At 54.4% G+C, this 230,686-nt stretch carries 178 protein-coding genes, 5 tRNA genes and 3 pseudogenes (1 of these 186 cut by a window edge); 107 read left to right on the top strand and 79 right to left on the bottom strand.

The annotated features are described in order from the left end of the window. Positions 1-1,962, bottom strand: partial view of an MMPL family transporter gene (locus tag ACZ5EH_RS07470; protein ID WP_464277496.1) — the 5' portion only. 570 nt of this gene lie to the left of the window's left edge; 1,962 of the gene's 2,532 nt are visible here — the first part of the coding sequence; it begins with the start codon at positions 1,960-1,962; its stop codon lies beyond the left edge, outside the window. Between the two features lie 386 nt (positions 1,963-2,348). Here ACZ5EH_RS07470 and ACZ5EH_RS07465 point away from each other — a divergent pair. The 3 genes and pseudogenes from ACZ5EH_RS07465 to murJ all read left to right on the top strand — a co-directional run. Next, positions 2,349-2,501, top strand: a pseudogene (locus ACZ5EH_RS07465) (type II secretion system protein); the annotation flags it as partial. Positions 2,502-2,616: 115 nt separating this feature from the next. Further along, a complete protein-coding gene (locus ACZ5EH_RS07460; RefSeq protein WP_464278357.1) occupies positions 2,617-2,865 on the top strand; it encodes a hypothetical protein in 249 nt (82 codons plus the stop codon). Between the two features lie 133 nt (positions 2,866-2,998). Further along, the gene (gene murJ / locus ACZ5EH_RS07455) at positions 2,999-4,645 is read left to right on the top strand and encodes a murein biosynthesis integral membrane protein MurJ (protein WP_464277495.1); all 1,647 of its coding nucleotides are present in this window, start codon (positions 2,999-3,001) and stop codon (positions 4,643-4,645) included. A gap of 85 nt (positions 4,646-4,730) precedes the next feature. On the opposite strand, the gene ACZ5EH_RS07450 is transcribed toward murJ, so the two are convergent. Continuing rightward, positions 4,731-4,806 (bottom strand) — tRNA-His (locus ACZ5EH_RS07450). A 91-nt stretch (positions 4,807-4,897) separates the two neighbouring features. Between ACZ5EH_RS07450 and murA the strand changes: the two genes are divergently transcribed. The 3 genes from murA to ACZ5EH_RS07435 all read left to right on the top strand — a co-directional run bounded on the left by murA (position 4,898) and on the right by ACZ5EH_RS07435 (position 9,382). Continuing rightward, positions 4,898-6,160 (top strand): UDP-N-acetylglucosamine 1-carboxyvinyltransferase, encoded by a 1,263-nt coding sequence (gene murA, locus ACZ5EH_RS07445; protein ID WP_464277494.1) that lies wholly within the window; start codon positions 4,898-4,900, stop codon positions 6,158-6,160. 305 nt (positions 6,161-6,465) lie between these two features. Beyond that, entirely contained in the window at positions 6,466-7,500 is a 1,035-nt protein-coding gene (locus ACZ5EH_RS07440; protein ID WP_464277493.1) for a glycosyltransferase family 2 protein, read from the top strand. Between the two features lie 163 nt (positions 7,501-7,663). Then, positions 7,664-9,382 carry a hypothetical protein gene (locus ACZ5EH_RS07435; protein ID WP_464277492.1) on the top strand — a complete coding sequence of 573 codons (1,719 nt, stop codon included), beginning with the start codon at positions 7,664-7,666 and terminating at the stop codon, positions 9,380-9,382. Between the two features lie 169 nt (positions 9,383-9,551). Here ACZ5EH_RS07435 and ACZ5EH_RS07430 read toward each other — a convergent pair whose 3' ends face one another. The 6 genes from ACZ5EH_RS07430 to ACZ5EH_RS07405 form a co-directional block, all read right to left on the bottom strand. Further along, complete coding sequence (locus ACZ5EH_RS07430) at positions 9,552-10,064, bottom strand: chemotaxis protein CheW (protein ID WP_464277491.1); 513 nt, start codon at positions 10,062-10,064, stop codon at positions 9,552-9,554. A gap of 24 nt (positions 10,065-10,088) precedes the next feature. Further along, entirely contained in the window at positions 10,089-12,119 is a 2,031-nt protein-coding gene (locus ACZ5EH_RS07425; protein WP_464277490.1) for a HAMP domain-containing methyl-accepting chemotaxis protein, read from the bottom strand. Between the two features lie 35 nt (positions 12,120-12,154). After that, a complete protein-coding gene (locus ACZ5EH_RS07420) occupies positions 12,155-12,535 on the bottom strand; it encodes a response regulator (RefSeq protein WP_464277489.1) in 381 nt (126 codons plus the stop codon). A gap of 189 nt (positions 12,536-12,724) precedes the next feature. Further along, positions 12,725-14,131 (bottom strand): sigma-54-dependent transcriptional regulator, encoded by a 1,407-nt coding sequence (locus ACZ5EH_RS07415; protein WP_464277488.1) that lies wholly within the window; start codon positions 14,129-14,131, stop codon positions 12,725-12,727. A gap of 21 nt (positions 14,132-14,152) precedes the next feature. After that, entirely contained in the window at positions 14,153-16,753 is a 2,601-nt protein-coding gene (locus tag ACZ5EH_RS07410; protein ID WP_464277487.1) for a PAS domain-containing hybrid sensor histidine kinase/response regulator, read from the bottom strand. 26 nt (positions 16,754-16,779) lie between these two features. After that, positions 16,780-17,367, bottom strand: coding sequence for a hypothetical protein (locus ACZ5EH_RS07405; protein ID WP_464277486.1), 588 nt, complete (start codon positions 17,365-17,367; stop codon positions 16,780-16,782). 266 nt (positions 17,368-17,633) lie between these two features. On the opposite strand from ACZ5EH_RS07405, the gene ACZ5EH_RS07400 reads away from it, so the two are divergent. Next, on the top strand, positions 17,634-18,731 hold the full coding sequence (locus ACZ5EH_RS07400; protein ID WP_464277485.1) for a metallophosphoesterase: 1,098 nt from the start codon (positions 17,634-17,636) through the stop codon (positions 18,729-18,731). Positions 18,732-18,747: 16 nt separating this feature from the next. Here ACZ5EH_RS07400 and ACZ5EH_RS07395 read toward each other — a convergent pair whose 3' ends face one another. The 3 genes from ACZ5EH_RS07395 to ACZ5EH_RS07385 form a co-directional block, all read right to left on the bottom strand. After that, positions 18,748-19,974 carry a hypothetical protein gene (locus ACZ5EH_RS07395; RefSeq protein ID WP_464277484.1) on the bottom strand — a complete coding sequence of 409 codons (1,227 nt, stop codon included), beginning with the start codon at positions 19,972-19,974 and terminating at the stop codon, positions 18,748-18,750. A gap of 176 nt (positions 19,975-20,150) precedes the next feature. Next, positions 20,151-21,497, bottom strand: a complete 1,347-nt coding sequence (locus ACZ5EH_RS07390) for a sigma-54-dependent transcriptional regulator (protein WP_464277483.1) — start codon at positions 21,495-21,497, stop codon at positions 20,151-20,153. A gap of 1 nt (position 21,498) precedes the next feature. Then, positions 21,499-22,947: a sensor histidine kinase gene (locus ACZ5EH_RS07385; RefSeq protein WP_464277482.1), complete on the bottom strand. Its 1,449-nt coding sequence runs from the start codon at positions 22,945-22,947 to the stop codon at positions 21,499-21,501. A 230-nt stretch (positions 22,948-23,177) separates the two neighbouring features. Here ACZ5EH_RS07385 and ACZ5EH_RS07380 point away from each other — a divergent pair, with 230 nt between their 5' ends. The 7 genes from ACZ5EH_RS07380 (at position 23,178) to ACZ5EH_RS07350 (ending at position 33,463) form a co-directional block, all read left to right on the top strand. Further along, on the top strand, positions 23,178-23,597 hold the full coding sequence (locus ACZ5EH_RS07380) for a universal stress protein (protein ID WP_464277481.1): 420 nt from the start codon (positions 23,178-23,180) through the stop codon (positions 23,595-23,597). Then, entirely contained in the window at positions 23,594-24,532 is a 939-nt protein-coding gene (locus ACZ5EH_RS07375; RefSeq protein ID WP_464277480.1) for a sulfite exporter TauE/SafE family protein, read from the top strand. The genes ACZ5EH_RS07380 and ACZ5EH_RS07375 overlap by 4 nt, the downstream gene beginning before the upstream one ends. A 1-nt stretch (position 24,533) precedes the next feature. After that, entirely contained in the window at positions 24,534-25,292 is a 759-nt protein-coding gene (locus ACZ5EH_RS07370; RefSeq protein ID WP_464277479.1) for a TIGR02186 family protein, read from the top strand. Between the two features lie 210 nt (positions 25,293-25,502). Continuing rightward, positions 25,503-28,112: a PEP/pyruvate-binding domain-containing protein gene (locus tag ACZ5EH_RS07365; protein ID WP_464277478.1), complete on the top strand. Its 2,610-nt coding sequence runs from the start codon at positions 25,503-25,505 to the stop codon at positions 28,110-28,112. Continuing rightward, positions 28,066-28,491 carry a response regulator gene (locus ACZ5EH_RS07360; RefSeq protein ID WP_464277477.1) on the top strand — a complete coding sequence of 142 codons (426 nt, stop codon included), beginning with the start codon at positions 28,066-28,068 and terminating at the stop codon, positions 28,489-28,491. The genes ACZ5EH_RS07365 and ACZ5EH_RS07360 overlap by 47 nt, the downstream gene beginning before the upstream one ends. Then, positions 28,488-30,872: a PEP-utilizing enzyme gene (locus ACZ5EH_RS07355; protein ID WP_464277476.1), complete on the top strand. Its 2,385-nt coding sequence runs from the start codon at positions 28,488-28,490 to the stop codon at positions 30,870-30,872. Before ACZ5EH_RS07360 ends, ACZ5EH_RS07355 begins: the two co-directional genes overlap by 4 nt. After that, the gene (locus ACZ5EH_RS07350) at positions 30,869-33,463 is read left to right on the top strand and encodes a PEP/pyruvate-binding domain-containing protein (RefSeq protein WP_464277475.1); all 2,595 of its coding nucleotides are present in this window, start codon (positions 30,869-30,871) and stop codon (positions 33,461-33,463) included. Before ACZ5EH_RS07355 ends, ACZ5EH_RS07350 begins: the two co-directional genes overlap by 4 nt. Here the strand turns inward: ACZ5EH_RS07350 and ACZ5EH_RS07345 are convergent. Then, positions 33,454-34,104 (bottom strand): metallophosphoesterase family protein, encoded by a 651-nt coding sequence (locus ACZ5EH_RS07345; RefSeq protein ID WP_464277474.1) that lies wholly within the window; start codon positions 34,102-34,104, stop codon positions 33,454-33,456. The genes ACZ5EH_RS07350 and ACZ5EH_RS07345 overlap by 10 nt on opposite strands. A gap of 588 nt (positions 34,105-34,692) precedes the next feature. Between ACZ5EH_RS07345 and ACZ5EH_RS07340 the strand changes: the two genes are divergently transcribed. Beyond that, a complete protein-coding gene (locus tag ACZ5EH_RS07340) occupies positions 34,693-35,403 on the top strand; it encodes a FecR family protein (RefSeq protein WP_464277473.1) in 711 nt (236 codons plus the stop codon). 10 nt (positions 35,404-35,413) lie between these two features. Continuing rightward, the gene (locus tag ACZ5EH_RS07335; protein WP_464277472.1) at positions 35,414-35,824 is read left to right on the top strand and encodes a hypothetical protein; all 411 of its coding nucleotides are present in this window, start codon (positions 35,414-35,416) and stop codon (positions 35,822-35,824) included. Positions 35,825-36,014: 190 nt separating this feature from the next. On the opposite strand, the gene ACZ5EH_RS07330 is transcribed toward ACZ5EH_RS07335, so the two are convergent. Further along, a tRNA-Arg gene (locus tag ACZ5EH_RS07330) sits at positions 36,015-36,091 on the bottom strand. A gap of 507 nt (positions 36,092-36,598) precedes the next feature. Here ACZ5EH_RS07330 and ACZ5EH_RS07325 point away from each other — a divergent pair. From ACZ5EH_RS07325 to ACZ5EH_RS07300, 6 genes are all read left to right on the top strand, one after another. Continuing rightward, a complete protein-coding gene (locus ACZ5EH_RS07325) occupies positions 36,599-37,465 on the top strand; it encodes an ABC transporter permease (RefSeq protein ID WP_464277471.1) in 867 nt (288 codons plus the stop codon). Beyond that, positions 37,465-38,757, top strand: coding sequence for an ABC transporter ATP-binding protein (locus tag ACZ5EH_RS07320; protein WP_464277470.1), 1,293 nt, complete (start codon positions 37,465-37,467; stop codon positions 38,755-38,757). Before ACZ5EH_RS07325 ends, ACZ5EH_RS07320 begins: the two co-directional genes overlap by 1 nt. A gap of 19 nt (positions 38,758-38,776) precedes the next feature. Then, positions 38,777-40,765 (top strand): carbamoyltransferase C-terminal domain-containing protein, encoded by a 1,989-nt coding sequence (locus ACZ5EH_RS07315; RefSeq protein ID WP_464277469.1) that lies wholly within the window; start codon positions 38,777-38,779, stop codon positions 40,763-40,765. A 451-nt stretch (positions 40,766-41,216) separates the two neighbouring features. Then, positions 41,217-42,665, top strand: a complete 1,449-nt coding sequence (locus tag ACZ5EH_RS07310; protein ID WP_464277468.1) for a glycosyltransferase family protein — start codon at positions 41,217-41,219, stop codon at positions 42,663-42,665. Positions 42,666-42,897: 232 nt separating this feature from the next. After that, complete coding sequence (asnB, locus tag ACZ5EH_RS07305; protein WP_464277467.1) at positions 42,898-44,832, top strand: asparagine synthase (glutamine-hydrolyzing); 1,935 nt, start codon at positions 42,898-42,900, stop codon at positions 44,830-44,832. A 257-nt stretch (positions 44,833-45,089) separates the two neighbouring features. After that, entirely contained in the window at positions 45,090-46,853 is a 1,764-nt protein-coding gene (locus ACZ5EH_RS07300; protein WP_464277466.1) for a hypothetical protein, read from the top strand. A 248-nt stretch (positions 46,854-47,101) separates the two neighbouring features. On the opposite strand, the gene ACZ5EH_RS07295 is transcribed toward ACZ5EH_RS07300, so the two are convergent. From ACZ5EH_RS07295 to ACZ5EH_RS07240, 12 genes are all read right to left on the bottom strand, one after another. After that, the gene (locus ACZ5EH_RS07295) at positions 47,102-47,998 is read right to left on the bottom strand and encodes a glycosyltransferase family 2 protein (protein WP_464277465.1); all 897 of its coding nucleotides are present in this window, start codon (positions 47,996-47,998) and stop codon (positions 47,102-47,104) included. 220 nt (positions 47,999-48,218) lie between these two features. Next, complete coding sequence (locus tag ACZ5EH_RS07290; protein WP_464277464.1) at positions 48,219-49,337, bottom strand: glycosyltransferase; 1,119 nt, start codon at positions 49,335-49,337, stop codon at positions 48,219-48,221. A 195-nt stretch (positions 49,338-49,532) separates the two neighbouring features. Beyond that, positions 49,533-50,714, bottom strand: coding sequence for a hypothetical protein (locus ACZ5EH_RS07285; RefSeq protein ID WP_464277463.1), 1,182 nt, complete (start codon positions 50,712-50,714; stop codon positions 49,533-49,535). Then, complete coding sequence (locus tag ACZ5EH_RS07280; RefSeq protein ID WP_464277462.1) at positions 50,711-51,607, bottom strand: NAD-dependent epimerase/dehydratase family protein; 897 nt, start codon at positions 51,605-51,607, stop codon at positions 50,711-50,713. Before ACZ5EH_RS07280 ends, ACZ5EH_RS07285 begins: the two co-directional genes overlap by 4 nt. A 14-nt stretch (positions 51,608-51,621) precedes the next feature. After that, on the bottom strand, positions 51,622-53,235 hold the full coding sequence (gene rfbH, locus ACZ5EH_RS07275) for a lipopolysaccharide biosynthesis protein RfbH (protein ID WP_464277461.1): 1,614 nt from the start codon (positions 53,233-53,235) through the stop codon (positions 51,622-51,624). Between the two features lie 5 nt (positions 53,236-53,240). Then, positions 53,241-54,329: a CDP-glucose 4,6-dehydratase gene (gene rfbG / locus ACZ5EH_RS07270; RefSeq protein ID WP_464277460.1), complete on the bottom strand. Its 1,089-nt coding sequence runs from the start codon at positions 54,327-54,329 to the stop codon at positions 53,241-53,243. Beyond that, positions 54,326-55,096 carry a glucose-1-phosphate cytidylyltransferase gene (gene rfbF / locus ACZ5EH_RS07265; protein WP_464277459.1) on the bottom strand — a complete coding sequence of 257 codons (771 nt, stop codon included), beginning with the start codon at positions 55,094-55,096 and terminating at the stop codon, positions 54,326-54,328. Before rfbF ends, rfbG begins: the two co-directional genes overlap by 4 nt. After that, entirely contained in the window at positions 55,093-56,082 is a 990-nt protein-coding gene (locus ACZ5EH_RS07260; protein ID WP_464277458.1) for a glycosyltransferase family 2 protein, read from the bottom strand. The genes rfbF and ACZ5EH_RS07260 overlap by 4 nt, the downstream gene beginning before the upstream one ends. 686 nt (positions 56,083-56,768) lie before the next feature. Next, positions 56,769-56,909, bottom strand: a complete 141-nt coding sequence (locus ACZ5EH_RS07255; RefSeq protein WP_464277457.1) for a hypothetical protein — start codon at positions 56,907-56,909, stop codon at positions 56,769-56,771. Further along, a complete protein-coding gene (locus ACZ5EH_RS07250) occupies positions 56,910-58,199 on the bottom strand; it encodes a M48 family metallopeptidase (RefSeq protein ID WP_464277456.1) in 1,290 nt (429 codons plus the stop codon). It abuts the gene before it with no gap. Between the two features lie 25 nt (positions 58,200-58,224). Continuing rightward, positions 58,225-60,639 (bottom strand): carbamoyltransferase HypF, encoded by a 2,415-nt coding sequence (gene hypF, locus ACZ5EH_RS07245; RefSeq protein WP_464277455.1) that lies wholly within the window; start codon positions 60,637-60,639, stop codon positions 58,225-58,227. A gap of 22 nt (positions 60,640-60,661) precedes the next feature. Further along, complete coding sequence (locus ACZ5EH_RS07240; protein WP_464277454.1) at positions 60,662-61,447, bottom strand: enoyl-ACP reductase FabI; 786 nt, start codon at positions 61,445-61,447, stop codon at positions 60,662-60,664. Between the two features lie 261 nt (positions 61,448-61,708). Between ACZ5EH_RS07240 and ACZ5EH_RS07235 the strand changes: the two genes are divergently transcribed. From ACZ5EH_RS07235 to ACZ5EH_RS07205, 7 genes are all read left to right on the top strand, one after another. Further along, a complete protein-coding gene (locus ACZ5EH_RS07235; protein ID WP_464277453.1) occupies positions 61,709-62,134 on the top strand; it encodes an HI0074 family nucleotidyltransferase substrate-binding subunit in 426 nt (141 codons plus the stop codon). Positions 62,135-62,402: 268 nt separating this feature from the next. Next, positions 62,403-64,061, top strand: a complete 1,659-nt coding sequence (locus tag ACZ5EH_RS07230) for an ArnT family glycosyltransferase (RefSeq protein WP_464277452.1) — start codon at positions 62,403-62,405, stop codon at positions 64,059-64,061. A gap of 1 nt (position 64,062) precedes the next feature. Then, entirely contained in the window at positions 64,063-64,662 is a 600-nt protein-coding gene (locus tag ACZ5EH_RS07225) for a zinc/iron-chelating domain-containing protein (RefSeq protein WP_464277451.1), read from the top strand. After that, positions 64,659-67,244, top strand: coding sequence for a penicillin-binding protein 1A (locus ACZ5EH_RS07220; RefSeq protein WP_464277450.1), 2,586 nt, complete (start codon positions 64,659-64,661; stop codon positions 67,242-67,244). Before ACZ5EH_RS07225 ends, ACZ5EH_RS07220 begins: the two co-directional genes overlap by 4 nt. A gap of 131 nt (positions 67,245-67,375) precedes the next feature. Then, the gene (locus ACZ5EH_RS07215; protein ID WP_464277449.1) at positions 67,376-67,720 is read left to right on the top strand and encodes a phenylpyruvate tautomerase MIF-related protein; all 345 of its coding nucleotides are present in this window, start codon (positions 67,376-67,378) and stop codon (positions 67,718-67,720) included. 82 nt (positions 67,721-67,802) lie between these two features. Continuing rightward, positions 67,803-68,153 (top strand): ArsR/SmtB family transcription factor, encoded by a 351-nt coding sequence (locus ACZ5EH_RS07210; RefSeq protein ID WP_464277448.1) that lies wholly within the window; start codon positions 67,803-67,805, stop codon positions 68,151-68,153. Positions 68,154-68,283: 130 nt separating this feature from the next. After that, positions 68,284-68,742 (top strand): arsenate reductase ArsC, encoded by a 459-nt coding sequence (locus tag ACZ5EH_RS07205; protein ID WP_464277447.1) that lies wholly within the window; start codon positions 68,284-68,286, stop codon positions 68,740-68,742. Between the two features lie 108 nt (positions 68,743-68,850). Here the strand turns inward: ACZ5EH_RS07205 and ACZ5EH_RS07200 are convergent, their stop codons facing one another. Together ACZ5EH_RS07200 and ACZ5EH_RS07195 are read right to left on the bottom strand one after the other, a co-directional pair. Further along, positions 68,851-69,783, bottom strand: coding sequence for a DUF1848 domain-containing protein (locus tag ACZ5EH_RS07200; protein ID WP_464277446.1), 933 nt, complete (start codon positions 69,781-69,783; stop codon positions 68,851-68,853). Positions 69,784-69,790: 7 nt separating this feature from the next. Then, positions 69,791-70,486: an SOS response-associated peptidase gene (locus ACZ5EH_RS07195; protein WP_464277445.1), complete on the bottom strand. Its 696-nt coding sequence runs from the start codon at positions 70,484-70,486 to the stop codon at positions 69,791-69,793. A gap of 108 nt (positions 70,487-70,594) precedes the next feature. Here ACZ5EH_RS07195 and ACZ5EH_RS07190 point away from each other — a divergent pair, with 108 nt between their 5' ends. Then, on the top strand, positions 70,595-71,437 hold the full coding sequence (locus ACZ5EH_RS07190) for a ribonuclease H-like domain-containing protein (RefSeq protein ID WP_464277444.1): 843 nt from the start codon (positions 70,595-70,597) through the stop codon (positions 71,435-71,437). A gap of 60 nt (positions 71,438-71,497) precedes the next feature. Here the strand turns inward: ACZ5EH_RS07190 and ACZ5EH_RS07185 are convergent, their stop codons facing one another. Beyond that, a complete protein-coding gene (locus ACZ5EH_RS07185) occupies positions 71,498-71,905 on the bottom strand; it encodes a DnaJ family domain-containing protein (protein WP_464277443.1) in 408 nt (135 codons plus the stop codon). A 134-nt stretch (positions 71,906-72,039) separates the two neighbouring features. On the opposite strand from ACZ5EH_RS07185, the gene pyrF reads away from it, so the two are divergent. Further along, positions 72,040-72,756: an orotidine-5'-phosphate decarboxylase gene (gene pyrF / locus ACZ5EH_RS07180; protein ID WP_464277442.1), complete on the top strand. Its 717-nt coding sequence runs from the start codon at positions 72,040-72,042 to the stop codon at positions 72,754-72,756. Here pyrF and ACZ5EH_RS07175 read toward each other — a convergent pair. After that, positions 72,746-73,234, bottom strand: a complete 489-nt coding sequence (locus ACZ5EH_RS07175) for a hypothetical protein (protein WP_464277441.1) — start codon at positions 73,232-73,234, stop codon at positions 72,746-72,748. The two genes, pyrF and ACZ5EH_RS07175, sit on opposite strands and share 11 nt — an antisense overlap. Before the next feature lie 163 nt (positions 73,235-73,397). Here ACZ5EH_RS07175 and ACZ5EH_RS07170 point away from each other — a divergent pair, with 163 nt between their 5' ends. Continuing rightward, a complete protein-coding gene (locus tag ACZ5EH_RS07170; protein WP_464277440.1) occupies positions 73,398-75,044 on the top strand; it encodes an OmpA family protein in 1,647 nt (548 codons plus the stop codon). A 1,791-nt stretch (positions 75,045-76,835) separates the two neighbouring features. On the opposite strand, the gene ACZ5EH_RS07165 is transcribed toward ACZ5EH_RS07170, so the two are convergent. Further along, the gene (locus ACZ5EH_RS07165; protein ID WP_464277439.1) at positions 76,836-79,445 is read right to left on the bottom strand and encodes an ABC transporter permease; all 2,610 of its coding nucleotides are present in this window, start codon (positions 79,443-79,445) and stop codon (positions 76,836-76,838) included. Then, positions 79,442-80,173 carry an ABC transporter ATP-binding protein gene (locus tag ACZ5EH_RS07160; protein WP_464278276.1) on the bottom strand — a complete coding sequence of 244 codons (732 nt, stop codon included), beginning with the start codon at positions 80,171-80,173 and terminating at the stop codon, positions 79,442-79,444. The genes ACZ5EH_RS07165 and ACZ5EH_RS07160 overlap by 4 nt, the downstream gene beginning before the upstream one ends. A gap of 115 nt (positions 80,174-80,288) precedes the next feature. Between ACZ5EH_RS07160 and ACZ5EH_RS07155 the strand changes: the two genes are divergently transcribed. Further along, positions 80,289-80,861, top strand: coding sequence for an arylesterase (locus tag ACZ5EH_RS07155; protein ID WP_464277438.1), 573 nt, complete (start codon positions 80,289-80,291; stop codon positions 80,859-80,861). A 1,601-nt stretch (positions 80,862-82,462) separates the two neighbouring features. On the opposite strand, the gene ACZ5EH_RS07150 is transcribed toward ACZ5EH_RS07155, so the two are convergent. From ACZ5EH_RS07150 to ACZ5EH_RS07135, 4 genes are all read right to left on the bottom strand, one after another. Further along, complete coding sequence (locus ACZ5EH_RS07150) at positions 82,463-83,512, bottom strand: DUF3859 domain-containing protein (protein ID WP_464277437.1); 1,050 nt, start codon at positions 83,510-83,512, stop codon at positions 82,463-82,465. 1 nt (position 83,513) lies between these two features. Next, positions 83,514-87,122, bottom strand: coding sequence for a tetratricopeptide repeat protein (locus ACZ5EH_RS07145; protein ID WP_464277436.1), 3,609 nt, complete (start codon positions 87,120-87,122; stop codon positions 83,514-83,516). A 26-nt stretch (positions 87,123-87,148) separates the two neighbouring features. Beyond that, complete coding sequence (locus ACZ5EH_RS07140) at positions 87,149-88,153, bottom strand: sigma-54 interaction domain-containing protein (RefSeq protein WP_464277435.1); 1,005 nt, start codon at positions 88,151-88,153, stop codon at positions 87,149-87,151. Between the two features lie 158 nt (positions 88,154-88,311). Further along, positions 88,312-89,571, bottom strand: coding sequence for an aminopeptidase (locus ACZ5EH_RS07135; RefSeq protein ID WP_464277434.1), 1,260 nt, complete (start codon positions 89,569-89,571; stop codon positions 88,312-88,314). A 197-nt stretch (positions 89,572-89,768) separates the two neighbouring features. On the opposite strand from ACZ5EH_RS07135, the gene ACZ5EH_RS07130 reads away from it, so the two are divergent. Both ACZ5EH_RS07130 and ACZ5EH_RS07125 read left to right on the top strand, forming a co-directional pair. Continuing rightward, entirely contained in the window at positions 89,769-90,617 is an 849-nt protein-coding gene (locus ACZ5EH_RS07130) for a hypothetical protein (protein ID WP_464277433.1), read from the top strand. A gap of 196 nt (positions 90,618-90,813) precedes the next feature. Next, the gene (locus ACZ5EH_RS07125) at positions 90,814-91,362 is read left to right on the top strand and encodes a DUF3421 domain-containing protein (protein WP_464277432.1); all 549 of its coding nucleotides are present in this window, start codon (positions 90,814-90,816) and stop codon (positions 91,360-91,362) included. An 81-nt stretch (positions 91,363-91,443) separates the two neighbouring features. Here ACZ5EH_RS07125 and ACZ5EH_RS07120 read toward each other — a convergent pair whose 3' ends face one another. Continuing rightward, a complete protein-coding gene (locus ACZ5EH_RS07120) occupies positions 91,444-91,935 on the bottom strand; it encodes a YajQ family cyclic di-GMP-binding protein (protein ID WP_464277431.1) in 492 nt (163 codons plus the stop codon). 145 nt (positions 91,936-92,080) lie between these two features. Further along, positions 92,081-93,511 carry an MATE family efflux transporter gene (locus ACZ5EH_RS07115; protein ID WP_464277430.1) on the bottom strand — a complete coding sequence of 477 codons (1,431 nt, stop codon included), beginning with the start codon at positions 93,509-93,511 and terminating at the stop codon, positions 92,081-92,083. A 264-nt stretch (positions 93,512-93,775) separates the two neighbouring features. Here ACZ5EH_RS07115 and ACZ5EH_RS07110 point away from each other — a divergent pair, with 264 nt between their 5' ends. From ACZ5EH_RS07110 to ACZ5EH_RS07090, 5 genes are all read left to right on the top strand, one after another. Then, positions 93,776-94,504, top strand: coding sequence for a class I SAM-dependent methyltransferase (locus ACZ5EH_RS07110; RefSeq protein WP_464277429.1), 729 nt, complete (start codon positions 93,776-93,778; stop codon positions 94,502-94,504). A 24-nt stretch (positions 94,505-94,528) separates the two neighbouring features. Then, entirely contained in the window at positions 94,529-94,948 is a 420-nt protein-coding gene (gene nikR / locus ACZ5EH_RS07105; protein ID WP_464277428.1) for a nickel-responsive transcriptional regulator NikR, read from the top strand. A 33-nt stretch (positions 94,949-94,981) separates the two neighbouring features. Then, positions 94,982-95,821: a GTP cyclohydrolase FolE2 gene (gene folE2 / locus ACZ5EH_RS07100; RefSeq protein WP_464278275.1), complete on the top strand. Its 840-nt coding sequence runs from the start codon at positions 94,982-94,984 to the stop codon at positions 95,819-95,821. Positions 95,822-96,165: 344 nt separating this feature from the next. Then, positions 96,166-96,549 (top strand): flagellar basal body rod C-terminal domain-containing protein, encoded by a 384-nt coding sequence (locus ACZ5EH_RS07095; RefSeq protein ID WP_464277427.1) that lies wholly within the window; start codon positions 96,166-96,168, stop codon positions 96,547-96,549. 463 nt (positions 96,550-97,012) lie between these two features. Next, positions 97,013-97,330: a hypothetical protein gene (locus ACZ5EH_RS07090; protein WP_464277426.1), complete on the top strand. Its 318-nt coding sequence runs from the start codon at positions 97,013-97,015 to the stop codon at positions 97,328-97,330. A gap of 177 nt (positions 97,331-97,507) precedes the next feature. Here the strand turns inward: ACZ5EH_RS07090 and ACZ5EH_RS07085 are convergent, their stop codons facing one another. From ACZ5EH_RS07085 to ACZ5EH_RS07075, 3 genes are read right to left on the bottom strand one after another with little or no spacing between them, the layout of a single operon-like run. Further along, positions 97,508-97,864, bottom strand: a complete 357-nt coding sequence (locus tag ACZ5EH_RS07085; RefSeq protein WP_464277425.1) for a DsrE family protein — start codon at positions 97,862-97,864, stop codon at positions 97,508-97,510. 11 nt (positions 97,865-97,875) lie between these two features. After that, positions 97,876-98,658 carry a methyltransferase domain-containing protein gene (locus tag ACZ5EH_RS07080; protein WP_464277424.1) on the bottom strand — a complete coding sequence of 261 codons (783 nt, stop codon included), beginning with the start codon at positions 98,656-98,658 and terminating at the stop codon, positions 97,876-97,878. A gap of 34 nt (positions 98,659-98,692) precedes the next feature. Next, complete coding sequence (locus ACZ5EH_RS07075) at positions 98,693-103,045, bottom strand: acyl-CoA dehydratase activase (RefSeq protein WP_464277423.1); 4,353 nt, start codon at positions 103,043-103,045, stop codon at positions 98,693-98,695. Positions 103,046-103,434: 389 nt separating this feature from the next. Here ACZ5EH_RS07075 and ACZ5EH_RS07070 point away from each other — a divergent pair, with 389 nt between their 5' ends. The 28 genes from ACZ5EH_RS07070 (at position 103,435) to ACZ5EH_RS06935 (ending at position 142,260) form a co-directional block, all read left to right on the top strand. Further along, on the top strand, positions 103,435-103,803 hold the full coding sequence (locus ACZ5EH_RS07070) for a hypothetical protein (RefSeq protein WP_464277422.1): 369 nt from the start codon (positions 103,435-103,437) through the stop codon (positions 103,801-103,803). Between the two features lie 295 nt (positions 103,804-104,098). Then, the gene (locus tag ACZ5EH_RS07065) at positions 104,099-106,786 is read left to right on the top strand and encodes a bifunctional acetate--CoA ligase family protein/GNAT family N-acetyltransferase (RefSeq protein ID WP_464277421.1); all 2,688 of its coding nucleotides are present in this window, start codon (positions 104,099-104,101) and stop codon (positions 106,784-106,786) included. Positions 106,787-106,960: 174 nt separating this feature from the next. Then, positions 106,961-109,225, top strand: a complete 2,265-nt coding sequence (locus tag ACZ5EH_RS07060) for a vitamin B12-dependent ribonucleotide reductase (protein WP_464277420.1) — start codon at positions 106,961-106,963, stop codon at positions 109,223-109,225. A 297-nt stretch (positions 109,226-109,522) separates the two neighbouring features. Further along, positions 109,523-110,350 (top strand): phosphate ABC transporter substrate-binding protein, encoded by an 828-nt coding sequence (locus ACZ5EH_RS07055; RefSeq protein ID WP_464277419.1) that lies wholly within the window; start codon positions 109,523-109,525, stop codon positions 110,348-110,350. Between the two features lie 51 nt (positions 110,351-110,401). After that, positions 110,402-111,274, top strand: coding sequence for a PstC family ABC transporter permease (locus ACZ5EH_RS07050; RefSeq protein WP_464277418.1), 873 nt, complete (start codon positions 110,402-110,404; stop codon positions 111,272-111,274). Continuing rightward, a complete protein-coding gene (locus ACZ5EH_RS07045; RefSeq protein ID WP_464277417.1) occupies positions 111,271-112,149 on the top strand; it encodes a PstA family ABC transporter permease in 879 nt (292 codons plus the stop codon). Before ACZ5EH_RS07050 ends, ACZ5EH_RS07045 begins: the two co-directional genes overlap by 4 nt. After that, a complete protein-coding gene (locus ACZ5EH_RS07040) occupies positions 112,146-112,898 on the top strand; it encodes a phosphate ABC transporter ATP-binding protein (RefSeq protein WP_464277416.1) in 753 nt (250 codons plus the stop codon). The genes ACZ5EH_RS07045 and ACZ5EH_RS07040 overlap by 4 nt, the downstream gene beginning before the upstream one ends. Positions 112,899-113,231: 333 nt before the next feature. Beyond that, positions 113,232-113,891, top strand: a complete 660-nt coding sequence (locus tag ACZ5EH_RS07035; RefSeq protein ID WP_464278274.1) for a cell division ATP-binding protein FtsE — start codon at positions 113,232-113,234, stop codon at positions 113,889-113,891. 43 nt (positions 113,892-113,934) lie between these two features. After that, positions 113,935-114,822, top strand: coding sequence for a cell division protein FtsX (locus tag ACZ5EH_RS07030; protein ID WP_464277415.1), 888 nt, complete (start codon positions 113,935-113,937; stop codon positions 114,820-114,822). 64 nt (positions 114,823-114,886) lie between these two features. Continuing rightward, complete coding sequence (gene ilvD, locus ACZ5EH_RS07025; protein ID WP_464277414.1) at positions 114,887-116,551, top strand: dihydroxy-acid dehydratase; 1,665 nt, start codon at positions 114,887-114,889, stop codon at positions 116,549-116,551. A gap of 145 nt (positions 116,552-116,696) precedes the next feature. After that, entirely contained in the window at positions 116,697-117,476 is a 780-nt protein-coding gene (locus ACZ5EH_RS07020) for a class I SAM-dependent methyltransferase (RefSeq protein WP_464277413.1), read from the top strand. Positions 117,477-117,709: 233 nt separating this feature from the next. Next, entirely contained in the window at positions 117,710-118,972 is a 1,263-nt protein-coding gene (hisS, locus tag ACZ5EH_RS07015) for a histidine--tRNA ligase (protein WP_464277412.1), read from the top strand. Between the two features lie 5 nt (positions 118,973-118,977). Then, on the top strand, positions 118,978-120,825 hold the full coding sequence (gene aspS, locus ACZ5EH_RS07010) for an aspartate--tRNA ligase (protein ID WP_464277411.1): 1,848 nt from the start codon (positions 118,978-118,980) through the stop codon (positions 120,823-120,825). Positions 120,826-121,044: 219 nt separating this feature from the next. After that, positions 121,045-121,560, top strand: a complete 516-nt coding sequence (def, locus tag ACZ5EH_RS07005) for a peptide deformylase (RefSeq protein ID WP_464277410.1) — start codon at positions 121,045-121,047, stop codon at positions 121,558-121,560. Continuing rightward, the gene (gene fmt, locus ACZ5EH_RS07000; protein ID WP_464277409.1) at positions 121,530-122,543 is read left to right on the top strand and encodes a methionyl-tRNA formyltransferase; all 1,014 of its coding nucleotides are present in this window, start codon (positions 121,530-121,532) and stop codon (positions 122,541-122,543) included. Before def ends, fmt begins: the two co-directional genes overlap by 31 nt. A gap of 56 nt (positions 122,544-122,599) precedes the next feature. Further along, positions 122,600-123,463 (top strand): DUF116 domain-containing protein, encoded by an 864-nt coding sequence (locus ACZ5EH_RS06995; RefSeq protein WP_464278273.1) that lies wholly within the window; start codon positions 122,600-122,602, stop codon positions 123,461-123,463. 13 nt (positions 123,464-123,476) lie between these two features. Continuing rightward, on the top strand, positions 123,477-124,820 hold the full coding sequence (locus tag ACZ5EH_RS06990; RefSeq protein ID WP_464277408.1) for an RsmB/NOP family class I SAM-dependent RNA methyltransferase: 1,344 nt from the start codon (positions 123,477-123,479) through the stop codon (positions 124,818-124,820). A 323-nt stretch (positions 124,821-125,143) separates the two neighbouring features. Further along, positions 125,144-127,123, top strand: a complete 1,980-nt coding sequence (locus ACZ5EH_RS06985; RefSeq protein ID WP_464277407.1) for a methyl-accepting chemotaxis protein — start codon at positions 125,144-125,146, stop codon at positions 127,121-127,123. Positions 127,124-127,175: 52 nt separating this feature from the next. After that, the gene (locus tag ACZ5EH_RS06980) at positions 127,176-127,511 is read left to right on the top strand and encodes a hypothetical protein (RefSeq protein ID WP_464277406.1); all 336 of its coding nucleotides are present in this window, start codon (positions 127,176-127,178) and stop codon (positions 127,509-127,511) included. 163 nt (positions 127,512-127,674) lie between these two features. Then, on the top strand, positions 127,675-128,490 hold the full coding sequence (locus ACZ5EH_RS06975; RefSeq protein ID WP_464277405.1) for a rhodanese-like domain-containing protein: 816 nt from the start codon (positions 127,675-127,677) through the stop codon (positions 128,488-128,490). Further along, positions 128,490-129,608 carry an NAD(P)/FAD-dependent oxidoreductase gene (locus tag ACZ5EH_RS06970; protein WP_464277404.1) on the top strand — a complete coding sequence of 373 codons (1,119 nt, stop codon included), beginning with the start codon at positions 128,490-128,492 and terminating at the stop codon, positions 129,606-129,608. Before ACZ5EH_RS06975 ends, ACZ5EH_RS06970 begins: the two co-directional genes overlap by 1 nt. A gap of 269 nt (positions 129,609-129,877) precedes the next feature. Further along, positions 129,878-131,137, top strand: coding sequence for a GGDEF domain-containing protein (locus tag ACZ5EH_RS06965; protein WP_464277403.1), 1,260 nt, complete (start codon positions 129,878-129,880; stop codon positions 131,135-131,137). A 278-nt stretch (positions 131,138-131,415) separates the two neighbouring features. Then, on the top strand, positions 131,416-133,404 hold the full coding sequence (locus tag ACZ5EH_RS06960) for an alpha-1,4-glucan--maltose-1-phosphate maltosyltransferase (protein WP_464277402.1): 1,989 nt from the start codon (positions 131,416-131,418) through the stop codon (positions 133,402-133,404). A gap of 12 nt (positions 133,405-133,416) precedes the next feature. After that, positions 133,417-136,803 carry a maltose alpha-D-glucosyltransferase gene (gene treS, locus ACZ5EH_RS06955; RefSeq protein ID WP_464277401.1) on the top strand — a complete coding sequence of 1,129 codons (3,387 nt, stop codon included), beginning with the start codon at positions 133,417-133,419 and terminating at the stop codon, positions 136,801-136,803. After that, positions 136,800-138,737, top strand: a complete 1,938-nt coding sequence (gene glgB, locus ACZ5EH_RS06950) for a 1,4-alpha-glucan branching protein GlgB (protein WP_464277400.1) — start codon at positions 136,800-136,802, stop codon at positions 138,735-138,737. Before treS ends, glgB begins: the two co-directional genes overlap by 4 nt. Positions 138,738-138,951: 214 nt before the next feature. Beyond that, positions 138,952-140,823 (top strand): malto-oligosyltrehalose trehalohydrolase, encoded by a 1,872-nt coding sequence (treZ, locus tag ACZ5EH_RS06945; protein WP_464277399.1) that lies wholly within the window; start codon positions 138,952-138,954, stop codon positions 140,821-140,823. A gap of 164 nt (positions 140,824-140,987) precedes the next feature. After that, positions 140,988-141,908, top strand: coding sequence for a hypothetical protein (locus tag ACZ5EH_RS06940; RefSeq protein WP_464277398.1), 921 nt, complete (start codon positions 140,988-140,990; stop codon positions 141,906-141,908). A 13-nt stretch (positions 141,909-141,921) separates the two neighbouring features. Then, complete coding sequence (locus ACZ5EH_RS06935; protein WP_464277397.1) at positions 141,922-142,260, top strand: hypothetical protein; 339 nt, start codon at positions 141,922-141,924, stop codon at positions 142,258-142,260. Between the two features lie 54 nt (positions 142,261-142,314). On the opposite strand, the gene ACZ5EH_RS06930 is transcribed toward ACZ5EH_RS06935, so the two are convergent. The 11 genes from ACZ5EH_RS06930 to ACZ5EH_RS06880 form a co-directional block, all read right to left on the bottom strand. Next, positions 142,315-143,088, bottom strand: coding sequence for an ABC transporter ATP-binding protein (locus tag ACZ5EH_RS06930; protein WP_464278272.1), 774 nt, complete (start codon positions 143,086-143,088; stop codon positions 142,315-142,317). Then, entirely contained in the window at positions 143,088-143,891 is an 804-nt protein-coding gene (locus ACZ5EH_RS06925) for an ABC transporter permease (protein ID WP_464277396.1), read from the bottom strand. The genes ACZ5EH_RS06930 and ACZ5EH_RS06925 overlap by 1 nt, the downstream gene beginning before the upstream one ends. Then, positions 143,888-144,865, bottom strand: a complete 978-nt coding sequence (locus tag ACZ5EH_RS06920) for an ABC transporter substrate-binding protein (protein ID WP_464277395.1) — start codon at positions 144,863-144,865, stop codon at positions 143,888-143,890. Before ACZ5EH_RS06920 ends, ACZ5EH_RS06925 begins: the two co-directional genes overlap by 4 nt. A 118-nt stretch (positions 144,866-144,983) precedes the next feature. Further along, a complete protein-coding gene (locus ACZ5EH_RS06915) occupies positions 144,984-145,985 on the bottom strand; it encodes a biotin synthase BioB (RefSeq protein ID WP_464277394.1) in 1,002 nt (333 codons plus the stop codon). A gap of 233 nt (positions 145,986-146,218) precedes the next feature. Continuing rightward, entirely contained in the window at positions 146,219-146,461 is a 243-nt protein-coding gene (locus ACZ5EH_RS06910) for a hypothetical protein (protein ID WP_464277393.1), read from the bottom strand. A gap of 159 nt (positions 146,462-146,620) precedes the next feature. Continuing rightward, entirely contained in the window at positions 146,621-147,250 is a 630-nt protein-coding gene (locus tag ACZ5EH_RS06905) for a phosphatase PAP2 family protein (protein ID WP_464277392.1), read from the bottom strand. Further along, positions 147,250-149,841 (bottom strand): DNA polymerase I, encoded by a 2,592-nt coding sequence (gene polA / locus ACZ5EH_RS06900; protein WP_464277391.1) that lies wholly within the window; start codon positions 149,839-149,841, stop codon positions 147,250-147,252. The genes ACZ5EH_RS06905 and polA overlap by 1 nt, the downstream gene beginning before the upstream one ends. Positions 149,842-150,091: 250 nt before the next feature. Next, the gene (locus ACZ5EH_RS06895; protein ID WP_464277390.1) at positions 150,092-152,290 is read right to left on the bottom strand and encodes an N-acetylmuramoyl-L-alanine amidase; all 2,199 of its coding nucleotides are present in this window, start codon (positions 152,288-152,290) and stop codon (positions 150,092-150,094) included. After that, positions 152,217-154,040 carry a glutamine--fructose-6-phosphate transaminase (isomerizing) gene (gene glmS, locus ACZ5EH_RS06890; protein ID WP_464277389.1) on the bottom strand — a complete coding sequence of 608 codons (1,824 nt, stop codon included), beginning with the start codon at positions 154,038-154,040 and terminating at the stop codon, positions 152,217-152,219. The genes ACZ5EH_RS06895 and glmS overlap by 74 nt, the downstream gene beginning before the upstream one ends. Before the next feature lie 56 nt (positions 154,041-154,096). Next, positions 154,097-154,786 carry an RdgB/HAM1 family non-canonical purine NTP pyrophosphatase gene (gene rdgB / locus ACZ5EH_RS06885; protein ID WP_464277388.1) on the bottom strand — a complete coding sequence of 230 codons (690 nt, stop codon included), beginning with the start codon at positions 154,784-154,786 and terminating at the stop codon, positions 154,097-154,099. A 263-nt stretch (positions 154,787-155,049) separates the two neighbouring features. Continuing rightward, positions 155,050-156,537 (bottom strand): two-component system sensor histidine kinase NtrB, encoded by a 1,488-nt coding sequence (locus ACZ5EH_RS06880; protein WP_464277387.1) that lies wholly within the window; start codon positions 156,535-156,537, stop codon positions 155,050-155,052. Positions 156,538-156,867: 330 nt separating this feature from the next. Here ACZ5EH_RS06880 and ACZ5EH_RS06875 point away from each other — a divergent pair, with 330 nt between their 5' ends. Next, a complete protein-coding gene (locus ACZ5EH_RS06875) occupies positions 156,868-158,601 on the top strand; it encodes a 30S ribosomal protein S1 (RefSeq protein ID WP_464277386.1) in 1,734 nt (577 codons plus the stop codon). Continuing rightward, on the top strand, positions 158,591-159,502 hold the full coding sequence (gene sppA, locus ACZ5EH_RS06870; RefSeq protein WP_464277385.1) for a signal peptide peptidase SppA: 912 nt from the start codon (positions 158,591-158,593) through the stop codon (positions 159,500-159,502). The genes ACZ5EH_RS06875 and sppA overlap by 11 nt, the downstream gene beginning before the upstream one ends. Before the next feature lie 128 nt (positions 159,503-159,630). Here the strand turns inward: sppA and ACZ5EH_RS06865 are convergent, their stop codons facing one another. Next, positions 159,631-160,029, bottom strand: coding sequence for an ACT domain-containing protein (locus ACZ5EH_RS06865; RefSeq protein WP_464277384.1), 399 nt, complete (start codon positions 160,027-160,029; stop codon positions 159,631-159,633). Between the two features lie 164 nt (positions 160,030-160,193). Between ACZ5EH_RS06865 and ACZ5EH_RS06860 the strand changes: the two are divergent. Next, positions 160,194-160,346, top strand: a pseudogene (locus tag ACZ5EH_RS06860) (hypothetical protein); the annotation flags it as partial. 48 nt (positions 160,347-160,394) lie between these two features. Here the strand turns inward: ACZ5EH_RS06860 and ACZ5EH_RS06855 are convergent. Next, positions 160,395-161,201, bottom strand: coding sequence for an alpha/beta fold hydrolase (locus ACZ5EH_RS06855; protein ID WP_464277383.1), 807 nt, complete (start codon positions 161,199-161,201; stop codon positions 160,395-160,397). Positions 161,202-161,379: 178 nt separating this feature from the next. Here ACZ5EH_RS06855 and ACZ5EH_RS06850 point away from each other — a divergent pair, with 178 nt between their 5' ends. Both ACZ5EH_RS06850 and ACZ5EH_RS06845 read left to right on the top strand, forming a co-directional pair. Beyond that, positions 161,380-162,111, top strand: a complete 732-nt coding sequence (locus tag ACZ5EH_RS06850; RefSeq protein ID WP_464277382.1) for a class I SAM-dependent methyltransferase — start codon at positions 161,380-161,382, stop codon at positions 162,109-162,111. 106 nt (positions 162,112-162,217) lie between these two features. Further along, the gene (locus ACZ5EH_RS06845) at positions 162,218-162,916 is read left to right on the top strand and encodes a hypothetical protein (protein WP_464277381.1); all 699 of its coding nucleotides are present in this window, start codon (positions 162,218-162,220) and stop codon (positions 162,914-162,916) included. A gap of 98 nt (positions 162,917-163,014) precedes the next feature. On the opposite strand, the gene ACZ5EH_RS06840 is transcribed toward ACZ5EH_RS06845, so the two are convergent. Further along, the gene (locus tag ACZ5EH_RS06840) at positions 163,015-163,779 is read right to left on the bottom strand and encodes a hypothetical protein (protein WP_464277380.1); all 765 of its coding nucleotides are present in this window, start codon (positions 163,777-163,779) and stop codon (positions 163,015-163,017) included. 158 nt (positions 163,780-163,937) lie between these two features. Continuing rightward, positions 163,938-165,503: a VgrG-related protein gene (locus ACZ5EH_RS06835; RefSeq protein ID WP_464277379.1), complete on the bottom strand. Its 1,566-nt coding sequence runs from the start codon at positions 165,501-165,503 to the stop codon at positions 163,938-163,940. A 292-nt stretch (positions 165,504-165,795) separates the two neighbouring features. On the opposite strand from ACZ5EH_RS06835, the pseudogene topA reads away from it, so the two are divergent. Continuing rightward, positions 165,796-168,042 (top strand): annotated as a pseudogene (gene topA / locus ACZ5EH_RS06830) (type I DNA topoisomerase); the annotation flags it as partial. 388 nt (positions 168,043-168,430) lie between these two features. Here topA and ACZ5EH_RS06825 read toward each other — a convergent pair. Further along, entirely contained in the window at positions 168,431-169,513 is a 1,083-nt protein-coding gene (locus tag ACZ5EH_RS06825; RefSeq protein ID WP_464277378.1) for a radical SAM protein, read from the bottom strand. A gap of 319 nt (positions 169,514-169,832) precedes the next feature. Between ACZ5EH_RS06825 and ACZ5EH_RS06820 the strand changes: the two genes are divergently transcribed. The 13 genes from ACZ5EH_RS06820 to hisG all read left to right on the top strand — a co-directional run bounded on the left by ACZ5EH_RS06820 (position 169,833) and on the right by hisG (position 180,734). Beyond that, positions 169,833-170,177, top strand: coding sequence for an AtpZ/AtpI family protein (locus tag ACZ5EH_RS06820; RefSeq protein ID WP_464277377.1), 345 nt, complete (start codon positions 169,833-169,835; stop codon positions 170,175-170,177). Then, on the top strand, positions 170,161-170,583 hold the full coding sequence (locus ACZ5EH_RS06815; RefSeq protein WP_464277376.1) for an ATP synthase subunit I: 423 nt from the start codon (positions 170,161-170,163) through the stop codon (positions 170,581-170,583). The genes ACZ5EH_RS06820 and ACZ5EH_RS06815 overlap by 17 nt, the downstream gene beginning before the upstream one ends. Positions 170,584-170,587: 4 nt before the next feature. Further along, on the top strand, positions 170,588-171,292 hold the full coding sequence (gene atpB / locus ACZ5EH_RS06810; protein ID WP_464277375.1) for a F0F1 ATP synthase subunit A: 705 nt from the start codon (positions 170,588-170,590) through the stop codon (positions 171,290-171,292). A 65-nt stretch (positions 171,293-171,357) separates the two neighbouring features. Continuing rightward, a complete protein-coding gene (locus ACZ5EH_RS06805; protein ID WP_464277374.1) occupies positions 171,358-171,669 on the top strand; it encodes an ATP synthase F0 subunit C in 312 nt (103 codons plus the stop codon). A gap of 111 nt (positions 171,670-171,780) precedes the next feature. After that, complete coding sequence (locus tag ACZ5EH_RS06800; RefSeq protein ID WP_464277373.1) at positions 171,781-172,434, top strand: redox-sensing transcriptional repressor Rex; 654 nt, start codon at positions 171,781-171,783, stop codon at positions 172,432-172,434. Positions 172,435-172,682: 248 nt separating this feature from the next. After that, complete coding sequence (locus ACZ5EH_RS06795; protein ID WP_464277372.1) at positions 172,683-173,477, top strand: SAM hydrolase/SAM-dependent halogenase family protein; 795 nt, start codon at positions 172,683-172,685, stop codon at positions 173,475-173,477. A 3-nt stretch (positions 173,478-173,480) separates the two neighbouring features. Further along, on the top strand, positions 173,481-174,245 hold the full coding sequence (locus ACZ5EH_RS06790) for an adenosylcobinamide-GDP ribazoletransferase (protein ID WP_464277371.1): 765 nt from the start codon (positions 173,481-173,483) through the stop codon (positions 174,243-174,245). A gap of 241 nt (positions 174,246-174,486) precedes the next feature. Then, positions 174,487-175,428: an aspartate carbamoyltransferase catalytic subunit gene (locus ACZ5EH_RS06785; RefSeq protein ID WP_464277370.1), complete on the top strand. Its 942-nt coding sequence runs from the start codon at positions 174,487-174,489 to the stop codon at positions 175,426-175,428. Positions 175,429-175,545: 117 nt separating this feature from the next. Then, positions 175,546-176,817: a dihydroorotase gene (locus ACZ5EH_RS06780; RefSeq protein WP_464277369.1), complete on the top strand. Its 1,272-nt coding sequence runs from the start codon at positions 175,546-175,548 to the stop codon at positions 176,815-176,817. Positions 176,818-176,902: 85 nt separating this feature from the next. Continuing rightward, complete coding sequence (locus ACZ5EH_RS06775) at positions 176,903-178,231, top strand: HD domain-containing protein (protein WP_464277368.1); 1,329 nt, start codon at positions 176,903-176,905, stop codon at positions 178,229-178,231. Between the two features lie 99 nt (positions 178,232-178,330). Continuing rightward, positions 178,331-179,383, top strand: a complete 1,053-nt coding sequence (rlmN, locus tag ACZ5EH_RS06770) for a dual-specificity RNA methyltransferase RlmN (protein ID WP_464278271.1) — start codon at positions 178,331-178,333, stop codon at positions 179,381-179,383. Positions 179,384-179,471: 88 nt separating this feature from the next. Beyond that, positions 179,472-179,852, top strand: a complete 381-nt coding sequence (gene hisI, locus ACZ5EH_RS06765; RefSeq protein ID WP_464277367.1) for a phosphoribosyl-AMP cyclohydrolase — start codon at positions 179,472-179,474, stop codon at positions 179,850-179,852. Beyond that, complete coding sequence (gene hisG, locus ACZ5EH_RS06760; protein WP_464277366.1) at positions 179,853-180,734, top strand: ATP phosphoribosyltransferase; 882 nt, start codon at positions 179,853-179,855, stop codon at positions 180,732-180,734. A 225-nt stretch (positions 180,735-180,959) separates the two neighbouring features. On the opposite strand, the gene ahcY is transcribed toward hisG, so the two are convergent. The 3 genes from ahcY to ACZ5EH_RS06745 form a co-directional block, all read right to left on the bottom strand. Continuing rightward, positions 180,960-182,387, bottom strand: a complete 1,428-nt coding sequence (ahcY, locus tag ACZ5EH_RS06755) for an adenosylhomocysteinase (protein ID WP_464277365.1) — start codon at positions 182,385-182,387, stop codon at positions 180,960-180,962. Positions 182,388-182,409: 22 nt separating this feature from the next. Further along, the gene (locus tag ACZ5EH_RS06750; RefSeq protein WP_464277364.1) at positions 182,410-183,351 is read right to left on the bottom strand and encodes an ArsR/SmtB family transcription factor; all 942 of its coding nucleotides are present in this window, start codon (positions 183,349-183,351) and stop codon (positions 182,410-182,412) included. 106 nt (positions 183,352-183,457) lie between these two features. Continuing rightward, positions 183,458-185,401 (bottom strand): tetratricopeptide repeat protein, encoded by a 1,944-nt coding sequence (locus ACZ5EH_RS06745; protein ID WP_464277363.1) that lies wholly within the window; start codon positions 185,399-185,401, stop codon positions 183,458-183,460. 236 nt (positions 185,402-185,637) lie between these two features. Here ACZ5EH_RS06745 and ACZ5EH_RS06740 point away from each other — a divergent pair, with 236 nt between their 5' ends. The 10 genes from ACZ5EH_RS06740 (at position 185,638) to ACZ5EH_RS06695 (ending at position 192,881) form a co-directional block, all read left to right on the top strand. Continuing rightward, positions 185,638-186,102, top strand: a complete 465-nt coding sequence (locus ACZ5EH_RS06740; protein WP_464277362.1) for a DciA family protein — start codon at positions 185,638-185,640, stop codon at positions 186,100-186,102. Between the two features lie 41 nt (positions 186,103-186,143). Then, a complete protein-coding gene (locus ACZ5EH_RS06735; RefSeq protein ID WP_464277361.1) occupies positions 186,144-186,488 on the top strand; it encodes a hypothetical protein in 345 nt (114 codons plus the stop codon). Between the two features lie 62 nt (positions 186,489-186,550). Next, positions 186,551-186,624 (top strand) — tRNA-Gln (locus ACZ5EH_RS06730). 23 nt (positions 186,625-186,647) lie between these two features. Beyond that, positions 186,648-186,724 (top strand) — tRNA-Glu (locus ACZ5EH_RS06725). A gap of 290 nt (positions 186,725-187,014) precedes the next feature. Further along, positions 187,015-187,956 carry a hypothetical protein gene (locus ACZ5EH_RS06720; protein ID WP_464277360.1) on the top strand — a complete coding sequence of 314 codons (942 nt, stop codon included), beginning with the start codon at positions 187,015-187,017 and terminating at the stop codon, positions 187,954-187,956. A 125-nt stretch (positions 187,957-188,081) separates the two neighbouring features. Further along, positions 188,082-188,198 carry a ribbon-helix-helix domain-containing protein gene (locus tag ACZ5EH_RS06715; protein ID WP_464277359.1) on the top strand — a complete coding sequence of 39 codons (117 nt, stop codon included), beginning with the start codon at positions 188,082-188,084 and terminating at the stop codon, positions 188,196-188,198. Between the two features lie 192 nt (positions 188,199-188,390). After that, positions 188,391-189,137 (top strand): SAM-dependent methyltransferase, encoded by a 747-nt coding sequence (locus ACZ5EH_RS06710; protein ID WP_464277358.1) that lies wholly within the window; start codon positions 188,391-188,393, stop codon positions 189,135-189,137. A gap of 456 nt (positions 189,138-189,593) precedes the next feature. Beyond that, complete coding sequence (locus tag ACZ5EH_RS06705; RefSeq protein ID WP_464277357.1) at positions 189,594-190,646, top strand: hypothetical protein; 1,053 nt, start codon at positions 189,594-189,596, stop codon at positions 190,644-190,646. Positions 190,647-191,137: 491 nt separating this feature from the next. Next, a complete protein-coding gene (locus ACZ5EH_RS06700) occupies positions 191,138-191,815 on the top strand; it encodes a DUF389 domain-containing protein (RefSeq protein WP_464277356.1) in 678 nt (225 codons plus the stop codon). Then, positions 191,805-192,881 carry a hypothetical protein gene (locus tag ACZ5EH_RS06695; RefSeq protein ID WP_464277355.1) on the top strand — a complete coding sequence of 359 codons (1,077 nt, stop codon included), beginning with the start codon at positions 191,805-191,807 and terminating at the stop codon, positions 192,879-192,881. Before ACZ5EH_RS06700 ends, ACZ5EH_RS06695 begins: the two co-directional genes overlap by 11 nt. A gap of 169 nt (positions 192,882-193,050) precedes the next feature. Here the strand turns inward: ACZ5EH_RS06695 and ACZ5EH_RS06690 are convergent, their stop codons facing one another. The 4 genes from ACZ5EH_RS06690 to ACZ5EH_RS06675 all read right to left on the bottom strand — a co-directional run bounded on the left by ACZ5EH_RS06690 (position 193,051) and on the right by ACZ5EH_RS06675 (position 196,505). Next, the gene (locus tag ACZ5EH_RS06690) at positions 193,051-193,698 is read right to left on the bottom strand and encodes a TPM domain-containing protein (protein WP_464277354.1); all 648 of its coding nucleotides are present in this window, start codon (positions 193,696-193,698) and stop codon (positions 193,051-193,053) included. Between the two features lie 21 nt (positions 193,699-193,719). Further along, positions 193,720-194,505: a TPM domain-containing protein gene (locus tag ACZ5EH_RS06685; protein WP_464277353.1), complete on the bottom strand. Its 786-nt coding sequence runs from the start codon at positions 194,503-194,505 to the stop codon at positions 193,720-193,722. 5 nt (positions 194,506-194,510) lie between these two features. Next, positions 194,511-195,113, bottom strand: coding sequence for a LemA family protein (locus tag ACZ5EH_RS06680; protein WP_464277352.1), 603 nt, complete (start codon positions 195,111-195,113; stop codon positions 194,511-194,513). 588 nt (positions 195,114-195,701) lie between these two features. Beyond that, positions 195,702-196,505 (bottom strand): acyltransferase family protein, encoded by an 804-nt coding sequence (locus ACZ5EH_RS06675; RefSeq protein ID WP_464277351.1) that lies wholly within the window; start codon positions 196,503-196,505, stop codon positions 195,702-195,704. 559 nt (positions 196,506-197,064) lie between these two features. On the opposite strand from ACZ5EH_RS06675, the gene ACZ5EH_RS06670 reads away from it, so the two are divergent. From ACZ5EH_RS06670 to ACZ5EH_RS06655, 4 genes are all read left to right on the top strand, one after another. Continuing rightward, a complete protein-coding gene (locus tag ACZ5EH_RS06670; RefSeq protein WP_464277350.1) occupies positions 197,065-199,284 on the top strand; it encodes a PAS domain S-box protein in 2,220 nt (739 codons plus the stop codon). Beyond that, positions 199,247-200,464, top strand: coding sequence for an EAL and HDOD domain-containing protein (locus tag ACZ5EH_RS06665; protein ID WP_464277349.1), 1,218 nt, complete (start codon positions 199,247-199,249; stop codon positions 200,462-200,464). The genes ACZ5EH_RS06670 and ACZ5EH_RS06665 overlap by 38 nt, the downstream gene beginning before the upstream one ends. Positions 200,465-200,719: 255 nt before the next feature. Further along, a complete protein-coding gene (locus ACZ5EH_RS06660; protein WP_464277348.1) occupies positions 200,720-201,550 on the top strand; it encodes a J domain-containing protein in 831 nt (276 codons plus the stop codon). Further along, positions 201,550-201,954 (top strand): HIRAN domain-containing protein, encoded by a 405-nt coding sequence (locus ACZ5EH_RS06655; RefSeq protein WP_464277347.1) that lies wholly within the window; start codon positions 201,550-201,552, stop codon positions 201,952-201,954. Before ACZ5EH_RS06660 ends, ACZ5EH_RS06655 begins: the two co-directional genes overlap by 1 nt. Positions 201,955-202,088: 134 nt before the next feature. Here the strand turns inward: ACZ5EH_RS06655 and ACZ5EH_RS06650 are convergent, their stop codons facing one another. After that, positions 202,089-202,955: a glycine betaine ABC transporter substrate-binding protein gene (locus ACZ5EH_RS06650; RefSeq protein ID WP_464277346.1), complete on the bottom strand. Its 867-nt coding sequence runs from the start codon at positions 202,953-202,955 to the stop codon at positions 202,089-202,091. A 216-nt stretch (positions 202,956-203,171) separates the two neighbouring features. Between ACZ5EH_RS06650 and ACZ5EH_RS06645 the strand changes: the two genes are divergently transcribed. Beyond that, positions 203,172-204,116 carry a LysR substrate-binding domain-containing protein gene (locus ACZ5EH_RS06645; RefSeq protein WP_464277345.1) on the top strand — a complete coding sequence of 315 codons (945 nt, stop codon included), beginning with the start codon at positions 203,172-203,174 and terminating at the stop codon, positions 204,114-204,116. Positions 204,117-204,210: 94 nt separating this feature from the next. Here the strand turns inward: ACZ5EH_RS06645 and ACZ5EH_RS06640 are convergent, their stop codons facing one another. Next, complete coding sequence (locus ACZ5EH_RS06640) at positions 204,211-204,858, bottom strand: PEP-CTERM sorting domain-containing protein (RefSeq protein WP_464277344.1); 648 nt, start codon at positions 204,856-204,858, stop codon at positions 204,211-204,213. Between the two features lie 668 nt (positions 204,859-205,526). On the opposite strand from ACZ5EH_RS06640, the gene ACZ5EH_RS06635 reads away from it, so the two are divergent. Next, complete coding sequence (locus ACZ5EH_RS06635; RefSeq protein ID WP_464277343.1) at positions 205,527-206,510, top strand: glycosyltransferase; 984 nt, start codon at positions 205,527-205,529, stop codon at positions 206,508-206,510. Between the two features lie 105 nt (positions 206,511-206,615). Here ACZ5EH_RS06635 and ACZ5EH_RS06630 read toward each other — a convergent pair whose 3' ends face one another. The 7 genes from ACZ5EH_RS06630 to ACZ5EH_RS06600 all read right to left on the bottom strand — a co-directional run bounded on the left by ACZ5EH_RS06630 (position 206,616) and on the right by ACZ5EH_RS06600 (position 214,960). Beyond that, the gene (locus tag ACZ5EH_RS06630; protein WP_464277342.1) at positions 206,616-208,331 is read right to left on the bottom strand and encodes a PAS domain-containing sensor histidine kinase; all 1,716 of its coding nucleotides are present in this window, start codon (positions 208,329-208,331) and stop codon (positions 206,616-206,618) included. Positions 208,332-208,619: 288 nt separating this feature from the next. Beyond that, positions 208,620-209,594, bottom strand: coding sequence for a phosphate/phosphite/phosphonate ABC transporter substrate-binding protein (phnD, locus tag ACZ5EH_RS06625; protein ID WP_464277341.1), 975 nt, complete (start codon positions 209,592-209,594; stop codon positions 208,620-208,622). Between the two features lie 409 nt (positions 209,595-210,003). Continuing rightward, positions 210,004-210,642 carry a VPLPA-CTERM sorting domain-containing protein gene (locus ACZ5EH_RS06620; RefSeq protein ID WP_464277340.1) on the bottom strand — a complete coding sequence of 213 codons (639 nt, stop codon included), beginning with the start codon at positions 210,640-210,642 and terminating at the stop codon, positions 210,004-210,006. A 769-nt stretch (positions 210,643-211,411) separates the two neighbouring features. Continuing rightward, positions 211,412-212,359, bottom strand: a complete 948-nt coding sequence (locus ACZ5EH_RS06615; RefSeq protein ID WP_464277339.1) for an efflux RND transporter periplasmic adaptor subunit — start codon at positions 212,357-212,359, stop codon at positions 211,412-211,414. After that, the gene (locus ACZ5EH_RS06610) at positions 212,356-212,562 is read right to left on the bottom strand and encodes a DUF1656 domain-containing protein (protein WP_464277338.1); all 207 of its coding nucleotides are present in this window, start codon (positions 212,560-212,562) and stop codon (positions 212,356-212,358) included. The genes ACZ5EH_RS06615 and ACZ5EH_RS06610 overlap by 4 nt, the downstream gene beginning before the upstream one ends. A 1-nt stretch (position 212,563) precedes the next feature. Next, positions 212,564-214,597 (bottom strand): FUSC family protein, encoded by a 2,034-nt coding sequence (locus ACZ5EH_RS06605; RefSeq protein WP_464277337.1) that lies wholly within the window; start codon positions 214,595-214,597, stop codon positions 212,564-212,566. A 9-nt stretch (positions 214,598-214,606) separates the two neighbouring features. Then, positions 214,607-214,960 carry a MarR family winged helix-turn-helix transcriptional regulator gene (locus ACZ5EH_RS06600; RefSeq protein WP_464277336.1) on the bottom strand — a complete coding sequence of 118 codons (354 nt, stop codon included), beginning with the start codon at positions 214,958-214,960 and terminating at the stop codon, positions 214,607-214,609. Positions 214,961-215,581: 621 nt separating this feature from the next. Here ACZ5EH_RS06600 and ACZ5EH_RS06595 point away from each other — a divergent pair. The 3 genes from ACZ5EH_RS06595 (at position 215,582) to ACZ5EH_RS06585 (ending at position 217,990) form a co-directional block, all read left to right on the top strand. Further along, positions 215,582-216,157, top strand: a complete 576-nt coding sequence (locus ACZ5EH_RS06595) for a GNAT family N-acetyltransferase (RefSeq protein WP_464277335.1) — start codon at positions 215,582-215,584, stop codon at positions 216,155-216,157. Positions 216,158-216,255: 98 nt separating this feature from the next. Further along, positions 216,256-217,572, top strand: coding sequence for a hypothetical protein (locus tag ACZ5EH_RS06590; protein WP_464277334.1), 1,317 nt, complete (start codon positions 216,256-216,258; stop codon positions 217,570-217,572). Beyond that, entirely contained in the window at positions 217,565-217,990 is a 426-nt protein-coding gene (locus ACZ5EH_RS06585; protein ID WP_464277333.1) for an ASCH domain-containing protein, read from the top strand. Before ACZ5EH_RS06590 ends, ACZ5EH_RS06585 begins: the two co-directional genes overlap by 8 nt. 404 nt (positions 217,991-218,394) lie before the next feature. Here the strand turns inward: ACZ5EH_RS06585 and ACZ5EH_RS06580 are convergent, their stop codons facing one another. The 3 genes from ACZ5EH_RS06580 to ACZ5EH_RS06570 form a co-directional block, all read right to left on the bottom strand. Beyond that, positions 218,395-223,548: a PAS domain S-box protein gene (locus tag ACZ5EH_RS06580; protein ID WP_464277332.1), complete on the bottom strand. Its 5,154-nt coding sequence runs from the start codon at positions 223,546-223,548 to the stop codon at positions 218,395-218,397. Between the two features lie 364 nt (positions 223,549-223,912). Beyond that, the gene (locus ACZ5EH_RS06575) at positions 223,913-224,152 is read right to left on the bottom strand and encodes a hypothetical protein (RefSeq protein WP_464277331.1); all 240 of its coding nucleotides are present in this window, start codon (positions 224,150-224,152) and stop codon (positions 223,913-223,915) included. Positions 224,153-224,162: 10 nt separating this feature from the next. Beyond that, positions 224,163-225,431: an HD-GYP domain-containing protein gene (locus ACZ5EH_RS06570; RefSeq protein WP_464277330.1), complete on the bottom strand. Its 1,269-nt coding sequence runs from the start codon at positions 225,429-225,431 to the stop codon at positions 224,163-224,165. Between the two features lie 883 nt (positions 225,432-226,314). Between ACZ5EH_RS06570 and ACZ5EH_RS06565 the strand changes: the two genes are divergently transcribed. Continuing rightward, positions 226,315-226,458: a hypothetical protein gene (locus ACZ5EH_RS06565; protein ID WP_464277329.1), complete on the top strand. Its 144-nt coding sequence runs from the start codon at positions 226,315-226,317 to the stop codon at positions 226,456-226,458. 733 nt (positions 226,459-227,191) lie between these two features. On the opposite strand, the gene ACZ5EH_RS06560 is transcribed toward ACZ5EH_RS06565, so the two are convergent. From ACZ5EH_RS06560 to ACZ5EH_RS06545, 4 genes are all read right to left on the bottom strand, one after another. Further along, entirely contained in the window at positions 227,192-227,491 is a 300-nt protein-coding gene (locus ACZ5EH_RS06560; protein ID WP_464277328.1) for a type II toxin-antitoxin system RelE/ParE family toxin, read from the bottom strand. A 5-nt stretch (positions 227,492-227,496) separates the two neighbouring features. Next, positions 227,497-227,775, bottom strand: coding sequence for a type II toxin-antitoxin system ParD family antitoxin (locus ACZ5EH_RS06555; RefSeq protein WP_464277327.1), 279 nt, complete (start codon positions 227,773-227,775; stop codon positions 227,497-227,499). 202 nt (positions 227,776-227,977) lie between these two features. After that, positions 227,978-230,146: a Tex family protein gene (locus ACZ5EH_RS06550; RefSeq protein WP_464277326.1), complete on the bottom strand. Its 2,169-nt coding sequence runs from the start codon at positions 230,144-230,146 to the stop codon at positions 227,978-227,980. Between the two features lie 433 nt (positions 230,147-230,579). Further along, positions 230,580-230,655: transfer RNA gene (locus ACZ5EH_RS06545), tRNA-Glu, on the bottom strand. Positions 230,656-230,686: the final 31 nt, after the last annotated feature.

Below are 230,686 nucleotides of genomic sequence, written 5' to 3'. Positions count from 1 at the left end.
CAGCGTGAGCACCTGAAATCCGTCTTCCGATCCCTGCGTCAGCATGTCCAGCACAGCGCCGAGCCCCATTTCGCGTAGCGTACCCGCCGTCATGGAAGCGGGGGGCTCTTGCAAATATTCAAAGAAAGGGGCGAAGGCGTTTTCGCTGAAACCAAGGTCCTTAGCCCGGAGGAGCAAGACATCCCGCAACACTGGAAGTTGCTTCTCCCAAAAACTTTGCCACTCCGCCTGCCTGGCGTCCTGTGTCGCCTGGGAGGGCAAAAGGGGCGCCAAGGAAAGAACCGGCCCCAATGCAACGGGGGCTACGGCGGGAGCTTCCACCTGGGCAGATGGCGCTTCCGCAACCTGAGGCTGCATCAGCAACACAAGCTGCTGGTAGGCAGTTTCATTGGCCTGCAAGGCCTTTTGCAGGGTATCTCCCCTGGCGAACAACATGGCCTGGCCACGAACATCGCCCCACGTCTGCTTGAATTCCAACTCGGCAGACAAAAGACTCTCCGGCATCACTGCGAGCTTGCGCAGGTCTCCTTCAAGCACGAGATTACGCCCAAGAAATATGCACACAGCCATGCCCAGGAGCCAAAGGATAAAAATCCATCCGGCCTTCTTTTGCGCAAAGGACTGCCGTCTTTGTTGCCGCAGTTTGCACGCCGGCCCGCTCGGCAGGCCGTCCTGCCCATGGGTCATGCTGGGCTCCACCAATACGTCCAGCCCTTCCAGTAATTCGCAATCGGGCTCTGCATCATCATCGTCAACCGGATACAGAGGCTCTTTGGGGTGTTTTTCCCTGCCAAGGGGGAAATGGGGCAGCACAACAAGCGCCATCGCCACGGCGGCCAAAAGGCCGGCCAGGGAGAAAACGCTCAACTGGCGCACACCGGGAAGCTCGGAAAGAAGCATGATGGAAAAGGCCGCCGCCGTGGTCAAAAAGGAAAAGCCGACCGGCCTTGCAACACTGGAGATTATTTCACCCGGCAGCCCTTCTTCTCTCCGCATGGCCAGGAAAACGTGCAGGGCAAAATCAACGCAAATGCCCATGAGCACGCCCCCGAATCCCAGGGTTATGCCGGAAACGACATTCCAGGCAGCCCCCACCGCAGCAGCGCCCACCAGGTAGGCGACAGCCGGCACCATGAGCACGAAAAGCACGCGCCAACTGCGTACAGCCAGTCCGAAAAGCAGCCCGAGCCCGATGCAGGAGAGCGTAAGGATGCGTTTAAGATCGGCCTTTATGGCCGCCGCATTGGCCACTGTATAGCCGTGCGCGCCGATAATCGACGCGCTGCAGCCTTCGGGCAGGGTTGCATCTATCGCGTTGTCGATTTCCTTGAGCAGCTTCTCAGCCCCTCCAACATCCGTGAGGGGAATCTGCGTTTCCGCCAGCACCAGGGCATGGCGCCTGTCCTGACTAAGAAAACGCCCCATATAGAGTCGCATGCGCGGCAGCATGTTCACTGCCCTGAGCTTTGCCAGGGCGAACTCCCGCAGGCCAAGGGGATCTTTCTGCAGCAACCCTTCGAGTATGAAGCTTTGCGGACTCTGGAGCAGCAGCAGGTCCTGCTCCAAGGCGCGTCCCACAGCTTCAGGGACGAGCCTGGCCTTGATGGCTTCCAGGTCAACTGCGTCAGCCAGGGAAGGAAGGCGTTCGTACAGAGTTTCGGCAAGCTTGGCAGGAGATTTCCCCGGAGGCCCGGCCATTGCGCTGGTCACCAAAGGCGCTCCCAGTTCCTTGAGCGCGTCAGCCAGTTCTTTTGCGGCGGAGGTCAGGCGATCTGGTCCAAGGCCTGTATCGTCAGAAATGGATATGGCCAACCTTTTAGCAAAAGGGGCTTTTTGTAGAAGCTCGAAATCAACAACGACATCGCCCTGGTCCGGCAGCATGGCCGCTGCGTTTTCCCCCACCTGCATGCGAGAAAGTGAAAGCAGGCAGAGGGCCAGCAACACACCGCAGAAAAGCGCCAAAGCGCGTCGCCTACGCGAAAAATGTGAATAGGTATTCGCAAACATGGAGTTGGGGCTATAGCACGCTTTGCCATCACCCTGCCAGCATCTGCGCGGGCCCAACACGATTGTCAGTTTTCCACCTTTTTAGTCATTTTTTTCTGTTTGCGCCCTATTCTAACGCATCTTCGGACAAGAATGACGATTTAAGACTTTTGGCATTCTAACTGACTGTTTCCAGATCACATGTATTTAGAGGTTATGAACTAAAGCACTGTACATTGGGCGCACTTATGGAGAATCACTATTTACAGAATAAATACTTATGCGCATATTGCATTACATCTACAAATTAACTATATTCACAGTAAGCACTTTAACAGCTGCTGTTTCATAGGGGGGATACTATGAACTTAAACTCTTTTTTAAAGTATCATTCAGTTTTTTACATCAGGCGACCCCATACTATTACACATGGGCGTGCTCCAGTCACAAAACAGCAAAACGGCTTCACCCTGATTGAGATCATCATCACACTTATGTTGATTGCCGTTACTGGCACTGCGCTTTTCCAGTTTATGAACACAACCATACCTTTTAGTGGTGCCCCGGCTAACTGGGTGCGACAGGAGGCAATGACGTATCAGGAGAAAGAATATGCACTATGGACACCTCATGGGAAACAGGCTTGCTGTTATTTTGGCCCTGTTAGCCCTCTTATGCAGCTTATTTATTACAAAGACCATGACCGCTTTTGCATTGGAAGCAAAAGACAAAGATATGACGGCAATAGATTCAGGCCTGAACGAACAAAGCACAGATTCTGTTGGTGCTACGGAATCACCCCAAAAAAGGCCTGCTCCCAAAAATGGCGCACAGCCTCGCAAAGACAATTTCATCAAGGTGCATAAAGACGCAGAATAAAATAATTGACGATGTGGCTTTTTTCCTGTCATTGTTAAAACTAGCATATTTGCCACGAGACCCAGGGGGGAATCCGGAAGACGTGGGACGCGGAGGACGGCGCAAGCCGTCCTTCTCCTTTTTGAGGCGCTGGATGGCAAGGCAACGCCGAGGTAAAACTTTTGCACATCCCAGCCTGAGCCCCTTGCCAAGCCAGCCGCGGCCGGACTACACCCCTGCCATGCCGCCAGCACAGCCAAAAACCAGCAACAGCGACGCATTGCGCAACACCTCCCGACTCGCAGGTCTCACCGCCACGAGCCGCATTCTGGGCTTTGCACGCGATCTGGCCATCGCCATCGTAATAGGGGCAGGTCCCCTGGCGGATGCCTTTTTCGTGGCTTTTCGCATTCCCAACCTGCTGCGCCGCCTTTTTGGAGAAGGCACGCTGAGCCTGGCCTTTGTCCCCGAGTTCAACCGGCTGCAGCAGGTGGAGGGGCAAGAGCGCGCCTTTGCCATGGCCAGAAGCACAATGTTCTGGACATTGCTTGCAAGCGGGGGCGTTTGCCTTTTGTGCATGCTGTTCCCCCAAGTTGTGGCCACGCTGCTTGCGCCTGGCTTTGTCGACGCGCCTGAACAGTTCCAGGCGACTGTCGCCATGGTGCGTATTTGCGCTCCTTATGGGGTGCTGCTGCTGGCTGCGGGCGTCAGCATGGGCGTATTGCATGGACTCGGTGCGTTCACCCCCCCTGCATTTGCGCACATCGTGCTTAATCTGGTCTTTCTGGCAGCGTTGGGCTTTGCCGCCCTTTTTCTGGGAACAGGGGGCAATGCGGCCTGGGCTTTGGCCTGGGCACTCCCCGTGGCTGGCGCATTGCAATTTTTGGCGCAACAACCAGCCCTTGCCAAACGCGGCTTTGCCTGGCGGAAAAAGGTTTCTCTCAAAGACCCCGCCGTCATGCGGCTAGCCAAAGAAGCGCCCCCTTCCATTGTGGGAGCGTCCACCCTGCAAATAGTGGGGCTGGTGGCCACACTGCTGGCCACGTTGCTCCCCACGGGGAGTGTTTCCTGGCTCTATTATGCCGACAGGCTGGTGCAATTGCCTTTGGGCGTATTTGGGGCGACCATCGGCATGGTGGCGCTGCCGCAACTCGCCACATGCAACGCCCAGGGAAATACAGGCGAATTCAACACGGTTCTGGGCAACGCCCTGGAATTGACGCTTTTTATCAGCCTGCCGGCCGCGGCGGGGCTAGCGGGGCTGGCCACCCCAATCGTGTCCTTGCTCTTTGGGCATGGAGCTTTTGACGCAACCGCCGTTGAAGGCGCTTCCGGCGTATTGGCGGCCATGGCGCTCGGGCTTCCCCCCTTTGCCGCCATCCGGCCGCTGGCCGCGGCGTGCTGCTCCCGGCAGGAAGCTGCTTATACTTGGAAGGCTGGCATGGGCGGTATTGCCCTCTTTCTCATACTGGCCTGGCCATTGATGCGCTTATTTGACGCCGGCGGTCTGGCGCTGGCCATGGCCATGGCTGGCTGGGCCAATGCCATGCTGCTGTATATCGGCCTGCGAAAAAGGGACATACGACCTGCCCTAGCCCTGCGGCAACTGGCCGTGCCCTTGCTCTTAAGCATCGGCGTATATGCAGCTTCGCGGCTGGGCGCTCACGTGGGGAGCGGTTCCCCCCGAACGGCTGCGCTGGTCCTTGTCCCTTTGCTGGCCATGGGGTATATGCTCGCGGCACACGGCTTGGGCGTTACGGCTGCCCGTAAAACATTTCGCTTGATCAGCAGGCGCTTTTGAAATCGGGAAAAATGCAACATACCGGCCGGGCGGATGCAAAAAGAAAAAGCCGCGTCCAGGACGCGGCTTTCAATGGGATCAAAAATGGGGCGAGAGATGGGACTTGAACCCACGGCCACATGGGCCACAACCATGTGCTCTACCACCTGAGCTACTCCCGCCGTAAAGACGGTATTGATATAACAAGTCACTGCGGCAGTCAACAGTTCGTTACCGCAGAATGATACAGAATCCGCGCAAAGGAGTTTTTTTATGGAAAAATTAAGCATCGAGGGCGGCGCCCCTTTGAATGGACATGTGCGCATCAGCGGCGCCAAAAACGCAGCCCTGCCCATCCTGCTGGCCGCTCCGCTGGTAGATGGGGCCATAACCTACGAGCGCGTGCCTCGTTTGCGCGACATCAATACTACCCTCAAATTACTGGACATCCTGGGGTGCAGCTACGAGCGCACGGACAAGACAAACGGCACGGTGGTGGTGAATCCGGGGCAGTTGCAGGTGGAGGCGCCCTATGAACTGGTCAAGACCATGCGCGCCTCCGTGCTCTGCCTGGGCCCCCTTCTGGCCAAGCTGGGCGAGGCCAAGGTGGCCCTGCCAGGCGGGTGCGCCATTGGCGCACGCCCCGTAGATATGCACCTGAGCGCACTGGAGCAGATGGGCGCGGTTTTCGACCTGGAGTCCGGCTACATTCACGGGCGCTGCAAACGGCTCACCGGCGCGCATATCACTTTCCCCTTCCCCACTGTGGGGGGCACGGAAAACCTGCTCATGGCAGCCTCCCTGGCAGAAGGGGAAACCATTCTGGAAAACGCTGCCCGCGAACCCGAAGTATGCAACCTGGCGAATTTTCTCATTGCTTGCGGCGCCAAAATCAGCGGCCACGGCACCAGCATGATTCGCGTGCAGGGCGTTGAACGCCTGCAGGGGTGCAATTACACCATCATGCCGGACCGTATCGAAGCCGGCACCTTTCTGGTGGCGGCGGCCATTACCAATGGCGAGCTCGTGATAGAGGACTGCCCCCTGGAGGAACTGGAAGCCGTTGTCGCCGTGCTGCGCAAAATGGGCGTGCACATTGAGCAACAGGCCGACGGCACAGTGCTGGCGCGGCGTGCCCGGGATCTGGCCTGTGTAGACGTGACAACGCTTCCCTATCCCGGATTCCCCACAGACATGCAGGCACAGGTAATGACCCTGATGTGCCTGTCTGCAGGCTCCGGCGTAGTGGAGGAAACGATCTTTGAAAACCGCTTCATGCACGTACAGGAACTTGTACGCATGGGCGCGCGGGTCAAACTTTCCGGCCGCAGCGCGCATGTACGCGGCGTCGAACGCCTGCTCGGCGCCCCTGTCATGGCGTCCGACCTGCGTGCCAGCGCATCCCTGGTCCTTGCCGGTCTGGCGGCCCAGGGCACCACAGAAGTGCAGCGCATCTATCACCTGGATCGCGGGTATGAAGATATCGACAAAAAACTCACGGCCCTGGGCGCACGCATAAGCCGCATGCCCGAATAGCGCCTGAGCCAGAATTTTGCCGCCCTTTGCTGCGAGTATACGGCAAGGGGCGGTTTTTTCCTTGCGATCACACTGGTGAAACAGTTCTCCGCTTTTTGACGGCAGCCAAATACTTCCGCTTCACAGCAGATCGCTGCATCACCATGGAAACATGCGCGGTGTTCAATTGAACCAATCTGCGCTAGACATCAGCCAGACAGGGAGCGGCCCACTTCTCTGCACCACGTCCTTTGCTTGCAGAGCCAGGCCCCAGATTTTATAGAAACAAAGGCCGCAATCACAGTTACTTTCTAAAGGAGTTTCCGATGGGACAACATCCAGAAATCAGCATTGTAGTCCCAATGTTCAATGAACAAGAAGTTCTCGATATTTTCTTCGAGAAAGTTACTCCTATTATTTCCAAGATTACAAACGCCTACGAAATAATCTGTGTCAATGACGGTTCCACGGACAAGACCTTCGAACTTCTGCAAGCGTATTGTGAGAAAGACGCCAAAATCAAGGCAATCAACCTCTCCAGAAATTTTGGCAAGGAATACGCGCTTACCGCTGGCATAGATTGTTCTACCGGCCACGCAGTCATTCCCATTGATGCCGACCTGCAGGACCCGCCCGAGGTACTGACGGAACTGGTCGAGAAATGGCGCCAAGGGTATGAAATGGTGCTGGCAGTCAGAAACGACCGCAGCTCTGATAGTTTTTTCAAGCGTTTATCCGCAGGAGCCTTTTATCAATTCATCGGCAAGATCGGTGATGTCCACATCCCCAACAACGCCGGAGACTTTCGCCTGATGGACCGCAAAGTTGTGCAGGCGTTTCAAGGCTTTCCCGAGAGATCGCGCTTTACCAAGGGGATTTTCGCCAGTCTGGGATTCAAGCAAACAACGGTCTATTACTGCCGGGCCTGCCGCGCAGCCGGCGAGTCAAAATGGAAGTACTGGCGGCTGTGGAATTTCGCCATCGAGGGCATCACGTCCTTCACCACCGTCCCCCTGAAAATTTGGAGCTACACGGGATTCACCCTCTCCATGTTGGGGTTGGCCTACATGTTCTACGTCATATTCAAGACACTCATAATGGGCGTAGACGTGCCCGGCTATGCATCGCTCATTGTCATCATGCTGTTTTTCAGCGGCCTGAACATGATGGGACTCGGGGTCCTGGGCGAATACATCAGCCGCATATTTGTAGAGGTAAAGCAGCGTCCTATTTATATTGTTAGCGAACTTGTAAACTTCAGCGATGAAGATATCGAGGTCGCCGCCAGCCTTTCGGGGAGACACTTTTCACGATCCACAAGAAAAAAGAAACATCCTCAAACAAGGGATACTGCAGAATAACAACCACTGGTAAAATGGTTTTGTCCTTGCACTCTTTTAGGAATGCATATACTTTATAGTATGGTCGTTAAAAACAGACCATCCCACTCCATAAAGGAATTTATCTAGCGTTATTATACAAGTAATTCCATCCACAACCGCGTTTACCAAAAGAGTGTACACGGTGACAGTAGCAGCTGAAATCAAGGATAATTCGCCAAAAGATAAGCGGATTATCCTTTTTTTAATTGCCACCACACTGCTTTTTTCGCTTCCCCTTCTTGTTTTCGGACTTCCAATGGGGCCGGATGGCGAAATCCACGCAACATGGGCCAGATCTTTTGCTTCCGTGCTCAATGAGGGCACGCTCTACCCCCGTTGGCTACCTGATTTATTCTATGGGGCTGGCAGCCCGGCCTTTTTCTTCTATTCGCCAATCTCTTACTATCTGTCCTACCCGTTCGTCGTCCTACTGCAGGGTACTATCCCTCTCCCCTACATCCTGGGGATTTGCACGTCTTTTTTCATGATTCTATCCAGCATTACCTTCTATTACAGCATCAAACCATTTCTTCCTGCAAAAGCGGCATCTTTTGCCAGTTTAGCCTATGCGATACTGCCTTATCACTATTCAGAAGTTATTATTAGACACCATAGATTTGCGGAAGCTGCAGCGTACATTTTTCTACCTCTCTGTTTTTCTTACGCCTTCAGGATCAACGAAAAGAAGAACAACATCATCATATATTCATTCATATATTCATTGCTCTTAATGACCCATCTTTGCACGGGGGTGATCGTTTTTCATTTCCTACTTTCAGCAGGAATAATTTTTGCCCTCATGGGGAAATTCAAAAAAACGCTGCTGTTGGGTTCCGGGATGCTATTGGGAATCTGCCTATCTTCTGTATATCTACTCCCCGCAATATTTTTACAGGATCATGTAAGCATCAATTCTCTTTGGCTTCCGAGTCATATCTATTTTAATAATTTTATTTTTGCGAAACAGGATTATGCAGGCATGATCATCATGTTTACATATATATACATTATTTTCATTTCGTTCGTTACATTACGTAATGAAACGTCATACAATAAAAAATATGTTTTTACTTTTATCTTTATTGCTTCTGCTGTATTTTTCATGATGTCAAAATCATCTATACGTCTCTGGGACATGCTTGCAGTACTTCAAAAAATACAATTTCCAACAAGACTTTGCTCGCTCCTCGACATTACGCTTTGCGTAGCACTAGGATTCTCAATCAATACACAAAACCGAAACAACCCAGGCAGTAAACGCCTGGAAATTATTTTTATTCCTCTTATTTTCGCCATAATTTTCTTTACTACCGCTGCTCTGGTAAGAAAGGCCTCCAGCTTATATCCATTAGCATCGCCAACAAAATTCGCGGCCACAAACCTGGCGTTTGAACACGGTGTACGAGGCATAGCTGGCGCCTCCCCCTTTACGGCAGAATACATCCCCGCATACTCTTCTCTGCCCTCTAAACCAGTGGAGACAGTTTCCTATCTTCACGGCGCTACAAAAATCTCCATTGTGCAATGGAAATCTCGAAGCATACAAATCAAGATCAGCAACAACCAGCCAGAGTCCATAACCATCGGACAATATTATTTTCCATTTTGGAACGTCATTGATACTGAAGGCCAAGAATACGCCATCAGCCCTTCGCCAGAACTCGGGCTTATCAGCTTTGCCCTGCCCCCGGGAGAACATCTTCTGCAACTTCAATTGGTCTGGAATAAATACGAAATAGCAGGCCTGATCATCAGCATCCTGGCCTTGGTATTTTGTCTGCTCTTTCTGCTCCGCCACCGCATTCCATTATTTGCCGGTGACAGTAAAAACTCTCGTTTCCAATCATCCCTGCCCGACTGACACCATTTTTGTTACTATGCATCTTTTTTGGGGGACGCCCATGAAAAACGACCGCCCCTTTCTCCTGGTGCAAAGGAGAAAGAGGCGGTCTCCGTGGCCCGGGCAGAGTTACCGGGACTTGAGGAGAGGAGGCTGTTCCTTTTACGTATGCAGCCTGCCCTGTTAAAGCCTACACCGCTGCCGCTACTTCCCCCTGAACGTCTTGCGGCTCCAGTGATTTGACTTCCGCGGGCAGTTCCACATCGGAAAAGAACCGCTCCAAATCGAGAACAAGGATGAATTTTTCATCTTTCTTGGCTATGCCCCTGATATAGGAAACATCGATGGAGGTTCCCATACGCGGGGGCGCTGACATATCATCCGGATTGATTTCCATGACTTCCTGCACAGAATCGGCCAGAGCGCCTATCTGGCTCACGCCATCCTCGAGTTCTATGTCCGTAATGATCGCGCAGGTATCCACATCCAACTCGGTGATGCTCATGCCGAATTTGAGCCGGAGGTCAACAATGGGCACGGCGTGCCCCCGCAGATTGATGACGCCCCGCATATAATCCGGCGTACGCGGAATCTTGGTGATGTTCTTGTCATCGATGATTTCCCGCACAAATCCTATATCCATGGCGAACAGCTCATCGCCTAGCATAAACGTAAGGTACTGGTGCAGTGCTTTCCCTGCCATGATGCTTTCTCCCTGGTGTCTTGCTCAAAAGCGTTCGAAGTCCTCGTCAGAAACATCATCACCCATTTCAAGGGAAATGGCCTTGGGCTTGCTTTCCTTTTTAGCGCTTTGCCCGTGGGCCGTGCCTTGCTGGGGCAGTGCTTTCTGCCTGGTCTTTTTTCTGCTTTGCTGTTGCCCGCTCTTGTCTACCCGGAAGAAGCCCATGGTGCTCATGAGTTGTTCAGACTGGCTGGAGAGTTCTTCAGAGGTCGACGCCATCTCTTCAGAGGCGGAGGCGTTTTGCTGCACAACCTGGTCAAGCTGTTGCACTGCCTTGCTGATTTGCTGCGCTCCTGAATCCTGCTCCGAGCTGGAAGCGGCGATTTCCTGAATCAGTTCGGCGGTCTTTTGGATGTCCGGGACCATCTTTTCAAGCATATTCCCTGCATTTTCAGCTATATCCACGCTGGAGCCGGACAGTTCGCTTATCTCGGCTGCAGCAGCGCCGCTGCGCTCCGCCAATTTGCGGACTTCCGCGGCAACAACGGCAAACCCCTTGCCGTGTTCACCCGCACGGGCCGCCTCAATGGCTGCGTTGAGAGCCAGCAGGTTTGTTTGCCTGGCGATTTCCTCGATGATGGAAATCTTCTCTGCAATATTGCGCATGGCGGCAACAGCTTCATGCACGGCGCGCCCGCCTTGCTGGGCGTCTTTTGCGGCCTGCAGCGCAATGGCCTGGGTCTGCTGTGCGTTCTCCGCATTCTGTCGAATGTTGCTGCTCATCTGCTCCATGGAGGAAGAGACTTCCTCCACGCTGGCGGCCTGCTCGGTAGCGCCCTGTGAAAGACTCTGCGCCGATGCGCTGAGCTCCTCACTGCCGGAAGCGACATTATCCGTGGCGGATTGGACCTCGGCCACGACTTCGCGCAATCGATCGACCATTTCATTGAGCGCTGCGGCAAGAATGCCCACCTCGTCCTTCTGATCGATATCGAGCTTCTGCGTGAAGTCGCCTGTCGCCATAGCCTTTGCGAAATCGACGCCCTTGATTACAGGGCGGGTTATGGCCCTGGTCAGGAACACGGCGACGATGATGCCGAAAAGAGTCGCCACCACAAGCCCGGTGATCATGACCATGGAGGCAGCGCCAAGATTCGTCACGGCTTCGTTGGCAATGTACTGGGTCTGATCCATGCCAGCATCTGCAGTGGCTTGCGCCGCTTCAAGCACGCCATCGCCGGCTTCTGTCCGCAATCTGCCCAGCTCCTGCAGGCGCTTCCAGTGCATGATAAAAGATTCCATGGCTGTGCGGTATGCATCGGCGCCCTGTTTTATGGCATCCAATTGCTGCAGGTTGTCGGCCCGCCGCGTCACGGTTCGTATTTGGTCCAACAAGGCATAAATTTTCGGAAAATTGTCGAGCCCGCTCTGGAAGACTTCGGGATCGCGCGTCGCTTGGGACTTGAAATTCTTGACCCGCGTATCATTACCAAGATCGATGATGTCATTAATGACGGTAATCTTGTCCAACCGCTCCAGCAGCCTGTCGGACATTTCACCGGAGTTGATTTGCTGGCGCATCATTTCATTCTGGCTTTCAAGATAAGCGGCGCAGTTCACCACATACTCCTTTGCCCCTGCGTCCATATTCTCTCTATCCTGAACCATATCGTTTATGAGCACATTGGTTTCATTTGCCAGCTTCTTGTATTGCGCCACCATTTCCTTGGCTGTGATCACCTGCTCCTTGAGCTTGACCAGGTCCGTATACTTTGCAGCATGTTCCTCGGCCCTGGCCAGATATTCCTCGACTTTGGCAAGGTTCTCAGTTGCCCGTTGCCAGTACTGATCCTCTTCGCTCAGGCCATAGCCGCGGATCTCATACATGGTCAGCAGGGAGTTTCTTTCCAGACCATTGGCAATGGCAACTTCGGGGACGTATTCCTTGGCTAGTTGCGTTGCCTCTGTTTCCACATTACTCATGTTCAGCACTGCCATGCCGCCCAAAACACAGGCCATGATTATCAGCAGGCCAAACCCGATGCCGATTTTTACTGCCAGTTTCAAATTCTTCATTGCCTCTCTCCTTTGCCTTTGTTCTTACTCTGCCATCAGGTGTTACCGTCCAGACCGTCAATCACACTTTCAAGCTCTTTTAATGAATATGGTTTTTTCAGAATAGCGTTTGCCCCCAGACGTCTGACCATTTGCAGGTACACATGGTGGGGCATTTGCAATTCTCTTGTCCCCCCGGCTACCACCACCGTGTGCGGTCTGTGTTCCATACCGTTTAGCGTCAGAAGAAACTCCGTCCCCTGCATGTCGGAGAGGGATTCGTTGCAAATCACCACATCGATTGTTTCTTCTTTGATGTGGTGCAAGGCATCCTGTCCGCTTTCGAACGTGAGAACCGTGTAGCCAAGCAGCATGAGCCCGCGGCAGACAGATTCACGGACCAGTGCGTCATCCTCGATGAACAGAATCCGTTTCATGGATGCACCCCCTCGCGTTGGCGTCAGGAGCAATCCAAATTACATGCCAATGGAGCGAAACATCTAAAATTATGATTTTGCATCACTTTACATAAAGAGCGGCAAGACGGGACAGCGACAGGACGTCGCTATTGCGTGACACTTGTCGCATATATGCGACAGACGTCGCGTATGCGTTACGGAGGAGGGTCAATGATTACGGACAATGCCGTGGCGTAACAAAAGCCTGTGGAGGTGCTGGCGTGAGACCCCGGCCATACGGCTGGCTTCCGTCACGTTGCCATTGGTGCGATGGAGCAACTGCTGCAAGTATTGGCGTTCAAGACTGATGCGGTATTCGTGGATCTTGGGCAGATCGCCTGCTTCAGTCACGGGGATATCCCTTTCTTCATAGCCTCTTGCAGGCAATGACGGCAACGGGGGGGAGACCTTTGAACGTGCAGCAAAAATACGGACTGTATCCGGCAGATCACGGGCATACAAGATGGACGCATCCCCTGCCGCAAAAAGAGCCCGGTCCACAGCATTGAACAATTCACGCACGTTACCAGGCCACTGGCATGTGGTCAGCGCATCCAGAAAACAGGGGGACACCCCCCGGGTGGAAAGACCGTGCTCCTTGCACAAGGCGTTCAACCGGGAAAGCGCAAGCTGAATGACATCGCCCTTGCGTTTACGCAAGGGGGGCAGTTCAATATGAAACGCCTCCAGCCTGAAAAGCAGATCTTCACGAAATCTTCCCTGGTGCACAAGATTGCGCAAATCCTTGTTCGTTGCGGAAACAAGCCTGAAGTCGCTGAAACGCTCCCTGCCTGCGCCAACAGGGCGAAAACGTTTTTCCTGAATAAGCCGCAGCAAGGCTCTTTGTTGCTGCAGGGGCATTTCCGCAATTTCATCCAGAAACAGCGTCCCCCCATGCGCCTGGGCCGCCAGGCCGGGCTTGTCGTGCGTTGCCCCGGTAAACGCCCCCTTGTCGTGTCCAAACAGTTCGGACTCTATGAGCGTATCCGGAATGGATGCACAGTCCACCACAACAAAGGGCTTGTCACACCTGGGGCTGTTTTCATGCAGTGCGCGAGCAAGCAGCTCCTTGCCCGTGCCTGTTTCTCCGGTTAGCAGCACAGGGGCGTCCACTCCCGCAGCCTTGCCCAAAAGCTCAAGACATGACGTCATTTCAGGGCTCGAACCGACTATGGCGTCGCGCCGGAGCATCCTGACGGCGTGGGCGTCCTTTCTGCTGCGATACGCCAAGGCGCGCTTAAGGGGCAGGGTGATTTTCTCGAGCGTAAAGGGCTTCTCCACATAATCCCAGGCACCGTTGCGCATGGCCAGTTCAGCGCCATCCGGGTCGCCCTCTCCGGTTACGATGATGACTTCAGGCGGCTGCTCTCCCCGCGTCAAGGAGGCGATGGCGTCGAGCCCATTGCCGTCCGGGAGGCGAACATCGAGAAAAACCACATCGCACCCTTGCCGCGCCATGCCCAATCCCTGACTCAGAGAATGCGCCTGCACGACCTCATGCCCCATAAGCGCCAAAGGACGCGCCAGGGTCTTATTGAACGTGGCGTCATCATCTATGATCAACAACCGGGCCATGGCGTCACCAAATAATTCCGGTTAGCCCTTTTGGGGCAGCATCTCTTGGATGGTTTTACTTATCTGTATTATTGATAAAGGCTTATGGAGCACGGCGCAAGGATTCAGATGAAAAAGCGCTTCCGGTTCCAGCGCGCCTGTGTCCCCTGTATAAAAAATCACCGGCAAGGCAGGCGTTGTGGCGCGCAAGACTCCTGCCAGCTGCACTCCCGCCATGCCAGGCATGGCGTGATCGCAAAGCAGCAAGTCTATCCGCTGCCGCTCCCTTTCATATACGGCCACAGCCTCACTGCCGCTTTTGGCCACCAGGACCTCGTACCCCAGCTGGCCCAGCCCCCTTTCCAGCGAGACCAGAACCCCGGCGTCGTCATCCACCACAAGCAGTACGCCTTTGCCTGGCGCGGGGGTTTTGTCGCCCGCATCTGGAGGACAAAACTCCCCTTTATGCAGGGGCAAGGAAACCGTGATCACACTTCCCTCCCCCGGGGTGGATTCGATATGCAGGGCGCCGCCGCAGGTGCTGATAATGCCATGCACAATGGACAAGCCAAGGCCGGTGCCCTCGCCTGGCCGTTTGGTGGTAAAAAACGGGTCGCAGACGCGCTGCAAATGCTCCGGAGCAATGCCGGTGCCCTGGTCCGCCACCCGCAGGACAACGGTGTCCTTTTCTCCCAGGTCCAGGTCCACCCGCAGCTCCCCGCCCTCTGGCATGGCCTGCACCGAATTCAGGCAGAGATTCATTATCACCTGGTGAATCTGCGAAGGGTCCACTATGGCCATGCAACCCGCGGCATCAACCCGCGGCTTAAGCGCCACATCAGCAGGCAAGGTGGAGCGCAACAGTTTAAGCGCCTCCTTGACCACCGGCTGCAGTTCCATGGGTTGCAATTCCTGCTCGCCCTGGCGGCAAAAGGTGAGGATATTCTTGACCAACTCGGCCCCCCGCCGGCTGGAGCTGCCGATATCATCCAGACAGTCCAACAGAATTTTCGGTAATTCCGCAGCAAGCAGGGCGGCCGTCTCGGCATTGACCATGATGGAAGCGAGAACATTGTTGAAATCGTGTGCTATGCCGCTTGCCAGGGTGCCAAGGGCTTCCATTTTCTGCGCCTGACGAAGCTGCTGCTCAAGGGATTCCTCACGTCGAACGTCTCGCAAGGTCAAGACTCGAATAGCGGTCTGGTCATTCGGCGTTGTTAGCGGCAACAGCCTGGCGTAAAAGACTATCTTACCCTTTTTGGCACCATGTATAGCCAGCCTTCCGCTCCAGGAGCGCCCTGCATATAGCGCCTCGCGCCAGTCTGTCGTCTTTGTTGCGTCAACGACCCCGGGCATCTCCACGGGGTGCAGAACGTTCTGCACCTGCATGCCCCTTGCATTGTTTTCCTCTATGCCGCTGTAGCTGGAAAAGGCTGCGTTGACATACTCCATGCGGCCGTTTTGATCTGTAATGACAAAGGCTTCCTCTGCCTGCTGCACGATGGCGGCAAGAACATGCAAACGCCGCTCTACCTGTTTGCGTTCCGTAATGTCCCTGGCGATGGTGGACAATCCTAGCACGCTTCCATTGGCGTCCTGAATGGGGGAAATAATCAGGGAAACGTCTATCTCGCTCCCATCCTTTCGCAGCCTGCGGGTCTCATATTTATCAACGGTCTCACCGGCCAGCGCAGCGGCCATCAACCCTTCAATCTCATCACGAAGCTCGGCGGGAATGATCGTATTGATGCTTTTGCCGATGATTTCGTCTTCAGTGTAGCCGTACATGGCCTGGGCGCTTTTATTCCAGCTGAGCACCCGCCCTTCCTTGTCCTTGCCGATGACGGCGTCATGGGTGGATTCCACTATTGAGGCCAGAAATGCCTTGTGCTTCTTTTGGCGCATCTCCTCGGTGACGTCGTATATCGTCAGGTGCAGCAAATTCCGCGTATCCGGAACAAACGAAGTGACAAATATTTCCACTTCACGCACTTCACCATGCGCAATACGATGGCAGCAAACATAATGATCTTTATCGGCTTTGAGCGCTTTGGACATGCCCCCTTTACACGCCGGCGCCTCAAGGGCCTCGAAAGGAAACAAACAGAGTTCTTCCTGGCTTTGCCCGTAGAAATCGCAACAGGCCCTGTTGGTGTCTATTATCAATCCGCTGACGGGATCCACCAGCAGCATAACAGCATGGGATTCCAAAAAAAGTTTTGCGTAGGTGGCCTCGTGCCGTCTGGACAAGGCCTCTGCTTCCCGCAGGGGGGTTATGTCCTGGATGACGCTGAGAACTCGTTCCACCTGTTTTGCAGCAACATCTTCCCCCCAGACAGGTGTGTAACGCACGCGCATGATGCGCACGCCCTGGCGGGGGTAGGCGACATCCATCACATAGTCCACCTCGTGGCCGGCAAAGCTTTTTTCAAGGTGTGGCCGCGCCTGGGCGTACTGCCGCGGTCCAAGCACGTCCTGCACATGGCAGCCGAGCACGTGTTCCTGGGGCACGCCGCGTTTTTCCAAAAAGGCCCGGTTAACCATCCTGTAGATGTGGTCCCGGTCCACAATGGCGATGAGATCCCCCGAGGCATCCAGAGCGGCTTTGTACTCCGCCAGACTGGCGTGATTGCTATGCGCCATCGCGGCTCCCCGGCCTTTTGGGTCGTCTATTCAACGGATTCCACCCGCGGCGTTCCCAAAGGCGCCAGTTTGCCTTCTCGCAACACATAATGCAGCGTTACCTTCTTTTCCGGACAGCAATGAGGCCCTCCGGCATAGAACCAGGCGTCTATGCCCCCGCCTTTCACAAATACGGCCTCCTGCAAAGGCCACAAAATCATGTCGGAATCGTCGTAACGTTTGAAATCCGCGTGGATGCGCTCGTCCGAGATACTGTCTAAAAGCTTTGCATAGGCAGGGGGGCCGGCAAACACAAAATATTCCGGCAGCGTATAGTTGGCGCCCAGCAACCCGCAGACTGACGTCACCATGGCTTCAGGGGCGCCGTCTCCGTCCAGGTCTGTGCAGTGCACCTCTTCCACATCAAAATAAAAGTCTCCCATATCTGGATTTTTGTCATAATAGCCATCCACCACGTTCAAGGCTTTAGGCAACGTGCCGTCGCCCAGACGGCGCAGGCATTCTGGAGAATACTGTCTGTTCATGAAAGGCGCACTGCCACATTCGCCCCATGCGATGGAGGAACAAACCGCCAACAACACAACGAGAATACAGAACCTGAACAGGGATTTCACAAAGGCCTCCTTGCACAAAGGGCAGTGATGCGGGTTCATAAAGGTGCACTACGATGGTCCATCATACCCATGGTAATGACCGTGGCGCAAGGCCTTTGCAACAAAGCACTTCAACGATAGTATTCCGACTCATGCAGGTTCATTTCCGCATTTGCCCTGCCGACGACATCCACAGGAGATTTCATGTTCTGCTTTTATACAGCCTTTTGTAATAAAAGGCGGATCCCTTCACGTGCCCCCTTTCGCACACAACTCTACGAGGCGTCATGTTCGGCACCATATTGATGGGCATCACTGCGTTTATGGCTCTGTACGCGCTGTGGCGGACGGGCGGCATTCCCTATCTGTCCCGCTTCAGCTGGAAATTCAGGCTGCTGGCAGGCATAGGCATCTGGCTGCTCATCAGGCTGGGGCGCACATACGGGCACAACAACTCAGGCACACTCCCCCACCTGGTGGAGCTGGTGAGCATGGACCTGCTGGTGATCGTCTTTCTGGCCTTTGCTTCCCTGCTTTTTGTAGACCTGCTGACAGGCTTTGGCCTTTTCCTGCCACGCCTTGCGCCACGTCTGCGCGGGTATGCGCTTATCGCAGGGCTGGCCCTTTCCGGACTGGCGATTATTCAGGGGACACGCGCGCCTGTGGTGGAAACCTACGAAGTCACCATGCCAGGGCTGCCCGCCGCAGCCGACGGCCTGGAACTGGTGGCCTTGTCGGACCTGCATGTAGGCTCCCTTATCGGCAAGGACTGGCTGGAAGCGCGCATAGAGCAAGTCATGGATTTGCAGCCCGATGCCGTGCTGCTGCTGGGCGACTTTTTTGACGGCTACTTCATCGATTATGACGGGTTGTTGCCTGTAATGCGCAAGCTGCGCGCCCCCCTTGGCGTCTATGCGGTGGAGGGCAACCACGAATATTACGGGCGCGCATCCCAGCCCCTGCAGTTACTGCAAGAAGCCGGATACACAGTGCTTTTGAACACGTGGAAAGAACCCGTACCAGGGCTGATATTTGCCGGCGTCCGCGACCTGACCATAGGCATGCGCACCGGCCGCGGCGAACAAGACCTGGAAGCAACCCTTAAAAACCGGCCAAAGGGCGCAACCGTACTCCTTTCCCACACGCCCTTGCTGGTGGAAAAGGCCGCCTCCCAAAACGTGGGGCTGATGCTCAGCGGTCATACCCACGCCGGCCAGGTTTGGCCCTTCGGTTACGTGGTGCGGCTCCGCTTCCCCTATTTCGAAGGGCGCTATCAAGCAGATGACACGACAATCATCGTCAGCCGCGGCGCTGGCACCTGGGGGCCACGCATGCGCCTCTGGGAGCCGGGCAACATCCTGAAAATCACATTGCGCAGCAAGTAGTGGCGAATGGTCAGCGCTACACGCCCTCGTCCACTTTCCACCCATCGGCCTCGAGCCCTTTTTTGGCCTCGGGGCTGAACCTGCCGCTGACGCGGATGCGCTTGCTCTTCACTCCCATCTTGGCGGCGGCATCGTTGAACTGCTTCATTACGGTCACCATCGCCGACGACCTGACCCCGTAATCCAGGGGGAAGCAGAGCAGGAGTTCATTGTTCGCGGTCTTGGCGGCGATGAATTTGCCCACAGGGACAAAGGATTCGAGTTTCGCTTTTTTCTGGTGATATTCCATGAACATAGCGGCCATGCGTTGCCGGAAAAAGGCCAGGTCGCCGCTGTTGGTGGGCACCGCAAACTCGATGAAGGCCTGGCGGTCCTTGACGCCCGAACATTTGTCCAGCGCGGCCACCAACAATGACTGGTCCGTGGGAGAAAAGACCTCGTTATTGATGAATATGCGGGCCACGCTTTCTTCCACGCCCATGGCCAGCAACTTATCCCTGTTTTCCTTGCGCAGATCAGCGGGCGCCGTGCTCAGGTCCACATCGTTCATCAGGTTTGTGCCGCGCACCGCAGAAACGGCCATGGCCGCTGTGCCCGGCAGCACAAAATTGAGCGCACTGACGCCCAGCCCTCCCGAGTAGTTGGCCAGGGCAAGCTTCTGCAGACGATCCTGCAGCACCTCGTTGGTGGAGTAGGGGTCCACCTTGAATTTTACGGCATAATCGCGCTTGACCTTGGAAAGGCCGATGGCGCTTTCCACAGCGCTATCCTCGTATTGGCTTGCATTGCTTTCGAAGATGGACTCCTGCGCCCTGCCAAAGGCCTTGGCCACGCCGGAAAAAGCCCCACCAAGGGTATCCACGGGGTCGGTTACCAGATTCTTGACGCCAGAGACCAGACTTTTACCGCTTTGCTTCACGGAGTCGCCGAACTCGTCCCCCAGATCAATCTTGTCTATTTCCGCAATGGTGTTGATCTCGTGGATGCGGACATAGACCATGGGTGTGGAAACAGCCGTGAACTTCCCGTACTGGGAGTCAATGGTATAGGTGTTCAGGTAACCGTCGTTCAGCACCTTTTCTTCCACCGTATACAGCTTGCCCTTCACTATATCCTGCGGCAGCAGCTTGGATGCCTTCAATTGCGGGGGGCTTTCGAATTCCCCTGCTAACGCCCCCGATACTGGGGCCAGCAGAAACAGTGCAACAGCCAGGGACCATGACAGTACGCGACGCAAGTTCATTTTGCCTACTCCGGATGAAGGTGACGCCTTTTTGCCGTAAGTGACGGCGGGCGAAATTTCCCTACACCATCTGCCGTAAAAATGCGAGCATGACACAGAATATTTAAAAATTAACACTTCAATTCAATGGATTACCGCCCAGGAAAGCACAGCTTGTTTCAATTTGGAACAAGCGTTCATTCAAGCTTGTACTGTTTGAGCTTGCGCCAAAGCGTGGTGCGGGGGATGTTCAGAATCTGCACGGCCAACCCTTTGTTATTGCCCGTTTTCTCCAGAACCTTCTTGATGTGCTTGCGCTCCATTTCCTCCAGACTGAGCAGGCCGTCGCCTTCCATGGCGTCCACCTCCAACTGCTGCAAATCCTGGGGCAGGTCCTGCAGCCGGATTTCCTCGCAGTCTGTCAGCGCCACAGCGCGCTCTACGATATTTTCCAGCTCGCGCACATTGCCGGGAAAGGAATAGCCTGTCAGAAGGTTCATGGCCGCGGGCTCTATGGCAGTGACCTGTTTATGAAAGGCCAAACTGTATTTTTCCATGAAATGCCGCGCCAGCAGAGGGATATCTTCCCGGCGCTCCACGAGCCTGGGCAGATGGACGGTCACCACATTCAGCCTGAAGTACAGGTCTTCACGAAAATTGCCGTCCGTGACCTCCTGTTTCAGGTCCTTGTTCGTGGCGGCCACTATTCTGATGTCCAGATCAATGGGGCGCGTGCCTCCCACCCGCAAAATGCGCCGCTCCTGCAAGACATGCAGGAGTTTGACCTGCATGGGCAGCGGCATTTCGCCTATTTCGTCCAGAAAGACGGTGCCCCCGGCCGCGGATTCCAGAAGTCCGATTTTTGTGGCGCTGGCGCCTGTGAACGCGCCCTTTTCGTACCCGAACAGCTCGCTGGTGATGAGCTCTTCCGTAAATCCGCCGCAGTTGAACGAAACAAACGGCTTGTCGTTGCGCGGACTCAGATTGTGGATGGCGCGAGCGACCAGGGCCTTGCCCGTACCGCTTTCGCCCTGCAACAATACGTTGCAATCCACGGGCGCCACCTTGCGAATAAGCGAAAAAATGTCACGCATGGCCTCGCCAGCGCCGATGATGGATTCGATGCCGCTCTGGTTCTGCAGTGCGCTCCGCAGTTGGCGGTTCTCCTGACGCATGGTCCGCTTTTCCAGGGCCCCGCGAATATGTACGCGGAGTTCTTCCAGCTTCACTGGCTTGGCCACATAATGGTGCGCGCCCAGCTTCATGGCCTCGATGGCCGTATCCACCGAACTGTACCCCGTAATCATGATGACTTCGGTTTCGGGGTGCTCTTTCTTTATCGCTTCCAGAATCTCCAGGCCTGTGGCGTCTGGCAGGCGCAGGTCGGTTATCACCACGTCGAAAGCAGCAGAGCCGAGTTGGGAAAGAAAAGCGCTCCCAGTGGTAAAGGTCGCCACCTCCAGGCCATCCTTGCCCAGGGCCTGCTCCAGACGGCGGCAAACTGTTGCCTCATCGTCAATGACGGCTATCCGCGCGGCTGTCATGCTATTGCTCCATCTTTGGCAGGAAGACGGAAAACACGGTGCCCTTGCCGGGCTGGCTTCTGACTTCCACCCGCCCGTTGTGGCGCTTGACAATGGAGTAGGTGACGGCCAGCCCCAGCCCCGTGCCTTTGCCCACTTCTTTGGTGGTGTAGAACGGTTCGTAAATATGCTCGAGCATTTCCTGATCCATGCCCACGCCCGTATCCTGGATCTCGATCCGGACCATGGCGCCCTCCTCACGCACCACGATGTCGATGCGCCCGCCATTGTCCATGGCGTGTATGGCGTTCAACATCAGATTCATGAACACCTGCTGCAGATTCTGCAAATTCCCCTTGATAGGGGGCAGTTGCTCCGGAATATCCTTGTTCAAGGTGACGCCTGTGAGCATGAACTGGTTCTTGAGCAGATTCACGGTGCTGCTGATGACGTTCTGCACCGTCAGGGTGGTGAAGACAGGGCGCTCCGTGCGGGAAAAATCCAAAAGATTCTTTACTATCTCGCTGGCGCGCTCGGACTGAGTCTGAATGTCGCTCACCATCTCCTTGGCGTCATCGTCCATCTTGTCAGCGTACAATTCCTCCATGGTCTCAGCCGTCAGGGAAATATTGTTGATGGGGTTGTTCAACTCATGGGCGATACCGGCCGTAAACGTCCCCAGGGCGGCTATCTTGCGCGCCTGCAAGAGGTCTTCCTGGTTGGCCTCCAGCTCCTGGGCCATGCGGTTGAAGGCATTGATCAAGCCGGCAATCTCCTCGATGCGGTTGGCCCGTGGCGGTATGGGGCGAAAGTCTCCCCTGGCCACCCGTTGTGTGGTCACTTTCAAGAGACTCAAGGGCTGCAACAGCCCCCTGGAGATGATTTTGACGATTAACAGCACCAGCAGAGCGAAGATGAACAACGATGCAAACGGAATGAATGATGTCCGCACGATGGCCTTGTGGATTCTTTCGCGCTTTTTGCGCAGCAGCCCGTTTGCAGAATCAACCAGTTGTTTTCCCAGGACCCTGATCCGCTCCTGATCCGGCGACTTGCCGGCCTGGGTGGAGGCTATGATCCCGTAATACTCCTGAAAAAGCGCGTTCAATTTCCCGTATTCATCCCCCCCCACCACTTCAAGGATATTGTCCTGCAATTCATCCAGCAAAAGCTCGATGTTCTGCAGGTAATCAATGCTTTCCACAAGACTGCTCGGGTCATTGTACAGCAGGTAATTCTTCTCAAAACGCCTGACCTCAAGCACGTCATTGAGCAAATCCTCATAACGCTCCAGCAGGTGCAGCCGCTGCTTGACCATGCTCATGCTCCAGAAATTGAGCAGGGTCAGTGCGAACACGGAAATAAAGCTGGCCATGAAGACCAGAAAGAACTTGCCCTTGATGGAGCGCCAAAAGGTTTGCAGCTGCTCTGAGCCGCTATTAACCGAAGTGTTTTCCGTCATGATCATCATGCCTCATCTGCGCCACGGAACCGGCAACGCACCAAGACAGAGCGCCCCGTCCAAGACGTTTCCCGACCATATGTTTCAATTTGAACCATGTCTACCATGCAAAGACATGGTTTGTTTCACATTGGAACATAAAGCATCACTTCACAACTGTTGTTTTTCTGCAACATTCTGTTTTCACGAACTTTCTTAAAATGGCCCAGGCCTTGCTCTTACAGAAGTCGAGGAAACACATGGAGCGGATACTCGTCAGTATGAAAGGCCACAAGGTCCCCTGGGAAGCGCTTGCGCGGTCCATCGCACTGTGCCGTCGGATCGGCGCAAGTCTGTACGTGCTTTCAGTCCTGCCCCCCGGAAAAGCGAAAAAGACGTCCGCGCCTGAGGGAACAAAGAAGCTGGAGCAACAGCTCAAGGACGCAGCAGAGCACAGCGTGCACACCGAATCTTTCATTACGGAGGGAAAATATGAACAGGAAGTGATCAAGTTTGTGGAACAGCACAGGATCACAAGACTGGTGACAGAGCATGGCAATGCCAACGGCGCCAATGAAGAAAGAGATTTGGCCTCACTGCAGATGATCCGCCACCGCGTGTCCTGTTGCTTCGAAATAGTTACTCCAAGAAAAAGGGAATCGAGAGAGGACGGAAAATGATTGTACCACTGCATTTATATCTTCCGATCGCCGGCAACAGCGTGAATATCGCCACAATTCTCGGCCTGGGCGGCGGTGTGGGGCTTCTGTCCGGCATATTTGGCGTAGGGGGCGGTTTTCTCATGACCCCGCTGCTCATCATGCTGGGCATTCCTGCCACCGTGGCGGCCGCATCGGACTCCAACCAGATCGTCGGTGCCTCCACATCCGGCACCCTGGCCCACTTCAAGCTGGGCAACGTAGATTTCAAGATGGGCATCCTGCTACTCATAGGCGGCGTCCTTGGCGGCACCGTGGGCGTGCAGGTCATCAAGGTGCTGCGGGCCATGGGCAACGCGGACTTTCTTATCAACGTCACGTACGTGCTCATGCTCGGGTTCGTAGGCGGTTACATGTTCCTCGAAAGTCTGCAGTCTCTGCGTAAAAGCAAGGAACCTGCGACCGAAGAACCTGCTCCCGCCAAGGAATCCAAATACGCCCGCATGTTCGAGGCACTGCCCTTCCAAACCGAATTCACGCGTTCCGGCGTTCGCATGTCTGTCATCATGCCCCTGTTCCTGGGCACTCTGGTGGGCGTCCTGGCCGCCATCATGGGCGTTGGGGGCGGTTTCATCATGGTTCCGGTCATGGTCTACCTGCTGCGCATGCCCATGCACGTCGTTGTCGGCACCAGCCTGTTCCAAATTCTTTTCACCTGCATCAATGTCACCATCATGCAGGCCAGCCAGAACCACACCGTGGACTTCGTCCTCGCGTTTCTGCTGCTGGTGGGCTCCTCCATCGGCGCCCAGGTCGGCGCCCGCGTCGGTAAAAAGCTCCAGGGCGACCAGCTCAAAATTCTGCTCGCTTCCCTGGTTCTGGTCGTCATGGGCAAGATGCTTTACGAGCTCATCGCCCGTCCCGACATTCTGCTTGCATACGTGGGAGGTCATTAAAATGAATATCAGATGTATCACACTTACCGCGTTCATTCTGGCCCTGCTGTGCACGTCCGTTTCGGCGCAGGCCCCCATGCAGCTCAAGGTGACGCCGGAAACCATCGACATCGGCACCACATACAACGGCACCACCGTGGACGTTGCGGGCACTGTTCCCGAAGGCAGCCAAATCGTCTTGCGGGTGCTTGGCGAAGCCAACGACCTGCACATGAAGCGCAAGGACAAGGCCATGGGCCTGTTGTGGATGAACATGGACGCCGTCACCTTTCATGACGTGCCCGTGCTGTACATCGTAGGCAGCTCCAAGCCGCTGGACGAACTCGGCCATGCCGGCAAGCAGTTGCAGGCCGCTTCCGTGCTCAATGGAATAGCCATCGAACCGGACAACGACGCCAGGCCGGAACTCATCGACCAGCTCATCCGCCTGAAAAACAAGGAAAAGCTCTACCAGGAAGACGCCGGCGAATTCACCATGGGTGAAGTGGAAGGCGGCATGCAGCATTTCACGGCCAAGCTGCCCATTCCTTCTCGCCTGGTTCCCGGTGACTACAAACTGGAAGCCGTAGCCATCAAGGACGGCGTCAAGGTCGACGCGACCACAACCCCCCTGGATGTAGAACTGGTCAGCACGCCGCAATTTCTGGCCAACCTCGCCTTTGACCATGGCACCATGTATGGAATCCTGGCCACCATCATTGCTCTGGTTAGCGGTCTTATCATCGGCATCGTGTTTCAGAGCAAGGGGGAGGCGCACTAGGGCCTTGCCCCCGTAACCGGGGTTTTGCCGCCACTTTCAGAATAGCGGTCAAAACACCCTGAAACCAAGAAGTAAGACGTAAAGTAGTGTTGCAAAGTAAGGGAACAAAGTTTGGGAATAAGGTATGCAAGGGGGGAACTGCCATGACCGGCGCCCCCTTGCTTACCATGCAGTAAAACATGACGAATTTTTCCAGCAGGAAAGCATACAGTGAATGTCAAAAACCTACTCACCTTCTGGCGGCGCAAGCCGCTTCCGGTTCCCTTCCAGGCCTTGTTTCGCAAGTTCAAGGGAATCATAGAGCGCAACAACCGCATCCTCGAGTTGATGGGAGACATGGGGGACAAGCTGGGGGGTGAGTATGTTTTCGACAAGCAATACATCCGCGACTCCTGCGAAAAGATGGAAGACCTTGTCTTCAAGCTCATTTCAGACCTGAGCGTGCTGAGCCAGCGCAAAAACGTCGAGCTGTTCCGGGCCTATGAACGCATCCGCCTGGCCATTCACGAGGAATTGTCCGGCAAGCTGTTTCTGGAGCAGACGGACCTCGTGCTCCCCCTGAACCAGCTTGACCAGGAAACCGTGGATGCTGCCGGCAACAAGTTCAACACGTTGGGAATCCTGCGTAATCTTCTTGGCCTGAATGTGCCGGACGGCTTTGTCGTCACCACCCGCGCGTTTAGCGAAGTGCTTGGACGTTGCGGCCTTACCGCGTCCAGCGACGCCGTGGCCAAGGCCTGGAAGGATACCGACGAAACAGCCTTTGACGCGGCTTGCGAGACCATGCGCACAAAGGTTCTGGGCTGCGATCTGCCAAGGCAGCTCACTTCCAAGATCATGGCTCAGGCCAATGCCATCGCCGCGGCCCATCGCAAGGAAACCGGCAAGGAACCCTTGTTCGCCGTGCGCAGCAGCGCATGGGGCGAAGGCGGCGAAATCAGCTTTGCCGGTCAGTACAGCAGCGTGCTCGGCGTACGGCGCGAACGGCTTGCCGAGGCATGTAAGGAAGTCCTGGCCAGCGCGTACTCGCCACAGGCCTGGCATTACAGGTCCCAGCTAGGCTTCCGGGAAGACGAGCTGGCCATGGCGGTGGGCATTCAGGTTATGGTGCCCGCCAGGGTCAGCGGGACGCTGCAGACCTGTTACGGCCGCCACGCCATGTGTGACTGCATGGCGGTATACAGCGCCCCAGGTCTTGGCGCGCCGCTGATGGACGGCGCCATCCAGGCCGACACCATGATTTTGGGGCGCACGCCTCCTTTTGACGTGCTGGCGGCGCGTAAAGAGGAAAACGAATGGCAGCTTCAGCTTGACCCTACAGGGGGTATTGTCAAGAAAACGCTGTCTTTTGATGAAAAGCAGGCGGACAGCCTGCCCCCGGAACAGGCCAAGGAGCTGGCGCGGGCGTGCATGGCCATAGAAAGTTACCTCAAGCGCCCTGTAGAGGTGGAGTGGAGTATGGACGATGCGAGCAAGCTGTACATCCTGCAGGCCCGCCCTTTTACTCCCGAAGAACCCTTGCAGAACACCCCTTTTGTTTGCGTGGACGACAAGGAAGTGGTGCTTGAAGGCGAAGGGTTCATTGTGCAGCAGGGCGTTGCGTCCGGAAAGGTGCATATTCTGCACAGCGACGAGGACCTGAGCACGGTACCCCACGGCGCAGTGCTGGTCAGCCGCTTCACATCGCCGCGTTATTCCAGAATCATGCCTCGCTTGAAGGGCATCATCACCGACATTGGCTCCCCCGCGGGGCACATGGCCACCATTGCGCGCGAGCACCGTCTGCCCACCGTTGTCAACACCGGCAACGCCACGCAGATTTTGCACAACGGTGACGAAATCACCCTGGACGCCAGCAACAACGTCATCTACCGCGGCATTATTCCGGAGCTGCAGCGCTTTGAGCTCGAGAACCAGTGTGTTTTCGAGGAGTCGTACGAATACAGGCTGCTGCGCCGGCTGCTCAAGCGTATTTCTCCACTGCATCTGGTGGACCCGAAAAGCGACGATTTCCGTCCATCCAATTGCCGCACGTTTCACGACATCACCCGGTACATTCACGAAAAAGCCGTGGAAGAACTCATTCAGATAACGGAAAATAGAAATCTGGGTGATGAAACCAAGCCACGGCGCCTGGTGTTGGATATTCCTCTGGGACTGACCGTCATCGATGTGGAAGACGGCCTGCAGGGAGCGCCCGACAAGGACGCTCACTTCAATGATGTGCTTTCTGTTCCGCTGCAAGGGCTGCTGCAGGGCATGATCAACTCCGACATGTGGTGCACGAATCCCGTGGCGGTGGATATGACGAGCTTCATGTCCAGCTTCACCCGCACAGTGCCTGCCGCGCTTTCCTCCCCGGTGCGCGTGGGCAGAAACCTTGCCGTGGTCTCCCGGGAGTATTGCAACCTCCATTTGCGGCTCGGCTACCACTTCAATATCGTGGATGCCTACCTGAGCGAACAGATCAACGACAACTACATCTATTTTCGCTTCATGGGCGGCGTCACCGGCCAGGAACGCCGTTCTCGGCGCGCGCGATTCATTGCCGAAATCCTGGAGCACTACGATTTCAGGGTGGAAATACGCGGCGACCTTGTGGTGGGGCGCATCAAAAAGTTATCATTGGAGCGCGGCGTGGAGCGAATGCTACTCCTGGGCGGCCTGGTGGGCTACACCCGGCAGCTCGATGTGCAGATGCACACCGCCGCAGACGTGGAAAAGCACGTCGAACTTTTTCTGCAACGCATAGCACCGGTTATTGGGAGCGCAAATGACCATGAACGAAACAAGGACCCGCATACTGGTGCTGGACGATGAGCCCATCGTGTGCAAGCGGCTCAAACCGGCATTCCAGAAGGCAGGCTATGTGGTGGAGACGTTCACCGACAGCGCCGAAGCCATGCAACGAATCGAGCAGGAGCACTTTGATGTCGTGGTCACCGACCTGAAAATGGAAGGCATCGACGGCATGGGCTTTCTTACCAGAATCCAGGAAATCGCCCCTGATACCGGGGTGGTGGTGATCACGGGATTTGCCACCCTGGATACAGCCAAGGAATCGTTCCGCAAGGGCGCCATGGATTTTCTGGCGAAGCCCTTCAAGCTCAGCGAAATCATGGACGCCGTGAAACGCATAGAGGCCAGGCGCAAAGAATCTTCCGAGAACACTCCCCAGGACCACAAAGGGAACGCATGATGCCCCCTCGCCTGCTCTCATTTACATCCCGTCGCAAACGACGCGAAAGAGAACAGGAAAGCCCTACCTCTACCCGTTCGCTGTTCCACAAGTTCCGCCGTATTCTGGAGCTGAACAACGATGTGTTGGGACGTATGGCGGAAATGGAAAGTGCGCTGGGGGGCGAATACATTTTCGATATGGCCTTTCTCTCGCGCTCCGTGCGGGAGATGAGCGGTCTTGTGCACCAGGTTGCCTACAGCCTAAACGCCATGACCGACGACCGCTATGTCCAGCTCTATGACCGCTTTGAATACCTGAAGTCGATTCTCTACGACATTCTTTCCGGCGGGTTGGGACCGGAGGCCTCACGCCTGACCATGGACTACCACGAGCTGCACTGGGAAAATCTGCCCCTGGTCGGCATGGCCAATGTTTGCCTGGCGACACTTGGACGCATGCCGGAAGTAAACGCAGTTGATGGCTTTGCCGTCACCGTTACGGGCTGCAGCCTGCTTCTTGAACAGGGATTTTGCGCGTCAATGGAAGAGGCCGTGCGCACAGAGACCGATGCACTGTTCTCGCGCCGCGGGAACGTTTGTCCCCTGGAGATTTCCGTGCACCCAGCCGGCACACTGGAGCCTGCCGCAGGGCAGCATGTTACGCAGGTCGAGGCGGAAGCGTTGCCCCATGCGCTTTTGGAAGCCTGTGCCAAAGGGGCGCGTAACGGCTGGAGTGACTTGGCGCTGGGTATACATGAAGCCGTGCCGGGCACTATTAGCGGCAGTCTGCAGACCTATTGCCCAGGCGGGGCGCCTGGGTCCATGTGTCTGGAGCTTGCCCACGACAACGGTGTAGAAAGCTGCATACTGGGCAAGACGCAACCCATTGCCCCCCTGGAAAGCGATATTTTGCCCAAGGCGGATGTCGAAAAGCTGCCAGACGGTGCGCGGCCGGTGCAACCATTGGACAATGGGATGTTGCGCGGGTCCGGATTGCTGCGCCCCGGCCTGCAAAGGCAGATCGCCGAGGCGGGCATCGCGCTGGAAAGGGGCCTGGGCTCCCCGCAAACACTGCATTTGCGCCTGACGCCCAAAGGCGCTTTGCATGTCGTGGATGTAACGCCCGCCGCCCTGGAAACGGAGAGTGAGGCGGACCTGCTGGAACTTTCCGAGGTTCTTGATAAGGCCCACCCCCTTATACACGGGGGCGAGTCGGCCCAGGCAGGCGCCGCCGCCGGCCGGGTCGTACATGTGGACGAAAACAACGTTCCCGCAGATTTCCCTCTGGGCGCTGTTGCCGTGGCGCGCACCGCATCCCCGCAACTGGCGCCTCTTTTGCGCAGAGCCGGCGCTCTGGTGACAGAACTGGGTTCCACCATCGGGCACCTGGCGACTGTGGCCCGTGAATACCGCATCCCCGCCATATTTGGCGTCACGGGTGCGCTTCAGGCGTTGCCCCCTGATGCTGCGGTCACGGTGGATGCTTCTGACACAACCATTTACGCAGGCTCACTGGACGCGTTACTGGCGCAGCGCCGCGCGGGCTCAGAGCTTTACGCCATGGACCCGGAATACACGATCCTGCGACGATTGCTGCAATTCATCATGCCGCTACAGATGACAGATGCTGCAGCTCCGGGCTTTGCTCCAGAAAATTGCCGCAGTTATCACGACATCATCCATTTTTGCCACGAGCGCGCCGTGGAGGAACTGCTGCATGTTCACTCCGGCAGGAACACCATTGCTCCACATCGCCTGCAAATGGGCATACCTTTGGACCTGCACGTGGTGGACGCAGGGGGCGGTTTAGCCCATGGGATCGGCAACGTCACCTCCCGTGACGATATCCTTTCCGAGCCCATGCGCTATTTTCTGGCGGGACTGCGCTACGCCTGGGACAGCCGGCAAAGCGTGCGCCTATCCATGCGCGATGTATTTTCCGGCATGCAACGGACATCCGCCCTGCTGCAGGCGCCTACAGGCAACCAGGGGCAGAATCTCGCGATTCTGGCCACGGGCTATTGCAATCTCAGCCTGCACATGGGCTATCATTACAATGTCATAGACGCCTTCATGCAGGAAAACCCAAACCAGAATTACATCTATTACCGTTTTGCCGGCGGCTTTGCCGATTCGGAACGCAAGGCCCGCCGTGTCAGACTCATAGAGCGCATACTGGGAGCGCTGCAATTCCACGTGGAACGCAAGGCCGACCTTTTGACGGGGCGCCTCAAGATCGTGGACCAGGAAACCATGGCGCGAACCCTGGAGCAGCTCGGCATGCTGACCTCCTTTACCAGACAGCTCGACATTTCCATGGGCCGCGAAGCCAGCCTGGAACTGATGGGCAACGCCTTTCACGAGCTGGTGCAGCATTTTAGCCCGCAGGAGGCGTCATGATCGCCTGGCTGCGCAAGGTATACCGTGACAAACGCCTGGCCCGGGAGCAGGCTGCCTTACGCTATCTCAAGGCGCGCTACCATACATTCCGCGCCGTCTTGCACTGCAACGAGCAGGCCCTGGAAGGCATTAGCGCATTCGATACAGCCCTCTTGCGCCATGCAGGGGCTTCGGAAGGCCCCCAGGGGCTGGAAGAGCTGTTGTCAGTCATCTTTGAACTGGTTGACGGTCTGAACCGTCTCTCGGACAATCGTTACCCCGCGCTCTATACGGTGTACGACAGGTTGGCGGCAGAAATCCGTCGTCTGGCGACTGCGTTGGCATCAGGCAAGGACAGTGACCTGCTGTATATCCCCTTGGCCGATGCGCGTGTGGAGCACGCCCGGGTCATCGGCGGCAAGGCCGCCTATCTGGGTGCGCTCATGGCTGCTGGCGCGCCCGTCCCCACTGGCTTTGCCATGACCGTCCAGGCTTGCCGCCATTTTCTTCAGGAAGCGGACCTGGAAAACGCCATTCGCCGGGAATTGCTGCCCATAGAGGCCCGCGCCGAAGCCGCACAAGGCGGCCAGGCAGATCCACATATGCAAGCAGAAATTCAGGATGTGGCAAAGCGCATTCAGGCCATGATCCAGGACGCCGCCTTACCTGTCGACCTGGAGTCCGCGCTGTTATCAGGATGGAGCGAATTGGGGCAGCCCCCTGTTTCCGCGCGCAGCAGCGCCCTGGTGGAAGACAACCCGGAGCACTCCTTTGCAGGGCAGTTCAGCTCTTTACTTAACATCCGGACCCCGGAAGCCCTCGCCGATGCCTACAAGCACGTGGTGGCCAGCAATTTTGGCCCACGCCCTTTGGCGTATCGCATACAGGCCGGCTTGCCCGTGATCGATTTTTCCATGGCCGTGATTGTGCAGACCATGGTCGCTGCGAAAGCAGCCGGCGTCCTCTTTACCCTGAACCCGTCCGCCCCTGAAAATGGACGCATGCTGCTGACGGCCGTGGCCGGTCTGGGCACGCAGGCCGTGGGGGGCAATGCCCCCGCCGATGTGTATGAACCGATGCGCGGCGCGCCGGATGACGTACTGCGCCAAGTGCGTGAAAAAACCACGCGAGAAATGGCGCATGCGCACGGAGGCTTGCACATGGAGGATGTGCCCGAGGCGGAACGCCTGCGCCCCATTCTGGAACAAAACGCCATTACCGCGCTCATGCGCTGGGGGCGCTTGGGCGAAGTGCTTTTTGGCGGCCCCCAGGACATGGAGTGGGCTTTGGACGATGCAGGGCGACCACACATTTTGCAGTCGCGCTCCATTCGTTTGCAGGGCAAATCCATCCGCGTAGCCGCCAAGCTCAGGGGCAAAAAGCTTGTTTCGGACGGCAGTTGCGCTTCCCCTGGCCGCGGCGTTGGCAGAAGTGTTGTTATTCATGATGCGGCTGAGCTTTCCAAACCGCTACCTGATGGTCCCGTGGTTTTGGTGCTGCAGCAAAGCCTTGTGGATGCGGCGTCCCTGATGCCCCGGGTGGAAGGCGTGGTGGTGGAGCTGGGCAACCCCACGGATCATCTTTCCTGCGTTGCCCGTGAATACGGCGCCCCCATGATAACCAGCGCCACGGGCGCCCTGAACACCATACCAGAGGGTGTGCTGGTGATTGTGGACGCAGACGATCATCTGGTCATTGAGGCTCCGGAAGAAGTAGGAGACATCATTGACAACATCGGGGATCAAAAACATACCCGGCAATCTCCCCAGGCAGTCGTTACAGGGATGGCGGCCGCCCTCCGCGATCTTATCGTGCCGCTCAACCTGACGGACGCTTACGGCCCCACTTTTTCCATAAAGGAATGCCGTACGCTGCACGACATTGTGCGTTTCAGCCATGAAAAAGCGCTCATCAGTCTGTTTCATGCAGGGGATGCCGTGGTGGAAACCGCTGACAGCCTGGTGCATTGGATCGAAGACGTGCCGCTTCAATTTCTGGTCATTGATCTGGGCGGCGGGTTGCAATCCGGGGTCAAACGCAAAATCAGCCTGGCAAACATACTGTGCGAACCACTGCAAGCCCTTTGCGGCGGTATGAACGCACCTGGCTTGCGCTGGCGCAAACCACCACCGTCCTTATCCACAGCCGGGCTGTTTTCCCGCTCCCTGCTCGACAATGCGGGTGAACGCCCCGTTGGCAATCAAAACTACGCGCTCATCACCCGGGATTACATGAACCTGAATTCGCGTGTGGACTACCATTTTGCCATGATAGACAGCGTGTGCGGCATGAATCCCCAGGAAAACTACATCCGCTTCCGTTTCAAAGGCGGTGGCACCGCCGCGGTGCAGCGGGAACGTCGCGCCCGTTTCATTGCCACTATCCTGAATGCCTATGGCTTTTCCACGGATCATCAGGGCGATCTGGTTACGGGATTTCTTGCCGAACTGCCGGCCGCCCCTCTGAAAGAAAAGCTGGACATGCTGGGGCGACTTATAGGTTTCAGCAGACTGATGGACGGCGCCATGACAAGTGACGCAGCCCCTCAGAAACTGGCGAATGCGTTTCTGGAGGGAAACCTCGCCCTGGAAGGCGACGATTTTCAGGAATGATAGAAATGGAGCCGGGGCAGCTCCACAGCCGTAAGCAGATTGCCCTTTTCCACGCCAGTATCGATGCCGATCTTGCCCTCCCCCACATAGGGTGTCTGGAAGGCTGTATGCCCGAAGACAATGATTTCTGGCCCTTCCCAGGGGTCGGACAGAAACGTGCCGCGCATGGACAGCATTTGCTCCAAGGGGCAATCCTCTGGCTGGCATCCATGGGGCAGGCCACCATGCAGAAACAGATACCCGGCCTGACGATGAAACGTATGTAAATCCTTAAGAAAAGCAACGTGCGCCTCGGGCATGAAAGACAGGTCCCGCAGTGTGCGCATTGCCGCGCCACCGTAACTTTCCAGCGTTGCCTCCACCCCTAGCATGCGCAATGTCTGCAACAGCCCAGAATCTCCAGTCCGGGCATATTCCAGCAGCATATACTCGTGGTTGCCCATGAGAAATACGATGTCCTTATGCCGGGCCTGCAACTCGATGAGGTAGTCGAGCACCTCACGGGTGGCCGGCCCCCTGTCTATGTAGTCGCCCAAAAAGACCAGGGTATCGCTCTCCTGCAGGGGCAAGCGCCCCATGAGTTCACGAAGCCTGGCGTAGTGGCCGTGAATGTCGCCTATGGCAAAAATACGCTCTTCCATGGGCAAAGACCTAACGGGGGAGGGAAAACTTCACAAGAATAAATGTGCAGAGAACCTTCATAACCCTGCCGCGTAGATGGTCCCCAGATGCCCCAGGTGGGTACTGGTGGATTCTTTTGGTTTTGCGACAGCGCTTTATGGCTGCCACTATTCTTCTTAGGCCTTTTTTGGGGAGGGGCACAGCGACGTTACCCTCTGTCAATTATTTGCAGCGCATAAACGCTGGCAGAGCGCGCAGCAAATATATATCATGAATAATGTCTGGCTGTTACAGTTTATATCAAGAAACAGACTGCACTTCACTGCTGTTTTCTACCTGTATCTTCTCCAAAAAAGCAGTTTTGGCAGCAGACTATAAATATAGTAGTCTTCATGTAATCTTTATTTTTTTTGTTTATATCATATATTACAAATAAAAATTGATTTTTAACCACTAGTACAACAGCAAATTGTCGTTCTTACACTCAAAATTACCTAACATTGAAGTTGACAAAAACTCTCCAATCAAAGAGAAGATATTTATGGTCTCAAAGTTGCTGGATCAAGTCTGGTGATTTATCAAAAAATCACAACCTAGGGGGTAGGGGCATGAAGGACGTACGTTTGGTGCAGCTCGGTGTTTTCTTTCTTGCTGTCCTGTTTTGCAGTTGCGCTTCATACGGTTTTGCGCAGGCTGCCGGCGCCGTGGGCTGGGTGCAGGAGGCCCAGGGGCAGGCGAATATCATGCGTGGGGAGTCGGCCATGCCGGCCAAGCCTGGCATGGCGATAAACAACAAGGACAAAGTAACGACAGGGGCAGCCTCCCGCCTGCAAATCATGTTCAAGGACAGGACGATTCTGGCCCTGGCTGCAAACAGCGAGTGCCACATTGCCGATGTGTTCATGGAAAAGAAGAAAAAACCCACATTTTTTGTACGCCTTTTCAAAGGCACCGCGAGTTTTCTTTCGGGGGCGATCAAGGAACTGAACCCTGAGGGCTTCAAAGTGGAGACGCCCAACGCATCTCTGGGGATTCGAGGCACCGAATTCGCCTCAGCCGTGGACCCTGGAAAAGAAGTGCACGGGTTGTACGCTGACGGCCCGTTGCTGGTATCCGCCAAAAATCCCCCACAGCCAGGGGTGGCGGCGCTGCCTCCATACAAGAAAAGCCAACTATGTCAGCAAATAACCATAAGCATGAAAGCGACGAACCTGGCGTACAGAAAAATCCGCAGCAAAGGTAAGCATACGGAAGCCAAGCCCTACAAGGTAAAGGCCGAGGCATACAGAAAACTCTTGCGCACATACCAATGCAGGTAAGGAGCAGATCATGAAACATCTATCACGTTCCTTATTGATTGTTATAGTTTGTATAGTGGTTGCGCTTATGATGTTTCCATTGCGCGCCAGCAGCCATGAAGGTGGCGGAGGTGGAGGCGGCAACGCCGACGGTGGCGGTGGAGGCGTGGGAAGCGGGGGCGAAGCAATGGCGATCAGCAATGCTTCTAAAGCTGAAGAGGCCAAAAAACGCGCCAATGAGGAAGTAGAGAAAGTTGAACGTATGCTTCAGGAAGTCGAATCTTCCGGACAGGCGCATGTGGAATTGACTGTACCCGGAACCGTGACCGAGTTCTCTGGAAATGGATTGAGCGCCCCCCGAGCTTGGACGCTGCAAGAAAAAGAGCGCTTTGATAAATCACGGATAAGGACAACGCTGCCGTTGCCCAAGGGCGTATGGTAACATCAAAAACACGGGTATCGCAGAGTAAGTGACACTCAAGGCAATTGGGTTATTGGCCTTGCGTAGGATACCGAATTAACGTCTACGCCTGCCCCTCCATGGAGTGGGGTCCACATTTATGGAGATGTGGAGGGGCGGGCTTTTTCTGCGCACGAGGCAAGGAAGGGAACTCTTTTCTGGCAATTTTTCTTGGTGCGCCCGGAGGGATTCGAACCCCCGGCCTGCGGATTCGAAGTCCGACGCTCTATCCGGCTGAGCTACGGGCGCGGGCCATTAGGGAACCTAGTACACAACGCCTCATGCCAAAGCAAGGCCCTACATTTGCAGCGAAAACGCCCATAACATGGGTAGTTTTTTTTCGTACTGGGTCTGTGTCCCTCCCGGGCGACCTCATGCATGCGCGCCAAGCACTACTGTTTTTCATTTTTTTGCCCTCTGTTTGCCCAGGGGCGACCTCATGCATGCGCGCCAAGCACTACCACTTTTCAGCGCTTTGCCTGCCAACTTTTTACTTTTTTTAATTGCCCCCTTTTCCCCGTGCTTTTCATTACGGATCTTTTTTTGTTACTGATATACAACGGCTACACCTTGAAGAAGGCGTTTACTGGCATGCTTTTACTGTATACTTATCCGTAACAATTTGCCCGCCCCCCTTGCCATGACAAGGAGTTGCCACCTGGACAGCACCAGGAGAATTTGGCATGAACATTTTTTACTGTGCATAAATACTTAAACTTTTCCCTTAAAGCATAAATATAGTAAACGCAGGAATACATGAGACTTATCGAAAAGGACGGAACACTTCTCACCGTCTACCAGCCAAATGAGCGTCAGGGCGGGCTGATTTGGGCTGTTCGCCAGGCTATTCATGAGATTTCAATATCTCGAGAGGTTATAATCAGGCTGTTTCTCAGAGATTTCACATCGCAATTCCGACAAAAAATCTTTAGTTATCTATGGGCCCTACTCACCCCGCTTCTTGGGATCGCCAGTTTTATCTTCATGTATTTCATGGGCATCCTTAACCCGGGGGTAAAAGATGTTCCTTATCCAGTGTATATTCTTCTTGGCACATCAATATGGGGATGCATGACCGGAGCAATGGCTTCTGTCAGTAATGGCCTTCAGGCCCAGTCTGATCTGGTCATGCGCACAAATATCCCAAAATTTGCCCTGGCCACAAGCGGACTTGCAGGTGTCGTCTATTCCATATTCATTGGAATGGTCACCATGGGCATTGTTTTCTTTCTCTTCGATTTTGCTCCAACATGGTGGTATGCAATATATCCAATCATGGTACTGCCCATGTTAGTGCTTGGCATCGCTTTCGGTCTCGTGCTTTCCGTTATCGGTTCTATTGCTCGCGATTTCACGCCAATAGTGTCGCAGGGCCTTGGGCTTCTTATGTACGCGACACCTGTCGCTTATCTTGCCGACAATGTTGATTCGCCCCTAGCGAAGATGGCGATCAAATGGAACCCACTTACATACCTTATTGAAGCTCCCCGCGATCTTATTTTTAAGGGAGATCCAAAAGATATCGGTATCTATTTCATAGTCACGCTAGGTTGTTTGATCTGTCTTGCAATCGCCCTCCGCATCTTTTACCTCATCCAGGACCTTGTCGCTGAGCGTCTATAATGTCAAAATCAAATGTAGTCGTAGAACAAGTAGGAAAGAAATTCGGTCTTTCCCTACGCACCGCCCTGAAATATGGACTGGTGGACAGCCTACGCCGCAGCGTTGGCATGGATAAGGCCCCACATCTCCGCAAGGGGGAGTTTTGGGCACTGCAAGATATTAATTTTGAGCTGGAACCGGGAGATGCACTCGGAATCATGGGTGTCAACGGGTCTGGAAAGACCACCCTTCTTCGCATTCTCAACGGGACATACTCTCCAGATGCCGGCAAGGTCACCCTGCGCGGCCGCATTGGGGCGCTCATTGCCGCCGGCGCCGGTTTTTCCCCCATGCACACGGGACGCGAAAACATTTATATCAGCGGCGCCCTGCTTGGGATGAGCACTGCTGAAATCCGCAGGCGCTTTGACGAGATTGTGGCCTTTGCCGAACTGGAAGAATTCATTGACATGCCCGTACGTAATTACTCCAGCGGCATGTCTGTGCGCCTTGGCTTTGCTGTGGCAGTGCTGGGCACACCAGAAGTTCTTCTTGTGGACGAGGTGCTGGCAGTTGGCGACATCAGTTTTCAAAAACGCTGTTTCGAGCGCATTGAAAACCTCAAAAAGGATGGAACTACCATTTTGCTAGTGTCGCACTCTCCAGGCGCCATATGGGCAGTCTGCAATAAAGGTATGCTCATCCACAAAGGAATCAGCCAAGGGGTCATCCCGGTTGAGGACGCATGTAAAGCCTACGACCATGCAAATATGCGTTCGCGCTTTACCTCGTCGTCATTAAGCCCAACCTCTTCAAAAGACTCAAAAAATGACTTGCCTTCGGAATATGGGGGCACGCGAGGAGGGACAGGCGATGTTATTATTACCAAGGTTGAAATACTTTCCAGCAATGGAGAGGCCGTAAACGAAATTCAATACGGTCGTTCTTTTATCATCAGAAGCCATGTAAAATTCTATTCTAAACTAAGCGATGTCATTTTCAGAGTTCAATTGAACGCAGAAATAAACAAAAGCATTGCTATCATTGACAGTTACGAGGCGCATCAGGATCTCATGGACTTTGATGAAGGCGAATATGTTTTAGACATTTTAGTCGACAAACCAAATCTTCGCCCTGGAATTTACGGATTTGGACCCTCCATATTGAAAAAAACAGCAGCTGTTCACCTGTATTTTGATATGGAATCTGCACGCCTTGTTATCACGCAGCCTGAAGATATCTTTTTCTACGCTGACTTGCGTGCGAGTGTTCAACTCAACACTTCATTCTCATTTTTCAATAACAATTCGTAATTTATATGGATACTTTTGTATGATAATTATACCCCAAGACATCCCAACGGGAAGCATTGTAGGAATAAACTACAATGGTCTACATGATACTTCCATTGCAATAGTCGCTCCTACGGGCAAGCTCCTCTTTGCAATGTCACTTGAGAGATTAACTCGCGAAAAACAGGATGGAAGACCTCCAACGCAACTACTCGATCAAATACCTTGGGACAGGATTTCTAAGGTCGCACTCTCAAATGGCTTTTCTGGAAACGGCGATATAAAGCCCAGCAAACTTTTTGACAACACGCTTCAAACAACTTCAAACATCTACGAACCGGCGCACCCAAAGAGTTATCTTCAATTCAAAGATTCGATACCCTGTGAAACCATAGAAGTTTGTCACCATCTCGCCCATACGCACTCTTCTTTTTGGGCTAGCGGATTCGATTCATCTTTGTGCCTAACATATGATGGTGGCATTTACAGTAATCCATGGTTAGGCGGGCTATATCAAGCCAGCAGGAATACTGGTGTAGAGCCTGTTGAAATGTTTACCAGGCTCGCTCACCCTGACATTGCTGCTCTTTATTCTCTCATTACTGCAATTCTTGGGTTCACACCGAACAAACATGAAGGAAAGGTAACCGGTCTTGCTGCATACGGTGTATCTAATTCTGAGTGCTATGCATTGCTCACTGAATGGTACAAAGACAATATTGCGATAACAAGCCAAGCTACCACGTGGAATTTTGCAAGGGACTTCGACGTTTCCCCTTCGATTTTTGTAATCGAGGATAGAATTAAGCCTCTCAGAGATGCACTAGCCCAATTCTCCAAAGAGGATATCGCTGCAACCATTCAAAAATTTCTTGAAGCGCATATCCTGAAAATCCTGACGCGTGCACGGGAGAATGGCATAACAGGGGATAGAATTTGTCTTGCAGGCGGCCTGTTTGCAAACGTCAAGGTGAACCAATTGATCTTGGAGTCGGGCTTTAAAGAGATTTTCATTGCACCTGCCATGACCGATGATGGCACAGCTCTTGGCGCAGCTTGGCACGCAATAATGACAGAGAAGGACTTTTCGCCTGAGCCAATGACGTCAACCTATTATGGGCCCGCATTTCCTACTGCATCTATTGAAGAGGAACTCATTCGTAGAAACATTTCTTATGAAACGCTGACGTCACCTGCAGAAAAACTCGCCACTCTCTTAAGTGAGGATAACATTGTTGCCGTATTCCAGGGCAACATGGAGATGGGGCCGCGTGCACTGGGGAATCGCTCCATTCTGGCTCAGGCCACCAAATCGGAGATTAATGCGCAATTGAATAATAAATTGAACCGTACTGAGTTCATGCCTTTTGCCCCCTTATCCCGTGTGGAAGATGCGAGCCTGCTATACGAAAACGCCTCACAAATAGAACGCGCGGCCGCCTTTATGACAATAACAGCCAACTGCACAGATTTAATGAAGGAAAAATGCCCTGCTGTAGTTCATGTAGACGGCACAGCTCGTCCTCAATTGGTAAGCAGAGAAACCAACGCGCTCATCCATGAAGCCATAACAATTTACTATGAAAAGACAGGCGTACCGTCCATTGTAAATACGTCCTTTAATCTGCATGAAGAGCCAATTGTCTGCACGCCAGAAGATGCCTTGACTGGATTCTTTGAATCAGGACTCGATTATCTTCTTTTTGAAGATAAATTCCTCATTTCTTATGCGGACAACAAAGAAGCTGCTGTTCATATTTTGCGTGACCGCCTTCGCTTCTCACGTAAGAAGTCTTCCAAGTTGACTTCCCGACTTAAAGCAAAATGCCATGAATATAGTGAAGAAATAGTAGCATATAATGCGCAGCTTGGCAGCTTCACAAAGGAATTTGAAAATTTCACTGCAAAGAATGCAACTCTACAAAGTACCCTAAACAAAGTAGAAGAGGAGTTGGCAACTTGCACCAGGCGAAAAACACCTCTACTCACTTTACTTGCTTTGAAAATTCGTGACGCTTTGAAAAAATAGTAGACTACAAGGACAGATTGAGTGAATGCCACCTTCAACAGAGGACATCCAACAGATTACTATTTTCTTCAAAGACATTTAGAAAAATAGCGCAACTTTATACAAACAGTTTTTACTGATGGACAGGCACTCTACACATACTTATTTACAGCTTTCCTAATTATTTTAAACAATAAAATGATCCGAGAAAGTGTCGACATATCCACATCGCCCTTTACCTAAACAATAAGTATGGCGCACATACTGAAAATTCCAGCGACTCACACACTCTATGCCCATTTATCCACAGTGACTATGCATTCCGTGGATAACGCACACGAGTTGCTTATTTATTTTTCTCTATATCAATAGACTTTTACACCTATAGTTACAACCTACAAAAATATTTTGAAATCATTCAATTCCATAAACGAGATATAACTATTTTCACAACATTATGAGTTCTCAATAAATGCCTCGTTCCATCCTTCTTTACAATCATATATCCGGCACTGGACACCATGAATCATGGACTGCCATGTTTGCAGCACTGCTTCTGGAACGTGGCTACCGTGTCGTTATCATGACGCCTGTTCCTGCCGTTATGTTATCTGTACTGGAGAATCACGACCTTACGGCCTCCGAGAGCTTGATTGTGTTGCTCATGCCGGAAACGCTCCCTCTTCCACCCTCATTCCGCCAGCGCTTGAAAAACCGGTTGTTGAGACAGCGGCGGATAGCGAACGGCCAAGCATCCAGCCCAAACACTGAAGAAGATGTGGTGGAAACAAGAGATTCGTTTTTCCATCGCTGGTATTATCGCGGCCACATGTACGCACACCATCTCCCAGAGGTCAGAGTAACCTTTGACTTACCCTGGCGGGTGATATTGAAACGTAGTCTTTTGCATGTGTTTGCCCCACCAATGTGGTATCTTCAAAAAGGCATTAGCAAACTCGTACGTTCTTTTTTTCCAGCCATGCATTATACCGGAGAGCGCTATCCAGGAAACCTGTCGGCAGCTGCCAATGCTGCCCAGAGCATGCTGCAATGGAAACCTGACGTTCTTTTGTCCATGTACGCTGACGTATGGATTACAAAGCCTTCATTGTGGCGCCCCCCCCATGTTCGTATGTCAATACCGTGGGGGGGCGTCCGATTCGCCCCTTTAACCGGAAATCAGGCCGGTACTGAAGGATATTTCTCGGACCCAATGTTCAAGGGGCTATGTTTCCTAGATGAAGCGGCTGTGGAATCTTATCGTGCCCGGCAAAAAAGGAACATATTTGCTTTTTTGCCTGACATTGTTAACGGAGACCTGCCTGAGGAAGAAGGCCAGATCACAAGGGAAATGGTTTGCAAAGCTAAAGGACGTCCAATCGTCCTCTTATGTGGTTCAATAGAGGGGCGGAAAAACCTGCTTAAATTTTATGAGATGGCAACGTCTCCTGAAGCTTCGGATTACTTGTTCGCAATAGTTGGACAAGTGCATACCCACTCCTTCTGCCCAGAAGAACAGAAGATATTAGAGACCCTCTCTGATAACAATGTAGACAATATATTCTTTCGTGACATCTACTTCAAAGACGAACGTGAAATGAACGAAGTGATCGCTACCAGTGACGTCATTTTCGCCGTTTATCGAAATTTCCCTATTAGCAGTAACATGTTGGGCAAGGCTGCGCATTTTTACAAACCTATCCTCGTTAGCAACCGCAGCCTAATGGGGCGCCGGGTCCGGGAGTACGGGATTGGCTGCCCCGTTTCTGAAGATGATGCTCCAGCTATGCTGCATGGGCTACAAAACGTCCTCGACCATCCCATAGCTGCACATTTTTTTGAGCACTACAATAAGCAATTCTGCAAAGCTGAACTTGGGAATAATTTAGATGTTTTTTTGCAACAGTGTGTGGAAGGGTAGTACATTCTTTCTATGCATTACACTTCACCCTCCAACCACAACAATTATATATATGGCAAACTTCACTTACTCCTTCACCTTTTCACATGTCATCTGTGATCTACCGTTAGAATTTTGAACTATAATTTTTTCATAATCACACTTCTTTTTTCGGCAACATTGGTGATATGTAAAAGTTTGTGCTCTACCATCTTGCTTTTAACATCAGAAATATGACAAGGAAGGCATCATAATGTGTGGCATCTTAGGTGTCATCCACCGAGAACCAGGAAATCGCCCACCTCTGAATGCTAAGGAACTCGCACTCCTTGCTCACCGAGGTCCGGATGGCGACGGCGCATACACTGACGCCCATGCCCAACTGGGGCACACTCGCCTGGCAATCATCGATCTTACCGATACCGGCAGTCAGCCGATGCTCAGCCAGGATGGCCGATACGTGGTCACCTTCAATGGCGAGATTTACAACTACGTGGAGCTTCGCAAAGAACTGGAAGGACTTGGAGAGCACTTCTCCTCCAATTCCGACACGGAAGTTTTGCTGACAGCGTATAAAGTGTGGGGCCGCGACTGCGTGGACCGCTTCCGTGGCATGTTCGCATTCGCCCTTTGGGATTCGCAGACACGCAGCCTCTTTTTGGGGCGCGACCGCTGTGGAGAAAAGCCACTTTTTTATTATCAAGACGCGGATCGTTTTATCTTCGCTTCTGAACTCAAAGCTTTGACTCCCCTCATCGGGCGACAACCGGACTTGAATCCCGAAGTTGTCGATTTGTACCTCCATTTCCAGTACGTGCCCGAGCCCTTCACTTTGCTGCGCGATGTCCACAAATTGCCTGCAGCGCATACCATGTGGTTGTCCCCTGATGCTTGGCAAACCACGCCGCATCGGTATTGGAATGTGGAAGATATCGTAGATCCATCGCCCTCTCCTGAGACAGAAGCTGACATTCTTGCGAGTATTCGCGAGAAACTTGAGGAAGCGGTGCTCATGACCCTGCGCGCGGACGTGCCTGTTGCCGTTGCCTTGTCCGGCGGCATCGATTCAGGCGCCATCGCCGCTTTTGCGCAAAAACATTATCCTGAACCCATGCACGCATTTTGTGTCGGGTATCCAGGGCGCCCCCCTTATGATGAACGCGCCCAGGCGCGGGCTTTGGCGGAATCACTGGGCATGATCGTTCATGAAGTTGAACTGCCTGTACAGAGTTTCGTCGAGTTCTTTCCAAGCCTTGTCCACATCATGGATGAGCCCATTGCTGATCCAGCCGCCTTTGGGCACTTTTCGGTTCCCAAAGCTGCATCTGATTGCAGTATTAAAGTATTGCTCACCGGAATCGGTGGTGACGAAATTTTTTGGGGCTATTCATGGGTAACAGGTACAGCACGAACCAATCAAATGCTTGCGAAACACCCTGCTGTATCCAGTCTGGCCGCCCTCTTAAACAAGCCCGATTTCATACGCCTCCTCAAAAAACTTGCGCATTCCCATCGCGTGCCGGCTAGGGCGCGTGGTTGGTTCAAGGTTATTCTTGACCTTGCGGAAATACGCAGGCCAAAGGGGCAACTGCATTTCATGCATGCAGCCCCGGATTTCAGCGATTTATTTAGTATAAAAAGCACCTTTTATGGCAACGCCATGCGTGACCTGGCCTCTGAAAATCCCTTCAGACCCACCGAAATCGGGCCTCGTAGCCTTGAAAAAATACCGGCAGCCATAATTCGCCTCCTTTTCGATACATGGCTCGTCTCAAATTGCCTGTCCCTGGGCGACCGCGTCAGCATGGGGACAGGTGTCGAAACGCGTTTGCCGTTTCTGGATGCGCCCCTCATTGAACTTGTGATGACGATTCGAGCAAAGCACCCTGACCATACACTTGGACAGAAAGCCTGGCTACGCGCTGCTCTTAAAGATGTACTGCCGCCGGACGTGCTCTCTCGGCCTAAAGCGGGCTTCCAGCCGCCTGTGATAGAATGGTTGACCGGCGTAATTTCTGAGTATGGCGCTATCCTTCGCGATGGCAAGCTGGTTGCCGATGGCATCCTGGACAACAACAAAATTGACACGCTTCTTACCAGTCTTTTACAGCAGGGCTGGCCCGGAATATTTTTCGTTTACAAACTCGTGCTTTTGGAAATGTGGCACCAAAAAATTGTGAAGCAATAAGCTAATTTTTTGCGCACAAGTTGCCTTTTTAAATGCTGATGCGTTGTAGACCTTTGAGGAACAACACGCAGGATAATTATCGTGGATATTTGCGTGTATACGGCGTGCCCCTCCATACGGGCACCCTTACGAATTACCTGAGCAGCTAGATTGATACAAACAAGGTATTTTTCCCAGCGGACTTTTTCTGAGGGCAGCACCTGCCATATCCACGGGGGCAAGAATATCTTGGCGGAAGCCTGCAAGCAAAACAGTAGTTGAAGTGGCATACCAACACTTGCCCCCCACTACCGAGCCAGGCATGTTGTTTTATTATTTTGTGGGATGATTTAAGAGGGTCAACGCATCAACGTTTGAAAGGTGTCTTTTTTGTTGGGTTACAACAATCACTGCTTATTGTCTGGGTGAGGCGACTCTTGAAAGATATTGGAAGACATTATCTAGGCCTGCAATGGAACAAGATACCAACGTGGCCACTAGAACTTTTCCTGTACATCATCGGCATACTGTGGGTTCTTTTCTATTTCATCCCTCAAATTACCGTTTCAAAGGACATTATCGAATATTTCGATATTGATGCTGTTCTTCATATTGACTCTGCACTTAAAACATACGTGTTTTCGAATTACGGTCTGGATGTGTATGGGCTTGGTTGGTATAAATTAATTCGCTTTGTTGACCTGATACTCATTTCACCAATATACAGATTATTTTTTTCAATTAACGATCCAACCATAAGTTTACACTACTCTTTCCTAGCAATCAATTGTATATCTTTAATTTTAATGTATTATGTTTTAATCTATAAACTATTAGAAAGAAATACAGACACTAACTATTTAGCTTTCAAATCTTTCCGTATTGCTTTTCTCCTGTTTTTATTGTCTTCTATTAATTTTTTTATGGGAAGATATATCTTCCGCATTTACCCAGACATTTTACTAATAAGCATATTGGGAATTTTCTACACCTTATTCACTCCAAAAAATATAAAATTAAAAGAATACATCATATGTGGAGCATTGGCTGGACTTTGCCTTGCTATCAAAGTACCTGCATTTATATTTATCACATTGGTTTTTATAATCTACACTAAACGAAATGTAAAAGGTATTGTACTTTTTATTTTGTTCTTTTTCATCAGTTATGTATTATTCTCGTATCCAGATACATTTGAAAAGTTAAATTTATTATACGAATTAATATTTGGCATTTCCTCCCATTTCAATAAATACCGTACTTCCATCTCCTGGGACTGGACCATCAACTATTTGCGCCAATTACTGGCAATAATGGCGCCATTCAGCCTTGCAGTGTTAGCGCTACTTCTTTCGTTTCCTCAGACAATAACCTTGAAAAAAGGAGATATTGTTAGAGCCACCATTTGCTTTTTTTGCATCAGCCTTCTCTATTGGTCAAAACCGGTTATAATAGATTGGCAGCACTACCTTTTCCAATTGGTCCCATTTCTGATTACTATATATCTATGGATATTTTTATTTGCATATAAGTCCATCCAGCAAAAGTTAAGGTTTTCTTTTTCTCGCGTTCATGGCCGCTCAGACAACAACATCATCATATTAGTTGCTTACATGATTATTCTGATAGGTGTGTATCAACTCTCTTTTTTTGCAGATCCAAAGACACATGCCTATGTTTCAAATGTATCAAATTGCAGTGCAGAATTGAAAACTATAAGGCAAATTATTGAAAAAGCTGGCAAGGGCAATAAGCCACACATTTTCAGCACTCCCTATGTCTCCGATTTTCCGCAGACTCTTCGAAATGATTGGTGGGGAAAAAAAGAAAGAATTCCTACATCCAAATATGACGTTGCCATTATATCAAAATACTACTCTCAAAATTTTGTACGCGGTCCTGAAAAAGACTCAGACAACCCCTATTTTAAAATGTATTATTCAGAAGAAACAATACACTATCGAGACATAACTTTGCAGAAAATTTACGATGGCAAGTTTTGCCCTGTAGTCCTCTATAAAGTGTTGGATGGTAAAAATTAAATACACAGCCTGAGCTGCTTAGCGATGAGAAACTCGCCAAACGTACGAAGCTACGTAAATAAAGGGAGGCGGGAAGTAAAAGGAAAGGAGCAGCGTACTTGGCAAGGTTCTCCATTATCACCACGAACAATAAAAGAATGAAAATATGGCAATAATTGAGTAGTTGTAATCAGCAACAAAACTCACTGATCGCTTGCAATACGATGCAAACTTGCAGAAAAACACACTTTAACAACACTATGTGGGGTTTAACTCTTCTTATTTGGGACGATACTTCTTTTGCTGAGCGCAGCTATGCAATTGCGTACAATATTTTTGAATAATTCCATTTCAATCTTTTTATTCCAGTACAGCGAAGCATACAGCGGCAGAATGATCTTCCCCAATGCAGCATGCAGTAACGTTCCGGGCGCCACCCTCTTGCTCTCAACATACGCACAGGCCCAACCTGTCAGCCAAGAACTTGGGGTTCTCCCCAGGAGATCCCTCGTGACATCATTTGACTGCCGGTGCAGTTCAAGGCGCTGCGCAACCGAAAAGGCTTGAGGATGCCGTCGCATTCCCGCTATTTTGACGGGTAGATGCTGAAACTGCACTCCTGCAAGCCCCAGTCGCAGCCAAAATTCATAATCCATTATCCGCAGGGTTTCATTGAGCGGACCGAATTGCTCAAAAACCCTACGTCGAAAAAACGTTGCAGGCTGGCTTATTATACAGGTCTGCTGCATGCGCTCCCAGTTCCAGTCTTCAGTGTGGTAGAAGCCTATCTCTTTTTCATTGTCATCAATGTATACGGCGTCTCCATACACAACATCAACAGAGGGATTTTTTGCAAAGACGTCAATGACGCAAGAGAACGCTTCGCCGCAATATATATCATCTGCGTTCAACCATCCAAGAATATCACCTGAAGTCATCCGAAAGCCTTTGTTGATCGCTTCCGCTGGCCCAGAGTCGGATTCCGAGATCCAAGTGATGCCTTTGTCGTACCTCTTCAATACTGAAAGTGTCGCGTCATTGCTCCCGCCATCCACGACCACGTATTCCACACCAGGCAAACCTTGCCTTACAACACTTTCAATGGCGCGTTCTATGTACTCCCCTTGATTCATGGAAGGAGTAATAATTGATAACGTAGTTGTCATTGATAAAAGGTATACCTCTGCGAATCTATCATCTCACATGCCGTGAAAATTGTCCGACATGTCTTTTCATCCAGTATGATCCATTTATTGGAACGATGATTTCTTCACTAAAAACGCACTTTTATAACAAGGTGTAGTTCTTGTACCAGCCAATATTCACAACTGCCATAGTCAGCGCACATGCAGCAACAGACAAGCAGTCCCGCAAAGCATGAGCAGACTACTCATTGCGTCCCTCTCGTTCCTGTGTGTCAATTGTCTGTAGAATACGTGCAGCATGCTGCGTATCGGCTTCCGCCCACCGCGCACCCTTTACACCAAAAACCTTGGCGTCCTCCTGTAAGGGGACAAGCTCATAATCAACCAAATGCGCTCTGGGCCCTTGCATGAATTCGGTATTCGCCGACCACCCCGTTGCGACGACATGCAACCCCCGCTGCATTGCCTCATGCAGGGTGAGTCCATAGCCTTCTGATCGATGCAACGAGAGGTAGATATCATGCGCGGCATAGAGCCTATCAAGCTCCGTGTCGCTCAGGGCCTCTGTCAGCAACTCAATGTTGCTCGATTTCTTGAGGGCCTCTTGGAGTCGACGCATATCCACGGAATCCGTGGGCGAGCCCACCTTGATCGTAAAGTGGGCGTTGGAACTGTTCCCAAACGCGAGCCGGAACGCCTCAATGGCAGCAAGGGGATTCTTTCGTGAAAGCCGCGCCGGCATATCGAACATGAACAGGACCCGCGTCACCCCATCTTCTGCATAGCCTCTGCCGCTCTGTTTCGCCGGTTTCACCCGGTGCGGCTTGACCACTACGGGCTTGCGCGTGGCCCTTCTGATAGCCTTGGCAGTAAATTCGCTCGGCGCTTCCACACTGTGCACATATTGCAGGGCAAAATTCCAGACGGGGGGAACCGCTTCCAATTCCCAGGCCCAGTACCCTACGATATATTTATCGCGTAAAAAAGCTGCACCAAGGGCCAGAAAAAGTGTCAGCATCTGAGGCGGGTTGCAGTGGACCACCACGCGCACTGGCCCCTTGATGGTGCGGGCTTGAGCAATGCCGAGCAACTCTTCTGCAGGCTCCATGTTCGGCGTTTGATAGAGCGAGGTAAAATCTACACGAATGATCTTTTTCCCGCTTGCAGCTTCACGATCAGCATACAACCTGGCGGATTCGCCAAGGCCTGTATATAAAGAGAAAAACCCAAGCACCATGACCTGTGCATCGGCATCTTCATCATAAGCATCGCAAGGAGAAACCCCGGCCCCCAGACGCAAACGCACCAGCACACGCAACATCAAAATACGCATGCCTAAGGGGCACTTTCGCCAAATCATTCGCAGTCCATTCCGCACCATAGACATAAAGAACGTCCCACCCTGAAAATCTGCCAGAAGAATTCCGGCCCTGACTAGTTGATCTTGAGAAGTCTTTTGACAGTGGCGCAGACCGCGATCATCTGCCCCCCCTCCATACAAAGAGGCGCAAGCACGATTTCCACCGGTAAGACCAGAAACCCGTTTACTGCCATGTTACGCCCCTGCAAACCCCATTGCAGCGTACAAATTCCCCAAGATGTTCTTGTTGCTTTTATAATAGCTGTCACACCACTGCAGAATTGCTTCGCGAGAAGGCGGGGGGCTGGACAACAACTGCGCGGCAGCCTGCTCAGGATCCTTCGAAAGCTTGAGCAAGACATTATCGGGGAAAGTGGAGCAAAACGCCGTCTCCTCGGCTGCAACCGCCGTAACAGGAGCATGGATGATCGATTTGATAAGAGCGCCTTCCACTGGCGCGGACCACAGGCTGGGGCAAAGTGTTGCTCTGGAATTTTCAATGGCCTCCCGAAGACCAGTTTCCCAAGTCATGGGGTGGAAAACCGCATTGGAAGGAGGCGTTCCATATCCAGCAGCAAAAACACTGTCGAAGGGGAAAAGGAAAGGAACAGACGGACAGGCCCGGGCGACTTCCAATGCCCACCTGGCTCCTTTGGGTTCCAATTGTGCGCCATGAAAAACCACATGCCCGGTATAGTCAGAAGCGGAAGCGCTTCGCTCTGCCTGCAAGTCAAAATCAGCAAGCATGCCCGCGCGTTTGATCCAGGCATCAGGACCGAAATGCTGGCGAAGGAGGGCGTCGTGATTAGCACTTTGGCTGAGAAAACGGACCTTTCCGCTTGCCGCGCATTTCATCAATAGTTTGAGAAAACGCACCGAACCTGGTTGCGGGCAAGGAAAATCGGGGCAATTAAAGGTGGTCGCTTGCGAGAAATCGCCACCAAGGCACCGCAGACAAGCAGACTGTTCTCCTGGAATATGGTTGTACGAGCGGATGCAAAAAAAACTGGCGTCCAGAACAAACAGCCATGTCGGCTTCCGCCTTTTACGAAGAAACGCTTCGCACCATGTATAACCAAGTGTTTGCGGGTGCATGATGAGCACATGGTCAGCCCGCTGCAATACACGATCATCAGGTCGCGGCGTAGGCGTCCGGCCTGCTGTCATACGGAAAAAAACTTCCCGCGCCCCTTTTAGGAGATGCAAATCTCGCAGGGCCCTTTTCAGGGAAATCCGCTCATCCATGCTATGGATGAACTTGAAATCCACATGGGGGTATTCTTTGGCTTGCTCCAGCAGCACACGAATAAAGCGGCCGGTTCCACCTGGATCGACTTGCGGAATACCGCTGGCAACCTGAAGCGTATAGTGGTTCATGCAAGCCCTTCCATAAGGCGGATGCCCTCTTCCAGACTTACAGAAGGTCGCCAGCCGGGAAGCGGCTCTCCGGACCAGGGAGACATCATTTCGCGTTCACGGTAGTCACGCGCCCCCCAATTGACTGCTATCTTTTTTCCCACAATCTCGCCGTAGATCTCTATGATTTCACGCAACGGTCGGGGATCGCCCCCTGTCACTGCATATCGGGGTGGAGAAATACCGACAGGTGCAGCCTGCGCTAAATAATCAAGCGCACTGCAATAGGCGCGGACGACATCATCCACATAAATGAGGTCGATCACTTGCTTTCCCAAGGTCATGTCCAAAATTTCATTGCCCGCGGCTGCGCGCCTGAGGAGCGAAAAAAGCTTGGGGCGAAAGTCCCCGGGTCCATACGTGTCATGCAAAACAAGGGTAAGGGCTTGTAGAGAGGCCGCGTCGGTATAATATGTCAGGATATCCTGAAAAGCCCGCTTGGTTGCAGCGTACAGATTCACAGGATTGTACGCCTCGCCTTGATAGTGCTCCCAAAACGTACCTGTGTTGATAAAATAAGGAGTCTTTACAGACACAGCACCTTCCAACAAATGGACGCCAAGGGTGATGTTAGCATCCAGGAGGGGGTCCACAGCTTCATGCGGTACGGATGCAATAACCAGGGACGCCAAATGCATAACAGCTTGGGGGCGATGCCGCGCAAAAATATCCAGAGCACAATCTATAGAACCATCATATTCCGCTACAACCAACTGATCACAGTCCATGGCCGCAAGGCGTGCGCGATCGGATGTAGGACGCACCAGAGCGATCACATCATGCCCGGCATCCAGCAAGCCGGAAACGACATGCAGCCCAAGGAATCCTGTTGCGCCAGAAACGAGGATATTCATGATAACGCGAAGGGTTAGCCGTGTTTTTGAATGAATTCCAAAATGGATGCGCCCATGTAGTCCAGCATGTCCGCAGTCAAACCAGGATACGTACCAACCCAAAAAACCTGACGCATCACTTTATCTGTATTGTCTAATGCGCCAGATACTCTGAATTTCTGATTCTTCATGGCTGGTTGTTTGGTCAGGTTTCCACCAAACAGCAATCGGGTGCCTATCTTGAGTTCATTGAGGTGCTTCAAAAGGTCTTCTCGAGAAAAGCCCACATCCTCGCGCAACATGAGCGGCATTCCAAACCAGGAGGGGCGGCTGCGCGGCGTAGGCTCAGGAAGAACGAGCGCGTCACCTGCCTGGCTGAGAAGGTTGTAAAGATGCGCGTAGTTCCTGCCCCGCGCCTCGATAAAAGATGGCAAGCGCTCCATTTGCGCTACGCCAACAGCAGCCTGCATGTCGGTTATCTTCAGGTTGTAGCCGATATGCGAGTAGACATACTTATGGTCATAACCATCTGGAAGTAATTCAAATTTCTTCGTAAAGCGGCTTTTGCACGTGTTGTCATGTCCAGGCTTGCACCAGCACTCGCGCCCCCAATCTCGAAAAGAGAGCAAAATTCTGCTCAGGGTCGTGTCGTTGGTCACCACGGCGCCGCCTTCGCCCATGGTGATGTGGTGAGCAGGATAGAAAGAAAACGTGGCAATGTGGCCAAAAGTGCCGCACTTTCTGGGGCCGGCGGGAAGGGCGTGCCCTGCAGGGAGATCGTACTCCGCGCCAAGAGCATCGCAGCAGTCTTCAATGACCCAAAGGTTGTGCTTTTCCGCAACGGAAAGAACCGCATCAAGATCAAAAGGATTGCCCAGTGTGTGCGCAATGATGATGGCCTTGGTCTTTTCTGTCACGGCATCGGCAATCAACGCTGGATCAATATTATACGTGGGGATGTCGATATCGACAAAAACCGGCGTAGCCCCGTTCTGTAAAATGGGGGTCACGGTCGTTGGGAACCCTGCGGCCACCGTTATGACCTCATCGCCGGGGCACAAGGCCCTCTCCCCCAACAAGGGCGATGTGAGGGCGCTGACCGCAAGCAGATTCGCAGAAGACCCGGAATTCGTGGTCAAGACATGCTTCGTACCCAAAAATGCGGAAAGCTGCGCGCAAAACGCTTCGTCAAAACGCCCTGTGGTCAGCCAGAAATCCAGGCTCGCGTCCATCAAGGTCTCGACTTCCCGTGTGCCAAAAACACGTCCAGACACGGGCACTGGCGATTCTCCCGGTGTGAAGGGACGCGCGGCATGGGTATGATCCGCGTGGAGCCCCACAGCAAACCTGTTGAATGCGCGCAGGATGGCGTCCAGCTGAGCAGCGGCGACGTGTCCCTTGGATACTGCGCCATTGCCGCAATACCAGAAGGAGCTCTCTGGCAAGGCAAGGTATGCGCCCCCTTCCAGTGAGATGACAAGAGCGTCTGGCGCATCCTTATGCTTGCCGCCATCTTCCAAGGGGCACAAATATACTTTTTCCTCACAATTCTTCAAAATTACGCCAAATTGCGCGCCACCTGACGGAGCAGAAGAGATTTGAACAATTTCGCCGACTTGAAAGGAAAATGAGTTGCTTGCTTTATCCATGATTTCTACAGAGTGCTGTAAGATTCAATTTGTTGGAGGCACAAATCGCGTAGGGCCTGTGGCTGATCCCCGGCGATCTCTCGTTTGTACCACTCAATGGTCCTTGCAATAGCCTGATTCACGGACCACCGAGCATGCCATCCCAGCTGGATGTTGGCTTTGCTGCAGTCAAGCCGAAGCTGCTGCGCCTCGTGTGGATGCGCCGCAGAATCACAAGCGTATGCACCAGTACCCCAAAGGGATAATATTTCTTCGACAACCTGCAGAACACTCCAGCTGCTTGCCTCGGACGGACCAAAATTCCACCCGCCCTGGCTGGTGTGGCCGTCTTCCCAGAGCCGGGCTGCTAGACACAGGTAACCTGAAAGGGGTTCGAGAACATGCTGCCAGGGCCTGGTTGCGCGGGGATTCCGAATAGGTATCGAATCGCCCTTTTCAAGAAAACGCACGCAATCCGGAAGCAGGCGGTCTTCTCCCCAGTCCCCCCCGCCTATAACGTTGCCGGCGCGGGCAGACGCAAGGGCAGGTGCTTCGGGGTGGGAGAAAAAGGAACGCATATAGGCCTGGGCAACGAGTTCAGCACAGCCCTTGCTGCTGCTGTAAGGATCACTTCCCCCCATGGGGTCGTTCTCACGATACCCCCAGACCCATTCACGATTCTCATAGCATTTATCGCTCGTGATATTGACCACAACCCTGATGCTCGGGGTTGCGCGCACGGCTTCCAGCACGTTGACGGTGCCCATGACGTTGGTGGCGTAGGTCAGCCTCGGCTCTGCATAGGAGCGTCGCACCAGGGGCTGGGCAGCCAGATGGAAGACGATTTCAGGTTGTGTTTTCTGAAAAACAGCTTCCATGTGTTGCTGATCGAGAATGTCGCCCCTGACATCCTCTATGAGTTCTCCCACAGAAATGGACTCAAAGAGGTTTCTCTCTGTCGGTGGGGACAAGGAGTAACCAGTCACCCTTGCTCCCAGCAGGTGCAGCCACAGTGCAAGCCACGAGCCTTTGAAGCCTGTATGCCCCGTTATCAGGACTTTTTTGCCTGCGTACAGGGAACTCCAGGAAAATGGTGTGGACGTAGCAGAACTCATTCCCAAATTTTCCATGGTGGATTACCGCTCTGCCAGAGTTCCTCCAGCGTGTGTTTGTCCCGAAGGGTGTCCATGGATTGCCAGTACCCGTGATGCTTGTAAGCCATCAGTTGGTTGTCACGTGCAAGATTTTCAAGGGGAGTTTTCTCCCAAAGAGTGGCGTCTCCGTCGATATAATCAAGCACCTTGGGTGACAAGACAAAGAAGCCGCCGTTTATCCAGCCGCCATCACCTTGAGGTTTTTCAAGGAATTCCGTGATCATATCATCCGTAAGCCCCAGGGAGCCAAAACGTCCCGGAGGCTGGACAGCCGTCAATGTCGCCAATTTGTCGTGGGAAGCATGAAAATCCAGCAAAGCCGTTATGTTGATGTCAGAGACACCATCACCGTATGTGAGACAGAAGTCCGAATCATCAAGGTAAGGGGCAATGCGTTTGAGACGCCCGCCCGTCATGGTGTCATGCCCCGTATCCACGAGCGTCACGCGCCAGGGCTCGCAGGTATTATTGTGAACATGCATGGAATTTTCGCACATATCAAAGGTGACGTCAGACATGTACAAAAAGTAGTTGGCAAAATACTCTTTGATGTAAAACCCTTTGTAACCCAGGCAGATAATGAAGTCATTAACACCATGAGCAGAGTATATCTTCATGATATGCCAAAGAATAGGGCGGCCACCAATTTCCACCATTGGCTTGGGACGGACAACGGTTTCTTCACTTAATCGAGTGCCGAAACCCCCCGCAAGGATGACTGCTTTCATTTTTGCTCCTTGTGTATCAATCGCGACGCCAACCGCTTGGTATAACGAAAAACTCTCCGCAGAAACGTCTTTTTATCGCTGCTTCCAGCATCAGGAGTTGAACAATTGTGCACTGCCTTATAGCTTCTGGCAATCTCTTGGTTTATCTGCGGAGAGGAGAACTTTTTTGGAACCCAATCATCGTCCAACTCTGTGGCGCGGAGAGGATTGTCCTCTGCAGCGCAATGGCAGCCTGAGCCATCAAAGCCGATATTGGAAATCAATGATTGTACTGGGTACATGCAGTATGCATCATTACGAAAGTGGGCGTAACAGAATCGAATAGCCCAGGAATCGATCATTCCATCCATCTGCAGCCCAAGCATGTTTGTCAGATCATCTCCGCCACGGTTGAATACGTTCTGGGCTTCCTCGTCCGACATGAATTCCTCAAAGTCGGAAACAGACCAGTCAACCTTATCCCAACGATCTTTCCACGTTGCCCACCCCCAGGAGTGGCACCTGTACGAGGCAAATGTGTCATAGTGGTAATCGTGAGGAAAGGCCAGCAGCCTGGGCGGATAACAATACCCTGTTATCGAGAATACTTCCGGCATGGCCGCATAGTGGGCAAGGGCCTGGTTCATGTACGCCAGGAAGTGTCGGGATGTTATCAGGTCATCTTCCACCACTATCGCAGCGCCATACGTATCGATAAGCTCTGTCACGCCAGCAATGATGGAGTTCGCAAGACCACGGTTTGCGTCCCTTTCCACCACCCGCAACGTTGCAAACCCGGAGGCGGCGCGTACAATGGAACGCACCTCCCGCACCAGATCCGCAGCATCACTATTCTTTGGTCCGTCGGAAAAAACAACAAGGTCCGTATAGGGGGCGTGCGTATTGTTCGCCAATGCTTCAAGGGTCTTGCGCGTATGTTCGGGGCGATTGTAGACAAACAAGGCCACCGGGGCCAATCGCTGCTCACCGCCAGATTGACCAGTCATGGATGCATTCATAGTTTCAGTATTCATGAGAAGTTAAGGGACCATTTCAGAATAGCCGACGGTTCCGGCAATACCAAAGCGGGCATTCGCCATTGGTTCATTTGCAGGCTTGCACAAAATGGCTCCTTTCGGCGCATGGTACGTGGTGTCTCTATTCAACCAATCTGTCACGCCAGCCAACTATCCAAAATAATTATAGCTATAGTTGAAGACCGTATCTGCAAACTGTACGAAATATACTTTTGAATTGTGTCCGGTCTTGAGTTTTCCAAGAACATCCGTCGGATGTTTTATGGTATCTGCAGTATCCTACCCGCTTTTCAGGACTGTATGGCTCCATTTACGAGAAACAACCACACTTCTGCAAATCAATAACACACAAATAGAGAGCACCCCTTCCCTATGCTCTTCAAAAATCGAAGGCCTGACATTTCCTTATGTATCGAAAGAAGTCGAGGTTGCCATTGATACTTCACGTGGGGAGGGCAGATATGTTGACTATGCGAATCTGTAGACATTTTAGAAAGTAACGCTACAGGGCCTTACTGCTCGACGGCAACAGCATGCATTTGGATAAACAAGGTGGGGCCTGTCTGCAGTTACTCGATTTATTGCTAAAAAATCAACGTATTCCAATGATTTCCCCCCACTCAAGGCAGTAAACACCTCAATCATGTGCTGCATACTTACAGCGTGATCACAAGGCGGTCAAACCCTTTACAGCGCACTGTCAGCGCCTTGAGCCGTGCAGCAACGCAACGCGGCATTGCCCTGAGCAAGCGTTGCATTTCGCCAAAAATCATCTGGATAGCGTGACGATCAGACACTCAACCTTCCACACCCGTTTTCCACTGTTCCAGTCGGCGCACACGTTCCAACACAGGGGGATGTGAATAATGCAGCGCCACATCAAGGGGGTGCGGGGTCAGATTGGCAAGACTATGGGCGGCCAGCCGTTTTAACGCCTGCGCCAGAAAACGGGGGCGCCCTGTGGTTTCTGCCGCGTATGCGTCGGCCTGCCGTTCGAACAAACGTGAAAGCCTGTTTGCCGGCACAGCCGTCAACAATGATACGGGGGAATAGACCAGGGCAAAGAGCACCAGCCCCACGTGCACTGTAGGTTGCACGGCAAAAGCTGCAAAGAGGCCATCAGCTTTGAGCATCAGTGAAAGCAGGAAAAAGAGCACGCCTGTCTTGAAAATACCCAGCACCAGCATGAGCGGCACATGGCGTTTCTTGTAGTGCCCCACTTCGTGCGCCAGCACGGCCAGCACTTCATCCGTCGAATGGCGCTCCACCAGGTTATCAAAAAGCGCAATGCGCTTGCGCCTGCCAAAGCCCGTAAAAAAGGCGTTGGCCTTGCTGGTGCGGCGCGAGCCATCAATCACATAAACGCCTTCCAGAGCAAACCCCACCGTACGCGAATAGTCTTCGATGCGTTCCCGGAGCTCGCCCCCTTCCAGCGGGGTGAATGTATTGAAAAGTGGCAGCAGTAGTGTCGGCGCCAGATACTGCATCACGATCATAAAGGAGACCACGGCTCCCCAGGCCAAAAGCCAGCCCCAGCCACCGGCCGCAATGAACAGCCAGAGTACTGCCGCCAGCAAAGGCCCCCCCAGCAGAATGGCGATGGCAAACCCCTTGAGCTTGTCCATGACATAGGTCCGCGGTGTGGCGCGGTTGAACCCGAAACGCTCTTCAAGCACAAAGGTGTGCCAGAGCGAAAAAGGCGTGGAGAGCAAGTCCCCCCCCAATGACAGACCGCCCATGAAAAGCAGCCCACGAATGACCATGGCGGCGCGCCCGTCCGCTATTTGCCCTGCGATGTGCCCGGCCAGACCGTCCAGCCACGCGATGCCGCCCAGCAGCAGAAAAGCCAGGGTGGCAGCGCACCCCACCACTCCTTCTATAAGACTGAGCCGCGATTTCGCCTGCGTATATTCTTGGGAGCGGGCATATTCCGATGCATCATAAACATCTTGAAATTCGGGAGGAATCTGAGAAGAAACCGAGCGCGCTTCCAGCGCGTCCACCAACATTTCCACAGCGCTGGCTGCCAGCAGCGCCAGTACGATAGCCAGAAAAAAAGGATCGCCATATTGCGGCAGATAGGTCACGCACCCTCCCTTATGTCTGGCGCCTTTATGCTTCCCCTGCCAGGCGCAAACGCGCCCAGGCCGCCTGTCCCAAGGAAATGCACCCGTCGTTGGGGGGTACATCCAGGTGGCATAGGGGCGTTAGCCCCCGTTCCTGCAACGTGCGTGGAAGCTCCAGACGCAGAGTGCGGTTTTGCATCACCCCGCCGGAAAGCGCAACCTGTCGTACTCCCGTGGCAGCGGCAGCTGCGGCGGCCCAGTCACCAAGCCCTTGGATCAAACCAGTATGAAAACGCCGGCTGACAGCGCTCGCTGGCGCCCCGGTCTCCCAGTCATCCAGGGCCTGGACAAAAAGCCCGCGCGTTTCCAGCACGGAAAGGCCATCGTCTTCTCTGGCGGGACAAACATAGCCGCCAGATGCAGCCATATCCTGCGCAGCCTCGAGCATGATGGCGGCCTGGCCCTCGTACGTTATGCTGCGCACCAGCCCCAGCATGGCGGCAACAGCATCGAACAGCCGGCCACAACTGCTCGTTGCAGGGGCGTTGATTCCTTTGTCCAACAATTGCGGCAACATGTCACTCATACGCGCACATTGGGCATCATCCAGCCAGGGCCAGCCACGCTCCCCCGGAGCGCGCCCCAACTGGTGCAAAATACCCCGCGCGATGCGCCAGGGTTCACGGATTGCGCTCTCCCCCCCTGGCAGGTGCACCTGATCGAACCGCCCCAGCCTGCGATGCGTGAGGCTCGCGGTATCAACAAATAAAAGCTCGCCCCCCCAAAGTGATCCGTCATCCCCCAACCCTGTGCCGTCCAGGGCAAGCCCCAAGGCCGGGCCAACATGCTTGTGCTCGGCCAGCACGGCGTGGATGTGGGCGTAATGGTGCTGCAGCTCCAGCACAGGCAACGCCCCCTGCTCCATGGCGTAGCGGGAGCTCAGGTAGTCCGGATGCAGATCGCGCACCAAGGCAACTGGGCGCGTTTGCAGAATCTTTTGCAAATGCTCGATGATTTCGCGAAAAAAGCCGAGGGTTTCAATGTTCTCCAGGTCACCAATATGCTGGCTCACAAAGGCCTGGTCACCTTTTGTCAAACACAGCGTATTTTTAAGCTCCGGCCCCAGCCCAAGGACAGAGGGCGCATCAGCCAAATCCGTCAAAAAAACAGGCCGCGGGGTATAGCCACGGGCGCGGCGAAAGAACTGCACCGGCGCTTCCCCTTTGTCATGCGCTGCAGCAGGCAGCGGCCGGACAACGGAGTCGTCTGTGCGGATGAGAATGTCGCGATTATGGAACAGAAAACAATCCGCAATCTCCCCCAAACGCGCCAGTGCCTCACGGTTGCCAAGGCAGATGGGCGCGCCGCTCATGTTGCCGGAAGTCATCACAAGCGCCGGCAAGGGGCGCTCGGCTGCAGCAACAGTCTCGCTCCGCCGGGAAATGAGCGCCAAAAGCACATGATGCAAGGGCGTATACGGCAGCATTACCCCTAGCTGATCCGTATCCGGTGCAACGCTGGGCGCAATGCTCGGGACCTTGCCGTCCGCCGCTGTCGCCCTATCCAAAGGGGGGCACAAAACAATGGGGCGCTCCGCCCCTGTCAGTAAAGCCGCGGCGGCCGGCTCCACATTCACAAAGCGGCGCGCGGTTGCAACGTCCGGCACCATCAGCGCCAAAGGCTTGTGTTGCCGGTTCTTTCGCCGGCGCAATTCCTCCACCGCCGCGGCGCCTGTCGCCCCCCATGCGAGACAGGAAAGATGAAAGCCACCCAGCCCCTTGATGGCGGCAATACGCCCCTGGAGCAGCTCGGCGGCCAGCAGCTCCAGCGCGGCAGTGCCCCTTTCGCGCTCTGCGCCATTGCTGTCCGTAAGCCAGACCTGGGGGCCACAGTCCGGGCAGGCATTGGGTTGCGCGTGAAAACGGCGGTTCAACGGATCGCCGTATTCCGCAGCGCAACGCTCGCACATGGGGAAACAGGCCATGGACGTAACAGGGCGGTCGTAAGGAATACTGCGCGTTATGGTGTATCGCGGGCCGCAGTTGGTGCAATTGGTAAAGGGATAGAGATGGCGTCTGTCTGCCGGGTCAAAGATTTCCTGCAGACAATCGGCGCAGGTGGCCGTATCCGGGCTGATGAGAACGTTGTGCCCCTCCCCTGCACTGGAATGCAGTATGCTGAAGGCGTCCTCCGCCTCCAGCTTGGGGGGCAAATCCTCCCGCACCACGGATACTATTCTGGCCAAAGGCGGTTGCTTGGCCTCCAGGTCGTGGGCAAAGGCTTCCAGGGAGGCAGCCTCCCCTTGCAGCTCGATGCGCACGCCCTGCGGCGTATTGCGCACAGAGCCCACCAGCCCGTGATCCAGAGCTACACGATACACAAAGGGACGAAACCCCACGCCCTGCACCTGACCTGAAACCGTCAGCGCCAGACGCGCGGGTCCATTGCTCGCAGTTGTCATCTTCTGCCGTCGGCTCCAGTACTTATCCTAATATGCTGTCCGTACAAACGCCCATGATGTTGAAGCCCGAGTCCACGAAAATGACATCGCCGGTGGTTCCCGAGGACAGGTCAGACGCCAGGTAAAGCGCCGATTTGCCGACATCTTCCAAGGTGATGTTCCGCTTGAGCGGCGCAGCATGTTCGATTGCGCCCAGAATTTTGCTGAACCCCGGGATGGCCGAGGCGGCCATGGATTTTACCGGGCCGGCGCTGATGCAGTTCACGCGTATGCCCTTCTGCCCCAGGTCTACGGCCAGATAGCGTACGCTGGCTTCCAGCGCGGCCTTGGCCACCCCCATGGCGTTGTAATTGGCCACCACCTTGCCGGCGCCGTAGTAGCTCATGGTCAGCACGGAGCTGCCCTTGGGCATGAGCGGCTCAAAGGCGCGGCACAGCGCCACCAGAGAAAAGGCCGAGATGTCCAGGGCCATGGAAAAACCGTCGCGGCTTGTATCGATGAAGCGCCCCCGCAAGTCGTCGCGGTTGGCAAAGGCAATGGAATGGACAAGCACGTCCACTTCGCCCCATTGCTTTTCCACCTCTGCGCGCGCTGCTTCGATTTCTTCGTCAGACGTCACGTTGCACTGGATGGTGAATTCGCCGCCCAGCTCCTCCACTATGGGGCGCAACCTCTTTTCTATTGGCGGGGCGGCGTAGCTGAAGGCCAGCCGTGCGCCATGTTCCTTGAATGTTTTGGCAATTCCATATGCGATGCTGCGCTCGTTAACCACGCCAAAAATGAGCGCCTTTTTTCCTTGCAAAAGCATGTCGTTCCCTCCGTTGGATCATTTTGGAAACACAGCGACCTTAACACCGTATCCCTGCATCTCCAGTAACGGTACAGCAACTTCTACCCCATCCGGGATGCGGCGTCGATAGCTGGCATTACTTCTGCCCCCTCGTAACAGGTTGCCGCTCGTTTGAATTTTTCAGACCATATTCTTGATTATGCCGTGGCAATAACATATTGCTTCAGTATAAAATGGTCACCGCTTGGTTTACGCGATGCAAGAAGGGGGAGACGGCTCATGGCAATAGATTATCACTGGAAACCGCTTTTTGAAAATTTTCTGCTGGCTCTTGAAAATCTTGAACGCACCGTGGGGCTGGATCAGGAGCGCGAGCTCACACAGCTTGAAATCCATGGCCTGATTCAGGAATTCGAATGCATCCATGAGCTTGCCATGAAAATTCTGAAAGAACACCAGGAGCAAATGGGCGTTCGCAATATCATAGGGTCCAAAGACATCGTATCCTCGGCCATCAAGAAAAAGCTCATCGGCCACGACGAATACTGGATGACCATGCTCATGGACCGGAGCCACGCCCTGCATGCCTACTCTGCAGAGATCGCATCCGAGATAGCCATGCGCATCATCGGTGGTTACGAGCCTGCATTCCGAGAAATGGCCGACACGTTCAAGGCCATTCTGCAAGCCGCCGAAAACGACTGACACGCCCTTTTTCCCCTATCACGCGTACTTTTCGCAGGTGGTCGTTCACAGCAAAACGGCCACCTGCTGCCATGTTGTTCCTCTTGTTATGCAAAACCATTGCAAAACCGTAATCGCTGTGCCTGGACAAGGCGCGCCGCGAAACGCTATCAATCGGACACAAATTCTGACAATCCCGAGCGCAACTGTATTTTGCTCCTTTGCCGCGCAGGCAACCATACCACTGGCGCCTGCTGCCAATATATGATGCCATTTTCAAGGATTCTGCATGGATTCACCCGCAATTCCCGATAAGCAAGCCAAACTCTGGATGACACTGGCATTGGGCCTGATCCTGACCACCACCCTGGTGCGGATATTGTTCGTCGCCACCGGGCAGTTGGACCTGGCCCAGGACGAAGCCCAGTATTGGGACTGGAGCCGGAATCTCCAGCTATCGTATTATTCCAAAGGGCCGCTTATCGCCTGGCTGAATGCGGCGGGCACAGCCGTCTTCGGCAACACGCAACAGGGTGTTCGCGCCTGCGCCGTGCTTTTTTCCCTGCTCAGCCAATGCGCCTTCTTCATCCTAGCCGCCGTGCAGCTAAAGCGCCCCCGTATGGCGTTCTGGACGCTGTTGCTGCTGAACACGTCTCCCCTGTTCATGGCATCCGCCGTGTTGATGACCACGGACAGCCCCCTGCTGTTCTTCTGGATTGCCGGTCTTGTTTGCCTGCACCAGGCGCTGCTGGGCGAAAAGAGCAGGCTGACAGGTTATGCGCCGCTATTGTTGGCGGCCTGTGTCGCCCTGGGGGTCCTGGCCAAATACACCATGCTCGTGTTCGTGCCGCTGGCTTTTGTTTTCGCCCTGGCCATTCGTCGCCGGGCCGGCAAGCGGGTATATGTGGTGATTACTTCGCTTTTGGCAGGCGCGGGCATTGGCTTGCTGCCCATAGTAATCTGGAACGCCACACATGAATGGGTGAGCTTTCGCCACGTGGGTACCCTGGCCGGTGTAAATGCTGCGGAACCCAAGCCAATGGTGCGCTTTGACCGTTTTCCGGAATTCATGGGCGGACAGATCGGCATTCTGTTGCCCTGGTGGTTTTTTTACGTGATTTGGGGAGGCTGGCAGGCCTTGTTCGGCTCCCCCCGCCGCCCCCAGGGGTTGGGGCAGGAACTGGAGGAACCGGTAGCCCCGGAGGAAGCCGCTCCGGTGGTGCCTGCACCGCTGCCCGAACCACTGGAACTGCGCAGCGAAGAACGCTGGCTTTTGGGGCTGTTTTTCTGGCCCTTGTGGGCTTTTTTCGTCATCTGGAGCTTTCACACAAAAATATACGCGAACTGGCCCGCCATGAGTTATGTGGCCGGCGCCCTGCTCGGCGGTTTCGCCCTGGCCAGACACATCAGCTATGCCAGAGGGCGCGCCCGCAAAGCCGTCAAGGTATGGATAGTGCTCGGTATTGTGGCCTTTGCCGCCATGCACCTTAATAATTATCTGCCCCTGCCCTCCGGCCTTAACCCTACGGTGCGTCTCAAAGGCTGGGCCGATCTTGGCAATGAACTGGACTGCCTGACGCAGAACGCCTTTGACGACCCCGACAAGGTGTTTTATTTCTCCGATGCGTACGATATTACTGCGGCGCTGGCCTTCTACGCTCCCGGACAGCCGCGCACCTACTGCGCCTACATCGACCGCCGCATGAACCAATACGACCTCTGGCCAGGACCGACAGCGCTGCCTGACGGCGCAAAAGGATGGGGCGCTCTTTTTGTAATCGAGCGATTCAAAAACCACATGCCCGCTGAACTGAAAGAGATGTTTGATTCCGTTCAGATACGGCACTTGCAGACCACTTTCCGCGGACAACAAGGGCGCAAATTCACCATCATGGTCTGTCGCGGCTTCAACGGCCACTGGCCTGTGGTGCATACAAAGGCTTTCTAAAATGACTTGCGATAAAGATACCCAACAAATTCTGGCCGATCCTCATGTGTGCAAACGCTGCACCGACCGCGGCCCCACTTGCTGCCAGCTGGAGCCTGGTGAGGAAAAGGTCTGCTTCCCCCTTTCCGAAATGGAGCGCGACCGCATTCTGGAAAGCGTTCAGGACAAGGGCGCTTTTGTCCAGGAGTCCAACAATAAACCGTTTGTGGACAATCTGAAGCGTCTCTTCCCCAAGGAAAAGAACCTCTTCGATCAACTGTTTCCTGAAGTGAAATTTCATCTGCGGCTGGCGACCAGGCCCGATGGCACGTGCGTTTTCCTGGGGAACAACGGGTGTGTGCTGCCCCGCGAAGTAAGACCACACTATTGCCTCATCTTTCCCTTTTGGATCACTGGGGGGCGTCTGACCTTGTTCACCCCCCCGAACTGCCTTGCTGTCGAGGAATCCAAAACCATATCCCACCTGCTGGAGGTGATGGACATGACCGAAGCTGAGGTGCGCATGCTGCATGGCCGCATCCGCCTGGCCTGGGGCCTGCCCCCGCAGGAAGGTCTGCCGCTGCTCAAACAAGCCTTCATCAGGTATAAGAAGACGAAATGAAAAAAGCGCTCATCATCATAGCCATGCTCTTCTGCATGGGGTGCCTCATGGCTGCCGCCGGCGGTATTACCCTGTACATGTGGGCCGCCAAGGACCTGCCGGGGTTCACCAAGATTGCCGACTACAAGCCCTCGCTGGTGACCACGGTGTACACCAAAAATGGCAACGTCCTGGGGCACCTGTACCGGGAAAAACGCTTTCTGGCGCGGCTGGACCAGATGCCCGACCACCTGCCCAAGGCCTTTTTGGCTGCAGAGGACAAGACCTTTTACCAGCATGAAGGCATTGACCTGACGGCTATTTTTCGCGCCTTTATCAAGAACCTGAAGGCCGGGGAGAACGTACAGGGGGGCAGCACCATTACCCAGCAGATCATCAAACGTCTGCTGCTGACTTCGGAAAAAAGCTACGAGCGCAAGCTGAAGGAGGCCTTGCTGGCCTATCGTCTGGAAAGCTACCTCAGCAAGGACGAAATCCTTACCATCTACCTGAACGAAATTTATCTGGGAGCCCGGGCCTATGGCGTGGAAGCCGCCGCCCGTGTGTACTTTGGCAAACATGTAGGCGACCTGACCCTGGCGGAAAGCGCCGTTATCGCGGGGCTCCCGCAGGCACCCTCGCGCTACAATCCCTTCCGCTTTCCGGAACGCGCAAAAGCACGGCAAAAATATGTGCTGGGACGTATGCGCGAAGAAAACTGGATCAGCCAGGAGCAATATGACGAAGCCATGAACCAGGAACTGGTCTACAAAAGCATGGACGACATTTCCTGGCAAAAAGGCGCATATTACCTGGAAGAAGTCCGGCGCTGGCTTGTGGACTATCTGAGCAAGGAAAACATGGACCGGCTGGGCATAGACCTGGACCGATACGGCGAAGACGCGGCCTACCGCTCCGGCCTGCATGTCTACACGGCACTGGATATGCGGCACCAGGAAGCAGCCGAGGCGGCCCTGCGCAAAGGGCTGGAAGATTCCACCAAACGGCGCGGCTGGCACGGCCCCGTGCAGGAATTGCGGCCAGAGGAATTTGATACCTTTCTTGAGCAGAACGATTATCAGACCGAGGACCTGACGCCCGGCGCCTGGGTCCTGGCGCTGGTTACCAAGGTCGAAAGCAAGGGGGCTTTCGTACGGGTGGGAGCCCGCAAAGGGTATATCCCCGTATCCACCATGTCCTGGGCCAGAACGCCCAACGTGAAAGTGCCCCCCGACTACGCAGCCAAGATCAAAAACGCCACCAAGCTGCTTTCCCCTGGCGATGTCGTATGGGCGTCCTTGCCTGTTCCTGAAGAAAAAAAGGATAAAAAGGCCAAGAAACCGCAGGAAGAAGTGGCGCAGGAACCAGAAAAGTCAGTGGATGAAATGCTTGCTGCATTATCCCTGGAGCAGCGCCCACAAGTGGAGGGCGCCCTGGTTTCCATCGAACCGCCAACGGGCGAAGTACGGGCTCTTGTGGGCGGCTATTCCTTTGACCGCAGCCAGTTCAACCGCGCCACACAGGCGCGCAGGCAGCCGGGTTCCGCGTTCAAGCCTGTGGTGTATTCCGCGGCCATGGACAACGGCCTGACCCCGGCCTCCATGATTCTGGATGCGCCCATTGTCATCGAGATCGGCAACAAGGTGTGGAAGCCGCAAAACTTTTCCCACAAATTCAGTGGGCCGACACTGCTGCGCACGGCGCTGGCCAAGTCCATGAACCTGGTAACCATCCGCGTGGCCCAGCGCATCGGCATCAAAAAGGTCATCGAACGCGCCAAGGAACTGGGCCTGGAGCCAGATTTCCCGCCCTATCTGCCCATCGCCCTGGGCGCTGTGGCCGTCACGCCTATCAATCTGTGCGAGGCATACACCGCCTTTGCCAACCAGGGGGTGCGCACCAAGCCGCGCATGGTGCTCTCCGTCAAAGGCCCGTGGGGAGAGGACATCTACAGCTCCGCCCCGGAAAAGACGCAGGCCATTTCTCCGCAAACAGCTTACATTATGGACTCTTTGCTGCAAGCTGTCGTGCAGAGCGGCACAGGGTACAGGGCCAAGGCGCTGAAGCGCCCCGTGGGCGGTAAAACAGGCACCACAAACGACGAACGCGACGCCTGGTTCATGGGCTTCACGCCGTACCTGATGACAGGCGTCTACGTAGGTTTTGACCAACTCACCCCCATGGGCAAGTTTGAAACCGGCTCGCGCGCCGCTTCCCCCATCTGGCTGGACTACCGCATGGCCGTGGAAGACATGTACCCGGAGCAGGATTTCCCCGAGCCTCCTGGCATAGTGCAGGTTCTGGTAAACGGGGAAACCGGCACCCTGGCCAGCCCGGGATGCACGGATTGCTACCTGCTGCCCTTCAAGGAAGGCACGCAACCGCAGTACTATCAATCCCCCCCTGGCGGCACATGGGGCGCTCCCGTCCAGTACTCAAGCGACCCCACAGCGCCCAACCAGCCAGGACAGTACTGGACGCCCGACCTCTCTGAACAACCCCAGAACGGGCAACAGCAACAGGGAACGTTCCAACAGCCCACGCAGCCAAGACAAAATGGCGGACGAGGGCGCAGTGAGGATCTACTGAAACAGACGTTTTAAGGCGCGCGTCTTCCGCTGTGGTGCATGATTGACGTAAGACTCCTTTTTTCTTACGAATGGTTTTATAGTTAGAAGATTCTCTTCCCTCTTTGCGCAGCCATTTCGGAAGAGCAAGCCCGCAGGAGAAAGCCATGCCTTTTTTCAAGATCGACACCAATGTAGTGATGACCGATGGCGCGGCCCGCGAATTTGCCGCCAAGGCTTCCGCCCTGGTAACCAAAGCCCTTGGCAAGCCCGAGCAATACGTGCAGACCCTGGTCACCCCAGGCGCTTTTCTGCTGCATGGCGGTACGGACTCCCCTGCCGCAGCTGTGGCGCTCAAGAGCATCGGCCTGCAGGAAGGACAGTGCGCACCGCTTTCTGAAACGATTTGTGCTTTTCTGGACCAGGAGCTTGCCATTCCTGCAGACAGGATCTACATAGAGTTTGCTGCTTTAGAACGTTCCTGGTTTGGCTGGAACAAGGGCACTTTTTGAGGCAATGCCGGGCAAACGCCCGGTCAGGAATTGACGAAAGGGGGGGTGCTTGGCTATTTTGCCAACAAAGGAAGGATTTGTCATGCGCCCGCGATGTGAAATAGAAGAACAAGCCCGTATTTACAAAGCCTTAGGCCACCCAAGCAGGCTGGCCATGGTGGACGCCCTAGGAGAAGGGGAGCGCTGCGTTTGCGAGTTGCGCGAACTTGTGGGCGCCGACATGTCAACAGTCTCAAAACACCTTTCCGTGCTGCGTGAAGCAGGAATCGTCAAGCACGACAAGCGCGGCAACCAAGTCTACTACTCCCTGAGCATGCCCTGCATCATCGCTTTCATGAGCTGTGTGCAACGGGTACAATTGCGCGCCCTCTCTACGGAACAGACCATCCATTGCGAACTGGAAAAATACGCAGAACCGGCGCCTGCCAAATAGTTTTTTCGCCATATTTAGGGGCGTATCCAAAGCTGACAACTGCCTGCATGCATCACGATTTCGTCACAGATTTCAGGTATGTTGTATTCTCTTCTCGTGCTGTGGACCACATTTCGCTTGGAGGCGCCCCATGGACAAGCTCAAGGTCCTTTTCGTCTGTAACCACAACAGCGCCCGAAGCCAGATGGCGGAAGAACTTCTGCGACGTGAGGCAGGAGACTCCTTCCAGGTAGAAAGCGCAGGATTCCAGCCTGGCGAGATAAACCCGCTGGTCATCGACGCCATGGCCGAGGTGGGCATCGACCTTTCCCGGAAAAAGACCCAGAGCGTATTTCAACTCTTCAAGGAAGGCAGGCTCTACGACTACGTAATCACGGTCTGCGACGACTCACTTGAAAAAAAGTGCCCCGTCTTCCCTGGCGTGACCCATCGCTGGCATTGGCCTTTTCCTGACCCTTCCGCCCTGGAAGGCACCTACGAAGAAAAAATGGCCAAGGTGCGTGAAATACGCGACGCCATCCATGAACGCATCACAAATCCCTTTGATACGCCATTTCGCACCCAAAACACTTACCAGTCCGGGGAGTGACAAGGCCAGTAGCGACTTTCTTCTCTGGACAATCGCTCTCTGTCTCCACTTGCTGCATGAAGCAGATCTTTTTTGTAGTGATGGGGTGAACCCCCAACAAGGAATTTACTACAAAGGCAACAGCCCCTGCTGGCAGCCGCGCTCCTTGCGTGGTGCGGCCAGCGGCAGCAAGGCGTGCCCGGCAGGGTCATGAAGAGCGCGGTTCGCCCGTGCACGCGCTGGCGACGCCGTGGCATAGCAATAGGCGCAGCCAAAACAGCAGGTATCGTACGCGCCCACATCCCGGCTTTGGGCGCACAGGCAGTCACCACGTTGGTGCGAATCCCGTGACAAGGGCAAGGATATATTGAACTCCCGCCCAAGCCAGGCGGCGTCGATGCACGCTCCGGCCGGAATACCGCAATCCGCCAGAGCCGCCCCCTGCGCACATGCCTGCAGTTCCATGCCATGGGTCCTTGCTATTGCCTTCATGCCGAAAAGCAACTCCCTGACGCGTTCCGGCTCCGGGGCAAACAGGCAGAATCCTTGACGTTCCAGGGCCGCCATGCGTGAGCGTGTCTTACGGTATCCTTCAAACAGGCTTGTCTTGACCCGCACCACGGCCCCTGCAAGGCGGCCGGCCAACTCCTTGAAATTGTGCAAATGCCATTCTGGCGGGGTGGATTCCGTCAGCACAATGGGATCATAGCGCCAGACAATGCGTGAAGCGCCCCATTCCTGCGCCAGCCGCAAAACGCCTTTAACAGCCGCTTCGGTGGCCGGCCGGGCCGGCTCCATGGCACGGGGGTAATTGGTGATCGAGGTCAGGCACACGGCCTGGTGTCCCAGATCGCGCAACTCCACCGCCCGCCGTGCCAACACGGCAGGATGCCTGGTCCAGAACACGATGCAATCGACATCCGCACGCGCCAGGGAGACCCTGCTGGATTGCGAAGGCGCAAAGGGATTGCCAACCAGACAATACCCGGCGTGCAAACGATTGAAGAACCAGTCCGCATAAAAAGCCGGTATATCGGTTCTGCGGGAAGCACTGATGATCATGGACGCCTCACACACCGCCCTCTGCAATAGGCTCCAGAGAGAGTTCCTGATTACGGGGGTTGTTTACCTCCGTGCTTACGGGCCATGCGTGCATGGCATCCGCCGGATAGGGGCGCAGCAGGGCTTGCAAACGCTCCCGCTCCAGTTTGCTGGCATCGCCCCCTTGCTCCCCGGCCAGAAGCCATAGGTCCCAGTCGTGCTTTGGCAGGATCACGGGCATACGGTCATGGATGGGCGCCACCAGGTCATTGGCGTCGGTGGTCAGAATGCAGACCGTGAGCAGTTCGCTGCCGTCGGCGCCCTGCCAGTGTTCCCACAGGCCGGCCATGGCGAACGGGGCTCTGTCCTCCATGGCGATTGCGTAGGGCTGTTTGCTTTTTTCCTTGCGCTTCCACTCGTAAAACCATTGGGCCGGCAGCAGGCAACGGCGGCGCTTGAATGCGGCGCGGAAGGCCGGTTTCTCGGCAGCGGTCTCGGCCCGGGCATTTATCATCCGCGCACCCATTTCCGGAGTCTTGGCCCAGGAGGGCACTAGCCCCCAGCGCATGGCGCCCAACACGCGCCCTTCTCCGCCTGCAACGATCACTGCCACTTCGGTCGTAGGCGCTATATTCCTGCGGGGGGTGTATTCCTCCACCCGCGACAGCTCAAAAGCCTCTTTCGCTTTTTTCGGGGGCATGTCGAATCCGAATCGGCCACACATAACGCCTCCTTTGCAGGCACTGGAGTCTTGCAGAGCTCTGGAGCAATCCGTATGCTGCCCCAGGCCGCAATATGCACACCACCAACCAACCTACTGGAAAAATTACAAATGCTACAACAAACATTCTGCCATATCCCGACCATAGGCGTCAAAACAGAAGCCAGACTCTGGGATGCAGGCATCCACACCTGGGATGATCTGCTCCAGGCCGAAAGTCTGCCCGTGCCGCCCAAATCAGCGGCAAAACTGGAGATGTGCCGTCAACATTTGCAGCTTTCCAAGGAGCGGCTGGAAGCTGGCGACGCACAATTCTTTGTCCAGAGTCTACCCCCCAATGAAATCTGGAGGCTGTTTCCCGAATTTCGCCACAACACGGCCTACGTGGATATTGAAACCACAGGTCTGGGCCCTGCTCAGGACCATATCACCACCATTGCGCTCTACGACGGGCGGCAAACCCGCTGGTATGTGCACGAGCGCAACCTGGAAGACTTCGCCACAGACATCCAGGAATACGATATGCTTGTCACCTTCAATGGTCGCTGCTTTGACGCGCCCTTCATCGAACGCAGCATGGGCATAACCCTGGAACACGCGCACCTGGACCTGCGTTTCGCGCTCAAGGCCGCCGGCGTTACCGGTGGGCTGAAAAAAGTGGAGAAACACTTTGGGCTCGACAGGGGCGAGCTGGACGGCGTGGACGGCTACTTTGCCGTGCTGCTCTGGCAGGAATTCCTGCGCAGCAACGAGGAGAGCGTGCTGGAGACGCTGCTGGCCTACAACATCGAAGACGTGCTGAACCTCGAACACCTGGCGGCCAAGACGTACAACCTCATGGTGGAGCGGTTGCCCTTTGGCCAACAGCTTGCCCTGGACGAACCCCTACCCGGGCTGAATCCCATGAAGCCGGACACCTCGCTCCTGGGCAAATTGCGGGGGTACATCAGATAAAAAGGGGAAACCGCGAGCACCAAACACGCTGCGGTTTGAAGCCTCTCACGACATTCGTTGTCACTTCCCCTTTTCCTTACTCTGCACGGGCAGTTCCACACGCTCTACCAGCTTCTGGTAATAGCGCTCGTTTTCTTCCATTACGATGGGGCGCTTCCGGCTCATGTTCCAGCGGCGCACCAGTACATTCAGCTTTTTTATCTGGCGGCAGCGCGTTTTTTCGTCAGGACAGTCTTCCAACAAGTCCAGAATGGTCTGGATTTCCTTGCGGTCCGCCACTTCCTGCGGCAAATGGCCGGAATTTCTGAGCACTTTGTAAGCCATGCGCAGGTCTTCTGGAATCATTGAGTCATCTTCCAGCTTGAGGGGTTCCCCCTTCCCGGGGAGGTCTTCAAACTGCCCTTCGCGCATGGCCTTCTCAATGCGCTCTTCTATCAATCCCTGCCAGGCAAATAGTGAAATGGCCATCTATGCCTCCGCCCCAGCGGTAAGCGCTGTATCGTCGTTCTTGTTCGCATACGTCATGCCCTTATCTTTGGCACCAAGCGAGACGCTTGCCAACCCCCTTGCAGGGCGCTACACAGGCCCCGGGAGGATAAAGCATGACCAAAAGACTGACCATGCCGCTCAATGAACGCTGTATTGTAGCCCTGGACCTGCCTGCTTTTGCGCCGGCCGCAGAAATGGTGGAACGCCTGCGCCCCACTGTTGGGTACTTCAAGGTAGGGTTGGAGCTTTTCCTGGCAGAAGGATTTGCCATGGTGGAGCATATTCTCGGGCTGGGGTGCAAGGTCATGCTGGATCTGAAATTTTACGATGTGCCCAATACTGTGGCCGCGGCCGTACGCCAGGTTTCCGGCAGGGGCGCTTCCCTGGCCACGCTGCACGGCGAACGCGCCATTATGCAGGCGGCGGCTGCCGCCGCAACGGACAGCGGCTGCGACCTGCTGGCCGTCACGGCCTTGACCAGCCTTTCTCAGGAAGATCTGAACGCTATGGGCTTTCCCGGCAACCTGGAAGACCTGGTGCTGCAGCGTGCGGCCCTGGCAAAGGAATCCGGCCTGGCCGGCGTGGTCTGCTCCCCATGGGAGGCTGCACGCATACGTAAGGAATTGGGCTGGGACCTGCGCATCGTCACCCCCGGCATTCGTCCCGCCGGCCCGGTGGGAGACGATCAAAAGCGCATTGCCACCCCTGGAGACGCCATCCGCAACGGTGCGGATCACATCGTGGTAGGCCGCCCCATTTGCAGGGCGGAAGACCCAGCCGCGGCTGCAGCGGCAATACTCGAAGAGATAGATGCGGTGCTCACGAACTGAGCGCCTCAATCTTTGCGAGCAATTCGCCGAAATCGCCAAAGATGTCGCGATCTGCATCGAAAAGGCGCTGGTTTGCGGCAACATAGGCCGCCACGGGTAAAAGTTGTGGCAAAAGCGGCATCACCCAGCCGCGGTGCGTCCGCAATGCGCTTTCCAGCAACCGTAAAAAGCAGCTGGCTGCGGAGGACGCGTCATCCTGGACAAGCACCTCGCTCCCAGCCACATAATCCGCAAAACAAACGAAATAATATTGAAAAGCGGCGCGCGGCATGAAGGAAATCTCTTCGGCGCGCTCGATCACGTTGGCAGCAAACAAGGGGTGCGTCTGCGCCGCGTCCTTGCCGTAAAACACCTTGTACGCCCACTGCGCATCCAGGTCCCCCTCACGGCCGCCCCAGTCCTCTTCCGTGGGCGGTGCTTCCGGAAGCACAGTAGCCAGCCCGGCCCGCAAGCTCTCCTGTAATTCCCTGTTTCCCATGCGCCACCTCAGATAAGACACCACCGGCGCCATAGCGCCCCTTGCAACCTGCTTTGCAAAATTTCCGTCATCCTGTATGGTGATATATAATGGCATTATCCGCCGTTTTAGGCTATATTAAGAGCACGATTTTCACCGCATCGCTTCATTCAGGGAGGGGGCCATGCGAACCAATTTTCGCTTGCTACTGACTATACTGGTATTGGCGTTACTGTTTGTTTCCGGTTGTGCAGGGGGCGCTCACAAACCCAGCACTGCCAATCTTACAGAATCACCTGGAAATATTGCGAATCTCGACGCGGATCATGATGGCGTGCCCGACCAGAGCGACGAATGCTCGGCGACCCCCGCCGGCCTGGAAGTGGACGCCTTTGGCTGCCCCGTGCCGCTGTACATGCACGTCGTGGTGCCCCATGGACCAGAAGCCCCCCTCGACGCTGCAATGCTTGCAGAACAACTGAAACGCATCGCAACCCTGCTGCGGACAAATACCGCCACCGCCCTGGTCATTCAGGGGCACACCGCGCCAGGTGTTTCTCCGGAAAGCGACCAAGCCCGAAGCCAAGTTTGGGCCGATCAGATCGGCAGCGCTCTTGTCAATCAATACGGCATCCCCAAGGCGCGTATCAGCACCCAAGGGTTGGGCGCGTCACGCCCCATGGTTTCCAACGCCACCGCAGCAGGCCGCCGCCGCAACCAGCGCCTGGAGCTGACCCTGACCGGGCATTACGCCGCGCTGGATAAGAAATTCACCCCCATAAATAGTGAGCAGAAAATAGCCGCGGCCGCAACGGTGCAAACGCCACTCCCCGCAGACTCGCGCAATACAGCCTCCAGGCTTGCCCCAAAAGCTCCCAAAGCGTCTCCAATCACCGCTTTTGGCGCAGCCAAACAACTGCATTTCGACTACGGCGGCACGGATTTGATCTCCCAGGACGAAAGCACGCTGCAACAACTGGGGCAATTTCTGCAACAGCACCCCGCCACCCGAATATCCCTGGTGGGGCACACCGATTCCAAGGGATCGGAAGCCTTCAACCTGAAACTTTCGCAGCGGCGCGCCCGACAGATCAAAGAGATGCTTGTAGCGCGTTATGGTGTAGCTGCATCGCGCATAGACACCAATGGTAAAGGGGAAAGCGCCCCCATTGCGGATAATGCAACTGAAGCAGGGCGGCTGGCCAACCGCCGGGTGACCGTGACGCTGCAAGCTACCGACACCGCCCCTGTCGTGGCGGCAGCAGCCAGCGCGCCCACCGTAGCCACCACTGCAGACATGCCCCAAACCGCCACAAAAACACGCGAAATACCACGAACCATGCAAGAGGCGGCTTCCGCCACGGAAACCCCGCTCGCGGCGCTGCGCCCCAATGCCACGTACCGCATCAAGATCAGCGTCAAGCAGTGCAAGCTCTGGCTATACGAATTAGGCGCGGATGGAGCGGAAAACCTGGTACGCACCTATACTGTCGCCACCCCCCGTCCTGGCTTGCGCGGGCCAGAAGGCCTGGGCACCATTACGCGCATCGATTTCAACCCCTGGTGGGTGCCCACTGCCAACCTGAAACGGGCTGCACTGCGCAGGGGCAAGCGTTTGCCGGACAGGGTGCGCCCCAGCAGTCCCGCCAACCCCATGGGCAAATTCAAAATCCACCTTTCCCATGGCGTAGCTCTGCGCATCCATGGCACGAATCAGCCGCGTCTCATCGGCCAGCGCGTTTCTGCGGGGTGCATCCGCATGCGCAACGAGCAGGGGCTGGAAATGGCCAAGGCCGTCAGCGTGGGCACGGAAGTGCTTGTGGTGGACTGATACCTTGACGATTTGAAGAGGAAATACTGAATGCCCGCCTGCGCGGGCATGACAGATAGCAGGGGCGCTACTCCCGGCAAAAGCTCCAGGGCCCCGGGAGTCGCAAACACAGACCAAACGCAAAGCAATAACAACGCTTCACCACACTACAAACTGACTGTCATCCTCGCGGAAGCGGGGATCCAGGTTCTGCCTTGCGCCGTAAAAGCTCGCACAGCCAGCACATGTGGAAAAAATACTGGATGCCCGCCTGCGCGGGCATGACAGATAGCCAGGGGCGCTACTCGTGGCAAAAGCTCCAGGGCCCCGGGAGTCGCAAACACAGACCAAACGCAAAGCTATAACAACGCTTCACCACACTACAAACTGACTGTCATCCTCGCGGAAGCGGGGATCCAGGTTTTGCCGTTGCGCCGTACAAGCTCCCACAGCCAGCACATGCGAAAAGAAAATACTGGATGCCTGCCTGCGCGGGCATGACAGATCGCCAGGGGCGCTACTCGCGGCAAAAGCTCCAGGGCTCCGGGAGTCGCAAACACAGACCAAACGCAAAGCTATAACAACGCTTCACCACACTACAAACTGACTGTCATCCTCGCGGAAGCGGGGATCCAGGTTCTGCCTTGCGCCGTATAAGCTTCCCCAGCCAGAACATGTATAAAGATAATACTGGATGCCCTCCTGCGCGGGCATGACAGATAGTCAGGGGCGCTACTCGCGGCAAAAGCTCCAGGGCCCCGGGAGTCGCAAACACAGACCAAACGCAAAGCGATAACAACGTTTCACCACACTACAAACTGACTGTCATCCTCGCGGAAGCGGGGATCCAGGTTCTGCCTTGCGCCGTATAAGCTTCCCCAGCCAGAACATGTATAAAGATAATACTGGATGCCCTCCTGCGCGGGCATGACAGATAGTCAGGGGCGCTACTCGTGGCAAAAGCTCCAGGGCCCCGGGAGTCGCAAACACAGACCAAACGCAAAGCAATAACAACGCTTCACCACACTACAAACTGACTGTCATCCCCGCGGAAGCGGGGATCCAGGTTTTGCCGTTGCGCCGTACAAGCTCCCACAGCCAGCACATGCGAAAAGAAAATACTGGATGCCCGCCTGCGCGGGCATGACAGGGAGCCAGGAGCGCTACTCCCGGCAAAAGCGCCAGGGCTCCGGGATTCGCAAACACAGACCAAACGCAAAGCGATAACAACGTTTCACCACACTACAAACTGACTGTCATCCTCGCGGAAGCGGGGATCCAGGTTTTGCCGTTGCGCCTATAAAATGCTCACAGCCAACGCATGTGAAAAGATAATACTGGATGCCCTCCTGCGCGGGCATGACAGATAGTCAGGGGCGCTACTCGTGGCAAAAGCTCCAGGGCCCCGGGAATCGCAAACACAGACCAAACGCAAGGCGATAACAACGCTTCACCACACTACAAACTGACTGTCATCCCCGCGGAAGCGGGGATCCAGGTTCTGCCTTGCGCCGTAAAAGCTCGCACAGCCAGCACATGTGGAAAAAATACTGGATGCCCGCCTGCGCGGGCATGACAGATAGCCAGGGGCGCTACTCGCGGCAAAAGCGCCAGGGATTCGCTAACTTCAGACCAAACGCAAAGCTATAACAACGCTTCACCACACTACAAACTGACTGTCATCCCCGCGGAAGCGGGGATCCAGGTTTGCCTTTGCCCTTACAAGCTCCCACAGCACATGTAAAAGATAATACTGGATGCCCGCCTGCGCGGGTATCCAGCTTTTACCGTTGCGCCTTTGTATATCCGCCCCTACTCGTTCCGCAGCACGGGCCAGGCCTTGCGCCCCAGCACACTGCGGATGCCAAGCATACCCAGCCCCAGCGTGGCAATGACCCCGCCTATACAGACAACGGCCAAAGGCAGGGGCAAAAAACGCCACTCACCGTGCATGACAAAGTGGATGAAGGCCCAGGAGATGGCGCTGCCCAGCAATGCGGCAAGCAACGCCGTGCCCGCGCCCATCAGGATGAACTCTGTGGCTAGCGCGCGCACGATGTCCCAGCGCGTAGCCCCGAGCACCTTGAAGAGCACGGCCTCATAGTACCTGGAGCGCAATGTTGCGCGCAGGGTCTCGGCCAGGACCAAAAGTCCTGCCAGGAGCGTGACAGCCGCAGTGCTGCGCACAGCCAGCCCTATGGCGTCAAAAATGGCGCTGACATCACGCAATACATCCTTGATATAAATGGCCGTGACTTCAGGAAATTCCGTGACTACAAGATCAAACACGGGGTCCTGCACAGCGCTCACATCCTCGCTGTGCCCATCCTTGCTGTACACAGTGGCGATGTAGGAATACGGAGCCTTTTCCAATACGCCGGGCGAAAACATCACCGCATGGTTCAGGGCCAGGGTTGTCCACTCCACCTCCCGCAAGCTGGCTATGGTGGCCGTAACGTTGCGCCCCAGAATGTTGATGGTCAGCGTATCACCCACACCTATGCCGAAACCGTCCGCCAGTCCCTTGGTAAAGCACATCAGGGGCGGTCCGGAGTAGTCCGGCGGCCACCACTCCCCCGCCACGATATTCACCTTGTCCGGCTTTTTGGCGGCAAAGGTCAGCCCGCGTTCGCTGCGGATGGCCCAGGCGCTCTCCGATGATACATTGGCTTTTTCAACGGGGGTGCCATTTATATCCACTATGCGCCCCCGCAGTGAAGGTTCCGACTCAAAACGCGAAACACCCGGGATGGCTTCAATGGCATCGCGAAAGGCGGTTATTCTGTCCTTTGGTATGTCGATGAAGAAGTAGGTGGGCGCTTGCTCCGGCATCTGCTGGTTGATGAGGGTCAGCATGTTGCCGTCGATGAGCGCCACCCCTGCCAGGGCGGAAAGCCCAAGCCCAAGGGAGAATATGACATCTGGCGTACGCGCGCCGGGTCGATGCAGGTTGCCTATGGCCTGGCGCAACCAGATGCGCCGCGGCTTGGGAGCAATGGCGGCCAGACGCATAAGCCCCCATGCGGCCAAACGAAACAGGGCCGCGCCAGCCAGAGCGCCGCCAGCAAATCCCAACACCAGTGGCAGATCCCGGGTCATGCCCCAGGCAAGGATGAGCATCAGCACCAGCACGGCCAAGGCAATCAACCAGGCCGCGTATCCATGGCGCTCTCCCCGGGGATCGGCATAGCCGCGGAAAAGACGCGCCGGTGATATCTTGCCTGCGCGCTCCAACGGCCAGACGGCAAAAAGCAAGGCCGTGAGCAGACCAAACCCCAACCCGCCGGCCAGGGGCAAGACGGCCAGCCCCTGGAAGAACGCGGCGCCGGCATCCATGGAAAGGCCAAGGGTGCGGAACAGAAATTCCGCAGCAACCCGGGCGGCGATCAGCCCGCCAATCAGCCCCATGGCGCTGCCTGCAAGGGCCAGAAAGAGCACCTGAAACAGATATGCCGCATATATCGTGGAGCGTTCCGCGCCCAGGCATTTCATGGTGGCGATGGCCCTGGATTTGGTTTCCAGGTAACTGCGCACCCCGTTGGCAACGCCGATGCCCCCCACCAGCAGGGAAATGAGCCCCACCAGGAGCAGGTAGCGTTGCAAGGTATCCATAAACCGTCTGAGCGAGCGCCCCGACTGGGTGTAGTCGCGCACCCTGGCGCCGCTCTGTCCAAACGTATCGCGAAACTCCTGGGCCAGAGCCTTCACCTGCTCGTTCGCCCTGGGCGCGCCAGCAGGGGGCGGGTTGAAGAGCTTCAACTTGTATACATAGTAGACCACCGTGCCCGGAGCCAGCAGACCAGTGGCGGGCAGGCTTTCGATATTCACAAAAACCCGGGGGCCAAGGCCAAAGAACTGCGCCGCCTTGTCGGGCTCATGCTCCAGTATGGCGCGTATGGTGAACCGGGATTTGCCGATTATCAGGTCATCGCCCACTTCCAGGCCCAGCCGCGCCAGTACGCGGGAATCGACCACTGCGCCCCATTTTCCGTTCTCATTGGCAAGGGCCTGGTGAAAGTCGCCCCCCCCTTGCAGTTTTACTGCACCATAAAGGGGGTACGCCTGCCCCACTGCCTTGAGCTCGGAAAGCATGGAGCGCTGTACTGCAGCTTCAGCCTTGCTTTGGTCGGCAGCGCGGACCATTGTCCTCAGCCGCGCCAGACGGGAGACTTCACCCCGTTGCGAGAGCCAGTCCTGCGCGTCCTGGTCCAGCTCTATATGGCTGCGGGTGACGGCGAGATCGCCCCCGAGTATGGCTTTGGCGTCCACGCGCAGGCTGTTGTCCACGATGGCTGCCACTTCGCCCACAGCAGCGACGGCGGCCACGCCCAGTGCCAGACATGTCAGGAATACGCCGAAGCGCAACAGCCCGCCGCGCAGTTCGCGCCGGGCTACGCGGGCGGCAAGGTGTAATCGCATCATGAAATGAGCGCTCCTTGCACGTCCGCCTGCTGATCGTGACATTTACCGTCCTGCATCTGGACGATGCGACAGAAATCGCCGGCCAGGCGTTTATCGTGTGTTATCAACAGCATGGTAGTCTTGTACTTGTCCTGCATGTCAAACAGCAGGTCCATGACCTTCTGCCCGGTTTCCGCATCCAGGTTGCCTGTGGGTTCGTCCGCCAGCAGAATGGAAGGATTGGGCGAAAAGGCGCGGGCAATTGCCACACGCTGCTGCTCGCCCCCCGAAAGCTGCGCCGGGTAGTGGCTTGCGCGGTGCTCCAGCCCCACGGCGGCCAGCCCCTGACGCGCACGCTCCAGGGCGTTGTCCACACCAGCAAATTCCAGGGGCAGGGCCACATTTTCAAGAGCCGTCATGGCGCCCACCAGGTGAAATGCCTGGAAAACTATGCCTATGCGCCCTCTGCGGAATCTGGCCAGGCCGTCCTCGTCCATGGTGGACAAATCAGCACCGTCCACCACCGCCCTCCCCGAAGTGGGGCGCTCCAGACCGGCTATCAGCATGAGCATGGTGGTCTTGCCTGAGCCAGAGGGCCCGACAATGCTCACGGCGTCACCGCGGGCAACATGCAGGTCCACCCCTTTCAATACGTTGACCGGGCCGCTGGCCGCAGGTAATGTAAGATGTATGTCATCCAGAGCCACAGCAGTTCCCGCAGCTGTACCATCAACGCCTGTATCCCCCATGTCTGGGGCGGTCGGTATAGTTTGCTTGGTAGTGTTCATATTTCTTTTCTACATCATTATTGGCACAAGGCAAGACGCGTGGGCCAGTGACGCCACAACATCCTCGGAGACGCCCGTGAAAATTCTGGCCCTGGGCGACAGCCTGACTGCCGGGTATGGCCTGAATCCCACCGAAGCCGTGCCTGCCATTTTGGAAGATTTGCTCAAAAAGCAAGGTTACAACGTGACCATGATTAACGCCGGCGTATCCGGAGACACCTCCGGCGGGGGGCTCGGGCGTCTGGAGTGGTCCCTGGCCGACGAGCCCGATGCGGCTATTGTGGAGCTTGGCGCCAATGACGGGCTGCGGGGCATGCGTGTTTCCCAGATGGAGGAGAACCTGGACACCATCCTCACGCGGTTGCAGGACGCAGGGGTAAAGGTGCTCTTTACGGGGATGGGCGCCCCCCCAAATATGGGGGAGGACTACGCGGCGCGCTACAACGCGGTTTTTCCCCGCCTGGCGGAAAAGCACAACGTGGCCTTCTACCCGTTTTACCTGGAAGGCGTGTACATGAAACAGGGGCTGACCCTGCCGGATGGCCTGCACCCCAATGCCAAGGGGACACGCCAAATCGCCGAGAACCTGCTGCCCTACGTCAAAGACCTGGTGGAACAGGTGCTGCAGGAACGCAAAGAGACGCAGTAGCCTTGCCAAAGGGCAAAACAGCCCTCCTTGTGATCCCCGCCCTTTGAAACACGGACTGGATGCAAAGCATCACCCCCCTCATACATAGTAAAAACTGTCATCCCCGCGGAAGCGGGGATCCAGGTTCTGCCTTGCGCCTACAAAATGCTCACAGCCAACGCATGTGAAAAGAAAATACTGGATGCCCGCTTCCGCGGGCATGACAGATAGCCAGGGGCGGTACTCGCGGCAAAAGCTCCAGGGCCCCGGGATTCGCAAACACAAACCAAACGCAAAGCGATAACAACACTCCACACACTACTAACCGGCTGTCATCCCCGCGAAAGCGGGGATCCAGGGTTGCCGTTGCGCCTTCAAAGTGCTCGCAGCCAGCACATGCGAAAAGAAAATACTGGTTGCCCGCCTGCACGGGCATGACAGATAGCCAGGGACGTTACTCGCGGTAAAAGCTCCAGGGCCCCGGGATTCGCAAACACAAACCAAACGCAAAGCGATAACAACACTCCACACACTACTAACCGGCTGTCATCCCCGCGAAAGCGGGGATCCAGGGTTGCCGTTGCGCCTTCAAAGTGCTCGCAGCCAGCACATGCGAAAAGAAAATACTGGTTGCCCGCCTGCACGGGCATGACAGATAGCCAGGGACGCTACTCGCGGTAAAAGCTCCAGGGCTCCGGGAGTCGCAAACACAAACCAAACGCAAAGCGATAACAACGCTTCACCACACTACAAACCGGCTGTCATCCCCGCGGAAGCGGGGATCCAGGTTTGCCGTTGCGCCTATAAGTTCTCACAGCCAACACATGTATAAAAATAATACTGGATGCCCGCCTGCGCGGGCAGGACAGATAGCCAGGGGCGCTACTCGCGGCAAAAACTCCAGGGTTCCGGGAGTCGCAAACTACAGACCAAACGCAAAGCGATAACAACACTTCACCACACTACAAACCGGCTGTCATCCCCGCGGAAGCGGGGATCCAGGTTTGCCGTTGCCCCTACTAGTCCTCGCACCCAACACATGTACAAAGATAATACTGGATGCCCGCCTGCGCGGGCATGACAGATAGCCAGGGGCGCTACTTACGGCAAAAACTCCAGGGTTCCGGGAGTCGCAAACTACAGACCAAACGCAAAGCGATAACAACGCTTCACCACACTACAAACTGGCTGTCATCCCCGCGGAAGCGGGGATCCAGGTTTGCCGTTGCCCCTACTAGTCCTCGCACCCAACACATGTACAAAGATAATACTGGATGCCCGCCTGCGCGGGCATGACAGACTGCCAGGGGCGCTACTCGCGGCAAAAACTCCAGGGCTCCGGGATTCGCAAACACAAACCAAACGCAAGGCGATAACAACGCTTCACCACACTACAAACTGACTGTCATCCCCGCGGAAGCGGGGATCCAGGTTCTGCCTTGCGCCGTACAAGCTTCCACAGCCAGCACATGCGAAAAGAAAATACTGGATGCCCGCCTGCGCGGGCATGGATGGTGCTGGTAACAATAAATCACCCTTTAGCAGAGCAAGGGCGAAACGCCTAAGATGCCCAGCAGAAAGGAAAATTCAATCGAGCGGTAAGAAAAGGGGCGAGGCTGGCGCTATTGCGCCACAGGAGCGTTGGCGGCCAGCCATTGCTTGACGGCAAAGGCGCTGCCCAGGTGTGCCACCTGGCTGTCCACTTCGGGCATGCGCTTCCACGCCGCCCCTTGCACCCGTTCGTCAACGGAAGGGTGGAAATAAACGCGACTGTCGAGCTCGGGCGGATTTTTGGAGGCGTTTTCAGCCACAACAATGATTTCCGGATAGGCATCGCCACCGATTTCGGTGAAGCTCACTGCCAGCACGCGGAGTCCGGGCTCCCAGGCCTGGATAGGGGTGAGCAGCCGGCCGCTCATATCGCTGATGCCCAAAGCCGCACCCTGATCATTGCCCAGGGTCAGAAAGCAGGCCTTCTCCCTGTCCGGCAGGCGCAGGGCAAAGCTGTGTTCTTCCAGCAGTCTGGCGCTGGCCACCTCGCTCCCTAAATCATCTGGCGAGGCCTTCAACACCACCAACCGGCATGTCTGTTGCGGGGCGCCTTGCAACAGCGCAAAGCCGCTGTCCTTGCGCACAAGCTCAAGGCTTTGCGCGGCAAGCTCTTTGCCCTTGAACAGCAACACAAAACGCCAGACGCCAGCAGGTGCATCCTCCGGCGCGTTTGGGGGCACCCGCTGCAATTGCACATAGGGCTTTCCGGGTGTGACCAGCCGCTCCACGGTATAGGAGGTCAGGGGATCGGCTTTGGCGGCGTCAGTGGATTTTGTGGATTTTACGGGTGGATGCTCCACGCGGATTTCCAGGAGCACGCTTTCCACACCTTCTGGAGCGGCAATCTTGTAGCGAATGCCAAAAAGTGTTTCCGGGCGGGCAGGTACCTTCTCGGTTTCTTGCACCAGTCGGGGCTTTTTGAGCTGCCCCATGGGGTCGCTGCCATCCTGGAGGGGGCCGCGGTCGAGAACGCCCCCGTAGATCCCATGGTCCAGTATCTCTGCCGAGACACCGGAAACGGATACCTGCTCTTGCGCGGCTTCTAGGGCTTGGGGCATGGACGGCAGCAATACAAAAGCCACCAGCAATACGACCAACGGGGCGGTTACAGCTCTAATCATGCTAGATATCTCCGGCGGTTGGCGTAAACTGACGTGCGCCCTGCTCTATCTTGCGGGTTTGCAGTTCCGAGGCGGCCATACGCCCGTATAGGGAGTTGGGCTTGTCGCGGATCAACTCTTCCAGAATGGCGCGCCATTTCTCATTGTCCGCCAGCTGGCGATAGAATTGCGCCATCTGGTAACGCAGGGCCGGCCACTCGGGATCGTTCTTGTTGATGTAGCGGGAATACTCGATGGCCCATTTCAGGGCCTCCCGGGTGCGCCCCGTGGTTTTGGTGACGTCCATCAACAATTGCAACAAATCCTTGATCTTTTCCTGGTCGGTATTCTTGTCCAGAAAGATGCCCAGGCTGGATTGAGCCAGTTCAAAGGCGCGCTTGTAATCTTCGTTGTCGCGTGCTTCATGGGCCAGAAAATACTGGATATAGGCCTGCTGCGCCGGGTCTATGCCTTCACGGTCCACCAGATTATTCCATAAGGGCGCGCTTTTAGCCGACTGGTCCAGGTTTTCATAGGCAAGGGCCAGATTGTACTCCATTTTCTGTTTGACCTCAGGAGAAATGTCCCAAAGCTGGGTGCGTTCCGCCAGGTCGGTCAAACACTCCCAATTCTGGCTGTCCAGACAGATGGACATTGCCAGCATGAGAGCGTTTTCCGAATGCCTGGGCATGGCAGCGCTCTTGAAAAACGGGTCCAGCATGTCGCTGGCGGCAGTTGTCTCTCCCGTCTTCCACAGGGCATTCGCCAGCCCGATGCGTGTTTCAGGAGCAAGATCGCCCTCCTGACTTTTAAGCAGGGGGCTCTTGTCCCACATTTCCGTAATACCCTGGTAGTTCTGGTCGGCCAGGTATTGTGACACCAGCTTGTCAAAGGCCTTGAGCGCAACCTCTTTGGCACTGTCTGTCAGCTTGCTGCCAGGAAAACGGGTGCCGAACTCATCCGCCGCGGCAAGGGCGTCCTGCAACTTCTCGTTCCACAAATACCACATGGCCAGCTTCAATTGCGCAAGGGGCGCCAATTCACTGTTGGGGTACTTCTCCACAATCATTTTATACACATTGGCCGGCCGCTCCGTATACGGGCGGTCGAACACGGTGAACATGTCCTGCACAGTGGGTTCATCATACACGCCCTGCTCAGCCAGGCGCATCTTGGCTATAAGCCCCCCCTCTTTCTCAGGATATTTTTCAATGGCCATGTCATAGACTTCTTTGGCCGTCTTTACGTCGCCAAGCTCCAGGTAGATGTCGCCCAATCGGGCCAAGACAACGTCGGCGCCCTCCGCGTTGGGGTCCATGTTGTAATAGGTCCAGTAATTCAGCTTGGCCTTGTCCAACATCCCAACGCGGTAGTTCACATCGCCATAAAGGCGCAACAAGGGCGGAAATTCCACATAATAACGCGGCCAGCGCTTTTCAATGTAGTCCACAAGTTCGCGGGCCTGTTCTTCGTATCCCAGCTCATTGAGGGAGCGAGCCAGCCCGACCGAGGCCTCGCGGACATACCGGTTGTCCGGATATTTTTGCACAATGTACTGGAACTGGTCGGCAGCCCGCTGAAAATCGCCATGGTCGTAGTAATATTGCCCCCAGTAGTATTTGATGAGGGGAATGTGGGGGTCATCGGGGTAGCGCTTTTCAAGAATATTGAAATAGGCCCTGGCCTGTTGCGGGCTGTCCACCTTGAGATTGAGCTGCCCGAGTTGGAACAGCGCGTCCGGCACCCGGGGGGATTCAAGATTGTCGTTCATCGCCTGGGTATAGGCGTCCTGAATCTTGGCGTAATTCTCACGGGGTGTCTGGCGCGACAAGGCGTACAATGCGTCCGCATAAGTATAGAGCACATCCCCCCGCATCTTCTTGGGCAACTTGGAGTGGTCCTTGATTGCAGCAAGCATGTCCACAGCCGGCTGGTATTCTTCATTGGCCAGGGAAGCACGGGCTTGCAGCAAGACAGCCTCAAAATCTGGCGGCGCATTGGGATCAGGCTCGCCTGATTCCGTTGTCTGCACATCACTTGCCGGGGCAGGCGCTTGTGGGGCAGGCTCCGAAGCGGCCTGGGGGGCTTGTTCCTGAGTTTGTGCAGGCGCGGATTCGGCCTGAGTGGGCGCTTCTGGTGTATCTGCAGGCGGTTTGCCTTCTATCATGTCCTCGGCAAGGCGCTCCTCTTCCGGCGCATCGATCTGCTGCTCGATCTGCTCCTGCGCCATTTCTTCTTGGGCTCCAGGCTGCTGTGGCGGCGCTTCCTCCACGGCTGCAGGGGCAGGGGGCGGTGCTTCCTGATTTTCCACTTGCACCGGTGCCGAACGCTGCGCGGGCGCTTCCACCGGTACAGGAATCTTTGTATCCGGGGGGGCCATGCGCGCCCGAAGATTGTTCGCCTCCTGCGGGGGCGCTGCAGGCTCCATCCGCTGCGGGGCCTGGGTCTGTTGCGCGCCCTCCACTTCGACAGGGGGCGCCGCATTATTGCCAATGCTCTGACGCACAGTATGCGTGTCTTCTGCCGCGTAAACCACAGAAGGCGCAAAGATCGTTCCGTCCAGCCAACTGGTAGTGTCCGCCCCTCTAGGAGTAGTGCCGCTGTCCGAACTGCCCTGCCCTGCCTCAGGCAGCTTCTGCGGCGTTGTCACTTCTTCGGGCCCTTTGTGCTGTATACGTGCACGATAGGTGTAGGGCACCGAAAAAAAGTGATTTTTCTGCTGGAGACTACCTTGTTGCGCTGCAGGTTGCTGCGCTTGCGTCTGTGGCTGCTGCGCCGTTTGCGGTGCAGGCGTCGCCTCCTTCTGCACTTCCTCGAATTCCTTGCGCAGAGATTCCAGCGTCTGCCCTTCTTGAGCCGGCTTTTCCACAGACGCAGTCTTTCCGGTAGGCGCAGTCTTTCCGGTAGACGCAGTCTCTCCGGTAGGCGCCGAAGGCGCAGCAGGGGCAGGTTCCGTGGCAGCCTGCTCAGAAGAAGGAGCCGTCGGCGTCGCTTGCTGCGTTGCTGGCGCCTGGGGCTGCGTGGCTGGCTGTTGCGCTACAGGAACCGGAGGCGTTGCAGGTTGTGCAGGCGCTTTTGGCGCGGGCGAAGCCGCGGCGCTCTGGGAGTCCTGGTCCCCGGGCTTCCACTTCGCGCCGATGGGATCGGGAAAGATGTCGATGACCAGCTTGCCCCTGTCGCGCAGAGGAAACTGAATGTACCCTATTGCGTTGGTTTTAAGGGTTATGCGTAAGCCATCCGGGGTGGAGAAGACGTTTCCCAGGTAGTCCGCCGTGTTGAAAATGTTCGGTTTGGGCTTTTCGTGCTCATCCCAATACCCGGGGGGTAGGTAAAGGGTCAGTTCCTTTTCCCCCGTGCGTTTGACACTGTAACTCGGGATGGTTTCGTCAAAAACCACCACAAGGCGTTCTTTGTCCGGATGACGCCCCCAGTAGTGGGAAACGGCAAGAGCCGAGCTTGGCCAGATCAACGCCAAGGCCAGCGCCACCAACGCGGCAACCCCCGCCAGGGCGAAAACGCCAGCGGATACACAGGTTATTACAGGCTCGCTAAAGGGCCAAAAATTGCCGGAGCGGATTCGTTCGGTCATAACGCCGATTTTATTTGCAAGTATTGTGCTAGCGTCTGGCATTGGCGCCCCCCTCGAGGGGATGCGACTCACTCGAGATTCTTCTTTTTGAGTTTCTCGATGAGCGTCGTACGCTTGATGCCCAGGATCTCTGCAGCCTGGTTCTTGACGCCGTTCGCCATTTCCAGAGCTTCGCGGAGAAGGTTTTCCTCGACCTTGTCGAGAAATTCCTTGAGACCCGGACCGTGGGTGGAGAGATCTTCCAGCGTGGGCCAGGCAAATCCCTGCCGTACATACTCGACGACAGGTTCAGGCGGCAGTTCCACACCAACTTCTTTGATAATCTTGTCAGGAAGGTCCTCCGTTTGGATGCAGTCTCCTTCACAAAGAATGCACATGCGCTCCATGAAATTTTCCAGCTCCCGGACATTGCCAGGCCAGGAGTAGGCAGAAAGAATGCGCAAGGCTTCCGGACTGAGACGCAGTGGACCTTCCAATCTGTTGAGCCGTTTGAGGAAATGTTCCGCCAGCAGCTTCACGTCGCCGCCGCGATCGCGCAGGGGCGGTAAATGCAGGGGGATGACATTCAGGCGGTAAAAGAGGTCTTCGCGAAAACGCCCTCCGGAGACTTCGGCCTCCAGATCACGGTTGGTGGCGGCGACAATGCGCACGTCCACCTTTTTGGCGCTGGTGCCGCCTACACGCTCGAATTCCTTTTCCTGCAGCACACGCAGTATCTTCACCTGCAGGCTCAGGTCCATCTCACCGATTTCGTCCAGGAAAACGGTGCCCCCGTCCGCCAATTCGAAACGCCCTGCCCTGGAACGCACGGCATGGGTAAAGGCGCCCTTTTCGTGGCCAAAGAGCTCCGACTCCAGAAGCTCGTGGGGAATGGCGCCGCAATTTATGGGAATGAAAGGCTTATCGTTTCGCTGGCTGTTGTTGTGCAGCGCACGCACGAGAAGCTCCTTGCCTGTGCCGGATTCGCCGGTCACTAGCACGGTGCTGTCTGTTGGCGCTACCTTTGCCAGTATCTTGAATACATCTTTGAGTGCTTTGCTCTCGCCGATGATGGATCCGCTATCGAACTGCATCGGCCCTCCAAAAGGCCTGACGTAAGGGGATTCCCGCGTCTTTTCCTTGATTCTTGCTGTCAATGAAATGACGCAAAGTCAAGGGGCGAGACACATATTTTTTAAAAAAAGTTTAAAAAAATGCAAGTTTTTGCTTTTCAGCACCCAAAAAAGGGAGATTAAAACACAAACTGCCCATTTTCATAAATGAGTTCACGCCCCCCACCTTCCAGCACCGCGTAGACTTCCCGCGGTTCATTGCTGACCAGGTCCCAATGCAAGGCGGAGTTGTTGAAGCCCAACTCTGCAGCCACTGCATTGGAAAGGGGGTGCTGCCCGGAGTAAGCCGCCGCATCCGCCTGCCCCATGGCGATGTGAAAACTGCCGTGCTCGCCGCCCAGATTCTCGTCAAAAAGCGGTGAACCCATAAATTGGTCAATGGGCGAAAAGCGCTTATCCACCAGGGCGAATTCACCAACCTTGTTGGCGCCGGGGTCGATCCGCAACTTTTCCACGGCCATGGAAGCACCGTCCGCAGCCGTGGCCTCTACGGCTTCTCCATACCGAAATGTCAGGCGCAGGCCTTCTATCCGTGTGCCATAGCTAAAGGTGGGGGCATTGGCGTAAAACGTTCCCTCCACCCCTCTCCAGTCCGGGCAGGTAAAGACTTCGAAACTGGGTATGTTGCGCCCTGTAAAACCTTTCCAGACACGACGTTGCCCCAGGCGCACCAGCAGGTCGCTATTTTCGGACTGCACGCGCAATGATGTGATGGGCATGGCGTTCAGCGCGTCCGTCACATCGTCCATCTTGCGGCGCAATAGCTTCCAGGTGCTCAAGGGCGTCCCCGTATTGAGCAGGCACCCCACTTCGATTCTGCGGGCGTACTCTTTAAGGCTCATGCCGGCCGCCCTGGCGCCACCCTTTGAAGGGTAAAGGGCAACGGTCCAGCCAAAGCCGCCGCTTTGCTCGCGCCTGAAAAGCACATCCTGCAAGCTTTTACTCCCACGCTGGGCGATGTTGCATAATTCAGGGTCTATATCGTCAAAAGCGTCATAGGCCTGGGGCGCCAGAATCCTGATGCTGCCCGCCAAAGACGCATACAGTTCACGCTCGCCGGGAATTTCCATGAGCAGGCGCTTTCTGTTGGCCTGCAGCAGATGCTCCCGCTGCATCCTGACTGTCGGCTCCATACGCGGCACAGGGACCTGCCCCGCAACGTGCAACGCTGCGACGACTTCCTCGGCAAGGGGCAAGGCCTCAAGATCATACTGCACCAGCACCAGGTCGCTTTTTTTCAGGGGCTCCTTGCGGGCCTCGTTCAGGGCCCACAAAAGCAGCGCTGCGTATTTTTCCATGGTGTCCTGATCGTAGCGCCACAGGGAATCTGCAGAGACAGCCGCAGTCAGCCGTTCCGGATTTTCGGGAGATTGGTTCATACCCAGTAGATAAGTCAGGGGGGCATACTTGGCAATTGCCGCCTTCTATAATGGGGAATAGAGCCTGTCGATTTACTGACAGATGTTCGCACGAAACCGCCCTTCATCTCCTACGCCTGGCTTGCTGCGTTGCCAGCGGCTGACTGGCATGGATCATGCTTCGCTCTGCGCGATTACCATACTTACAGGGAACCACCATGAACAGAATCCACTCATGCCTCTGCTCCTGCCTGGTCGCCACCGGACTGGCTGTTTGCTTTTTTGCCCCTGCCCTGGCCCACGCAGCCACAGAAAGCATCACCGTGACCCATACCTATGTCATGGGTGACAGTGAATCCAAGAACGAGGCGCGCGCCAATTGCCTTGCCGAGGCAAAACGCCGCATTGCAGAACAGGCAGGCGCCTATGTGGAAGTGATGAGCAAGACCCGCAATTTCCAAATGGAAGAGGATGAGGTGCTTTCCTTTACCGCGGCCCTGGTACGTGTGACCGTGGACCAGGAAGACGTGAAGATGGACGGGGGCAATCTGGCCATAACCCTCACCGTGACAGGCGAGGTGGACCCGGACACCGTTCAGGAGCGGATGGACGAATTAGCCGCACGCAGAGTGGCTGCCATGGATAAGCCCGCCATCGCGGAACAGCCTGCGCTCTCTGCCTCTCCCAAACCTCAGGACCTGACGCCACACACCGTCACTGCACAGGAAAGCACGCGCCCTGCACAGGTAACGCCTGTTGCCACAAGAACCAAAGATCCATACGCCGCGAAGAACCGCCTGCAACGCAGCCTGGAAGAAGACACCAGGCTCTGCGTAGCCCTTACCGAGAAAGGCATGGCCAGAAGCGAAGTGGAACACCTGCTGGGCAGGCCCCGCCTGATCAGGAAAAACAGCCGCCTGGGGTATAGCGGCGCCAAATACGGCAACGTATGGGTCGTCTACAATGGAGACGAGGTCGCCTGCGTACGCAGCCGTCTGGAGAACAACCCTGCAGCCGGTGGCGATATCCACTGCCGCGGCTTTGCCTTTAATTTCGTCACACGATGAAATAATTTTTTTTGTTTTACCCCGCCTTAACCTTATTCATACCTCACAGATAGCATTTTATTTCGTATTTTCAGTTGCCTATAGGTCAGATTTTACCTTATAGGGCTGGCCGGCAATAATGTATTGCGCCAATGTCCAATGGCAGGTTGTAGATGTGCCTGGCGTTGCCAGGGACCATCAAACGCTGAGGTTAACGATGGATTTTACCAACTTGTTTTCGACAGTGGTCAGGGGCATGCGTTTCATCTCTAAACAGCACACCACCCTTATTCTTCTCACTTTTATGCTGCTTTCTCCTGCTGCAGCCTTGGCAGGATGGGTAAGCGCATGCGATGGCCAGGTACCAGCAGGGGCAGAACCCCAAGGCTACGAGGCTTCCGGCGAATCGCTCTGGATTGCACGGGCCAGGCTGACCACACGCGGGCAGTATTCCGGCGTCCACCCGGGCAAGATGCGCCCCGGCTTTCATGCCGCAAATATTCCATGGGGAGGCAGGGAAATCATTGCCAAATGCTATGATGTCTGGGTCGGACCGGGATACTGGGTGCCTGCTTCTGGCGGCAATGTGCCGAACTGCGCCATGGCAGGGGGCGAGGAATCAAACGGCGAGCCTCTCTACATTGCCCGCGGCATGATCAAGGGCGGCCTGCATATCGGCAAGGTCCGTCCAGGTTTTAACGGCGCCAACATCTCCTACGGGGGCAAAGAGCTGACGGTTCGCAATTACGAAGTGCTTTGCCGCTAGAAAGATACCATAACAGCCTAAGCGGCACACAGGGGCAAGCCGGCCGTCTGCAGCCGGCCAGCCCCTTTTTCTTGTCGCGTATCAGCTCTTCATGTTCACGAACTGCAGCGGCACTTCCAGGTCCTCGTTGTTCAGGACCTTGATGACGCTCTGCAGATCATCGATTTTCTTCCCCGTCACGCGGACCTGCTCATCTTGAATCTGGGTCTGTACCTTGAGTTTCTGGTCCTTGATCAACTTCACAATGCGCTGCGCCGTGGGCTTGTCTATACCTTCCTTGATCGTAACCTGCCCTTTGACCTGTCCTTTGCTGGTAGGCTCCGGTTCGGCGAAATCAAAGACCTTGGGATCCAGTTTCCGGCGGATGGCCTGACTCAGCAGCATGTCTTTCAGGGCGCGAAACTTCATCTCGTCCCCAGTCAGCAAGCTGATGGCCTTGTCCTTGCGGTTCAGGTCGATCTCCGTGGTCACCCCCCTGAAATCATAGCGGGTGCCCAGTTCCTTCTTCACATTGTTCACGGCGTTATCCACTTCCTGCAAATCTACCTGGCTCACGATGTCGAACGACGGCATCAGTCCTCTCCTTTCTTTTCCTGCATCCGGGCAGCATGCATGGCGCTGTGCCCGTATTGAATACGGCATGTTGTTTACAAGTGCGGCGTATAGTCAAGCACATTGCCTTGCCTTATGGCAAGTTGCCCCCGCGGGTACGCCGGTGTCAGCGCTCTTCCTGCAGAGCAATACTGCGCTCCCACTCGCCTACCACACGCATGGTGCGCCAGGCGCCTTTGCGGTAGCGCGCCCCGAGTATGATGCTGAGCCCCAGAATATAGCTGGTGAAAAACAACCAGGGCGCCAGAATACCGCTGCCCGCCACCTCAATAGCAAGATACACCGGAATGACGATGACGAACAGGGCCATGCAGGCCATGGCGATCATCACGAACCGCGTATCTCCCGCACCTTTGAGCGCACCGTAGAAAATCATGACAAAGGCATCAAAAAAGCTGTAGATCGCCACAAGCCGCAGAAGCATAACCGTTATTTCCTGAATAGGGGCAAATTCCCCCGGGCTCATGCCGCGGGGCATGAACAACGCGGAAAGCGGCTTCGGCAAAAAGATGAACACAAAGGCAAAGCAGAACATATACGCCACTGTCATGTGCAGGGTGTTCATGGTCACACGGTGGGCGTCATCCGGCGCTTCCCGCCCCAGGGCCTGTCCCACCAGGATACTGACGCCGATGGAAAACCCGATCATGGGCAAGAACGCCAGGGAGTTCAGGGCAAATACGATATTGGTGGCGGCCAGTTCCACGGTGCCAAGCCGTCCGACCATGAATACGAAAAAGGTTACGGCGAATATATCCACAAAAAAATGAACGCCCCCTGGCATACCGTAGCGCATGAGCCGGCCGAAGAGCTCCTTGTCAAAACTCATGGCTGCGCGCAAAATTTTGGCCTGCTCATTTTTTCTGCCAAAAAGCAGCCACGCATAGGCGGCGAACATGACGCCCCAGGCGGTGACGGTAGCCAGTCCGGCTCCGGCAATGCCAAGCTCCGGCGCCAGGGGCAGGCCAAAAACGGAAACGCCATTGATAAGGGCGTAATCCAGGGGGATATTGACCACCGTACCCAATACGTTCACAAGCATCACGGTACGGGTGAGCCCGCGCCCTGAATAATAGCAGGAGAGCACAACCTGGAGCACGACAAGGCCATTACCAAGCATCAGGATGCGGAAGTAGGTGTCTTCCAGCGCCCGGACACCGGGCGGGTGCCCGGCCAGATCGAAAAGTCCTGGTCCGAGCAGGGACAAGGCCGCCAGCAACACACCCGAAGCACAGGCGAACCAGATGCCCTGCCACAACGAATGGGCCACGCGTTCCGGCCGCCCCATGCCGGTGTATTGGGCGATAAAGACATTCACGTACTCGCCCGTGCCCATGAAAAAGGACAAAAACATGAAGGCAAGCACTCCGGCAGGCATGGATGCGGCAATGGAGTCCAGGGAGTAGCGCCCCAAAAAGAGCCTGTCCGTAAACTGCATCAGCGTTACTGACCCCATGCTGACAACCAGGGGCAGACTGACGCGCAATACATCGCGGTAACCGTTCGGTTCTGTGAACCGTTGAAAAAAACGTGGCATGTTTCGAATCTCGCGGGAACGGGTAAATTCCGCCCCTATTTTTAAGGCTTTTGGCGGGCAGAGAAAAGCAGGCGTTATTCGCAAGCGCTTGCCTTGTCAACACAGGCGATTGACAATGAGGCATTGTACTCTCGTCATCCAGTTTTGTCCTCCCTTCTTATTACGCTTGCATCACAGTTACGTGTAAGGCATAATCCGTGTCACCAGAAAGGATACTCGTAGACACTATGTGTGATCATCCTTTTTGTAGAGGTACCACGCACTATGCCAAGTATTGATCTTGAAAACGGTCCAAAAGAACCCTTTTGCGTCGAGCTGCTGGGCAAACGCTGGGAGCTCGAGCGCTACGGCGACCTGGAAAGCCTCTGGGAGGCCATGGGCGAGGACGAATCCACCGCCCATGAGCTGTTTGGCGATGACGAACGGCTCCCCTACTGGACCGAGCTCTGGCCGTCGAGCATGCTGCTCGGCGAATGGCTGGGGCGCAAACGTCAAAGCATAGAGGGCAGGCGCTGCCTCGATCTTGGATGCGGCCTGGGGCTTACGGCCCTAGCAGGCGCCAGTTGCGGCGGGTTTGTACTGGGCATGGACTATGAGTGGCCAGCCGTTTTCTTTGCCAGGCGCAACAGCCGCCACAACGCGGTGAACATGCCATCACCGCCCATGTGGGCGCAGATGGACTGGCGCGCGCCTGCTTTTATACAAGGCGCATTCCACTGCATTTGGGGGGCGGACGTCATGTACGAGCGCCGCTTCATCGAGCCCGTCGCCGCCTTTCTCGAACACACCCTTGTTGACGACGGCATCGCCTGGATAGCAGAACCAAGCCGTGCCTTGTATGCCGATTTTGCCCGCCGCATGCAGGACGCAGGGTGGCGCTGTCAAAAAGTGCATAGCGCCAAAACACCACACGTTACCGCTCCCGGCCCACCAGCCGGGGTGAACATCTGGGAGCTTGCCCGCCAGGCTTCCGGCAATCGGCGCTCAAGCTGAGCGCCCTCTTTGGGAGGAAAAACCATGGGGCAGACCATCCGCTTCGGCGTTTCCCTTGATTCCGACCTGCTCGAAAAATTCGACCAGCTTTGCGAGGAGCGCTGTTACCAGACCCGTTCGGAAGCCATCCGCGACCTGATCCGCAACACCCTCGTCCAAAAGGAGTGGGAAGATACCAAGCAGGAAATTGCCGGCACCCTGACCCTGGTTTACGACCACCACAAAAGCGATCTGGCCCAGCGGCTTACCGAGATGCAACATGACTCCCACGATGTGGTGCTTTCCACACTGCACGTGCACCTGGATCATGACAACTGCCTCGAAGTCCTGGTGCTCAGAGGCCCGGGCGAGACTGTACGCAACCTTGGCCAAAAGCTCATTTCCACCAAAGGGGTGAAGCACGGTAAACTGACCCTGACCACCACCGGCAGGAATCTGGTGTAACCCATGGCCGGAAAAACGCCGACAAACGGCGCAATGCAGGATGTGCAGAGCGGACCGGCCGAAGTCAGCATGGCAATCGACCGGGTAGGAGTGAAAAACCTGGAGTTGCCGCTCACAGTGCGCGACAGGGCCCATGGCGTGCAACAAACCGTTGCACGCGTTGACCTGGGCGCGGACCTGCCTGCTGACTTCAAGGGCACGCACATGAGCCGCTTTGTGGAAGCCCTGGAAGAATGGGGGCAGGAACTGGACTACCAAGGGGTGCGCACACTGCTGCTGGACATGCGCCGCCGGCTCGAAGCCAGGCGCGTCTACGTCCGTTTCAGCTTCCCTTTTTTTCTGGGCAAAAAAGCCCCTGCCAGTTGTTCCCACAGCACCATGAGCTATAACTGCACCCTCACAGGGGAACTGGGTGACGTGGCAGCCGCCACTGACCCTGCGCCCGATGTCTCCCCCACACAGGGGGCTGCGGCTTCCGATCCTGACAAGCCCCAGTTCGTCCTCGGTGTCGAGGTGCCTGTCATGACCGTGTGCCCCTGTTCCCTGGCCATCTGCGAGGAAGGCGCGCACAGCCAACGCTCCATGGTGCGCATCCGCTGCCGTTTTCGCGGCTTTCTCTGGCTCGAGGAACTCATCTCCATTGCAGAGGGCGCAGGCTCATCCCAACTGTATTCCCTGCTCAAACGCGAAGACGAAAAATTCGTCACCGAAGCGGCTTTCAACGAACCCGCCTTTGTGGAGGACGTTGTCCGCAAGGCAGCCCAGTCCTTGCAATCCCACCCCCAGGTTGCCTGGTACAGGGTTGAAGTGGAGAGTTTTGAATCCATCCACAACCACAGCGCCTTTGCCATCATCGAAAAGCACCTGGAGTAATTCCGGCGAAAGTGTGCGGTATCGCCCTCTTACTGCTGCATTTCGGATGCGTGCAACTGTACTGCTGCTTTGCACGGAGTGGCAGCCATAATGAACACTTACGCCATCCCGCCTCTCTATTACTTTTCGCCCCTCTCCATTGCATTCCTTATGAACGCATGTTTTTTTCAGTAATAATGTTCCATTTATTCAAATAAATAATTCCTTAGGCTCGAAACAATTTTCCGCCACCTCCTCTAAAGCTATTCACTTCAGCGGCCGATATGCTTATTATGGTGTAATGGGTAGGAGGCCAACAGTACCCCGTGCTGTTAACGGAACGCCCCACCCGAGGGAGGAGCCCTATGCGCATCGATGCCAATGTTTCGGCCCTTGGCGCCCTGTCCACCCAGATGCAGGTGTCGGCCAACAATGTGGCCAATATGAACACCAACGAGTTTCAGGCCAGCAGAGCCGATTTGCAGACCGGCCCCCAGGATCAGGGCGTGCAGGTTTCCGCCATAATGCAGGACCAGAGCCCCGGCCCCCTGGTGCCTTCTCTGGAGAGGACCACCAACCCCGAAACCGGGCAGGTGGATACTTCCTGGCAATATGTGCAGGGCAGCAATACAGACCTGGCGCGGGAATTCGTGGGCATGACCGCAACCCAACATGCTTATGAGGCCAATGCCGTGGCCATCCGCACCCAGGACGAGATGTACGGGACCATTCTGGACATTATGGCCTGACCCCCTCTTTTAGTATGAACTACCCACTAAAGGCGCCTAGAGCGCCTTTTTTATTTCTCGTATAATCAGCTACTTACACTATTTCTACAAGAATATGCTGCGTCCCTGGGCAGTTAGAGGAAAAGCCATGGCGGTTTTCTTCCAACCCCCCGGGACCATGGTTGTTTTTAACATGAAATCTTGTTGCAAACATCTAATTTTTTTCACGATTGAGTCCAAAGCTGGACCACAGGCGCCGGTTTGTTCTATAGAAGCCCAAGCAAACGGACAGGAGCGGTGGCAATGGCGCCCAGCTCATCACAACCAGCAATCAGAAGGCGCGTGCAGGGTCCAAACACGCCCTCGTACGCAGCAGCCGGTCCAGCGGCTGCTCCATACCCTCCGCCGCCATACGCGGCCCAAAACCAGGGAAGGTGCCATGCTGCGAATGATCCAGAACAACGGAATGCCGAGGAGCTCCACCATGGGATATGATGAAATCCGCGTCTACGGACACGTGGAACATGTGGATTCCGAAGCCTGTGAGCTTTCCGACGAGTTCGAATTCACCGAGTTCAATTGCGAGGACGGTGAAATGGAGCTCGAGTATGAGGGCAATTTCTTTTTTATCGACGACTTCATCGAGCGTCTTGAGCACCTGCTGACGTCAACAAGCGCAGGTCGCATCGATTACATTGATCAGCATGCCTTCACCATGACCCGCTTTCACATAGAAGAGGGAAGCATCAGGCGTAAAAAGATAGATTTGAACAATGTGCTTGAGCGTTACAGTCAGGAATAACTAGACTTTTAAGGGGTTGTTCGCCCAACATCTTGCTGACGCCAGCCGTTTTTTCACCCCTGTTACGGATGCCGAGGTCTTTTGACCGCAGCATCCGGGGGCTTGTCTGCCCCCTATCTGCGCCACGGAATTTTATATATTTCAGATAAGACCATAACTCGTTTTCGTTTGTTCCTGTCACACGCTCAGCACATGCCAGCCAGACTTGATCATCTCGGTCAACAACTCGCCCGTATAACGCACATCTACACCCAAGGCCTCCAGCGTTTGCTCTGCGCCGTATTCTTCTGCGCAGGCCTTGCAGGCCATGATTTCCACACCGGCTTCACGGAGCTTGGGCAAGGCGTCCTGCAGCTCCATATCCTGCCGCATGGCAGAGGCGGACGGCCCCCATATAATCAGACGAACCTGCTGCCACCAGCCATTCGCCATGGCATTGCGCGCATACATAAAAGCCATCCGCATGGCCGCTTCAGGATCACCATTAACCCATAAGATTGCCAGACTCTCCTTGTTGGGTATTGATTCGGTCACAATACTTCTCCTTACGGTTTTGTGCAGCGGTACACGTGATTGCTGGTGCGAAAGCGCTTTCGAATAGCGGCAGACAAGGATTTGGCGTGGAGGACTTCCACACGGAAACCTGCACCCTGGGCACGCTCCACAAAATCTTCCAGACCGTATTCACGGCGATGGTCATCCGGGGTGAAGCCGCCGGGCGGGGGTTCGTGCACCAGCGTCCCTTCTTTAAGGGTGGGCACCATTTGCCAGGCAACGCCGCCCGGCAGAAGGACCCGGTAGAATTCGGCCAGAGCCCTGTGGTCGTCGTCCACATGCTCCAGCACATGGCTACACAGTAACCAGTTGAAGCGACTTTCTGCAAACGGCAATCTTGTTACGTCAAAATTCTGCCCTGCACGCCCTTCTTGCAGGTCCACGTCCACATACTCCAAGTTGCTACACACTTTGAAGAATCCGCTCAAAAATGGTTCCGGGGCGATATGCAACAGAGCGCCTTGTTCCTCGAACAGGGCGTCCTCGGTCACCAGTTGCAGCCAGAGCCTGCGGTGGCGCTCCAGGGAGCCGCAAACGTGACACATGGCGTTCTGCCGCCAGGGGTCCCAAGAATGGTGGCGAAACCGCCCAAAGGCCGAAAACTCACTGCCACAGCACGGGCAAGCTACGTTTTCTGCGCCCTCTTTTGGGGCGAGCTCCGGATGTTCCGCGAGCAGTTGATGATAGCGCTGCCGGTATCCGTCAAGGTAAGCGGCAACACGTGGGTTCCCGCGCACCGCTTCCGGCAGGCGCAAGGAGTCGCTGCTGGTCATGTTCCTCCCAAAAGGTTCTACTGGTGTTTCCGGATCACCCGCGTCTGACGACCTGCTCCATGAAGGCTTCCAGTTGCAGCCGTGTGGCGCTGGAGGCCGTGCCGTCATAGGGTATGCTGATCATGGGCGCACCGAACCGTGCGCAGACACTGCGCAAAAGCGAAGTCGCCACCGTGCCGGGCATGCACCCGAAGGGCATGGCCACGACGATGCCTTTTGCTCCCCGTTCCAGCATGTCCACGGCTTTGCCCACGCTAAGCACGGCTTCGCCCCTGAATGAATGGTGCAAATAGGGTGCTGCCTTTTTCAATATGGCCCTGGTGCCCGGATCATGGATAGAGGGCGCCTCGCGCTGCATCTCACCTGTGGAGACTTCCAACCGGTGGGCGATGCGCCGTTGCACAACATCCTTGAGCAGTACCTGCCCGAGTTGCAGCGCTTTACGCCGTTTCAGGGCATTGCGCGCCGCGCCCCAGTTTACATAGTAAATCCATTCGTCCACCGAGGCCAGCCAGGCTTCACCGCCCAGAGCCTCGACCTTGCGCACCAGGTCTTCATTGGAAAAAGCATTGGTGCGCACAAAAATTTCCCCTACGATTCCCACCAGGGGGCGCGCCCCGCCATTACTCGCCAGCCCTTGTTTGCGGATGCCGGCAAAGCGCTCCGCATAAGTGCCAAGAACGCGCCCCAGTATGGCTTCATCACCAGCCAGATAGCCTGGAATCTCCTGCAAGGCCTGGGCGTACAAGGCATCCGCCTGCCCTAGCACAGATTCATAAGGGCGCGCACCCTGCAGACACTTGTTGAGCAGGTCGAAAACCAAAATACCCTTCCAGCTTATGCGTGCGAAACTGTTGCCGATCTCGCCCACTTCCTCATAGAACGAGCTGTCCTGCATGGGGGAGAGAATGGGCGTTTCCGGGAATCCGGCGCGCTCCAGAATCATGCGCTGCAAAAGATTGTACTGCCCGAAACGGCACGGTCCGCTGCCAGAGGGCATGAAAAACGCGCTGGTTTCAGGGGCGAAATCCGCAGACATCGCTGTTCTGAGCATATCGGCAGTTGTGACGGCAAAAGGGTAGCACTCCTTGCCGCTGATGTAGCGCCGGGCCAGGTCCATGGCCTGATTATCGGTGGGGCGCATGACCTCCGCGTCCAGCCCGCTGGCCGTAAAGGCTGCCGCCAGTCCAAATGCCTGGTCTCCCATGCGCGGCACATACACCTTGCGCACCCGACCCCTTTTTTTGCCATGGCGCAGGGGGGATGCCGCAGCCTTCTCCAGGTTTGCCGCATGCCCCTTTTCTTCCAGCCTGCGGCGCATTTCCAGACTGTCGAGAAACGCCTCGCAACGGGTGATGACGCCTGCGTCAGCACTGTGTTCGTCAATTTCAATATGCAGAAAGGGGCGCCCCTGCATTTCTTTGGTAAAATACTCCATGATGAAAGAGTCCGGACCACAAGAAAAGCTGCCGATGACCAGGGCATCCAGCCTCGGGTCAAGACGTACGGACCGCGCCGCGGCAAGCATACGTTGCCCGGAGCGCCAGTACATTTCCGGCCAGTCCGCCAGCACGGGTGCGAGCATATCGTCCAAAGGCAGCGCGTCCATGGGGATGGCCACCGTGTCCAGGCTTGCCAGTTTGCGGGGAATGTCCAGGTTCATCCCCTGATCCAGAGCGTTGTAGCTCCTGCCGATAACAACCAGGGCGCGGTCCGGAAGGGTTGCGCCGTTTTCCGTCTTTCCCAATCTGGCAAGCAGGTCTGCCCCTGCCGCACGCATTGTCTGGCCAAATGCTTCCTGGGCCGCCTCGGCCTTGGTCATGGCGCGCCACATGGCCAGGGGCCCCACGCCATAGGATTTGAGCGCTGTAAACAGCGAAGCGAAGACGCCCAAGCGCCCTTCCTGCCAGTTGATCACGGGAGCGGCGATCTCCCCTTTTTCCGAAGCATCCCGAATGAGAACACGCGCCTGGTAAGGAAAACTTTGCGTCAGGGGGCAGGCAAGGGAGGAAGCACCCGCTTCCCCGTTCCCAGGAAGCGACATGTCCACGAAACTTGGCAGAAAGATGCGCTCGACCCCATCCTGCAGCAACCGGCGCACATGCCCCAAGGCGGCTTTTACGGGAAAGCAGGTCTCAGCAAGGGTGGTTTGCGTTCCCAACGAGGTGATCTTATGGTCCGTGGGTGAAGAGACCACGACCTCGAATCCCAGTTCCCACAGCAGCGTACTGCAGTAGGTCAGCCAATCCTGCAGAAAGAACACTCGCGGCAGGCCAATACGCCCCAACCGCCCTGTTCCTGAAGTTCGGCCGCTCTCTCGCGCAGCCAGAAATTCTTTTTCATATTCCCTGTGCCGGCGTTCGAGCTCCGCCCTGCGCAAGGCAAACAAATCCGGCAGGGGGCGGCGCTTACGTCTTTTTATATCGTATTTTTCACAGCGCCCCCCGTAATAAAGGTGGTCTGCGTCACCTTCAAAACGAACGCGGTTTATTTCGCAATGGTTGTCGCAGCCTTTGCATGCAAAGGAGCTTTGCTCATACGGGCGCTGCGCCTGCGCAAACCCCTTGAACGCCGAGCGCGAGACCCCGTTTTCCAACACATGCTCCCTGGCCAGCAGCGCCATGCCGATGGCGCCGGAAACGTCCGTATGGCGCGGCACGCGGATTTTTTCGCCCAGGTACTTTTCAAACGCCGCGACAACGGCCTTGTTACACGCCGTGCCACCCTGAAAAAATATCTTGTCCCCAATCGGGCGGCCGGCCACAACGCGGTTGATATAGTTTTCCACAATGCTGTAGGAAAGCCCGGCCAACAGGTCGTCCTTGCCGGCGCCTTGTTGCAGGGCGCTCATCAGTGAATTTTCCATGAACACGGTGCACCGCTCCCCAAGCGCGCATGGGGCGTCCGCATCCAGTGCCAGCCCTGCAAATTCCCCTTTTACCGACACACCCAGCTTCTCGGCCTGTTCTTCAAGAAAAGAACCGGTGCCCGCAGCGCAGGCCTTGTTCATCTCAAAATCCAGAATCACGCCATCCTGCAGCCGGATGTATTTGGAGTCCTGCCCACCGATCTCGAAAATGGTATCAACCCCGCCGCCATGGTCGGGATGTTCCAGGGCGTCCAGACAGACCGCGCCCCTTGCCTGGGCGGTTATTTCGTTTTTGACCAGGTCGGCGCCGATGCAGTCGGCTATCATATAGCGGCCAGAGCCCGTGGTGCCCACGCCACGGATGTTGCACCCCGCGCCCAATTCCTCCTGGATTTCCCGCAATCCCTGCCGCACAGCCTCAATGGGGCGGCTTGCAGTGCGCAAATAGCGTTTTGCTATCAGGTCGCCAGAGGCATCTACAACGGCAAGACAGGTGCTTATGGAGCCGATGTCCACGCCAAGATAGGCGTCAAATCCTCCAGCGGCTGCATCCGGAAGCGTTTTACCCTCGGGCGCGTTCTGGGCTGCGCATTGAGACAGGTCGTGGCGGGTCGCAAAATCGTCACCCGGCGCTACAAGCACACCGTGCGCCGATGTGGTTATGCCGCCATGTCGCGAACGGGCCAGCGTCAGCCAGGCCTGCTCCAGGCGGTTTCCATCCAAAGGCGGCTGCAGCGCCTGCTCCCTGATGACATCCTCCTGCAGCCTCATGGCCGCGCCCATGGCGGAATAAATCGTAGGTATATCGGGAGTCAGCAGATTCTCCAGGCCGAATACGTCCCTGAAGGCCCGGACGACACCCTGGTTCATGGCCACGCCCCCGAGAAAAGCAACGCCTTCCGGCATGGGGCGGTTGCGCACGATGGACCCCTGAAAATTCCTGGCAACAGCAAAGCACAACCCCGCCACAATGTCGGCGACGGGCGTTGCTATCTGCTGCAGATGGATCATGTCCGACTTGGCGAACACGCTGCAGCGTCCTGCTATAGGGGGCGGCGCCTTGCTCTCCAGGGCGAGGTCGGCAAACGCCTCTATACCCATGCGCATGCGTTCCGCCTGCTGATCCAGAAAACTGCCTGTTCCTGCAGCACACACGGAATTAAGCGCAAAATCCTTGATGGCGCCATGTTCCAGAATCAAAAATTTGGCGTCCTCACCTCCCATTTCCATGACGGTGCGCACCTCGGGATGCGCTGCACGCATGGCCAAGGCCAGAGCTACCAATTCATTATAATGAGGGGCGGCCAGAATGTCGGCCAACTGTCTGCCCGAGGTGCCCGTGACTGCCAACGGGAGCGGGCCATGGCGTTTGATTGCACGCTCCAATAACGGCAGCGCAATCTCCAGGGGGCGCCCTTTATGTCGGACATAACTGTGATCGAGAATGTGGCCTGCAGCGTCAATGACCACAAGTTTGACGCTGACCGAGCCTGCATCCAGACCGGCGTAAACCTGCATGGTTATCCTCTAGCGCATTTCGCCTGCAAACAATATATGTCCTGAAACAATACTCGCTGTTTCAAGCAGTTATGAATACGAACCCTTCACTGCCATACTCGTAATACCCCTACACATGGCGCAAGACCCGGCAAAAATGGAACTCCGGGCATGTTCCCCATTACACCCACGGGCCGCGGCAGTCCAGAGTTCCAGTCCATTACAGCCGCTTCGCGCATGCCAGGTGCTCAGGGTGTCGGTTCTCCGACGTTGACCAACGATAGAGACAGCCGCCAAGACCCCGCGATCTCGGCACCAGGCCGCTTTTTCGATGCTGGCAGACTTCTTGCTTCAGCATGGCAGAACTAACACGGTCAACTCTGGAAATCATTTGTAAGAGAGGTGTCATCATGCTGTTTCTCCTGAACAACAGCGAGAAGAAGAACAAACGCCGCAACTCTGCCCTGGACGACGATATGGCCCGCCTCAAGGAGCTTTTCGGTACCGGCCGCTTCCCCGTGGTCACCACAGAGGACATTGAAGGCAAGCAGATCGAAAAGGTGCTGGGACTTGTAGCCTGCCGGGGATACGACTCAGAAGAAACTTTTTTCGGCATGACGGCCCGCGCCGTGAACAAGGGCGCGCAAGGCATCATCGGCTACAAGGAAAACGTGGCTTTTCATCCCGACGGCAGCAAGTTCTTTTCCTGCTATGGCACGGCCGTACAGTTTGAAAGCCCAAAAAAATCCGCCGAACGCCGTTTGAACAAGTCCGCGTAATTCCAGGGGGAGCCCCACTCTCCTCCATTCGCCTTCCTGTAGCTGTGGAGGCGCAGTCCGGCCTGCGGGGGCCGGGTTGCGCCTCCACAGCCATTTATCCGACAGGCATTAAATCTGTTCTGACGCAAGGTTAACGCCTGTTGCAGTCGTGTTTAACGATTCTCCCTGCGCGTCACCGTCAAGCTTTTACCATTGACACCCGCGCCACGGGCAGTGATAAGCAGAAGCAGGTTGCGCAAAAGGCGCAGCCACCGCTCTTGAAAAAGCGCTACGCCTTTTTGCTTAGGGAGAACAGGTGTCTGCAGAGAACTTGCAACAACTTTTCCGCCCAAACTCTGTGGCGGTCATCGGTGGATCAAACGAACCCGGCTCGCCGGGCAACGTGATCATGCACAATCTCACAGAGTGCAAATTCCTGGGCCCCGTCATGCCTTTGAACGAGGAACAGGAACCCATACTCGGCATTGAGAGCTACCGCAGCGTCGACACCCTGCCCCTAACGCCAGATATGGCCGTGATCTGCAGCGAACCTGAAAAGGTGCCTTATTACCTGGACGAACTGGGCAAACGCGGCACCCGCGCCGCCGTGCTTTTGAGCAGGGGCAGCTTCCGCCGCACGGCAGAGGAACAATCCGCCAGCGGCAAGGCCATGCTGGAAGTCGCGCGCAAGCACGGCATCCGCATGCTCGGCCCCAACTGCCTGGGCTTCATCAGCCCCACGGTAGGCCTCAACGCCAGTCTGGCCCATCGCGACGCCCTGCCTGGGAAGGTGGCCTTCATCTCCCAGTCGGACTCGCTTTTCACCGCGGTACTGGACTGGGCCAGCTCCATGCGCATCGGCTTTTCCCATTTCATATCCCTGGGCGATCGACTGGACATGAACCTGGGGCACGTTATCGACTACCTGAACAGCGATCCCCACACCCGCGCCGTATTGCTGTACATAGAGACCATAAAAAATGCCCGGCTGTTCATGTCTGCAGCGCGTGCGTTTTCCCGTAACAAGCCCTTGCTGGTCATCAAGTCCGGTCGCTCGCCAGAAGGCGCAGCCGCAGCAGCGGCCCACTCGGCAGCCTTTTTAGGGGCTGATGAAGTATACGACGCAGCATTCCGCCGCGCCGGTATGTTGCGCGTGTTCGACGTGGATGCGTTGTTTGACACAGTGGAGACCCTGGCCCGCACGCGCCCCATTGTGGGGGACAGGCTGGCCATCCTGACCAATGGCGGCAGCCCCGGCTTTCTTGCGGCGGACGAACTCATTTCCGGCGGGGGGCACCTCAGCCAGCTCAGCGAAGAAACACAGGCAGCCCTGGAAAAAGAACTTGGGGGGCAGTTCTCCTACTGGAACCCCATGGTCATGAAAAGCGCAGTGCAGCCCGAATCGTATGAAAACGCCATCAAAATCCTGACCAAGGACAAAAACGTCGACGCCGTACTGGTCATGCATGTGCCCACTGCCATGGTCGGCAGCAAGGAAGTGGCGGACGCCGTGGTGCGTGCGGCCAAGAAGACCAAGCGCAACGTACTGACGAGTTTCATGGGCATAGAAAACGCCGAGGAGGCCAGGCAAATTTTCGGGGCGGCAGGCGTACCTACCTATTTTACACCGGAAAAGGCTATCCGCGGGTTCCTGAACATGGTGCAGCACAGGCGCAACCAGGAACTGCTGATGGAAACGCCTCCTTCCTTGCCAGAGCATTTCGACCCCGACACCTACGCGGCCCGGCAGATAGTGAACAAGGCCCTGGAGCAACAGCGCCAGATGCTGACCGAAACCGAAGCCAAGGATGTGCTGGCTGCCTACGACATACCCATTGTCGTCTCAGGCATGGTCAGCGACCTGGACGGTGTGGAAGGCTGTGTGGAGGTGGCCGAGGAACTGGGCTACCCCGTGGCGCTGAAAATTCTTTCCCCGGACATTCAACGCAAGTCCCTGGCCGGTGGTGTGGCCCTGGACCTGCAGGATGACGAAGCCGTGCGTCAGGCTGCAGGGCGTATTCTGGAGAATGTCAGGGCGGCCAGGCCGGAAGCGCGCATTCACGGTTTTACCGTGCAGCGCATGATGCGCCGCGCCGGCGCTCACGAACTGGCCGTAGAAATCATCACCGACCCGGTCTTTGGCCCGACCCTGCGTTTCGGCCAGGGAGGCAGTCTTGCCGAAGTGCTTGCCGACCGCGTGGTCGGCCTCCCCCCTTTGAACATGCACCTGGCCAGGGAGCTCATCTCGCGCACCAAGGTGTACCCACTGTTGCAGGGCTACCGCGATCATCCCGCCGCGGATATGGAAATGCTCTGCCTTACGCTGATCAAGGTGGCGCAGCTGGTCATTGACATACCCGAAATCCTGGAGCTTGAGATCAACCCTTTGTACGCGGACGACAAGGGCGTACTGGCTCTGGACGTGCAGATAAGCGTGGCCCAGGCAGACATGAGCGGTGCGGATCAACTGGCCATACGCCCCTACCCGAAAGAGCAGGAAGAGTGCGTCCTGCTCAAGGACGGGCGCAAGGTGACACTGCGCCCCATCCGTCCTGAGGACGAACCGGACCATTACGAATTTTTGGAGCACGTTTCAGCAGAGGACAAGCGCTATCGCTTCTTTGGCAACATAGGCGAACTGCCCCGTAGCGAAATGCAGAAGCTCACCCAGATCGACTACGACCGCGAAATGGCGTTTATTGCCAAAGGGGTGGATGATTCCGGCGAGGAGCGCACCCTGGGGGTTGTTCGCGCCATGACAGACCCTGAAAACAACGATGCCGAATTCGCCGTGCTGATCCGCTCGGATCTGAAGCGTCTCGGATTGGGGCGCATGCTCATGGAAAAAATAATCCGTTACTGCAAATCACGGGGCACAAATCGCATCATAGGGCAGGCATTGCTTACCAATCAGGGCATGGCCGGACTGGCTCAGGCCGTGGGGTTTGAGGTCAGGAAAAATTATGAAGACGATGTCTGGGATTTTGAATTAACCCTGAATTAATTAGTTTTTTTCTTCGCCAACTCGTATTTTCAAGGGGTTGCGACCTTTCGGTCGTAAGGCAAACCTGCTTCACAATTTTCCCTGCTTATCATACTTTCACCCTCCTGCCCGCAACGGGCAGAGTTGCTGTTGCGTCGTAGTAAAAACAATAAATAAAAATTCTAGCGAGAAGACATGCAGACCGCACAAGCCGACGACATCATTGCAATACCCCCTATTCCCGAAGACCTGCTCGACGTGCACATTTCTGAAAATGCCGAAACAGTCCTTACCAAGCGCTACCTGCGCAAAGGGCTGAACGGCGAAATCACCGAGGGTGTACGGGAATTATTCTGGCGGGTGGCCTGGAGCATCGCCAGCGAAGAAGCAAAATATGAAAAGTCGCCCTACAAGGTCGATGAGCTGGCGCGGCAGTTCTATGACCTGATGACCAATTTCCGTTTTCTGCCAAACTCCCCCACGCTGATGAACGCCGGCACCAAGCTGGGGCAGCTTGCCGCCTGCTTCGTACTGCCGGTGGGCGACTCCATCGAAGAAATTTTCGACGCCGTCAAATACGCTGCCTTGATCCACAAATCCGGCGGCGGCACGGGCTTTTCCTTCTCGCGCCTGCGCCCCAAAGAAAGCCGTGTCGGATCAACCGGCGGCGTTGCCTCGGGGCCGCTTTCCTTTTTGCGCATTTTCAACACAGCCACGGAGCAGATCAAGCAAGGGGGCACCCGTCGGGGGGCCAACATGGGCATCCTGCGCATTGACCACCCCGACATCATGGAGTTCATCACCGCCAAGGAGCGCGAAGGCGAACTGAACAACTTCAACCTTTCCGTTGGATTGACCGAAGCCTTTATGAAGGCGGTGGAAAACGACGAAAAGTACGACCTGGTCACCCCCCATTCCGGCAAGACGGTAGCCCAACTCGAAGCCAAAAAGGTATTTGAGTTGCTGGTGCGCAAGGCATGGGAAAGCGGCGATCCGGGCATTGTCTTTCTGGACCGTATCAACAAGGACAACCCCACCCCCGAACTGGGCGAAATCGAAAGCACCAACCCCTGCGGTGAGCAGCCCCTGCTGCCCTACGAGGCGTGCAACCTGGGCTCGCTCAATGTCAGCGCCTTTTACGACGCCGCCAAAAAGGATGTAGACTGGGACGCCTTTAAGGATGCCATCCACCTCAGCGTACGCTTTCTGGACAACGTCATAGACGCCTCTCGCTATCCTTTGGAGAGCATTGACGAAATGGTGCGTACCAACCGCAAGATCGGCCTTGGACTCATGGGCTGGGCCGACCTGCTTTTCCAGTTGCGTATCCCCTATGACAGCGTTGAGGCCCTCAATCTTGGCGAAAAGCTCATGGCCTTCATCCAGAGCGAGAGCAAAAGCGCCTCCAAAACGCTGGCAGCCGAGCGTGGGCCTTTTCCCGCCTATGACGGCTCCGTGTTCGGCAAGCGCAATCTGGGCCCCTATCGCAACGCCACCACCACGACAATCGCGCCTACGGGAACGCTATCCATCATTGCGGGCTGTTCCTCGGGCATCGAACCCTTGTTCGCCCTCTCCTTTGCGCGCCACGTTATGGATGGCGCCAAGCTGGTGGAAGTAAACCGCCACTTTGAGGACGCCCTGAAAGAAGCCGAAAGCCACAGCCAGGCGCTGATGGATGACGTAGCCAAGAAAGGTCGTATCCAGCACATGGATTACCTGCCTGACTGGCTGCGCAGGGTGTTTGTCACGGCCATGGACATAGAAGCCGAATGGCACCTGAAAATGCAGGCCGCTTTCCAGCACCATACTGACAATGCCGTTTCCAAAACCGTAAACCTGGCCAACGAAGCCACCCAGGAAGACATTCACCACATCTACTGGCTGGCCTACGAACTGGGGTGCAAGGGTGTAACCGTCTACCGCGACGGGTGCAAAAGCATCCAGGTGCTCTGCACGGGAGACAGCGACCAGGAAAACGCCGCCGAGCCGCAACAGAAAGGCTCCCGCGTTGTGCGCGAACGGCCCGACGTGACGTTCGGTTTCACTCACAAGATTAATACCGGCCTGGGCGTGTTGTACCTTACCGTCAATGAAGTTGACGGCCGCCCCTTTGAGGTGTTCGCCACCATCGGCAAATCCGGTCGCTCCATCACGGCCAAGGCCGAGGCCATCGGCCGCCTGGTATCTCTGGCATTGCGCTCCGGCATCGAGGTCAACAAGATCGTCAGCCAGCTCAAAGGCATTGGCGGCGAGCACCCCGTGTTCCAGAAAAAGCTCCTGCTTTCCATCCCGGACGCCATCGCATGGGTTCTCGAACGACGCTACATGCAGGGGGAAGCGCCTGTTTCTTCCGATCCGTCCCTGAATGGCGCAGCCTGCCCTGATTGCGGCGCCGACCTGGTCTTTGAAGAAGGGTGCCATTGCTGCAAGGCATGCGGCTTCACCAAGTGTGGCTAAAAATCTACAACAGTCTGGAACAATATGTTGATCCAGGCAGTGGCGTAAGCATTTCTCAGTTCTTTCAGCTCAGGATGCTCTAAGCCTCAGATGAACAACAACGCGCACGCAAAAGGCGGCTTCCATAGCGGGAGCCGCCTTTTTTATTTTTTCATATCAGTTTTTTCAATCCTTACCAGCCTCAGCAATCAGCAGCCTCAATTTGCAACAATACTGCGACTTTTTTATGAATTATATTGCAAATATTGCTTTGGCAGACGTTATTATCTCCCACCTACAGCTTCAAGGAAGACGGATATGAAAAAGATTTTTTCCGTTCTCGGATTTGTGTTTTTCGCCATGCTTCTGAGCACCGCCGCCCTTGCTTCTGGACTGGACGCTTTCACCGGCAAAAGCGGCGATATCGCCATTGCCGGCGGCACAGCCCACATCCCCGTCATGGAGGCAGCAGCCAAACAGATCATGACCGCCAACCCAGACATCCGTATCACCGTTGCAGGGGGCGGTTCCGGTGTGGGAATCCAAAAAGTCGGCGAAGGCCTGGTGGACATAGGCAACTCCGGCCGCAAAGCCAGTGACGATGAAATCGCCAAATACGGACTGGAACTCTTTCCCTTTGCCGTAGACGGCGTGGCGACCGTGGTACATGCTGAAAATCCTGTCGCCTCCCTGACCAAAGAACAAATCAAAAAAATCTTTTCGGGTGAAATCAGCAACTGGAAAGAAGTTGGTGGAGCTGACGCCGCCATTACCCTCTATACCCGCGATGAAGCCAGCGGCACCAGGTCGGTTTACTGGAAGAAGCTCCTTGATAAGGGTGACATCGCCGTGTCCGCTAATGTCGTCCCTTCAAACGGCGCCATGAAATCAGCCATTTCCCGTGACCCGGCCGGTATCGGCTATGTCAGCATCGGCCATCTGGATGAAACTGTGAAGGCTCCCACACTGGACGGTGTGGAAGTAAATCAGCAGTCAGCCAAGGATGGAGCCTACCCGGTGGTGCGTAAGCTCTACATGAATACCAAGGGGCAGCCAGAAGGCATCGTAAAGGCGTTTGTGGACTACATTATGGGGCCTGACGCAGTAGAAATCATCAAAGCAGCCGGCTACATACCGCTGCATTAGCAGATATGTGACCCCGGTGTGCCGCCTACGCCGGGGTCTTTCATACACACCATGCCCTCTTCAATAGCCAAGCCCCGCCACAGGCTCGCCACAGGCGCCATTCATTTGGCAGCCGGCATCTCGGCCTCAGTTGTGCTGGCCATTTTTCTGTTTCTGGCGTTTTTTTGCCTGCCCCTTTTCCAAGACAACGCTTTGGCCCAACTTATGACATGGGACTGGCGCCCTTTTCAGGGGCACTTCGGCATTTTGCCCATGGTCACCGTTTCACTGGCATTGTCTTTTTCTTCCATGTTGCTGGCCTTTCCATTGGGTGTGGGCATTTGCTGTTTCGTACACGGCATGGGCCCCCCAAAACTGGCGCGCCTGGTGCTGCGTGTGGTGAAACTGATGACCAGCGTGCCCACCGTGGTTTACGGTTTCATCGCTGTGTTCGTGCTGGTGCCGTTGCTGCGCTCCACTTTCCACCATGGCAGCGGCTTTTCTCTATTGGCCGCCATGTTGAGTCTGGCCGTGCTGGTTTTGCCCACTGTCGTGCTTTTGCTGCACAGCCAGTTTCAGGTGGCCGAACCACAGGTTCGCCTTACCGCGGCCGCTTTGGGAATGACCCGAGCCCAAGCTCTTATCCACCTGGTCATGCCCATGTCGCGCAAAGGTTTTCTCACTGCCGCCATTCTCGGCACAGGGCGCGCTTTTGGCGACACCATGCTGCCACTCATGCTGGCCGGCAACGCCCCCCAGGTTCCAGGCTCCGTTTTCGACTCTGTCCGTGCACTCACGGCGCACATCGCCCTGGTCATGGCCACGGATAGCCACAGTCTGGCTTATCTCTCTTTGTTTGCCGCAGGTATGATCCTTTTTCTCATTACGGCTCTTGTGAACCTGGGTTTGCGCTGGATCCAAAAATCAGGGGAAGCACGATCATGAGAAAGAGTGCTTTCTGGTTTATGGCATTTTGCTGGTGCAGCGCCCTCATCCCAGTAGCCATCATGCTTTTTCTGCTGATTTTTTTATTTTGGCAGAGCAGCCCTGCCCTGAACCTGCAACTCTTTTTCGGCGACACGCCCCCCCTGGAGGCGCTTTTCCACTTCGCCCCTGTGTGGGACGGCATCTGGCCTGCTTGCGTCGGAACACTGGGAGTCATCCTGCTGGCAGGTGGCACCGCCATCCCTCTGGGCATACTGTGCGGCATATATCTCAGTGAATACGCCCGTCATCCAATAAAAGGGGGGCTCGCCTTCAGTGTGGACCTGTTGGCCGGCATTCCTTCCATTCTCATGGGACTTTTCGGCTTTGCACTCATTCTTTTTCTACGCAGCACCTTTGCCCCGGACACGCGCACCTGCCTCCTTCTTTCCGGGGTTTGTATGGGCCTTTTAATCCTGCCCTATATGATCAACGCCACCGCCACCACCATGGAAGGGCTTCCCGTTTCTCTGCGGTTACTTGGACCCAGTTTGGGGTTCACCAAGGTACAGGCCATCCGCCATGTGCTGCTCCCTTCTGCAAGCAGAGGCATTATGAGTGGCGTTGTGCTGGCCATAGGGCGTGCTGCGGAAGACACCGCCGTAATCATGCTGACAGGGGTGGTGGCCAACGCAGGCTTGCCGCGGGGAGTACTGGACAAGTACGAGGCTCTACCCTTTTTCATCTTTACGACAGCAGCCGAGTACCGTGACCCTAGTGAGCTGCAACGTGGATTCGGGGCGGCGCTCATTCTGCTGTTGCTCACCACGGGGTTGTTCATCGCAGCAAATGCATTGCAACAAGCCATGGAACGGCGCTGGAGGACAAAAAGGTGATCCCCATCCACATCCGCAACCTTTCTGTCACGTTCAATGGCGCACATGCCTGCAGGAATGTAGACCTGGACATCAATGCCGGGAAAATCACCCTGATTATCGGGCGCTCCGGTTCAGGCAAAACAACCTTGCTTCGAGCCATCAACCGGCTCAATGAAATTTTTCCTGACTGTCGCACATCGGGGGGCATTTCTTTGCAGTTGGCGGATGGAAATCTCGATGTGTATGCGCCATCCACTGACGTGGAAGCGCTTCGCCGTCGCGTGGGAATGGTATTCCAGTCACCCAACGTATTGCCGGTTTCCATCGCCCGCAACCTGCTCATGCCCTTACGCCTGTTGACCGACATAACGGATGATGCAGCACGACACCGCATGGAAAAAGCTCTGCAGCAGGTAGGCCTGTGGCGCGAAGTGAAAGAGCGCCTGGACAAGCCGGCGGACATTCTTTCCGGGGGACAGCAGCAACGCCTGTGTCTGGCCCGTGCTCTCGCGCTTGAGCCGGATGTATTGCTCCTCGACGAACCCACCGCCTCTGTAGACTACCGCTCCGCTTCCATCATAGAGGAATTGTTGTTGGAGCTGGTGAACCAGTTGCCTCTTGTAATTGTGTCTCACAGTCTGAGACAGACCCGCGCCCTGGCTGGCAACATAGCATTGATGCGAGATGGCAAACTGGCGGGAACCTGGCGCGACGACCAGCCAGACGCCGACACATCCCTGGAGCAAATGCTGGCTGACGTTTTCTAATCTGCCTTCAAACTTGCAACAATACGAACATTCTCAGGAAGAAGCGCATTCAGCCCAGCGGTACCCCCCGTCAGAAATGGATGCCCTGTCACCACGGTAAAGGAAGTCCGCCTGCCCCCGACATATTCTTTAAGAAATAACAGAATGTTACTTCACATCGCACCCTTCCATAAGTGATCATACCCATCCCCCTCTTTCACCTAAGCAGCAGCCACGGCTTGCTCTCCGGCCCTGGGAAAGGTATGTCACGTTCAGTCCTTGAAACAGTATCCGGAAGCTTGCGCGCCGTTTATATTTTTCAGTCGGAAGCACTCCTTGGGAGCGTACATGTCCATCCTCGAGCTCGATCGCCTTTCGTATAACTTCGGCCAGAACTGGGCCCTGAAGGACGTGAGCTATACCCTCGAGCAGGGGGAGTTCATGTTTCTCACCGGCCCTTCAGGCGCCGGAAAAACCACATTGCTGCGCGTGCTGTACGGCGCGCTTCCCGTACTCAGGGGGCAGGCCAGGGTCTGTGGCCTGGACCTGCGCAAGACAACGGGCTTTCGCCTGCCAATCTTACGCCGGCAACTGGGTGTGGTTTTTCAAGATTTCAAGATTCTGCGAGAGCGCAGCGTCTACGATAACGTGGCCCTGGCCCTGGAGGTCCGCGGTATGGCGCGGCAACAGATCGATCGCCGCGTGCGGGCCGTGCTGCGCAGTCTGAACATTGAAAAAAGGGGCGAGGCGCTCTGCTCCACGCTTTCAGGCGGCGAGCAGCAGCGGGTAGCCATTGCCCGGGCCATTGTGGTCAATCCGCGTATTTTGCTGGCAGATGAGCCCTCGGGGAATCTGGACCCAAAACTTTCCTTGCGGCTCATAGAAATTTTCAAGCATTTCAACGCCCACGGCACCACCGTCATTCTGGCCACGCACAGCCCGGACCTGCTCAGAAGCATGCCCGGGGCGCGCATACTCCACCTGGAAAACGGCAGCGTGGCGCGGGCGCATTGACCACCCCCCGCCATGCCGGGTAACGAATGAGCAGGGAGCGATCATGCGCGTTTTCATCCGACTCATCATCCGCGGTTTCAAAGACCTGACCCTGAACCCCTGGGCCCAGGCGCTCACCTTTGCCGCAGTAACCCTCGTTGCTTTTCTCGGGGGGCTTTTTCTGTTGTTCCTGCACAACCTGGACGCAGAGTTGCAGCGCGTGCACGGCGATGTGGTTTACCAGGTATATTGGCGCACGGACGCGCCCCTGCCGGAAGTGCAGCAGCAGTGGCAAAAATTGAACGGCATGGAATACCTGACCGATGTGGAAACCTACACGCCGGAACAGGCTTTGAACGCCCTTTCCCAAAAACTGGGCAAGGACATGGAGCTGGGCTTCATGCGCAACCAGAACCTGCTGCCTGCCACGGCGCTTTTGTCCTTCACCCCTCCGGAGGGAATGGGCGAGGCCTGGCGGGAGCAGACCCGTAAGATGCTTCTGGGGCTGCCAGGGGTGGAAGAAGTCCACGTCAACACCCTGGGCTCGGACATAGCCGGCTCCTGGGCCAGCGCCAGCCGCCGTTTTGTGTGGCCCCTGGTCGCCTTTCTCACCCTGGTGCTTGCGCTGGTGGTGGGCAATACCATCAAGCTTTCGCTGCTCTCCCGCAAGGAAGAGATCGAAATACTCAAACTGGTGGGCGCGCGTGACTGGTACATACGCCTGCCACTCATAATCGGGGGCGCTGTTCACGGTCTGGTGGGCAGCTTGCTGGCCTTGACCATGCTCAAGATTGTGCAGGCCTCTTTTGCCGATTATCTGAACGTGCCCCCTTTGATGCTGCACATTCGCTTTCTTCCATTTGGACAATCCACGCTGCTGGTGCTGGTGCTGACCTGCGTGGCTCTTGCCAGCAGCCTGGCGGCGGTACGCGCCGAGCGCAACGCCATCTGAACACGCAACCGCTACACCACGACATCGGGCCATGGGCACCCGAAATCATAACGAGAGGTTTTTCATGCGCAGTAAAAAAATGACACACGGACTGGAAAAGGCGCCGCACCGTTCACTGCTGTACGCCCTGGGGCTGACACGAGAAGAGATGGCTCGCCCCTTGATTGGTGTGGTCAACAGCTTCAACGAGGTGGTGCCGGGTCACGTACATCTGCGGACCATTGCGGATGCGGTCAAGGCCGGTGTCCGCGCAGCAGGCGGCACACCCATGGAATTTCCGGTCATCGGTGTTTGCGATGGGCTGGCAATGAACCATGAAGGCATGCGTTATTCCCTTCCCAGCCGCGAAATCATTGCTGATTCCATCGAAATCATGGCCACGGCCCACCCCTTTGACGCCATGGTATTCATTCCCAACTGCGACAAGGTCGTGCCCGGCATGCTCATGGCCATGCTCAGGCTGAATGTGCCCGCCATCATCGTCAGCGGCGGTCCCATGCTGGCTGGCAACTGGCAGGGCAAGTCCTCCGACCTGATCACGGTCTTTGAGGGTGTCGGCCGCGTTAAACGTGGCGACATGAGCGAAGAGGAACTGGAAGACATGGCGACTTCGGCCTGCCCTGGGTGCGGCTCCTGTTCCGGCATGTTCACGGCCAACTCCATGAACTGCCTGAGCGAAGCCATCGGCCTTGGTCTGCCCGGCAACGGCACTATCCCGGCCCCCACTGCGGCGCGTATGCGCCTGGCCAAGACCGCGGGCATGCGCGTCATGAGTCTTTTGGAAAAGAACATCACCCCTCGCGACATAGTGACCCCGGCCAGCGTGAAAAACGCAGTGGCCGTGGACATGGCCCTCGGGTGCTCCACCAATACGGTGCTGCACCTGCCCGCAGTATTCGGCGAAGCCGGCCTGGAGCTGGGGCTCGACATTTTTGACGAAGTCAGCAAGCGCACCCCCAACCTGTGCAAGCTTTCTCCGGCAGGGCCGAACCACATTGAAGACCTGCACGCCGCCGGCGGTATTCCCGCCGTGATGCGCTCCCTGGCTGACGCCGGCATGCTTGACCTTTCGGTCAAGACCGCCACCGGCATGACCCTGGGCGAAAACCTGAATTCCCTGAACGCCGCTGTGCGCAACCCGGAAGTCATCCGCCCCTTGGACAAGCCATACGCCAAGGAAGGCGGCATCGCCATTCTGCGCGGCTCCCTGGCGCCTGGAGGCGCTGTGGTCAAACAGAGTGCGGTTGCGCCAGAAATGATGCAGCGCAAAGGCCCCGCCCGGGTCTTTGATTCCGAGGAAGACGCCGTCACCGCCATTCTCGGGGGCAAGATCAAGGACGGCGACGTGATCATCATTCGCTATGAAGGTCCCAAAGGCGGCCCCGGCATGCGCGAGATGCTCACCCCCACTTCGGCCATCATGGGCATGGGCCTTGGAGAATCCGTGGCTCTCATCACGGACGGTCGCTTCTCGGGCGGCTCCCGTGGGGCTGCCATCGGCCACGTCTCCCCAGAAGCCGCCGAGGGGGGAGCCATTGGACTGGTGCAGGAAGGCGACACCATCGCCATCGACATCCCCAACCGCAGTCTTGAACTCGATGTTCCGGCCGAAGAACTGGAAAAGCGCAAGCAGAACTTTACGCCGACCGTAAAGGTGCCCTCTTCGCCTTTCCTCAAAAGATACGCCAGAATGGTTTCATCTGCAGCGGAAGGCGCTGTTTGGAAATAGGCAGCGTTCGTTTTGATACACCCCGCCCCCCTGCAAGCACACCGCGTTGATTCAGGGGGGCGGTTGATGAGCGTGTACGCCAAGGGCTGACATGCTCCAGCCTCCGGCGCGATCACCGGAGAGCAACCACAGAGAGGCACGCCGCATGCCCGATGCATTATGGGGCGAACGCACCGCCGAACGCTATGAGAAGTGGTTCGCAACCCGGGCCGGAGCTTTTGCCCTGGCCTGTGAAAAACGGCTTCTCAACCGGCTCATGTCAGGGTGGCCCCGCAGGGGGCAGACCTTGCTCGAAGTCGGATGTGGCACCGGCGTCTTTCTCGACAGCTTCTGGGAAGCCGGCTTCGACATAACAGGCCTGGACAGCTCCCAGCCGATGCTGCAGGCAGCGTGCAAACGGCTTGGCAACAAGGCCGAACTGCGCCTGGGCAATGCATGCGCGTTGCCTTTTGACGACCGCGAATTCGACTTTGTGGCTGTGCTCACGGTGCTCGAATTTCTCGATGACCCCATGGAGGCGCTCAAGGAAGCCCGCAGGGTGGCGCGCAAAGGTCTGCTGGTGGCGTTTCTCAACAAGTATTCATTGTACTACCTGCAGACTGGAATGAATTATCCGCGCCCGTTCAAATCGAAAAACAATACCATGCGCAGCGCGCACTGGTTTTCTCCACTGGAAATGCGCAAAATGCTTTCCCAGGCCGCGCCGGGCAAACGCCTGAGCATGTATTCCGTACTGCCCGGTCCTGTCCTGAGCTGGCGCGCACAACCGCCCTTTTCCTGGGTGAACCGCGTGGTCACGCCCTTCTGGTTCGGCGGCTACTGCGGGGCCAAGGTCAATCTGCTCGAAGACAAACCCATGACCTCCATCCCATTGTTCAGCAAGAGCAGCGTCTCCACCGGAGGGCCGGCAGGAGCCGCCTTTTGACAAGCGCTCGCTGATGGTCTAACGAGAGGCGTTTTCCCCGCTTTCACCGTTGAAAATGGGCAAAGAGCGTCGGCCATGTTTACATATTTTTTTCTTGCCGACACTCTATCCCTAAAATATTGCTTATTCTTCCTGTAGATAAACAGTCTTTGGAAAGGGGGTCCCGGGGAAGAACCTTTCTGCGGAAAGGTTGCCTCTGGAAGACATAATCCTCTTAAATGGTTTTAACTATCATGAGTTCTTACACAAAAATTAAAGGGTTTGCGGACCAGTACGGCGACGACGCCGCCGCGCTGCAACGTATGGAATCCACGGCCAGAAGCGTTTTTGCCCGGTTCGGTTATCAGGAACTGCGCACGCCCGTGCTTGAAAAGACCGAGCTCTTCTGCCGCTCCATCGGCGATGAAACCGACGTGGTGCAAAAGGAAATGTATACATTTCCGGACCGCAAAGGGCGCTCGCTCACACTGCGCCCCGAAGCCACCGCCGGTGTCATGCGCGCTTACATCGAAAACAAGCTCTATACCCAGGAGCAGGTAAGCAAGCTCTTTACCATCGGCCCCATGTTCCGGTACGAGCGCCCGCAAAAGGGAAGGCTCCGGCAATTCCACCAGGTTAATGCGGAATGTCTTGGCCCGCAGGAGCCCGCCGCCGATGCGGAAGTGGTGCAGATGCTGATGACCTTTTTCCGCGAACTGGGCATTGAGAATCTGCGGGTGGAGCTGAACACCCTGGGGTGTCGCGAATGCCGCCCAAAGTATCATCAGGCGCTGACCGCCTTTTTCGAAAGCCTGGACCAGAGCAAGCTGTGCGAGGACTGCCGGCGCAGGGTTTCCACCAACCCTTTGCGTGTGCTGGACTGCAAGGTGCCGGCATGCAAGGAGCTGGTGGCGGACGCCCCGATCATCGCCGACCACAACTGCCCCGAGTGCAGCGCCCATTTCAGCGCGGTGCGTGAGCTTTTGGACGATGCCGCCATGCCCTATACCCTGAATCCCAGGCTCGTGCGCGGGCTCGACTACTACAACCGCACCACATTCGAGGTTGTTTCAGAAAATATCGGCGCCCAGTCCTCTGTGGCGGGGGGCGGCCGGTACGACGGGCTCATCAAGGAATTGGGCGGTCCCGAGACGGCGGGCATAGGCTTCGCCATCGGCATGGAGCGGCTGATGCCCCTGGTGCCCCTGGACACTACGCCCCGGCTGGACTTCTACCTGGCAGTGCTGGACCAACAGGCAATGCCCGCGGCGGCCAAATTGACCTTTGCCTTGCGCACCCTTGGGCTGCGCGGCGAGATGTCCTTTGCCGCCAAAAGCATGAAAAGCCAGATGCGCCAGGCCGACAAGAGCGGTACGCCTTTTTGCCTGATTTTGGGGCAGACAGAGCTCGATGACGGCACGATACAAATCAAGGAAATGACACGCGGCGAACAGACCGCCCTGCCCCTGGACGATCCCCAGGCAATTTTCGACCATATCAAGAAACACGAGGCATAAACGCCATGGCTGAGCATCCAGACATCCAGAAGGAACACCAGAAGCACATCGACTCTTTGCACGGGTGGGTGCGTACACATTCATGCTGCGACCTGAGCGCCAAGGACAACGACGCAGAGGTCTGCCTCATGGGGTGGGTCCAGTTTCGCCGCGACCACGGCGGCCTGATTTTCATCGACCTGCGTGACCGCAAGGGTCTTACCCAGGTTGTTTTCAGCCCGGAGGAAGACAGCGACGCCCATGAGCGCGCCCACATCCTGCGCACCGAATATGTGCTGGCCATCAAGGGCCGGGTGCGCCCGCGGCCTGAAGGCATGCTCAATTCCAAACTGCCCACGGGCGAAATCGAGGTGGTTGTCACGGACTGGAAGCTGTTGAACACGTCCAAAACCCCGCCTTTCCACATCGAAGACCGTGTGGACGTGAGCGAAAACCTGCGGCTCGAATACCGTTACCTGGACCTGCGGCGTTCCCGCATGGCAAAGAACCTGGAGATCCGGCACAAGGCATCCCAGGCTGCGCGCAACTTTCTGAGCGAGCAGGATTTTCTGGAAATCGAGACACCTTTTCTGACCAAGAGCACGCCTGAAGGCGCCCGTGACTTTCTGGTGCCCAGCCGCGTCAACCTGGGGCAGTTTTTCGCCTTGCCCCAATCGCCGCAGCTTTTCAAACAAATGCTCATGGTGTCCGGCCTGGATCGCTACTTCCAGCTGGTCCGCTGTTTCCGTGACGAAGACCTGCGCGCCGATCGCCAGCCAGAGTTCACACAGATCGACATGGAAATGAGCTTTGTGGACGAAGAACAGGTCATGGCTGTTGCAGAAGGCTTGCTGGCCAGAATCTTCAAGGACGCTCTGGGGCGCGAAATCACCACGCCGTTCCCGCGCATGCACTACGACGAAGCCATGGAAAAATACGGGGTGGACCGTCCCGATACGCGTTTTGCACTGCACCTGAAGGACGTAACCCAGGTTGTGTGCAACTCCGAATTCCGCGTTTTCGCCAAGGCGGAGCTGGTGAAAGGGCTGCGTGTGCCCGGCGGTGGGGAACTGACCCGCAAGGAAATCGACGATTACACCGAGTTTGTAAAAATATACGGTGCTCAGGGCCTGGCCTGGATCAAGGTCAAGGAAAACGAATGGCAGTCGCCCTTTGCCAAATTCCTGAGCCAGGAAGAACGTGACGGCCTGGCCAAGGAACTCGGCCTCGAAGTCGGCGACATCGTGTTCTTTCAGGCCGGCGCGCCGGAAATGGTCAACAGCGCCCTTGGCAACCTGCGCCTCAAACTGGGCGAACGTTTCGGCCTTATCGACCATGACGCCTTCAACTTTCTCTGGATCACTGACTTTCCGCTTTTTGAGTGGGATCCGGATGCCAAACGCTGGATGGCCAAGCACCACCCCTTCACTTCACCCCAGGTGGGACACTTCGACCTGCTCAAGGAAAAGCCTGCCGATGCCCGCGCAAGGGCCTACGACGTGGTGCTCAACGGCACCGAGATCGGCGGCGGTTCCATCCGTATCCATACCCGTGAAGACCAGATGCGCATGTTCGAGGCCCTTGGGCTCAGCGAGGGCGAAGCCCGCTACAAGTTCGAGTTTCTGTTGCAGGCACTGGAATATGGCGCCCCGCCCCATGGCGGCATCGCCTTTGGCATGGATCGTCTGACCATGTTCCTCACGGGTACGGAATCCATCCGCGACGTAATCGCCTTCCCGAAGACGCAAAAGGCCACTTGCATGATGACCGAAGCTCCGGACTTTGTTTCCAATGAGCAATTGCGTGAACTGGGTATACGCCTGCGTGAAAACGTAAAAAAGGAAGCCCAGGCCGAGCAGGACAAGGATAAATAGCAAGCGCCGGATCCGGCTTTGCATTTCCATTCGCAATGGTTATTATTGAAAATACAAGATGCGCAGCATCTTGCAGGTTTGAGCAACAATAACGGCGGCGTCGCTGCAACAGCCAGGCGGCGCATGCTGTAAGGGCGGCATATTTGCAAATACACCGCCTTGCATTACCTTGTCTTCGTGGAGGAGAGTCTGCTGAAGACAAAGAAGGATTCGTACCTCATGACAATGGAAATACTGGAATATCCAGATAAGCGCCTGCGCGACCGCAGCCGTGAGATATGCGAGTTCACCCCGGAGCTGAAAGAATTGGCCGAAAACATGGCCCACACCATGTATGAGACCAACGGCATCGGGCTGGCAGCTCCCCAGGTGGGCGAATTCGTTCGCCTGGTGGTGATAGACGTCACCGGGCCCGAAGAACGCACAGGGTTGATGCATCTTGTAAACCCGCGCATTGTCACGGCAGAAGGCGAAACCGAGAGCGAAGAAGGCTGCCTGAGCGTCCCGAACATCCGCACCCTGGTAAAGCGTGCGGAAAAAGTTCAGGTTACTGCCCAGGACCTCGAGGGCAAGGAATGCGTCATTGATGCCGACGGGCTTTTGGCGATATGCCTGCAGCACGAGATCGACCACCTCGAGGGCGAGCTCATTGTGGATCACATGAGCCGGCTCAAACGCTCCATGTACGACAAGAAAGTCAAGAAATGGCAGAAGCAGCGCAGCGAAAAAGATTAAGAATCGTCTTTATGGGCACCCCGGCCTTTGCCGCCACCATCCTGGAAACGCTCATGCGTTGGGAAGGGGGCGAGGTCGTGGGCGTTTTCACGCAGCCTGACAGACCGGCAGGGCGCGGCCGCAAGCTCAGACCCTCGCAGGTCAAACAGCTTGCCCAGGCAAGGCGTTTGCCCGTGTTTCAGCCTGAGAAGCTCAAGTCGCCGGAAGACCAGGCGCTTGTGGCGGATCTGCAACCCGATGTGGCCGTTGTGGCCGCTTACGGACTGATTCTGCCCCAGGCGGTGTTGGACATCCCCAGACTTGGGTGCGTAAATGTTCACGCCTCCCTGCTGCCCAAGCACAGGGGCGCCGCACCTATCCAACGCTCCATACTGGCGGGTGACGTGACCACCGGCATTACCATCATGCAGATGGAAGCCGGGCTGGACACCGGTCCCATGCTTTCTCAGCGCGCATTGGGCATAGGGCTGGAAGATTCCGCCGCAACCCTGCACGACCAACTGGCCGACATGGGGGGCAAGCTCCTGGTGGAAACCCTGGAAGCCCTCGAAGCCGGCGTCGTGAAACCCATCCTCCAGGATGACGCCAAAGCCAGCTACGCTGCCAAGCTGCAAAAAGACGAAGGGTTTGTGACTGGCGAGGCCGGCGTGCTGGAGGTACACAACAGGGTGCGCGCCATGTATCCCTGGCCAGGGGCGTTCATGCGCTGGCAGCCTGAAACGTCACCAGACGGCTCCCATGAAGGGGAGCCGATGAAGGTCGGCCTTGCTCCTGGAGAAATAGGCCCACCCATTGACGCCATAGAGGGAGTTACTCCCGAGCCGGGGCAGCTCATCTACCTTTGTGACCATGGCCTGGCGCTGGCGTGCACCGATAGGTATTACCTGCTTTCGCAATTGACGCCGGAAAACAAGAAACCCATGGACGCTCGCTCCTTTTATAACGGCTATATGAACCGCGCAGCCTGTCAAAGTCGGGAATAGCGACAGCCAAACAAGGACCACACGTGGGAACCCTGCACTCATCGCACGACTCGCGCATGGCGCCCGCTCCGCCTACGCCGGGCGACACCAATCCCTACACCACGCGCAAACGCCTGTTTATCGGCCTTATTCTGGCCACTTCAGCGCTTGTCTGCATTGGCTTGGTGCTACTCTGGGTTATTCCTTACGTTGGCCTGCGGAACATTAACCCCTGGGCGCCAGCCGTGGCCGGTGTTGTTTTTTCCATCCTTGTGCTGCTGGTGGTCTGGACCTGCGCGGCCCTGGTGCTGAACATTCTTCTGGGGCGCCCTATCCTTTTTTCCAAGCGGTTGCGTGGGCTAACCATCAAATTATTCCTACCTCTCATGACCTTGCTGGGGCGCCTTGCCGGCATCCCAAAAGAAATGGTGCGCAACTCTTTCATCAAGGTAAACAACGAGATGGTGCGCAGCGAAGCCAAGCGCTACAAGGCCGAGCAAGTGCTGCTGCTCATGCCCCATTGCCTGCAGAACAGCCACTGCGACATGCGTTTGACCTACGACATCATGAACTGCAAACGCTGTGGCAAGTGCCCCATCAAAGGGTTGATAGAGCTTTCCGAGAAATACGGCGTGCACCTGGCCATTGCCACCGGCGGCACCATTGCCCGCCGCATTGTGGTGCAGACGCGCCCCCGCATTATTCTGGCGGTGGCCTGCGAACGCGACCTGGCCAGTGGTATTCAGGATACCTACCCTATCCCTGTTTTTGGTGTTCTTAACGAGCGCCCCCATGGACCTTGCCTGGACACCCTGGTCAACCTCGACCGCTTGGAACAGGCGCTGCGCCTCTTTTTGGATCCGGAGGACGTGAATTTATCCGACGCCAACGCAGCCATGTCCAAAAAGGGGCGTAAAAACGCCGCCGCCATCTCCAGGTAAGACGCGGACCATCATGCCGCGCCCTCGTCCTGCCAAAATAAAACCCGACGCCCGCTCTCTTGCGCAAGCCTGTCTGGAGTCTGTGCTTTTGCAGGGCGCGCCTGTTCAATACGCCCTGGATGCCGCCATCCGGGAAAGCAAGACCTCCGCACGTGATGTGGGGCTGGCGACCGAACTTGTATACGGTTATTTGCGGCTCAAGGCGCGGCACGACCACACCGTGGCTTTGCACCTGAGCAAGCCGGGCAAACTGCCCCCTGGCTTACGTATATTATTGGGGCACTGCGCCCATGCCCTGGCCGAACTGGACAGGGTGCCGGCGTACGCCACAGTGGATTGGGGCGTGCAAACCGCCAAAAAGCGCTTTGGCCCTGGCCTTGGCAAGCTGACAAACGCTGTGCTGCGCAAAATAGCAACCATTGGCGCAGATGCGCGTACCCAGGAGTTCCATCGCGTAAAGGGCGACAATGAAACCCGCTTTCTGGCGCGCTATTACAGTTGCCCTGAATGGATAGTTGACCTTTGGCGCACTTCCTACGGCGCTGAAACCGCTTTGCACTATTTACTGGCGCAGGCCAGCGCCCCCCCCGTTGGCATTCGGCTGAACAAAACACACTCCGGGTATGCCTCCATGACTGCCCACATGGCAGCGGCGGAAAAAGTGCTTGTATCCAGCCCGCCAGGCTACGCGCTTTCTGACAGCGCTGCGCTGCCTGATCTGGCTGCGCAGGAAAAGGATGGCGCGCTTTCGCGTCAGAGCCTTGCCTCGCTGCAGGCTTTACAGGCCCTTGGCCTGCAGGAATGGGAAGCACCTCTCTGGGACGCCTGTTGCGGCCACGGGGGCAAAACCTGCGCCATTCTGGAAGAACATGGCAACGACTTCGACGTCTGGGCGTCCGATCCGGACAAGGGGCGCTTGCGGGGTCTTGCGCGGCAACTCAAACGTCTGGGTCTGCCACACATTCCGCTTTTTCTGGCTGATGCAAGCCGCCCTCCTGTTGGTGGGGAGCCTGGGAGCGCCCTTTCGCTTACTCGTCCCAAGACCATTCTGATAGATGCGCCCTGCAGCGGTCTGGGGGTGCTTTCCCGCAGGCCTGACGCCAAGTGGCGGCGCACGCCACAGGATGTGGCCAAGCTCGACGCGTTGCAGTCGCAGATTCTGAATGCTGCTGTTTCCCTTCTCCCAACCGGGGGGCGTCTGGTCTACGTTACCTGCACCCTGCACCCCAAAGAAAATGAACAGCAAATAGCGGCGCTCACCGAGCAGCACCCCTCCTTGCGCTTGGAACATGAATGGTGCACACAAAGTGACAGCCCATTGTACGAGTTCTTTTTCGGCGCAACATTCACGTTGTAAGCGTTAAAGCAACACTTCCTTTTTCCTGTCCTTCTGTTTTCCTTGCATTCTTTTTTTCGTGCGCCCTGTTTATAGCCGCATGCATTTCCTGCCATTCGATACTTAGTTCTCAACACCCTCTCCAAAAAACATTCTGCTAGAATTACCGTCCCCTGAGAGCGAACAAATATTCCCCTTCAAGATTATAATCCCAGAGATATTTACACAAAACGTTTTTTATGTATTTTATGATCTGCCTTGTGAAGTATGGACAACCATTCATCAAGGCTTTTTTAAGGCAGATATCATACAGTACACAGCAGATCACACTATAGGAGTTTGGCATGACTCTGAAAAAGAAATTATACCTCCTTGGGGCCATCGCCCTTTTATCGCTCATGGCCGTTCAGGCAATGGGATATTGGGGCTCGCAGCAGTTTGCCAAAGCCTTCAAGGCGGAAGCTGAAGGATTCATGTCTGAAACCTCCTTGCTCAAAGCACGTAAGGAAGAAAAAAATTTTCTTACAACGCGCAATATGGAGCACGTAGAACTGGTAAAAGACTACATAGAGAAAACAAAAGAGCACCTGCTCAGATTGACGGAACTGGATCCTGAGTTTACTGCCATCGTAAAAGACAGTCTTACCATTCTGGAAGACTACAGAAACAATTTTTTTGATGTTGTAAATACCATGCAGACACTTGGCCTTTCCCCTGAGCAAGGTTTGGAAGGAGAACTTCGCACCCAAATCCACAATGTGGAGAGTGTCATAAAGAAGCTGGACAACGACACGCTCATGACCGACATGCTCATGCTCAGACGTCGTGAAAAAGACTTCATTATGCGTGGAGACATTTCATATTTGGACAAGTTCAACGCCGACATGCAATCAATGCAGGCAAAAGTTACAGCTTCAGAAGAGCTGTCTTCAACTCAAAAAGATGAAATACAAACCTTACTGGTCAACTATGCAACCGCCTTTACAAGTTACGTCAACAAATCATTGGAAATTGAGCTAAAGAACCAGGAGTTCACTGCTGCGATCAACAAGCTTGAACCGCTTTTGGATGAGATAGTAGAGACCATCCTGCTCAAGACAGAAAAAAATGCTGCCCGCATGGAAAGAATCATGCTCGTCATAGAGTTAGCGGCGGCATTATTGCTCGTCATCGGTATCGTGGTGACCATCAGGTCCATAACCCACAGTGTAACAACGTTGGGCGACTGCTCCAAAGAAGTCGCAAAAGGTAATTATGACGCATGTTCAAATGTCTCTCTGTCCGGCGAACTTGAGGAATTGCGCCTGGATATCGTGGAGATGGTGCAAAGTATCAAAACCAGTCTGGAACATGCCGAAACAAAAACTCGCGAAGCGAGCGAACAGGCGGAGCAGGCACAACAAGCCACGATACAGGCAAACGAAGACAAAAAACGCGTAGCCGGTTTGCTGGACAAAATGAGTGGCGTAGCAAGCAAGGCCGCCCAGATATCAGATAATCTCGCAACTTCCGCCGAACAGCTTTCAGCCCAGGCCTCGCAAATCACAAGTGGCGCGCAGTATCAGCAGCAACGTGTCAGTGAAACAGCCACTGCCATGGAAGAAATGAACGCAACCGTGATGGAGGTTGCTCAGAGCGCTTCATTTGCCGCGACAGGCGCCGACAAGGCCAAGGATCTGGCCAATAAGGGCACCAGAACGGTCGAAGAAGCCATGGCAGCATCAAACGTGGTTTCAGAGCAGGCGCTGGGCCTGCAGAAAAGTCTGTCTGAACTTGGCTCTCAGGCGGAAAGCATCGGCAACATCATGGGCGTGATCACCGACATTGCCGACCAGACCAACCTGCTGGCGCTGAACGCCGCCATAGAAGCAGCCCGCGCCGGGGAGGCGGGACGCGGCTTTGCCGTTGTTGCCGACGAAGTACGCAAACTGGCGGAAAAAACCATGCAGGCAACACAGGAAGTACACCAGGCCATCACCACCATCCAAAACAGCACCAGGGCCAATATGGCGGCCATGGACAGTGTCACGAACGCAGTGGAGAACAACGCCTCCTTAACCAGCGCTGCGGGCGACTCGCTACGGGAAATCGCAGACACGATTCTCGACACGGCAGATCAGGTGCGCTCCATAGCAACTGCCTCGGAAGAACAGTCCGCGGCCAGCGATGAAATCAGCTCCGCAACGGAAGAAATCAATCGCATATCAGCCGAAACCACTGATGGCATTACCAATTCCTCCGAAGCCATCCAGAATGTGGCCGCCCTGGCCAGTGAGTTGCAGGAACTGATCCGGGAGCTGGACATGGCGCAGCAAGACGCATGACGCCTGGGGGTATCAGACAAAATTACACACCGGCAGGGGGTCAAGGGCGCACTTGACCCTTTTGCCCCTTGCCCTTAGCTTTTTATCCATGCCCTCCAACAAATCCCCTCTTGTACCACCGCAAATGGCCAAGCTTTCGGAAATGAAGCTTTTGCTCTGTGACCGATGCTGCGACAACGCCGGCGCCGTTAAAGAACTGATCAAGACCGGCGGGTGCACATGTGATATTTGCGGCTGGAGCTGCAAATGTTCCGGTGACGATTGCAAGCAGTACGTCAACCGTGTGCCCCTGTCCCTGATCCCTGACGCAGGGTGGGAGTATCTGCACCGTAAAAACGAGGAAAGCTCGCGCCCCTTGGACTGGCAGGCCCTTTTCGAGCTTGAATAAGCACTTTTTACTCTGATATTACGGACCTTATTTCATTCCCCCCCTTATTTTTAGCGATTCCCTTTTGCATTCCTCCCGCATTTGCGTATAAAGAAATATGTGTTTTCCCCGGAGAATGATTTTCCGGGGGTGATATCAACCACTACGCATCCGGAGAATGTATATGCGCTGGAAGCAGTTTCTTACACCCGTAGAATCCGTTACCGCTGATGAGGCCCGCGAGCAGATCGCCAATGATCCGCAACTGCAAATACTTGATGTGCGCCAGCCCGGCGAGTATCGCGACGGGCATATATCAGGCGCAACCCTCATCCCCATGGCCGATGTAGGCGACAGGCTGCAAGAACTGGACGCCGAAAAACCCGTACTGGTCTACTGCGCCATTGGCGGACGCAGCCGCATCGTCTCCCAGACACTTGCCGGCAAGGGCTTTGACAAGGTGCTGAACCTGAAGGGCGGCATCAAGGCCTGGAACGGCTGGACCGGCTTTGGCGACTATGAGCAAGGGCTTGAATACTTCAAGGACCTTGGCTCCCTGGAAGAAGTATTGAGCACTGCCTACGGCATGGAAGCCGCGCTCGAGGAGTTCTATGGCAATATGGCTGGCCGTGTGCAAAATGATGATGCCGCCGATATTTTTAAGAAACTCGCTGACATAGAGGTTAAGCACAAAGAGCAGATCGCCCAGCGCCTGGAGCAGGCAACCGGCAAGAAAACCCCTGACTCCCCCCCCGACGTTCCCGAAGGGGGCATGTCCACAGACCAGTACATGCAGCGTCTCGGCGTTGATATGGAAAATCCCACCGACATTATTGAATTCGCCATGGCCATTGAAGGACAGGCCCTTGACCTCTATTCCCGCGCCGCAGAGCGCGCAGAGGGTGATGTCGCCACATTCCTGAAGCACATGGCCGGTGAAGAAAAGAACCACCTGCAACGTCTGGCCAAACTTATGGACAGCATGCACGGAGGCAACTGATGGGCAGACTCGTACTCGCAGGCGCAGGCCACGCGCACATGGCAGTCATGGCGCACTTGCCTGAGATTATAGCGAAAGGACACACCGTCATCGGCATCGGTCCCGGCCCCCGCCATTATTACTCCGGCATGGGGCCCGGCATGCTCGGCGGCGACTACCGCCCGGAGGACATCAGCTTCCCGGTCAAGGAAATGATAGAAGACCGCGGCGGCGAATATGTGCAGGGCAAGGTCGCCCGCATTGATCCTGAAAAGCGCATCGTCACCACCGAAGCAGGCGGGGAGATTCCCTACGATGTGCTGAGCTGCAACCTGGGGAGCTATGTCCCGAGCCAGGTGCTGCATGACCAGGGAGCTCAGGACGTTTTTACCGTAAAGCCCATTGAGAACCTGCTGGCAGCAAGGCAGCGTATCCTGGACCTTGCCGCGCAGCGAACTGTTCGCGTGGGTGTATGCGGGGGGGGCGCCGCCGCCTTGGAAGTTGCCGGCAACGCCTATGCCGCCGGCCGCGAACAAGGGCGCCACGGCTGTAAGGTGCAGGTCTTTGCCGGAAGCGGCTTTCTCAAACGCATGCCGGAAAAAGTGCAACGCCTGGCCAAAAAAAGCATGAAAAATCGCGGTATCGAAATATTTGCCGGCGACCAAGGCAACTACGTCAAAGAAGTCAGGACAGGGAGCGTGACCCTGCAAAATGGGCAAAGCTATGAGCAGGACATCATCTTCATGGCCCTGGGCGTGCACCCATCCAATGTGTTTGCCGACTCGGGACTCCCCACGGGCAAAGACGGCGGGCTGCGTGTTAACCGCTTCCTGCAGTGCGTTGACCACCCCGAGATATTCGGCGGGGGCGACTGCATCTGGTACGACCCGCAACCTCTGGATAAAGTAGGCGTCTACGCCGTACGCGAGAACCCCATATTGCTGCACAACCTGCAAGCCCAGCTTGAGGGAAACGAACTGCAACCCTTTGAACCAGGGGGCTCCTACCTGCTGATCTTCAACGTTGGGGAACGCAAGGGCGTGCTGCACAAAAGCGGCATCGCCTTTGACGGCAAGCTCGCCTTCTTTCTCAAAGATTGGATCGACCGCAAATTCATTCGGGAATTTCAACCTCAATAACGATACGTTAGCTTACCGGGCTCTGCGTTTTCTGCAGGGCCCGGTGTTGCTCCCGCCACACCCGAAAAGACCCAAGCCTTCTGCGGATCGTCCATAACCCGAAACACTTACAAACGCGCATTCACTTTGTAGATCCCGTATACAAGCAGCGTTATGCTATTTATGACACAAGCGACATGCAGCTTGTCGCCTTGTCATCCGCCCCTTTTTGTCGTTACTATGAGTACTGCACTTCATTCGGGGGAGAAGAGGTAAAAAAGGGGGCACCGGTGACAGCTTTCACCTGGCAAGGTGAATTCTCTGCCAAAGCACATGAGCGACGCTACCGGCTCACCTGCTGGCGGCAACAGGCCATGCGAACGCGCCTGGTCTGCGGCGTCAGTGCATTGCTGTATCTTGCCATCGCTGGTGGTGATTATCTCACCCTGACGGCAGGCGGTGTACCTGATACGTTGCCCATTCTGCTTCCTTTGCGCATTGCCTGCTTCATATTGGGGTGGTTGTGCGTGCTCCTCACCTTCCCGCGGCGATTCATGCAAATGCTCCCCTGGGGAGTCGGGCTCTATATTCTTTCTTTATGCACTGTGGAAGCCGTGGCCTGTGTGACCACAATCGACGCCGCCCAGGCCAGCCCCGACCCCAACCGTATGCTGTTCACCCTGCTGTTAATTCTGGCTTTTTACATCTTCCTGCCCATACGGCTTTTGCCAGTGCTTGCCGGCGCTAGCCTCGGATCAAGCGTTTTCGTCATGGCTCTGGGCACGCTTACCCCGCTTCCATTGCCGCAGGTCTACACCACCGCCATGTTTTTCATCATGGTCAACGTTTTCGGCGGATATTATCTGCGAGGAGCAAACATCACCCAGCGCAATAACTTCTATGCACAACGCGAAGAAAGACTCCTCAAACGCAGACTGCGCAGGGAAACGGCTGAACGCAGAAAGGCCCAGGCACAACTGCAACTGCTGGCCACGACTGACGATCTCACCGGAATATACAACAGAAGGCAATTTCTGCTTTCCTGCCAGGAGGAACTGGCGCGGTTCAGACGCTATGGCCTGCCTGCGACCGTGCTTCTCATCGATGTGGACCACTTTCACCGCATTAATGACAAATACGGCCATGAAACGGGCGACAAGACCTTGCAGGCGCTTACAACCCGCTTCGTTAATCAGCTGCGCAGCACAGATATTGTAGGGCGCCTTGGCGGCGAGGAATTCGGGGTGCTGCTCCCAGGTACGGAGGGCATGGACGCCTTGGCCGTTGCACGCAAGCTTTGCAAAATCTTGGTTTCGCGCCCCTTGATGGTGGGCGACAATGGAAGCCAGTCCCCCTTCCAAATCCCCCTTTCACTGAGCATAGGCGTGGTGACAATGGGTTCGGCAACAAACGCGCCTGTAGATTTGCTCCATTACGCCGACATCGCCCTTGTCCGGGCAAAGCAAAAAGTAGGTGACAGGGTGCATCTTCACGAGGCGGAAGAAAGCGACACGCCCAACGATCAGGATCAAGCTCTGGCTTCTGCCTGAAAAATCCCCGTTTTATCAAACAGGTGGTGCCACAATCTTGATGCGGCACGCCGCCCCGGCATGATCCGATCGCAATATCAGCACCTTACCTCTGTTTCAATAATATCCGCACTCTGCAAGACGTAATTACCCATTCTCTTTTCTTACATTTGTGCGCACTTGAATTAATTCATGGTGCTGTGCTATATGCAGAATTGAATCTTCAGTATCTATGTTTTTTGTTATCAGTTACATTTCATTTTAACAACAATGCATTACATAAAGGGGCTCGATCGATCATGAACGACGGAAGAAAGCGCGTCATCATCGAAATGCTTAAGCCACAAGTCGACAATGCAGAATACCCTGCTAAACGCGCCTTGGGAGAGAAAGTAAACGTAATCGCCCATGCTTTCAGCGATGGTCACGATGCCATTGCCGTTGAACTATGCTGGCGCAAAAAAGGTGAATCCGATTTCAGACGGGTGCCCATGCAGCCGCAAGGCAATGACGTTTGGCAGGCATCCTTTGTCATAACAGAGATGGCGGATCATGAATTTACGGCCCGCTCCTGGATAGACCATTTTGCCACCTGGCGTCATGGCCTGGAGAAGAAATTCGAGGCCGGGCAAAATATCCTTGTAGAGCTTGCGGATGGCGCCCCCATGTTGCGTGATGCAGCGCAGCGGGCCGAAGCTGCAGCCGACAAGGCGCTTTTGTCGGATACCGCGGCAAAGCTCACCGCAGGTGGTCAGGACGCGGCCTTTGAGGCTGCCATGCAGCCGGAGCTGGAAGAACTGATGCATTTGTGGGGAGATCGCTCCCTTGCCAGCACCTACCCAAAAACGCTGGAGATCCAGGTGGACCCCCACCTTGCCCTGTTCAGTTCATGGTATGAGGTTTTTCCACGCGCTGCTGCGGCCATGCGGGGCGAAGACAGGCACGGCACCTTTGAAGATGTGCGCAAACTCTTGCCGGAAATCAAGCGCATGGGGTTTGACGTGCTGTACCTCCCCCCTATCCACCCCATTGGGGAGACCAACCGCAAGGGCAAGAACAATGCGGCCACCTGTGAACCGGACGACCCTGGCAGCCCATGGGCTATCGGAGGTGCAGCTGGCGGGCACAAGGCGATCCATCCGCAGCTTGGAGGTTTTGAAGAATTTGAGCGTTTGCGCTTGCTTGCAGACAATATGGGCATTGCTCTCGCCTTGGACATCGCTTTTCAATGCGCCCCGGACCACCCCTATGTTCAGGAGCACCCGGAGTGGTTCAAGCAGCGATCGGACGGCAGCATACAATACGCCGAAAATCCGCCCAAAAAATACCAGGACGTGTACCCATTTGATTTCGAGACGGATGATTGGGAAGCACTGTGGGATGAGCTGTTAAGTATTTTCCTGTTCTGGCGCGAACGCGGCGTCAAGGTTTTCCGGGTGGACAACCCCCATACCAAGCCGCTTCCATTCTGGGAGTGGTGCATCCCAAAGGTACGGGAGCAATATCCAGAAACGATCTTTCTGGCCGAGGCGTTCACCCGCCCCAAGGTGATGTACCGGCTGGCCAAGGTGGGTTTTTCCCAGTCCTACACCTACTTCACCTGGCGCAATACCAAGGCCGAGATAACCCAGTACATGAACGAACTGGTTAAGGACGCGCCACGGGACTATTTTCGCCCCAATTTCTGGCCCAACACGCCAGACATTTTGCCTGAATTCCTTCAATACGGGGGACGCGCAGGCTTTATGCAACGGTTGGTGCTGGCGGCCACGCTTTCCTCAAACTACGGCATTTACGGCCCGGCCTTCGAGCTGTGCGAGAGCGCAGCCCTTGAGGGAAAGGAGGAATACAAGGATTCGGAAAAGTACGAAATCCCGCTCAGGAATTGGGATGCCCCGCATAACTTGCGCGATTTCATCTCCCTTGTGAATGAAATCCGGCACGACAACCCCGCCCTGCAAAGCACATGGAACCTGCGCTTTCTCGAGGCGGACAACGAATTTGTGCTGTTCTACGCCAAGTATGACGATGACTTCGACAATGTCATTCTGGTGGCTGTGAACCTGGACCCCTACAACAAGCAGGGGACCTGGCTGCACATGCCCAAACGCGAGTTCGGCGTGGAAGAGAACCACCCCTTTCTTGTGCACGATCTGTTGGGTGACGACCATTTCATCTGGCATGGGGAGCGCAATTATCTGGAGCTGGACCCGTCCGTGCTGCCTGCGCGCATCTTTAAGTTGAAGAAACGCCTGCGCCGGGAAACCGATTTCGACTACTTTTTATAGGGATTGAGCGCCATGTCTCTTCTCACGAACAACAATAATCCTTCAGGCATCGAGTGGTTCCGCGACGCCGTGATCTACGAAGTGCATGTCAAAGCCTTTTGCGATGGCAACGGCGATGGCATTGGCGACTTTCAGGGCATGCTTTCCAAGCTGGACTACCTGGAAGACCTGGGGGTTACAGCCATCTGGCTGTTGCCTTTCTACCCTTCGCCCTTGCGTGATGACGGGTACGACATAGCTGAATACTGCGACGTGCACCCGGACTACGGCACCCTGGAAGAATTCAAGACCTTTTTAACCAGCGCTCACGAAAGGGGAATCCGCGTCATAACCGAGGTCGTGCTGAACCACACTTCCGACCAGCACCCCTGGTTCCAGCGTTCTCGGCGTGCGGAAAAAGGCTCGGCCTGGCGCGATTTCTACGTCTGGAGCGATGACCCCAGGCGCTATCAGGAGGCACGGGTCATTTTTCAGGATTTCGAGCACGCCAACTGGTCCTTTGATCCTGAAGCCAACAGCTATTACTGGCACCGTTTCTACCACCACCAGCCCGACCTCAATTTCGACAACCCGGCTGTGCAGCAGGAACTGTTGCAGATCGTCGACTTCTGGTTCGAAATGGGTGTTGACGGCATGCGCCTCGACGCCGTGCCCTATTTGTACGAGCGTGAAGGCACCAACTGTGAAAACCTGCCAGAAACATTCGCTTTTTTACGAACGCTGCGCAAGCATGTGGAGGCCAGGCATGCGGACAAAATCCTGCTTGCCGACGCAAACCAATGGCCGGAAGACGCGGTGCGCTATTTTGGCGAGGGCGACATGTGCCATTCCGCCTTTCATTTTCCGCTCATGCCGCGCATGTTCATGGCCCTGGAAATGGAAAACAAGCACCCTATCCTGGATATTCTGGAGCAGACTCCGGAAATTCCCGAAGGGTGTCAGTGGACCCTTTTTCTGCGCAACCATGACGAACTGACGCTGGAAATGGTCACGGACGAAGAGCGCGACTACATGTATCGCATCTTTTCCAAAGACCCCCGGGCGCGCATCAACCTTGGCATCCGCCGCCGGCTTGCCCCGTTGCTGGACAACGACCGCCGCAAAATAGAACTGATGCACGCGCTGCTGGCGACCATGCCAGGTACGCCTGTCATCTATTATGGCGATGAAATCGGCATGGGTGATAACTACTACCTTGGCGACCGCGATGGCGTGCGCACGCCCATGCAGTGGAATTCGAACAAAAACGCCGGGTTTTCCCCTGGCAACCCCCAAAGCCTGTTTCTGCCTGTCATCATCGACCCCGGCTATCATTATGAATCCGTCAATGTGGAAACCCAGGACCACAGCCAGGCTTCCCTCTTATGGTGGATGCGCCGACTCCTGGCCATGCGCAACGAAAGCCAGGCATTTGGCAGGGGCGGCATGAAATTTCTGGAAACCGGCGATCCCCGCATCCTTGCCTTTATCCGGACCCATCAGGACGAATCTGTCCTTGTGGTGGCCAACCTGGGGCGTTTTGCACGGATGGCGGAACTTGATCTGGCGCCCTACCAAGGTTGCTCGCCCAAGGAAATCTTTGGCCGCACATCCTTCCAAAGCATAGGCGCGCACCCCTATTCATTGAGCATGGGGCCTTATGGCTACTACATTTTCCAACTATGCGCCCCGGAAAAAGAGCATGTTGCAGCGTCTGAGGCGCACATGCCCACAGTGGCAACCGCCACAGCCCAATCCTGGGCCGAGTTTTTTGACGACAAACACGCACGCGGCGCCCTGGAAAAACACGTGCTGCCGGCTTATTTCCCCCGGCAAAGATGGTACGGGGGCAAGGCCCGCAGACTTCGCGGCATGCGCATTCTGGACTGGCCTCGCCTGGGCGGAGCCCATACCGCAACAGACAAGGGGCACAGCCTCACCTACATCGCCCTTGTTGAGGTCAGCTACGACGAAGGGGATCCGGAAATCTACAACCTGCCCCTGGCGTACGCGCCGCTTTCCCCTGCAACGGAAGATGCGGGTGGCAATGAACTGCCAAAAGGCAGCCTGGCTCGTGTGGACTTTCCAAACGGTTCTGGATGCATTTACGAGGCGGTATATGACGAGGCCTTTCTCTGGAGCCTTCTGGACATACTCAAGCACGGTCTTTCCATCGACTCTTCAGGCGGCAGCCTTATAGCCGCCACGGGCCAGACCCTGCGCGAAATTGACCAGACACCGGAGCTGGACCTTACGCCCAAGGTCCTGGGCGCTGAGCAGTCCAACACATCCATCCGTTTTGGACAGGAACTCATCCTCAAGCTGTATCGCCGTACCGAACGTGGCGATCACCCTGATCTGGAAATGGTGCGTTTTCTTACGGACAAGGCCGGATTCAGCCACATTCCCCCTTATGCAGGAGCGCTTGAGTTCACGGAAACCAGAAACAAGGGACAACGGCGCAAAGAAGGCGTTGTGCTGGGGTTGATGCAACGCTTTGTTAAAAACCAGGGTGACGCCTGGAAACAGACCCTGGACATTGTCGGGCACTTTTACGAAAGCGCACTGGAACATCAAGGCAATGCCCAAATTGTTCCTTTGCGCCAGAACCTCGCAGCTTTGGCCATGGGCGCCCCTTTGCCAGAGGTGGAACAGTATTTCACCGGCTACGCCCTGGAAACCGCCTATCTGCTGGGGCAACGCACCGGGCAGATGCACCTGGCACTTGCCAGTGACGATGCTGACCCCGCTTTCGTGCCGGAGCGGTTCACCCAGCACTACCAACGGGCCATGTTCCAATCCATCAGAAACATGGCGGGGCGCGAATTCCGGCTGTTACGCGACAATGTAGGCAGCCTTCCCGCCCCTATGCAGCGCGAGGCGTCTGAAGTGCTGGATTTGGAACCCGCGGTGCTGGAAGTTGCAAGCGGACTGACCAAACGCAAGATCGCCTCGGTCAAGACTCGCATCCACGGTGACTACCATCTGGGGCAGGTATTGTTCACGGGCAAGGACTTCGTGATCTTTGATTTTGAGGGCGAACCTGCCCGCGCCATGAGCGAACGCAGGTTGAAACGCTCCCCGGTTCGCGACGTGGCAGGAATGATTCGCTCTTTTCATTACGCCGCCTATTTTCCGCTGCTCACAGACTCCTGGGTGCGTGAGGATGACGTACCTGTTCTCGAACCATGGGCGGAACTCTGGTATCAATACAGTAGCAGCGTTTTTCTGCGCGGTTGGCTGGAAAGCGTTCAGGGCAGCGCAATTGCCCCTGAGGACCAGCACGCACTGGAGCAACTGCTGGTGCCCAGTCTTCTCGAAAAAGCCATTTACGAGATGAGTTATGAACTCAACAACCGCCCTGCCTGGCTGATCATCCCTTTACGCGGGATCAAACATCTTTGTGGAGAAAGCCAATGACGAAAACAGATATCCCCGCGGTTCTTCATGGCCCAAGCCTGATGACCGAACACGACATTTACCTTTTTAAGGAAGGCAAACACCACAGACTTTATCAAAAAATGGGAGCGCACCCAGCGGTGCATGACGGCCTGAAGGGCTACATTTTTTCAGTCTGGGCGCCCAACGCCGCGTCCGTGAACGTCATCGGCGATTTCAATGGCTGGGACAAGCAAGCCCACCCCCTGGCGCCTCGTTGGGACGCTTCCGGCCTGTGGGAAGGGTTCATTCCAGATCTGCCAAAAGGGGCCAACTACAAATACCATATCGTATCCCGCGAAGGTGATTATTCCGTGGACAAGACTGACCCCTTTGGCATCCATGGGGAAACATCCCCTTCCACGGCGTCCAAGGTATGGGACCTGGAGTATACGTGGGAAGATGCGTCCTGGATGGAAACACGCCACCAGCACAATTCCCTGAACAGCCCCATTTCCATATACGAAATGCACCTGGGCTCCTGGCAGCGCGTGCCGGAAGAAGACAATCGACAGTTGTCCTACCGTGAGATGGGAGAACGCCTTGTCAATTACCTGAACGAAACCGGCTTCACTCACGTGGAGTTTCTGCCCATCATGGAGCACCCCTTTTATGGGTCATGGGGCTACCTGGGCACGGGTTTCTTTGCCCCTTCCTCCCGTTGGGGAACACCGCAGGACCTCATGTACCTTGTTGACCTGCTGCACAAAAACGGCTTTGGCGTCATTCTGGACTGGGTGCCTTCACACTTTCCAACCGACGAGCATGGGTTGATGTATTTTGACGGCACGCATCTCTTTGAGCATGCCGACCCCCGCCAGGGCATTCACAAGGATTGGGACTCCGCCATCTTCAACTACGGCCGCAACGAGGTGCGCTCATTCCTCATATCCAGCGCGTTCTACTGGCTGGACAAGTATCATATCGACGGCTTGCGCGTGGACGCCGTGGCCTCGATGCTCTACCTGGACTATTCCAGAGAGCCTGGCGAATGGGTTCCCAACATTCACGGCGGCAACGAAAACCTTGAAGCAATCTCTTTCATCCGCCAGTTCAACGAGTCCGTCTATAAAGACTTTCCCGATGTGCAGACCATAGCAGAAGAATCCACAGCCTGGCCCATGGTTTCACGCCCCTTGTATTTGGGTGGCCTTGGCTTCGGCATGAAATGGAACATGGGGTGGATGCACGACACCCTGTCCTACATGGCCCAGGACCCGGTGTACCGCAAATACCGTCAGAACCAGCTTACGTTCAGCATCATGTATGCGTTTTCGGAAAACTTCGTGCTGGCTCTTTCCCATGATGAAGTCGTACACGGCAAAGGTTCCCTGCTCGGAAAAATGCCAGGGGACGAGTGGCAACAGTTCGCCAACATGCGCTGTCTGTTCGGTTATATGTGGGGGCACCCAGGCAAAAAACTGCTGTTCATGGGCGGCGAATTCGGTCAGGGGCGCGAATGGGCGCACGAACAAAGCCTGGACTGGCACCTGCTTGAATACCCGCACCATCAGGGAGTAAAACGCTGGGTGGAGGACCTCAACCGCCTTTATCGCCATGACCGCGCACTCTTCACTCTGGATAACTCCAGCGAAGGATTCCAGTGGGTCGATTGTTCCGATTCCGAGGCCAGCATCGCCGCCTTTATCCGCAAGGGTGACAATGGCGAAATGACCATGGTGGTGCTGAACCTGACCCCCATACCACGCTCCAATTACAGGCTTGGGGTACCCTTGGCAGGCGCATGGCGCGAAGTCCTCAACTCCGACGCCACAATTTATGGCGGTTCCGGCTGGGGCAACATGGGTGGCATAAGCACACGCCCCGTGCCTAGCCACGGCCACTACAACTCCATGTCCCTGAACCTGCCCCCACTTTCCGTACTGTTTCTCAAGCCGGAAAGCGAAACAACATAATCAAGAACAAGGGCTCTTTGGGACACCTTATCGGGCTGTCCCAAAAAGCCCTTCTTACACCCCGTAACACCTAAATATACAAAATCTTCTCTGGCCTACAGCAGTCCAGTTGGGGCGCAACAGCGCCGTATGGCGTTTTTCATCTACTTTGGGCAGAATAAACTACCGACAACTGCAAAGCAGCAATACATGCCGCACTGCCTCCGGAGCTCGCATGCCCACACCCTACACTGACCGCAATATCCTTAACACGCTTACCCCCATTGGTGCGCACCTTCACGATGACGGACATTGTCATTTTTCAGTGTGGGCTCCCCATAAAACATCTGTAACGCTGGAACTCCTGGCTAACGACGCTGTGACGGTAGAGCTAGCGCTCCCTCTGACGCAGGAGGGGGAATACTGGCGGAAAACCGCAACTAATATCGCGGAAGGGCGGCTTTACCGCTATCTTCTTGATGCTGACGTCCGCCGCCCCGACCCTGCCTCGCGGGCACAGCCCTTTGGTGTGCATGGGCCCTCTGCTGTTGTTGCGCCGCCTTCCCGAAATGTGCACGCGTTCATCCCTCCCTCTATGGCGGACATGGTCATTTACGAGCTGCATATTGGTGCGTTCACCCCTGCCGGGACCTTTGACGCCGCTATAGAAAAACTGGACCACCTGGTGGACCTGGTAGTGAATGCCGTAGAGTTGATGCCCCTGGCCCAATGTCCGGGAGAACGCAACTGGGGCTACGACGGCGTGTATCTTTTTGCTGTGCAACACGCCTATGGCGGAGCTGCTGGGCTGGAGCGCTTTGTACAGGCCTGCCACAGACGCGGACTGGCCGTGCTGTTGGATGTGGTATACAACCATCTGGGCCCGGAGGGTAATTATCTCAGAGACTTTGCCCCTTATTTCACCAAAAAATACGTTACGCCATGGGGCGAAGCCGTCAATTTTGATGGCCCCTATTCCGATGGCGTGCGTAACTTCATGCTGGAAAACGCCCGCCACTGGTTACAGGACTACAACATCGACGGTGTGCGCATCGATGCCGTGCACGCGATTTATGACCGCCGCCCTAACCATATTCTGGCGGATATTGCTCTTTTGGCCCGTGAATTGACGTCCCCACACAAGGCGCGCCCCCTGCTAATTGCCGAAAGCCACGACAATGACCCCCGACTGATTACCCCCCTGGCACATAACGGACTGGGAATGGACGCCGTGTGGAATGATGATTTCCATCACGCGCTCCATGCGTATCTTACGGAAGAAAATCAGGGCTATTATGCGGATTATGGCCAGCTGGAACAGGTTGCACAAACTCTTGACGCCGGTTTTTGCTACACTGGGCAGTATTCAAATTACCGCAAGCGGCATCACGGGCTCTCTGCAAAACACCTGCCTGCAACAGGTTTTGTAAACTGGCTGCAAACCCACGACATGATCGGCAACCGCCTCAAAGGAGAGCGGTTGCCTACGTTGCTGGACGCTGCCTCCTGCAGACTGGCGGCCGCCCTTATGCTGCTCACCCCCGGCGTTCCCATGCTTTTCATGGGCGAAGAATGGGGCGAAACAGCCCCCTTTCTCTACTTCACCCACCATGGCGACAGTCAACTCATAGAAAATGTACGCAAGGGGCGGCTCCACGAATTCGCCTCCTTTGGCTGGAAAGAAACACCTCCAGATCCAAACCAGCGCGAAACCTTTGTGCGCTCCAAGCTGGACTGGGCTAAATTATCAGCCAAGCCACACGCGCCCACGCTTGCCTTTTACCGCGAACTGCTACGCCTGCGCCATAAGCATCCTGCCCTCCGCCCTCAAAACCGCAACAACACAGCAATAGACAATCGCAATAGCGTTTTGTCGCTTTCTTGCGCAGACCCCGCGAATAACGCGAAGCTGCTTTGCCTTTTCAACATGACCCTGGAAAACCGCATTGCGGAAATAGCATCTTCTCAAACCAAAGCCGGATGGCGTGTATTGCTGGATAGCGAAGCCCGACAATGGGGGGGAGCGGGCATTTCTCCCCTTCAGGAACCCCTCGTTGATCAGATACGCCTGCCCCCTCGATCGGTAATCCTCTTGCTCGATCAATAACCGTACGCCAAAAAGTGTATGACATCTTTTTTATTTAGACAGATCGCATAACCTTGCCACAATTTCACTATAATTTTCAGCACACACATTATAGGCATGTTCTATACCATTCTCCAGAATAAGCCTGGAGGTTCCTCCCACATTTTTAACCCGTGGAGGTGGACATGTCTTTGCCCCGTTTTCGCAGTTCCTGTTTTTTCCTCGCTTTACTCCTGGCCGTATTTTTTGTTTCTGGATGTTCCAAGCCAGGCCAATACATAACGCAAACAAACCAATTTGCCGTTGCGACAAGTAATGTTGCAGATGCCATGACAATCTATTTTTCAGAAGTTTTGGAAAGCCACATTGCGCTGGAGATGAACGGATATTTATACATGGCCACCCCCATAGACCTGAAAATCTATGACCAACACGGCTATGACATTGATGCAATAAACCTCAGACGCAATGCTCTGGAAGCACTGCAAAACTACGCTAAAGCCCTCGCAAGCACCTCAGAAGTAGATTACGGCGAATTGTTTTACGCTGAAGCCAAAGACGTTGTGGCATCCATAGACAGCCTGAAGAACAAGGTAAAAGTGCTTGAATCTTCATCGGAAGTAGCCCTCGTATACGCCGGAGTAAAAAACTTGTTTTTAGGGTTGAGTAAACTGGTCGCCTTAAAAATGTCCCATGACCAGGCTGAAGATATACGAGAGGCAATCCTCGCAGATGCGGAATCTGCCCGGGAACTCGCGAATATGGTGGCCAACGACATCAGGCAAAACATCATACCTGACCTGATTTTTAAACAAAAGATCAGTATGATGAATTCCTTTGACCATGCGAACCAACACATCGAGGGGAGCACGCTCAAAAAGAGAAAAGAATACACGAGTGACATGCTGGTACTTGTAGAGAATGTAAGTGAATCGGAAAACGCTTCCTACCTTTTTGTGGCTTCAATGGACAATTACAACAAAGCCGTCGATGCCTTGGTTGCCCATGCAAAAGGCGGAAATGAAGCTGATTTGAAATCCATAGCTACAACCGTTGCAATTTTTGCTGACCAAGCAAAAAGACTCCTTGAACTAGTGAAGATGTGAAGAAGGAGACATCATGGCTATTGAATTTTCAGAACAACAAATTGAGTACATCGCCTCTATGCTCATGGCTCATAATGTAACGTCAAAAATGCTTTACGAGTATGCAATCGACGTAAGGGCCGGAGGAGGAAACGAGGCGCTAGAACAAGCCCTTTCGATTGGCGATCTGGCCCGCGCCATATCCAGGATAAACATGAGGCATACCTCGGATGATATTAAAAACCATACGGATGCAATTGATAAGGCAATCGCGCGCCTCAAAGAGGCCATGGATAATTATAAAGAAATGGCTGAAGCCATGGAAAAATTCAAAGAAATTCTTCAGGACATCTCCGCCACCATGGACGGATAGCCACGCTTTTCTACAGCTATCATAAGAGGGCAACAGGTACTCTTATGATGGCTATTAGCCGATGCGCGCCCCGCTTTTGAGCAGCGAACGCAATGCAATGATTGTCTCGCGCACTTCCTGGGATTCAAGATCGCGGGGGCGCGGCAGGTCCAGGCACTGCTCGGCAATGATGCCCTTGGCCTGACCATCCAGCACAAGCACGCGGTCCGCCAGCTTGGCGGCTTCGGAAACGTCATGCGTCACAAACAGAATCGACGGGCGCAGGGAAGCATGGAGTTGCAAAAGCAACTCGTGCATATCCTCGCGGGTCAGGGCGTCCAGAGCAGCAAACGGTTCATCCATTAGCAACAGCTTTGGCTCAAGCACCAGCACCCGCGCCAGGGCGACACGCTGGCGCATGCCCCCGGATAGTTGATGCGGCAGCAACATTTCAGAGCCTTGCAGGCCGACCATGCCCAGCATTTCCATGGCCCGCAGCTTACGCTCCCGCTTGCCGATGCCCTTGGCCTTCAGCCCGAAGGCTACATTTTCCCAGGCGCGCAGCCAGGGGAAAAGCGCATCCTCCTGAAAAACCATGGCCTTGTCCGAAGATGGCGCTGAAGACGGCGCCCCCCCTATTCGCACTTCACCCATTTGCGCCTGCACAAAACCGGCGATGACGTGCAAGAGCGTTGTTTTGCCGCAGCCGCTTGCGCCCAGCACAGCCATTATCTCACCAGGCGCCATGGCAAAGCTCACAGATTCCAGCACAGGTACCGCAGGCTGCCCGTACATGAGCGCTATATCGCGCACCTCCATAAGGGGGGAGACACTCCCGGCGGCCTGCATCAAGAAAGCCTCCTTGCGCTGACAAATCCCAGCCGCATGGCTGAGACCAGAAGCGCATCGCACAACCAGCCCGTAATCGCTATGACCAGGATGCCGCCCATGATGACGTCCACGCGCCCCAACATGCGGGCATCCATAATCACCGCACCAAGTCCCTGGGGCACGCCTGTCAGTTCGCCCAGCACAAGATAGGCGAAGGAAAGCCCCAGACCCAGGCGCAGGCCCGTCAGGATGTTGCCCATGCTCGCTGGCAGCACCACCAGACGCAAAATGCCCCAAGAGCTCAGGCCCAGCATGGCCCCGGCGCGCAAATAGGTTTGCGGCACCGCAGCAACGCCTGCCATGGTATTGACGTAGATGGGAAAAAAGGCCGCAAGGCCGATGAGAAAGACAGTAGCTTTGAACCCGATGCCAAACCAGACCAGGGCAAGGGGCAGCCAACTGATGCCCGGTACGGAACGGACACCATCGATGAAGTTCGCCAACAGCAACCGGACGGGGCGCAAACGTCCGGAAAGCACGCCCAAGGGAATGCCCAAAAACGCGGCGCACAAGAATCCAAAGGCCACGCGGCCCAGGCTGGCCTTGGCGTCTTCCAGAAACCGCCCCGCATAGGCGCCGCTGCCTGGTTCCGCAGTAATATACGTCCACAGGGTCTGCAGCACCTGGTCAGGGGGTGGGAGCATATATTTGGGGGCAATGCCCGAATAGCTGAGCAGCGACCAGAGCCCGAACATAACCGCCGGCATAACCAGCGGCAGCAGGAACTGCGAGACGCCGCGCGTTTTCAACTTCCGCTTCATGGCTCCTGTTTATAACGCTTCACGAAGCGAAGGTCTATGAGCGAGTCGTAGTCGGGTTCCTGCTCTATGACCCCCAAGGCCAGCATCCGCTTGCCAAGCGCTTTTACCCGCTGCACAAAGGCAGCGTCCATATCCCAGGTCAGCGCCATATTCGGGGCGGCCAGCTCCAGAACATCACGGTTGGTGCCAAAGGCCGCAGCAGCGTCCAGCCATTCTTTCTTATGCTCCTTCAGATACCTGGTGGCGTCCGCATGGGCGTTCACCATCTGCTGCACCAACTCAGGATGCTGCTCTATGGCGTCCTTGCGCACCAGCATGCCGGCGTTTATGTCGCCTACGGATTCATCATAATAGGGGTAGGCGAGAATACGGCCGTAGCCCTCATGGGTCGCCAGGGACGGAAAAGGCTCCCCAGACAGAAACGCATCGATGCCGCCGCGCATAAGCGCTGTGCCCATGTCAAAGAAATCCACCCGCACCAGTTCCACGTCCTTCAGGGGGTCCAGCCCGTTTGCAAGCAAAGTCTCGCGCAGCAAAATCTCATGCATGGTGCCTGGCACATAGCCGATCTTCTTGCCTTTCAGGTCCTTGACCTCTTGCACGGGGCCGTCTTTGGCCACAACAAGGGCCGAGCACTTGTTGCACAACGCGGCCACGACCACCACAGGCTCGCCCCTGGAAGCAGACGCGATGGCGTGGGCCAGTGTGGTGCCGCACATATCCAGGCTGCCGGCGAGGAGCGCGGCTTTCTGGTCTGCGGGGTTGGTAAACGGAAATACCTGCGCCCCTGCAACTCCAGCAGGCAGAAACTGCTTGTAAAAAAAGGGCTGGATTGTCTGGGCGGTCTTCCACGTGCCCAGGCGCCAGGCATTCCCTTCATTCGCAGAGGCCGTCATTGCTGCGGCTATGGCCAGCAGACTTGCCAGCACAATACCGGCGGCAACGAGGCGTAACGACTTGTTCCTGACCTGCATGAGTTCTCCCTTGCTGTGCTGCACTGCAGTTATCTTCCAACGTCTTCCGAACCTGACAACACACGGCGCAAGTGAATCAACTTCACGTATTCCTCTTGCGCCTGACTATATGCTGGTACTATGCAAAGCAATTTGAAGGCAGTGAAACGTCGAGCTCCATTTCCTTAAAGATGGTGGCGCAGCGTTCCAGCCCCTGGCCCCTGCCGGCGCCTGTATCCGCCTCCAGGTCTCTGGGGCTGGAGCCAACCTCTGGAAAAAACAGGTTCGCCCCCGCCAGGAGAGAGGCGGTGTGGGGCTCATGGGTGCAATGGGCGCGGGGCACATCCCCCATGACCAGACGGCTCACTGCGACCATGCGCGCCATTTCGCGCTCGGTAATCATGCCGAATTTCTCCATGGGGGAGCCGGCAAAATTGATGCGCCGCATGACGCCGGAGTAGGTTGCCCCGAGTTCCCTGGCAAAGGCCATCAAGTGTGCGATTTCTTCCAGACTGTGCTCCGGTCCCACCGGCTCCACACAGTTCATCCACTTGAGCCCGACATCAGCAAACACTTGCACGGTGCGCTTGCGTTTTTCGGGCTTAAAGGGAGTATCCCGTCCTTCTCCAAGACGGATGGCGTGGTAGCAGCCCACAAAGCCGGCGTCCAAAAGCTGTTCGCCTTCCTGATGCGTAATGTCCCGGGTATTGGCTACGAGAGGCGTGCTTACGGTTTTTTGCATTATCCGCCCCATTTCAAGCAGGCGCTCGAAGCTGTAAAACCCGGTGGTCATAATGTTCAGGGCGTCCGCGCCTTGCGCTTCGGCCAGGCGCGCCCATTCAAGAACCTGCTCTTCACTGAACTCCACGTTTTCCGTAAATATTCCAGCCTTTTCTGTCAGCGAGCAAAACAGACAGTTGAAACGACACTGTTCCACATTGAGGCCGATGTGGAAATGGCGCTCCCCTTTGTTCCCAAAAGTCTTGCGCGAGATGCGATTGGCAGTCTCCATGAGGGCGTAGACTTCCTTGGATTGTAAATCCAACTGCAGCAAGGTAACGGCCTCCTGCTCTGATATGCCTGCCAAATCTTCGCCTTTTTTAAGGAGTTCCGCGATGCGAGGGGCTATATTCCAGCTCATGGTCGTGTCAAAACCTCATAGGTCATAGGATTCCGTATATGTGCAGCATTACCCATCGGGTACTATGCAACGTATACAATGCCGTATTTTTTGCAACGCCAATAGAACACGCGAATGATTCACTCAAGTTGCAAAAGGTCATATAAATTGCTTGCGCAACGGCCGGGGAAAAGAATAAAAAAAAGCGCCCTCCCATTTTAACGAGAGGGCGCTCAAAAAAACAACTGGGCGTATTATTTATCTTCCGTATAATCGACAGGCCCAATATTCAGCTTTTTGGCAACTTCAACAGCGTCATCCAACTGTTCCTTGCTGTAGCTGTGCCAGGGCATGCCATTTTCAAGCAAGGGCACGAGACGTTCCGCACGTTCAAGAAGATGCTGCGCGGCAGAGCCCGCGTGATCCTCAAAATTTTTAACCTTGTCGAGTTCCTTTTGCAGCCCTTCTACCAGCGCGGATTTGTGTTCGTCAGACATCGAAGCCTCCTGTAGTGTGTAATGTATTTGCCAGCGCTGTATGCCATCTCCCCAGACCATACAGCGGCGTGCGGCGCAGTGTTTTGCAACGCTCGATTATTATTTCACATTTACCGTTCTAGGGCAAACGCAGATACATCCCCGAAAAGGTGGCACGGTTCATTTTCTTTCACGATATTGCCCCCCTGCATCCTTTTCCCAAATGCGCCAGCGCACGGGCAAGAAGGCATAGGCCCAGCCATACAGAAGCCCGCTTACAACCATGCCCGTCATCCAGCCAGCCAGCACGTCCGATGGGTAATGTTTGCCCAGGTAGAGACGTGACCACCCGGCGAAAAGGGGCACCAGAAAAATCCATGGACGCACACGCGGCAGGCACAAACCAAGAGCCAGCGCAGCCGCCATACTGTTGGCCGCATGGCCGGAGGGATACGAATTGCCGGTCTTCTTTTCTTGCTGAAAAGAAGCAGGACGTTGCCGCCACGCGCCATCCTCATAATAATGAGTCCCGGCCAGAACATTCAAAGGACGTACGCGCATGGTCTCCTGTTTGAGCCTATAGACTGTCTGGTCTGTTGCGCCCAACGCCAAAAGAAGAAAAAGCGCTGTGCCAAGAGCACGTGTAACGCCAACATAACGGGCCGCACCGACAAGCAGCAGCGCTCCAATCAACCAGAGCATGGCGCTCATGGAAAAGAGGCGCATCACTGGGTCCAGCCAGTCCGCACGCAGTACGCTGTTGAAAAACGTAAAGACCGCCAGATCCCATTGTTGGGTGGCGAAAAACATCAGTGGGCTTCCTCCCAGGTCAGCCCGTGCCCCCAATCCACTTTCAGTTTGACGCTGAAGCCCTTTTCATCCACCACGTTGGCCATGATGTGCGCCAGGTGTTGTCCAGCTTTTTTGGCTTTTTTTTCAGGCACTTCTAGCAGCAGTTCGTCATGCACCTGGAGAATGACACGCGCTTCCAGACTTCTCAGGGATGTGTCCAGGTCGGCCTTTATCATGGCGGCTTTTATGATGTCGGCTGCGCTGCCCTGAATCACCGTATTGATGGCTTGCCGCCTGGCCTGGGACTGCAACTGGTTGTTCCTCGAGTTGATGTCCGGCAAATAGCGCCTGCGGCCGGCCAGGGTCGTGACGAAGCCCTGCTCCTTGGTCGTCTTCTCCACGCTTTCGTAAAAGGTGCGCAGCGCTTGCAGCCGACTAAAGTAGCGTTCGATAAAGGCTTTGGCTTCCTTCAGGGAAATGCCCAGGTCCTGGGCCAGCTTTTGCGGCCCCATGCCGTAGATCAGCCCAAAGTTGATGGTCTTTGCGCTACGCCGTTCATCCGGTTTGATGTCTTCCGGCGTTTTGTCAAAAAGCAGACCTGCGGTGCGGCTGTGGATGTCCTCGTCGTTTGCAAAGGCTTCCAGGAGTGTCGGGTCCTGGGAAAAATGGGCCAGAACGCGCAACTCGATCTGGGAATAGTCGGCCGCCACCAGATTCATGCCATTGGTTGCACAAAAGCACCCCCGCATGCGTCGCCCCATGGGCCCGCGAATGGGTATGTTCTGCAGGTTGGGGTTGCTCGATGAAAGGCGCCCCGTGGCGGTGGCAAGCTGGTTGAAGGTGGTGTGCACCCTGCCGTTGGCATCCACCAGTTTGGGCAGTGGCTCCAGGTAGGTGGAGCGCATTTTCTCTAGCTTGCGGAACTCCATTATCTTTTCGATGACAGGGTGCTTGCCATGGAGCTTTTCCAGGGCAGCCTGCGAGGTGGATGCGCTGCCCTTGGGGGTTTTGCCCGCGGGCTTCAGTTCCAGTTTTTCGAACAGCAGTTGCGCAAGTTGCTGGCTGGAGCGGATGTTGAACTCCCCCCCTGCCAACGCGTAGATTGCGGCTGTCAGCTCTTCGATTTGCCCCTGCACTTCACCAAGAAAATCATGGAACGCGTCGAGATCGATACCAATGCCTGCCTCTTCCATGTGCGCCAGCACCGGAATAAGCGGGGTTTCGAGTTCTCGCATGAGATTCTTGAGTCCGGAATTTTCTACACGCGCTGCAAGATCACGCCCCATGTGTAAGGCAGTCAGCGCCTGATTGTTGGGGCTTGCTTCCAACAACCCCTGATAGCGCTCTATGAGTTTGGGAAAGGTGTAGTCGCGCTCTTCCGGGTTCAGCAGGTAGGCGGCCAGGCCCAGGTCAAACCAGTGCCCCAAAGGAACCGCGTGCATTTCAGGAGCATTCTGCAGCAGCTTTTTTACATCCGGGGTATACAAAAGCGCTGCCTTCGCAAGCGCCTCAGGGAGCTTTTCCAGGTCCTCAACGCACAGATACTCTTTGTCTTCCACTGCAACCAGAAAGCCCATGCGCGCCGGGGTGAGCCCCACTTCCTTGCCTTCAAGCAACTTGCCAAGCTCGGCCGCGGCCGGTCCGACTTCTGTCTGCACTTCGGCCGATTTGTCTGCCTGCGGTTGCGCAAACAATGTGCCCTGCTCCGTTGCCCTTGTCTGCACCTTGCGCGGCAGCTCCTGCAAAAAAGAGCGGAATTCATACTCCTGAAAAAACGCGGCCAGCGCGTCATGGTTCAACGTGTTACGTGCGTAGTCGTTAGCGCAATTTGTTTCATGGATATCGGTACGCAGTGCGGTAAGCTTGCGGTAAAGCGGCAGATTGTCCACTTCCGGCTCAATCTTCTTGCGCTCCGCCGGGGTAAGATCATCCAGGTGTGCCGCTATTTCCTCCACCGAGGCAAAACGTTCGAAGAGCTTTGCCGCCCCCTTTGGGCCAATACCGGGCACGCCGGGGATATTATCGCTGGAGTCGCCGATGATTGCCTGGAAATCCGGCCATTGCGCAGGCTCTAGCCCCGTCTCCTCGCGAAAGGAGGCCACGGTGTCGAGCTTTTCCTTTTTGGCCATGGGGTCCCAGATGTAGACGTTCTCATCCAGGCACTGTTTGAGGTCCTTATCCGCCCCAACAATGACAACAGGGCGATCCTTTTTGCAGCGAGAAGCCATGCTTGCAATGAGGTCATCGGCCTCCACACCGTCTGAAACCTCCACGGAATATCCCAGCAGCTCCACCCCCCGCTTGATGGGCTCCAGCTGTTGGATAAGATGTTCCGGGGTGGCGCTGCGCTGCGCCTTGTAGGGCTCGAAAATTTCATGGCGGAACGTAGGTCCCCTGCCATCGAGAAAAAAGCCGAGATACTCAGGGTCCTCGTCGCGAATCAGTCGCAGCATAAGACGCATGACAATAAACAACGCATTGGTGGGAAAACCGTCCGAACGCTTCAGGTCCGGGTAGGCGTAAAAGGCGCGGTAAACGTATGCGCTGCCATCAATCAAAAATAGGGGAGCCTTGTCGAGGCCGAGGCGCTTTTGTAGCGGTGTGGGCATGGCAAACCTTGCTTCATGCGGTTTTTGCGTCACAGTATGATGCCGCGCAGGGCTCCCTCTTGGGCCCCCTCGCGCTCTTCCAGAAGTCGTTGATCCCTCTGCTGCGTGCGCAAAGACACGCAACCATAAAAGAAAAAAGACATTCGCCCGCGCCGCAGCAACGATAAATGCCTGATCCAGTTTGCGGCCTATCATTATATAATGATAGCCCGGCGAAATCAGCAAACAAGGGGGAGAACCTGCCGGCGCATCAAAGGCTGGCGAATTTCTCGATATTGCGCTTGTAGGCCATGATGCCGCTTACGAGACCGTCTGCCTGCTTTTGCAGGTATTCGTCGGACTGCAGGCGCTTGGCCTCGTTGGCATTGGTCACATAGCCCAATTCCACCAGAATGGCCGGCATCTTGGCGCCCATCAGCACATAAAAGGGCGCAGACCTGACGCCGTGGTCGTTAACCTTGTACGTTTTTCGCAGGTCTTTGAGTATCCGGGAATGGACTTGGTTGGCAAGGTCCTTGGACTCTTTGAGTTTGGAATTGAGCATCAGGTCGGAGAGAATAACCTGCAGGTCACTGATGCTGTTGGTGGACACGGAGTTCTCCCGCGCCGCAACACGCACCGCATCCTTGGACGTGGCCAAGTCCAGAAAATACGTTTCCATGCCACTGAATTTCTTCAGATGAATGGCGTTGCAGTGAACGGAAACAAAGAGATCCGCCTTTTCCAGGTTGGCTTTTGCTGTCCGGTCCTCCAGAGCGATGAAGGTGTCGTCCTTGCGCGTGTACAGGACATTGAACCCTTTATCTTCGAGCTTTTCTCCAAGGATTTTGGCAAAGCGCAGGTTGATGTTCTTTTCCTGCACACCACCAACGCCAATTGCGCCAGGATCCTTGCCGCCGTGACCAGCGTCGATCATGATGGTGCGTACGGTCAGGCCCAGCTGTTCCACCAATGTGGCGGCCTGTTTATGGCTATCCGGGGGGGGCGTGTAATCGCCCACGGGCTGCTGCGGCTCCAAAGACGCCACACGTTCTTGCGGCGCTTCCTTTTTTGTTTGCACCGGCGCAGGCGGTTCCGCGGGTTTCAGGGCGCCCTTTCGCACTGGCTCTGACACAGGGCGCTTCACCGTTTTCTTTACCTCCGCCTTGGCGACGACTTCCGGCTCCACAGCCGGCTTGGGTTTTGAAACAGGCCGGACTACAACCTTTTCTTTCGACTCTTTGGCAGGGGCTTTTTCCGCAGATTTATTACTGCTACCCTTTTGGGGGGCACTTTCAGACGCCTTGGCCAGCACCTGCCGCGGCCTGCCTTCCGGTGCAGAAACATCAATAATGATCCGGTAGGGATTTTCCAGGGCAAATATCTGGTACTTCTGCAAATCCTGAAAATCCAGCACCACCCGGGTCACCGTGGGCTGATTTTGGGCAATGCGCACCCGCCGCAAAATGCCGTCCGCAATATCCACATTGCGTTTGACATGCGGCCCCATGATCGTGTCCTCAAGATCAATGTAGAGGCGGTGCGGCTTGTTCAACTCCGGAACAGGGTTGAGCAATTGGTACCTGAAGGGCGTCTTGCGATCGGCGTTGATGACAATGCGCGTGTATTCGTCGCTGCTCTGGTGCCGCACCTCATTCAATTCGTTCAGCCCATTGGCGTTTTTTTTGGTTTTGGGGCGTTCCATGGCAACGGCTGTCACGGAAGCCACATTCTCATCGGGCTGTTTGTCCGGCACCCTGGTTTGCTTCGGTGGGGTTGGTTCCTCGTGCACCTCTTCGGCCACTTCTTCCGGCAGGGGCGCGGGCGCTACGGGGTCGCTGTCATCTTCCATACTGGAAAGCACGGTTCCCCCAGAAAGCTGCGAGAGCAGGCTCACGGCCTTTGGCCGCATGTCGCCCTTGGGGTAGTTACGCACGATATAAGCCAGATCTTCCTTCGCGGTCTCTTCTTCCCCCAGATAGTTCAGCTCCAGCAACGCCTTGCGGTAGAGGCAGTCATCGGTCCAGCTGTGTTTGGGGAAACGTGAGGCAACACGTTGGAAGTAGTCCACGGCGCGACGAAAATCGCTGTCTACGTAGGAGCGGCGCCCGAGTTCCTCATTGACGCGCCCTGCATAGTAAAGCGCCTTGGGAGCAATGGGCCCTTCCGAGTCCTTCTTGTAGATGGCCAGGAACTGTTTTTCCAGATCCTGCCAGTAGATGCGGTACTTGCTTTTACGGTCGTCCTTGGTCAGGTCGTGGAATTCGTTCCACGCGACCTTGAAATCTTCCTGCAAAGAATCATTGGTATAGGGCGCGGCAAGCGCAGGGCGCACCACCACACCCTGCGCCGTTGCGCAGAAAATCACGACCAGACAGAACAACAGGGCCGGAGCGCTACTCCACTGTGACGCTCTTGGCCAGGTTGCGCGGCTGGTCAACATCTTTACCGAGGTAGTCGGCCATTTCATAGGCAAACAATTGCAAGGCAGGGAGCACCATAAAAGCGCTGAGCGGGCCCCATGCCTCAGGAATCACCCAGGGATCGTCCACATCAAGACGAGTACTGGGGTGGGTTAACGCCAGAATCTTGCCTTCCCGCGCCTGGACTTCCTCGATGTTGGATTTGACCTTAGGGAAGAGGGAATCATTGAGAGCAAGAGCAAAGGTCGGGAATTCCGGGTCGATGAGCGCGATCGGGCCATGCTTCATTTCGCCTGCGGCGTAGCCTTCCGCATGGATATATGAGATTTCTTTCAACTTCAGAGCGCCTTCAAGCGCCAGGCAATGGCACATGCCACGCCCAAGGTAGAGAAAACTGCGGGCAAAGGAGTATTGCCTGGCCAGTTTGCGCGCGGTTTCGCGCATGGCGGGCAGTTCCGCCTCCAACAAACCGGGCAGATTGTTGAAACCGTGCACGCACTGCTCCATCACGCCGTCCGGAAGGGTCCCCTTCTTGCTGCCCCAGTGCAGGGCCATGAGCGTGAGAAGCACCAGTTGGCTGCACATGGCCTTTGTGGAGGCCACGCTGATTTCTGGTCCAGCCTGGGTGTAGACCACCAGGTCGGATTCACGGGCAATGGATGACCCCACAACATTGCACAGGCCGATGACGGTAACGCCCTGCTCTTTGCTTTTACGCAATCCCGCAAGGGTGTCGGCGGTCTCGCCGCTCTGGCTGATAACCAGCACAGCGTCATCGGGCTCGAGCATCACGTCCCGGTAGCGAAACTCCGAGGCAATCTCCACCGTTGTGGGAATCTTGGCCCAGCTTTCCAACAGCTGCATGCCCCAGAGCCCCGCATGGTAGGAGGTGCCGCAGGCCACAATGTGCAGCCGCTTTGGCGGGTCCACATCCTGCAGTTCAGGGACCTCGATGCGTTTCTTGTGGTGGTCCATGCGACCGGCAAGACAATCGGAGACAACCTTGGGCTGCTCGAAAATCTCCTTGAGCATGAAGTGCTTGAAGCCGCCCTTTTTGGCAGCCTGCACATCCCAGTCAATATGCTGGATCTGCTTGTCGATCTTGGCCAGGGTCTTGGCGTCGAAAACTTCCCACTTGGCGCTGTCGATGCGAACCAGTTCGCCATCCTCAAGAAAGACAACCTGACGGGTGTACGGCAGGAAGGCGGGAATATCCGAAGCTATGAAATTTTCACCCACGCCCACGCCCATCACCAGCGGGCTGGAAACGCGGGCGCCATACACGACACCAGGCTCGTCCAGCGAGACCACAGCAATGGCGAATGCGCCCTCTACCTGCGCAAGCGCCCAGGAGATGGCCTCTATGATTGTCCCGTTGTGCCTGGTGCCTTCGGCGATAAGGTGCGTCAGGACCTCGGTGTCGGTCTCGGAAAGAAATTCATGCCCCTTGGCTTTCAAGTCTTCGCGCAGGGACTGATAGTTTTCAATGATGCCATTATGGACAAGGGCGATCTTGCCGTCATTGCTTCTATGCGGGTGGGCGTTGCGTTCCACCGGCAACCCGTGAGTGGCCCAGCGGGTGTGCCCCATGCCAGATGTGGCCTGCCCCACATTCATGTGGGACAATTTTTCCATGAGCACTTCCAGCTTGCCCGGCGCCTTTACGACTTCGAGCGCCTTGTTCTGAATGAATGCTACGCCTGCGGAGTCGTAACCGCGGTATTCGAGGCTCTTAAGCCCCTGGAGCAAGAGAGGCACCGCAGGCCTGTGCCCGGCATAGCCTATGATTCCGCACATGTCTTATTCTCCTTCACTGCGTTCCAGGGCGCATCAGTCTGGCGCCCCTTGCAGGCTCAGGCTGCGCCCTTTTGGGCAGCCTTATTCCAGAAAGCCGGCCAAGCCTCAAGCAGTGCCGCCAAGGCTTTGCCTCTGTGGCTTTTGGCGTTCTTTTCCGCAGCGGTCAATTGTGCAGAGGTGCACTCTGCTTCAGCATCAAAAAACAAGGGATCATAGCCGAATCCGTTTTCACCTTCCGGAGCAAAACCAATGCGCCCTTCCCATGCGCCGGAAGCCGTGATGGTTTCACCTGTAGGCGTACACCCGGCCATGACGCAACGGAATCGGGCCGTGCGCTTTTCCTGCGCAACGTCTTCGAGTTCCCGAAGCAGCTTGAGGTTGTTTTGCTGATCCCGCTCTTTGCCGGTGCAGTGCTCCGCACCCGGCACATCCGCACTGTAACGCGCAGAATACACTCCGGGGCGACCGCCCAGGGCGTCCACCTCCAACCCGGAGTCGTCGGCAACAGCCACCATGCCGGTGAGCCGTGCCGCGGTGCATGCCTTGCTGCGCGCGTTTTCTTCAAACGTATCCCCTTCCTCAGGCAGCTCGCCTATGTCCGGAAAGGAATCCAAGCCCTTTACTTCCAACTCAGGCACCGCCCTGCGCAGCATGGCGGTCAATTCGGCAATTTTGCCTTTGTTGCGTGTTGCGAGAATGATTGCGGGCACAACGCCTCCCTGTTTTGCTGTGCAATGCTCTTCCATTGCCCGTCTTGCTCCGCACGCTAACAACAATACTATACAAAATCCAGATATATTCTAGATCAAACCAGCCATTATTTGCCTTTTTTATGGGGCACGAGTGCGGCACACGGCAAACGAGCGCCCCATGAAGCGGGGGCGCGTTGTGCGAACCATACCTTATCTAAAAAGAGAATGCCCAGGCACAGGGCAGGATATGCAAATCTTTTACAGAGAAACCCCTAGGCAATCATTCAGAAACCTTCTTACAGCAAAGGTTGTAGAACCTACTCCGACGCTTCATCTTCCGGGGGCAGCCCCTGCTCGGGATTATCCACCGCAAGCAGCGGCAAAAGGTGCAGCACAACGCGCGTGCCCTCGTCCTGCTTGCTGTGCAGTTCTACATTACCGCCCATTTCCTCAATGATTTTCTTGGTCATGGGCAAGCCCAGGCCAGCGCCCTGCTCTTTTGTACTAAAAAAGGGGTTGAAAACCTTTTCTCGCAATTCCTGGGGGATGCCGCGCCCCGTATCTTTGAGTTCGAACGCAACATGGGAAGATGTCATGTGTGTTTTCACGCTCAGCTCACCGCCCTCCGGCATGGCTTCGATGGCGTTTTTGAACATGTTGATGAGGCACTGCTTCAACATCTCGGCGTCGCCCTTCACCTTTGCCAGGTTCGTTCCCAAGTCCAGATTGACAGTTATCCCCTTGTCCTCGCAGCCAAGGGTCATGAGCTCCGTGGTATCTGCCACCACCTGGTTCAAATCCACCACTGTCTGTCTGGCATCAGTGGGGCGGGCGAAATTGAGGATGCTTTTCAGGATTTTATCCAGCCGCTTGGATTCCTGCAAAATGATGCCGACCTTTTCCCGTGCGGTGTCATCCAGCGAAGGCGCGCGCAACAGGGAGTTTGCAAACCCGCCAATGGCAAAGAGGGGATTCCGGATCTCGTGGGCGATGTAGGTGGCCAATTCGCCGATGGCCGCCATTTTCTCCGACTGCTGCAACCGCAGCTCCATGTTTTTGCGATGTGTAATGTCTCGCCTGATTTCCATGACATGGGTCAGTTGCCGCGCAGCATTGAAAACCGGGTAGGTATAGATGCGAAAATATCGCATGCGCCCGCCTTCATCCACAAAAGTATGCACGCTCTCAGCCTTGCCTCCCGTTCGCAGAGTAGTGTGCAAAGGGCAATTCCTGCCCATGTTGTCACAGCAGAATTCACGCCCTTCCAACTCCTGGCAATACGCCCCCAGTACATCTTCCTTGTCTACGTTCTTGCGTTCGTAGACATTCTTGTTCGTATCCACGATCACCCCATCTGCATCCAGCAAAAGGATGTCTTCCTCAACTTCCTCGAATATGGTCCTGAACAAGGAATTTGCGTAGATGAGATCAGTGGCGCACACCCTGCTTTCCAGCGCATCCTTGACCAGGTCCACAAACAGCCTGGCTGCATCGCTGCTTACACAGGGCACCCCCAGCTTGGGGCATGAAGTGGTTTCAAGATCTATCAGCAAATGCAAATCGTCCACTTCCTCGAGCATTGCTGTTGTATCATTGTAATGTTTCGGTGCTGGCTGGAGTCCCCATTCAAATGGGCCATGGTCGCTACAAGCCACAGCAGCGACGTGGAGCCAGGGCATGTTCTGCGAGAGTTCGATGCTGGAGAACATCTCCACATAGGGGCGAATATCCTTTTCCTCACCTACCAGGCCGATACGGAAAGAATCTTTTTCATTGGGAATTGTCACGTTATCTTGTTTCTCCATGGCCCGCCCTTCATACTGAATCGTTTACCTGGACAATTGCAGCAGTAACTTCTGCGCTACAACATATTGTTTGATGAAACATAAAGTTTCATGGTTTTTTCTACCTTTAGTCAAATGCTACTCATGGGTGCTTCTGCTTGGCTGTAAATATTACATCAGCAAGAGGGGGAGCGAAAAGGATTTTCTTCAGACTTGGGGTGCTAAAACCGTAACCTTGTAAAAAACAGAAATTACATTTGAAAAGGCATTGTCACTTTGTGTGTTTTCTGTTAGCTTCACCTACTCTGCCTAACTGGCGGAAAAAAGAACGTCCCAGGTTTGGAGGTAACCATGGAATCATCAACCAACAATGAACATCAAAACGCTGCCGAGACCGAGCTTAATTTCGCATCTGCTTTGGAAGACTACCTTTCCTCAGATTTCGGAGATCTGGAAGAAGGTACCATAGTACACGGCGAAGTGGTCAAGGTGGACCAGGATAACATCCTGGTAGACGTCAACTTCAAGTCTGAAGGCCAGATTCCCACCAGCGAATTCAAGGACGCCGAAGGCGAAGTCACCATCAAGGTAGGCGACACCATCGACGTTTTCGTTGTCCGCAAGGACGAGGTGGAGGGCACCATCACGCTGTCGCGCGAGAAAGCCAAGCGCATGCAGCTCTTCGACAAACTGGAGGACATCCAGGAGAAGGACGGCGTAATCCCCGGCAAGATCGTACGTCGCATCAAAGGCGGCTACACGGTCGACCTGGGCGGGCTGGAGGCATTTTTGCCCGGCTCCCATGTGGATTTGCGTCCCGTGCCCGACATGGACGCTCTTGTGGGCGAAGAATACGATTTCCGCGTTCTCAAGATCAACCGCCGGCGCTCCAACGTCATCGTTTCGCGCCGTGTGCTGCTCGAAGAAGAGCGCGAAGCCAAGCGCAACGAGCTTCTCGAGACCCTGGAAGAAGGTCAGGTCATCACCGGTAAGGTCAAGAACATCACTGAATACGGTGTGTTCGTGGACCTGGGCGGCCTCGACGGGCTGCTGCACATCACCGACATGTCCTGGAAGCGCGTCAAGCATCCCAAGGAAATGGTCAAGCTTGGCCAGGAAATCACTCTGAAGGTGCTGAACTTCGACAAGGACTCCAAAAAGGTTTCCCTTGGCATGAAGCAGCTCGTTCCTGATCCCTGGGAAAACATCACCGAGAAGTACCCCGAAGGCACCAAGATCAATGGCAAGGTTACCAACCTTGTTGATTACGGCGCATTCGTGGAACTCGAGCCCGGCGTCGAAGGCCTGGTTCACATCTCCGAGATGAGCTGGACCCGCAAGCTTCGCCATCCTTCTCAGATGGTCAAGGTCGGTGAAGAGGTCGAGGTAATGATCCTCGGCGTTGATCCTGATAAGAAGCGCATTTCTCTGGGCATGAAGCAGATTCGCCCCAATCCTTGGGACGTTGTCGCCGAGAAGTACCCCGAAGGTACGATTCTCGAAGGCACCATCAAGAACATCACCGAATTCGGTCTGTTCATTGGTATCGAGGATGGCATCGACGGTCTGATTCATGTTTCGGACATTTCCTGGACCAAGAAAATCCGCCACCCCGAAGAGCTGTACGGCGTAGGTGACACGGTACAGGCCAAAGTGCTGACTGTGGACAAGGAGAATGAAAAGTTCACCTTGGGCATCAAGCAGCTTTCCGAGGATCCCTGGAACCAGGTACCCGATACCTATCCCGTGGGCACTCTCGTTAACGGTGTGGTGACCAATATCACCGACTTCGGCCTGTTCGTGGAAGTCGAGGAAGGCATCGAAGGTTTGGTGCACGTTTCCGAAATCAGCTCCAAGAAGATCAAGAGTCCCTCGGAGATGTTCAAGGAAGGCGTCACTATCCAGGCTAAAGTCATCCACGTCAGCGCAGAAGAGCGCAGGCTTGGTCTTTCCATCAAGCAGATCAAGGAAGACGAAGAGCGCAAACAGCCCAAGGAATTCCGCGGCGGCTCCTCTAGCGATAGCGGCGGACAGACACTTGGCGACCTCTTAAAACAGAAGTTCGAGGAGGAAGATGGCAACTAGGCTTTCTTTCAGCCAACGTCATCCGTTTCTTTTCGGATTCATTTTGCTCGCAGCGGCCATGGTCCTTATTATAGGGTCCATGGCCGCTGTACGCTTTCTTTTTTTTGACAGCATCTCGAAAAATTACATTTCAGGTAAGTCTTTTGGCGTGGTTCACGTCGAAGGAGTTATCCTGGATCCCCGCCCTGTTCTGGATTGGATCAAGGAACTCGAAGACGATGATGAAGTTCTCGGGGTCATTTTGCGCATCGATTCACCGGGGGGCGGTGTCAGTGCTTCCCAGGAAATTCACCGTGCCGTCAAAAGACTGAAAGAGAAAAAGCCCGTGGTTGCTTCCATGGGATCAGTCGCCGCTTCCGGCGGGTATTACGTAGCCTGCCCTGCCAGCGCCATTCTGGCCAATCCAGGCACCATAACCGGCAGTATCGGCGTGAAGATGGAACTCAGCAATGTCATGGGGCTCATGGATATGCTGGGGATTTCCAACGAGAGCATCACCAGCGGCAAATTCAAGGATTCCGGCTCCCCTTACCGGGAACTGACACCGGAAGAACGCGCCTATTTCAAGGGTGTGGTCGCAGACCTTTTCGACCAATTCGTCACTGATGTCGCAGAGGGGCGCAAACTCGACCCTGAAAAAGTCAAGGAAATCGCAGACGGACGCGTATTCACCGGTCGCCAAGCCCTGGTGGAAAAACTCATCGACGGGCTCGGCGGTATGGACGACTCCGTAAAACTCCTCAAGCAACTGACGCAACAGCCCGAATCTGAGGACATCCCCCTGGTAGAAGGACCTGTGGAAGAAAGCGATTTCTGGCAGGATCTGCTGACAGGGCTGGCCCATGTGCAAGCCAAGACAGCCTATGAAAGCCGCGGGCCGCGCTGGATGTTCATGTATTAAATCCGTTGCTTGTTGCTTTTCCCCCTACCTTTCCCGTCTATACCTCACCGTAGTATTTCCCTTTGTCAGATTGCAGCGAACAAATGAGCACCTCTTCGCTGCCACCTCTTCCGTGTGTACTTCCGCCATCAAAGGTCAAGCACATGCCCTGCGTTGCGTAGCGCCGCTGCAGCGCTCTCCAGCGTAGTTTCCTGAATCAAAAGATAGTCGGTATCATAGGTGGAAATTGCGAAGATACTTATGCCTGCGCGCGCCAGAGGTAATGTCAGCGACGCCATAATGCCGGTAAGTGAAAAGTCCAACTCACCTTTGACCTTGAGCATAACAAAACCTGTTTCCGCCAACACCCCAACCGGGACAAATTCCTCGTCAACAATGACACTTGTTTCGTGCGCTGTGCGGGTAATGGAATAAAAGGCTCCTGTCCGCTCCCCTGGAATGGGTTCATCAGGGCGCAATCTTAAGACCGCGTACCGACCTGTCACCTTTTCCAATTGCACGACAGGTAACACGTTATCCAATTCCATTTTGCTCCCCTATTCTCGATCTTGGCAACCGACAGAGCTGTCATCAAGTAATTCATGGTTGCGCTATTTACCCATTGTGGTAGTCATAAATAGAAATCTTCTATGGAAAGGAGCTAGCTATGTCGACTACTATCTATGGCAAAAAAGGTTGACCTTATACGTCCAATGCCCGTGAGGCATACAAAAACCATTTATATCATGATGTCAAAGCTGATCCTGCAAAGCTTACGGAAATGCTCGAGTACTCCAAAGGGGCGCGGCAGGTTCCTGTCATCATAGAGGACGGCGCCGTCACCATTGGCTATGGTGGTTCCTGAGGCGTGTGACACCTGCTGGCCGGTCAGGCCAGCCAGTAAACGCCACCGTCAGGTGATTGCATCCAGCCAATTACCCCATGTTGCGTAAAACACGTTCGGATTCTCATTCATGGGGAAATGCCCGCTTTCAGGGATGCTCGCCTTATCAACACCTTCCAAACGGTGGAGTGCCCCCAGGTCTTTGCTGCGGCGCCCGTGTATGTATAATCGGGGGGCATTTAGCTCCAGCATCGTAGTCAAAAGGGTTTCACTATCGCTCCAGCGCACCTGAGAGCAGGAACTTTCATAAAAGGCACGCGGGCGAGAGAGTTCCAATGCGGTGAAGGCCCTTTCCAAAGGAGGCGTACGCTTTTTCAATCGCGCAAAAAATTCGTTCTCAAATCGATCTCTGGACATATTGCACACGAATCTGCTGACACCACAATCACTCCCGACCAGATTTCCTTCCACACTAGTGAGAGATTTAAGACGCTTACCCAAAGATGGTGCCATAAGCAGGGCAATTGCCCCGCCCATGCTGTGCCCCAGCAGATGCAGATCCTTGATTCCAAGATTGTCCAACAACGCCGCTGCGGCAGCCGCATGATTTTCGAGTGAACACTGGAACATTTCAGGAAGGGCAGAATCACCAAACCCAGGGAGATCAAATTTGAGGATGGCTCTCCCCTCCACAGCGGCAGCCTGAAAAACACCGGCAAAAGAGCGCTGTGAACACCCGAGTCCGTGCAGCATCACCAACACTGGCAAGCTCCCTTCACGCCTTGTGAAGGCAAGCTCAATGTGTTGTCCGGAAACTGACACCGTCTCTTTTTGTATCAAGCTCCCAGATGGGGCATCCCGCTCAATTTTCGTCATCTGCGCTCCTGGTTTCGACTTCTTTTATCTGCAGCCAAGGTGATCATCAAGACACGTTTCCTTGAGTTCGACAGTCCACATTACAGGAAAAAGACGCTTCTTGAAGACGCTTCTTCGACCTGATATGATTACGATGTAATCAAGTGTACAAGAGCAAATGCTTGTCAGGGAGCTTTTTTTGAATACCGCAAAAGAACATTATGAAAACATACTTGCCGACCGTTATGTATGGCTTATGGGCGGCTACGAATCGAATATTCAGAAGAACGCAGAACTGTTTGCATCCCTCGGCCTTATCCCACAAAAGTCATCCAATGCTGTTGATCTTGGCGCAGGTGCCGGATTTCAGAGCATACCCCTGGCCCGTGCCGGGTATAACGTCGTCGCCGTAGACCTGAGCGCCGCACTATTGGAGCAACTCACTGAACATGCCCAGGACGTGAAGGTAACTACCGTATGCGATGACATGCTTCATTTTGCACAGCACTGCCCGCCCAAGATTGAGCTGGCTGTATGCATGGGCGATACCCTTCCGCAACTTTCAAAGCGAGATGAAGTGGCGCAACTTCTTGGCCAATTATCCCAACGTCTGGAGAATGGGGGCGATATCGTACTGATGTTCCGCGACCTCAACCAACCCCATACCGGCCTGGACAGGTTCATACCAGTCCGCAGTGACAGTGATAGAATATTCACCTGCTTTCTCGAGTACGGCCCTGAACGCGTAACGGTGAACGACCTTATTTATGAGCGCCAGAACGGAGGGTGGGTTCTGTACAAGGGATCCTACCCAAAACTGCGCCTCGATCCCGCCTGGGTTTCCAGCCTGCTGACCAAGGCTGGGTTGCGTATAGCAAAAACACAGAACAAGGATGGGATGATAACCATTCTTGCCCACAAACCCGAATAATTACGTCCAGTCAATCGCGCCCTTACTGCAAGTGACATGTGATTTTTTTCGCGCTGCTTGCAAAACACCCCCTTTTGTATATCTATATATCAAGCAATAAATTCTGGTGATTGTTGCCAAGGCATTCGCAGCGCTTGTCTGCGTTGGCTCTTGCAACACACTGTTTTCATTGCCTGCGTACGGGGAGCTTAAACTCCTGCCCCTAGTGCTGTTTACCAGCGCTGATCTTTACTACGCGGCAGGCCTCTCGCCTGCCAAACCGGGGGGAAGTATGTGCAATAAGGCCCCTTGTCACCTGCACCGCCTTCTGGCGCTCGTTATTTTGTTGTCTTCTTGCTTTGTCTTTGCGTGTGGAGATAATAAAAAATCCGTGCAGCCCATAATGGATACAGCCAATACTTGGCATTTCAAATCGATGCTCATGGGAACGCGATTCAACGACTTCGCCGACACCCCTTTTACGTTATTGCGCGAGCAAAAACTTGATGCCAAACGAACCCTTCATTTCTACACCCTGCCCGCTGACGAATGTAAGTACGGCCCGCTACATTGCGAACGAATCGTCTACATTTTTAACCACAACAACATCTTGAAGGACATCCATCTGGAGTTCATCAACAAACAGGAAGGTGAGGAGTTACGAAACGATTTTGTTGCGCTTTTTGGAGAACCGCAACAACTAGGGAGCAGGGCGGCAGAGGAGTGGTATCATAACAGCGTGCTTTTTTCCCTGACCTACAGCGAGAAGAACAATCCACCAGGGTTGCTTATTATTTCTCTTCTTACTCCGTGTAAAAACTATTAAACGACCCTTGAGTGGCAAGTAAAAAAACCGCAGCATTAGCTACGGTTATACAGGTAAAACAACGTGCATATTTGCGATTTTTGTGGAATGCTTCAGCCTCATTCGCCTAGCAAAAAATGCGTCCAGACAGTTGCCTGGCCATAGAGCATTGCCGTGTTGTCCTCGCATGATGAAAACGCTTCCAGCAACTCACGCACCTCTTGCCAGTTCCCTTGCTCTATGTACAGGGCAAGCCACAGCAATTCACTGCCACATGCACCATCCAACAGTATCGCCAGGACTTCATCCGGAGCGGCAAGCGTGGCAAGAGCGCTTTCAAATGCAACAGCGCATATTGCATCCGCCACAGAGAGCAACCCAGCCATATAGAGATATTCACCGTGTACCGGCAAATGCAGGCAGGGGGCAGCGAGTTCCATAAACCTGCCCCGCTGAATAGCCATCACGGCAAGGTCTGCCAGGTCTTTAATTCCTCCCGCCAGGTTTACAAGCTCATGGGCCAAGAGAAATCGCCAGAGCATACCGGTGTCTTCCGTGCCTTCGGCAAACACGCTTCGAGCCCCCGGCAACCCTTCGCGTTGCAGGTACACGTACTTTTCGTTGAGGGCAGGTACGGCTTGTAATTTATTATGCAGGTAAGAAGAGTCTTGGCGGGCAGCAACAAGCCCTTTCCAACGCTTAACGCCGCTCTGCAAAGTGGCGGGCAGAAGCACATCAAGCGTAAGAATGGGTATGCGCGCATGGGAGTTACGCAACAACAGGTGCTGCGCCCCTTGAACACAATCCTGAACACCCTCTGAAACCGTTTGCCTGCCAGCATCAGGTCTCGGAGCTCCAAGGAATTTCTGTACTATTCTATCCATGCCGGTTTCCTGTTTCCCCTCAGGCAACAACACCCCACGCCTTTTCCCCCGAATCAGCATGCCCGGCTTGTAGATATCTCTACAACTTTTTTCCACCTAAATCACTACACGCGCCCATGGAACGTGTCAATGAAAGGAGCCCGTGCTTTACACTCTTTTTACATTACAGCTTCTTTATTCAAATCCTTTTCCAAAAGATCGAGCGCCATCAACTGCTCCCGGTTGAGCCTGGCCGTGACCGCCGTACGGATGCGGCGGGATGATCCGGAAAAATTCCGCTTTCGCGCCTTGTACACTTCTTCGATCAAAGACTTGTCAAATTCTTGACTATCTTGGCCTGTGGCGTTGGAAGCCGCCTTGCTGAAGATACTGGATGCCCCAGCAGGACCATGCTGCACCGCCGTGCTCCAGAGCACTTCTTGTACCGCGGGAGACAGTGAAGCAACATCAAGATTGGCTCTGTCCTTTATACCATTGAGCGCGGGCTGGTAATTGGTCGCCAGAATGAATTCATCCTGCAACTCTTCGAATCCTTCGGGATCTTCCGCAGCTATCTTTTTCCATTCACTTGGCATGCCCCCCCAACGACTGCGGGTATTGGCAGGACCGGCATTACGCAGACGCTCGGCATATTCCGGCGCCCTGTCGTCCAAAAATCCTATGAAACGCGACATGCTGCCGACGCGGGAAGCAATCTGGTATTTGCCGTAGGACGTTCCCCCCCTGCGATCATAGCCAATGGCGGCGATGCCGTCCTTACCGGACTCGAATACTGCAGAGAGTTCGCCAGTCACGGGAAGCAAGGATTCCTTGGCTTCCGCAGTCAATATCTCCCGGGCCTTTTTCTCAGCCATCATATCGATGGCTACGGAACGCCTCGTTTCTGCGTTTACAGGCACACGCAGCAAATGCGTTGCATCGCTCAGCAATTTTGTCCGGGGTTTATCTTCAGTTACGGGCGAGGGCGCTGTTTCTTTTGCAGTCGCTACCTGTTCTTCATCCTTTACTTTAATGGGCTCACTCTTGTTGGTGGCGTCCGTGACAGGTGTTGCGGATTTCGATGCAACCTCTTGCAATACATCTTTATCTACTTTGCTCGATACCTGCGCCTTATCGTCATTAAGGGGCTTTGCGGCAATATTGTCTGCACCCGCGTCCTTTTGCGCGACGGAGGCAGGAGCAGTCTTCTCGTCATCTTTTTGTGGTTCTACATGTGCAACAGGCTGCATCACAGCTTGCCGTGTTTCATGTGTAATACGCTGACGCAGTTCGTTGGTTTTTCCGCTTTCTACAAACCCCAATTGCACCAGCAAAGAAAAGGCCTTGCGCTTAAGTTCATTAGCTTCGTCTTCCAAACCGAAACTGTGCAGCAGACCTTCCGATTCATCCTTTCTGGCAACATTGGGGGTGGATACTGCATTCTGTCTTTTTTCCAGAAGGGAACTGAAGGCATCCGTATTTTCACGCAACAAAGGGTCCTTGGCTCTGCCGTGCTGCGCACGCTTCTGCCCCAGCAGCACCAGTTGCTTCACTCGTGTATTCTGCTCTTTGTTATTAACTGCGGCCGGTTCACTCTGCTGGGGGGTAATCTGGGACATTTGCCCTGCTCCCTTGCTGGCGAAAAGTAATGAAACATCACAAATCAGGCTGAAGAAACACAGAATGACAAGCAGCCCTAATCTGCTGCCTGCCGCCACCTGATGCTTATAAGGTGTTGAAGCCATTCTGCGAATTCCTCTGCCCTTGAAATAGATTGAAGTTTTCGCAGAGTGTTTTGCAGTGGTTGTGCCATGCTTATTTTCATATTGAATAAAAGGTGGTTAGATGTATTTTTAACGAAAAAAATAATCCTGAGAGCCTCCCAAGCGACGAAAACCCGTCACCCGCAGCAATTAAGTATATTATTTTAGCGTGTTAACGACAGAGCAATCGAGTGCTATCAAGCACTGGACTTGCTCGTATGGCGTCTGCCCCCCCTTGCCAGAGAGCTATAGTGTGTTTATAGGACGCCCAATCATGCCGAAAGATTTGATCATCGTTGAGTCGCCCGCCAAGGTGCGCACCATCAAAAAATTTCTGGGCAAGGATTATGTCGTGGAGGCCAGCGTAGGCCATGTACGCGACCTCCCGCCTAATGCCCTTGGAGTGGACGAGGACCAGGACTTTACGCCCCAGTACCAGGTTATTGAGGGCAAGCAGAAAGTTGTGTCCAAGCTGAAGAGCGCTGCCAAGACTGCAGACATTGTATACCTTGCCCCTGACCCGGATAGGGAGGGTGAGGCCATTGCCTGGCACGTTGCCGAACTCATCAAGAGCATGAACGCCAACGTCAAGCGCATTCAGTTCAACGAAATCACAGCCAAGGCCGTACGCGAGGCTTTGAACCACCCCCGCGACCTGGACGAAAAACTTTTCGATTCCCAACAGGCCCGGCGTATTCTGGACCGCCTTGTCGGTTACAAGATTTCTCCCCTGCTTTGGAGCAAGGTCAAACGCGGTATCTCTGCAGGGCGCGTGCAAAGTGTCGCTCTGCGCATAGTGGTGGAGCGGGAACGTGAACGCCAAGCCTTCACGCCAGAGGAATACTGGGTTTTTAAAGTAATGCTTGAAGGCAAGGAGCCGCCTCAGTTTCTCTCGGACCTTGCCAAGATAGGCGGCAAAAAGGCGCATGTTGGCAGTGAAGAGCAGGCACTGGAGCTCGAAGCCCGTGTCAAGGAAGCTGAGTTCATTGTCGATGAGGTGAAGGAAAAGGAACGCTCAAAAACACCGCCGCCCCCTTTCATCACGTCTACATTGCAGCAGGCAGCCAGCCAGCGTCTGGGATATTCCGCCAAAAAGACCATGAGCACGGCCCAGCGCCTGTACGAAGGTGTGGACCTGGCCGATCGCGGCACCATAGCTCTCATTACCTATATGCGTACTGATTCCGTGCGCATAGCGGACGAGGCACGCGACGCCGCCCAAAAATTTATCGTGAATCAGTTCGGCAAGGACTATTACCCGCCCAAAGCGCGAGTCTACAAGACAAAGTCCGGAGCCCAGGACGCGCACGAAGCCATCCGCCCTGTTGATGTAAGCATTACGCCGTCAGAGCTTGAAGGGCGCCTCCCCCGCGATCAGTACAGCCTGTACAAATTGGTATGGGAGCGTTTTGTCGCCTCGCAAATGGCTGCAGCCCGCTTTTGGGATACAACGGTGACTATCGCCGCCGCGGACACGTTATGGCGCACAAAGGGCGAACGCCTGCTTTTCCCTGGTTTTTTGGCTGTATTGAAGCAGAACAAGGACCAGGATGGCACCCAGCTTCCCAAACTTGAAAAGGGGCAAAAGCTCGCACTTGCCAAGCTGGACAAGGAACAGAAATTCACCCAGCCACCGCCGCGCTATTCAGAAGCATCGCTCATCCGTGAACTGGAAGAGAAAGGCATCGGTCGCCCATCTACTTATGCCAGCATCATCTCCACACTGCTGGACCGCGATTACGCCCGGCTGGAAGAAAAGCATTTTGTGCCCAGTGAATTGGGCGCCATTGTCAGCGACATGCTGGCGGAACATTTTCCCACGCTCATGGACGTGGATTTCACCGCATCCATGGAGCGCCTTTTGGACAACGTTGCAGAAGGCGGAGAAAACTGGGTGGAATTGCTCAAGCGTTTCACGGGCGATTTTTACCCCACCCTGCAAAAGGCCCAAAAGGAAATGGCCAGCATCAAGGCAGGCCTTGAAACAGGCCTCACCTGCTCAGAATGCGGCAAGCCCATGGTCATCAAGTTTGGCAAGGCGGGCCAATTCCTGGCCTGCACCGGGTACCCGGACTGCAAGAACACCAGTGATTTCGTTCGCGATGAAAAGGGCGAAATAGAAATAGTGCAGCGTGAAAACCAGGCGCCTGAGGTGGTGGACACCTGTCCGGATTGCGGCGGCGAACTGGCCATCAAGCGTTCGCGCACAGGCAGCCGATTCATAGCCTGCACCTCCTTTCCCAAATGCAAGCACGCCGAACCATTCAGCACAGGCGTTGCCTGTCCTGTGGAAGGGTGCGATGGCGAACTTGTGGAAAAGAGCTCCCGCAGAGGAAAGGTCTTTTACGCGTGCAACCAGTACCCCAAATGCGACTATGCAACCTGGGACTGGCCCATAAAAGGCCCCTGCCCTGATTGCGGCTCCCCTATCCTGGTGATGAAAAGCACCAAGGCGCGTGGCGAGCACTTGGCATGCCCGCAAAAAAACTGCCGCTATTTCAAGCCGCTGGATGAGGATGAAGCGTTAGCGCTTACCGCGTCCATAGCCTCTGGCCGTACGGCCCAGGCCATTGCAGCGCCCCCTGCCCCTGTGCAGGAGAAGGCGGAAACCGCAAAGCCAAAGCGCAAAACCGCCAGTAAAACCGCAAGCAAAAAGACGGCTGCAAAGTCCGAAGAGACTGCAGAAAAAAAGCCTGCTGCTAAAAAAACCGCAGCCAAGAAGACAACTACCAAGAAAGAGACTGCGGAAAAGCCGGCTACCAAAAAGGCTGCAGCCAAAAAATCGACCACGAAAAAAGCGGCGCCCAAAAAAAGCGCCCCTGATAAGGCAGCGGCCGCCTCTGATAGTGACGGCGATGCACCACCGTGGAAAACTCCAGAATAGACAGCGCCCTGCTCCTAGGACGACATCAATATAACGCGAAGTATCCTTTGTTCCAAAAGGTGACGTTCTTTCGCGTGAGCCCCACCCGCGCATAGCAAGGCGCCAGTGCGCCTTTGTGCCCCCAGAATTCGCCCTGGTAACGCCTGGGCGCCGCCATTCCCTGCACAGGGTGCGCGCCCACCTTATCCAGGCGCTGCACCTCCCTGCGCACCAGTCTATGGAGCGCAGCAGCGCGGACCATGCCTCCAAGACCAGGGTGCCAAGGCCCGGCAAGGACTTGTGCGGCCAGTCCCTGCTCTTGGGCAACGCCGATCCGCCCTACCTTGATGCCGGCATTCCAGAATGAAAGCAGCGCCCCTGCCAGGGAATTCACCGTGCGTTCGACTCCCCAGGGAACATAGCTGCCGCTACGCCATGCGCCGGCAAGGGGCGCTCCCGCCAGAACAAGACAGGGGTACAACCTGACCAACTCTGGCCGCAAACCCGCCGCCCTGCGCACATCTTCGCGAAAATCGCGCGCCGTCTGCCCCGGTAGTCCCGGCAAAAGCTGTACTCCCAAAGCGAGCCCCCCTTCTTTCACCATGCCACAGGCCTCCATGGCGCACACAGGGGTGTACCCCCTGCCGCTCTTATGCAAAGCCAGGGGCGCATAACTCTGCACCCCCAACTCAACCATGGTGAACCCGGCATCGCGAAGCCTGGCCAAAATACTCGGGTTTATGGCGTCGGGTCGTGTCGAACACCTGGCAGCGCACAAAACACCTGCAGAACGAAAACGCTCTGCGAGATGCAGAAACCGGGCAAACACCTCCTCAGCAAGTGCTGTGAAGGTGCCCCCGTAAAAAGCCAGCTCAAACGGGGTCGCGTCCGTATCTTTCCTCTGCTGCAAATCGGCTTCCAGAGTGTGTATCAATTGCTCCAATGCGCCGCCCCCCTGCGCAGGGACGCCGGTTTGCGCAGACTGATCGCAAAACACACAACGCCGGGGGCACCCCTGATTCGGAATGAAGACGGGCAAGATGGGCGCGCTGGGCTGGACCTGCAATGGTTCTGGATGCTGGAACGTGCGCCCCGGAATGATGGAGAAGTGTGAGGGTGCCTCTTTCATAAAATTATGCTATTCCTTAAAGCACCAAATGGACAATTTTATTCTACCTAACCAGCTGGACTTCCGGAAAAAAGCCCTCATTGCGATATGATCTGCGCAAATGCGGGGTTGCCAATGGCCACGTGCTCGAACTAAGTAGTGGCTCGCGGCGTCTTGAGCAAGTTCAAGTTGATTGATAAGACAGGGCACCTTTGATTGATTTTTCACATTTGTTCTGCCCGGGAGCGTTGACTGCCCGCAAGTGCTGTGTTAGTGGAAACGGCGCATGTGAACATTTGCACGAAATCAGTCTCTGATCCTGCTAGAAGGGCGAGGCGATTTGAAGTTCTTTAAAAATTTCAGGATCGACAAGCAGTCCCGCGACGTGATTTTTGACGCGTCGGTGATGGGTCTGCATCTGGTCACACATACGCTTGTCGGCGGCGCCATAGGCTACGGCCTGGACTGCTGGTTGGACACCAAGCCGAAGCTGTTCATGGTGTTCCTGATACTCGGCATCATTGCCGGGTTCCGTAGTGTGATACAGGATTCGCGCAAGATCCTGCGCAAATTGAAAGAAGCCGATTCGGTCACCGCAGGGGAAACGGAGACTGAAGAGGATGGCGAGCCCGGACACGGGCAAGGGGAACGTAAGCCTGATGACAAGCATGGCTCACACGATTGAAAAAGCGTTGTACCAGCGGGGTTTCACGGCCACGCCGATACGCAAGCTTATGCGCAACCAGATTTTTGTGGTTCTGGCCAGCGCTGCTACGCTTCTTTTGATCCCATGGGCTGGCTGGTGGCCGACCGATTTTGCAGCCGGCGCAATTCTGGCGACGTACAACCTCTACTCCCTGTCCCGGTTCGTTCAGCAGATGGTGCTGCAGACCTATACCAAGGGCATGCTCATGTCGCTTCTTGTCCGGGTCTACGGCCGACTGCTTCTGACCGGCCTGGTGCTGTTCGTCCTCATTCGATACGGGCAGGCGTCTTTGCCTGCACTCGTAGCCGGTCTTGGCACGGTCGCCGCAACCATCGTTGTATGGGGACTGGCGCAACGCTTCGACCAAAACGTTAAGGAGGCTTAGGGGAATGGCAGGTGGATTGCCGCATCCGGTTCTCTTCTCCAACCTAACAGGTGTCGATCAGGCTTTGCAGCATGCTCTTGGCGTAGGAGAAGCTAAGCATATCTTCTACACCTGGATAGCTATGTTTATCCTGTTCGTCTTTGCCTGGTTCGCTCGCAAGAAACTGGAGCTGATTCCCGGAAAAGTGCAGAACATCGCGGAAGTCATCATTGGAGGTCTGGAAGATTTTGTTGTTCAGACAATCGGTGAAGACGGCCGTAAGGTGTACCCTGTACTGATCGTACTGTTTCTCTTCATTCTGGTGCAGAACCTCCTGGGCCTGGTGCCCGGATGTGATGCTCCCACTGCAAACGTGAACACCAACGCCGCCATGGCGATCTTCGCGTTTGCCTACTACAACCTCATCGGCGTCATGCGCTGGGGTCCCGGCTACATCAAGCATTTCATGGGTCCCCTGTGGTGGATGGTGCCCCTGATGTTGCCGCTGGAAATCATCAGCCATCTGGCGCGGCCGCTTTCGCTCACGCTGCGTCTCTTCGGTAACATCCGCGGTGAGGAAATCGTGCTCGTTCTCTTCTTTATCATGGCGCCGCTTGTCGCCACTTTGCCCATCTACTTCTTGTTCTTGCTGGCAAAGGTGCTGCAGGCCTTCATCTTCTTCATGCTGACCATGATTTACCTGAAGGGCTCGCTGGAGCACGCACACTAGTCGTACATTTTGGGGAAATGGCTTAGGCCAAGCAATATTAACATTATCTTCGGAGGAGTTTCCAAATGCGCAAGTTTCTTCTCACCGTCCTGAACACTGTTGCTCTGCTTTCCATCGCCAGCCTCGCCATGGCTGCTGAAGAAGCTGCCGCTGGCGGCGCTGAAGGCCTGATCAAGCTGGGTGCTGCTCTCGGCATGGGTCTCGCTGCTGCTGGTTGTGGTATCGGTCAGGGCCTGGGCCTGAAGGCTGCTTGTGAAGGCACCGCTCGCAACCCCGAGGCCGGTGGTAAGATCATGGTTACCTTGATTCTCGGTCTGGCCTTCGTTGAGTCCCTGGCTATTTACGCCCTGGTCGTCAACCTGATGATGATCCTGTAGTAGGGTAGCCGCTCAAAGATCGTATGTTAGCAAAGGGAGGCCGCCTGCGGCCTCCCTTTTTTACCCGCTACGGCGTTCTGAATTTCACAAATTAAGCCGCGAAAAAGTACTATGCTGAATCTCAAAAGCGAAAGGATTCCAAGAGCTACGATCCAACGCTTGGCAGTTTACGTGCAGGTCCTTGAAAACCTGATGCGTGAAGGTACCCAGGTTATCTCTTCGGAGATGCTAGCCAAGGCATGCAACGTGAACCCGTCACAAATCCGCAAAGATCTTGCGTATTTTGGCGAATTCGGTGTGCGTGGTGTCGGCTATTACGTTCAGGACCTGAACAGCTCCATCAAGCGTTCACTCGGTGTAGACCGCACTTGGAACACCGCCCTTATCGGCGTCGGCAACCTCGGCCGTGCCCTGCTGAACCACAAAGAGTTCAAACTCCGTGGATTCAATATCATCGCCGCCTTTGATTGCGACCCCTTCAAGATTGGCGAGGACGTCTCCGGTCTGGAAGTTCAATGCACCAAACGTCTTAAGGATCGCGTGAACGACCTGGCCATTGAAGTGGGCATTATCACCACACCGCCGGAGCGCGCACAGCGCGCCGCCAACCATCTTATCGAAGCAGGCATCAAGGGCATCCTCAACTTTGCTCCCGCCAGAATCACTGCGCCCGATGAAGTTTACGTGGAGTACGTCGACTTCTTCCACCATCTGTATTCACTTGCCTTCAATCTGACTATCGCCAGAGTAAGGGAAAGCGACTAAGAAAACAGCGGCATTATGTCCGCTGTTTCTTGCTATTATCCGTGCTGCCCTGTTCACACGACTGTAAATTTGCTGTATTTGTATCAGTCATATTTTATAGCGGCACAAAATGGCTTTCTTTTTTCTGAATTGAGTAGTAAGTACGGCCACGTTATTGACCAACCCACTACAAAAGAGGTGATAAAGAACAATCATTTCTTTTGTATGGGGCTCAAAAGTTAATACTTTTTCAAGCCAGAGGCTTCCCTATGATAGTCCTGCTGACTGACTTTGGGCTTAGTGATCCGTATGTCGGCCAAATGAAGGGCGCACTCATTTCAAATGCTCCTGACTGCCGCATTGTGGACTTGTCCCACGATGTCACCCCTTACGGTATTGCTCAGGCTGCCTTTTTTCTGGATGCCAGCCAGCCCCATTTTCCGGAAGGAACGCTTTTTATGGTGGTTGTTGATCCGGGTGTGGGCAGCAGCAGGCGAATCCTCTGCCTCGAAGCGCATTCCAAACTGTTTCTCGCGCCAGATAACGGCTTGCTCGGCCTTTTGGTAGAGGATGCAGATGCGGATACGTCTCGTATTTTCGACTTTTCGCACCCACACCTGGCGGCTGCAAGCAACACCTTTCATGGTCGTGATGTCTTTGCCCCCCTTGCTGCTAAACTCAGCGCCGGCGACAGCCCTGAATCCCTGGGCCGCGAGATCAGCCTTGATTCCATCGTCAAGCTCGATTGGAGCGCGCCTGAGCACGATGGCCAAACGCTTCGCGCCCATGCATTGCATGTGGACCACTTTGGAAACGTTGTGTGCAATTTGCGTATTCATGACTGGAACGCCATCCTGAATGGCCCCATGGAGATAAGCACCGGTGTTGCCAAGTTGCCAGTGAGGCGTGTGCGCACGTATTGTGAAATCGAGCGTGGCACCATTGGTCTTATTCCCGGCAGCCAAGGCTTTTTTGAATTGGCCATGAACATGGGCAGTGCAGGCGATCTGCTTTCACTGGTGCCTGGTGAAAACTTGACCCTGCGTATGAACGCAGCCAGCTGAGGCATGGCCAGAAAACGTTCCAAGTTCCATGGGCTGGCGCTGGCCATTGGTTTTTGCACACGCATTGCCCCCACCCGCCCAGACGTTTCCAGCGTCAGAGCTTTTGAATTTGACCTTGCATCCAGCATGGCCTGGTTCCCCTTTGTGGGCATGCTTATAGGCCTGGTCATGATATTGCCATGGTGGCTTGGGCTTATCCAAAACGCCCCTTGGCTCCAGGCATGGGGGGCCCTCGCCATATCCGTCTGGCTGACAAAAGCCCTCCACTGGGATGGTCTTGCTGACCTTGCGGATGGTTGGGGCAGCAACAAGCAGGGGGATGCCTTCTGGACCATACTCAAGGACAGCCACAGCGGTTTTTTCGCAGTTCTTGCTGTTGCGCTCTTTGTGTCGGGTCAGGTTCTAGTTTTTCACGAGATACTTGCTTCCAAAGCCTGGGCCGCGCTGGTCTGGTGCCCTGTTCTTGGTCGTTGCGCCATCCCTGCCCTTGCCATGCTATGTAAAAAATACCCCCGCCCCGGCATGGGGCGTTCGTTCATTCTCGCTGCAGGGTGGGAACACATGTTTTTCCCTGTGGTGCTAGCGCTTATTGCCGGGCAGATAATTTCCTATAAAGCAGTCGGGCTTGGTATCATGCTGCTTTTTATTTGCTTGCTGCGCATGCGCGGACTTGCCCGTAAAAATAGAGGGTGCAACGGAGACTTTCTCGGGGCTTCCGTCATATGTGGCGAACTGTGCGCCGGCTTGGGGTGGGTCCTGGTTCAATAGCTTTATTCGTTTCACTTTCGTCTTGGAAAATGACAAAAAGCATTGTAGGTGTTCCTGAGAGCGACGCGCGCATGACTACGCCCTGTCGCCAAGTAAGGAGGCAATGCGCCCGGGTAGATGTATGAGCGCACCTTCTGAGCACCTGAACATTCGGTGATTGGCGTTTTAAGCGAACGGAATCAAACACTTCCGCATCGCCCCTTCCTCAAGCAGGTAACCAAAGCTGGAAACAAGAGCAGCCATGGAAAGAGACACCCGCTACAAATGGCCGCACAAGGACCTCCTCGACGTCACGCAGCTATCCCGCAAGGACACCTTGCACATTCTCGACACTGCCACTTATTTTCAGGAAATCAATACGCGTGCCGTAAAAAAGGTCCCCACACTTAAAGGCAGAAGCGTTGTGCTGTTTTTTGCCGAGCCAAGCACGCGAACTAAAACATCTTTTGACGTCGCGGGCAAACGGCTTTCTGCCGATACCTTTGCGCTTGCGACTTCCAGCTCCAGTATCACCAAGGGCGAGAGCCTCAAGGATACCGCACTGACTTTGCAAGCCATGGCGCCTGACGCCATCGTACTGCGCCATTCCCAAAGCGGGGCGGCCCAGTTCATGGCTGAGCGGCTGGATTGCGCTGTCATCAATGCCGGTGACGGCTGGCATGCGCACCCCACACAAGCGCTTTTGGACTGTTTTACCCTTCGTGAACAATGGGGAGATGTAAAAAACAAAACCATTTGCATTCTGGGTGACTTAGCGCACAGCCGTGTTGCCCGCTCCAATGTGCATCTGCTCACCATGCTGGGCGCAAAGGTACGGCTCTGCGGTCCTAAAACACTCTTGCCACCCGGTGTGGAGAATTGGCCGGTTACGGTCTACACAGACCTGGATCAGGCCGTTAAAGGCGCACATGCAGTCATGTGCCTGCGTTTGCAGCTGGAACGGCAACAGGCTGGTCTGCTGCCGGACCTGCGCGAATACGCGCGCATGTACTGTCTTGCAGCCAGGCACCTGAGCAAGGCCCGGCCTGACGTTAAAGTATTGCACCCAGGTCCCATGAACCGCGGGTTGGAAATCGACTCTGCCCTTGCGGATGCTCCTGAATGTGTTGTTCTCAATCAGGTGGCTGCCGGCGTTGCCGTCCGCATGGCCCTGCTCTTTTTGTACATGACCCGCAAAGCATAAATGCCGTTTCATGCGCCCAACCGTAATTTTTCCGTCTGCCCTTTTTGGCGTTTTGCGCTTGGAGATTCCAAGGCAGACTGCATACGCCGCCAACTGCACCAGTAATGGAGGTACATCGTGGCAGCGCCTGATCTAGTTATCCGAGGCGCCCTTTGGAAGGGCGAACCCAAGGACCTTCTTGTAGCCAAGTCTAAGGTCCTCAGCCTTGAAAATTATGACGAATCACGCCAGTTCAAGAATGCTCGCGTGGTGGAAGCCCATGGCCTGGTGCTGCTGCCCAGCCTGTTGGACTGCCACGTGCATTTCCGTGAGCCTGGTTTTGAATACAAAGAAGACATCCAAAGCGGCCTGAACGCCGCTGCCCATGGCGGTTTTGGTGCTGTTTTCCCCATGGCCAACACCAAGCCGGTCAATGATTCCGCCGGCATTACAGCCTTCATGCTGGACCAGGCAAAGAAACACTGGCCCAAAGGACCGCGCCTCTATCCTGTCGGCGCGCTCACCATGGGGCTCAAGGGTACCGAGCTGACTTCCATGGCCGACCTGGCGGCTGCCGGCTGCAAGGCTTTTTCAAACGACGGACTGCCAGTCACGAACACGGAGCTGTTCCGCAGGGCAGTAGAGTACGCCGCGGGCTTGGGCATGAAGGTCATCGATCACTGCGAAGATCCTTACCTTGCCCCTGGCGCTGGCATGAACGAGGGCCAGTTGAGCGGCTTGCTGGGGCTTAAAGGGCAACCCGCCGTGGCGGAAAGTCTGCAGGTTGCGCGCGACGTGCTGTTTGCAAAGTATCTGAACATCCCTATCCACCTCGCGCACATCAGTTGCCGCGAATCCGTGGAGCTCATACGTTGGGGCAAGGAGCAGGGCGCTCCCATCAGTGCAGAAACCTGCCCGCACTACCTCTTCTTTACGGAAGAGCGCGTACGCGAATACAACACGGCCGCCAAGGTCAATCCGCCCTTGCGGCAGGATGAGGATCGGGAAATCCTTTTGCAGGCGCTCAGCGACGGCGTCATTGACATTCTGACCACAGACCATGCCCCCCATGCTGCGCATGAAAAGGAAGTGACCTTTGCCGAAGCGCCGTGCGGCATTTCCGGGCTCGATACTGCGCTTTCCTTGACGTGGGAGCTGGTTCGCGACAAGCGCATGAGCTTTGAGACCCTGCTCGAAGCCTGGTGTTACGGTCCTTCAAGGATATTCAACCTGCCTTGCAACCATTTCCAGCCGCAGGATCCGGCCGACTTTGTTCTGTTTGATCCTGACACGTCCTGGACAGTGTCCCCTGAAACCTTGCTTTCCAAAGGCAAGAACACCCCTTGTCTTGGCATGGAACTGCATGGCAAGGTGCAGGCTCACTTCATCGGCGGCAAGAATATTCTGTAGGATCGATTTCTTCCGAAACGCATAAGGGCGACTTGCCCTTGCTACGACACGACGCAACACAGGTCCATCGCAAAGGAGATTGCGGATGCACGAGGAGCTGAAAGAAGCCGTATCCGTATGCAACACCATACTGCGCAACGGTTTCGATGCATACATCATTAATCCCAGGCTGCAGCTTAGTTTGCTGCAAGGGCACGAGCGCAAAGAGCTGGATATCGCTACGGACATGAGCGTAGACGACCTGATGAAGCTCTTCACCCAGGCCATGCCGGGCAGGGACCACATGGTCACGGCCGAATTCAAGGAAGACGATGTCCTGTATCGTTTTCACCCGACCAATATGGTGGAAAGCGGCCATCCGGAAGCCACTGTCTTGCGCTTTACGGAGAGCATGCTCAAGTTGCTTGATGATAAATCATCCAGCGCTTTGGGGTATGCCTGCAGCTATGTCCCCCGTAGCCCGGACATGTACGAGGGCTTTGAAGACCTCTCCAGCGGCGTGGTATCGCTTACCGGTATTCCGGAAAACACGCTCAAGGGGAATTATCTTCTTGGCATTCGCACCATGCGCTTTGCCGCCAACTACCATCTGCCCATAGAACCCAACACCTGGATGACCATTGTCCGCAATGCTCGCCGCATTCTTGATTACGTCTCCGTGAGCGACATAATGGACGAATGGCGCAAGGTTGACGCTGAAAACATGTACAGCTTCGTGCGCATGCTTTTTGAGGGCCAGGTGCTCCACGGACTCATTCCTGAGCTTGCCGCCCTGAGCCGCGTATTCCAGGATAAGGGTGAAGGCGATGCGGAGAATGTTCTGGACCACACCCTGGCGGCCATGAAACACTACCCAGAGGAGCTGCCCTACGATTGGTACGGCTGCATGGCCCTGCTTTTCCATGACGTAGGCAAGCTTTTCACCGCAGAATACATGGATGGCAACTGGTTTTTTGCCCAGCACCCCCAAGTGGGGGCGCGACTTACGCGCAAAATCCTCCAACGCTTGCGGTTTCAACCCGAGGACATAGACCTCATCTGCCATCTGGTTCGCTACCATACACGCTTCAACCCCATGCTCACAGACAAGGGCATCCGCCGTTTCAAGGCTCTGGACCACTATCCCAGACTCATTGAGATGTGCCGCGCCAACATCAAGGCCAGAAACGGCAGCTATGTGTCCTTCAACCATAACTTGAAGATTATGGAACGCGCTGACGAGCCTGAAGAGATGCTTGAACCTTTGCTGAACGGTAACGAAATCATGGAGTTCGCTGGTTTGCACCCCGGCCCCATGGTTGGCGTTATCCGCGAGGCATTGCTCAAGGCGCAAATCCGGGGTGATGTTTCCAGCGTGCCGGAAGCCGTAGAGTTCGTGTGTCGCTATAATGACAAGGACCACCCCCGCGCGTAACGCGATCTATTTAAGAACAGCAAGTTTTTCCGGGGGGAAACCTTTCTGACAGAAAGGTTCTCCCCTCGCCCCCCAAGTAACAAAATCATGAGTGCTCACATTACCAACCTGCTCAGCTTGACGCAGCCTGAACTGGAAGCCTTTGTTAAGGGGCTTGGCGAACCGGCGTTTCGCGGCCGCCAACTCTGGCAATGGATATGGGCCAAGGGCGCTGCAGATTTTCAGGAGATGACGAACATCTCCAAGGCGTTTCGCCAAAAACTCAGCGAAGTCGCCACCATCGACCTGCCAACGGTGGAGCGTGTCAGCAGCAGCACTGATGGCACCTTCAAGCTCCTCTTGAAGCTTTCCGACGCAGAACGTATCGAGTGCGTGCTCATACCTGAGAAAGAGCACTACACATTGTGCCTTTCCACCCAGGTGGGGTGCGCCATGGCATGCGCTTTTTGCAGCACGGGGGCCATGGGCTTCACGCGTAACATGAACTTTGGCGAAATCGCCGCGCAAGCACTGCTTGGGCGACGTTTTCTTGCAAGCCAGGGCATAGAGACGCCCCTGCGCAATATTGTGTATATGGGCATGGGCGAACCGTTGAACAACACACATGAGGTCATTACCAGCCTGCGCGCCCTTGCGCATCCGGAAGGAATGGATTTTTCGCCCCGTCGCATCACGGTTTCTACTGCCGGCCTGCCCAAGGGGCTTGCCGAGCTTGGAAAGGCAAATCAGGAAGCCCCGCTCTGCTCTCTGGCCGTTTCTTTACATGCCCCGACGCAGAAATTAAGGGAGCAAATAATGCCGCGGGCTGCGGCGGCGGCCGATCTGGAGTCCCTGATGGCTGCGCTCGATGCCTATCCTTTGCGCCCCCGTCAGCGTATTACCTATGAGTACGTTATGCTGGACGGGGTGAACGACACAGAACGTGAGGCAAAGGCGCTGGTGAAGCTGCTGGCTCCCCGCAAGGCAAAAATCAACCTAATTGCGTATAACCCGGCGGAAGCGGATGTATGTGGCTTTCGGCCGACGCCTTTGCACCGTATTGAAGCCTTTGAGAGACAGTTGCGAGACAGCCGCCTGACCGTCATTCTGCGTAAGAGCAAAGGACAGGATATTGCAGCGGCCTGTGGACAGTTGAAAGCTGCGTCCAGATAGCATACAACGTTGGCCCCGGCGGTTTTTGCACAGTTGTTAAATGCAATACAACCGTTTTCGGAGACCTTTTTTCACCCAGAGGATACTGATGTCTGATTTCGCGCCCGATTTCGCCAAGCAAGGCGGGCTTATCCCAACCATTGCCCAGGACGCCGCAACTGGCGAAGTCCTGATGCTCGCCTATGTCAATGAAGAGGCTTATGCCAAAACCCTGGAAACAGGTGATGCACATTACTGGAGCCGCAGCCGCAAATGCCTTTGGCATAAGGGGGGCACTTCAGGCCACGTGCAAAAGATCAAGTCCATACGTCTGGACTGCGACGCTGATACGTTGATCTACCTGGTCGAACAAATCGGCGGAGCAGCCTGCCATACCGGCTACCGCAGTTGTTTTTATCGTGAATTGAAAGACGGCGAAGTCAATGAGTGCTCGCCCATAGTTTTCGACCCCAAGGAGGTTTATAAATAAATGGCCGACGGCAATTGTCTCAAACTCGGCATTCCCAAGGGTTCCCTGCAGGACGCAACCATCAGCCTCTTTGAGCGCTCCGGCTGGAAAATCCGCCAACACCACCGCAACTACTTCCCAGAGATCAATGATCCTGAAATGCAGTGCTCCATGTGCCGCGCTCAGGAGATGTCCATTTACGTACAGGACGGCACCCTGGACTGCGGACTCACCGGCAAGGACTGGATCCTTGAAAACCAGTCCGACATCGTGGTCGTTTCCGATCTGGTTTATTCCAAGGTAAGCAACCGCCCTGCCCGTTGGGTTCTGGCTGTTGCCGGAGACTCCCCCTTCAAGCGTCCTGAAGACCTGGCCGGCAAGAAGATCGCCACAGAGCTCAAGAATTTCACTGAAAGCTACTTTCGCAACGCCAACATCCCGGTAGAAGTCAGTTTTTCCTGGGGCGCCACAGAGGCAAAAGTCGTGGAAGGCCTGGCCGACGCCATTGTAGAGGTCACAGAGACCGGCACCACCATCAAGGCCCACGGCCTGCGCATCATTGCCGAACTGCTGCAGACCAATACACAGCTCATCGCCAACAAAAAGGCCTGGGAAAACCCTTGGAAGCGCCAGAAGATCGAAAACCTCAATCTTCTCCTGCATGGGGCGCTGCGCGCAGAAAAGCTCGTAGGCCTGAAGATGAACGTGCCAGAAGATAAGATCGACGCCATCATGGAAAAGCTTCCGAGCCTGACCTCCCCCACCGTGGCCAACCTTTACAATAAGGATTGGCTCTCCATTGAAATCGTGGTGGATGAAAATATTGTGCGCGACCTCATTCCCGAACTCCGCGCCGCAGGCGCTGAAGGCATCATCGAATACAACCTGAACAAGGTTGTATAAGCACCCTGCTTTTACGTAAATGAAGAGGCCCTTTCTGCACAGAAAGGGCCTTTTTTTGTGTCTTAGTCTTTTCTCCATTGCGCAAAAGCAGCAAGGGCATTTCCCACTCGGGAAATGCCCTTGCTGTGTACATCTTTCCCCAAACCAATATCTATAAATTTGGGTGCGAAGATTCCGGGAATGAGCCCCTGTGCCGGGGCTCTCCCGAAATCCCTTAATTGCGGATTAGTACCTGTAGTGATCAGGCTTGAAGGGGCCTTCCTGCGGCACACCGATGTATTCGGCCTGTTCCTTGGAAAGCTTGCTCAGATTGGCGCGGAAGCGCACCAGATGAAGGTTGGCGACTTCTTCGTCCAGTTTCTTGGGCAAAATATAAACCTTATTTTCGTGCTCGCGAGAGGCCAGTTCCATTTGCGCCAACACCTGGTTGGTGAAGCTTGCGCTCATGACAAAGCTGGGGTGTCCGGTGGCGCACCCCAGGTTGACCAACCGACCCTCGGCAAGAACGATGATGGACTTGCCGTCAGGCAGGGTCCACTTGTCCACCTGGGGCTTGATCTCGTCACGCTTGCAAGCCGGATTGTCGAGCAGGTAGTCCATTTCGATTTCGCTATCGAAGTGACCGATATTGCAGAGGATAGCCTCATCATGCATCATTTCCATGTGCTTGCCGTTGATGACATGGTAGTTGCCCGTGGCGGTAACAAAGATATCACCGATGGGGGCGGCTTCTTCCATGGTCACAACCTCGAAGCCTTCCATGCAAGCCTGCAGGGCGCAGATGGGGTCGACTTCTACAACCAGCACGCGGGAACCGAATCCACGCATGGACTGGGCGCACCCCTTACCAACATCGCCGTAACCGACGATGACAGCGACCTTGCCGGCCATCATCACGTCAGTGGCGCGCTTGATACCGTCAGCAAGGGACTCGCGGCAACCGTAAAGGTTGTCGAACTTGGACTTGGTCACTGAGTCGTTGACGTTGATCGCGGGGAAAAGCAGCTCGCCGCTCTTTTCCATGTGGTAAAGCCTGTGAACACCGGTGGTGGTTTCTTCGGAAACACCACGGATGTTCTTGGCAATCTTCTGCCAACGGGTATTGTCCTGCTTCACGCTGGCGGCCAGGCGATCCATGACAATCTGAAATTCCTTATTGTCGACCTTTTTGTCAGCCAGGGCAGGATCATTTTCCACCTTGACGCCCTGGTGAATAAGCAGCGTAGCGTCGCCGCCATCATCAACAATAAGATCAGGGCCGGAGCCATCAGGCCAGGTCAGGGCCATCTCGGTGCACCACCAGTAGTCTTCGAGAGTTTCGCCCTTCCAGGCAAAGACCTTTGAGGTGCCGGCTTTGGCGATTGCCGCGGCTGCGTGGTCCTGAGTGGAGAAAATGTTGCAGGACGCCCAGCGCAGGTCAGCGCCCAGGGCATGCAGAGTCTCGATCAGCATGGCCGTCTGAATGGTCATGTGCAGCGAGCCGGTAATTTTCAGGCCAGCCAAGGGCTTTTCATCGCCATATTTTTTGCGCAATTCCATAAGGCCGGGCATTTCGATTTCAGAGAGCTGCATCTCTTTGCGGCCCCAATCGGCCAGGGAAATGTCTGCGACCTTGTAATCCAGGGAAAGATCCAGCGGCTTAACGTCGCTCATGGGGTGATTCCTCCAGTGCTGCTTAAGGGTTTTCTGCACCGTGAAGTGCCGTGCGCTGTGCTTCCAGCAAAAGCACGGACAAATCGTTATTCACGGCGTATATGTCAGCGGGGGCAGTTTCAAATCCAGCCTGCTCCAGCCAGCGTTGCAATTCATCTTTACTGAATCCCAGCCAGCGATCCTGATGATGCTTGCGCATGGATTCGTTGGCGTGTTTGTCCAGCTCGGCGATAATCAGCTTGCCGCCATCGTTCAGTACGCGTGCGGCTTCCACAATTCCGGCAGCCGGGTCGTTCAAATGGTGAAGCGCCATACTAATGACAACACAATCAGCCTCTCCATCGCGCAGCGGCAGGTGCTCCAGATCACCGATGCGCAGGGAAACTTCACCTTTGATCTTGCCCAGAAGCTTTTTGGCCTGGTCGATCATCTTGGGCGAATTATCCACACCGATCAGGGTCTTGGCCTTGCCGGACATGGCCAGCAAGAGCTCTCCCCTGCCGCACCCAAGGTCCAGCAACGTGCCGCAACGCGGCAGCTTCTGCACCAGCTTGTCCTGCAAGTCGAATTCGCCAAAAACATCGTTCTTCATGCGCTCCCAGTCTCCGGCAACGGCATCGAAAAATCGCCGCGTCTCAAGACTGCGCTCTGCAAGAACGCTCCTGGCGACTTCCAGATCATGGGCAAGTTCCGCATCGTTCCCGGAAAGGGTCTCAGTCGCGTCCAAAAGCATGCGAGGGGCGCCCGTTTCAGCCGCCTTGTAAAAAACCCACAACCCATCGCGCCGGAATGTGAGCAACCCGCTATCACTCAGTATCTTCAAGTGACGTGAAATACGCGACTGCCCCATACCGAATACTTCCACGAGTTCGCGGACATTCAGTTCGACGTGCAGCAGCACGTGGCAGAGCCGGAGCCGGGTTTCATCGGCCAGGGCCTTGAGCATGGGCAGACAATTGTGCATGGCGTTCGTTCAAATAAGTTTATCAAGAAATCCTGATATAGTGATCTAGCAGCCGTTTCACGAGCTGTCAAGTAGGGTGATACAGCAGAATCAAACGTGTTACACGTCAAGACTTGCGGAGAAGACACACAAAGCCGTCAACGGGCGCCCCCTCTTCATGCCGTACGTGCACCGAATCAAGGGAAACAATCGAAAAATCAGCCTGTTCGGCCATTTCTTGTAGATGGCAGGCACTGTGACGATAGCGCCCTTTCTTACCCATGGAATAACCGGGATGCTCCTGGGCTTCTGTGGTGAAGGCAAACAGCCCCCCTGCTCTGAGGGACTCGCGGACAGCTGCGAAAACACTCGCCAGCTCACCGATGTAGACAAGCACGTCGCCAGCGGCAACCACATCAAACATGGCGGGATGTTCTGTCAGGTACTGTACGGCCTCGGCCTCGGCGACTTCGTCGTAGAAATTACTCTCTTTCGCCTTCCGCACCATGTTCGCTGACAGGTCACACCCGTAAAGGGTGCTGGCCCATCCACGCAATACAGGTGCACAGAGCCCCGTGCCGCACCCCAGGTCCAAAATCCGCAAACCGTTGTGTTCGGTGGCGTCAGCCCCTTGCAGATGCGGCCCAAGCACGCGGGCCAATTCCTGCGGCCCCTTGTATTGCAGCCCCTGGAGCAGGTGCGTGTCGTACGTGCTGGCGTATTGGTCAAAGAGTTTTTTGACATACGCTTGAGACATTGGCCCTGTGGGGGCGCTTTCTGCCCCTGTATCCTTTTCCGCCGCTGCCAAAGCGGCAAGAAAAGCACCGGCCCCCTGCTCATCCGTGGGGTCGAACTGCATGCTCGCCTTGAAATGCTCCCGCGCTTCGTCATAGCGCTCCAATCCTTTCAAAGCCATGGCGGCGCAGAAATGAGAGCGTGCGTCTTCTCGTTGCTCCAATGCGGCAAGGGCGGCGTCATAGGCGCTTGCATAGCGCCCCATCATGGTGCGCGACTGGCTCAGACAAAGGTGAACAGCGGGCTGGTCCAGGCCCATACGCAGCGCATCCAGGGCTTTTTCTTCCGATTCCTGCAACCTGCGGGCATGCAAAAGGGCCACGGCATAGTTGTAGTGCGGTGTCGGATTATCGGGAAAAGCACCTACTGCTTCCCTGGCTGCGGCCAGGGCGTCTTCCAGCCGGCCAGCCTGCAGAAGCAACGAAGGCAGGTTCGATATGGCCACCATATTGCCAGGATCCTGCTCCAGCACATCCTTGTTAAATTCGATGGCTGCGTCCACCCGCCCTGTATCGCGGTAAAGCGCAGCCAGATTTATTCGGTAGGCCAATGAGGAAGGGCACATTTCGGTTGCGGTTTGCAGCTCATTCTCTGCGTTTTCCAATTGCCCCAGATCCTTATAAGCCAGTGCCAGGTTATTGCGGCTCACATGGTCTGTAGGGCCCAGATCAACAGCTTTTTGCAGCATTTTTGCTGCTTCTTCCAGCCTGTTCTGCCTGCGGTACAAAAAGCCGAGGTTCGCATAAGCCCCGGCAAAATCGGGACGCAAACGCAATGCGGTTTGCAAATGCTTTTCCGCATCCGGCCCATGCATCTGCATCATGCGGACAAGCCCCATGGCCATGTGCCCTTCTGGGTAATCCGTGGATAGTTCGAGGCATTTCTCAATTGAGGTGGCGGCTTCATTAACAAGAGCCTTACGCAGCAGAGCCAGTGTCATGTTCTTCAAGGCTTCCGCCTGAAGATTACGGTCTTGCGATTCTTCAGCCAGAGCTATACACGCATCACACGCGGCGATGGCCTCGTCAGGAAGTTCCAGATTCACGCAGGCCAACGCCAGCCCGGCCAGGGCTTGCGCCTTGGTTGCAGGCGCCATGGCTGCCTTGCGAAAGGCAGCGGCAGCAGCATCATGCCTTGAAAGCTGGTGCAATACCCTGCCTTCCAGCAAGAAAGCGCGCGTGTCTTCTCCGGCATAGGCGTCCAGGAGCGCCTTCGCCTTTTCAAAGTCACCGGCATCATAATATTCCTGTGCTGCGCCAACTGTATCCTGCTCCATGTCGCCTTTCCTTCTTTTCCGAGATGTGCGAGAGGGGGGGAGGTCCTTATGCTAGGCCCTTTCCGGCATCTTTTTGTATGCAGTCGTCTTCCGGTATCAAACTATAAGCCAAAAAACCATACTTCACAGCGTATTCCACTGATTTCGCACGATGACAAAAAGATCTTGCCGGCAACAACATCACATTGACGCCATGGGCAGGCCGGTTTATTTTATTTGTTTAAGGAGTATGCAACATGCGCCACCTGGGCTATAATCTACGGGCCTTCTGCCGTGAAAAACTGCAGTCGGACAAGCCCTTTCGCATCGCCAGACTCTGGCGAGACTGGAGCACTGTTGTCGGCGAAGACGCGGCCGCCCTCGCCCGTCCACTCGGGCAGCGCAAACGCACGTTGCTTCTCGGGGTAGAAGACGCTGCGGCCCTGCAGGAAATGACATTTTATACTCCCATGATTCTGGAGGCGGTAAATGCGTTCCTGGGAGAAGTTTTCTTTGACAAAGTGCAATGCGACCTGCTAATGGGCAAAACCCCCCTTGATACAAAAACAGGGTTTACACCGCGCAGAGGCATTCCGCGCAGGCCAGACAACCTCGGGGGAGCGCTGGGGCGAATGGATCCTGATTCACCTGTTGGCCGCAGCTACCGTGCATATCTGGCCATGTTCGCCGGGCAGGGGCCCGAAGGCCCCTCCAAGGGGTGAACACGGCTTACTAAAAAATTCTAGGCAGTAGGAGAACAGCCATGGAAGAAATCAGCTTCGACGATTTGGGACTCAAAAAGCCCCTCGACAAAATGACCGCCAAGGAACTCCGCCAGTTGGTGATTGACAAACTGCCCATGATCACCGGTGCATCCGGCATGGACAAGGAAGAAATCATCAAGGCCATCAAGGAAGTTTTTGGCATGCAGGACGACGACGAGCAAAAGGTTTCCCCCTACAAGGCGCGCATTGGCGAGCTGAAGGGCGAAATCAAGCAGCTGCGTGAAACCAAAAGCGGCATCGAGTCCCGCAAGGAACGCGAGCACATGCGCCGCAAGATCAATAAGTTGAAAAAGCGTACGCGTCGCCTGGCAGCCTGGACCTAAAAAAATATAAATTTTTGGTTGACAGCCAGACCCAATACGCCTAAAGTCCTGGTTTCCGCCACTGGGGGATCGTCTAGCGGCAGGACGACGGGTTCTGGCCCCGTTAACCAAGGTTCGAATCCTTGTCCCCCAGCCATACTTAGAGTTTTTTATTAGTGCGTCCCCATCGTCTAGCTGGCCCAGGACACCGGCCTTTCACGCCGGCGACAGGGGTTCAAATCCCCTTGGGGACGCCAACAAAAGTTATAGCCCGGAGCTCACGCTTCGGGCTTTTTCTTTATCCCTAGGCTTCGCTTGCGTACGCGCAAAAAGCCATCGCCTAAAGGGCCGGCGACAGGGGGTCACAATCTCGCAGGAAAGCGCGATTGGAGCGGCTTGAGGCCGACCCGGAGTGCGAGGGCCAGGACGGCCCGAGTCAAATCCCCTTGGGGACGCCAAAGAATTTCGAGCTCTTGGGAGAAATCCTGAGAGCTTTCTTCGTTTGGCCCCCTTGCTAACAGATCTCCGGTGTGATATAGATCAAGCTATGAACAAAACGCCTGCCCACTTGCCAATCACTTTTCAGCTCTACCTCAGCGGCTTCAGGCCGCACATTTCTGTCTGGTTCGAAGGGAGCGACCTTTATTATAATGTTGAAGGAGAAACCTCGGTACAAAAAAAGATACGCCCCTCCAGTGAGCAATGGCTTACTTTTTGGGAGAAATGCCAAGAGCTTGATATCTGGTCCTGGTATCTTGAATACATTCTGAACAGATGGGAGGAAGGATACAAATGGGGCGTAGACATTGAGTATGGCGAACGTCGTATCCAGGCATGCGGTATAAGTTTATATCCAGCCAACATTGATCTGATGGCGCCCCCGGATCACGAGGCGTATTTGAAAATGCAGGTGGACACCTGGAGATCATTTACCCAAGCTGTCGAGGATTTGCTGGGAGGTCTCCCCTTTATGTGGGCGGATTGGCGTCCGTATGAATTCCCTTCTTACGAACAGACAATTCGCAACGAATTGGGCAACGACTTGAAGAACCTTCCTGTTAATCCTAGAGACGGGATTCTTGATGACATCGGAGTCTCCATTGTGGATTTGGCCAAGGCATGGTTCCAAATGCGCATTGAACTCCCCAATCTTTGTATTTTCGCAGATACCGACCATACTATGACACCGGGAGCGCTGATGGAGTTCAATCATGCTCTTGATGTGCTTTCCGCTGGGGCCGAAACGGTTTTTGTTGATTTTGACAATGAAAGCCTTGATACGGCGCGCATTATCATGAAGAGCGATGGCGATGGGATGACGAGGTTGACCATTATTGATCGGTGCGAAGAGGACGCCCCTCCCCGACTTGACATTAAAACTCCAACGGCAACGGTAGTTCGTCGTTTCCAAAACGCTGTTGCCAACTATGCGGCGACAACTGATGTTAGACTTGTCGATCTCTATCCGGTGTATGACGACGAACTCTAACGCTCTTAGCAAGTGAGCCCTGGAAACGACTTTTCTTCTCCCCTTGCCACGCCTCGTTTCCTGCGGCATGACTTGTTCATACTAGAGGTGAAGCCCTGTACACCGTTGAAAAGATAGCCATTGCATTGACGCCAGAGCTTTCCCCTTTTGTAAAGAAGTCCGTCGAGCAAGGGGTCTACGCTTCCACAAGCGAGGTTATCCGCGACGCTCTGCGCGACTGGAAGCAAAACGTGCTCTTCTGAAGCAGGAAATAGAAGAGCTGCGCCAAGTCTGGGATGCAGGCGTGAAAAGCAGACCGTGGCGTTGCAACTACATGAACAAGATTATCCGAGAAGCCGGGGCACATTTTGACGCCGGACAAACGGACAGCTGACGCGCGTGACGCGGCTCAGCGAGCCGAGTCGCAATGCCATGCATACAAAGGAGTTTCTGCATTGGACATCCCACGAATATTCACGATCTCCGAAAGCGCTCACCGCATCCATATCCCATTCACACCAGATAAATTCGACACGCTCGGCGCGGCGTTGCGCATGGAACCCGGGACACGTGTGCTCGACCTCGGCAGCGGTTCGGGCGAAATGCTATGCACCTGGGCACGCGATTACGAAATCAGCGGCACTGGTATCGATATGAGCCAGCTATTCACCGAACAAGCGAAACGCCGCGCCGACGAACTCGGGGTCGCCGACCGGATCGAGTTCATCCACGGCGACGCTGCCGGCTATCTCGCCGCCGAAAAGGTCGATGTGGCAGCCTGTGTCGGAGCGACTTGGATTGGCGGAGGAGTCGCCGGCACCATAGAGCTTCTGTCCAAGAGTCTTCGCACGGGAGGGATCATTCTTATCGGCGAGCCATACTGGCTGCAATTACCCCCGACAGAAGAAATCGCCCAGGGATGCCATTCAGATTCGATCTCAGACTTTCAGCTGCTTCCGGAGCTTCTCGTGTCTTTCAGCAACCTCGACTACGACGTTGTGGAAATGGTTCTGGCAGACCAAGATGGCTGGGACAGGTACGAGGCAGCCAAGTGGCTCACGATGCGCAGATGGCTCGAAGCAAATCCCGACGATGAATTCGCGAAAAATGTTCGAACCGAACTGACCTCGGCTCCAGAGCGCTACGCCATGTACACTCGCCAATACCTTGGCTGGGGCGTGTTCGCGCTCATGCCTCGATGAAGAGGCACAACTGACGCGCACGGTACGGTTCTCCCTGCTGCGAGAGACGGATAACGACCAGATCGAGATTTGGCAGTATATCGCCGAGGCCGACCAAGAGGCTGCGGATCAGGACACCCGAGTCAAATCCCCTTGAGGGCGCCAACTCTGGAGGGGCAGATTCGCCTGCAACATGTTTGGTGCGCCTGCCTCACCACCGTGCTGTTCACATCGCAATAATTGTCTCTCCCTTCTTCAAGCCCTCCCCTTACAAGCCGCGTAACAATCCAAAGGACCGATTTCACAGCAACAAGCAATTTATAAGTTGCTTTCTGCAAATCCATCTATTCACTACACACTGAACTGTTTCAGCTGGCAAACTATAGTAGTTTTCTTGTGTATTGTTTCAAACTTAATGGTGGACATCTAGCTCCTATTTAATTACTCACGCCTCACGCGTGTATATTTCGTGCACGAATGCTTTTTGTTCTTTTAATTTTTGTATTTATTTTAATGCTTAAAATGTGTGCATTAGCGAGAAAAGAAATGAAAAGAATTCTATGTACTTTGTTAATTACCTTAGTAATGCTTTCAACAGGAACTGCATTTGCCAAATGGTCTGCATGGAAGTCTTACGCATCAATCACTTATAACAATTCTCCACTTATAACACTTGGCTTCAAAACATACTTCTCTCGACAATTTTCGCCACAAGTAAAATGGCAAGTAACAAATAATTCCGCATCTCCTTTATATTGTGCAGGCATGGGTAATCGTCATTATGAATTGTCTGACGGGGGCCAAAGTAATCATGGCGCTGAAGGATGCAAGACCATCATGCCAGGCGAGACAAAAAGTTTCATATCCGATCAGGCTGGTGAGAGTGGATTGGAAGTGAAAAGGGTCTCCATGCAAACCTTTTCTTTCAAATGGGAAAAAGGTGGACCAAGCAACACTGTGAATCTTGCAACAGGGGCAATCACCACGCCTGGAGGGCACAGATCCCCAACGCAACCCATCAACACAGAAAACAAAACAAATGTGAATAAAAAAGAAAGAAAACAGGAAGCGAAGAAGTCAAAAGACCAATCTGCTTCAAAAAAAGGCCCAAAAAAAGAAGAACAAAAAGACCCATCACAATCCGGCGGCGCTAACAATAAAGAGAACGCAATCAGCGGCAACAGGGATACGCAGCAACATAAGGCCACACAAAATCAGCCCGCTTCTGGCGATGCCTCGATTGAAGGCATTTGGAATGTATTTATCGGCAAGGGCCCAGCCAGGCTTACCTTTTCCGCCAACGGTGAGGGCGCGTATTACGTGTATAAGGATGCGGATACCTATCTGGCCCGTTGGAGCGGCAGCGGAAACCACGTCGCAATGCGTGTTTACGGCACGCAAATGCACTATGCTAAGGACGATCCGGCCATTGTTTTGGAACTGACTATTCATGGAAACCAAATCTCTGGAACGCAGCGGTCTCTGATACAAGGGTTTCGTGGTTTTTCGGTTAAAGGTCAAAAGCAATAGCCGCCGTTTCCCTACGCAAATTTCGAACTGCACCAGCTCAATGAATCAGGGCCACCCCTAACAAAGGGTGGCCTTGATTCTATCTACCCCTCCCTTGCCGTCAGAGAAAACAGTACCAAAGTTACAGGATAACCTTGCATCCTTGATTACAACAGATTATTACCCCTTTTTAGTTTCGGGATTTGGCACGTAGCGTCTGATATCGTTATAGGAAGCGTTGCTCAAGAGGCAGAGCATCGCGCATTTTTGGTCTGTATAACCAAACTACGTATTCATAAAATCTATGTTTACGTCCAAAAAAACAAACGTTCTATATAATTTCAGCCTCTTGAAGTTACATCAGTTCTAAATACATGTAGCAAAAGACAAGGTATCTTTTTATACAGCAGCATGTGATTGAGGCTGCAATTAATTTTTATTTTTTTGCTGCGATGTATTCGTGCAGCATATAACAAATGCTGTTTTGCAAATACACTTGCTTGGGAAGCTGAATGGAAAAATACAGCACCTTCCTAAAATACGTAATCGATATCCTTTCGAACCAGCTCAAGCTCCAAATAAGCTCCGAACGATTGGCTGCTGTTCGGAGTCACATCCGTGACAATTCAATGCCTGAAGTCCGCTTCTACGTCATGGTGCTTGTCTCCACCCTCATTGCCAGTTTCGGTCTGGTTTCCGACAGCACCGCCGTAGTTATTGGCGCAATGCTTGTGGCGCCCTTAATGACACCGATCTTCGGCATTTCCATGGCCATGGTGCGCGGGGAATCCCATCTTCTGAAAGACGCCTTGCAGGCGGAGTTGCTGGGCGTGCTCATGGCCATCATCATGGGGATACTTGTTGGCCTCCTGATGAACGGCCTAGCACCGTCCTATGAAGCAACCAACGAGATGCTCAGCCGAACGTGCCCCAATCTTTTTGATTTGTGTGTGGCGGTTCTTGCCGGTTTTGCCGGCGCCTACGCCCTTCTGGATGAAAAAATCAGTCCGGCGCTTCCTGGTGTGGCCATTGCCACAGCCATTGTCCCGCCCCTTGCGAACTGCGGTCTCTGCGTCAGCTATGGCGCATACAATGACGCCCTGGGGTCATTCCTGCTCTTTTTTGCCAACTTTCTTTCCATCCTGCTGATTTGCCTCGCTGTTGTTCTATCGGGCCGGTATGGCCCATGACCTGAGCAAGTTGCATTATGTCCGCCGCTTCGGCCTTGCCGCAGCCTGTTTCTTATTCATTGCAGCGTTTCTGGGGTACTCACTGCTGCATCTTTTGCATGAAAACCAATTACGCAGCACGGTGCGTACGATCCTGACCAAGGAATTAGCCAATTTTACCACTTCCGGCCTGAGTCAATTGCTCGTCAATTCAGACCGGGGCACTCTGTACGTTCTTGCCCAGGTATACTCTTCGAACAGGTTCGACCCCAATCAGGTACGAACCATGGAACAGAACCTCTCCAAACAGCTTGAGAGGCCGACCCAATTGATCATTCGGGAAATCCGTTCGACCGATGTTTCCGCGAATGGATCAAACTCCATTTTCATCGCCAACAAGTTGGACGGTTTTTTCGTCAGCCACGAAAGCACCCCTGAAGTACAAGCCATCAGACAATCCACCCAGGCGATCCGCGAATTTCTCAGCAATCACCCTAGAGCCAACCTGATAGATGTGGACCTCCTGCATCAGAAATCCGGCCCCGTGATCGTCGCCATGGTCGCCGGCTACCAGCAGCTCTCCCCATCTGATGTCCAACTGCTGGAAAACAGAATACGACAAGCCACGCGTAATCCCGAAATCAGGCTTATGCTCCGCTACGTTCCAGTCACCATTTTAACTTCCTCTGGCCCTATTCGATATGGATGGAGCACCCTGCACGCTCTTACAGAGAAGGAAAAAAGCACAAAGGAACGCATCCAGGCCCAAATAGAATCTGCATTCAGCCAAAACGAAAATTACATGCTCAGCAATATCAACGCAGTATTCAAGGAAGATGCTTCAATTTTTCTGGTGGGAATAGAAGGCACGGGTGCATACACGCGTGGCGAGGTGCAGGCCTTGGAGCATCAACTGCAAAAACAATCCGACAAGCCCGTCACGCTCTATATCTGGCTTAATCATGGACCTGTGATGACAGCCGATGGCCTGCGCAGCTACAATTCACTGAGTGCAGCACAGATTCATGATTTCCAAAAGAAACGACAGGAGTGGCTCAACCAGATTCTGCAGATTTCCAACAATTGACGCCACACTTCTGCAGCCGGGCGGCAGGGCGGTTGTTTGCTTCCAGCTGCAACTGGCGCAAAAAAAAGGGCGCCCTCAGGACACCCTTTATATTTGCCGGCATGATGCGGAAGCAGTGCGTCACTCCCCACCAGGACTTTAGTGATTGATTAAACAGCTGTGAACAGACTCAGGACTTCTCGCGCCCCTCGATAACCAGGTTGGGCAATTCATCCGTGTCGTCGGCCTTAACCGGAAAACGCTCCACCACGATCTCGCCGCAACTCTTCACCGCCTGGCATAAGGACTCGCCGGGTTTGCCTTCACGTATGCCTTGGGAAAGCGCAGAAGCGACCGTTTTCCATATCTCGGGGTTCACCTTGTCATTGATTCCCTTGTCAGCCAGAATCCAGACCTTGCGCTCAAAGACCGACACAAAGATGATGATCCCGGTCATGTCCCGTGTGCGGTGCAGACCCAAGGTATGGAAATTGACCATGGCGGCCTCGTGGACCTCCTCTTCCATGGCCCTGGGCGATATGAACAGCCGTTTGAGCTGCGGGAAGACATTGGCGGCCATGAAGCCCAGGCCGTAGAGAACAAGGAAAGCCGTGGCAAAGGTCCACATGTCTGTGTGCCCCATGATGTAGCTGACCAGCAGGGCCAAGGGGATGCTGGCGGCCAAGCCGAACAGATGCGAGGCCGAGGGGTAATGGTAGCTCGCCGAGACGACCACCGGGACGATCTCGCCCGAGGTGGTTTTTTCCACCTCTTTGACACAGCGAATGAGCTCGTCCTGCTCTTGTTTTGTCAAAAAACCTTTGGCCAAATCTCTCATGATTGCATCCAGGGTTGAAGTCTACCAGCCGCCCGAAGCGCCGCCACCGCCGAATCCGCCGCCACCGCCGCCGAATCCACCGCCACCAAATCCACCACCGCCGAACCCACCGCCGCCACGGGGCCCGCCGCCCATGAACATGGCCAGCAGCAGCCAGCTCAGGCCGCTTCCGTGCCCGCGACGACCGGAGAACATCCTGCCGAAGAGGCTGAAGAAAATGATGAACAAGATGATCAAGGGGAAAAGGGACACGCCCCCGCGGGAGCCGCCTCGCCTTTGTTCTTGGGGGGGCGCTTTATACTCGCCACGCACGGCCTGAATCATGGCCATTGTTCCCTGCAAAAACCCTTCATCGAACTTGCCAGCCTTGAATTCAGGCGAGATGACGCTGTCGATGATAGATCCGGCCAGGATATCGGTGAGACGCCCCTCAAGACCGTAGCCCACCTCGATGCGGATTTTGCGATCCGCTTTGCTGACCAGCAGAATAGCGCCGTTGTCCGTATCTTTCTGGCCAATCTTCCAGGCTTCTGCCACCTTGATGGAGAAGTCCTCCAGGCTTTCGCCATCGAGGGAGGGAATGGTCAGGATGGCGATTTGGGTCGAGTCGGACTGCTCCAACGCCTTGAGTCGCTGGGTCAGAACCTGCTCTGTGGAGGGGGAGATCATGTCGGCGGTGTCGTTGACGTAGCCGGTAAGTTTTGGGACCTCCAGAGTCCAGGCCGGTTGGGGAGACAGGATGAGCCCACCCATGCAGAGCAGGACGGCCAGGATAAGGGCTTGAAGGAATCTCCGTGTAATCAGCATATCCCCTAGCCCCCGGATCCAAAGTCGACCTTAGGCAAAGTTTTTGCGGCTTCGTCGGCCTGGTAGAACTCCTTACGCTCCAGGTTCAGCAATATGCTGTTGGTCAGGGAGTTGGGGAAAGTGCGTATGGAGGTGTTGAACTTCTTGACCGCCTCGTTGTAGCGCTGCCGCGCCACATTGATGCGATTTTCAGTGCCTTCGAGCTGGTGTTGCAGTCCAAGGAAATTCTGATTGGCCTTGAGGTCAGGGTAGCGCTCGACCACAACCATGAGTCGGGACAGGGCCGAAGACAGCTCTCCCTGGGCGGCCTGGAATTTCGCAAGGGCTTCCTTGTCATTGAGCATTTCCGGGGAAATCTTTGTCTGCGTGGCCTTGGCCCGGGCTTCGACCACAGCTTCCAGTGTAGACTTCTCGTGGGCCGCGGCGGCCTTGACCGTCTGGACCAGGTTAGGCACCAGGTCTGCCCGGCGCTGCAGGGAGGCCTCCAGATTACCCCAGGCAGCAAAGACCTCTTCCTCGTTCTGCTGCATGGCGTTGTAACCACACCCTGTAAGGGCAGGCACCAGAAACGTGGCCAACAGGACGAACACGATGAAACGTCGGGTCATGATTGTCTCTCGGGTTAATGTTGCCGCCAAAATGGCTTAATTATTGTGGTTACGAGTCGTAACTCTGTCAAGGGGCGTGTTTGCGCATCGTCTGGCGCGCAAGTGAAAGCCCACCTTCCACCAGACACCTGTGTCCCTTGTGTGGCATTCTTCTATAGCCCTCCATGTTCCGCATGTTCCGGTTCAGATATAGCGGGCAGCTTCCTGAACACAAGTTTAAACAGTCAGGCAGCGTCACGTGGTATACTTAGCTGTTCCTTGCTGACCCAGGTCAGAATGCGATAACAGCGTCTGCCAAGGAGCGCATTGACTGTTAGATTCCAACTATTATTCTAGATTTTGTTTTTATTAACTTTTTCAACACATTAAAGCCAACAAGTAGCATCGTTAAAATAATCACTGGCGTTATTGTAAAAATAATACTCCAAAAAAATTCACCACCACCATGGAACACTCTCATGTAAACGCGCCATAAAAATTCAAACAACAAATAATGTAAAAAATAGATACCAAAACTATAATTTGCGATCATATCCAGCATCTTTATCTTCTTTTGCTTGATGGATTGAAGTATTGTTATTACTATCATCAAAATTGCCATTTTTGTTCATAAAAGACGCCCTCAATAGCCCTGACCTCTCCACCATAATACAAATATATAAAAATCATTATTGATGTTAACAGTGCAATAGAAACAAAAAATGTCTTAAATTTATCACTAATATGTAAAAAATATTCATAATGATTCGAGCACAACATACCAAAACAGTACATTGGGAAAAAATAAATATACTGTCCAATGCTAATTTCTATTCCCGTCCTTGTTCCTGCCAATGGGAGCAGCATGAGGACAGATACAAAACATATAAAATGTGCCTTCTTAATCTTTAGCAATATTGGGCTGACAAGGAAAACTCCAGATATGAATGGAATATACCAAAATGGAATTTGAGCCCTACCGTAAATTATTGTTGTAAGATATCCTGAGAAAGAGAGGTCAACGGAAAGGTTAAGATGAAACATGTCACTAGCCAATACCGCTTTAAGAATAAATACAAATGTACTGACAACAATATAAGGAGTAATCACATTAAAAATTTTTGATTTATAATACTTTGCTATAGAAAAGTTAAAAGACAAGTAATGAAAAAGAAAACCGGATATAAATATAAAATATATTGTACTATCATGAAAAAGGACTTCTGAGAGAACATTTAGAGTTTTGTATTCATTAGAAATGGAAGGTGGTATCTTCCATGTATGGGCAAAAAGAATATTTACAATTGCAAATGCACGAAAATAGTGCATGTCATAAAGAAATTTTCGTTTTTTGGAATAGCTGCACACCTCTTTGCCCCCCCTGCAATGTTCAGCTTTTATCTGCTTATGCACAGGTTTCAGTTAATATCCACCGTACTTCGGGCCAACAACCTAATCGATGCACCATAATATTTGTAAGCGTATTTACGTATATCTTTCCCATCGACCATAAAAATCCTCCTAGACAATATCTATCACTATTGCAACCATCTATCGAAAACGGAGACACTGCTGTCAGGTTATATCCCTTTAACAGCAGTTGAAAACAGGGTTCTACGAACAAACCTTTATTGTTGAAGTCGAAAAAACGGCAAAGATGTCGGCGAAATCATCGAAGTCAAGGCAGCTTTCTATTTCACTGTTTGCGCCCCTGGCCCATACCCAACGTTAATGGCGGGAAGATATCAAATTGTTTAAAATATAATTGCACTGCTGCAACACACAGAGATAGTTTCTTCTGCAAGGTGATGCATATAAGGAATTTCACCAAAGTTTTTCATTGTGTAGTCTTTAAATTTTAGTTCAATATAAAACATTTCCACATACACCTATAATTACATGTTATTTTTTCCCTGTAGAATTTTATAAAGTTTGCATTGTAGAAATAACAATAAGGATATGCTGTTTTTATATGCATTTTTTTGGTGATTATATACGACACAAGCGCCTTGACCTGGACGCCGCTTTCGGCGGCTATTCCCTGGAAGCAGTAGCAGCCCAGGCCAACATGACTCCTGCCGCCCTCTCCTTATTGGAAGAAGGGGGCGAAATTGCCCTTTCCGACGAAGAAATGCACGCTTTTGCGGGCGTTTTGAAAACGCCCCTGGAATTGTTGCTGGTGCTAGCCGGCAGGAGATCACCAGATGTAGTCCAGCGCATCGCTGAAAATCCTGCATCCTTTTTGGAGTGGTTGGCTGGCCCTCCAAAATCACCCGCCCCAGACAACTGGGACAACGGGGATGACGGCTCACCCCCCCCTGCCCCTGTGCTTCAGGATTGTGCCCCTGGTCTGCCTTTAGAACACGCAGACCCCTATCAAAAGCTGTTCACGGACAACCCGACCATGCAGTTGCTGATAGACCCAGACACGGGGGTAATTGTCGAAGCCAACAAGGCAGCGTGCTCATTTTACGGCTACAGCGCCGACGAAATGAAACGCATGCGCATTTTCGAAATCAACATCCTTACCGAAGAAGAGCTTGCCGCAGAAATCAGAAAGGCGCGCGCAGAGAAAATAAACCTGTTCCATTTCAGGCACAAACTAAGAAACGGAACCCTACGAGATGTGGATGTACGCAGCACTCCTGTTGGGCACCATGGAAAAATATACATGCACTCACTGCTCTTTGACGTAACCGAACGCAATAAAGCTGAGCAGGCCCTGAAAGAAAGCGAAGAGCGGCATCGCTTGCTTATAGAGAAAGCGCCCATCGGCATCTGCTCTGTTACAAAGGAAGGAGAGTATCTTTCGGTCAACTCCGCCCATGCCCGTTTATACGGCTATAATTCTCCAGAAGAGATGCTGCAGGCAGCGCGCTCCGTATCCCACTTCTTTGTTGATCCCAATGATCGCCAAAAATTATTGGCGCTAATAAACGCCCTTGGCTACGTGAATGACTTTGAATGTAAGATCAAACGTAAAGACGGTACGGAAATTTGGACATCGCGCACCGTACGTGCGGTATATGACAAGAATGGGGAGTTTGAACATTACGAGGCGTTTGTATCAGACACCCAGGCGCGCAAAGAAGCGGAGCTGGCATCTGAAGCTGCGCGCAGGCAGTTACTCGGTATTCTGGAGCAGATTGAAGCCGGGGTCTACGTTATGGAACTGGAGGAAATGCGCATTGTCTATGCCAATAATTACCTGCAGAAAGCGGTGGATAAAAGCCTCACGGGCAGCATCGCCAGGGACGTTTTGCTGGCCGACCCTGCGTCGTGGCCCTTTGCCCTGGATGAAATACGATTCAGCGAAATAGGGCATACAAAATCCCAAGAACTCCGCTTTACAAACGAACGCTGGTACCTTTGTACCGCAAAAATCCACCACTGGGTTACAGGGGGCAAGGTAATTCTTGTGGTTGCCGTGGACATTACCAGCGCCAAGGAAGCCGAAGAGCTGAAAGAGGACATCGAACGCATTGCACGTCATGACCTCAAAGCCCCCCTTAATGGCATCATAAATTTTCCAGGCATCCTGATTTCCAGCGGTTCTTTCTCTGAAACAGAAGTCGAAATGCTTTCTTTCATAGAAGAATCCGGCCGCAGGATGTTGAATCTCATCGACTCTTCCCTTTCCTTATACCAAATGGAGACGGGGACGTATAAAATTACCAGATCACCCCTGGATTTCGTCAGTACGTTGAAGCAGATCGAGGGCGAGTTGTCCTTTCTTTTAAAACAGAAGGGGGTCACGCTCGCCAAACAACTGCAGGAAAGGAGTTTCAGCAGCACCGAATTCATTTGTCTCCAGGGAGACACAACCCTCATCCCCTTCCTGCTCTCCAACCTCATTAAAAATGCTGTGGAGGCCTCCCCAAAGCATGAAACCGTTACGGTAACGGTTTTTCCAGATGAACCTTTCACCATCAAAATACACAACTGGGGCGAAGTGCCAGCCGCCATCCGCGACAATTTCTTTGGCAAATACGTTACGCATGGAAAGTACAAGGGCACAGGGTTGGGGACATATTCCGCCAAGCTGATCGTACAGGCGCATGAAGGCGAGATATTTTTTGACTCATCCGCTTCCCAAGGCACGACCATAACGGTGGTTCTTCCGCAAACCGTGGTCTCACAGGAGTACGCAGACAATGAACACCCTGTTTGTAGCACGCCAACCAATTTTTGACCGCGACAGAAATGTCTGGGGGTACGAACTCCTATATCGCTCCAATGCGGAGGGGGCGCCTGTAGCGGATGCAGACCAGGTAGAATCGCCCCTGAATATTGCCGCTTCCCTCATGAATTCCCCTGATTTTGACTTCAGGGAGGCCTACTGTCTTCTTGAAGCAACGGAGAGCTTTATCAAAGACGGCCATGCGCGCGCCCTGGCCCAGGAAAAGATAGTGCTGCAAGCCCCACTGGCAACACTCACAAACGATGCGATCCAGAAAGAACTGCTTGCCGTGAAGGACAGCGGAGCAACTCTTTGCCTTGATTTGGGAGCAAACAGTCAATTCCCTGCGCCTCTTCCCGACGGAATAGGTATTGTTGCAGTTCCTTTTACATCTATCGATCAGGTAACCACGGACTGGCTGCATAGTCTGCACCGGAACGGGGCCCAACTCCTGGTAACCACCATAGCGACACAGGAAGAAGCGAAAAAGGCCTGCGATTACGGCGCCGATCTTCTGCAAGGCGCTTTTTTCCAGTTACCGAAGACATATTCGGTAAAACCTTTTGCCGTTTCCACCGTCAACAGGCTAAAAATACTTCAATTACTTGAATCCGGAGAGCGCGATGTAAAAAAGCTGGCGCAAGCCATTTCAGCAGATGTGAGCATTACCCTGCGCCTGCTAAAATTCGTAAATTCCGCAGCCTTTTCTTTTATCCGCACCATAGATTCCGTCCACCAGGCCATTGCGCTTGTTGGCATGGAGCGTCTCAAAAACTGGCTGCATCTTATCATAGTGAGCGATATGGCGCCCTCTAACCAGACCCGCGAAATTGCCCATGCGTCCGCCGTACGTGCCAAATTTCTGGAACTGCTTGCGCTCTATTCCGGCAAGACGGAAATCGCGGATAAAATGTACCTTCTCGGGCTGTTTTCCCTGTTGGAGGCCATTCTGGAAAAACGTTACGAGGATATTTTCAAGGAACTGCAACTCGATGAAGACGTAATAAACGCATTAATGGGGCATCCAAGTGAGCTCCTTCCCTGGCTTGAGCTTACCCAACTAAAGGAAAAAGCAAACTGGCTGCAACTGGACGCACGCGCAATGGAGCTGGGCATAGGCCTTTCCACCATCAGTAAAAGTGAAATAGAAGCGCTGGACTGGGCGAATCGCTTCTTTACCATGGCTTGGTAGACAGAACACCCAGACGCTGCCCCTGAACATACACGATCTGTAAAGCCGCCATACACACCGCCCCCTGCGGCTGCCGAGCCAGCCGCAACCTGGAGGCGCAACCAATCATCATTTTACGTACAATTCTCATAGCAAACTGTTTTCGAAATAACTTTTCCCGCCATCGCCCCATCGGGCAATTGATCTCTTTTGGGCAATAGTGGTAAGAGGATAGCGCATCTTCTATAAATACAAGCAAAAATAAAGATACATCTGATGGATTTGGAAATACATCCAGAAGCGCGGCAACTGCTTTTCCAGATTGATGATCTCCGGCAGCAGACGAGTCAACTTCTGGAACAGGAAGCCTACCTGAAAAACCACCGGCAGCCCCTGCTTTTCGCAAAATATGAGCAGGAAATCGGCACGTTTGAATATGCGTTGCTTAAAATCCGAGTCGCGGTCAACGAATTCAAATTTCGAATTGAGCGCCTTACTGCAATTATGAACCACGGAAGAAGCATTTCACCGGAAGACCTGGCTAAGCTGGAGCAGGAAGTACATGCCATGAAAGAAAAATGGCATAAAGAGATTAAGGAAAAGGAACGCATGCTCAATGCCAGCGTATCTTTTCTCAACACGGTGTCATTTCTCAGCAAACAAGAGACAGAAACACTCAAAAGATTATACCGGAAGCTCTGCCGCTTGCTACACCCTGATCTCAACCAGTTTTCTGATGCGCACACCCTGTACTGGAGCAGCGTCCAGGATGCTTATGTCAAGGGCGACATCAATAAACTCGAAGCGCTTCTTGTTGCCGTGCACAACCATGAAGAACTGAACGACCTGGATGGGAGTGCTGGCATTGAAGCCTTGAAAAAAGAGCGCAACCGTCTAGAATCTGTCGTACTTGAGTACACACAACGCGTGAAGAGCATTGAGACTACCCCCCCACTCTGTCTGCAAAAAGAATTGTACGATCCGGAGTGGATCAAAACAAAACAAAGGGAGCTTACGGAGGTAACCGACGCGATGGCGGTGCGACGTGATGCACTGCGCAAAATGTACAATGAACTATGCAGCATGACCGGCAGCAGGGTGCAGTGATGGCCACCCTCCCTGACAAAGGCCATGGCATGACAAACCAGTTGATGCACCTCACCCTTGGCAAGGGCGAAATAGCCATGCCGTTCGGCCAGGAGATATTTCTGCTGCATGTGCACATCGCTGGCACCGGCTTCTACGACGCTCCTCGCACGGAGGGCAAGCTCAAATCAGGCCAGGAGCTTGTCCTCATACGGCAACCTGACAATCCTCATGACAAATTGGCGATTGAGGTATTCACCCCTGATGGAAAAAAGCTGGGGTATGTGCCGCGCAAGGACAACACCGTCATTGCGCGACTTTTGGACGCCGGAAAAATTATTACTGCGAAAATCACCCATTTGCATTGCGAAGCCGAAAGCGAATGGGTGGACATCACCGTCGACTTGGTTATGAAGGAAATTTGACTGCAGGCAATATAATCGTGACACCTTAAACACCGCTTGTAATCAGAAAAAAGCCCCCGCTTGTCGGCGGAGGCCATAACTTTTTCAGAAACCAAGGCTAAAAATAGCACACCTTGACTGCTGCATTTCAAGCTTTATGAGTTTTTCGTCCAGCCGGCTATTTTTTCAGGGTATTTCTCCATATATTTCTTTGCTGCGTCAGCGGGCTTCATACCATCCTTGATCCAATTCATTACCTCTGCCATATCATCGGGGGACCATTGGAAGTTGTCTAACACCTCATACACATGAGGCATATCTTTTTTGAGCCCCTTGCGCACCAAAGTCAGGATAGCACCGTCGGAGGCCTTACCATATACATTTTCAGGATCTTCCAAATATTTAAGGTCCCAACGCCCCCACATCCAATGGGGAGTCCAGCCAGTAACCACACACCACTTTTCCTGTCGGATGCAATCCTGCAGAGTAGCGGTCATCATGGCACCAGTGGAATCCATTAGTTCGAAGTTGTCCAGCCCATATGTATTCATGGCATTTTCAGTTTGCTGCATAACGCCCGCACCGGGATCAATGCCAATGATATCATCATCGAACTTCTCTGCCATGTCGTTAAGTTTAGCAATGCTGTCCACCTTCACATAGGCAGGAACCACGAGACCGCTTTGCACGCCTACCATGTTCGGCCCAAGATTCTCCAAACGACTGGCCACAGCCTTGAGGTTATCGCGCTGGATGGGTTGCCAGGAAGCAAGGGTTCCATCCACGTCGCCTGAAGCCACTGCCATGTACATGGGGCCCACAGAAACTGGAGTTAGTTCCACTTCATAGCCTTCCTGCTCTAAAATAGCCTTAATAAGATTGTGTGACGCCACTTCCGACGACCACTCCACATAGGCTAATTCAACTTTCGCCTTGTTTTCTGCATGTAAGGTTGGGGCTAAGCACATGCCTCCCAAGACAAAAGCCAAACCGCAAATACTAAGAAAATGAACAATCTTCATTTTTCCTCCATTTTAACTACTTGTTTTAATTACTCCACACGTGATCGACAACTTCAAATTGCGTGGACATGCTCAGTCTGCTAATTCTTCTCCCCTACTTTTGGACAGATCATAGACGACCAAGCTTTGTGACCGCTCCAAAATGCGAAGACTACGCATCTTGCTTTTTTATGAACAACAAAGAATCATCATGATTATGAGAACGATCGGCACTGCATGAAACAGAATCTCGACATCCACCTTCTCCGCAGCTTTCTGGAGGTTGCTTCCAATGCCAGCTTCACAGCTGCCAGCAAAAATCTTTGCCTCACCCAATCAGCAGTCAGCGCACAGATTAGACGCCTGGAGAAGCAGCTTGGAGTCAAGTTGCTCTGTCGGGACAACAGAAACGTCCGTCTAACTGAGGCAGGTGAATTATTGCTCAACCACGCAAAGAGAATTTTAGCCATAAACGACGAAGCATTCTGTGACCTGGACGTGGTGGGCCGGGTTCAGGGCACGGTCCGCCTGGGCATCCCGTCAGATTATGCGGCACACCTTCTCCCTGTGGTCCTGGAGCGATATGGAAGCCAATACCCTGATGTACAATTGGAGCTTTTTTGTGAACTATCTGTAGATTTACTTGGATTATTACATAAGGGTCGCATCGACTTGGCACTGCTTACACGCCAACGCAATTCGCAGGGGGGCGAACTAATCCGTAGCGAACAGCTTGTCTGGGCAGGTGCGAAGAACAAAGAAGCGCATTTGCTACACCCATTACCTTTGGCTCTTTTCCCCCCGGGTTTTTGTATTTTCCGTGAGAATGCTCTTGCTGCGCTTCACAAGGCGGAGCGCCCTTATCGACTGGTATGCACCAGCCGCAGCCTCTCAGGAATCCGTGCAGCTGTTTCTGCCGGCCTGGCGGTGACTGTAGTAGCAGAGCATACCCTTTCATCAGAAATGCAAGTATTTGGAACTGCTGAGGGGTTGCCGCCCTTGCCAAAAATTGAAATCGCCCTACATACGGCATCTGCTGTTATGTCACCTGCTGCATCCACATTAGCCCGGTTTTTTCAAGAGACACTGGGAAGAAACGTAAACGACTGCTCGACTTCTCAAAGCCTTTTTGCAGAAGGCAATGCCACGCCCGGTGCATACACTAATTATAACAACCAATGATCCACCTTGGTTATCCATAACACCGGTTGATGCCACAAAAAAGCCCGGAGCATGCGCTCCGGGCTCAACAGAACCAAGATACAGGGTGTAAAGACTATGCCCTGTGCAACATCCTTTTCCTGATGCTGAGGGCGAGCAGCCCTGACCCCAGCAAAATCCAGGTACCAGGCACTGGGACTGCCGCCACAGTGGGGGTCAATTGCAGACTTGCAATCAGTCTGTTGGCGTTGACCAGGTCCACCCCTGAAGAGAACAGGGTAAGCATCAACGCCGACCCAAACTGGTAGTTACCGGGCGCCAGAATCCCTGTGGAGGAGCCCGTTTCAGAATGCGCAGCATCGGAAACCGCGCTGTAAAGGTCTTCCAAGGTATTCATATCCCTCAGATAAGATCTGCCGCTCCCATCTGAATAGTTCGTGAAAGTACCAGAGAAGTCGTACTGGTAGTAGCTTGTCGTGGAGAAGTTAATCTGGAAATCGTTGTTCGACGTGGCCCAAGTATTTCCATAAGGCCTGATGACACTTCCCAGCATTTCGATGGAGAATTCCCCTGTCGTATCATTTTCTATCCAGCCAAGAGAATCCGCATTGACAGAAAAAGATATGCTCGCCGAACTTGTCGCTACACCATCGTTGCCGCTGGCCGCGGACCTGATGGCTCTATCGTAGTAGGAAAACAACCCCGCCGGAACACCTGCAGTATCGTTATCAAAGCCTGGGGGCGCTCCAACATATGTTTGCATGCCGCCCCCGCTGGCACCTGTAAGATAAATGCTCGCATGTGCGTTTGAACCACATGCCACGGTCATCAACACAAAAGCTGTAAACAGTGTGAACAATTTTCCAAGGTCCTTGGGCATAGAAGCTGTTTTGCGCACCAGATTTCTCCTGTGGAGTTAGTGGCTAAACGTCCGCAAACAGGCACTATTTGTGAATACTGCAACACTTGCACCCGTTACAAGCCTCACCCTTTTTTTATGCCGGGGCACCTCCTAAAGGTATAGTTATCATTGCCAAGATGGTTTGATTAGCCTATATTTGTAAGTTATACCTTAAAGCTTTTATACCAGGAGTCAAATTAAAGTACGTTAATTATAAATAGGCTTGTTAATATTTATTAGCAAGTTTCACTTTTTTTCACATTGCGGTTGAGACAGTAACTACCTATTGCTATACAGACCAGAGCAACTATTGTACTACTAAAACAGATCATACTACCAAGCCTTTTCGGGTTCATACGTAAAGCAGTAAACGTATGCCGCTACCATACAATAACCTTTTGTGAACTCTCTTTACCAGAATGAAATAATTAATTTTATACAAATCTCACAAATTACAAGGTAAACCTGTCAGATACCCCCATGTTTTAAATGACCGTGTTAATGAGCGTCGTCATAAAGGACAGAAAAAAATGACGGAGAATAGGGATATACCTTATATCGCCATTGCATTGCCAACATACAAAAGACATGAATTACTTATCCGTGCCATAAATAGCATAAAAGAGCAGACCTATACGGATTGGAAATGCTGCATAGCGGATGATGACACAGCGACAGGTAAGGAATGGAACGAACTCGTTCTGCTCTGCCAGGAGGATGCACGGTTCATTATTGCGAAGAACACAGGCCCGCATGGGCAGGTTGGCAATACAAACGCAGCCCTGACCATGGCGCGTGACACAGGCGCCCCCTGGATTAAATTGCTCCACGATGATGATGAACTTGGTGCTGACTGCCTGGAGATTTTTGCCAAAGCAACAAGATTAGTTTCCGACATTGCAACCATTTCTTGTGGCGAGGAACTATATGTTCACAACCGCCTCACCAAGCAATCAGTAAAAAATGGAAACAATACTGCTTTTTTCATTGAACAGAAATATGTTCATCTTGGAATGTATTTACAGGACGATGTGGGGGGCGGAACACCCTCGCAAATGATGCTACCCAGCAGTCTGTTGAGCAAGGGTGTCTGGTTCAAAGAGTACGATGGCATCCAATTCGGCGTGGATTCCATGTTTTTTTGTGATGCATGCAGACATGGAGGATCACTTGTGATCAACCGCCCCCTCGTTATACGGCACCAAGGGCACGAGACAATCACCAGCATAGTACCGGAAGAAGCCCTGGACAAAGAATATTACCGCATGCGAGAGCATCAATTGCAATTTATTGATCCCTCGCTCAACCCACCGTCCCTGGAGACCATCAGCGCCTTTTTAAAGATTATACGCGCTCTAAACCGCTTCACCAGAAGGCGCTTCACCGAAGGGTTGAAACTTACGGCAGCAGCAGGGGCAAACGGCAAAGCATGGTCCCTGGCCATCCGCTGGGGAGCCCGCAGGCTCTTTCCTGGAAAATTCCACAACGTTCCACGCCAGCACATGAAATTCTGATACAGCCACAGCACCTGGCGGGTGAAAGCAGAGAGATGCGTCGTACGTTTTCAGACCGGACAAAAGGCGCCACCCCGAGAGATCATTACACCGTTAACGCCGCCATCACACATGGGGCAGTTCTACGGTAAAGGTGCTGCCTTCGCCCTCGGCGGAGGTAACGCCTATGCGCCCTCCGTAGTGTTCCACTATGTTCTTACAGATGGCCAGCCCCAGGCCTGTGCCCTTTGGCTTATCCTTATCTTGTTGTTCAACCTGAAAAAAACGCTGAAAAACATTTTCCAGGTTTTCCTTTTTTATGCCTATGCCATCATCCTTGACGGAAATGCGTAGTACCCCTTGTTCACCCCTTTCGACCCGAATATCGATTGAACCTTGAGGCGCGAACTTCATGGCATTGCCCACAAGATTTATTATCACCTGTTGGAATCTGTCACGGTCAATCATGACGTTCGGTAAATCGTCCTCAATATGGAGCTCCAGGGAGCAGTCAGAGGCATCACTCACCCCCATGACCTTAATGGCATTTTGCACCGTTTCACCAAGGTCAAGACGTTCGTCACGCCACTCCATGCGCCCTGATTCAATTTTGTTCAGATCCAGAAGGTCATCTATCAACCGGGTCAGTCGATCGCCTTCCTGTTCGATGATACTCAAATTCTCGAGAATCCTGCGCGCCTTTGGATTGTCGACCAACGCAACTAACGCAGCCTCTTCGCCATTTCTTATATCTTCCTGTGAAAGTTCAAGAAATTCCTTGCAGAAATCCTTGCGTACGATCTTTACAAATCCCCGCACAGAAGTAAGGGGGGTGCGTAGTTCGTGGGAGGCAGAAGAAAGAAACGCATTGCGAAGCCTGTCCATTTCCATCAGTTTTTCATTGGCCTGGCGCAATTCCATGGTGCGCAGGGACACCTGGCGTTCAAATTCGTCTCGCGAGCGGAGCAAATCCCTTTCCGCCAGCTTCTTTTTCGTGATGTCGTGAAAAACAGCGACGAGATGGTCATCACCAGAATTATCATCCGTTACCTTGAAGATGGAAAGCGTGTCCGCATAGGATTCGCCATTCTTGCGGGTGTTCCAAACGTCGCCTGACCAATGCCCTTTTGTTTCAAGGGCGGCCGCAATTGTATCGTGCAACTGATCATCAGCCAGGCTCGATTTCACATCGCGCAATTTCTTACCGATCACTTCATCAGCTGCATAGCCGGTCACTTTCTCAAAGCTGGCATTGACACTCACTATTTCACCCGCAGCATTGATGATGGCTATGCCTTCTATGGAGACTTCAAAAACCTTTGCGGTCAATTGCAGGTCTTTTTCAGCCTGAGCGCGTTGCTCCATCTCCCTTAAAAGCGTCTTGTTTACCGCCTTTAAGCGTTTCTTCTGGTTTTCCACCTCTGCAAGCAAATCATTGAACGCTGTTACAACAGCACCAAGCTCATCGTTTCTTTTCAACGGTATGGGATCATACTTGTTTTTCCCAATATTGCCGGCAAGAGATTCCTTAAGGCGCATTAAGGGCACAGCCACAATAAGATGCAGCGATAGCCAGATGGTCAATCCCAGCACCAAAATCACTGCTAGTATGCTTACAACGTTTTCCAACCGTCTTTGACGCAGCATGGATTCTACACGCCCATCATGATAAACAACTCTTAATTTACCTATGGTGTAAAGATCATCACCTGCCTTGTGAACGAGAGGTTTTACGCTTTCTATAGATGTATCGTATGGCCCTGTTTTTTCATTTTCAACATGTGCAATCATTTCACCGTCTGCATCGTACAATTCTGCACGCAGCAGATCATCATTGTGCATATAGCTATGCACCAGCTTCTCTACAACATTATTTTCAAAATTCCAGACAGGGCCTGACAACTCAACCGCCTTGCTGGTCGTAAAATTTTCCAAACGTAGATTAAGGTCTTCTACAGCCTGCCGCTCCATTTGGTTGAAAAAGATAAATACAAGCAATAATGCCGTGCAAAGGCAAGCCAGAATGACAGGAAGAAGTATCTTGATGAAGATATTCAAGGGGACTTTTTTATGATATACTATGGACACAGTATTGTTTTGACAGGTACTTTTAGTGCAGTAAAACGCGAACTACTGCAACGAGTTTATTTTCAACTCTAGATTCTCTACACGCTGCAGCTTCTTTTCCTCACTCAATGCCGGGTCATTCCTTGTCTCAAGCAACTCTTTGTAAAGCTTCAATATCCGCACGGGTACAAGCTGCGAGTCATCAGAGCGCCGGAACCCCGACCAGTTGAGTCCCTCAAGCACTTTTTGCTCCTTAGCAACGCGCGCAGCAGTCGCCCCTTCTTTTTGCCCATAACTTGCGAAGAAGGCAGCTGTTTTCTCTTTTATTGCGTCGGGGAGCGACTGCATCCAGACAATCGGATCCGAGGGAATCAAGGGCGATGTCCAAATGACCTTTATGGCCTCATATTCTTCAGGAAAACGTTTTGCAAAGCGTTGCAGGTCAGAACTATTGCTTGTGGCGACATCAACCTTCTTTACAAACACCGCATGAAAATTGTCCTCGTGCCCTGCCTGGGTCATCCGCTTGAAGGCAGTGGTGGGGTCAATCTCGCGTTTGGCAAAGATATAATAGCCAGGGACAAGCGAACCGGAAGTGGAATTGGGGTCCCCCATGCCGAATGTCAGGTCTTCGGCCTTGCTGAGCACTGCATCAAGATTCTTGAGTCCCGAATCTTTTCGCGCAATGAGGTGGGAGTAATAGCCATTTTGCCCATCTTTGTTGATGATCTGGACGCCTACCTCTGCGTTCGCCCTGTCTACGGCTTCAATGGCCCCCTTATTACCCAACCAAGCCATGTGGGCATTTCCCTGCCGCAGCGCCCAGATAACCCCGGCGTAATCATCGTAAACCATCCCAGTAACTGGCCTTTGCAGAGCCTCGGAAAGATCATCAAGCAAAGGGCGCCACATGGCCAGTACGGCGTCCTCAGAACTTCCAGAGGGAAGGCCGAAAACCAATGCATCTTCACTTGCTGCCCAAGATGGCTGTAAGGCAAATGTAGCTGTAATCACACAAAACAGAAGCAGGGTCTTCATCAGTTGCACTTCCCAATGCTAAAGATGCGTCCAAATGGTTCATCCTGGCTCACTATATATCCCGCCTAAGAAACATAACTTTGTGTCATTTGTATTGCAGATGTAACAATCTAGGAATACGAGGCTTTCCTAGTCCCTTCTGCGCAATGAAAAACGGCCCAGGGTTGCATCCTGAGCCGTTCTGTTCGCAACACATCAGAATAATAACTACACCAAAAATACGCATCATTCTGGTGGCAATGCATCACCCTTGGTAGTAGGAAAAGCGCCCCTCTTTTTGGTCGAAGGTCACAGAAGCAAGGGTATAAGTGTCTTCCAGCCCCAAGATGCGCACTGACGACCAGTTCTGCCAATAAAAAAGGCCGGGTTTTGAGGAACCCGGCCCAATGAGAGCAAAGAGACGCCTGTCCTAACTTTTCACTTTGCGGCGAACAGCAATCAGTCCGAATAAACCAGACCCCAACAACCACACACCGGCAGGAACAGGGGTGGCTGCGACATCAGTACCGTAGACACTCAGGGTCGCGTCATAAAGCTTAAAGGAGTTGCCGCCCCAAGCTTCATCAGCAAACCAGAGATAGAATTGACCACTGGACACCATGTCGCCAAAGGTATCAACATCATTATAGAATCTGAAAGTCTGTTCATAAACATTGGAACCTACCCTGGCCATATCGAGCAAGGTGTTACTGTCGCCCGGCCTTACCTGCCAGTCCTCTGGGACGGGTATGAACCCCAGGAAGTAGTTATAATCATCGGTATCAGAAAAATTGAGCGTGAGCTCAAAGTACTCAATCGAAGGGCTGGTCACGCCCGCACTGAAGTTGAAAAGATCATAAAAACGGCCGGATGAGCTGTCACTGACCTGCACGTAATCTGAATACAACGCATCAGTACCACCTGGGTCGGTTTTACCTGCGCCAAGCCCGTAGTCATGATAAACAGTAGTAAGCAGATCAGCATGGGCGGCCCCTACTCCCAACGGACCCGAGACGAACCCAAAGGCGAGCAACAGAGTAAAAATAATTGTAAGGATATAATTTTTCATATGACGCCTCTCTGCATAAATGTCCAAAGTTATTCTCAATGATGAACATCCTGGTATCTGTATCAGTACCCAGCTTCCTAGCAATCTACATGCCACATTGCGAACACTATAATTTCAGATAGTTAGAATTGAAGCTCATTTTTTTGACCTACCATTCTCCGATAAAACCAGAGATACAATACTCATGTCTGAAAAAAACAGACATCTTTTTCTTGAAAGATTTAACAATATAAAACTATCAGCTACAACACATTTGATCCAAAAATAGAAAAGCTGGCCAGCTAGCAACAATACCAACAGGCATATTGCATAGTCGATACTATCATTCTGCATATCATCAATATTCAAGTCATTTGAGGGAACACTTCCTTCTATTTGACGCCCTGCTAACGAAGTATAGTAAATGTCCACATCTATTGCACATCTATCCAGCATGCTTCCTAGATAGTTTTTACACCACCAAAGAATTCATAATCGCTTTTACAATGCATTCTTTCAACCAATTACTTTACCCTTCAACTATAATACAACTTTACAGTTCACACATATTTACCACCACGAAAAGTATTCCAGCATGCAAGCACTTCAGCCAATGCACACGCGTTGTTCCTGTACACTATGGGCAAAAACCCCTTACTGGGGCGCGGATTGAATCCACCACCGCAAAGGCCGGTCACTTCTGCCTAACGTGCCCCCGCAGCCCGCAGCCCGCAGCCCGCAGCACACTGCTTGCATTTTCAAGGTGTAGGCAGAAGGAAAGATAAGGGCGCTACTCCCCTGCGCCACCAACCGCAGACAGTGAGGCCGTGGGGTTTAGCCAGGCGAAGTATCCTTTGGAGTCGTCGCCTTCCCCTCCCAACACGGTTACAGTAGCGGTCCTTCCCACTATCAACTGCACCTTGTCTGGGTTATCGTCGATGGCGATACGAACCGGAATGCGCTGGGCCAGGCGAACCCAAGAAAACGTGGGTTCCACAGACGCCAGCAGTCCTGAACCGCTACTGTCCTGATCCTGAATGCCCCCTGCAATACTGACCACATGACCGAACATCGGCTTGTTTTCGCCCATCACGTCTATCCTGACCCGGTCCTTGCCATGGATGCGCCGTAGCTTGGTTTCCTCGAAGTACCCCGCGACATAATATGATGTTACATCCACCAGCGCAGCCACGGGTTCCCCTGCATGCGCATAGTTACCCGGTCGCAGGGAAAAGTTCGTCAGTACGCCGTCCACCGGCGCCCTGACCTGGGCCCGCTCCAGATCAAGCGAGGCCAGTTTGAGCCTTGCCAGTGCGGTCTCGTAAGCCGAAGCGGCCTGTTGCAACTCGGTCTTGGCCTCCTGCTGCCGCTGGGGGCTGACCACCTTACTCGACGCAAGGGAGGTGTAGCGGGCGTAGTCTTTTTGGGTCAGCGCCAGCGTCGCCTGGGTACGGGCCACCTCGGCTGCGGCCTGTTCGCGGGCCAGCGAGTACCGTTTGGTATCGACATGGAACAGGATGTCGCCCCTATGTGCGCGCTGGTTGTCCTCGACCAAAACCTCTGTGACCAGCCCTGAAACATCCGGGGTAATCTGGACGATATCTGCACAGATGCGCCCGTCCCGCGTCCAGGGAGCATCCATGTAAAACCGCCACAAATGCAGCCCGAACCACCCCGCGCACACCAGCATGGACAGGGTGAACAGAATCCGGCCGCTGTTTTTCATAATACCTTTCATTGCAAGTACCTGCTATAGACCATGACGTTCACCCCCAGCAGGGTGACGTACAGGGCGAGATTGAAGAGTGGCCGGTGCCAAACCAGCCTGTAAACACCGACCCTGGCCAGCAATTTGACCAGGCAAAGATTCATGGCCAGGGCAATGCAGGCCAAAATCGCCAGCTCCGGCACAAATACACCATATATGTTGACCACCTGCATTTCACACCTCCTGCAGTGGTTTCAGGAGCATTCCTTGCTCCGGCAGCGCAGAATGCACGGGGGCGATACACACCTGAATGGACAGCAGCAACGCCAGCATCCGCCGATGGTTCGCCCTTCCGTCATCCTGAAAAATATGCGTCCAGCACTGTTGCAGACTTGTCAGTACTGCCCCCCTGTCCTCCAGTGGCTGTCCCTTTCGATAAAACCCGGCCATTTCATGACACAGGGCAGTCACGGAATTGCGAACACCGGTCGATGCGTCGGAAGCCAACTCCTGCAAGCGGTCCAGGTTCTTGCCAAGCCGGAGATCGCGAAGCAAATCGTACTGCCGTACCCGGGAATCGGCGGCTATGGCCACCTGTCGGGATGCCCAGAGCGAAACCAGATCGAGCAGCCGCTGCAGCTTCCGGTCATGATTCGGGCTGGAAGAGCCCGCCACATTCGCAACGATACGCCACCCAGCCCGGAGCAGATAAAAGGAGCGTGTTTCTGCACCTGCTGTTTTGACCAGGGTGATGATTACAAGGCAACAGAAAACCCCCAGCACCAGGCCCACATCCGTCATTACCATCCTGCTGAAATCCAGGCTGATCCTGTCATGCAGGTTGACCATGAGGGGCAGGAAGATACAGAACAGCATGCTCGTGATACGCTGACCTGGCGTTTTTCGCATGGCGCCAACGGGAAGCATCACCAGGCCCAGAACGGCAACCAGGGAGGCAAAATCTGAGATGGAGGTGAGGACCGTGAAATTGAGGGCCAACGACACCACTGCTGTCAACACCAGCGCAGTCACTGTTTTACGCAACAAAAACGCAGGATTGTCCATCCCGATCCAGCGACAGCAGAATACGCCTGAAATCTGCGTGATAAGCATGCCCGCGCTCCAGCCTGAACCGATCCAAAACGCCATGGGCGCTGCAATGGCCAGCGCAGTAGCGCAGGCCGCGAGCACTGCCTGCCCATGATCACGGAACACCCGAATGCGGGGCGCCTGCGAAAGGAATTGTTCTGAACGAGGGGAAACCATACCCCGGCAGAGGTCGTCATGAAGGACCGAACACTCGTGCCACACCTTGATGAACAACCCCACCCGCTGCGCCAGGCTGGAAACCAGCAGCCCGGAGCCAACCTCGGCCAGGGCGCTCTCCTCCAGGTGCTGCGCCTTTGCAGACAGACTGCTCGTTTCTGCCGCATCAACACACCGCCCCTCGCGCACCCACGCCTCCACGTCCGCCAGCAACGCAGCCAACTCGGGATGTTGCGCATCCGGGTGAAACCCGATCTGCATAACATGATCCTCGATTGCCGAAAGAACGGGGGGCAACAGGCGCATCCGATCCTGAATCCCGGACAAAAGCTTGACCAGCGCCTGATGGTGGGAGGCATCGTAGGCCACATGCGCCACTAATTCTCGCATGGATACAATGCCCCCTGTCAGGGTCTGCCATTCCCGTCTGGTCTTTTCCACGTCCATTTGATCGCCCTTGAATACGTCGAGGGCGAGGGCCTTGCAGTTTTCCCTCCAGGCGGTGATCTGCTTTGTCACCACCGGGCCCACATGGCTCGGAAAAATGATTTGATTGACCAGGATTGCACAGATGATCGCAAGGCCAATCTCTTCCACCCGTGAAACGGCCATGGGAAAGACATCCCCCGGCGTTTCGACGATCGGCAACCCGGCCAGCAGGACAGTATAGCCTGCAAGCTGAAACAAATAGCCACGCGGCGTCCTGTCCAACTGGGAGACATAGGCGCACAACGAGACCCAAACAATAATGGCGGCGGAAAGCAGCTCGGGTGAATTGACCAGCAACGGCACCATAACCACGGTCATGATCCCGCCAATGACGGTGCCAACCAGACGGTAAGCGCCCTTGGACGCGCTGGTGCCTGACAGCGGCGTGGTCACTATGTAGACCGTGCTGATGGCCCAGTATGGGTGTTCGAGGTCGAAATACAGGGCAAGGCCAAAAGCCAGCATCGCCGCAAGAAACGCCTTCGCGGAATGAAGTTCGTTGGAAGAAGACATGTCGGGAGCTTATTTCTGGGGGTCAAGCTTCCCTGAAATGGCGATGTCGACCTTGGCGAGCAACCGCTCGGTGGCCTCGATATCTTCCAGACTCACGTCCTGCAAGATTTCTTCACGCAGAGTTTTGCGGATATCCACGATCCGGGCGGCCAGATCGCGCCCAGCCTCGGAAAGAAAAATCAGCTTGGCCCGCCTGTCTGTGCTGTCTTCCTTGCGGTAGACCAGCCCGTCCTTTTCAAGAGCGTCCAGCACCCGCACCACGGCTGTGTTCTCCACACCCAGCCGCTTGGCCAGTTCGTGCTGCCGGATGCCATCGCCGTCCTGCAGCAATGTGGAAAGGGGCAGTACCGGGATATTGCTCAACCCCTGCTCCGTCATCATCTGCCGAAACAGCCGCTTCCACGACTGCCCGACAGCTATTATTCCAAGTCCAATTTGCGAATTACGTTTTGTGTCAAATTCATTCATTGTCATTTAATGACATATCATCTAATTTTGGTCAACTAATCAATAATTCACTATTTCTCAATGTATTAGTAAGTTCAAATTGAAATCAAAACAAATAAAACTGTAGTTGACAAGCATCGCAAGTGGATGGACCTCAAAGATGACAGTTAACACTTTTTCATTATCAACACGACAATAGGCTGAAATCTCGAACTTTGTATAATGATAAGTAGCTAGCGCGTTTTTCCACACGTGCCCTTTAGTGACTCTAAATCATCGCCGATCTCAGCCCAACAGACTGAAAGTTAGCCACTTTTCTGGTTGTAAACATCTTCTATCTTTAGACAATGCTGCGATTCAAAACCCACTAAAGACAATTGTCACCCCACAATTTTATAATATTATCAAACTCAACAATTAGACTAACCACCCTATTAAGTATTTGTTTATTTACTTTTTATATTATACCCACTCCAAATAGAGCAATCTCAAAATGAAAATCAAAAATTCGATTCAGTTCAAACGCTAAAAACGAGCATGAAATACTACATTTGCAACATTAAAGAAGCACCTGACCTTATAGACGAAATTATTACCCTTGGTGATAGTCAAAAGAAAACCCTTGGTTTTTTGCCAGAACTTGCTTTTTGTGATTATGCCGACAAGGGCAATATCCTTGTGGCTGTCGCTGAAAGTGGGAAGGCAGTCGGCTACGTCCTTTTCGCTTACAAAAGAAACCTCGTTTGTCGTCTTACGCACGTCTGTGTCCATCCCGATCACCGCAAAGAAGGAGTTGCAGCGGCATTAGTCTCTAAATTGGAAGAACAAACCGCGCAAATGAGGTGTATTACCCTTAAATGCCGACGTGACTATGGAATTGATCTATTTTGGCAAAAGAATGGTTTCACTGCTATCGGTGAAACCAAAGGCCGGGGTAAAGAGCAAAATACGCTGACAAAATGGGAATACAGTATGCAACCGACCCTTCTTGCTCTAGCACCTGAGATTGGTAGGGTTATGGTTGTAATAGATTTAAATATCGTAATTGCTGCAAAGGTTGAGGGCGATAAGGAATGTGAATCCTACTGTCTTTTACCTATGCAGACGAAATAGACTACCGAATTTCGAAACATTCCTATAACGAAGTTATTAAAAACGACTGCGAAGAAAGTAGAAATGCCACAAGGCAATTCCTTGACTGTTTTAGCCGCGTGGAAGATTGTCCTGACCACCAACTAGCATCCGACCTTCTTAGGGTGCTAGGTGAAAAAAGGATAGATGATGCACACCAAATTGCATCTGCTATATATAACAATGCTTTTTCTTTCATCACAAATGATATGCATTTAATACGGTGTTCTAAAAATATTACGCTCCTGTACGGAATACATATCTACAGCCCTACAGAATTTATAATTAATTATTGTAGTGGTGTTGGTCGTGATTTGTACTATCCAGCCTCATTGCCACAGTCAGAAATTTGTTTTCGACCAATTACTAACTTTACTTTAGAAGATTACTTCAAACGCTACAAAGGATACCAAGAAAGAAAAAATCATTTTAAAAATAAGGTGACCATTAAAAAACCTGATGTTACAGAATATTCTTTTGTTTCGATAGAAATTGAAGGCATTGAGGTTGGGTTATACGCATCCTTCTTGAAAGAAAAATTGATGGTTATCAATTTACTTCGTTTAGATAAAAAGGCTTTGCATAAATATACTATCAGTTCTCATATTATTGAAAAAATTCTTCAGGGAGCTGTCGAGAATGGCATATGCCAAATAGAGTTTATTGATACTGAGTGTGGAAAGTTAGTTGAAACAGGTTTGCTGGATGCAGGCTTTGAACACTTTCAAGATAGGTACATTAAGCCAATTGGCAGGGGCTTTATCACCGCAAACGAGGCCTTGAAACTAATTGGGATGAAAGAAGTTGAAAGCGACTTGACTAAGGAGACTCTCTTTGATTTAGAAAGATTATTTTGGCCAGCTAAGATTCAGGAACTGTCCTTACCAGTATGCATCCTCCCGATTAAGCCCAGGTGGGCACGAGAGCTTATCACTTCTAAGGACTCTCAAATTTCCCTTTTTGGAGTTCCCGAAAAAATTCTTCAAACTCGAAGAGTTTATTATCGGTCTTCTAGACAAAGTAATTTAATTCAAGCTCCAGGAAGAATCCTCTGGTATGTAAGCGGCGACAGTAATTTCGGATCGACTAAGTGTGTTGTGGCAACATCGTTGATTGACGAAATTGAAATTGCTCCTGTAAATAAACTCTTTCCAAAATACGAACGATTTGGGGTCTATAAATGGAAAGATGTCCTTATGGCTGCAAAAAACAACGCTGAAACAAATATCATGGCGATCACGTTTTCGAAGACTGAAGTGTTTAAAAATTTTTTAGGGCTTGGTCAGGTCAAAAGGATTATTAAAACTTGTGAGAGCCGGAATTTAAACATTGTTTCCCCCTATGCAATAAGCCAAAAAACCTTCAAAGAAATTTACATATCGGGTATGGATGTCTAAAGATATTTCAAGCGTGTTGCTGTCGATAAAAGACAGGTATGTGCAATTAATTCTTAAAGGAGAGAAAACAGCTGAAGTCAGAAGGCTATTTTCTCCCCGAAAACGTGTTTCCCGCGTGTATGTTTATGTCCCCTCTCCGCGGATGGAGGTCGTTGGCTATTTTGACATTAAGCTTGTCCGTAAAATGCCGATTGATGAACTCTGGGCCGAATCAGGTAAAGAAACAGCTTTATCCCCTCAGGAATTTTTTCTGTACTTTTCTGGGAGAAAATATGGCATTGCGATTCACTTTGACAAACTCAACCTACTAGACAAAAGTAAAAGCCTGAGACAGCTCAAAAAACGGCTTTCGAAATTTCATCCTCCGCAATCATTCATATACGTCTCTCAAGAAATGGAACGCACTCTATTGGAGTAGTGGCTTACAAATGTTAGGGGTTTCGGCGTGAGGAAAACAGCAACAATTTAATAATTTAAAATAATTTACGCCGTTACCAGAATAACCTCGAACATCAACGCTCCAAGCTCGCCTGGGTTTGTGTCCAATTCGTACCAGGGGGTTGAGGTAGGTGGAAATGTTGCCGGTTTTGTTGGCGTCCAGGATGCCGTTGCCCGCATCTGACTGAAACAGCGCAACAAGTTAGTTTTCTGGTTGTTTATACTGATACTGCATGGTTGAGGATGACCGCTTCAACCATTCCATTTCCTCTTGATCGCTAAGCGGTTAGTACTGAAACGCAGTGTATTGCGTTTTTATAAAGGTCATATTCATGTATACAGGTGTGGATAGTATACATTTCGCTCAAAGATGTTCAAACGATTCTATGGCCCTTTAACAGTTGCTGTATTGAAAGCGTTCTGCAGTAAAGTCTCAAGTTCTTCCAGGTCGACAGGCTTTGCAATGTAGCCATTCATTCCCGCATCAAGGAACTTTTCTTTGTCCCCGGACATGGCATAGGCTGTCATGGCGACGATCGGAATGTCTTTGACGTTCAGCCCGGCGGCACCAGTTCTAATCGCCGCTGTGGCTTCTACGCCGTCCATGACCGGCATCTGAATGTCCATAAGGACCACGTCGTACCTTTCATCATTCAGGCTTGCTACCACCTCCTGCCCGTTCACGACTGCCTTGACACTATATCCATGCTTTTCCAAAAGCCTGGTAGTGGAGTAGCGGTTTACGACTTCGTCTTCCGCCAACAGGATTTTCAGAGGTTTACCCTTGCATGGGATAGGTGGGGCAACATTCGGGATCAAAAGTGGCTTATCCACACTGAAGGTGACGCAAAAATGGACGGTTGTTCCTTTGCCTGGTTCACTTTCAAGGGCAATATTACCGCCCATCAGTTCGACCAATCTTTTGCAGATTGAGAGGCCCAATCCAGCCCCTTGATATTCACGTCGGTACCCCTCGCTTACTTGGGTGAAGGGCTTGAACAACTGCTTGACCTTATCATCGGGTATCCCAATTCCTGTGTCGGCTACACTGAAAAGAATGCGATATTCATTCCGTTTAGTTGTGGCCAGGGAATAGGCCTCTAACAAAATCTGTCCTGTCTTAGTAAACTTGAAGGCGTTCCCGATGAGATTCGTCAAGACCTGCTGAAGCCTCGCTGCATCACCGTTTAGAGTGCGGGGTATTCTAGAATCGACATGGCAGACTAATTTGACCTGGGTCTGTTGTGCCGTCGGCTTGAACAGTTCGCAGGCTTGTTCCACCACGTCACGGAGGTGTAGAGGCGAAGATTGAATGGACATCCGATTCGCCTCAACCCTGGAAAGGTCAAGGATATCCGAGAGCAGACGAATCAGGCGTTTGGAAGATTGGATTGCTGTAAGGGTATATTCTTTTTGTTCCGCATTCTGGGTTGTCGTTTGCAACAACTGAAGCATCCCTAGAACACCATTCATCGGTGTTCGAAGCTCATGGCTCATATTGGCCAAGAACTCCGACTTGGCGCGATTGGCGAATTCAGCTTTCTCCTTGGCCTCTAGCAGTTCTTTTCTTGCGGCTTTTTCTTCGGTCACATCACGGGCGATGGCATACGTCACCCCCCGTTCAGGTAAGGGGTGGGATACCCAGGAAAGCCAGCGATAAGTGCCGTTTTTGCAACGATAGCGATTTTCGAAGCCAATAACCTTTGCTCCAGCCTTGAGCGTCTGCTCTATTACGTTAACTGTCGTCTCCACATCTTCAGGGTGTACAAATTGAAGGAAAGACTTTTGCAGAAGCTCTTCTTCGCTGAAACCCAACACCCGGGTAAAGGCTGGGTTCACACGAGTAAATATAGCTGTTTTTATGTCCGCCACACATATGAGATCAAGGGACAGATTGAAGATCCGTTTGATCTCTTCCTCAGTTTGCCGAAGTTCTGTGATATCTGGGAAAACGACAATCCCTGCGATAAGTTCGCCGTCATCATTGTAAATCGGGGCGGCGTTGGCCCAGACGATGCGATCTTCTTGATCAGGACGACGGAGGATAAACTGCGCTTCGCAGGTTTCCCCGTAGAGTATGGCCCGCGCCAGGGGAACCTCATCTCGAGCGTATGGAGTGCCATCAAAGTGGAGAATCTTCCAGCTGGCGACATATGCATCAATGCTGACCCCATCAACTAACTCTTCCTTTGTGCCACCGCGGATGCCCAGAGCTGCTTCGTTGACATACCGCAGCTTTCCGTCTGGGGCGTCAGCAATGGCAATGCCTGCAGGACTGTTATCCATGGCTGCTTGAAGAAATGCGAGTGCCTCTCGAACCTGGTTTTCAGCGCGTTCGCGTTCAGTAATATCCTCTGCATAAGCAAACTCGTATTCTTTATTGCCATACGCCTGATAACTTGAAGTCACTTGCACTGGAAAAACTATCCCTGAGCTAGTGCGGTGGAATGTCTTGAAGACGTGTTGTTTTTGCTGTTTATACCGGCTCCATTGTTCGGCACGGGTTTCTATGGGGAAATTTGGATCTATATCAGCCACGCCCATGGAAAGGAGCTGTTCCCGAGTGTACCCAAGCCGCTCGCATGCAGTATCGTTGACATACACAAAATTCCCCTGGGGATCGATCCAGAAGATGCTTAAAGCCGCCTTATCCACCGATCTCTGCGTCAGTAGCAGTTTTCGCTCCAGACGTTTCAACTCGGTGATCTCTGAAGTGAGCGTCCCTACGCCAAGCAATTCTCCAGTATCATCAGAGTGAATGGGGAATTTTTTGGTGAGAAAAAACCGTTCCAGTCCATCATCACCAGGAAAGCGCTCTTCGATTGAAAGGTACTCTCCTTCCGGCAGGAGCAGAGCTTTTCGGTCATTATCAACGTATTCTCTGATTTGCTCTTCTGTCGCCAGCCCCTTGAACAGCTCGGCGTCAGTCTTACCCACCAGTTCCTTAAAACTCTGATAACCCGTCATCTTTAAATAGGCGCGATTGACGTTGAGATATCGCAGCGCCGGATCCTTCATCACCGCAATGCTGTCTGCATTATTAATGAGCTGGAAGAGGTGCTGGCGATCCTCTTCAGCACGCTTCCGGTCTGTGATGTCAAGTATGACCCCTGAGACCTTGAGGGGCTTCCCATGCACGTCTCTTTCCAGTTTGGCTTTCGAAATGATTGTCCTGCGAGGAGAGCCGTCAGCTGGCAGAATGTCAAACTCGATGTCGTAGGGCTTGTCTTCGCTAATCAGATCCACCAGCGCTTGGTGAACTCGGTTCTTTTCCGGTATACAGGCTTCGATCTCAGCGACAGGAAGCAGGTTGGAAGGGGGAGGGCTCATTCCATATATACGAAAGCCCTCATCAGACCCCCAGATTTCCCCTGTTTCCAGATCATATTCCCAACTGCCTACTTTCCCTAATTCCTGGGCTTCACGAAGCCTACGCGCTCCTTGCTTAAGTTTTTCCTCGACCAACTTGCGATCAGTGATATCTTGGTGTGTTCCCAACATTCGCAGGGCGCGTCCCGAATCGTCTTTCTCGACAACCATGCCCCGAGCGTTGATCCAGCACCACCCATCGTCCTTTGTACGCAAGCGGAATTCGAGTTGGAAGGGCTCTCCGCTTTCCAGGTGAGTCATCACAAACTCTTCGGCGGGCTGCGCATCATCGGGGTGTAGGAGTTTTCTCCAGGTGTCAAATTCCTGAGGGAGTTCATAGGGCTCATACCCGAGCATGGTGTACCAGAGGGCGCTATAAAAAACTTCCCCCGTGTCCGCCCGCCAATCCCAGACACCGTCACTTACCGAGTCAAGAGCGAGGGCCATGCGTTCCTCGCTTTTCCTCAAAGCCTCATCAGCCTGCTTACGTTCCGTTATATCATAGTTGGTTCCAAGCATTCGGATCGGCTTGCCGCCCTCATCGCGAATCACCAGGCCATTAGCCTGCATCCAGCGAAGCGTTCCATCCGGCCATTGTACCCGGAATTCGACGTCATACTCTTTCTCACCGCGCACTGCCGCCAGGCAGGCCTCGCCGGCGAGTTCCCTGTCGTCGGGATGGAGACAGCTTTGCCAATAATCAAGACCGTACTGCTCTGGGATTTCAGAGATTCCATACAGGCGAAATATGCGCTCATCCCAGGTCATTTCATCGCTAACGATATCCCAAACCCAGGTTCCGATGCCCGCCGACTCCGTTGCGAGCTCTAACCTTTGTTGGCTCTCGCGAAGGGCCTCCTCAGCCTGTTTCCTATCAGATATGTCCAGGACAGTTCCATGGATTACAAGAAGTTCCCCCTTTTCATCGTATTCACCATGAAATGTAGAATGGTAATACCCAATGCTGCCATCTGGTCTTAAAAATCTCTGATCGTAATACCCTTTTTTTTGGTTATCCATCGCTCTTTGGATTAACTCTTTGTCGCGCTCTTGCTCTCCAGGCCAGGGAGAGAGTTCCATAATGGAATCAATGTGTGGGGTGAATTGATTGGGATCAAGACCAAAAATTTTGTAAACTTCAGGCGACCATTCAACCTCTCCAGTCTTGATTCTCCACGTCCAATACCCAAGACCGGCCATTTCCTGAACATCTTGTAGCTTTCTTTCGTTTTCTCTAAGCGCCTCTTCGGCTCGTTTGCGCTCTGTGATGTCTGTAATAATACCTTCCAGGGCAACGACGTGGCCAGAATCATCTTTAACGTACACGTTGCGTTGATTAAGCCAACGAGCTTCGCCATTCTTGTGAATGATCATATACTCAAAAAAATCGGCCCCTTCTCCGTTGCATACCCGCTTCCAATTCTCTTCCAGATAATTGCTCCAGTCGGGGTGGATGGTATTTCGAATAAGTAACGGGTTCTCAATGAGTTCATCAGGAGAATAACCGAACATGCCCAAACATGCCGGGCTGATGTATTCGTATACCCCACTTGGCACTGCCATGCGGTAGATCACGTCCTGGGCGTTATCCGCCAACATGCGAAATTTGTGTTCACTTTCCTGCAGTTGCCGTTGCGTTTCAATCCTATTCAAGTAGTGGCCAATTCTGTTGGCATACGTATTCACCAGCCGCTGCTCGAAGTCAGGGATAAAAGAAAGCTCTTCATTATATCCAACTATTATATCGCCACGTAGAACGGAACGAACAGTGATTGGTGCAGTCAGGCTGGCTACTGGAGGGGTGTCGTTATTAGAATATCGAATGCCATCAAAATTTATGATAGCAACAACATGCTCCGGGAATTGCATGCTGGACGGAACAATTTCAATAACAAATCTATTAAAAAAAGTATGTAAGTCGTAATTCTGATCAATGAGTTGCCCGAGGCCAATAATACCTTGCACCTCTTTCATCCTTTCGTGGTGCTGGTATTCCCACCCTAATGCATTGATGCTATCGCGGTTAGCTGGAGGAGTATCCTTACCATCTGCGCGTATGGCATCACTTATCTTCGAGCCAACAGACTCTTCTAGCTTACGAACCCTTGCCCGCAGTGTCTCAAGCTCAGCGATAAGCTGAGATCTTGACTTGGTAGTATCGCCCCCCATGTCCCCTCCAAGGAATCTGCTACATGGAAATGCCCCTTTTCATGTAAGAATCGCAGCCTGCCCCTACCCTCCTCCCTGAATGTTAGACAATGGTCCTCGGATTTGAAGTACCTTACCTGAAAACCCCAGAGAAACCCCATGTCGGAGCACGCGGATGGAAATTTCACATGTTATTTTTAAGTAACACTTGGCGGGGGCAAGCTCAAGGCATAAAGGCCAATAAGCCAGCATGTGAAGCAGGAATCCGTGGGTTTGGGTCTGAGCGCCCACACGAAACAAGGTTGCCCGGCAATCCCCCCGCAAATTATTAAAGTGGATTTTTCTCGTAACCCCAAGCGAGAAGATTCGACATGAAGCAATCGTGCTACATCGTTTCCCAGATATTGAGCCCCCTCAGCCGGGCCGAGAACGACATCCCCTGGCCCAGGATTGCCGCGAATACGTCATGAGCAGCGCCACGTTTCACTAGTGGCGAACCAGATATGGCGGTATGGGTGCAATTGATGACGGTGGTCAGGGGCGATTTCAGGGCGGAAGCAAGCAGCTCCTCCTCGTTCCTAAAGACCTTGAAGCGCACCTGCTCCTCCCGTCTTAGAGGCTGCAAACGCTCCTGGTTATGAATCCGCAGCCAGCGCCGGGTCGCTCAGGTATTTGGTGATGTCCACCTCGTCAATCTGGTCCGGCTCCAGGAACTTGTCCGCGTAGTCCACGTACACGCCGCTGAGCAGGAAGAGGTCGAACAGGTCCGCGTCGATGTGCTTGTCGTTGCGGAAAAAACTCAGGATGCGCAGTGCCTCGTTCAGGGTCTTGGCCTTCTTGTAAGGGCGGTCCGAGGCAGTCAAGGCCTCGAAGATGTCGGCAATGGCCATGATGCGCGCTTGCACCGGCAGCTCGGCCATCTTCAGGCCGCGGGGGTAGCCCGAGCCGGTCATGGTTTCGTGGTGGGCGCCCGCGATGAGCGAGACCCGTTCCAGCCCCTTGGGGAAGGGCAGCGAGTTGAGCATGATGGTGGTGTGGATGGTGTGCTCGTTGATCTTGTAACGCTCTTCCTCGGTGAGCGTTCCCCTGGCCACGCTCAGGTTGTAGAGTTCGCCCTGGTTGTAGAGGTGCTTGGGCACGTTCATGCTGATGCCCATGGCCTCGGGGTCATAGGAGAGCGGAATGTCCTTGGGCCGGCGGATGATGTGCTCCTTCTTGTCCGCCAGAAGGTGCTCGGTGGCGGGAAGCTGCTTTTCGGAGACGTTCTTCACGCGCTGCAGCTCGGCAAGAGAAAGGCCCAGGCGGTCGTCGAAATGGCGCTGCCAGGTCTTCTCCGCGATCAGCTCCAGACGCTTGCCCTTGTCCGGACCGGCGTTTCCCATGTCGCCGACATACCGCATCCACATGTCATCCAATATGCCCAGGATGTTCGGCGGCGACTCGATGACCATAGGGCCATTCGCTTTCAGGTCCATGAAAGTGCTGGCGTATACGGTTTCGGTATTGGCGGTGAGCCACAACGCCTTCGAATCCATAAGGCTCTCGAAAATTGCAACCTGGTTTGCCTCGTGAATTCCAAGTTCTTGAAATCCATTCCTAATCGCCACCATGGAGGCCGCGCGCATCTCGTCGAGAAAGACGTCCACGGCGCGCTGAAAATCCAGATAGTCGTAGGCCTTTTTCGTCGTTTCTTCCGTGGGAAAACCGTCGAAAAACTCCAGCGTGCCGATGCGCGTCTCGATTGTGTCAGGCACGACGATGGATTCAGGAATCTTCGTCGTCATTTTCATCCGAGGAGACGGTCTAGAGGGTTCGCCGGACGGCTTTTTGGCTGTTGCCACGGACGCGGACAGAGTAATGCACAGCGCAAGTACGGTCAGAGAAAGCCAGCATCTCTTTTTCATGATCTGTGATTCCTTTCTGATGGCTAGGGACGGTCCCACCCAACGGGAATGCGCCCCTCAAAAAGCCAGTATCGGGATAAACTGTAATGAAAAACTCCATTCCAAGCGGGGGCGTCCTGCTCCCTGTCGATGGTGATGCTCGGCGACATCCTGCCTTGCCAGCCATCCCCAGGCCCAACGCGAAGAAGTACTGCGCCTGAGTCAAGCTGACGTCCTGACGGTCCGGATATCCTCCAATAGACCACCAATGTTGTGGAAAAACGCTCCCAATCCGGCCTTCGCCCTGATAGCCGAAAAAACCCGCAAATCCCGGGAACCACTTCCCGCGCCAGAGCACATTGTCAGTTGTCGGGGAGAGCACTTCAAGGCAACAACAGCACGCGCATCTGTTGTTGGAGAACCCGGTCGGCGTGCCCCCCCGCGATGGCTCAGGAATGCCAGGACAGCTCCAGGCATAACTTGCTGCGGCTAAAACTACCTTGACCTGCAGAGCAAATCCTGTCTTTGAGTTCCAATATGGATCACTGGGAATCAACGGTAAGTGAGTCCTCTAGCGAACAGCTCGCTGGAAAAAGCGATTCAGGAGAAGCCTGTGTTTTGCAGCATCCCTCTCTTGAAACTCTCCCACCTGTTAGGGAAGCATTCCGCCTGCTTCCATGCTCGAAAAGGACCGGCAAACCTGGCCCCAGGACGAAATCTAGCATTGCTTTATCACTGGCACTTGTCTCTATGCGCCAAAATCACGAGTTGTGCATATCTCCTGGGAGTCTGCATTCAGCTTCTGAGACAAGGGGCATGACCAGACACGGGGAACCAATCGCAAAGACCGGCTCGTTCTTTGGGGTGGATCAGTGCTTGTTCTTATTGTGATGCAGACAATGCAATGATTCAGACTTCTGCGGGAATACCTTTGGATGTGGATTTCGCCGCAAACCAAGTCCGCCCTGGGGCCTTCAAGACGGCGGAGGCAAGCATGATGAAGGACTGGCCCCCCATGACACAGGAACTGAAGTCCCAATTGCCCTGATGGTGGAGAAAACACCACCACAAGCATACCGAGTGTGTCTTTACCGTCACTGGCGACCATCGTTTCAAGAGCTAATGCGGGGGTGCGTCTTATAAGTTCCGGCAGCACTTTATGAACGGTATGGCGTCCTCAAGGGGTTTTGACTCGGGCCGTCCTGGCCCTCACCCTCCGGCTCGGCCTCAAGCCACTCCAGTCGCGCTTTCCTGCGCTATTATGACCCCCTGTTTTCGGCGCGAGAGAGTCCGGGCTTCTTAAATAATTTCCAGGATTTTAAGCTGTTGTCAAAACCACCTCGCGCATCTGACTCACCAGGATCACCTTGCCCAGACGACTCATTAAGGTGTTAAAAAGGACATGCGGGGCGAGGTGCTCGGTCTCGCCGAGGTGCACAGGCCCTGGTCCACCAGAACAAAACGTGCGGTGGAAATTGCGCAAATAAAACGGCGTGGAAATTTGATCGCAAATCCATCGAAGGATTACCACGCGGCGAGAAACCGTTCCTGGAGGCGGACAAGTACCCAGAGACGCGCCATCCCCGGTATGTGCCACCAGAATATGATTTCTGGAAGATTTACAACAAGGCCGAGGGCCAAGACCGCGTGTTCTTCCCGGCATTGCTGCACCTCGGAGCGCGTAGGGGCGAAGTATTCGAGCTTGAGGTAGAGGACCTGGACTTCGAAAGCCGGACGGCGGCAAATCCAAGTGGTGTTCGAGAGAGCATTCTTTTTTTGTGTCACCCGCCGACGGAAAAGAGCGTCTTCAGACTCCGCGCTCCGTGCACAACCCGGACAACCTCAATGCCTTCGGCAGCTTCGCGGTACAGGATCAGGTAGTCCCCATCAACGAAGTATCTCAGGTCCGGAGCGATGTCGGGCCTGGCAGGACCCAGCTTGCTGTTCCCGGCAAGCAGATGGAACTTCGCATCAAGAGAATGGAGAACCCGCGTCGCTGCCTCCTGGTCGTCCTCGGCGATATACTGCCATATCTCGATCAGATCGTTTTCCGCCTCTCGCAGCAGGAAGAACCGTGCCATGCGCGTCAGCGGTCCGTTTTTCCGGCGTCAAGGCGACTCCGAGCTTCCTGAATGAGCTCATCCATATTGTCGAAACGCCCCGGTCCACTTTTCACCCCGGCGTCCCAGAGCTGGCGAAGCTCTTCAATTTCTTGCTTCTGAAGAGCGCGTTTGTGCTTCCAGTCACGCAGAGCATCACGGATGACCTCGCTCGTTGAAGCGTAGTCCCCCTGCTCGACGGACTCTTTGACAAGAGCTGAAAGCTCCGGCGTCAAGGCGATGGTAATTTTAGTAACGCTGGGCATGGCACCTCCTTCAGTATGACCAAGTCATACCATGCGAAGATGAGGAGTAGCAAGGGGGAGAGCAGCACCATGGGGGCAGGTCAGGGGCGTCAGGGTGTCCTCAAAGTAACAGAGGTGTCCGGTTTAGCGGGGGCAATTCCAACCGCTGCCGTCGAAGCCAGCACCACTTCTAAGCACCCTCTCTTAACTGATGAAGCAGTTATCAATCCGCAGACGACTTCTTCATGCTCAGACTTATGCGACCGCGTTTTGTATCCACTTCCACAACCGTGACCTCCACTTCCTGGCCCACGGCGACAACCTCGGCTGGAGAGCTTACGAAGCGTTCGGCAAGCTGGCTGATGTGCACCAGGCCGTCGCGGTGCACACCAACATCCACAAATGCGCCAAAGTTGGTGACATTGGTCACGATACCCGGCAGTTTCATGCCCGTGTGCAGGTCGGTTATCTCGCGCACTCCTTCGTCAAAAGAAAACACGCTGAAAGCGGCGCGGGGGTCACGGCTTGGGCGGGCGAGTTCGGCCATGATGTCCTGAAGCGTTGGGATGCCCACTTCATCAGACACGTAATCCTCCAGTCGAATGCGGCTGCGCGCCCCTTCATCGTCCAGCAGTCGCTCCACAGTACAGCCCAGATCGCGGGCCATGCGCTCCACAAGGGAGTAGCGTTCAGGATGCACGGCGCTTGCGTCCAGAGGGTTTTTGCCGCGAACACGCAGAAACCCAGACGCCTGCTGAAAGGCCTTGGGACCAAGACGCTTGACTTCGAGCAGCTTGCGCCGGCTGGGGAAAGGTCCGTGCTCTTCGCGATGGGTCACGATATTCTGCGCCAGGGAAGGGCCCAGCCCGGAAACCCGGGCCAGCAGTTCCACGCTGGCAGTGTTCAGGTCCACGCCCACTGAGTTCACGCAACTGGCCACCACGTCGTCCAGGGCGGCTTTGAGCGCAGTCTGGTCCACATCGTGCTGGTACTGCCCCACCCCGATGGACTTAGGGTCCAGCTTCACCAGTTCCGCCAGGGGGTCCATCAGCCTGCGGCCAATGGACACAGACCCCCGTACGGTCAAGTCCAGCTCCGGGAACTCCCGTCGCGCTGCCTCGGATGCGGAATAGATGGAAGCGCCCGCCTCGTTGACCAGCACCACGGGGATATCGAGTCCTTGCTTGGCCAATGTGCCTCGCACAAAAGCTTCGGTTTCACGTCCGGCAGTGCCATTGCCCACAGCCACTGCCTGCACGCCGTATTCCTCGCAGAGCCGGAGCAGCGTGGCTGCAGCCTGCTCCTGCTGCCTGGCAGAACCTGTGATGTGAATGGTATCGTGATGTCTGAGCCCCCCCTGGGCGTCCAGAACAGTGAGCTTGGCGCCAGTGCGAAAGCCGGGGTCAAGGGCCAGCACGGCTTTGCCCCCTAACGCTGGGGCGAGCAGCAGTTCGCGCAGGTTGGCGGCAAAGACCCTGATGGCCTCGGTGTCAGCCCGCTCCTTGACCAGGGCGCGCAGTTCGTTCTCCATGGAGGGGCCGAGCAGCCGCTTATAGCAATCCTCCAGGGCGGCTGTCACCTGGCGCTGGTCTTCAGGGGGCTCCCTGTCCGGCTGGGGGCGGGTGTTCCGCAGCATGGACTTGCGCAGCAGCCCCAGGGCCTCATCCTGCGGGGGGCGAAGGCTCAGGCTAAGCACGCCCTCGCGCTCGCCACGAAACATGGCCAGGGCCCTATGCCCGGCAATGCTGCCCACGGGCTCGTCCCAGTCGAACCAGTCGCGATATGTTGCGGCCTGCTGTTCCTTGCCCTTGACCAGTCGGGAGCAAAAGCGCCCCCTTTTCTTGAAAAGCACGCGCATGGCGCTTCTTGCCTGGGGATTCTCGCTGACATCTTCGGCGATGACATCTCTGGCGCCGGCCAGGGCGGCCTCCGCGTCCGGGACACCAGCATCCGCGTTGACGAATTGTGCCGCCTCGCGCCAGGGGTCCACCCCCTTCTGGGCCAAAAGAGTATGGGCCAGGGGCTCCAGCCCTCGCTCACGGGCCATGGCGGCGCGGGTTCTGCGCTTGGGCCGGTATGGGAGATAGACGTCTTCCAGCCGGGCCATGTCGCGCGCCTGCTCCACGTCCTGGCGCAGCTCCTGCGTAAGCAGTCCGCGCTCTTCGAGGGAGTCGAGGATGGCTTTTCGCCGCTTGTCCAGGTCTGCCAGCCTGGCCAGGCCGTCTCGAATGGCGGCCACGGCAACCTCGTCCAGCGAGCCAGTGGCCTCTTTGCGATAGCGCGCTATGAACGGAACGGTGCCGCCGTCCTCCAAAAGATCGGCCACAGCCCGGACCTGGGCTGGCCGGAAGGAAAGTTCGGCAGCCATGTGCTTGATATGCGCTTCCTGCATGGGGTGAGAATCCTCGGAAGTTTTCGGTGACGCCTGCACAGCCTTGGCCGCAGGACTGACGGATTGTAACCGAGACCGATGTGGGGTCAAGAAGGGCATGGACTGCGGCTCATGCGGCCAGGCAGCCCGCTCGCGAGCCAGAGGATATTGAAACGTGGCAATATGCATCACCGTCATCTACCTGATCGGCGCTCCCAACAGGGAGCCACTGGTCCCATGGGAAATCCACATCAAACGTCAAAGAGCCAGGGAAAAACACCATGCACCGACCCGACCATAGTTGAGTATGGCGATAACAAGAAGGAGCAAAAGGCATGGATCCTGATGGATCAGGATTCACTGAAATGCCGTCTGAAGGTTGGAAATAGGGTTGGAAAAAAACAACTGAAAAGAAAAAACGGCCCAGGTTTTACCCTAAGCCGCTGAAATTTATTGGCGTCCCCAAGGGGGTTTGAACCCCTGTTTTCGGCGTGAGAGGCCGACGTCCTGGGCCACTAGACGATGGGGACGCGCTTGGCGCTACGCTGCATTCATGGCCCT

This window comes from Desulfovibrio biadhensis (assembly GCF_055388615.1).
The sequence above is the reverse complement of the archived record's forward strand: the minus strand, read 5'-3'. Positions and strand labels throughout refer to the sequence as shown.

Excerpts from the sequence above, each read along its gene's own strand:
- ACZ5EH_RS06875 (WP_464277386.1), top strand. The coding sequence starts at position 156,868 with ATGGAATCATCAACCAACAATGAACATCAAAACGCTGCCGAGACCGAG.
- ACZ5EH_RS07190 (WP_464277444.1), top strand. The coding sequence starts at position 70,595 with ATGCTACAACAAACATTCTGCCATATCCCGACCATAGGCGTCAAAACA.
- ACZ5EH_RS07345 (WP_464277474.1), bottom strand. The coding sequence starts at position 34,104 with ATGGAAGAGCGTATTTTTGCCATAGGCGACATTCACGGCCACTACGCC.
- ACZ5EH_RS07075 (WP_464277423.1), bottom strand. The coding sequence starts at position 103,045 with ATGCAGGTTTACGCCGGTCTGGATGCAGGCTCGGTCAGCGTCAAACTT.
- polA (WP_464277391.1), bottom strand. The coding sequence starts at position 149,841 with ATGCCCACACCGCTACAAAAGCGCCTCGGCCTCGACAAGGCTCCCCTA.
- ACZ5EH_RS06685 (WP_464277353.1), bottom strand. The coding sequence starts at position 194,505 with ATGCTGATTACACGGAGATTCCTTCAAGCCCTTATCCTGGCCGTCCTG.
- pyrF (WP_464277442.1), top strand. The coding sequence starts at position 72,040 with ATGACCAAAAGACTGACCATGCCGCTCAATGAACGCTGTATTGTAGCC.
- ACZ5EH_RS06905 (WP_464277392.1), bottom strand. The coding sequence starts at position 147,250 with ATGTTTTTCGCCACCCAACAATGGGATCTGGCGGTCTTTACGTTTTTC.
- ACZ5EH_RS06825 (WP_464277378.1), bottom strand. The coding sequence starts at position 169,513 with ATGAAAGAGGCACCCTCACACTTCTCCATCATTCCGGGGCGCACGTTC.
- ACZ5EH_RS07240 (WP_464277454.1), bottom strand. The coding sequence starts at position 61,447 with ATGCTTTTGCAAGGAAAAAAGGCGCTCATTTTTGGCGTGGTTAACGAG.
- ACZ5EH_RS06930 (WP_464278272.1), bottom strand. The coding sequence starts at position 143,088 with ATGCAGGCCGCCGGGAGTGTCTCCCCCCTTATGGAGGTGCGCGATATA.
- ACZ5EH_RS06655 (WP_464277347.1), top strand. The coding sequence starts at position 201,550 with ATGGCCACCCTCCCTGACAAAGGCCATGGCATGACAAACCAGTTGATG.
- ACZ5EH_RS07080 (WP_464277424.1), bottom strand. The coding sequence starts at position 98,658 with ATGACCAGCAGCGACTCCTTGCGCCTGCCGGAAGCGGTGCGCGGGAAC.
- ACZ5EH_RS06910 (WP_464277393.1), bottom strand. The coding sequence starts at position 146,461 with ATGTCTGACGAACACAAATCCGCGCTGGTAGAAGGGCTGCAAAAGGAA.
- ACZ5EH_RS06555 (WP_464277327.1), bottom strand. The coding sequence starts at position 227,775 with ATGCCCAGCGTTACTAAAATTACCATCGCCTTGACGCCGGAGCTTTCA.
- ACZ5EH_RS07175 (WP_464277441.1), bottom strand. The coding sequence starts at position 73,234 with ATGGGAAACAGGGAATTACAGGAGAGCTTGCGGGCCGGGCTGGCTACT.
- ACZ5EH_RS06975 (WP_464277405.1), top strand. The coding sequence starts at position 127,675 with ATGCGCTGGAAGCAGTTTCTTACACCCGTAGAATCCGTTACCGCTGAT.
- ACZ5EH_RS07125 (WP_464277432.1), top strand. The coding sequence starts at position 90,814 with ATGGATTTTACCAACTTGTTTTCGACAGTGGTCAGGGGCATGCGTTTC.
- ACZ5EH_RS07135 (WP_464277434.1), bottom strand. The coding sequence starts at position 89,571 with ATGAACCAATCTCCCGAAAATCCGGAACGGCTGACTGCGGCTGTCTCT.
- sppA (WP_464277385.1), top strand. The coding sequence starts at position 158,591 with ATGGCAACTAGGCTTTCTTTCAGCCAACGTCATCCGTTTCTTTTCGGA.
- ACZ5EH_RS07420 (WP_464277489.1), bottom strand. The coding sequence starts at position 12,535 with ATGAAACGGATTCTGTTCATCGAGGATGACGCACTGGTCCGTGAATCT.
- ACZ5EH_RS06880 (WP_464277387.1), bottom strand. The coding sequence starts at position 156,537 with ATGGAGAAACAAGATAACGTGACAATTCCCAATGAAAAAGATTCTTTC.
- rfbH (WP_464277461.1), bottom strand. The coding sequence starts at position 53,235 with ATGGATAAAGCAAGCAACTCATTTTCCTTTCAAGTCGGCGAAATTGTT.
- ACZ5EH_RS07280 (WP_464277462.1), bottom strand. The coding sequence starts at position 51,607 with ATGAATATCCTCGTTTCTGGCGCAACAGGATTCCTTGGGCTGCATGTC.
- nikR (WP_464277428.1), top strand. The coding sequence starts at position 94,529 with ATGGGGCAGACCATCCGCTTCGGCGTTTCCCTTGATTCCGACCTGCTC.
- ACZ5EH_RS07145 (WP_464277436.1), bottom strand. The coding sequence starts at position 87,122 with ATGCCAGACGCTAGCACAATACTTGCAAATAAAATCGGCGTTATGACC.
- ACZ5EH_RS06895 (WP_464277390.1), bottom strand. The coding sequence starts at position 152,290 with ATGAAATGGCCGACTACCTCGGTAAAGATGTTGACCAGCCGCGCAACC.
- ACZ5EH_RS07340 (WP_464277473.1), top strand. The coding sequence starts at position 34,693 with ATGAAGGACGTACGTTTGGTGCAGCTCGGTGTTTTCTTTCTTGCTGTC.
- ACZ5EH_RS06695 (WP_464277355.1), top strand. The coding sequence starts at position 191,805 with ATGGCCCATGACCTGAGCAAGTTGCATTATGTCCGCCGCTTCGGCCTT.
- asnB (WP_464277467.1), top strand. The coding sequence starts at position 42,898 with ATGTGTGGCATCTTAGGTGTCATCCACCGAGAACCAGGAAATCGCCCA.
- hisS (WP_464277412.1), top strand. The coding sequence starts at position 117,710 with ATGAGTTCTTACACAAAAATTAAAGGGTTTGCGGACCAGTACGGCGAC.
- ACZ5EH_RS07430 (WP_464277491.1), bottom strand. The coding sequence starts at position 10,064 with ATGGCAGGGAAAGCACTGCACCAGTACCTTACGTTTATGCTAGGCGAT.
- rdgB (WP_464277388.1), bottom strand. The coding sequence starts at position 154,786 with ATGGAAGAGCATTGCACAGCAAAACAGGGAGGCGTTGTGCCCGCAATC.
- ACZ5EH_RS07310 (WP_464277468.1), top strand. The coding sequence starts at position 41,217 with ATGCCTCGTTCCATCCTTCTTTACAATCATATATCCGGCACTGGACAC.
- ACZ5EH_RS06865 (WP_464277384.1), bottom strand. The coding sequence starts at position 160,029 with ATGGAATTGGATAACGTGTTACCTGTCGTGCAATTGGAAAAGGTGACA.
- ACZ5EH_RS06665 (WP_464277349.1), top strand. The coding sequence starts at position 199,247 with ATGAACACCCTGTTTGTAGCACGCCAACCAATTTTTGACCGCGACAGA.
- ACZ5EH_RS07295 (WP_464277465.1), bottom strand. The coding sequence starts at position 47,998 with ATGACAACTACGTTATCAATTATTACTCCTTCCATGAATCAAGGGGAG.
- ACZ5EH_RS07415 (WP_464277488.1), bottom strand. The coding sequence starts at position 14,131 with ATGGCCCGGTTGTTGATCATAGATGATGACGCCACGTTCAATAAGACC.
- ACZ5EH_RS06920 (WP_464277395.1), bottom strand. The coding sequence starts at position 144,865 with ATGCAGGTCAGGAACAAGTCGTTACGCCTCGTTGCCGCCGGTATTGTG.
- ACZ5EH_RS06915 (WP_464277394.1), bottom strand. The coding sequence starts at position 145,985 with ATGAGCTGGAATATAGCCCCTCGCATCGCGGAACTCCTTAAAAAAGGC.
- ACZ5EH_RS07225 (WP_464277451.1), top strand. The coding sequence starts at position 64,063 with ATGACTTGCGATAAAGATACCCAACAAATTCTGGCCGATCCTCATGTG.
- glmS (WP_464277389.1), bottom strand. The coding sequence starts at position 154,040 with ATGTGCGGAATCATAGGCTATGCCGGGCACAGGCCTGCGGTGCCTCTC.
- ACZ5EH_RS06995 (WP_464278273.1), top strand. The coding sequence starts at position 122,600 with ATGGCGCCCGCTCCGCCTACGCCGGGCGACACCAATCCCTACACCACG.
- ACZ5EH_RS07400 (WP_464277485.1), top strand. The coding sequence starts at position 17,634 with ATGTTCGGCACCATATTGATGGGCATCACTGCGTTTATGGCTCTGTAC.
- hypF (WP_464277455.1), bottom strand. The coding sequence starts at position 60,639 with ATGACAACTGCGAGCAATGGACCCGCGCGTCTGGCGCTGACGGTTTCA.
- ACZ5EH_RS06660 (WP_464277348.1), top strand. The coding sequence starts at position 200,720 with ATGGATTTGGAAATACATCCAGAAGCGCGGCAACTGCTTTTCCAGATT.
- ACZ5EH_RS06735 (WP_464277361.1), top strand. The coding sequence starts at position 186,144 with ATGGAAGAAATCAGCTTCGACGATTTGGGACTCAAAAAGCCCCTCGAC.
- ACZ5EH_RS06700 (WP_464277356.1), top strand. The coding sequence starts at position 191,138 with ATGGAAAAATACAGCACCTTCCTAAAATACGTAATCGATATCCTTTCG.
- ACZ5EH_RS07020 (WP_464277413.1), top strand. The coding sequence starts at position 116,697 with ATGCCCGATGCATTATGGGGCGAACGCACCGCCGAACGCTATGAGAAG.
- murJ (WP_464277495.1), top strand. The coding sequence starts at position 2,999 with ATGGCAAGGCAACGCCGAGGTAAAACTTTTGCACATCCCAGCCTGAGC.
- ACZ5EH_RS06560 (WP_464277328.1), bottom strand. The coding sequence starts at position 227,491 with ATGGCACGGTTCTTCCTGCTGCGAGAGGCGGAAAACGATCTGATCGAG.
- ACZ5EH_RS07425 (WP_464277490.1), bottom strand. The coding sequence starts at position 12,119 with ATGAAGAATTTGAAACTGGCAGTAAAAATCGGCATCGGGTTTGGCCTG.
- ACZ5EH_RS07375 (WP_464277480.1), top strand. The coding sequence starts at position 23,594 with ATGATTGTACCACTGCATTTATATCTTCCGATCGCCGGCAACAGCGTG.
- ACZ5EH_RS07090 (WP_464277426.1), top strand. The coding sequence starts at position 97,013 with ATGGGATATGATGAAATCCGCGTCTACGGACACGTGGAACATGTGGAT.
- ACZ5EH_RS06680 (WP_464277352.1), bottom strand. The coding sequence starts at position 195,113 with ATGACCCGACGTTTCATCGTGTTCGTCCTGTTGGCCACGTTTCTGGTG.
- ACZ5EH_RS07215 (WP_464277449.1), top strand. The coding sequence starts at position 67,376 with ATGCCTTTTTTCAAGATCGACACCAATGTAGTGATGACCGATGGCGCG.
- ACZ5EH_RS07170 (WP_464277440.1), top strand. The coding sequence starts at position 73,398 with ATGCGAACCAATTTTCGCTTGCTACTGACTATACTGGTATTGGCGTTA.
- ACZ5EH_RS06785 (WP_464277370.1), top strand. The coding sequence starts at position 174,487 with ATGGAAAGAGACACCCGCTACAAATGGCCGCACAAGGACCTCCTCGAC.
- folE2 (WP_464278275.1), top strand. The coding sequence starts at position 94,982 with ATGCAGGATGTGCAGAGCGGACCGGCCGAAGTCAGCATGGCAATCGAC.
- ACZ5EH_RS07285 (WP_464277463.1), bottom strand. The coding sequence starts at position 50,714 with ATGAACCACTATACGCTTCAGGTTGCCAGCGGTATTCCGCAAGTCGAT.
- ACZ5EH_RS07370 (WP_464277479.1), top strand. The coding sequence starts at position 24,534 with ATGAATATCAGATGTATCACACTTACCGCGTTCATTCTGGCCCTGCTG.
- rfbF (WP_464277459.1), bottom strand. The coding sequence starts at position 55,096 with ATGAAAGCAGTCATCCTTGCGGGGGGTTTCGGCACTCGATTAAGTGAA.
- ACZ5EH_RS06690 (WP_464277354.1), bottom strand. The coding sequence starts at position 193,698 with ATGAGAGATTTGGCCAAAGGTTTTTTGACAAAACAAGAGCAGGACGAG.
- ACZ5EH_RS06985 (WP_464277407.1), top strand. The coding sequence starts at position 125,144 with ATGACTCTGAAAAAGAAATTATACCTCCTTGGGGCCATCGCCCTTTTA.
- ACZ5EH_RS06605 (WP_464277337.1), bottom strand. The coding sequence starts at position 214,597 with ATGTCTTCTTCCAACGAACTTCATTCCGCGAAGGCGTTTCTTGCGGCG.
- ACZ5EH_RS07315 (WP_464277469.1), top strand. The coding sequence starts at position 38,777 with ATGATAATTATACCCCAAGACATCCCAACGGGAAGCATTGTAGGAATA.
- ACZ5EH_RS07070 (WP_464277422.1), top strand. The coding sequence starts at position 103,435 with ATGCTGTTTCTCCTGAACAACAGCGAGAAGAAGAACAAACGCCGCAAC.
- ACZ5EH_RS07385 (WP_464277482.1), bottom strand. The coding sequence starts at position 22,947 with ATGATGATCATGACGGAAAACACTTCGGTTAATAGCGGCTCAGAGCAG.
- ACZ5EH_RS06990 (WP_464277408.1), top strand. The coding sequence starts at position 123,477 with ATGCCGCGCCCTCGTCCTGCCAAAATAAAACCCGACGCCCGCTCTCTT.
- ACZ5EH_RS06855 (WP_464277383.1), bottom strand. The coding sequence starts at position 161,201 with ATGACGAAAATTGAGCGGGATGCCCCATCTGGGAGCTTGATACAAAAA.
- ACZ5EH_RS06720 (WP_464277360.1), top strand. The coding sequence starts at position 187,015 with ATGAACAAAACGCCTGCCCACTTGCCAATCACTTTTCAGCTCTACCTC.
- ACZ5EH_RS07290 (WP_464277464.1), bottom strand. The coding sequence starts at position 49,337 with ATGATTTGGCGAAAGTGCCCCTTAGGCATGCGTATTTTGATGTTGCGT.
- rfbG (WP_464277460.1), bottom strand. The coding sequence starts at position 54,329 with ATGAGTTCTGCTACGTCCACACCATTTTCCTGGAGTTCCCTGTACGCA.
- ACZ5EH_RS06670 (WP_464277350.1), top strand. The coding sequence starts at position 197,065 with ATGCATTTTTTTGGTGATTATATACGACACAAGCGCCTTGACCTGGAC.
- ACZ5EH_RS06630 (WP_464277342.1), bottom strand. The coding sequence starts at position 208,331 with ATGCACAATGATGATCTGCTGCGTGCAGAATTGTACGATGCAGACGGT.
- ACZ5EH_RS06960 (WP_464277402.1), top strand. The coding sequence starts at position 131,416 with ATGAACGACGGAAGAAAGCGCGTCATCATCGAAATGCTTAAGCCACAA.
- ACZ5EH_RS07325 (WP_464277471.1), top strand. The coding sequence starts at position 36,599 with ATGAGACTTATCGAAAAGGACGGAACACTTCTCACCGTCTACCAGCCA.
- ACZ5EH_RS07160 (WP_464278276.1), bottom strand. The coding sequence starts at position 80,173 with ATGGGGGATACAGGCGTTGATGGTACAGCTGCGGGAACTGCTGTGGCT.
- murA (WP_464277494.1), top strand. The coding sequence starts at position 4,898 with ATGGAAAAATTAAGCATCGAGGGCGGCGCCCCTTTGAATGGACATGTG.
- ACZ5EH_RS06550 (WP_464277326.1), bottom strand. The coding sequence starts at position 230,146 with ATGCAGGAAGCGCATATCAAGCACATGGCTGCCGAACTTTCCTTCCGG.
- def (WP_464277410.1), top strand. The coding sequence starts at position 121,045 with ATGACAATGGAAATACTGGAATATCCAGATAAGCGCCTGCGCGACCGC.
- ACZ5EH_RS06740 (WP_464277362.1), top strand. The coding sequence starts at position 185,638 with ATGCGCCACCTGGGCTATAATCTACGGGCCTTCTGCCGTGAAAAACTG.
- ACZ5EH_RS06565 (WP_464277329.1), top strand. The coding sequence starts at position 226,315 with ATGATTCAGACTTCTGCGGGAATACCTTTGGATGTGGATTTCGCCGCA.
- ACZ5EH_RS06640 (WP_464277344.1), bottom strand. The coding sequence starts at position 204,858 with ATGCAAACATATGTTGGAGCGCCCCCAGGCTTTGATAACGATACTGCA.
- ACZ5EH_RS07410 (WP_464277487.1), bottom strand. The coding sequence starts at position 16,753 with ATGGCGCATAGCAATCACGCCAGTCTGGCGGAGTACAAAGCCGCTCTG.
- glgB (WP_464277400.1), top strand. The coding sequence starts at position 136,800 with ATGACGAAAACAGATATCCCCGCGGTTCTTCATGGCCCAAGCCTGATG.
- aspS (WP_464277411.1), top strand. The coding sequence starts at position 118,978 with ATGGCTGAGCATCCAGACATCCAGAAGGAACACCAGAAGCACATCGAC.
- ACZ5EH_RS06835 (WP_464277379.1), bottom strand. The coding sequence starts at position 165,503 with ATGGCTTCAACACCTTATAAGCATCAGGTGGCGGCAGGCAGCAGATTA.
- ACZ5EH_RS07235 (WP_464277453.1), top strand. The coding sequence starts at position 61,709 with ATGGCAATAGATTATCACTGGAAACCGCTTTTTGAAAATTTTCTGCTG.
- ACZ5EH_RS07390 (WP_464277483.1), bottom strand. The coding sequence starts at position 21,497 with ATGACAGCCGCGCGGATAGCCGTCATTGACGATGAGGCAACAGTTTGC.
- ACZ5EH_RS07205 (WP_464277447.1), top strand. The coding sequence starts at position 68,284 with ATGGACAAGCTCAAGGTCCTTTTCGTCTGTAACCACAACAGCGCCCGA.
- ACZ5EH_RS07130 (WP_464277433.1), top strand. The coding sequence starts at position 89,769 with ATGAACAGAATCCACTCATGCCTCTGCTCCTGCCTGGTCGCCACCGGA.
- treZ (WP_464277399.1), top strand. The coding sequence starts at position 138,952 with ATGCCCACACCCTACACTGACCGCAATATCCTTAACACGCTTACCCCC.
- treS (WP_464277401.1), top strand. The coding sequence starts at position 133,417 with ATGTCTCTTCTCACGAACAACAATAATCCTTCAGGCATCGAGTGGTTC.
- ACZ5EH_RS06620 (WP_464277340.1), bottom strand. The coding sequence starts at position 210,642 with ATGAAAAATTATATCCTTACAATTATTTTTACTCTGTTGCTCGCCTTT.
- ACZ5EH_RS07050 (WP_464277418.1), top strand. The coding sequence starts at position 110,402 with ATGCCCTCTTCAATAGCCAAGCCCCGCCACAGGCTCGCCACAGGCGCC.
- ACZ5EH_RS07045 (WP_464277417.1), top strand. The coding sequence starts at position 111,271 with ATGAGAAAGAGTGCTTTCTGGTTTATGGCATTTTGCTGGTGCAGCGCC.
- ACZ5EH_RS06585 (WP_464277333.1), top strand. The coding sequence starts at position 217,565 with ATGTCTAAAGATATTTCAAGCGTGTTGCTGTCGATAAAAGACAGGTAT.
- ACZ5EH_RS07150 (WP_464277437.1), bottom strand. The coding sequence starts at position 83,512 with ATGATTAGAGCTGTAACCGCCCCGTTGGTCGTATTGCTGGTGGCTTTT.
- ACZ5EH_RS07355 (WP_464277476.1), top strand. The coding sequence starts at position 28,488 with ATGATGCCCCCTCGCCTGCTCTCATTTACATCCCGTCGCAAACGACGC.
- ACZ5EH_RS06925 (WP_464277396.1), bottom strand. The coding sequence starts at position 143,891 with ATGAAGCGGAAGTTGAAAACGCGCGGCGTCTCGCAGTTCCTGCTGCCG.
- ACZ5EH_RS06650 (WP_464277346.1), bottom strand. The coding sequence starts at position 202,955 with ATGAAGATTGTTCATTTTCTTAGTATTTGCGGTTTGGCTTTTGTCTTG.
- ACZ5EH_RS06705 (WP_464277357.1), top strand. The coding sequence starts at position 189,594 with ATGCTTTTTGTTCTTTTAATTTTTGTATTTATTTTAATGCTTAAAATG.
- ACZ5EH_RS07060 (WP_464277420.1), top strand. The coding sequence starts at position 106,961 with ATGCAGACCGCACAAGCCGACGACATCATTGCAATACCCCCTATTCCC.
- ACZ5EH_RS07140 (WP_464277435.1), bottom strand. The coding sequence starts at position 88,153 with ATGCAGTTCGATAGCGGATCCATCATCGGCGAGAGCAAAGCACTCAAA.
- ACZ5EH_RS06840 (WP_464277380.1), bottom strand. The coding sequence starts at position 163,779 with ATGGATAGAATAGTACAGAAATTCCTTGGAGCTCCGAGACCTGATGCT.
- ACZ5EH_RS07395 (WP_464277484.1), bottom strand. The coding sequence starts at position 19,974 with ATGAACTTGCGTCGCGTACTGTCATGGTCCCTGGCTGTTGCACTGTTT.
- phnD (WP_464277341.1), bottom strand. The coding sequence starts at position 209,594 with ATGAAGACCCTGCTTCTGTTTTGTGTGATTACAGCTACATTTGCCTTA.
- ACZ5EH_RS07095 (WP_464277427.1), top strand. The coding sequence starts at position 96,166 with ATGCGCATCGATGCCAATGTTTCGGCCCTTGGCGCCCTGTCCACCCAG.
- ACZ5EH_RS06790 (WP_464277371.1), top strand. The coding sequence starts at position 173,481 with ATGGCCAGAAAACGTTCCAAGTTCCATGGGCTGGCGCTGGCCATTGGT.
- ACZ5EH_RS07350 (WP_464277475.1), top strand. The coding sequence starts at position 30,869 with ATGATCGCCTGGCTGCGCAAGGTATACCGTGACAAACGCCTGGCCCGG.
- ACZ5EH_RS07320 (WP_464277470.1), top strand. The coding sequence starts at position 37,465 with ATGTCAAAATCAAATGTAGTCGTAGAACAAGTAGGAAAGAAATTCGGT.
- ACZ5EH_RS07110 (WP_464277429.1), top strand. The coding sequence starts at position 93,776 with ATGCCAAGTATTGATCTTGAAAACGGTCCAAAAGAACCCTTTTGCGTC.
- ACZ5EH_RS06815 (WP_464277376.1), top strand. The coding sequence starts at position 170,161 with ATGGCTCACACGATTGAAAAAGCGTTGTACCAGCGGGGTTTCACGGCC.
- ACZ5EH_RS07210 (WP_464277448.1), top strand. The coding sequence starts at position 67,803 with ATGCGCCCGCGATGTGAAATAGAAGAACAAGCCCGTATTTACAAAGCC.
- ACZ5EH_RS06935 (WP_464277397.1), top strand. The coding sequence starts at position 141,922 with ATGGCTATTGAATTTTCAGAACAACAAATTGAGTACATCGCCTCTATG.
- ACZ5EH_RS07185 (WP_464277443.1), bottom strand. The coding sequence starts at position 71,905 with ATGGCCATTTCACTATTTGCCTGGCAGGGATTGATAGAAGAGCGCATT.
- atpB (WP_464277375.1), top strand. The coding sequence starts at position 170,588 with ATGGCAGGTGGATTGCCGCATCCGGTTCTCTTCTCCAACCTAACAGGT.
- ACZ5EH_RS07120 (WP_464277431.1), bottom strand. The coding sequence starts at position 91,935 with ATGCCGTCGTTCGACATCGTGAGCCAGGTAGATTTGCAGGAAGTGGAT.
- ACZ5EH_RS07260 (WP_464277458.1), bottom strand. The coding sequence starts at position 56,082 with ATGACTGGTCAATCTGGCGGTGAGCAGCGATTGGCCCCGGTGGCCTTG.
- fmt (WP_464277409.1), top strand. The coding sequence starts at position 121,530 with ATGGCAGAAGCAGCGCAGCGAAAAAGATTAAGAATCGTCTTTATGGGC.
- ACZ5EH_RS07230 (WP_464277452.1), top strand. The coding sequence starts at position 62,403 with ATGGATTCACCCGCAATTCCCGATAAGCAAGCCAAACTCTGGATGACA.
- ACZ5EH_RS07195 (WP_464277445.1), bottom strand. The coding sequence starts at position 70,486 with ATGTGTGGCCGATTCGGATTCGACATGCCCCCGAAAAAAGCGAAAGAG.
- ACZ5EH_RS07055 (WP_464277419.1), top strand. The coding sequence starts at position 109,523 with ATGAAAAAGATTTTTTCCGTTCTCGGATTTGTGTTTTTCGCCATGCTT.
- ACZ5EH_RS07460 (WP_464278357.1), top strand. The coding sequence starts at position 2,617 with ATGGGAAACAGGCTTGCTGTTATTTTGGCCCTGTTAGCCCTCTTATGC.
- ACZ5EH_RS06775 (WP_464277368.1), top strand. The coding sequence starts at position 176,903 with ATGCACGAGGAGCTGAAAGAAGCCGTATCCGTATGCAACACCATACTG.
- ahcY (WP_464277365.1), bottom strand. The coding sequence starts at position 182,387 with ATGAGCGACGTTAAGCCGCTGGATCTTTCCCTGGATTACAAGGTCGCA.
- ACZ5EH_RS06615 (WP_464277339.1), bottom strand. The coding sequence starts at position 212,359 with ATGAAAGGTATTATGAAAAACAGCGGCCGGATTCTGTTCACCCTGTCC.
- ACZ5EH_RS06645 (WP_464277345.1), top strand. The coding sequence starts at position 203,172 with ATGAAACAGAATCTCGACATCCACCTTCTCCGCAGCTTTCTGGAGGTT.
- ACZ5EH_RS06635 (WP_464277343.1), top strand. The coding sequence starts at position 205,527 with ATGACGGAGAATAGGGATATACCTTATATCGCCATTGCATTGCCAACA.
- hisI (WP_464277367.1), top strand. The coding sequence starts at position 179,472 with ATGTCTGATTTCGCGCCCGATTTCGCCAAGCAAGGCGGGCTTATCCCA.
- hisG (WP_464277366.1), top strand. The coding sequence starts at position 179,853 with ATGGCCGACGGCAATTGTCTCAAACTCGGCATTCCCAAGGGTTCCCTG.
- ACZ5EH_RS06800 (WP_464277373.1), top strand. The coding sequence starts at position 171,781 with ATGCTGAATCTCAAAAGCGAAAGGATTCCAAGAGCTACGATCCAACGC.
- ACZ5EH_RS06570 (WP_464277330.1), bottom strand. The coding sequence starts at position 225,431 with ATGAAAAAGAGATGCTGGCTTTCTCTGACCGTACTTGCGCTGTGCATT.
- ACZ5EH_RS06745 (WP_464277363.1), bottom strand. The coding sequence starts at position 185,401 with ATGGAGCAGGATACAGTTGGCGCAGCACAGGAATATTATGATGCCGGT.
- ACZ5EH_RS07335 (WP_464277472.1), top strand. The coding sequence starts at position 35,414 with ATGAAACATCTATCACGTTCCTTATTGATTGTTATAGTTTGTATAGTG.
- ACZ5EH_RS06940 (WP_464277398.1), top strand. The coding sequence starts at position 140,988 with ATGTCTTTGCCCCGTTTTCGCAGTTCCTGTTTTTTCCTCGCTTTACTC.
- ACZ5EH_RS07380 (WP_464277481.1), top strand. The coding sequence starts at position 23,178 with ATGGAGCGGATACTCGTCAGTATGAAAGGCCACAAGGTCCCCTGGGAA.
- ACZ5EH_RS06795 (WP_464277372.1), top strand. The coding sequence starts at position 172,683 with ATGATAGTCCTGCTGACTGACTTTGGGCTTAGTGATCCGTATGTCGGC.
- ACZ5EH_RS06580 (WP_464277332.1), bottom strand. The coding sequence starts at position 223,548 with ATGGGGGGCGATACTACCAAGTCAAGATCTCAGCTTATCGCTGAGCTT.
- ilvD (WP_464277414.1), top strand. The coding sequence starts at position 114,887 with ATGCGCAGTAAAAAAATGACACACGGACTGGAAAAGGCGCCGCACCGT.
- ACZ5EH_RS07360 (WP_464277477.1), top strand. The coding sequence starts at position 28,066 with ATGACCATGAACGAAACAAGGACCCGCATACTGGTGCTGGACGATGAG.
- ACZ5EH_RS07200 (WP_464277446.1), bottom strand. The coding sequence starts at position 69,783 with ATGATCATCAGTGCTTCCCGCAGAACCGATATACCGGCTTTTTATGCG.
- ACZ5EH_RS07165 (WP_464277439.1), bottom strand. The coding sequence starts at position 79,445 with ATGATGCGATTACACCTTGCCGCCCGCGTAGCCCGGCGCGAACTGCGC.
- ACZ5EH_RS07115 (WP_464277430.1), bottom strand. The coding sequence starts at position 93,511 with ATGCCACGTTTTTTTCAACGGTTCACAGAACCGAACGGTTACCGCGAT.
- ACZ5EH_RS06970 (WP_464277404.1), top strand. The coding sequence starts at position 128,490 with ATGGGCAGACTCGTACTCGCAGGCGCAGGCCACGCGCACATGGCAGTC.
- ACZ5EH_RS07220 (WP_464277450.1), top strand. The coding sequence starts at position 64,659 with ATGAAAAAAGCGCTCATCATCATAGCCATGCTCTTCTGCATGGGGTGC.
- ACZ5EH_RS06805 (WP_464277374.1), top strand. The coding sequence starts at position 171,358 with ATGCGCAAGTTTCTTCTCACCGTCCTGAACACTGTTGCTCTGCTTTCC.
- ACZ5EH_RS06595 (WP_464277335.1), top strand. The coding sequence starts at position 215,582 with ATGAAATACTACATTTGCAACATTAAAGAAGCACCTGACCTTATAGAC.
- ACZ5EH_RS06610 (WP_464277338.1), bottom strand. The coding sequence starts at position 212,562 with ATGCAGGTGGTCAACATATATGGTGTATTTGTGCCGGAGCTGGCGATT.
- ACZ5EH_RS06750 (WP_464277364.1), bottom strand. The coding sequence starts at position 183,351 with ATGCACAATTGTCTGCCCATGCTCAAGGCCCTGGCCGATGAAACCCGG.
- ACZ5EH_RS07030 (WP_464277415.1), top strand. The coding sequence starts at position 113,935 with ATGCGCGTTTTCATCCGACTCATCATCCGCGGTTTCAAAGACCTGACC.
- ACZ5EH_RS07440 (WP_464277493.1), top strand. The coding sequence starts at position 6,466 with ATGGGACAACATCCAGAAATCAGCATTGTAGTCCCAATGTTCAATGAA.